Raw genomic sequence first — 222,390 nt, forward strand, 5'->3', positions numbered from 1 at the left:
TGTTGTTGTCATTGATTCTGACGGTCACTCCGCTCGCCGTGCATGCCGCCGCACCGGCCGAGGCCGCGCTGGCCGACCTGCCGAACGTGTCGTTCCCGGCGCCGCATCGGGTCGCATCGGGCAGGTTGCAGGCCGATGACGTGGCCGCCCTGCAGCGAGCCGGCATCAAGCAGGTGATCGACCTCAGCGTGGACAGCGAGACGCCGCGCTTTGACGAGGCCGCCGCCATGCGCGCGGCGGGCATCAACTATCACAACCTGCCGATCCACGGCGCCGCCGACCTGACCCGCAACAACGTGGTGCAGTTCGACCGCCTGCTGCACCAGGCCGGCACGCAGGAAACCCTGGTGCATTGCGCGAGCAGCAACCGGGTCGGCGCGATGATCGCGCTGCGCGCTGCCTTGATCGACGGCAAATCGAGCGAAGCCGCGCTGGCAGAAGGCCGCCGCTGGGGCATGAAGAGCCTGGAGCCGGCCGTGCGCGAACGCCTGCAGGCGTGGTCGGGCAATCCGCAACACGGAAGGCAGGAGCAGAGCCTGCCCGCATCCGGCGGCACAACGCCGTAGGGCGGCACCGCCCGCCGGCTCTTGTCGCAGTGTGAAGGGCGGGCATTGCCCGCACGGCGCCGAGGCGGAATGGGCTACCATGCGCGCCTCCCACGTCCTTGCGCGGCACCGCCCTGGCTCCGATCCCCCCCTCGTCGCCCGTAACCGCACTGCCCTTGCGCGCGGTGTTGCTGATGCTGGCCAGCGCCAGCCTGTTTGCCCTGATGGCGGTGGTGATCCGGCTGGCCTCGGCGCAACTGCACCCGTTCCAGATCACGTTCTTCCGCAGCGCGTTCGGCACGCTGTTCGCGCTGCCGCTGCTGATCGGGCCGGGCTGGTCGCTGCTGCGCACGCCACGCTTCGGCTTCTACGTGATGCGCTGCGTGCTCGGCATGGGCGGCATGCTGGCGGGCTTCTGGGCAATCGTGAACCTGCCGCTGGCCGAGGCGGTGGCGCTGTCGTATTCGTCGCCGCTGTTCGTCACCATCGGCGCAGTGATCTTTCTCGGCGAGGTGGTGCGCCGGCGCCGCTGGACTGCGGTGATCGCCGGCTTCATCGGCGTGCTGGTGATCGTGCGCCCCGGCAGTGCCGCGTTCGCACCGGGCAGCATGGTCGCGCTGCTGGCGGCCGGGCTCACGGGCGCGGTGACGATCAGCATCAAGTCGCTGACCGGCAGCGAGCCGGCCGACCGCATCGTGCTGCTGACCACCTTGCTGTGGGTGCCGCTGTCGCTGCCTGCGGCACTGTCGGTGTGGCAATGGCCGCACGCCGGCATCTGGCCGTGGCTGGTGCTGTCAGGCGCGCTGGGCACCGGCGGCCACTATTGCTGGACGCGCGCGCTGCGCCTGGCCGAGGCGTCGATGCTGGCGCCCTTCAGCTATCTGCAGTTGCTGATCGTGGCGGTGCTGGCGTGGTGGATCTTCGGCGAGGCGGTGGATCACTACACCGCGCTGGGCGCGGCCATCATCATCGGCGCCAGCCTCTACATCGCCCAGCGCGAGCACGCGCTGACGCGACAACAGCGCACAAGCATGCCGCAGGTCCGCGCGGAGCCGCCAATCTAGGCCTCCGCCGACCAGCGCCTCATTCGTCAGGGAGTGCCGGCAAGTCAGGCATGTTGGCCAGTTCGGCCAACATGTCGACCGCGGCCGGGGCGGGTTCGCTCGCCAGCGGCCAGCGGCCGATCACTTCATGGCTGGCCTGGCCGAAGAAGCTGCGGATCAGCACGAACTCCTCCGCGCGCCACCGGATCGGGTTGATCGATTCCTCGATCGCGTCGATCGCCGGCCCGTGCTGCAAGGCCACGTGCGGATGGAAAATGGAGACGCCGTTGACCTGAAGTCCCTGCGCGCGCTGTGCGGCGGCGATTGCCTTGCGCAGCTCCAGCGCCGCCGCGGCGGTGACCGGGTCCGCGCACAGCACGAAGGGAAACTGCCCGCCGGTGGGGATGCAGCGCATGGCGGCGTCCAGCGTGATCGTGAACGCGTTGCCCCGCACCGCGGCGCCCGCGGCCAGCATGGCGCGCTCCGGCGACAGCTGCGGCCGTTCGGGCCGGCCTATCGGGCACAAGGCAAGGTGCAGGTTGTCGACCGACACCGGGACGCCGCTGGCGCGCTGCGAGCGGCGAAAACGCGTGGCCACGTTGGCGATCTCCACGCGCGCGTGGCCGTCGGGGCGCACCGCGAAGAAATAATCGATGCCTGCGGCAAGTTCGGCGGGGGGCGTCGGGGTCAAGCCGGTACCTCCACGACAGTCGCTGTGACGAATGCTGTTCGCAACACCATACTCCGCGCCGCACAAGCCGGGTGTGATCCGCGTCGCCGGCCACGGCGTTCGCCAATGACCGGACCCGCCGCCGCCGGCCATGCTGCCCGGCCCCTGACACCGGCTCAGCGCAGCTGGCTGTCCTTGCTGCCACGGCGGTTGTACAGGCTGGCGGCGCGCTCGCTGTCGCGCTCCTGCTGGCAGGCCACGCACAAGCGCACGCCGGGCACGGCGGCGCGGCGCGCCGCGGGGATCGGCGCTTCGCATTCCTCGCAATGGGTCAGGCCCGGGCCCTTGCGCAATTGCTGGCGCGCCCGCTGTACACCGTCGTTGACGGTAGCGTCGATCTGATCCTGCACGGCGCCGTCGCCGGCCCAGCCGGTTGCCATGGTGCTGCCTCCGCGAAGCAGGGTCGCGGGCAGGCCGCTCAGTGCGCCTTCGCCCGCAAACCCTGGATATATCCAAGCTCAGCCAACGACTTGGGTTCGCCGGGCACGAGTTTCAAGCAACCCTGGTAGGCCCCGGTCGCCTCGTCGAGGCGATGCAGCTCAACCAGCGCGTAGCCCTGGCCGCGCAGGGCCACGCACTTCAAGCGGACGGCATCTTCGGGGGTGGCGCCACTGATCCCCGCATCGCCCTCCGCTTCCTGGTACAGGGCCAGCATCTTCTCCCAGTCACCGCTGCGCTGGTAGGTGAACGCAAGTTCGCTCTTGTACTGGCTGTCCATCGGCGACAACACCAGGGCCTTCTCCAGCTCGGCCCGCGCATCGGCGTAGCGGGCCATTTCGCTGTAGGCGTAGCCGCGCGCCCAGTACGCCTGCGCCCAGGCCGGGCCGATCACCTGCACGGGCACGTCGGCCTTGCCGTTGACCGCCTTGGCGCCCATGCCGGCGTAGGCCAGCGCATCGACCAGGCCGCGGGCGCAGAACACCTTGCCCGGCTTGCCCGCGTACATCGCCTCGTACTTGCTGACGACTTCGGTCAGCGGCCCGTCGATCGCCAGCTGGATCTTGCCCGCCTCGATCATCTTCAACGCGTCGAGCACCTTCTGTTCGTCGGCATCGGCAACCTGCTTGCCCGCCTCGTCGAGCGACAGGGTGATGGTGCTGTCCGGCTTGACCGCGGCGTGCGGCGCGCAGCCGGCCAGCGTGAACGCGGCGAGCAGTGCCGCGCCGGCGAAGAGTCGTTTCATGGCATTCCCCCGAAATGATGCAGGGCGAGGATAGCCGAAGCGGGCCTGCGTCCATTGGCAGCAGGGCCAGACCGTCGGGAAGTGCCAGAATGGGCCATTCACCCACGCCAGGAGAACGCGTCGTGAGCACGCCATCGCCCGCCACTACCGAGCAGCCTGCGCTGCGCAGCGACGAGAGCGTCGCCAAGCAGCTGTTCCTGGGCAACATCCTGGAAGAGAACCTGTTCCCCTACCCGCAGATCCGCGCCCGCGACCGCGAAATGCTGGGCGCGATGACCGACGCGATCGACCAGTTCCTCGCCGACAAGACGGCCGAACTGAAGCAGTACGACCGCGACGCCGAGCAGCCGGCCGAGTTCATCCAGGCGCTGCGCGAGATGGGCCTGTTCGGCCTGATCATCCCGGAGGAATTCGGCGGCATGGAGCTGTCCAACGGCGCCTACGCCCGCGTGCTCGGCCAGACCAGCAGCCACGACAGCTCGGTCTCGCTGACCATCGGCGCGCACAGCTCGATCGGCATGAAGGGCCTGCTCTTGTTCGGCAGCGACGAACAGAAACAGCGCTACCTGCCGAAGCTGGCCACCGGCGAGATGATCGCCGCGTTCTGCCTCACCGAATCCGGCGCGGGTTCCGACGCCGCCTCCATCCGCACCAAGGCCGTGCGCAACGACGACGGCAGCTGGACGCTTTCCGGCGAGAAGATCTGGATCACCAACGGCGGCATCGCCGACTTCTACACCGTGTTCGCGCGCACCGACACGTCCGAGGGCAAGATCACCGCGTTCCTGGTCGAAGCGGCGTGGCCCGGCGTCAGCCACGGCCCGCACGAGGACAAGATGGGCATCCGTGCCTCGTCCACCACCACGGTCGCATTCGCCGACGTGCGGGTGCCGGCGGAAAACGTGCTGGGCCCGGTCGGCAAGGGCTTCAAGGTGGCCATGAGCATCTTGAACAGCGGCCGCACCGGCCTGGGCGGCGGCGCGGTCGGCGGCATGCGCTCGCTGATCCGCCTCGCCAGCGCGCAGGCGAAGGAGCGCAAGCAGTTCGGCCAGCCGATCGCCGAGTTCGGCCTGGTGCGCGAGAAGATCGCGCAGATGAGCGTGGACTGCTTCGCCGCCGAAAGCGCGGTGTGGATGGTGGCGCACCTGATCGACGGCGGCGGCAGCGACTACTCGGTCGAGGCGGCGATGAGCAAGGTGTTCGCCAGCGAGGCGGTGCAGCGCGCCTCCTACGAGGCGCTGCAGATCGCCGCCGGCAACGGCTTCATGCGCGAGTTTCCGTACGAGCAGATCACCCGCGACACGCGCATCCTGTCGATCTTCGAAGGCACCAACGAGATCCTGCGCCTGTACATCGCGCTGTCCGGCCTGAAGGGCGTGGGCGCGGGCCTTTCCGAGCTGAAGGCGGCGGTGGGCGACATCTTCAACGACCCGATCAAGGGCTTCGGCGTGCTCGGCAGCTACACCGGCCGGCGCATGCGCGAGGCCACCGGCTACGGCATCGACCGCATCGCGCACGAACTCTCGCCGCGGCTGCGCAAGGTCGCCGCCACCTACGAGAAATACACGGTGGAGCTGTCCAAATCCTCCGATGCGCTGCTGCGCCGCCATGGCAAGAAGGCGGCCGACATGCAGCACGCGCAGAAGCGCCTGGCCGACATCGCGATTGACCTGTTCGTCGGCCTGTGCGTGCTGTCGCGCGCCGACAGCCTGGCGCAGCAGTCGCATCCGGCCGCCGAGGAAGCCATGAGCATCGCCGAAGTGTTCGCGCGGCAGGCGCGCCGCCGCATGGCGCGCAATGTGCGCGGGCTGGAGCGCAACGAGGACGAGGCGATCGAGCAGCTGGCCGGCGCGGTGCTCGCGCATGACGGCTACCTGTGGGACGTGATCTGAAACCCGACCAAGGAGAACCCGCCATGAGCATCCCCACCGTCCGCGCCAGCACCGGCAGCGCGCCGTACGCGGTCGATTTCACCGACGACCAGGGCAACCGCTGGCACGCCGACGAGCCGCTCGAGGAAGGCGGCGCCAACACCGGCCCGGCGCCGCACCGGCTGCTGCTGTCGGCGCTGGGCGCCTGCACCGCGATCACGCTGCAGATGTACGCGGCGCGCAAAGGCTGGCCGCTGCGCCACGTCGGCGTCGACCTGAAATTCAATCCCGACGGCACGCCGGCCGCGGGCAACGACATCACCCGCGTGATCACGCTTGAAGGCGAGCTGGACGACGAGCAGCGCGAACGCCTGCTGCAGATCGCCAACAAGTGCCCGATCCACAAGGTGCTGACCGGCGAGGTACGCATCGCCTCGCGACTCGGCAATTCCCCTTGACACGTCGATGCCGCGGCTTGGGCCGTGCTTCGACAGGTGGCCGTGTCGGCGTCACGCACGCCGCAAACACGGCCGCCCGGACGGCCGTTCCGGGACAGGCATCGCAGGGCCCACCACGACCTCCCCCGCCACCGTGCATTGACACCGCTGCCGATACGGCGTAGACGGGCTTGGACGTGGCGCTTTCCGGGGAGAGAACGACCATGATCTTCCAGAACGTGATCTGGGCCATCACGCTGACGGGGATGGGGCTGGTGGCACTGGGCTTCGTCTATGCCATCACCCAGGCCGGCAGGCCGGCCGAAGCCGCCGAGGCCGCACGCGTCAACCGACGTTCCATCACCTTGCGCCGCGGACTGTTCCTGGCGCTGCTGCTGCTTGGCATCGGGATCGCCTGGGCCAGCCTGCGGCCCTTTCCCATCCCGCCGCAGCACGCACCACTGCAGGCAACGCAGGTGGTCGACGTGATCGGCCACCAATGGACCTGGGACGTCAGCCAGACGCACTTGAAGGTGGGTGAACCGGTTGAGTTCCGGGTGACCGCCAGCGACGTCAACCACGGCTTCGCGATCTACGCACCTGACGGCCGCATCGTCACCCAGACCCAGGCGATGCCCGGATTCACCAACAAGATCCTCTACACGTTCGACACCCCGGGCACCTACCGGATCATGTGCCTGGAATACTGCGGCGTCGCACACACCGGAATGACGACCGAACTCGAGGTTGCTGCCGCGGGGGACAAGCCATGAGCTCGCTCGAACTTTATCCGCTGGACGAGAGGCTGCCACGCGGCGAACGCGTGATGTTCAACCTCTACATGATCACCGCCCTGCTGCTGTTCGTGCTGATGATGCTGCTCGGCCTGACCATGCGCATGACCCAGGCCGAGTGGACACCGGTCCTGGCCGGCATGTTCTACAAGATCATGACGATGCACGGGGCCGGCATGGTCGGCACCATGAGCCTGGCCAGCACCGCCGTCATGTGGTTCTTCCTGCGCAAATACGTGTCGTTGCACCTGTGGGCGTTCGTGAGCAACTACGTGCTGTTCATGCTGGGCGCGCTGTGCATCATCTGGGCGGTGTTCATCGGCAACTTCGCCAGCGCATGGACCTTCCTCTACCCGCTGCCGGTGCACTCGATGGGCCTGTGGAGCAGCGGCGCAGCCGCCGCCTTCATGATCGGCTACCTGCTGATCGGCGTGGGCATGCTGCTGTTCTACCTTGACGCCGCCGCGGCGATCATTCGCCGCTACGGCAACCTGGGTCGCGGACTGGGCCTGCAATGGCTGTTCGGCGGCACGATCGACCCGACCCATCCCAAGGCCGTCGTGGCCGGCACCATGGTGATCATCGCCAACTCGCTCGGCATCCTGGCCGGCGCGGTGGTGCTGGTGATGTGCCTGATCAACCTCTACGACCCCGAGATCGCGCTCAACGCGCTGGTGGTGAAGAACCTGATCTACTGGTTCGGCCACATGATTATCAACGCCACCATCTACATGGGCGTGATCGCGGTCTACGAACTGCTGCCGCGCTACACCGGCAAACCCTACGGGATCTCGCGGCCGTTCCTGTGGTCGTGGGCGGTGAGCACGGTGTTCGTGATCATCGTGTTCCCGCACCACCTGCTGATGGATTACGCCGAGCCGCGCTGGATGCTGGTGATGGGCCAGATCATTTCCTACGCCGCCGGTTTCCCGGTGTTCCTGGTGACCGCGTACGGCGTGCTGACCAACATCCACCGCTCCGGGCTGCGCTGGAAGATGCCCTCGATGCTGGCCGTGCTGGCGCTGTTCGGCTGGGCCGCGGGCATCGTGCCGGCGATCATCGACGGCACCATCAGCGTCAACCGGGTGATGCACAACACGCAGTGGGTGCCGGGACACTTCCACTTCTACCTGCTGCTGGGCGTGTTGCCGATGATCCTCACCCTGCTCTACCACGTGGTCGGCAGCCGCCGGCGCGCGCCGGTCAACAGCGGCGCGGATCGTACCGGACTGTTCCTGTACGTCGTCGGCGGCATCAGCTTCTGCATGGCGTTCCTGTACGCCGGCCACGTCAGCGTGGCGCGGCGCTTCGCCGTGCACCTGCCGGAATGGGTGCCGACCGACCGCGTCGGCTCGGTCGCGGCGATGGTGTTGATCCTGGGCATGCTGGTGTTCGCGGTGCGCATCATCGTCGGCCTGCTCAAGGCACCGGCCGATGCCGATCCTTCGCACCCTGCTGGCTAGCGGACTGCTGCTCGTGCTCGGTGGCGCCGCGCTGACGGTCGCCACCGACGGCTTCCAGGCGTTCACCAGCGAAACTGCGCGCCGCCTCGCGGTGCGGCGCGACCCGCCGCTGGTACCGGCGGTGCTGCTGGAAACCCAGTCCGGCGCGCGGCTCAACCTGGCCGACCTGCGCGGTCGCTGGGTACTGGTCGACTTCGTCTACACCCGCTGCCAGAGCTGGTGCCTGGCGCTGGGCGGAGAGTTTGCGCAACTGCAGGATCAACTGGCTGCACCGCTGGCCGAAGACAAGCTGGTTCTGCTCAGCATCAGCTTCGATCCGGCGCACGACACCCCTGCGGAACTGTCCGCCTACCAGGAGCGCTTTCGCAGCCGCGGCCACGGCTGGATCGCCGCCCGGCCGATGAGCGATGAAGGCTCGCGCCAGCTGCTGCGCACGTTCGGCGTCACCGTGGTGCCGGACAGGATGGGCGGCTACGTGCACAACGCCGCGATCCACGTAGTCGACCCGCAAGGGCGGCTGGTGCGAATACTCGACACCGGCAACACGCAGACCGTGGCACAAACCGTGCGCGACGACATCGAACGATGATCGCCCACTGGCCACGCCTGGCTCCGAGTACGGCCGCCGTGCTGTTCGCAGCCCTGCTGCTGCCACCGGCACGGGCGTGGCTGGAAGGCCGCATGAGCTTGCAGATGCTGGTGCAGATACCGCTGTTGATCGGCACCGGTTGCCTGCTGGGCGGCGCGTTGCCGCCGCGAATCGCCGCAGGCATCGCGCGCTGGAACCGCCACGGCATCACCAGCCTGGTGCTGGCCACCCTGGCCGGCATGTTCTGGATGCTGCCGCGCTCGCTGGATGCGGCGGTCAGCGAACCATGGATGGCGTTCGCGAAGTTCACCAGCGTGCCCTTGCTGATCGGGCTGCCGCTGGGCCTGGGCTGGCCGCGCATGGGCTTCGTGGTGCGTGGCGTGTTCCTGCTCGAACTGATCGCCACGTTCTTCCGGCTGGGCTGGTTGTACCTGGTTTCGCCGGTGCGCCTGTGCAACAACTACCTGCTCGACGACCAGCAGCGCTCGGGCATGGCCATGCTGGTGATCGGCGGCCTCGTGCTGGCCGGCGTGGCCATCAAGCTGGTGTGGGGGCGTTTCGACCGGCAGTGAGCGGGCACCGCGGCTCCATCAGGCCCGCTGCGGCGCACGCAACCGGCGCAGCGAGTGACGGGTTATCGCGATCTCGCGCCAGTCATCGGCCGGCGCCCCCAGCGCCGCCTCCTGCTGTTTCTCGACCAGCGCGATGCGCAGGCCGCTGCCTTGCAGCGAGCGGGCAAAGCACAGGCCGGCTGATCCGCACGCCATCGACGTCAGCCGCCGCAACCGCCGCAGCAGATCGACGGCAGTTGCACTACCTGTGCCGGCGTCACCGCCCAGCCGAGCTGGCGCAACACTTCGATCAGGTCCGTCGCGGACGCCGCCGCGGACACGCGCATCACCAGGCCGCTCATGTCCAGGTCGACCACGGCGGTCGGGTCGACGTTGAACAAGGCGTCCTGCACCACCACCGGCTCGGGCGACCCGCCGGTCAGCGCAATGTGGAATTCCATGGGATACCTCGCTTCACCGGCATGTGTGCGGTGCTGTCGGGACCGATGCTGGCCCGCACTGCGCGGTGACGCCTTGACTCCAGTCAAGTCCCGTCACGGCGAACGATCCGCGCCACGTCCCGCGCGCGACGCCGGTCTGCAGCAAATTGCCGCAGGCCTCGGCGCGACAGGCTCGGCGGCGACGCGGGAGCTTCGGGTTCGACGCGCCCCATGCCGGGTATCGGTCGCCCGGGATCACGCACAGCGCCTCCCCGAAACCACACCGACGTGGCTGGATAGACAGCATCCATGCCGGGCTGATCAGATCAGGGTTTCCGTACTCGCCGCTTCCCCTTTTGGGGCCTGGCTCCGGATTCCCTGCCCGTTGCCCTCGTCCTCATTGCTTCTTGCGCGAATCCAGCACGCCCTGCAGCAGGCTGTTCAGGGCATCCTGCTTGCCGGATTTGCTCGCCGGCCGGGTCTCGGCTGCCGGGCTGTTGCGGCTGGCGTCACCGCCCAGCAAGCCGGCGACGGCCGAAGGATCGAGCTTGAAGCTGGGCGCGCTCGCGGTGCCGCCGACGTGCACGCCGACGCCATGTTCGGACGCGCTGCCGAGCACGCCGCCGAGCAGGCGCCCGGCCTTCGAATTGCGCAGCAGGCCGGCGGATGCCTGGTCACCGCCGGCCATCGCCTGATCGAGCTTGACCAGCATGTTGAAATCGAGCCGGCCGTCGGCAGCCATGCCGCCCTTGCCGGTGAAGCTGCCCAGCTCGGCGATCTCTGCGCTGGCCGGCTCGGCGTGGATGCCGGAGGGTGCGATCTTAAGCGTCGCGGCGGCGTGCCGGATCACCGTGTCCCGCGGTGCCTTGATGCCCGCCAGCGACAGCACCCCGCCGAGTTTCGAGCCCAGGCTGTAGCCGGCCAGGCGCGAGTCGTCGAGGGTTACCGGGCCGCTGATCACCAGCGCGTCGAGCGGGCCGCGCGCGCGCAGGTCCACGCCCACGCTGCCGCCGCTGAGGCGCGAGTCTTTCGGCAGCACCACGCCGAACACGGGCAGCAGCGGTTGCAGGTCGTCGACCGGCAACGCCTTGCCGCGCAGGTGAAGATCCAGCCCGATCACCTTGCCACGGTTGTCGAAGCTGCCGTCGACGGCGAGCTTCGCGCCGCCGCTGCCCAGCGTGCCTTGTTCGATGCGGCCGGTGCCGTCGAGCAATCGGTAGCTGGCCTGGTAGTCGATGCGCAGCGGCTGCGGCGACGGCGAACCGGACGCCACCAGCTTGAGCCGGCGCGCGTCGATGCCGCCCTTCGACGTCAGTACGCCCTTCGCCGAGCTGATCCGCGAGTCGATATCAAGCACGCCGCCGACGCCGTCGGCGCTGCTCATCAGGCCGGCGCCGACCAGGTCCAGCCCCTGCATCACCAGATGCGCCTCGACCGGCGTCAGCAGTGCGTCCTTCGCGTCCCATGGGCCGAGCGTGCCATCCAGTTTCAGGCTGCCGCCGCCGGCGATGTCGGCGCTCATCGAAAACGGAAACGCCGCACCGAGGCCCACATGGTCGGCGCGCAAATCCACTTTCCGATAGCTGCGCGCATCGCCGGCCGCGCGCTGCAGGTCGATGCGACCATCCGCGATCCGCAACCGGTCGACACTGAACGCGGGCGGTGGAGCGGACGAGGCACTGGCGGCGGGTGTCGTCGCCGTGCCGGCACCGAAATGGGAGAAGTTCCACTGGCCGGCACGATTCTGCAGCAGGCGCACCACCGGCTGGTCCAGCGTCAGCGAGGTGATCTGCACCTGCCTGTGCAGCAGCAACGGCCACAGCTTCACGCCAAGCTGCAACGATTTCGCGCTGACGAACGGCTTGTCGCCGAACGCCGGATCATCGCCGATGCGGATCTCGTCGGCATCCAGCGAGCCGGACCAGATCGAAACGTGCAACTGGCCCAGCGTCACCTCGCGGCCGAGCGCCTGCCCCAGGCTGGCCTGGATCTGCGGACGGAAGTGGTTGGCGTCGACCAGCAGCAAGGCGCCGCCCGCCACGATCAACACCAGCAGCACCAGGCCGAGCAAACCGAGCAGCAGGCGTTTCATGACCGTCACCTCGCGCAATTCCGTCGTGTGCCGATACTAGGAGCGTCGAGCTTCACCTGTCGATTCCGCGCGCCTTCGTTCGTCGCCTTCGCGTACCCTCCCCTATCAGGTGTCCCACGATGACCCTCAAGCTCTACGCCCACCCCTTCTCCTCCTACTGCCAGAAGGTGCTGATCGCGCTGTACGAGAACGACATCGCGTTCGAATGGCGCGTACTCACGCCGGATGACGCGGCCACCGACGCCGAGTTCACCGCGCTGTGGCCGATCCGGCGCATGCCCCTGCTGCGCGACGGCGAACGCACGGTGATCGAATCGAGCATCATCATCGAGTACCTCGACCGGCATTACCCCGGCGCCGCACCGCTGATTCCCTTCGACGTCGACACCGCACTGGAGGCGCGCGCGATGGACCGCTGCTTCGACCTCTACGTGCAAACCCCCGTGCAGAAGATCGTGTTCGACAGCCTGCGCCCCGCCGCCGACCGCGACCCCAGCGGCGTGAACGAGGCACGCGCGAGGCTGGATACCGCCTACGCCTGGCTGGACCGGAAACTCGCCGGCCGCCACTGGGCCACCGGCGGCGATTTCAGCCTCGCCGACTGTTCTGCCGCGCCCGCGCTGTTCTACGCCGACTGGACCCATCCCATTCCGGCGGACTTCGCCAACGTGCTGGCCTATCGGCAACGCCTGCTCGCGCGCCCTTCGTTCGCCCGGGCGGTGGACGAGGCGCGGCCCTACCGCTCGTACTTTCCGCTCGGCGCACCCGACCGCGACTGAGAGCCGCATCCCGCCGGATTGCCCGCAGCGGGACAACAGACATTCGGCTCATGCGCGGCGCGCCCGGCGCCCCTTCCACGCGTAACCGATCCCCAGCAGCACGAACCACACCGGACTCGCAATCAGCGCCTCGCGCGTATCCGGCTGCAGGCTCAGCAGTACCAGCACGAACACGAAGAACGCCAGGCACACCCAGCACATGAACACGCCGCCGGGCATCTTGTAGATCGACGCCTCGTGCAATTGCGGGCGCTTGCGCCGATAGGCCATGTAGGCAAACAGGATCAGCGACCACACGAACATGAACAGCACCGCCGACACCGTGGTGACCAGGGTGAAGGCGGTGACGAGGTCAGGAATCAGGTAGATCAGCGCCGCACCCAGCAGCAGGCAGAAGCAGGAGAACAACAGGCCCAGCGATGGCACCGCAGCGCGCGACAGCCGACCGAACGTCTTCGGCGCATGTTTTTCTTCGGCCAGGCCGTACAGCATGCGGCTGGTGGAGAAGATGCCGCTGTTGGCCGACGAGGTGGCCGAAGTCAGCACCACGAAATTGATCAGGCTGGCCGCGGCCGGGATGCCGGCCAGCACGAACAACTCCACGAACGGGCTCTTGCTCGGCTCCACCAGGCGCCACGGCGTGACCATCATGATCGCGACCAGCGCCAGCACGTAGAAGATGATGATGCGGATCGGGATCGAGTTGATCGCCTTGGGCAGGTTGCGCTGCGGGTTGGCGGTTTCCGCGGCGGTGGTGCCGACCAGCTCGATGCCGACGAAGGCGAACACCGCAATCTGGAAACCGGCGAAGAAACCGCTCATCCCCTTCGGAAAGAAGCCGTCGTCGTTCCACAGGTTGGCCACCGAGGCCTGGTGCCCGGTGGGCGAGGTGAAGCCCCAGGCGACCAGCGCAAAGCCGGTGACGATCAGCGCGCAGATCGCCACGATCTTGATCAGCGCGAACCAGAACTCCATCTCGCCGAACAGTTTCACCGTGACCAGGTTGAGGCTGAGCAGCAGCAGCACGCACAGCACGGCCGGAATCCACGGCGCCAGCCCCGGGAACCAGAACTGCGTGTATGCCGCGATGGCGATGACGTCGGCGATCGCGGTGATGATCCAGCAGAACCAGTAGGTCCAGCCGCAGAAGAAACCGGCCCACGGCCCGAGCAGGTCGGTGGAGAAATCGATGAACGACTTGTACTCGAGGTTCGACAGCAGCAGCTCGCCCATCGCCCGCATCACGAAGAACAGCATCACGCCGATGATCAGGTAGACCAGCAGGATCGACGGCCCGGCCAGGCTGATCGTCTTGCCCGAACCCATGAACAGGCCGGTACCGATCGCGCCGCCGATGGCGATCAGTTGCAGATGTCGGTTGGAAAGGCTGCGGCGCAGATGGTCGGGTTGTCCCGGCAATGCGGTCATGCGTCGAGCCTTTGCAATGAGGAAAGCGACAACATACAGAAAACCGGGCCCCGCGTGCACTCCCGCGCTACGCGCCCGCAGGCGCCGCCCGCGCGCAGTCCAGCGGCCAGCAGCCGAGCCGGATATGCCGCGTCCTGCCCAGCAGGCTGTGCACCAGCACGAATTCGTCGACGCGCCAGCCGATCGGCGCCACCGGCTCGGCGGCCACCTTGCGCGCGTCATATGCCAGGGTGACATGCGGCTCGAAACCGGCCCCGACCGGCACCACGCCCGCCTCGCGCAACAGCGCGGCAAGTTGCGCCTGGAAGGCGCGCAACGGCGCATTGCCGCCATCGGCGCGCAGCACGAACGGCAGCTTGTCGCGCCGGCCGTCGAAACTGGCCACGCGGTCGAACACCACTTCGAAAGGCGCTTCCAGCACCCGCGCTGCCGCCTTCATCGTGGCCTGCGCCACATCCGGTGGCAGCCCGGCCCAGTCGCCCAGATGCAGCAGGGTGATGTGGAAACGCTCCGGCAGCAGCGGCCTGCCGCGCAACCCGTGGCGGGTGCATTGTTCGGCGGCAAGCGCGCTCAACCGCGCCACGGTTGCCTGATCGGGGAACACCGCAAGGAACAGCCGGTCGGTCGCCGCCGCGGGTGCAAAGCCGGGAAATGAAGTCTGTGCCGCCACGCCCGTCACCCTCTGTGGTCATTGCCGGTGCGCGGCACCGGCGAGTTCAGTCCCTGCCCGCGCATCACTGCGGCAACGACGGAATCGCGAGGCTGCGCTCGGGGTCGCCGCTGGCGCCCGTGCGCAGGCCCGGCGGGATGTGCCCGACATCGCCCACCGAGATCACCTTGAACGTGCCGTCGGCCTCCACCCGGATGCGGGTGATGCTGGCATTGCCCACCGACATCTCCAGCCACGCCTGCGGATCGACGCCCATCGCGCGCACCACCATGTTGCGGATCACGTTGCCGTGGCAGACCATCAGGTCGGTCTGCTCATGACCGGATGCGGGCTTGAAATAGCGCGCGAACAGGCGATCGAACTGCGCCTTGCAGGCGGCCAGATCGGCCGGCTTTTCCTTCGCCATGATCGCGGCCCGGCGCGTCGGCGGCGTGCACTCGGCCAGATCGTCGACCACCTCGAAGCGACGCGCCGGGAAGTCCTCGCCGATCAACGCCGCCGTATCGCGCGCCCGCTGCACCGGGCTGACATACATCGCATCGAAACGCGTCGGCAACCCGGCCAGCCGCGCACCCGCCAGATGCGCCTGCGCCACCCCGAGCGGCGCCAGCTGCGGCCCCAGCTTCGGATCGGCTTTCGCATCGGGCAGGTAATAGCCGTGGCGCACCAGCACGATGGTGCGGGCAGCCGGCGCCGCCACATCGGCCGCGTGCAACGGGGCGATCAGCAACACCAGGCACAACCAGGGGAGCAGCCTTTTCATCACGAGCGATCCTGCAGCGGGTGTGGTGTCGAATGGTACCCGCTGCACGTCGTCATTCCCGTGCACCGCCATCCATGGCCATGCATGGGGCCATTCCTTCAACGCAGACCCACCGTGCCCTCGGCAGCCTTGACCAGCTTCGCCGGGTCGTAACCCACGCCATCCTTGAACACGAGGGTGACGTTCTCGATGTCCTTGATGCGCTCCGCCGGGTTGCCCCTGACCAGCACCAGGTCAGCCGCCTTGCCCACGTCGATCGAGCCGATCTCCTTTTCCACGCCCATGAAACGCGCGCCGTTCAAGGTGGCGATCCGGATGGCCTGCACCGGCGTGAGGCCCGCCTCCACCAGCAGCTCCACCTCACGCTGGTCGCCATAGCCCGCGATCACGCCACCGTAGCCGGTGGGATCGAGGCCGGCGAGCAGGGTGCCACCGGCCTCGACGAAGGCGCGTTCGAAAGCCATCTCCAACTTGAACGCCTGCGGCCACGGGGAATCCTTCATCGCCGCGACGCGCTCGCGCGCCTTCAGGTATTCGACGCGGGCCTGCGGCAACATCGCGTCCAGCACCCGCGCACCCTGCGGCGCGCGGCCGGGCACGAAAGTCTCGAACACCGGCAGCGTGGAGGTCACCGCAACGCGCTTCGCCACCAGATGCTTGATCAGCGCCCGGATTTCCGAGCCGTCGACCTTCAGCGTCGCCAGGTGCGCCACCGCGGCCTTGGTGTCCGGACACACATCCGGCTGCTTGCCGGGGCTGAACTCGGTGTCCACAAACAAGCCGTGCTCGAGATCGTCGATGCCGAGATCCGCCGCTTCGGTGAAGCCGATCGAACACAGGTGGCCGGTCACCTTGATGCCGCGCGCATGCGCCGCCGCGATCGCCGCCGACAACTCGGCGCGGGTGATGTGCATGTACGCCTTGAACGACGTCGCACCCTCGTCCATCCAGTAGTTCACCGTATCGCGCGCGTCGGCGGCATCTGCCAGCTCGTGCATCTGCGGCGTGAAGCTGCCCTTGCCTTCCAGATACGGCCCGGTGGTGTGCATCTTCGGCCCCGGAATACGGCCCGCGTCGATCGCCTTCTTCAGCGCCAGGTCGGTGTAGGGCTCGGTGCTGCCGGTGGTGCGGATGGTGGTGACGCCGCCGGCGAGGTACAGCTTGGGAAAACTCGACGCCTGCTCCGGATAGATCGCCTCCTTTGCCGCGGGATTCACCTTGGGCGCGGGATAGAACATGTGGTCGTGCATGCCGACCAGGCCGGGAATCAGCGTCTGCCCGCCGCCGTCGATGACCGTCGCGCCCTCGGGCAAGGTCACGTGGCGCCCGACCGCCGCGATGCGCCCGTCGCGCAGCAACACCGTCTGGTTCTCCCGGGCGGGCGTGCCGTGGCCGTCGATCACCCGCACGTGGATGATCGCCAGCAGTGGCTGGGCGTGCACGACATAAACCTGCGCCGGAGACGACAACACCGGCATGGCGGCCCGGGCCGGCGACGCGGCCCCGAACGCGGCGCAGACCACAACCAGGGCGAACGCCCGCACTGTACTCATGCCACGAAGATTCGACGAACGATGCATGACTGCCCCCGGTTTGCGTGATGCACGGTTCCACTCGACCGCGCCGGGCGGAATGTACGCCCAGCGCCGCCGCCGGGGAATGGCTTGCCGCGACCAATTTGTCATGTATGTTGACTGTCAAGTACACGGACTAATGAGTTGCCATGTCCCGCACACCTCACTGGCACGAGCAAGTCGTGACGCCGGCCCTGCTCCGCCACGCGCGAACCATTTACGGCACGGCCATGCGCCGGGCACTGGGCAACGCCGGCTATCACGATATTCCGAAGAACGGCCTGTACCTGATTGGCGGCATGGCACTCCACGAGCGCGGCGTGCCGCTGGGGGAACTGGTCCGGGAGTTGCGCGTGTCCAAGCAGGCCGCCAGCCAGCTCGTCGACGCACTGGTGGCGGGTGGCTACCTGCAGCGTGCCGCCGACGAAAACGATCGCCGCAAGCTGGTCGTGACCCTGACTCGACGAGGCCGCGCCGCCGCGGAGGTGCAGGCGAAAGCGCGCGAGCAGGTCGACGCCGAACTGCTTGCGCGTGTCGGTGCCCGCGCGGTCGGCACCACCCGCAGGACGCTCGCCGCCCTGATCGACCTCGGCCAGCCCGGCGAAAGTGGCCACCGACACGACTGAGCCGCTTGCTGGAACCTTTGCTCCAGCCCCACCACATGAGCGATGCCATGCACGACTATCTCTTCCTGATGCACCCGCTGCCTCCCGGCTCCGACAGAAACCCCGGCGACTGGGGTTCCTACCTAGCCCGACTTCGTCGCACCGGCCGGTTCGGCGGGGGCAGCTCGGTCGGCGGCGGCGTGTGCGTCTCCCGCTCCGGCGTCGCGCCGATCTCGATGCCACTCGCGGGCTACATCCGGGTCAGCGCGGATTCCATCGAGGATGCCTGTGCCCTGCTCGAGGGAAATCCCGTGATCGAGGCGGGCGGCACCGTCGAGGTGCGCGAGCTCCCGCGCGACTGAGGCGGCTCGGGCGCGGGACAGGTTGACGGAGCGCCTGGCGCAGAGGACAGTGACGGCGCTGGAAAACGACACGCCGGCGCGCGCCCCGGCCATCGCCAGGAGTCGTCCGGGAGGCCATCATGAGCTCCCTTCAGCCCACCTTGTTCGCCGCCATGGTGCTGCTCGCCGCAACCGGTACCGCCACGGTGTCCTCCGTTTCGCTCAACGGATTCACGCCCAAGGTATCAGCAAGGCTGCGCCCCTGCCTCGGTGAGGTTCCCTGCGCGGATCGCCTGGGCTAACCTGGCCCGAGGGGGCGCGGCATGGCGTATTGGTGGGTCAACCACAAACAGACTCGCGACCACGAGGTTCGTGGTGGCTATCTGTGGTCGCCCTATCGAAACGCCAACGGCGCGTACAACCAGACCTACGAGAACATGAAGCTCGTGCGGCCGGGCGATATCGTCTTCTCGTATGCCCACGGTCGCATCGGTTCTGTCGGCCGTGTCACCGTTCCCGCCTCGCCTAGCCCCAAGCCCATCGAGTTCGGCAATGTCGGTGATTACTGGTCCCGCGAAGGCTGGCTTGTCGAGGTCGATTTCAGGGAAGCACACCGCCCACTGCGACCCGCGGAGCATATCCAGGCCATCGCCCCGATGCTTCCACCACGTCATTCGCCATTGCAAAAGAATGGCCACGGCAATCAGGGATGCTATCTGGCTGGAATCTCCGATGCGCTCGGCCACGTGCTGATGGCCTCGCTCGATATGCAACAAGTACGCGATCTGGATCAGGAGGTCCCGTATCTGATCGAGCATGAACCCAACGCCCAGGTGCTCGACGATATCCACCGCATCGAAACAGACGCCTCGGTCCCCGAAACCCAGCGCCGGCAACTGGCCAAAGCCCGGGTCGGCCAAGGTTACTTTCGCAAACAGGTAATCCTGCTGGACGGTGCTTGCCGCGTCACCGGCGTCACCGACACCCGCGTGCTTATCGCAAGCCACATCAAACCCTGGCGCGAAGCCTCCAACGCGGAGCGCCTCAGCGGCTACAACGGACTGCTGCTCTCGCCGCACGTCGACGCCCTGTTCGACGAACAGTTCATCACATTTGAAGACGACGGCCGCATGCACGTCCATCCCTCGCTATCGCGCGACGTGCTCGATCGCTGGTCAATTGATCCGCACAGGCGCGTTGACCCATTCCGGTCAGAGCAAGCTTCGTTCCTCGCACATCACCGAGAGCTCTTCGCGCGCAAGGCGACATCCCTTTGGCTCACCTAAAATTCGCGGTGACGCTCGCACGGAATTTGTTGCCCGCAATTTCAGCGCATGAGCCCGCTCGCGGTGATACTCGGCTGCGTCGAGCCCGTTCGCGTCCTACAAAACAGCCTCCAGCCCCTTGCGATCAATCAGGTTCAGCAGCTTCAGCGAAGGACCGCTGGGCTTCTTCTCGCCAATTTCCCACTTCTGCACGGTGGAAACGCTGGTGTTGAGCACGGCAGCGAAGACGGCCTGGCTGACCTTCGAATTCTCGCGGATCAGCTTGATCTTGCTTGCGTCAATGTCCGGCACGGCGAGATGGCTCAGCGCTTCGTACTCGTGCATGCGGCGCTTGCTGATCACACCAGCCCGATGCAGGCCTGTGGCCGTCTCGTGGACTTCGGCAAGAATGCGGCTCTTGCGGACTTTGTTAGTCATGGTCTACCTCCACAAGTTCGTCGGCTTCCAGCGCGGCGGCAAGAGCTTTGTCGTCCTGACCAAGAAGATCTGACGCCAGCTCCTGCAGCGCGCGAAGCTCATGCTTGTCGATATTGGCTCGTTCGTTCTTGCCGAAACCAAAGATGAAGTACCAGCGGTCGCCTCGATTGGTGGCGACGATGGTTCGTGCGCCTCCGCGCTTTCCACGGCCGGGCAAGGCAATCCGTTTCTTGACCAACTGTCCGCCGAGGTCGGCATCGATCAGTCCTGCCTCCATCTCGATCACCGACTGGAACAGATCAGGACCGGCCAGACCCGTCTTGCCCATCCAACGGCTGAACGTCCGTGTTCTGAAAATCCGTTTCATGGCTACAACCATAGCACTTGGTGATATGGTTTTCATCTGCCCGTGGAGTCCTCGCATCAGTCAAAAAAGAAGCCCGCCATCGGCGGGCTTCTTCAGGCCAACGAGGTATCCCGTGCCCTACCCCAGCAACACCCGGTTCATCCGCTGCACGAATGCGGCGGGGTCCGGCAGCTGTGCACCGGCGGAAATCTCCGCCTGCTCCAGCAGCAGCGTAGCGAGATCGCGCGCCTTGTCCTCATCGGCCTCGTTCTCCACACGCTTGACCAGCGCGTGCGCCGGGTTGATCTCCAGCGTTGGCTTGCTCTCGGGCATGTCCTGCCCGGCTTCGCGCAGCAGACGCGCCAGGTGCGGGGCCATTTCGTAATCGGAGAGCGCCAGGCACGACGGCGAATCGGTCAGGCGGGCGGACACCTTCACCTCGCCCACGCGATCGCCGAGCAGGTCCTTGAGCTTCTTCAGCAGCGGCTCGGCCTCTTTCGTGGCCTCTTCCTGCTTTTTCTTGTCGGCCTCGTCCAGCGGTACCTCGCCCTTGGCCACGCTCTTGAGCTTCTTGCCTTCGTACTCGCTCAGGGAGCCGATCATCCATTCGTCGATGCGGTCGGACATCAGCAGCACCTCGATGTCCTTGGCCTTGAACGCTTCCAGCTGCGGGCTGCCGGCGGCGGCCTTGTAGCTGTCGGCGGTGATGTACCAGATCGCGTCCTGGCCGACGGCCATGCGGCTGATGTAGTCGTCCAGCGAGACGTTCTGTGCGGTGCCCTCGCCCTTGGTCGAGGTGAAGCGCAGCAGCTTGGCGATGCGCTCGCGGTTGTTGGCGTCTTCGCTGATGCCTTCCTTGAGCGTATTGCCGAAGGCCTTGTAGAAGGTCGCGAACTTCTCCGGTTCGTCGCGGGCGAGCTTCTCGATCAGGTCGAGCACGCGCTTGACGCAAGCCGCCTTGATGCGGTCGACCTGACGGTTGTGCTGCAGGATTTCGCGGCTGACGTTGAGCGGCAGGTCGTCGGCATCGACCACGCCGCGCACGAAGCGCAGGTAGTTCGGCAGCAGCTCTTCGGCGGCGTCCATGATGAAGACGCGCTTGATGTAGAGCTTCAGGCCCTTGCGCTCGTCGCGGCCGCCCATCATCAGATCGAACGGCGGCTGCGCGGGAATGTAGAGCAGCGTGGTGAAACTCTGGCTGCCCTCGACGCGGTTGTGCGTCCACGCCAGCGGGTCGTTGAAATCGTGGCCGAGCGACTTGTAGAAGCTCTGGTAGTCCTCGTCGGAAATGTCCGATTTCGGCTTGGTCCACAGCGCGGAGGCCGCGTTGATGCTCTCGAACTCGTCGGTGGGCTTGCCGTCCTTTTCCACCGGCATGCGGATCGGGAACGCCACGTGGTCGGAGTACTTGCGGATCAGCGATTTCAGCTGCCAGCCCTTGAGGAAGTCGTCCTCGTCGGCCTTCAGGTGCAGGATCACCGCGGTGCCGCGTTCGGCCTGCTCGACCGGTTCCAGCGAGTACTCGCCCTTGCCGTCGCTCTCCCACTTCACGCCCTCGGCCGCGGGTGCGTCCGCGCGCCGGGTCACCACGGTGACCTTGTCGGCCACCACGAAGGCGGAATAGAAACCCACGCCGAACTGGCCGATCAGGCGGGCGTCGGCCTTCTGCTCGCCGCTCATCGCCTCCAGGAAACGGCGCGTGCCCGAGCTGGCGATGGTGCCGATGTTGGCCACCACCTCGTCGCGGCTCATGCCGATGCCGTTGTCGCGCACGGTGACGGTACGCGCCTCCGGGTCCCAGTTGATGTCGATGTGCAACTCGCTGTCGCCGGCCAGGAGTCCGGGCTTGGCGATCGACTCGAAGCGCAGCTTGTCGCAGGCGTCGGAGGCGTTGGAGATCAGCTCGCGCAGGAAGATCTCCTTGTGCGAGTACAGCGAGTGGGTGACCAGGCGCAGGACCTGGGCAACTTCGGCTTCGAACTGGCGAGTTTCGGCGACAGGCGCATTCATGGGCGGATTCAACTCCATGGCAAATGAAAATGGTGGGTCGTCGCCTCCTCGGGCATGACCGGCGGACCGACCCCGCACGATCCCCGCACCGGTGGAACCGGTCATGGAAACGCGACAACTGGCCCCGAGATTCGGGCAGCCGGCCGCGGTTTCAAGGCCGGACGGCCGATAAAATGGCCCGATGACGTACCGCGGACGCTTCGCCCCTTCGCCCACCGGGCAACTGCACTTCGGCTCGCTGGTGGCCGCGGTGGGCAGCTGGCTGTGCGCCCGCCACGCCGGCGGCGAATGGCTGGTGCGGATGGAGGATATCGACCCCCCGCGCGAGGTGCCCGGCGCCGCCGCCGACATCCTCGCCGCGCTGCCCGCGTTCGGCCTGGTGGCGGATGCGCCGGTGCTGTTCCAGTCGCAGCGCACCGCCGCCTACGACGAGGCGTTCGCGGCGTTGCGCGCGGCCGACCTGGTATTTCCCTGCACCTGCAGCCGAAGCCAGCTCGCCGCCAGCGGCGGCATCCATCGCGACGGCCACTGCATCGACGGCAGTCACGCCGATCGCGAACCGGCGTGGCGGCTGCGCGTGAGCGATGTGGAGATCGGGTTCGACGACGCCCTGCTGGGGCCGCAACGCGAGCGGTTGCGCGAAACCGTGGGCGATTTCGTGATCCGCCGCGCCGACGGTTTCTATTCCTACCAGTTGGCCTGCGTGGTGGACGACGCCTTCCAGGGCATCACCGAGGTGGTGCGGGGCCAGGACCTGCTCGACTCCACCGCGCGGCAGATCTGGCTGCAGCGCTGCCTGGGCCTGACCACGCCGACGTATCGACACCTGCCCCTGGTGCATGACAAGGCCGGCAACAAGCTGTCGAAATCCTCCCACGCCTGGCCGCTAGACCCCGGCGAGCCCACGCCGGCGCTGCGCCGCGCACTCGCTTTCCTCGGGCAGGCGTTGCCGGACCGGCCGGTGGATGCAGACGCCCTGCTGGCCCACGCGCTGACCAGCTTCGACCCCGCCCGATTGCCGCATTGCAGCGGTAGTTCCCCCGACTGATCGGCTATAACTGGACGGCCGTTCACGCCGTTTTGCACGAGCAGTGCAGGCGCGCGACAACGGCAACATTCGCGTGCTTGACTTGGGCAAACAGGAGATCGACGGCATGACCCAGCGTACGGCTTTGGTTACCGGGGGAACCGGGGGCATCGGCAGCGCCATCGTGCGCCATCTGGCGAAACAGGGTCACAAGGTCGCCACCAATTATCGCGACGAGGCCAAGACCGCCGCCTGGCGCGAAGCGATGGCGCAGGAGGGCATCGAGGTGTGCACGGTGCGCGGCGATGTGTCCGATCCCGAATCCTGCGCGGCGATGGTGCGGGCGATCGAGGAAAAATGCGGTCCGGTGGACATCCTGGTCAACAACGCCGGCATTACCCGCGACACCACCTTCCACAAGATGAACTATCAGCAGTGGACGGACGTGATCAACACCAACCTCAACTCCTGCTTCAACGTCACCCGCGCGGTGATCGAGGGCATGCGCGCGCGCAAGTGGGGCCGCATCGTGCAGATCAGCTCGATCAACGGCCAGAAGGGCCAGTACGGCCAGGCCAACTACGCCGCGGCCAAGGCCGGCATGCACGGTTTCACCATCTCGCTGGCGCAGGAAAACGCCAAGTTCGGCATCACCGTCAACACCGTCTCGCCCGGCTACGTCGCCACCGACATGGTAATGGCCGTGCCGGCGGAAGTGCGCGCCAAGATCGAGGCGCAGATCCCGCTCGGCCGGCTCGGCCGGCCGGAGGAGATCGCCCACGCCGTGGCCTTCCTCACCGGCGAGGAAACCGGCTGGATGACCGGCGCCAACCTGGCGATCAATGGCGGCCAGTACATGGGGTGGTGATGGGGCAGGAGTGAGAGACGAGGAGTGAGAAACGAGGGAGAGCAACAGCCCGGCCGTAGGGCGGGCACGGCCCGCCGTTCTTGATTGCGCGTGCTGTCGAAAAGCACGGCGGGCGGTGCCCGCCCTACGGTTCGCCGAGCAGCTTCTCGATCACCTTGCCCACCGCCGCAAAGGCGAACGCGCCGGTGACGTGGGTGGCCGCGCCCAGGCCGCCGCCGCAGGCGAGGTTCATGGAATCGCCGCCCGGCGGCCGGGTGCCGCAGACAGTGCCGTCGGGTTGCGGGTACTGCACGTTCTGCAGCGAATAGACGGCTGAAACGCCGAAGTAGCGATCGGGGTTGCGCGGGAAATTGAAATCCGCACGGAGCTTCTTGCGGATCAGGCTGAACATTGCGTCGTGCTCCGTGCGCGACAGGTCGCGCACGCGGATCTGGGTGGGGTCGGTGCGGCCACCCGCCGAGCCCACGCTGACGATCGGCAGCTTGCGCCGGCGGCACCAGGCGATCGTTTCCAGCTTCACCCGGAACGCGTCGCAGGCATCGAGCACCACGTCGTAGCCGCGGTCGAGCAGCTCGTCCAGCGTGGCCGGGGTGAGGAAGCGCTCGATCGCCTCCAGCCGGATCGCCGGGTTGATCGCACGCGCGCGCGCCGCCATCACGCCCACTTTCGACTTGCCGTATTCGCCGTCCAGCGCGTGCAGCTGGCGATTGGTGTTGGACACGCAGACCTCGTCGGCGTCGATCAGGGTGAGCCGGCCCACGCCGCTGCGCGCCAGCGCCTCGACCGCCCACGAGCCGACGCCGCCCACGCCGATCACGCAGACATGCTTCTGCGCCAGCGTGCCCACGCTGCCCTGCCCGAACAACCGCTCGACGCCGGCGAAGCGCTCGACCGGCACGGCTACCTCGTTCATGGCATACCCGCGCGAAGCGGCGGCGGCAGGAAAACGGTCACGGCGAGCACCCTGGCGAAAACGGTCATTTTATCGCGCCGGCTTGGCCTCGCGGCAGTCGCGCAGGCTATGCTTGCGCTTATCCCTCGAAATGGAGCGGCTCCATGCGTGTTGCCCTGATGATCCTGCTCGGCCTGGTGATTGGCATCATCGGTACCGTCAACGTGATGAACGTGCTGAGCGAGCGCAATCCGATGCCCGCAGCGGTGATGCATACGCTCGGCTATCACGTGGGCGAATTGAAAGGCGCGATCAAGGCCAACCAGTGCGAGGCGGCGAAGGTCCAGCATCACCTGGCCCGGCTCGAATCCACCGCCAGCGACATCACGCCGGTGTTCGGCATGAACGACAAGGATTTCGCCGACCACGCCAGCCAGTTGCAGGACCGCCTGCACCAGGCCGTGGCAGCGGCGCCGGCGACCTGCACCGCGCTGGCCGCCGTGCTCAAGCCGGTGGGAGAGAGCTGCAAGAGCTGCCACGACAAATATCGCTGATCGCGGGCGCCGCTCAGAAGCGGATCTTGCCGCGCAGCATCTGCGCGTACATCACCCAGTCGCCGGCAAGGCTGTACAGCGGGTGCTTGAACGTGGCCGGGCGATTTTTCTCGAACGCGTAGTGGCCCAGCCAGGCGAAGCCGTAGCCGGCCACCGGCACCAGCCACAGCCAGCGCCACTGGCCGCTCGCCACGGCCAGCACCAGCACCGCGAGCACCAGCGTGCTGCCGATGAAATGCATTCGGCGACAGCTGCGATTGGCGTGCTCGCCGAGATAGAACGGATAGAACTCGGCAAAACTGCGAAAGGTCGACATGCTGCTGCTCCGCGAGCGGGCGCCCTGATTCCGCCCCGCCACATTTACCAGGCGCGTTGATATTGCACCGGTGCGTCGATCGACGCACCCAGCTGCGCTGCCGCGCGGCGGGGAAAATAGGGATCGCGCAGGCTCTCGCGGGCGATCAGCACCACGTCGGCGGCGCCGTTGGCGATGATCTGCGCGGCCTGCTCCGCGCCGGTGATCAGGCCCACCGCACCGGTGGCGATCCCGGCCTCGCGGCGGATTTGCGCCGCGAACGGCACCTGGTAACCCGGCGCCAGCGGAATCTTCACGTGCGGCAGCAAGCCGCCGCTGGAGACGTCGATCAGGTCCACGCCCAGGGGCTTCATCTGGCGCGCCAGTTCCACGCTCTGCCCGATGTCCCAGCCGCCGGCATCCGCCCAGTCGGTAGCCGAGACGCGCAGCCACAACGGCAGTGCGGCCGGCCACACCTCGCGCACGGCGACGACCACCTCGCGCACCAGACGAATGCGATTCTCGAAGCTGCCGCCGTAAGCATCGTCGCGCCGGTTGCTCAGCGGCGACAGGAACTGATGCAGCAGGTAGCCGTGCGCCGCATGCACCTCGATCAACTCGAAACCCGCTGCCAGCGCGCGTTGCGCGGCGGCGCGAAAGTCCGCGATCACCGCCTGGATACCGGCCTCGTCCAGCGCCTGCGGCGCCGGCCAGCCGGCAGCGAACGGCAGCGCCGAGGGCGCCACGGTAAGCCAGTCGCCCTGCCCCGCCGGCACGGGGCCGTGCCCGTCCCACGGCCGCAGCGTGCTGGCCTTGCGCCCGGCGTGAGCCAACTGCATGCCGGCAATCGCGCCCTGCGCCTTGATGAAACGGGTGATCGGCTGCCATGCCTGCAACTGGGCGTCGTTCCACAGGCCGGTGTCCTGCGGCGAGATGCGCCCCTGCGCGGACACCGCCGAAGCCTCGGCGATCACCAGCGCCGCGCCGCCGACCGCGCGGCTGCCCAGGTGCACCATGTGCCAGTCATTGGGCACGCCGTCGGTGGCCGAGTATTCGCACATCGGCGACACCGCGAGGCGGTTGCGCAAGGTCAGGCTGCGTTGGGCAAGCGGATCGAACAGGTTCATGGGAAATCCAGCGTCACGGAACGGTTGAGATGCAGACGGCGACGCCGGGAATCAAGCCGCCGTGTCGTCGCGCGCGACGAAAGTCGCATCCTCCCCGGCCAACCAGCCGGCGATGCGCGCGGCGACCGGCGCCGGCGCCTTCATCCAGCCGAAATGGTCGGCCGGCGTGCCATCCAGGTCGTCGCGCAAGATCGTCTCCACGCGACGCGCGGCTGGACCGAGCTTGCCCAGCAGCCATGCCAGCGAGGCCGGCGGACCGAGCCAGTCCTGCTGCAGTCGCAGCGCCAGCACCGGCAGTTGCAGCGCGGCCAGCAAGCGCTCGAAATCCTGCGTCATGCCGGCCACCGCATAGCGGCCGCTGCGGCCGCTGCGTGCCCAGTCGGCGATCACGCCGCGCGCCTCGTTGCCGCCGAAACCGATCCGCCGCCCGGGCAGATGGCCGACCAGCGCAGCCAGCCAGGGCGCCAGCGCATAAGCGGCACCAATCAGCCAGCCGTGCCGGAACCGCCGCCAGTACGGCGCGCCACTGGCGACCAGCACCATGCCGGCGAAATCGTGCGGATGCAGGCTGGCGTAAAGCAGTCCGAGCTGGCCGCCGAGGCTGTGGCCGCCCAGCCAGCAGCGCGCCTGCGGCCAGCGCTGGCGCACCGCCGCCATGCCGGCGGGCAAGTCGTCCTGCAGCAATTGACGGTAACCCCAGTTGCAATCGCGGCCGGCGCGCCGATCGCTGGAGCCGATGCCGCGCCATTCATGCAACACCACGGCGACGCCGGCCACCGCCAGCGCCTGGGCCAGCGGCAGGTAATGCCGCGCCGGCATGCCCATCGCCGGCATCCAGTACAACAACTGCTGCCAGCGACCGGCCGGAAGCGTGGCCAGCAGCTCGCAGCGCGCGCCGTCTGCGGCGGTGACCGGGATGACCAGCGACTCGGCCGCGACAGGGGCGTTCTGGATGAAATGGTCGGGCATCCCGACAGGCTAGCGAATTGCCCTCGCCACTACAAAAAGAGGCCGGCTTGCGCCGGCCTCCTCAAGCAGACCTCGCCACCGCCATCAGACGGGGGTGACGTCTTCGGCCTGCAGGCCTTTCTGGCCGTCGACCACCTTGAAGGTCACCTTCTGTCCTTCCTGCAGGCTCTTGAATCCCGAACCAGTGATGGCGCGGAAATGCACGAACACGTCGGGGCCGCTTTCACGGCTGATGAAGCCGAAGCCCTTGGCGTCGTTGAACCACTTGACTGTACCCGTTTCACGATCCGACATGACTCACACTCCGATCCAATCCAGACTCTATCGACTAACCGGCCACAGGGGGGCCGACGGTTTACTGAGCATGCCAAGGTCGGGTGCAACGGACGGATTCAGGAAATCCCCAGTGGGCACTCACGCCGCCAAGCAGACGCAGCGATTCAAGCATAACGGATTTTTGGAAGAAAAGTGATTTGTCAAGCGGCTCGTCGTGACAGCCGTCCCGACAGCCGAAATCCGTTGCCGATCCGCGCCCCTGGCGGGCCGGGGCGGGCTCGCCGACAACCGACCCCTGCCGACCCCGGCGCGCGGGTTTCAGGTTTTCTTTACTTCACTTGCGGTTTAGTTGATTCGTTCGACCTTCCGCCAGACCGGGTGCCTGCGGCCTGCCCAATGCACAGGAGAGCATCATGACCACCCCGTTCCGCCTGGCCCTGGCCGCCGCGGTCGCCATCTTGCTTCTCGCCGGCTGCGCCAGCGACACCGAGACCCGCCCGGCGACGGTCACCTCATCCCGCGCCGCCACCACCCGTTCGACCGCTCCGCCGACGCCCGCCCAGCGCCCCAGCCACCACGCCACCGCGCCCAGCGATGCGAGCCTGCCGGAACAGACCGGCATACCCGCCTGCGACGACTACCTGTCCAGCTACCTCGCCTGCCACCGTGCGGCCGGCATCTTCTCGGCCGAACAGCTGCCACTGCGTTACGAGGCGATGCGCACCAACCTGCTGCGCGATTCGCAGAACCCGGATGTCCGTCCGCAACTGGGCGAGCGCTGCAACTCGCTGGCGCGCAGCCTGCGCGAGGCGCTGCATGGCAAGTCCTGCAGCCCCAACCCGGCTCCGGCGGGCAGCACGCCGTAGGCAGGGCGCCTAAGCCAGTCGACGCAGCTCGGTGCGCAGCGACCGGGCGAAGGCGGCCGGTCGCGAGCGGACCACCCGCACCTGCGGCGTGCCATGCCAGCGCGCGGTATCGAGGATGGCTTGTGCCAGTTCCGCCAGCAGGCGCGGCGCGATCGCCACACCGGGTTCGAGTTCGATCGACTTGACCTCGAACAGGCCATCGCCGCGATGCGCCTTGGCGTCGAGCCGCCCGACCAGCCGGCCGCGATGCAGGATCGGCAGCACGAAGTAGCCGTAGCGCCGTCGCGCGGCCGGGACGTAGCACTCCAGGCTGTAGTCGAAATCGAACATCGCGCGCAGCCGCGTGCGGTCCCACACCAGCGGATCGAACGGCGACAGCAGTGCCGTGCGCGTGGCGCGCAGCCGCCCGCCCAGCGCCCGTTCCAGCAGGTCGGCGTGATCGCGATGCACGTAGCCGGGAGTCGCCCAGCCCTGTACCGCCACGGCCAGCAGTTCGCCGCTGGCCAGCAGCGGCGCCAGTTCGGCAGCGCCAACGCGCGGCTTGAGCCGGTGGTAGTCGGCGATCCACGGGGCCGGCGCCACGCCCAGTGCGCGCACGCCGTCGAGGACGAAGCGGCGACGCAGCGCGGCGGCCGGGAGCGTGGCCACCCGCGGATCGGGCGGCGGGTCGAGTTGCGCCAGCACCCGTTCGCTCAAGTCGTACACGCGCTGGAAGCGATCGCGCCGCAGCACCATCAGTTCACCCAGGGCGAACCACGCCTCCAGCCAGCGCTTCTCCGGCTTCCACTCCCACCAGCCCGAGCTGGCCGCACCCTGCTCGCGGGCAAAATCCGCCGCGCGCACCGGGCCCTCGGCGCGAATCCGCTCGAGCAGGCCGTCCATCCCGCTGCGCTGTTCGCGATGCATGCGTGCGGCGTGTCGGTGCGCCCAGTGTCCACCGCGCTGGTCGCTCCACGCACGGTGCCACGGCAGATCGGCGGCGCTGACGAAGCAGGCCTCGTGCGCCCAGGTTTCGGCCAGCTTGCCTTCGGCCAGCGCCTCGTCCAGCCAGGCCATCGGGTAATCACCCAACCGCGCGTGCAGCACCAGGTACGGGCTGCGCGCCACCACGTGGATGGTGTCGATCTGCAACAAGCCCATGCGCTCGATGGCGGCCACCACGTCGGCGCGCCGGGCGCGTCGCCGGCTGGCCTGCAGCAAGCCCTGGGCCGCCAGTTGCAACAGGCGCGCCTGGGCAAGGCTGAGGGTGGGCGAAGCTGAAGCCCGGCTCAATGGCGTGTCGCCGTTGCCCGCATCGGCGGGCGATCTTGAGCGGACATATACACATCCCTTGCTAGGGTCCAGAGGAGTTCGGGTGCGGCGGCATGCGCGACCGGACCCCCGTGTTTTTTCGGACACTCATTCTGGCATGGAGGATTCCATCATGAACTTCAGCACTCCCCTGTACGGCTGCCTGTTGGCCGGCGGGTTGTTGTTCGCCGGCGCGAGCCTGGCGCAGGACACCCCTGCCCCGGCCGCTTCCGCCACCGCCACCGATACCGCCACGTTCAACACGCCGCAGGGTCAGGTCGTGGTCAAAAGCGCACCGGCTCCGGCGCCGACGATCGCCCCGGCGCCCTCGTTCCAGCAGTTGGCGGCGGGCGGCAAGGGCATCACCGAGGAACAGGCCTCGGCCTATCCTCCGTTGGCCAACGACTTCCTCAACGCGGACAGCAACAAGAATGGCAAGGTCAGCGAAGCGGAATACGCACGCTGGGTGAAGCAGCTGCATTGAACACGCGGACGCGATGCCCGTGAATCGTGCATTCACGGGCATCGGATAAACTTGCCGGCCTGAATCGACGGCCGGCATGGCGCTCGCCGCGCATCGGAAAGACATCATGAAACTCCCGCTCGTCGCAGCCTGCGCGGCATGGGCCTGCGTGGCTGCTGCCACGGCGCATGCACAGAATCCCGACCCGATGGACATCCGCGGCTGCACCGCGATCGAGAGCGATGCGCAGCGGCTGGCCTGCTACGACCAGGCCACCGGCCGGGTCAACCTGCCGGTGGCGCAGAAGCGCACGGTGCAGGCCGCCGGCGGCGAAGTGTTCGGCCACGACCATCCCGGGGCACCCGCGGCCGGCCCCGGCAACAGCGAGGTGGCCGTGCCGCTGTCGCTGCTTGACAGCCGCTGGGAGCTGGCGCCGGAAAGCAAACTGGGCACCTTCAACGTACGCGGCTACAAGCCGGTCTACGTGCTGCCCATCTTCGCCAGCAGCAACCAGAACAACCAACCGCACAGCCCCAACCCCGACAACGACGCCACTGGCAGCGAGCGGCTGGACAACATCGAGGCGAAGTTCCAGCTGAGCCTCAAGGCCAAGGTGTGGCAAGGCGTGTTCGGCGACGCCGGCGACCTGTGGGTGGGCTATACCCAGTCGTCGCGGTGGCAGGTCTACAACTCCACCCTGTCGCGCCCGTTTCGCGAGACGGACTACGAGCCCGAGGCGATGCTGATGTTCGACACCAGCTACCACGTGCTTGGCTGGGAGGGACGCCTGCTCGGCATCGGCTTCAACCACCAGTCCAACGGCCGCGGGCTGCCGTTGTCGCGCAGCTGGAACCGGCTGATCGCCAACGTCGGCTTCGAACGCGAAGGCTGGACGGTGATGATCCGCCCGTGGTGGCGCATTCCCGAATCGCGAAGCATCGACGACAACCCCGACATCAGCGATTACGTGGGGCGCGGCGAGGTGGAGATCGTGCACGAGTGGAACGGCCAGGAATTCGGTCTGACCTTGCGCGACTCGTTCCGCGGCGGCAGCCGCCAGCACGGATCGTTGCGCTTCGGCTGGAGCTTTCCGATCGCCGGCAACCTGCGCGGCTACGCCGAACTGTTCAAGGGCTACGGCGAGAGCCTGATCGACTACAACCACAACGCCACCTACCTCGGCGTGGGCGTGTCGTTGCTGGACTGGTATTGAACGCGCTGCCGCAACGCGTCGCCGGGCACGCGTAGGGCGGGCACCGCCCGCCAGCCGTCGACGACAAAGGCGGCCGTGCCCGCCCTGCGCATCATTCACAACCTCTCAGTGGTGATGGCCACCCGCACCGTGCACGTGGCCATGTGCCAGCTCTTCCTCGCTGGCCGCGCGCACGTCGGTCACCTCGATGGCGAAATGCAGGGTCTTGCCCGCCAGCGGATGGTTGCCGTCGATGAAGACCTTGTCGTCCTCGACGCGGGTGACGGTGACGTTGATCTCGCCCTGCGGACCGCGGCCCTGGAACTGCATGCCGGGCTGGATGTCCTCCACGCCCTGGAAGGCCGAGCGCGGCACTTCCTGCATCAGCTCGGGATGGTGCACGCCGTAACCCTCCTCGGGAACCACGTCGGCGGTGAACTTGTCGCCCGCCGAGCGGCCTTCCAGCTGCTTTTCCAGGCCCGGTACGATCTGGCCGCCGCCGTGCAGGTAGGTCAGCGGATCGCGACCGGCGGAGCTGTCGATGACCTGGTTCTGATCGTCGGTGAGGGTGTAGTGGAAGGCGGCAACGGAATCTCGGGCAATCTGCATCATCTGGCCTCGTTCGGGGGTCATGGGGGCCGACCACGGTCGGCAAAGGGACAAAGCCTATCAGACCGCGCGCGCATGGCCTGCGCAGGGGGCGTCCCGAGCGCCGCCGACCAGCTCAATGCAGGCCGTGGCGATCGCCGTGGACCGCGGTGACGGGATGGTTCACCCCTGCAAGCGGGCCCGCGTGTCGCGACCGATCTTCTGCGGCGTGTCGGTGGGCGCGTAGCGCTTGACCACCTGGCCGTCGCCATCGACCAGGAACTTGGTGAAGTTCCACTTGATCGCCTCGCTGCCGAGGATGCCCTTGGCCTGGCTTTTCAGCCATTGGTACAGCGGCGCGGCGTGCTCGCCGTTCACCTCGACCTTGGCGAACATCGGAAAGGTCACGTCGAAGCGGGTGCTGCAGAAATCCTTGATCTCGGCTTCGCTGCCCGGCTCCTGGTGGCCGAACTGGTCGCAGGGAAAGCCCAGCACCACCAGGCCCAGCTCGCGCTGTTCGCGCCACAAGGCTTCCAGGCCCTCGTATTGCGGAGTGAATCCGCACTGCGAGGCGACGTTGACCACCAGCAAGGTCTTGCCGCGCCACTCACCCAGCGATCGCGGCTTGCCGTCGATGTCGGTCACGGTGAAATCGTGGATGCTGGTCATGGCTTGCTCCGGAACTGTGGCGGGTGTCCGGCCAGCGTACGCCATCGAGATGGCTCGGGCATATCCATATGCGGCATGCTCCTTTGGCGCCGGCGGTGCGCGCGGCTACCGTCAAGGCGTTGCCGCCACGCCGGATTCGCCGTGCTCCACCTCGCCCTCGTGCTGCTGTCCCTGTTGCTGCTGGCCGGCGTGTTCAGCCGCGCGCCGGACGATCCGTGATCGGCGCCACTCACCCCTGGGTGGCGGGGATCTCGAACACCTGGCGCAGGTAGGCCACGTAGGCCGGGTCATCGCACATGTTCTTGCCGGGGGAATCGCTGAGCTTGGCCACCGGCTGGCCGTTGCAGCGGATCATCTTGATCACGATGTTGATCGGCGCCGGCCCCACGTCGTTGGTGAGGTTGGTGCCAACGCCGAAGGCGAGCTGGCAGCGGCCGCGGAAATGCGCGTAGAGCTGCATCACGCGCGGGATGTCCAGGCCGTCGCTGAACACCAGCACCTTGTTGCGCGGGTCGACGCGGTTGTCGCGGTAGTGCGCCAGCACCTTCTCGCCCCAGGCGAACGGATCGCCGGAATCGTGGCGGGTGCCGTCGAACAGCTTGCAGAAGTACATGTCGAAATCGCGCAGGAAGGCATCCAGCCCGTACACGTCGGACAGCGCGATGCCCAGATCGCCACGGTATTCGCGCGCCCACGCCTCCAGCGCCGCGACCTGCGAATCGCGCAGCCGCGGCCCCAGCGCCTGGTGTGCCTGCAGATACTCGTGCGCCAGCGTGCCCAGCGGGGTCAGGCCCAGTTCGCGTGCCAGCCACACGTTGCTGGTGCCGGCCAGCTGCGCGCCCAGTTCGTCGCGCAAGGTGGTGACCACCTCGTGCTGCCAGCGCCGCGAATACCGCCGGCGGGTGCCGTAATCGGCGATGCGGCACAGCGTGTAATCCGGCGCATCGCGCAGCATGGCGATCTTGTCGTGCAGGCGCCGGCGCCCTTCGGCCAGATCCAGCCCGGCGCTGGTGCGGCGGAAATATACCTCGTTGACGATCGCCAGCAGCGGCACCTCGAACATGATCGTGTGCAGCCACGGCCCGCGGATGCGGATCTCGATCTCGCCGGGCACGGCGGCCGAGGGCGCGATCTCCACGTACTTCTCGTTGAGCTGGAACAGGCCCAGGAAATCGACGAAATCGCTCTTGATGAAACGCCAGCTGCGCAGGTAATCCAGCTCGTCCGCGCGAAAACGCAGGCGGCACAGCGCGGCCAGTTCGGCGCGGATGTCGTCGACGCACGCGGCCAGGTCAATACCCGGCGTGCGGCACTTGAAGCGGTATTCCACCTCGGCCGCGGGATACTGGTGCAGCACCACCTGCATCATCGAGAACTTGTACAGGTCGGTGTCGAGCAGCGATTCGATGACCATCGGGCGCCCAGGGGAGGAAGAAGCGGCAGCACCGGCCATTATCCATGGTCGGCCATCGGCGCCGGGCAAAATAAAACCCCATCGGCCAGGGGAGGACCGATGGGGCTTGTCAGGCGGCCTCCAGGGGAGGTAAGGCCGGCCCCTCAGCAAGGCGATGGATTGCCCCGCTTCCTGTCGCCGTCACGGCGATACACGGGCTTAGTGTGTGCGCGACGACGTGAGTTCAACGTGCACGCCCGCCGCCGTTCAGCGCCGCGACAGGTGCGCCGGCCCGCCCGGCGCCAAAGCTGGCCCTACACTGGGCCCATTGCACGGAGAATCCCATGCGCGGAACCTCGATCGACGCCCCCCGGATGACGCGGATCACCGCCCTGCTTGCGATCGCGCTGATGCTTCTCGGCAGCAGTCGATTCGTGCGCGCCGCCGAACTCCGCATCGACCTGGGCCATGGTGCCACCCGCTGGAGCACCGCCACCCTGCTGGCGCGCCCGGATGCGCGCACCATCACCGTGCTCGGCGACGTGGCGTTCAAGCGCACCCGACACTACCGCGCCGTGCCGCTGACTGCCCTGCTGCCCGGCATCGTGGCCGGCGATCACCTGCAATTTGTCGCGAAGGACGGCTTTGTCGCCGAAATACCCGCCGCGCTGATCCTGAGCCGGCGCGGCAGCGTCGCCTGGCTGGCGATCGAGGAGCCGGCCCGGCCGTGGCCGGCGTTGCCTGGCGGACACGGCCGCGCCGGCCCGTTCTATGTCGTGTGGACGCAGCCGCGCGCGGCGGGCGTGGGACCGGAGCAATGGCCATATCAACTGGCCACGATCCGCCGCGCCGACAGCATGGCCGCGCGTTTTCCGGCCATGCTGCCGGACCCGCGAACGCCGGCGGACAGTGCCGTGCGGCGAGGGCTGGCGGTGTTCCAGCGCACCTGCTTCGCCTGCCATACACTCAACGGCGCCGGCGATGCCCGACTCGGGCCGGACCTCAACATTCCGCACAACCCCACCGAGTACCTGCGCGCCGACCTGCTGCGCGGGTACATCCGCGATCCGCAATCGCTGCGCCGCTGGCCGCAGGCGAAGATGCCGGGCTTCGACACGCGGGCGCTTTCCGACGCCGACCTCGATGATCTGCTGAGCTACCTGCGCCACATGGCGGGGAGAAAAACATTGCCGGGCGGCGGGCACTGAGTTTTCAGCGCGGCGCGGCCTGAGCCTCCGCACCGTGTGGCGGCGTCATCAGCGCTTCCAGCGCGCGATCGCGGCGCGGCTTCGGGTCGCGAGCCAAAGCGCGGACGTCGGCGTAGAACGCCGTCCAGTCCTGCCCCGAGCGCTGGAACAGCACGTCGAACGCCGGCACCCAGTGGTCGTACAAGCCGAACGGCAGCAGCCGGGCGTTGTTGATCGGCTGCGCCACCCACGCGTCGTAGCGATGGTCGCCGGGCCATCGGCGTTCGCGCCACTGCGCGTAGCGTTCGCGGAACGCGGCGATCGCGGCCTGCTTGCCGGCTTCCATTGCCTCGGCATCGACGCCGCTGGCGTACAACAGCTTCAGGCGCTCGCGCAGATCCAGCACGAGCCGGGTGAAGCCGTCGGCGATCGCGTCATCGTGGCCTTGCGCCGGCGGCAGGCCGCGCGAGGCGCGCCATTCGCGCAGGCCCTGGCGCTGCACGAAGCTGGCGAAGGATTCGTTGAACGCGCTGTCGCTTTTCACGTAGATCAGCTGGTGCGCCAACTCGTGGAAGATCGTGCCGGCCAGCTCGTCGTCGTCCCAGCGCAGCATGCTGGACAGCACCGGATCGGCAAACCAGCCCAGCGTCGAATACGCCGGCACGCCACCGATCCACACATCGTCGCCGCGGGCCTTCCAGCGCGCCGCATCTGCCTGCGCCGCCTGTTCGCTGAACCAGCCCCGGTAAGCCACGCAACCGGCGATCGGAAAGCACTGCGGCACCGCCTGCACCGAATGGCGCGGCGCAGCGAACACGTTCCACACCACGTAGTCGCGATCCAGCGGCACGTAGCCGGTGTAGCTGCGATTGTCAGGCAGGCCCAGCTCGCGCGAGGCGAACCGGCGCGCCTGCAGCGCCAGGCGCAGGCGCGCGGCCAGCTGCGGGTCGGTGTGCGGGTCGGCGAGCACGCGCTCGATCGGGCGTCGATGCACGATGAGTTCGGCTTGCCCGTGGGCGGCCTGCGCGTAGTAGCGCACGCTGGTGCAGGCGGACAGGGCAAGTCCCGCCACCATCAGGAGGGCAAACCGGAATATCGCGGCGGATACGCTTGACGGTCGCGAAGGCATCCGCCGATTGTGCCTGAACGCCCGGCGCTACCGGGCGCGGCGGGGGTCAATGGCGACGGTCGTCGCGGTCGCGCGAATGGCGTCCGCCGCGCTGCGAGTCACGATGTCCCGAGCGGCCATCGTCGCGGTAATGGCCGCGGTCGTTGTCGCGATGGCGGTAGTCGCGTCCGTAGTCGCGCCCGTGATAGCGTGGATAGCGCGAACCGCCGTACCAGTGCGAGCTGATGCCGACGGTCACCCCGGGTGCGTAGCAGCAACCGTAGTAGCCGCCGTAATAGGCCGGCCCGTAGTAGCTGTCGTAAGGCGAGGCGTAGTACGTCGTGCCGCTGCCGTAATACGCGTCGCCGGACGACCCGCCGCCACGCACGTAGGTATAGCCGGGGTCGTAATAGCAACCGGACAGCGCCGCCGCTGCCACCATCAATCCAACGCAAGCGAGCAGTCGTTTCATGGTTCACCTCCGCGGTGCTTGTCAAGCTCCACGCTGGACCATGCCGCTTGAACTCTGCCTGAGCGGACCCGGCGCCTGGCACCGGCCCGCCCGCGGAGATTCAACCCTTGCGCTTGCCCAGGTCGTCGCGCGGCGATGCCGTCACGGATGCATCGCCCGTGCCGGTCACCGGCGCGTGCATCTCCGTCACGTTGGGGGTCGGATGCGACGGGTTGGCGCCAGGCCACGACGGCTCGCGCTGGTCCCGCTCATGCTTGGCGTCAAGCAAGGCCTGGATATGCGCCACGGCCTCTTCCGGGCTGATGTGCGCCACCGGCCGGTCGGCCGGACGAGGGCGCGCGGGCGACGACTTGGGCGCAGGCCGGGTTGCGACCCGAGGTGCGGCTGGCCGCGTGGCCAACGGCTTCTTGGCCGCTGCCTTCCTCGCGGCAGGCTTCTTCGCGGACGCGGCCTTGCGTACGGCCGGCTTGCGCGATGCCGCGCTGGCGCTGGCGCGCGATTTCTTTGCTGCCGGCTTCGGCGCGGCCTTGCGGCCAGCGACCTTCTTTGTCTCTGGCCGCCGGGGCGTCGCCTTCTTCGCGCTGCGCGGGCCGGTCGTGCGCTTGGCGACGGCCTTCTTCGCGGCGGTTTTCTTCGCCGGGGACTTCCTGGCGGCTGCCTTCTTCACGGCGACCTTTTTCGCCGGAGCTTTCTTCGCAACTGATTTCTTCGCAACTGATTTCTTCGCAACTGATTTCTTCGCGACGGACTTCTTCGCGGCGGCTTTCTTCGCGACTGGCTTTTTCGCTGCGGACTTTTTCGCCGATGCTTTCCCTGCCGCGGACGTCTTCGCTGCCGACTTGCGGGTCATTGCCATGCGTTCGTTCTCCTGCGGTGAGCGGTGAGCAACGCGGCCAGTATGCGCGTATCGGCGCGCGACGGCATTACGCAGCGCAAGAAGCGTTCATCTGCGGGCCGACCGAACGCGCGCTCAGCCCGGGTGCATCAGCGCGTCGAGAAAGTGCGGCAGCACGCGATGATTGATCGCGATGGTGAACAGCACGCCATAGGCTGCGCCCCACAGGTGCGCGCTGTGGTTGACGTTGCCCTGCCCGCGCCGGTCCATGTAGATCGAATAGGCGGTGTACAGCACCGCGTAGACGATTGCCGGCATCGGGATCACCAGCACGATGATCTGCTGCCAGGGCGCGATCAGGATGTAGGCGAACAGCACCGCCGACACGGCGCCCGACGCACCCAGGCTGCGATAGTCCGGGTTGTTCCGGTTCTTCAGCCAGGTCGGCAGGATCGAGACCACCAGCCCGCCGATGTAGAACAGCGCGAACCCCAGCGTGCCGAGCACGCCGGTGTAGAACGGCTCCATCGCACGCCCGAAGAAGAACAGCGTGAACATGTTGAACAGCAGGTGGCCGAAATCCGCGTGCACCACGCCGTAGGTCACCAGCCGGTGGTACTCGCGCTGGCGGGTGATCGCCGGCGGCCACAGGATCAGGTCGTTCATCAGCCGCGCGTTCTTGAACGCCATGAACGAGACGATGCAGGTGATGGCAATGATGGCCAAGGTGATCGGCATGGACGGTTCCGCGACGCAAAAGTCGGCATCTTGGCGCCTTGCCCCGGGCTTGTCGACTCGCCCGGCGCCCCGGCGCACTTATGCCCGGCGCGGCGCGGCTTATGCGAAAGCGGCAGTGTCGCCGCCGTGGCTGCCCCTCTATCATCTGCCGTTTTGCACCGCGCCCCGCGGTCGGACGAAACACATGAGCCCGCTCCGTTACCTGCATCTGGACGTCTTTGCGGCCACCCTCGGCGGTGGCAACCACCTGGGCGTGGTGATCGGCGCGGACGGCTGGGACAGCGCGGCGATGCAGCGTTTCGCGCGCTGGACGGCGCTGGTGGAAACCACCTTCCTGCTACCGCCGACCGACCCCCGGGCGAGCTATCGGGTGCGCATCTTCACGCCGCACGAGGAGATCCCGTTTGCCGGCCACCCCAGCATCGGCAGCGCCCATGCGGCGCTGGAAGCAGGTCTGGCCACGCCGCGCGACGGACTGCTGTGGCAGGAGTGCGGCGCTGGCGTGTTGCCGATCCGGGTCGAAGGCAGCGGCGCCATGCGCGAACTGCTGCTGCGCTCGCCGGGCGAACGCGTGCTGGCGACCGGCCGCGACGCAAACCCGCTGCTGGCCGCAGCGCTGCACGGCGTGACCGATGGCGCGCTGCCGCCGGCGCTGGTCGACGGCGGCCGACGCTGGTGGCTGGCCGAGGTCGCCGACGAGGCCAGCCTGCGCGCATGGCAACCCGACCACGTGGCCATTCTTGCGCTGGCCCGCGCCAGCAGCAGCATGGGGCTGTGCGCCTTCGCACGCGTGGCATCGGATCAGCCGCGACTGGTGGTGCGCGCATTCCCCGCCGGCGTGGGCATCGTCGAAGACCCCGCCTCCGGCGCCGCCAACGGGTTGATCGCCGCCTGGATCGCACACGCCGAACCGCATGGCCCGCTGGCCCGCGGCTACCAGGTCAGCCAGGGCCGCGAGATCGGCCACGACGCGCAGCTGATGGTGCACATCGACAACGACGCGATCTGGGTCGGCGGGCGCAGCCACACCATCGTCGACGGCAGCCTGGCCTGGTCGGCGTGAGCTTCCAGTCTCTCGGTGCCGGTGAAAGCGGCTTTCTGCTCGGGCGCTGACACGCACGCGCCCACGGCTTAAGCTCGTCGCACCTGCGACCGCCGGGAGCGCACGATCGTGTTCCATCCCTTGCACAGGCTGGGCCGTGCCCTGGCCCGTTACCTCTCGAAGCCGCGCGTCGGCGGCATGCATTTCGGCACCTCGCGCCACGACATGCTGGAGGCATCGCTGCGGCCGGCCGACGTGCTGCTGGTCGACGGCAACAGCCGCATCGGCACCGCGATCAAGTACGTCACCCAGTCGAGCTGGTCGCACGCGGCGTTGTACGTGGGCGACACCCTGCGCGACCGCTACCCCGCGCTCGGTGCGCACGTGCTGATCGAAGCCGACGTGGTGGAAGGCGTGCGTGCGCTGCCGCTGCAGGCGTATCGCGGGGCGCACACGCGCATCTGCCGCCCGGTCGGGTTGCACGCCGGCGAGATCGAGCAGGTGATCGAACACGCCGCGCGTCGCCTCGGCCAGCGCTACGACATGCGCAACGTGATCGACCTGATGCGCTACCTGCTGCCGACGCCGCCGGTGCCCGGACGCTGGCGCCGGCGCCTGCTGGCGCTGGGCAGCGGCGAGCCGACCCGGGCGATCTGCTCGTCGCTGATCGCGGCGGCCTTCCACAGCGTGCGTTATCCGATCCTGCCGATGCTGGACCGCGACTACCGCCAGTTGCGCGGCACCCAGCGCGCGCGCCAGGAGATCCTGCACATCCGCAGCTCCAGCCTGTTCACGCCGCGCGACTTCGACATCTCGCCCTACTTCCGCATCATCAAGCCGATGATCGAGAGCGGTTTCGATCCGCACCACCTCCACTGGGCGACCCTGGCGCCCGGCGACCTGCAACCGTCGGCGGGATCGCTGCAGGCCCCGCGATGAATCGGCGCGCCGCTCAGCGCAGGTTCGGCAGCGCCGCGAGGCACGACTCGCGGCAAAGGTAGCGCTGGTTGGTTTCCCCGCCGTCGTACAGATAGGCTGCCCCGCCGGCGAAAATCTCCCAGTGGTAGAGCTGGCCCGCACGGCGCAGGGTGCCGCGGTAGCTGCACGGCATGATGATCGCCTCGGCGTCGAACGTGGCCGGGTCGACCACCTCGGCCAGCGTGAAATACCGCGCCACGTCCGCGCGACTGAGCGTCAACGCGCTGCAGATGTCGGCGTCGGCGCGCGTGGCATCGACCTGCCGCTGCAACGAAACAACCTCGATGCCGCCATTGCCGCGCACCGGCACACACGCAGCCAGCGCTGCGCTCAGCAGCACCAGGCCCAACGCCTTCACGGCTTGCCCCCAGCGGTCAGCGCCTGCAGCAACTGGGCGCCCTCGGTGACCTCCTTGCGGGCGATCGCGCCGTGCGCGTAGACGTCGCCCAACAGGTTCAGGCCGAACAGGCCGACCAGAATATCCACCAGGTACTTGAGCGACTTCAGTTGTTCCGGCGTCGGCGCCTCGAACGCCTTCTGCGCGGGCTGGAACGTGCCCACCACCTCGATCCCCAGCGAGTCCTGGTTGGAGGGATAGCGCGAGGGATACGGCTTGCCCAGTTCATGTCGCGAAAGGTTCTTCGCGCGGGTACCGAAGCCCACGCCTTTCGCGTGCATGAGCGAGGCAATCGTCTTCAGTTCCTGCGGATCGCAGCCGTGTTCGACCTGGCAGCGCGCCTGCAGCACACCGACGTGCCAGCACACCTGATCGACGCGTGCGGTCTGGCAGATCTTGCCGGCCTTGTCGATCAAGAAGTGCGCGCCGGTCTGCTTGCCGCCCGCGTACGCTTCGAGCGTGCTGGTGGCGGTGGAGGAATCGGTACGATGCAGCACGATCGCGTGGACGGCATCCAGGCTGCCATGCTCGATCGACGCATACAGCTTGACCTCGATCGCCGGGTCGACCAGCTTGCCCTTGTCCAGCGTTGCCATCGGCCGCCCTCCCCTGGAGATGCGCCGCCGCCCGATGGCGGGCGCGGCGCGTTGGAAATTCCGTCGCACGATGCTGCAGCCCCCGGCCGGAGGCGTCAAGCAACCGGCATCAGGCCGCCGCGCCCGCCGCCTGCCCCGACGCCCACGCCCACTGGAAGTTGTAGCCGCCGAGCCAGCCGGTGACGTCGACCACCTCGCCGATGAAGTAGAGGCCGGGCACGAGTTTCGATTGCATCGTGCTGGAGGAGAGGCCATCGGTGTCGACGCCGCCGAGAGTGACTTCGGCGGTGCGGTAGCCTTCCGTGCCGCTGGCGGTGATCGGCCACGCGGCGAGCTGCACGCCGATCTGCGTCAGTTCGGTCTCGCGGTACTGGCGCATCGGGCGGTTGCCGAGCCATTGCTCGCACAACCGCTGCGCGAGGCGCTTCGGCAACACCTCGCCGAGCACGGTCTTCAGTTCGGCCAGCGGCCGCGCCGTGCGTTGGTCGACCAGCCAGGCGCCGACGTCGAGGTCCGGCAGCAAGTCGAGGCGCAAGTCGTCGCCGGGCTGCCAGTACGAGGAGATCTGCAGGATCGCCGGGCCGCTGATGCCGCGATGGGTGAACAGCAATCCGGCGCGAAAACCCTGCCTGCCCACGCGGGCCTCCACCCTCGGCAACGCCACACCGGCCAGATCCGCGTAATGCTCCTGGTGCTTGCCGCTCAGCGTCAGCGGCACCAGGCCGGCGCGCGTGGGCAGCACGGCGTGGCCGAACTGGCGCGCCAGTTCGTAACCGAAACCGCTGGCGCCCATGCTGGGAATCGACAGGCCGCCCGAGGCGACCACCAGCGACTCGGCATGCACCTCGCCGCGCGCGGTGTGCACGCTGAAGCCCTCCGGCGTCCTGCGCACGCGTTGCACGGCGCAGTTCGCCTCCACCGTGACGCCGGCCGCGGCGCACTCGTCCAGCAGCATGCGCACAATCTGCTTCGAGGAGTCGTCGCAGAACAACTGGCCCAGCTCCTTCTCGTGCCAGGCAATGCGATGCTTCTCGACCAGCGCGATGAAGTCCCTCGGCGTGTAGCGCGCCAGCGCGGACTTGGCGAAATGCGGGTTGGCCGAGAGGTAATTCGCCGGCGTCGTGCCCAGGTTGGTGAAGTTGCAGCGGCCGCCGCCGGACATCAGGATTTTCTTGCCGACCTTGTTGGCGTGATCGACCACCAGCACGCGCCGGCCGCGCTGGCCGGCGGTGATCGCGCACATCAGGCCGGCGGCGCCGGCGCCGATGATCAACACGTCGGTTTTCAAGAACTCACCATGGTCACGCCATCAAGCTCGTTGTTCGTCATCCCGGCGCGGCGCCTTTCAACGACCGAAGGGTCGGTCAAGCCGGGACCCGGTGACTGTGTCCGTTGAAAGGCGCCGGATTCCGGCTTGCGCCGGAATGACGGAAGTGAGGGTTGCGCCATTATCGCCCAGCGCCATCGCTTACACTTTGCCTCCTGTTCCCAGCGAGCCGCCGCCATGCCTTCCTTCGACGTGATCTCCGAAGTCGACAAGCACGAACTGACCAATGCCGTCGACCAGGCCAACCGCGAACTCGGCACGCGCTTCGACTTCAAGGGCGTGGACGCGAAGTACGTGCTGGACGATGGCGTGATCGCCCAGAGCGCCCCCAGCGAATTCCAGCTGCAGCAGATGCTGGACATCCTGCGCGCCCGCCTGATCGCGCGGAAGATCGACGTGCGCGCGCTGGACGTCGGCGACCCGGAAACCAACCTGGGCGGCTCGCGCCAGAAGATCACCGTCAAGCAGGGCATCGAGCAGCCGGTGGCGAAGAAACTGGTGGCCGAGCTGAAGGCGGCCAAGCTCAAGGTCGAGGCGCAGATCAACGGCGACAAGCTGCGCGTCAGCGGCAAGAAGCGCGACGACCTGCAGGCGGCGATGGCGGTGTTGCGCAAGTCCGAGGTCGAGCTGCCGCTGCAGTTCGACAACTTCCGCGACTGAGTTCAGGCCCGCGACAGCAGCCGCCCGCCCATCGCCGCATTGACGGCCACCACCACGGCCACCGCCAGCGCATGCGTCAACAGAGCGTAGGGCGGGCAATGCCCGCCGCTCTTGTCGCGATGTCGCAAGGCCAAAAGCCGGCGGACGGTGCCCGCCCTACGCGGCGCGTGCGACGCTTCTGCCGAATCCCTACGCTTTCGACAACAACCGCCCGCCCATGGCGGCGTTGACGGCCACCACCGCGGCGACGGCCAGCGCGTGCGTCAGCAGGTCGGTGGCAGCGGAGTCGAACGCATGGCAGATCTCCAGCAGGCTGGCCGAGGCGGCGGCGCTGGCCAGGCCGATCAGCACCGCGGTGAGCACCGGCCGCAGCGGGCAGGCGCGGCGCAACAGCACGATCAGCAGCGCGGACAGCGGGATCGAGAAGGCGATGATGAAGACCAGGCAATCGGCGGACTGATGTACCCCGGCCACTTCCGTGCCCGGCGCGACCCAGTTGCGCAGGCAGCCGAGACCACTGGCGCCAATCCACAGCAGAGCCCCGGGCACCGGCAACCAGGCCCAGGCGCCATGCCGCCCCGGCACGCCCAGCGCGAACGCCGCCCAGGCCGCGCCCACCGCCGTAAGCACCGCGCCGATGCCGGCCCAGGCCAGGTCCGGCGTGGCGGCCCATCGCCGCAGCATCGGGCTGGCGCCGTAATGCAGCAGCAGCCCGACCGCCAGCGCCGCCACCAGCGACAGCCAGCCGGCGGTGCGCAGCCATGGCGGCAGCAGTCGCCGCACTGGCACCAGCTCGGTACCCAGGCGGTCGATCAGCGCCTCATGGACTCGCGGGTCGGACATCACGTCAGGGTTCTCCATGGAAACGCCCGCGCAGCGCCTTCAGCGCGCGATGCAGGTTCACTTTCAGTGCGCCGGTGTTGCGCCCGGTCAGCTCGGCCGCCTCGCTGAGGGAGCGCTCGTGCAGGCCGAGTTGTTCCACGGCCTCGCGCTGGCCCGGCGGCAGCCCGGCGATCGCCTCGCGCAGGCGCTGCGCGCGCTGCTCGCTCTCGGTAGCGGCGCTGGCGTCGTCGCGGTCCGGGTGATTGTCCAGCGCAAATTCATCGTGCAGTTCGCGGCTGTCGCGGCGGCCGCGGCTGCGCAGGGAGTCGATCGCGCGGCGGCCGGCGATCGCACCGAGCCAGGCGTCGTAGGAGCGGGCAGGATCGTAGGTGTGGCGCACTCGATGCACGGTGAGCAGGGTTTCCTGCACCACGTCGTCGAGCTGGTCCTGCGCCACGCCCTGGCGTCGCGCGACGGCGCGGATCAGGGCCACCGAATCGGCCAGCAGCTTTTCGTAGGCGCGCCGGTCGCCGGCCTGCGCAGCGGCCATCCACGCCGATCGGCGCTGGTCGGGCGATTCGCTGGCGGCGGCGGATTCGGCTGGCACGGTCCGGACGAGACTCATCCCGCGGAGAAGTCCACTATCTAGACCCATGAAGGCGGTGGCGGTCAAGGCTTGCACCATGTTCGCTCCACGACGGAACGCTCCACCGAAGTCTTCGCTGCATCTGGCGCCGACGTTACCTCGTATCCGCATGTAACCCCGGCGGAGGCGGCGGCGAATCATCAGGCAACCACCCACGGATGAAAACTCCATGCTCGTGTTGATCCTCGCCTACCTCGGCGGCGTCCTGACCATCCTCAGCCCGTGCATCCTGCCGGTGCTGCCGTTCGTGTTCGCCCGCTCCGACCGGCCGTTCATGCGCAACGGTTTCCCGATGTTGCTTGGCATGGCGATCACCTTCGCCGTCGTCGCCACGTTGGCGGCCCTCGGCGGCGGCTGGGCGGTGCACGCGAACCAGTACGGCCGCTGGGTGGCGATGGCGGTGCTGGCCTTGCTCGGCCTGACCCTGCTGTCGACCCACCTGGCCGAATGGATCACCCGCCCGTTCGTGGCGCTGGGCAACCGGCTGTCGCAGCGCTCGGCCGGCGATGGCGACTCGGTCTGGGGCGCGGCCGGTCTCGGCGTCGCCACCGGCCTGCTGTGGGCGCCGTGCGCGGGGCCGATCCTCGGCCTGCTGCTGACCGGCGCGGCGCTGAACGGCGCCAGCGTGCAGACCACCCTGCTGCTGCTCACCTATGCCGCCGGTGCGGCCACCTCGCTTGGCCTGGCGCTGCTGATCGGCGGCAAGGTGTTCGCACTGATGAAGCGCTCGCTGGGCGTCGGCGAGTGGGTACGTCGGGCGCTCGGCGTGCTGGTGCTGTGCGGCGTGGCCGCGATCGCGCTGGGCCTGGACACCGGCCTGCTCACCCGCGTCTCGCTGGCCAGCACCAGCGGCATCGAACAGAAGCTGATCGACGCCGTGCGCCCGGCACCGGCGCCGCAACCACAGCTCAAGGCCGGCGACCCGCTGCCGGTGGAAGGCACGTTCCCGTCGCTGGCCGGCGCCACACAGTGGCTCAACAGCCCGCCGCTGACCACCGCATCGCTGCGCGGCAAGGTGGTGCTGGTCGATTTCTGGACCTACTCCTGCATCAACTGCATCCGCTCGCTGCCGTACGTGCGCGGCTGGGCCGACAAGTACAAGGATCACGGCCTGGTGGTGATCGGCGTCCACGCACCGGAGTTCGCCTTCGAAAAGAACCCGGCCAACGTGGCCAAGGCGGTGAAGGATCTCGGCGTCGACTACCCGGTGGCGTTGGACAACGATTACGCGATTTGGCAAGGCTTCAACAACCAATACTGGCCGGCGCACTACTTCATCGACGCGCGGGGACAGATCCGCCACCACCACTTCGGCGAAGGCGAATATCGGCAAAGCGAGGACGTGATCCGCCAGCTGCTGGCCGAGGCCGGCCAGAAGAACCTGCCCGGCGGCTACGTGCGCGACGACCATCGCGGCGTCGAAGCCGCCGCGTCGAACGATCCCACCCGTTCGCCCGAGACCTACGTCGGCTACGCCCGCGCCAGGAATTTCGTCGGCGGCCGCGTGGCCCGCGACGAGGCGCACGATTACCGCGCGCCGGCGGCGCTGGCCGCCAACCAGTGGTCGCTGGACGGGCGCTGGACAGTGCACGACGAGGACGCGCAGCTGGAACAGGCCGGTGGCGCCATCATGTATCGCTTCCGCGGGCGCGACCTGCACCTGGTGCTCGGCCCGGCGGCCGATGGCAAGCCGATCCGCTTCCGCGTCACCATCGACGGCAAACCGCCCGGCGCCGACCACGGCATGGATACCGACGCCGACGGCAACGGCACCGTCACCGGCCAGCGCCTGTACCAGCTCGTACGCCAGGCCAACGGCAGCGGCGAGCGGCTGTTCGAGATCACCTTCCTCGACCCCGGCGTGCGGGCGTACGCCTTCACTTTCGGCTGAGCAGGATCGCGAATGCCTTTGCCTCTGCAAATCCCGAATCCCCAATCCCGACGGAGGAAGCCATGTCACGTCTCGATGAAACCCTCGCGATGGATCGCCGCCGCTTCCTGCGCGCCGCGCTCGGCGGCGGTGCGTTGCTGGCCGTGGGCGGCGGCTGGCTGGTACCGCGCCTGCACGCGGCGGCGAACACGCCGGTGGGCCAGCCCGGCAACGTGCTGCTGGAAATCTTTGACGATACCGGCCGCGATCTCGGCGCGCACGAGGTACCAAAGCTGGTGCTGAGCGACGCGCAGTGGCGGCAGAGGCTGTCGCCGGCGTCGTACGAAATCATGCGTCACGCAGGTACCGAGCGTGCATTCAGCGGCGAGCATGAACGCCCCGCCGTGCCCGGTCTGTTCCGCTGCCTCGCCTGCGGCACGGCGCTGTACGACGCAGCCACCGAGTTCGACTCCGGCACCGGCTGGCCCAGCTTCTGGCAGCCGATCGCGCGGCGCAATCTGGTCGAGTCGACCGACCACCTGTTCGGCATGACCCGCACGGCGATCAGCTGCAAGGGCTGCGACAGCCACCTCGGCCACGTCTTCAATGACGGCCCGCGCCCGACCGGCCTGCGCTATTGCATGAACTCGGTGGCGTTGCGCTTCGTGCCGCGCCGGATGGCCTGAACCGCCGGCCGCACCCGGCTTGGATTCCGCCGCGGCTGCCGCCATCTGCAGTGCAGGGTATCGCCTGCCCGTCGCCGGAGTCTGCCGTGAGTACCGCACTGACCATCCCCTGCCCGCATTGCAGCGCACTCAACCGCGTGCCCGCCGAGCGTGTCGCCGAACACCCGAACTGCGGCCGCTGCAAGCAGGGCTTGTTCGAAGGGCATCCGGCGGAACTCACGACCGTGAACTTCGACGCGATCGCCGGACGCGGCGACTTGCCGGTGCTGGTGGATTTCTGGGCGCCGTGGTGCGGGCCCTGCGTCGGTTTCGCGCCGGTGTTCGTGCAGGCTGCCAGCAAGCTCGAGCCGCGACTGCGGCTGGCCAAGCTGGACACCGAGGCGCAGCCGCAGATCGCCACGCGCTTCAACATCCGCAGCATCCCCACCCTGATCATGTTCAGGCAGGGCCGCGAGATCGCGCGGCAGTCCGGCGCGCTGAACGCGGCGCAGTTGCAGCAGTTCGTCGAAGGCGCGCTGGCGCGCGGCTGATCAGCGCGCGGCCGTACCTGCCGCCTGCCAGCGCAGCCAGTCGATCACCGCCGCCACAGCCGCGCGGGGCTTCGCCGGCGGGCGCACGATCCAGTACGAGGTGCCCAACGGCACGTCGAGTCGGCCGAACGGGCGCACCAGGCTGCCGTTCGCCACGTCGTCCGCCGCCAGCCGATGGCGCGCCAAGGCCACACCCTGCCCCTGCATCGCCGCCCGCAGCACCAGGTCCGACGAGGTGTAGCGCGCGCCGCGCTGCAACGCGAGCTTTGCCGGTCCGTGTGCACCGCGCCACGCTTCCCATGACGCCTGCGGATCGCGGTCGTGCAGCAAGCGCAGGCCGGCCAGATGCGCCGGCTCCGAGGGACGTCCGGACGCCTGCCACAGTGCCGGGCTCATCACCGGATACAGCGCATCGTCCAGCAACGCCTCGGCATGCAGTTCCGGCCAGGGCCCCGTGCCCATGCGGATGGCCAGATCGATGCGGCCGTCGTCCAGCGCATCGAGGCGTTGCTCCACCTGCACCGACAGCTCGATCTTCGGATGCGCCTTTTCCAGCGCGGGCAGGCGTGGCAGCAGCCAGCGGATCGCGAACGAGGGCGAGGTGGACAGCGTCACCGCGTGCGCCGGCCGGGTCTCGCGCAAGGCCGCGACCGCCTGCTCGATCGCGCGCAGGCCGGCCAGCGTGGCACGCCCCAGCGCCTCGCCCTGCGGGGTGAACACCAGCGCACCGCGCCCGGCCGACGCGCGCAGCAGCGGCACGCCGAGCCAGTGATCCAGCTCGGCGAGGTGCCGGCTCACCGAGGAGTGCGCCATGCCAAGTTCCCGCGCAGCGGCACGCACGCCGCCATGAGCATGGACCATGGCGAAGGCGCGCAGGGCATTCAGCGGCAAGTCTTCCATGGTCGCAATTCTAGACCATTGAAGTCACCGCACCGACCAGCAAAGCGGACCAGCCTGTACTGCATTCGACCATTGCCTGGATGGAAGCATGAACGTGGATGCATGGCTTGCCGCCGCCGCGCTGCTCGGCGTGGCGGCAATCAGCCCCGGCCCGAACAATCTCGTGGTGCTGCAGGCCGCGGGGCAGGCGGGCCTGCGCGGCGCGCTGCCGGCGATCGCCGGCATCGTGACCGGTGGGCTGTTGCTGCTGGCGCTCATGGCGCTGGGCGCGGGCGCGGCATTCGCCACCTGGCCGCCGCTGCGCCACGGTGCCGTCGTGGTCGGCGCGCTGTACCTGGCATGGCTCGGCCTGTCGCTGTGCTTCGCCGGCGTGGCGTCCGCGCCGCCCACGGGGTCGGCGCGCCTGCCGACGGGAACGCTGGGCCTGGTCGGCTTTCAGTTCCTCAACCCGAAAAGCTGGGTGCTCGTGCTGACCGTGCTGGCGGCGCTCCCCGCCGCCGGCCTGCGCGACTACCTGACGCTGGCCGGCCTGTTCGTGCTGATTCCCGCCACGTGCCTGCTGCTGTGGGCGCTGCTCGGCGCCTGGCTGGCCTGCTGGCTGGCGCATCCGGCGGTGCGCCGCGGCGTCGACATCGCGATGGGTGCGCTGCTGATGGCCTGCGCCGTGCTGCTCCTGATCGAGCCCTGACTTCTCTCCCTGCCCGAGGTTTCGCCATGACCGTTTTCCATACCGTCCCCATCCGCCGCGTGCTTGCCCTGGCCGGCAGCCTGCGCCGCGCCTCCTGGAACCGCAGCCTGCTCCACGCCGCAGCGCTCCAGGCGCCGGCCGGCATGCAGTTGGACGTCTACGACGACCTGGCCACCGTGCCGCTGTTCGACGAAGACCTCGAGCAGCGCGAACCCGCAGGGCCGGCCGGCGTGAAGGCGCTGCGCGCCGCCATCGCCGCCGCGGACGGCGTGGTCATTGCCACGCCCGAGTACAACCAGGCACTGCCGGGCGTGTTGAAGAACGCGCTGGACTGGCTCTCGCGCGAAAGCCCCGCCGGCGACGTGCTCGCCGGCAAGCCCGTGGCCGTGCTCGGCGCCAGTTCCGGTCCGTGGGGTACCCGGCTGGCGCAGGCTTCGCTGCGTCAGGTGCTGCACACCTGCGGTGCACTGGTGATGCCGGGCCCCAGCCTGTTCGTGGCCCGCGCCGCCGATCGCTTCGACGCCCGGGGTTGGCTGACCGACCCGTCTACGCTGCAGTCGCTGCGGTCCCTCCTGCTCGGCTTCGAAGGGTGGATGGAGCGCCTGGCGCTGCCGGCCATGCAGGATGCGCCGCTGGCCGTGCCGGGCTGAGCTGGCACGGGCCACCCATGCCTTTCAGCACACTCGGCACGTGCGCCACGCGTTTAGGCTTCGGTCTTTACGCCCAAGGAGACACCTGTGCGCAAGTCCCTGCCGTTTGCCCTGATGGCCGCCCTGCTGTTGACGGGGTTCACCACTGCCGCCGTGGCGGCCGATACCCCCAAGCCGGCAGCGAGCACCGAGGCAACCGGCAAGGACGGCTTCCAGTTGCCGCCGTTTCCCGCCGATGCGCACGTGACGCAGACCACCACGGTCGATGGCAAGACGCTCAAGTACACCGTGACCGTGGGTTCGCTGCCGGTGCGCGATGAGAAGGGCAACAAGACCGCCGAAGTGGTGTTCACCGCCTACACCATCCCCGGCAAGGACCGGCCGGTGACCTTCGCGCTCAACGGCGGCCCGGGCGCCTCGTCGGTCTACCTCAACCTGGGCGCGATCGGCCCGAAGAAAGTGAGCTTCGGCGATGCCGGCGACTCGCCCTCCGACCCGCCGGTGCTGAACGACAATCCCGGGACCTGGCTGGGCTTCACCGACCTGGTCTTCATCGACCCGGTGGGCACCGGCTACAGCCGCGCACTGGTCGACGACAAGCAGGCAACCAAGGATTTCTACAGCACCGACGTCGACATCAAGTACCTCTCGCGCATCATGTACGACTGGCTGGTGAAGAACGGCCGCATGGATTCGCGCAAGTACTACGTGGGCGAAAGCTACGGCGGCTTCCGCGGCCCGCGCATCACCGAGTACATGCAGACCCAGCTGGGCGTGGCGATGAGCGGCGTGACGCTGATCTCGCCGTACCTCGACCCGTCGGCGTGGAGCGACGACACCGTCTCGCCGCTGCCGTGGATGACCACCCTGCCCTCGATCGCCGCCGCCCACCTGGAGCGCGAGGGCAAGCTCAGTGCCGAGGCGATGGCGCCGATCATCGCCTACACCCGCGGCGAATACGCGACCACGCTGATGAAGGGTCGCTCCGACCCGGCCGCCACCGAGGCGATGATCCGGAAAGTGACCGAGCTGACCGGGCTGGACCCGGTGTTCGTCAAGCGTTCTGGCGGCCGCATCGAGACCCAGGCCTACCTGCGCGAGGTGTATCGCGCCGAGGGCAAGCTGGGCAGCCGCTACGATTCCAACGTCACCGCCTGGGACCCGTTCCCGCATGCGCCGTCCCAGCGCACCGGCGACCCGCTGCTCAACAGCATCATCGCGCCGACCACCAGCGCGATGGTCAACTTCGTCACCCAGACCGTGGGCTGGAAAGTCGCCGGCCGCTACAACGCGCTGAGCTACGAGGTGAACCGCCTGTGGCACGAGGACGACGATGCCCGCGAAGGCTCGGTCAGCCAGCTGCGCGAGGCGGTGGCCAACGACCCCAAGCTGCGCGTGCTGATCGCGCACGGCTGGGATGACCTGTCGTGCCCGTTCATGGTCTCGGTGCTGGCGGTCGACCAGATGCCGGCGATGGGCGACCCGACCCGCGTGCAGGTGAAGGAATATCCCGGCGGCCACATGTTCTATTCGCGCGCGGACAGCCAGGCCGCGCTGACCCGCGACGTGAAGGCGTTGTACGGCGCCAGGTAACGCCACCCACCAACCGCGGGCCGGGCTGGGCCGCCATGAACCAGCGCACGCTGTTCCACGTCGACGCCTTCACCACCACGCGCTTCCGGGGCAACCCGGCGGGCGTGGTGCTCGGCGCCGACGGCATGTCCGATGCCGAGATGCAGGACCTCGCGCGGGAACTGAAGCACTCCGAGACGGCCTTCGTGCTGGCGCCGGACGGCGCCGACCACGACGTGCGGCTGCGCTACTTTTCCCCGACCACCGAAGTGCCGTTATGCGGCCACGCCACGATCGCCACCCATTACGTGCGGGCGGGCTTGCCCGGCTTCGGCGACAGCGAGTTCCGGCAGAAGACCGCCGCCGGCATCCAGCGCATCCGCATCGGCCGCAACGAGGCCGGTGGCCGGCGCGTCTTCATGCAGCAGGAACGCCCGCGCATCGACCCGCCGCTGGATGCATCCGTCCGCCACCGCATCGCCGCCGCGCTGGGCGTGACCGACGACCAGCTGACCGCGGCGCTGCCGCTGCAGGTGGTATCCACGGGCCATGGCAAGGTCATGGTGCCACTGGAGCCGACGGTCGATCTCGATGCGCTGGCACCACGAATGTCCGCGCTGGCGGCACTGAGCGCGGAGATCGGCTGCAACGGCTATTTCGTGTTCCAGTTGCGCAAGGGCCAGGCCGCCACCGACGGGCGCATGTTCGCCCCCGCGATCGGCATCGACGAAGACCCCGTCACCGGCAACGCCAACGGCCCGTTGGGTGCCTACCTGGTCAACCATCGACTGATGCCGCACGACGGAGCGACGCTGCGCTTCGCCGGCCACCAGGGCCGCGCGCTGCGCCGCGACGGGGTCGTCCACGTCGAGGTGCGCATCGTGGACGACGCGCCGGTCGAGGTGACCATTGCCGGCGATGCCTGCATCCTGTTTGCCGCGTCGCTGGACGGCTGACGCCGGCGCCCGGCCGGCTGTTCAGCGCGCCAGCAGGCCGGCGCGCACCAGATATTGCACGCTGAACATCCGTTGCGGGTCGGTCCATGATCGTTGCACCGCCAGCCCGGCCTTGTCCGCCAGTGCCGCGAAATCTTCCAGCGAATACTTGCAGCTGTATTCGACCTGGATCGCCTCGTCCACGCCGAAGCGTACCTTGCCGCGCCCGATCGCCACGTGCTGCTCGCGCCGGCTGACCAGCTGTGTCTCGATACGCCCGGCCATCGGGTTGTAGCGCGCGCGATGGGCGAATGCCGCCAGGTCGAAGTCGCTGCCGATTTCGCGGTTGAGCCGCGCCAGCATGTTCAGGGTGAACTCGGCGGTGACGCCGGCGGCGTCGTTGTAGGCGGCCTCGATCAGCGCCGGGTCCTTTTTCAGGTCCACCCCGATCAGAATGCCGCCGGCGTCGCCCATCTCGTTGCGCATCTTGCGCAGCAGGGCCACCGCGTCGTGCGCCTCGAAATTGCCGATGGTGGAACCCGGGAAATACAGCACCGTGCGTCGCGGCGCCCGCGGCGGAATCGGCAGGCGCAGCGGCTTGCTGAAATCGGCGCACAGCGGCTGCAGCGGCAGTTGCGGAAACTCCTGCGCCAGGCACTGCACGCTCTGTTGCAACGGCTCGGGCGAGATTTCCACCGGCACGTAACTCACCGGCTCGCGCAGGTGGCGCAGCAGCATGCGCGTCTTGCGTCCGCTGCCGCTGCCGTACTCGACCAGCCGCACGTCGCTGCCGAGGGTGTCGCCGATGTCGGCGGCGTGCTCGTCCATCAACGCGATCTCGCAGCGGGTGAGGTAGTACTCCGGCTGCTCGCAGATCTGCTCGAACAAGGCCGAGCCGCGCTCGTCGTAGAACAGCCACGATGGCAACCGTTTGGGCTTCAGCGCCAGCCCGTGCCGGACGACTTCGAGCAATTCGCCGGCGGGCGGGCGGCGTTCGTCGTCGCGAAGGCCGCAGGCTTGCACACTGTTCATCGATCCTGTCCCAGTCGCAGCCCGGCAAACTGCCAGCGGGCGTGGGGTGGAAAAAAGTTGCGGTAGCTGGCGCGCAAATGATCGCGCGGGGTGACACAGGAGCCGCCGCGCAACACCCATTGCCCGCACATGAACTTGCCGTTGTATTCGCCCAGCGAACCGGCCAGCGGTCGATAACCGGGGTAACCGACGTACGGCGAAGCCGTCCATTCCCATGCGTCGCCGTACAACTGCAGCATCCCGGTCCCGGCCTGCGCCGGCAGCGGATGGAACCGTTCGCCTTGCTGCAGGTTGCCCTCGATCGGCACGCCTTGCGCGGCCGACTCCCATTCCGCCTCGGTGGGCAGGCGGGCGCCGGCCCAACGCGCAAACGCATCGGCCTCGTAGTAACTCAAATGGCAAACGGGCTCGGCGGGATCGAGCGCACGCACGCCGGACAGGGTGAACTCGCTGGCCAGGTCGTCCTGCCAGTAGAGCGGGTGTCGCCAGTTTTCGCGCTGCACGGTGGCCCAGCCATCGGACAGCCACAGGCCGGGCTCGCGATACCCGCCCTCGCGCACGAACGCCAGGTATTCGGCATTGGTCACCGGCCGGTTGGCCAGCGCGTGCGGTTGCAGCAGCGCGCGGTGGCGCGGGGTTTCGTTGTCGAAGGCGAAGCCTTCGCCCCGATGGCCGATCTCGACGATGCCCTCGCGGCCGGCGATGAACCTCAGCGGCACCGGCGGCGCGTGCGCGGACGCCGCAATCGCCGGGCGCAGCGCCGGCTGCAAGGGATTGCACCAGAATGCATGCTTGATGTCGGTCAGCAACAACTCCTGGTGCTGCTGCTCGTGCTGCAGGCCGAGTTCGACCAGGCTCGCCAGTTCCGGATCGTCATGGCGCTCCAGCAAGGCCAGCACCGCCTCGTCCACGCGCCGGCGGTAATCGCGCACCTCGTCGAGCGAGGGGCGCGACAGCAGGCCGCGCTGCGCGCGCACGTGCATCGGGCCGACCGACTGGTAGTAGGAATTGAACAGGTAATGCCAGGCCGGGTCGCGCGGCTTCCAGGCCGGGTCGTGCGCGAGCACGAAGGTCTCGAAGAACCAGGTGGTATGTGCCAGGTGCCATTTGGCCGGGCTGGCGTCGGGCATGGACTGCAGTTGCATGTCCTCGGCCGTCAGGTTCGTGCACAGCGCCTGCGTCTGCTGGCGCACCTGGGCGAAGCGCGCTGCGATACCGGCCCGAAGCAACGGTGAATCGGCACTCATGCGCGATACCGCAATCGCGACGGCCTGCCAAAACGGTGGTGGGTCAGCGGCATGGTGGTACGGCAAGGCATACCCGCAAGGATGCCGCGAAACTTGTTCAGAAGTTGTGATCCAGGCACACCTGAAGGCGAAGCGCAAAAAAGCGCGAGCCCGACCGAAGCCGGGCTCGCGCGGGTGCCGCCATGCGGCGTGGATCAGTTGCCGGCGTAACCGTCGTCGCGGTCGTAGCCGTCATCGCGGATGTAACGCGTCTGGTAAGGGTCGTCGTAAACCACCGTGCGGGTTTCCACCACGCGGCGGGTCACCACCGGCGCGCCGTACTCGTACACCACCGTGCGCGGCGCGCGATAGACGACCGGCGGATCGTAATAAACCGGAGCCGGCCGCATGGCGTCGGCGACCAGACCGACCACGGCGCCAGTGACAATGGCACCGGCGATCCAGCGACCGCCGCTCCAGTGACCGCCATGACCGTAGTAGCCGCCGTGATAACCGCCATGGTAGCCGCCGCGATGGCCATGCCCGCCCCAGCCGTGCGCGGACGCGCCCAGGGGCATCGCCAACGCGGCGACCAGCGCCAGACCGATCGCGGCATTCTTGCCGGAAGCACGCAAACCCGCTGTATTCATGATCGCTCTCCGTTGTACGCGCGGATAGTCGAGCGCGCGGGCTTAATGCGCACTGAAAGGCTCACTGCTTGATGCGCGCCGTGTCCCACGGGTTGATCCCCGTCGCAGCCCGGCGCCGGCGCAGCAGCCAGCAACCATGAATGTCGGCGCGGCGGGCGAAGTCGAACGGGATGCTCGCTGCGCTCCAGTCCTCGATCTCGAAGTGCGCTTCCAGCGCCTCGCGATCGAGCCTGAAGCGGCGAAAGTTGTTGGAGAACACGATCACGCCGTCGCGGGTCAGTCGCTCGTTGCAGGCTTCGAGCAGCTTCACGTGGTCGCGCTGCACGTCGAAATCCTCGGCGCGCTTGGAGTTGGAGAATGTCGGCGGGTCGACGAAGATCAGGCCGTAACGGCCGCGATCGCGCTGCAGGAATTCCAGCGCGTCGAACTGCATCAGCCGATGGTCGGCACCGATGAAACCGTTCAGCGCGAGGTTGCGCGATGCCCACTCCAGATAGGTGGCGGACAGATCCACGCTGGTGGTTTCCAGCGCGCCGCCGGCTGCCGCGTGCACGCTGGCGGTGGCGGTGTAGGCGAACAGGTTGAGGAAGCACTTGCCTTCGGCCAGCTCGCGGACCTTCGCGCGCACCAGCCGGTGATCGAGGAACAGGCCGGTGTCCAGGTAGTCGGTGAGGTTGACCAGGAACTTCAGGCCGTCTTCCTCCACCTCGATGAACTCGCCGCGCTGGTCGAACTGGCCGTACTTGGAGCCGCCCTTGCCGCGTTCGCGGGTCTTGATCGCGATGCGCTCGCGCGGCACGCCGAGCACTTCGCCGGCGACGCGGGCAATCTCGCGCAGGCGCTGGCGCGCCACGTCGCCGGGAATGTCGGCCGGCGCGCGGTACTCCTGGATGTGCAGGTGATCGTCGCCGCCGGTGTCGCCGTAAACGTCGATCGCCGCGGCATACTCGGGCAGGTCCTGGTCGTAGGCGCGCCAGCAGCGGATGCCTTCGCGCGCCAGCCGCTTGCGCAGGTGCCGGACGTTCTTCTCCAGCCGGTTCTTCAGCATCTGCGCGCCGGGGGAGAGCGGCTTCGGCTCGCGTGGCTTCTCCTCCCGCGGCTTCAGGTCGAAGGTCAGCAGCACGGTTTCCAGCGCGCCGTTGTACAGCGCGTAGCGCTTGTCCGCGTGCAGCTGCATCGCGCGGCCTAGCTCCACGTCGCCGGCCAGCACCGCGGCACGCCAGCCGGTGAAGCGCTCACGCAGGGTGTCGCCCAGCGCACGGTACAGACGCGGCATCTCGGCGCGGTCGCCCAGGCGTTCGCCGTATGGCGGGTTGGTGATGACCAGGCCGTGGTCGACGCCCGGCGGCGGCGCGACACGCGTCACGTCCTGCTTGTCCAGCGTGAAGAAGCCGGCCACGCCCGCGGCTTGCGCGTTGCGTTTGGCCGTCTGCACCATGTGCGGGTCGGCGTCGGCGCCGAAGAAGCACGGGCGCAGCGCGCGCAGGCCGGCCTCGGCGCGCTGCTTCGCCTCGTCCAGCAGGCCGCGCCACAGCGCGATGTCGTGCTGCTGCCAGCCGAGGAAGCCGAAGTATTCGCGGCGCAGACCGGGCGCCACGTCGGCGGCCATCAGCGCGCCTTCGATCAGCAAGGTGCCGGAACCGCACATCGGATCGAGCAGCGCGCCGCCGGCCGCGTAGACCTCGGGCCAGCGCGCGCGCAGCAGCATGGCGGCGGCGAGGTTTTCCTTCAGCGGCGCCTCGCCTTGTTCCTCGCGCCAGCCGCGCCGATGCAGCGGCGAGCCGGCCAGGTCCAGCGACACGGTGGCGCGGTCGCGGCGCAGGCGCAGGTTGATGCGGATGTCAGGCTCGTCGGTGTCGATGTCCGGACGCGAACCATCGCGCTGGCGGAACTGGTCGACCACCGCGTCCTTGGTGCGCAGGCCGATGAACTGGCTGTGGTTGAGCTTGCTCAGCGCAGTGCCCGCGTCCACCGCGAAGGTCGCGTGTGCGGCCAGATGCCGGCTCCAGTCGATGTCCTGCACGCCGCGGTACAGCGCCTCGTCGTCGGGCGCATCGAACTCGGCCAGCGGCAGCAGGATGCGGCTGGCCAGGCGCGACCACAGGCAGGCGCGATAGGCGGTCTCCAGCGTGCCGGAGAAGTGTGCGCCGGCCAGCGCCTCGCGCACGTCGAGCGCGCCGAGCGCGACCAGCTCGTCGCGCAGCAGGTACTCCATGCCTTTCGGGCAGGTGGCGAAGTAGTGATTCATGCGGCGACGGCCAGTTGGTCGAGCATGCTGCGGAATTGCGTCGCGATCATGTCCATGCTGGAACCCAGCCGGTGGTCGTCGTCCAGCACCAGCAGCGGCAGGCGGCGCTTCGCGGCGAACGCCTGCACGCCGGCCAGCGGGCACACCTCGTCGCGCCAGCCATGGATCAGCATCGCGGGGACGCCGGTACGCAGGTCGAACGCCCGCGCGTACCCCGGGATTTCGCTGGGCGTGGCTAGCAGCAGCAGACCGGCCACCGGCACGTCCAGCGAAACCAGCCCGGAGACGAAGGCGCCCATGCTGGAGCCGACCAGCAACGGCGGCGCCTCCAGCGATTCGATGGTGGCGCGCAGACGCGCGATCCGCGGTGCCACCGAACCGGCATGGCCGCGCGCGTCGTCGCTGCGGTAGTCCGGCCGCTGCGTGCGCCAGCCCAGCGACTCGGCCAGCGCGGCCAGCGCGCTGACCTTGGTCGCCTCCGGCGCCGAATCCGAGCCGTGCGAAAGAATGATCTGGCCGCGCATGGCGGTCTCCGGAAAAGGCCGAAGGCAAGACGCGCATGGTAGCAGGCGGCGTTTCCGCCTCCGGCCGCGCCATGCGAGACTTGGCCGATGCCCCTGACCCTCCACGACCAGCCGCTGCCCTACGTCGACCGGCTGCCCGAGCGCCCGGCCGAGACGGTCGAGCTGGTGGTGATCCACTGCACCGAACTGCCCGACCTGGCCATGGCGCGCGAGTACGGCGAACGCGTGCTGCACGCCAGCGGCACCGGCAACAGCGGCCACTACTACGTCGACCGCGACGGCGCGGTGCTCCGTTACGTGCCCGGCACCCGCATCGCCCATCACGTGCGCGGGCACAACGCGAATTCGATCGGCATCGAACTCGTGAACGCGGGCCGCTACCCCGACTGGTTCGATTCGCGCCGCCAGACCATGACCGAGCCCTACCCCGCCGCGCAGATCGACGCCCTGCTCGCCCTGCTGGCGCGGTTGCGCGACGAGTTTCCCAGGCTGCGCCTGATCGCCGGCCACGAAGACCTGGATACCGACCTGATGCCGGCCAGCGACGATCCCGCGCGGCAGATCCGTCGCAAGCTCGACCCCGGCGTGTGCTTCCCGTGGGATGCCGTCGTGCCCGCCTGTGGCCTGCAACGGCTGCGCTAGACTGCGGCTCCGCCACCCCGGTCCGCCCCATGTCGGAGTTCACCGTCCAGCCGCTGCTGCGAACGCCGCTCGTCGCGGCGCACGACGTGCACTGCCGCGGCGAGTGCCGCCACCGCAGCGCGGAGGAATGCGCGGCTGCGACGCACCTGGTGTTTCCGTATCGCGGCCTGTTCCTGCGCCACGTCGGCAGCGCGCAGTCGGTGGCCGACGCGAACCACGTGTTGCTGTTCAACGCGGGCCAGGGCTACCAGGTCAGCCATCCGGCGAGCGGCGGCGACGCCTGCCTGTCGCTCTCGATCGCGCAGCCGCTGCTGCGCGAGCTGGCGCCGGCTGCGCTGCTGCAGCGTCGCGACGAACCGGTGTTCCACGGCCAGTCGCTGCGCATCGACGAGCGCGCCCAGGTACTGGTGGCGCTGCTGCGCCACAGCCTGCGCCACGGCAGCATCGAGCCGCTGGAAGCGGAGAGCCTGGCGCTGACCCTGCTCTGCCGGAGCCTCGGCCCGCGCACCACCCACGTGCCCGGTGCCACGCGGGCACGCCAACGCCTCGTGGACCGTGCCAAGCTGCTGCTCGCCAGCGACCTCACCCGCCGCTGGACGCTGGCGGAGATCGCGGCGGAGATCGGCGGCTCGCCGGTCTATCTCACCCAGGCTTTCCAGCAGGTCGAGGGCATGCCGCTGTACCGCTATCACCTGCGCCTGCGGCTGGCGCATGCGCTGGACCGGATCGCCGATTGCGAGGACGTCGCCGCCCTTGCGCTGGACCTCGGCTTCTCCAGCCACAGCCACTTCAGCGCCGCGTTCCGCCAGGCTTACGGCCGCACGCCCAGCGCGTTCCGCCAGGCCGCGCAGGCGCGAACCTCGTGAGTCGCTAAAGATCCTGACAGCCGCCCGAGCCGCGGCGTGGTCTCCTGCGTCTGCCCGCTCCCGGGCAACCCACGGAGAAACCCCATGAACGAGAAAACCTGCGCCGCCTGCGACTACCCGCTCGACGACAACGCCATCGAAGTCACCATCGGCGGCCGCACTGTCGAAGTCTGCTGCGAGGAATGCGCGCAGAAGCTGCGCGAGGCGGCAGCGCAAGCGTGAGTGGCGAAGTCCCCCCGCCACAGGATCGGCGCCCCTCGGGGCGCCGATCCGCCGCGACGCGTCCGGGCTGCAACAACTGGCTGCGCCATCGCCAGCGGCTTTCGACGCCCGCGACTTCCTGGCCGCGCTCGATCCCCGGCAGATCACCGTCACCTTCGACCGCTGAACGGGGATCGCGGGGCGCCGCCGCTATACTGGCGCCCCCCGGCAAGGATCCCCCATGAGCGAAGACCACGTCGCCGAACTCGTCGAACTGCTGCAGCTCGAACGGCTGGAAGACAACCTGTTCCGCGGCCAGAGCCGCGACATCGGCACGCGTTTCGTGTTCGGCGGCCAGGTGCTGGGGCAGGCCTTGTCGGCGGCGCAGCAGACAGTGGACCCGGCGCGCGAGGCGCACTCGCTGCACGCCTATTTCCTGCGCGCCGGCGACATCCGCGCACCGATCGTCTACAACGTGGAACGCACCCGCGACGGCGGTTCGTTTTCCTCGCGGCGGGTGGTGGCGATCCAGCACGGCCAGCCGATCCTCAACGGCTCGATCTCGTTCCAGCTCGCCGAGCACGGCGTGGAGCACCAGACCTCGATGCCCGAAGTGCCCGCGCCGGAAGACATCGAGCCGATGCATCCGCTGCCGGCCGACGAACTGGCGCGGCTGCCGGTGAAACTGCAGCGCTGGCTCGGCATCGACGGCCCGTTCGAGTTCCGCCAGGTGTGGCCGCGCGACGAGATGCACCCGGTCAAGCGCCCGCCGATCCAGCACATCTGGTTCCGGCTCACCGCGACGATCGACGATTCGCCGATCCTGCACCGCGCGCTGCTGGCGTACGCGTCGGATTTCCACCTGATCGGCACCGCCACCTTGCCGCACGGCATCTCGTACATGACCCAGAACGTGCAGATGGCCAGCCTCGATCATGCGCTGTGGTTCCATCGCCCGTTCCGCGTCGACGAATGGCTGCTGTACTCGTTCGACAGCCCCACCGCGCAGGGTGGGCGCGGCCTGGCACGCGGCCAGATCTTCAGCCGCGACGGCGCCCTGGTCGCCTCCAGCGCGCAGGAAGGGCTGATCCGCGTGCGCAACGGCGTGGCCGGGGACGACTGAACGCCCGGTTCAAGGCTGTTCGCGTAAACTTCCCGCATGCGCCAGATCTATACCTCCCCCCGCCCGGAAAACATCGATTCGGTGGTCGCCCTGATGGCCGAGCACGGCATCCAGGCGACGGTGTCCAATCGCTCCAACTACCATCGGCGCGGCTGGCAGCGGCACAGCTATTCGCCGCGCCGGCAGGATCGCAGCCAGTGGCCGCAGGTGTGGATCACCCACGCCGACGACTACAGCCAGGCGCGCAAGCTGCTGATGGGCCTCGGCATCGAGCCGGTGATCCGCCACGGCGAGGAACTGGCTGCCACGCGCAACGCCTCGCCGCTGGAGCGCCGCGCCCGCATCGCCACCCGCGTGCGCCGCGTGCTGCTGCTGGCCGTGCTGGCGGTGTTCGCGGTGCAGATGCTGCGCTACCTGCGCGTGTTCTGAACCGGGCCGCGCCGGCATAGAATCGGGCCATGCGCCGCTCCGATCCCGTCCGCCTTTTCCAGACCCTGCCGCATGCCTGCGGCTACTACGCCGAGCGCACGGCGCAGAACCTGGTGCTGGACCCGGCCGCGCCGCAACTGGATCAACTTTACGGGCCGGCGCTGGAACGCGGCTTCCGCCGCGCCGGCGGCCACCTCTACTACCCGCATTGCCCGCAGTGCCACGCCTGCACGCCCTGCCGCATCGACGTGGAAAACTTCCGGCCGGATCGCGCGCAGAAGCGCTGCCTGAAGCGCAACGCGGATCTCACGGTGGTCGAATGCATGCCCGGCTACAACCGCGAGCGCCACGCGCTGTACGAGCACTACCTGCGCACGCGTCATCCCGGCGGCGGCATGGATGATGCCGACGCCAGCGATTTCCGCCGCTTTCTCACCGCGCCGTGGAGCCCCACGCTGTTCCTCGAACTGCGCCTGGGCACGCGCCTGCTGGCGCTGGCGGTGACCGACGTGTGCCCGAACGGGATCTCCGCCGTCTACACCTTCTACGACCCCGCCGAAACCGCGCGCAGCCTGGGCACCTGCGCGATCCTGCAACAGATCGAACTGGCCCGCCGCCGAGGCATGCCCTGGCTGTACCTGGGTTTCTGGATCGACGGCCACCCGAAGATGGATTACAAGCGCCGCTTCAAGCCGCTGCAGGTTCGCGGCACGGATGGCTGGCGCGAACTGGCGTAGGGCGGGCACTGCCCGCCGCTTCGCTGGCGGCAGAGGAGTGAGTGAAGAGGAGCGAGAAGTGAGAGAAAGCGGGATGACGCAGACTGGATGCTTTCTCTCACTCCTCACTTCCAACCTCTCACTTCTCGCTCCATCGGATACGGGTAGAGCTTTTCCAGCGGCATGGAGATGCCGTCGTCGCCGACCACGCGGCAATGGCTGCGGTCGAGCTGGCGCGGGTCCTCGACGCCGCAGCTGTGCGCGATGATGCCCACCTCGTGCATCACGTTGCGGGCGTAGTTCGCCACCTTCTCGCACTTGTCGGTGACCACCAGGCCGCGCTGCAGCTTCGGGTTCTGCGTGGTGATGCCGGTGGGACAGGTATTGCGGTTGCATTGCAGCGACTGGATGCAGCCCAGCGCCAGCATGAAGCCGCGCGCCGAGTTGACAAAATCCGCGCCGGTAGACATCGCCCGCGCCACGTCGTAGGCGGTGATGCACTTGCCCGAGCAGATCACCTTGATGCGCTGGCGCAGGCCGCGCCGGATCAGCACGTTCACCAGTTCCGGCAACGCCTCGTGCAATGGCAGGCCGACGCCTTCCATCAGCGTCTGCGGCGCCGCGCCGGTGCCGCCCTCGGAGCCGTCGACGATGATGAAGTCCGGTGCGCTCTCGATGCCGCGCAGCTCGACCTCGTCGCACAGTTGCTCGATCCAGTCCATGCCGCCGAACACCGCCTTGAAGCCGGTCGGCTTGCCGGTGAGCTCGCGGATGTGCGCGATCGCATCCATCAGCTGCGCCACGTTGGCGATGTCCAGGTGGCGGTTCGGGCTCTGCGAATCCTCGCCGACCGGGATGCCGCGGATCGCCGCGATCTCCTCGGTCACCTTGGCGCCCGGCAGCAGGCCGCCCATGCCCGGCTTGGCGCCCTGGCCGAGCTTGATGCTGACCATCTTCACCTGCCTGTGCGCGCAGATCGCGAGCAGCTTGTCGTCGTCGAGCTTGCCGTCGCTGGTACGCACGCCGTACTTGGCGGTGCCGATCTCGAACACGAGGTCGCAGCCGCCCTCCAGGTGGTACGGCGCCAGACCGCCTTCGCCGGTGTCCATCCAGATGCCGGCCTTGGCCGCGCCGATCGACAGCGCACGCACCGCCGGCGCCGACAGCGCCCCGAAACTCATCGCCGAGATGTTGAAGAACGCGGCGTGATCGTACGGCTCGCGCGCGTACGGGCCGATGCGCACCGGCTTGGCATCCACGTGGTGATCGCCCAGCGCCGGGAACGGTGCGTTGACGAAGAACGGCACGCCTTCGGCGCGCAGGTCGCGGGTGGAGCCGAACGCGTTGGTGTTCTCGGCGTTTTTCGCGGCGCGATAGACCCACACGCGCTGCGCGCGGTTGAACGGCAGCTCCTCGCGATCGCTCGAATACAGGTACTGGCGAAAGAACTCGCCCAGGTGCAGGAACCAGTAGCGGAAGTGGCCGATCACCGGGAAGTTGCGCAATACCGCGTTGGCGGTCTGGTTGCGGTCGATCACCCATGTGGCCATCAGCACCAGCACCGCAACCGCCAGCAGCATCAGCGCCAGCAGCGCGAAGGTCTCCACCAGTACCACCAGCCAATGCGAAAAACCCGTCGATTGCATGCCGCCTCTCCCCCGTCGTCATCCGGTGCGATGCCGCAAGCGTAACCCAACGGCGCGCACCGCCTGGCTCACAGCTCGATGCGCAACGCCTCTTTCGCGCGCACCGCCTTGGCCACTGCCGCCTCCAGCGTGCCGGCGCGCGCCAGCGTCACCGCCATGCGCCGGCGGCCCTTCACCTCCGGCTTGCCGAAGATGCGCAACTGCGTGTCCGGCTCGGCCAGCGCCGCGGCCACGCCGTGGTAACGCGGCCCCGTGCCATCGCCTTCGACCAGCACTGCGCACGAGGCCGACGGTCCGTATTGGTGGATCACCGGGATCGGCAGGCCGAGGATCGCGCGCGCGTGCAGCGCGAACTCGGAAAGCTCCTGCGAGATCAGCGTGACCAGGCCGGTGTCGTGCGGCCGCGGGCTGACCTCGGAGAAGATCACCCGATCGCCCTTGACGAAGAACTCCACGCCGAACACGCCCCAGCCGCCCAGCGCGGCGGTCACCGCCGCAGCCTGCCGCTGCGCCTCGGCCAACGCGGCCTCGCTCATCGGCTGCGGCTGCCAGGATTCGCGATAGTCGCCGTCCTCCTGGCGATGGCCGATCGGTGCGCAGAAACTCACCCCATCGGCGTGGCGCACGGTGAGCATGGTGATCTCGTAATCGAAATCGACGAAGCCCTCGACGATCACCCGGCCCTTGCCGGCGCGCCCGCCGGACTGCGCGTACTCCCACGCGTGCTGCAGCTCGTCGGCACCGCGCACCACGCTCTGGCCCTTGCCGGACGAACTCATCACCGGCTTGATCACGAACGGGTAGCCGATCGCGGCCGCCGCCTCGCGGTACTGTGCCTCGTCGTCGCAAAAACGATACGGCGAAGTCGGCAACTGCAGTTCCTCGGCGGCCAGTTTGCGGATGCCTTCGCGATCCATCGTCAGCCACGCCGCGCGGGCGGTCGGAATCACCCGCTGCCCTTCCTTCTCCAGCGCGATCAGGGTCGGCGTGTGGATCGCCTCGATCTCCGGCACCACCAGGTCGGGCCGCTCGGCCTCGATCACCGCACGCAGCGCGGCGCCGTCGAGCATGTCGATCACGTGGCTGCGATGGGCGACCTGCATCGCCGGCGCGTCGGCGTAGCGATCCACCGCGATCACCTCCACCGCGTAGCGCTGCAGCTCGATCGCCACCTCCTTGCCCAGCTCGCCGGCGCCCAGCAGCAGCACGCGCAGTGCGTGGTCGGTATGGGGCGTGCCGAATGGCTTCATCGGGTTCTCCGGTGCGGGCAAACCGGCATTGTATGCGGCCACGCGGGGCGTCCGGCGGCGGCGTTCACGGCATGCCGGAAGTTCGCTTGCATAAGATATCATTTTGATATCTAATTTTCCCACCTCAGGGAGACTGCTCATGAACGAACATCAAGGTTTTTCGGTCGCCGGCATTCCTTTCGTCGGCTTTTGCCTGGTGCTGGCCGGCATCGGCGTGTGGCTGGTGCTCGGCGCCATCCACGGCCAGCCGGACGCGCCGCCGCTGGCGCGGTTGCTGGGCGGCGCGCTGCTGCTGGCGATCGACGGCTTTCTGCTCAAGGGCTTCTTCCAGGTCGCGCCGAACGAGGGCCAGGTGCTGCAGCTGTTCGGCAAGTACGCCGGCACCGTGCGGGTCGAGGGCCTGCGCTGGACCAACCCGTTCTACTCGCGCCAGCGCATCTCGCTGCGCGTGCGCAACTTCGAGAGCGGCAAGCTCAAGGTCAACGACAACGACGGCAATCCGATCGAGATCGGCGCGGTGGTGGTGTGGCAGGTGCTGGATACCGCCGAGGCGGTGTTCTGCGTCGACGATTACGAGGACTTCGTGCACATCCAGAGCGAATCCGCGCTGCGGCAGATGGCGCAGAGCTACCCCTACGACGCCCACGACGACGGCAAGCCCTCGCTGCGCAGCCACGGCGAGGTGATCAACAACCACCTGCGCGACGAGATCCAGGCGCGGCTGGAGAAGGCCGGCGTGCAGGTGATCGAGTCGCGCATCAGCCACCTCGCCTACGCCCAGGAAATCGCCCAGGCGATGCTGCAGCGCCAGCAGGCCGGCGCGATCATCGCTGCGCGCACCCGCATCGTGGAAGGCGCGGTCAGCATGGTCGGCATGGCGCTGGAGCAATTGCGTGCGCAGGGCGTCGTGGAACTCGACGAGGAGCGCAAGGCGACCATGGTCAGCAACCTGCTGGTGGTGCTGTGCGGCGAACGCGGCACCCAGCCGGTGCTGAACACCGGCACCTTGTACTGACCCGTGGCCGGCGAAAAAAAAGCCTACCCGCTGCGCATCAGCGCAGCCGTACTCGACGCCATGCAGCGCTGGTCGGACGACGAACTGCGCAGCGTCAACGCCCAGATCGAGTACGTGCTGCGCGAGGCATTGCGCAAGGTCGGCCGGCTCAAGGCCGGCCCGATCCGGCCGACGCCGGACGACGATACGGACTGAAGCGACGTGGCCACGTCGCCGATCGGCGCCCGACCATCAACGCGTTCTGGCGCTCACCGCCTGCAATTGCGGCAGCTTCAGCAGGCGCACCTTCGGATGTTGCCCACCCGTCACGAACAGCCACGGCCCCTGCAGCACGATCGATTGCACGGGCGGCACGCCGTCTTCGGCGCCGAGGCGTTGCAGCGGCCGGCCGTCGCGGGCGTCATAGACGACCAGCTCGCGCGTCTGCGGATCGACCACCAGCAGCCAGTCGTGTCCGGCACCCTGCCAGTGCACCAGCTGGTTTGCCGCGGGAAGTTCCGTCGTTTCATCGGACGCCGGCAGCCACGACCACAGCAGGATCGCCGACAGCACGACGAGCAGCACGATGCCGGGCCGGCGCAGACGCTGCAGCAAGCGCCCGGGCCACGCGGCCGTGTCGGATGAATGCCGAAGGGCGATGCGCATGTCCATGCCGCCACCATCGCCGTCGACGATGACCGCCGCATGACACTTGCCGAAACTATTCGTGACGCGGGCGCAGCGCCCAACCCAGCGCCAGCCAGCCGATCACGAAGGCCAGCCCGCCGAACGGCGTGATGATTCCCGTCCAGCGCGGCGCACCGAGCGCCAGCGCGTACAGGCTGCCGCTGAACAGCACGATGCCGGCGGCAAACGCCACCGTCGCCACGCGCGCGCCGCGGCCGTGACCGAGCGCCACGGCGAGCGCCAGGGCCAGCGCGTGCCAGGCGTGATATTCCACCGCGGTATGCCACAGCTCGACGGCACGGGCGTCCAGCATGCCGCGCAAGGCATGTGCGCCGAACGCGCCGAGCAGCACCGCGCTGGCACCGGCGAGACCGACCAGCAAGGCAGTGGCGAGGTGGGCAGGTTGTCGCATGGGCGGTGAATCTCCCGCACCGTCGGCGCCGCGGCGCGGCCGGTGTCGTATGCTTGAACGGATGAAGCTGCAGGATTCTCGCATGAAGTCACTTCGCACCCGCCTTGCCGCCCTGCTTGCGCTGCTGGTTGCCGGCACGCTGCTCGCCGGTTGCCACGGCGCGACGCCGCTGCCGTTCCGCCTGACCGACCTCACCGGCCACATGCCGCAGCTCGAGTTCAACCTGACCAGTGACGAGAACAAGCCGGTGTCCGCCACCGACTATCGCGGCAAGGTGGTGCTGCTGTTCTTCGGCTACACGCATTGCCCGGACGTCTGCCCGCTGACCATGGCCCAACTGCACGTGGTGATGAAGAAGCTCGGCGCGCAGGCCGACGGCGCACGCATCCTGTTCGTCAGTGTCGACCCGACGCGGGACACGCCGGCCGTGCTGCACGGCTACGTCAACGCGTTCGACAAACATGCGATCGGGCTCACCGGCGCACCGCGTGCGGTCGAGGCGCTGGTCAAGCGCTACCGCTCCGCGTTCACCCGCGAGCCGTCCGGCAAGGACGGCAACTACGAAGTGAGCCACAGCTCGGCGATCTACGTGTTCGACCGCGACGGCAACCCGCGCGTGCTGTACACCCCGGCCGACAAGCAGGACGACCTGGTACACGACCTGCAACTGCTGCTCGACCAGGGAGAACCGACATGAAGCACGCCCGCCTGTTTGCCCTGCTCGCCGGACTGTCGCTCGCTGCCGGCGTGCATGCCGCGGCCGCCGACCAGGTGCACGCCAGCCACGCCTGGATTCGCGTGTTGCCCGGCACGTTGCCGGCCGGGGGTTACGTCACGCTGGAAAACCGCGGCGACCAGCCGGTTGCGTTGACCGGCGCGCGCAGCACGGCATACGCGGAAGTGATGCTGCACCACAGCTCGACCCAGGGCGGCATGAGCCGCATGGCCATGGTCGAATCGTTGGCGATCCCCGCGCACGGCAGCGTCGTGCTGGGGCCCGGCGGCTATCACCTGATGCTGATGAAACCGGCCGCGGCGGTGTTACCCGGCAATCGGGTGCAAATGCAACTGCAATTCGACGACGGCAGCAGCCTGCCGGTCGACTTCGTCGCCCGCCCCGCCAATGCGCTGGGCGACGAGGCCCCCGCGTCTGCCCATTCCGGGCACTGATTCAACCCGCTCAGTCGTGCGCGCTGCCGGCGATCACCGCCGGCGGCAGCGGCTTGCGCGGCAGGCGCCCGTTGCGTGACAACCGCATCCAGTGGCGCAGCGCGATCAGGCCGCCGACCGACTCGATCAGCGCCGCCGGCACCCAGGTGATCAGCCCGCCGACCATCTGCCCGGTCAGCACGTTGAAGGTAAACGCGCGGCCGCAGATCTCGAAGATCGGATAGAGGTCGGTGCGCGAGAACGTGATGATCGCGCCAGCCAGGATCTGCGGCGTCATGGTGATCGCCGGCGACAGCACGCGCATGCCTGCCACCATGCGACCCGGCGGATGCGGGCGGTGATCGAGCACCAGTGCCCAATAGGCAAAGCCGCTGAGCAGCATCGTCCAGTTCATGAAGCGGTACACGCGCCAGTCCAGCATCGCCAGCGTCTGCAGGCCCGGGATCAGCCAGATCAGCACGAACACCACGAACAGCACGGTGACGATCGTGGGATTCATCAGCACGCCCATCACCGACCGCCACGGCCACGACCGCTGCAACGGCCGCAGCCACCGCGCCCGCCACGCCAGCGGCAGGCCGGCGCGCAGCGCACTGGCCGGATAGGCGATGACGATCAGCAGCGGCGCCAGGTGGTGCAACAGCAACTGCTGCAGGCGATGCATGAAGAACTCATGCTCGGCGTAGTAATCGAGATAGGTGTGCAGCGACAGGTAGATGATCGCCATGCCGACCCAGAACGCCAGCCGGCGGCTGGGCGGCACCTGCAGGCGGCGGCTGCCACGCCAGTACAGCACGCAGGCCAGCACGAACGTGGCCAGGAACAGCCACGAGAACTCCCACGGCACCACCCATTTCAACAGCGTTGCAATCACGATCGGCTTGCTTCCACGTCCGTCAGCACCGGCACGACCGGCGACCACCGCCCAGCATAGTGCGCCGCGCCGGCCCCGTCTGCCCTGCCGCGGACGGTCGCTTGCGGCAGATTGCCGCCATCAGCGTCGACGCCGGCCGTGGCGGGTGCGACGCCAGCCGTACAGCAGGCCGATCAGCACCACCAGCGCCGGCACCAGCACGATGTTGATCACCTTCACGCGCAGGCCCAGCGCGTCGATCTCGGCATTGAGCTGGTGCTGCACGTCGCGCAGCTCCTTGTTGATGGCGAGCTGGCGCTGGCGGAACTGCTCGATCTCGCGGCGCTGCTCGGGGGTGACCGTGCTCGACCGCGCACCCTTGGCCGGCTGCAGCTCGTCCAGCCGGCGGCGGGTGTCGGCCAGCTCCTTCTCCAGCTCCTGCTCCTTCTGCAGGAACTTCTGGTCGGCCACGTTGCGCAGCGCCTGCACCCGGGTGAACGGCCGCTGCGAGGTGGAGCGCGCGCGGATCGACAGCAGCGCCGACGAGCCGCTGAGGTTGTCGACCAGGTTGGTGACGAAATCACCGTTGTTGGCGAAGATGCGCACCATGGTCTGGCCCAGCACGGTCTGCGGCTCCACCCACAGACGATCGCTGAGCACGTCGGTGTCGGCCACCAGCACCACCTGTGCGTTGGCCGCCGAATGCGCACGGTGGCCCGGCTTGCCGGCGTCCTCGGGAAACGCGCTGACGAAGGTGCCGCGCAACCGCGCCGCCAGCACGTAGTGCGCGTTGTCCGCCTTGTAGTCTTCGAGCAGGCTGGTCGGGTCGCTGCTGGCATCCATCACCCGCTGGGTCGGCGCCAGCTCGGCGTCGGCACTGCTCTGCAGCAGCGGGACCAGCCGCGCGGTCGCGGTCCGGGTGAGGTCGAAATGGCCGATGCTGGAGACGTTGATGCGCTGCAGGCTGGCGGTCACCGGATCATTGCGGTTGAGCTCCTGGTCGCCCAGCCCGAGCATTGCCGGATGGTTGAGGCTGCTGCCGGCCAGCTCGATCTGCAGGCCGCGGCTGCGGTCCAGCACCACCTCGCGCGGCTGGTATTCCACGCCCCACGCGGCGAACAGGCGCGGCAGGTCCGAGGCGTGCGCAGGCAAGCCGCTGATGTCGGGCGTGAACGGTGCGGCGTCGAGCTCGGCATCGGGATCGACGAACACCACCAGGTGGCCGCCGCCCATCACGTACTGGTCGATCGCGTACTGCGCGGCCGGCGGCAGCTGCTTGGGGTGGATCAGCAGCAGCACCTTCAGGCGATCATCCACGTGCTGCAGGGTGGCGGCGTCGAGGGTCTTCAGCTCGAACAACTGGCCCAGCTGCTGCATCACCGCCCAGGGCTGCTCGCCCAGCGCCAGGTCTCCCTGCACCGGCAGCGAGCTGAGCACGCCGATCTCCGGCTTGCGCACCTGGTTCAGCTCGTACAGCAGCTTGGCGATGTCGTATTCGAGGAAGGCCTCGCGCGAGGGATCGAAGAACGCGATCGAGAGCGATTTTTCCGGCGTGCCGGCGTCCTCCGCACCACGCGCCTCGCCCGGCGCCATGGCGCTGCCGGCCAGTCCGAAGAACACCCGCTCGCCGTTGCTGCCGCCATTGGCGGCAATCAGCCCGCTGCCCTCGGCGCCCGCCTCGTCGTCCGAATACGGCACCGGGTCGATCACGCGCAGGCGGATGCGCCCGTGCGAGCGCGCCACCATCTCCTGCAACATCTCGTTGACGCGCCGCTCGTAGCTGCGCAGCTTGGGCAGGTCGCGGGTGGCGTGCTCGGAGAAGTACAGGGTCAGCTGCAGTGGCCGTTGCAGGCTGTCCACGATGTGCCGCGTGCCGGGCGTCAGCGTGTAGAGCTGGTCAGCGGTCAGGTCGATCCGCGTGGCATGCAGCCAGCGGCTGCTGGCCACCACCAGCGGCACCAGCACCAGCACCAGCGCCACCAGGCCGGCGTACAGCCAGCTGCTGCGGGTCAGGCGCAGCGGCGTGGTGAGCAGGCGGGGCAGGCGCAGGCGCGGCATCGTTCAGCGCGTCCGCTTGAGGTCGAGCAGCAACACGCCGGCGACCAGCCAGCCCAGCGTGCTGAGCACGAAGTACAGCAGGTCGCGCAGGTCGAGCACACCGCGCGAGATCGCCTCGAAATGACGCAGCATCGAAAGGTGCGCCACGGCGTTGATGAGGCGCCGCGGCAGCGCGCCCTGGAAGAAATCCAGCACCTGCGGCTGCCCGGCCAGGATCAGCAGCACGCAGACCAGCGCGGTGAGGATGAAGGCCACCACCTGGCTGCGCGTCAGCGCTGACAGGCAGGCGCCGATGGCGATGAAGTTGCCGGCCATCAGCCAGCTGCCCAGGTAGCCGGCCAGGATCACGCCGTTGTCCGGCGCGCCCAGGTAGTTGACGGTGATCCAGATCGGAAAGGTCAGTGCCAGCGCCAGCCCGATGAACAGCCATGCGGCGAGGAACTTGCCGAGCATCGCCTGCCACAGCGTCAGCGGCAGGGTCAGCAGCAGTTCCAGCGTGCCGCCCTTGGTCTCCTCGGCCCACATGCGCATGGTGATCGCCGGCACCAGGATCAGGTACAACCACGGGTGCATCACGAAGAACGGCTGCAGGTCGGCCTGTCCGCGCTCGTAGAAATCGCCGACGTAGAAGGTCAGGATGCCGGCGAGCACCAGGAAGATCACCAGGAAAACATAGGCCACCGGCGTCGCGAAGTAGCTGCCCAGCTCGCGCCGCACCACCGCGTTGACCGGACTCATGCCGCCACCCCGCGGCCGACTTCCTCACCGCTGGTGATCTGGCGGAACACCTCGTCGAGGCGGCCGCGTTCGAGCTGGATCTCGGAGACTTCAAGCCCCTGCTCTTGCAACAGCCGCTCGACCGGTTCCAGGATGCGCTCGCCCGGCTTGGGGAACACCGTGACGCGACCGTCCAGCGGATCGATCTCCACCCCGGCCACCTGCGGCAGCCGGCCCAGCATTTCCTGCGACATGCCGCTGCCCGGCGCACTGAACGATACCGCGCCGTGATAACGCGAGCGCGCCTCCAGCTCGGCGGGCGTGGCATCCGCCAGCAGCTTGCCGCGGGCGATGATCACCACCCGGTTGCACAGCGCGTGCACTTCTTCCAGCAGGTGGGTGGAGATCAGGATCGTGCGGTCGCGCGCCATCATGTCGATCAGCTGGCGCACCGCGTGCTTCTGGTTCGGGTCGAGGCCGTCGGTGGGTTCGTCCAGCATCAGCACCGGCGGGTCGTGCAGGATCGCCTGGGCCAGGCCCACGCGTCGGCGCAAACCCTTGGACAGCGTGTCGATGCCCAAGCCGAGCACCTCGTCCAGCTGCAGTTGCTGCACCACCGCATCCATGCGCCGATAGCCCGCCTCGCCGCGCAGCCCGCGGATGCGCACGATGAATTGCAGGAACTCGCGCACGGTCATCTCGCCGTAGCTGGGTGCGCCCTCGGGCAGATAGCCCAGCGCGCGCTTGGCCTTCAGCGGTTCGCGCATCGCGTCGTAACCGCACACCCGCGCGCTGCCGGAGGTCGGCACCAGGAAGCCGGCGATCATGCGCATGGCCGTGGACTTGCCCGCGCCATTGGGTCCGAGCAGCCCCAGCACCTGGCCCGGCTCGACGCGGATGCTCAATGCATCCACCGCCGTGAGGTTGCCGTAGCATCGGGTGAGTTTGTCGGTTTCGATCATGTCCGCGAGCGGGCTGTGGCCGGGCTGGCGACGCGCTGGCCGCCGGCCAGTCGGGGCGCCGGAGTGTCCCGGCAATGTACCGCAAGAGCGCCGCGACCGCGCGCACGGCCGGCGTGCAGTCGCAGGGGCGCCCAAGAAAAAGGCCCTTTCGTCACGAAAGGGCCTTCATCGAACAGCTGCCGTGCGCCAGGTTTATTCGGCGGCAGTGGCAGCCGCAGCCGGTGCGCTGGAGGCGGCCGGTGCGGGCGCCGAACCTGCGGCCGCCGGTGCACCGTTCTGCTCGGGCGGAAGCAGGCCTGCTTCCTGCTCCGGCGTCTGCGCCGGCGCGTCGAGCAGCGGCAGCGACACCTGGTGGCGTGCGTAGCTGGTGATCGCACCGGTGGAATCCCTCACCTCTGCCGCGACCACGATGTCGTAGGGCGGGTTCACGGTGCTGTCGAACTTGTAACCGTGGGTCTGCGCGTAGGCGGTGAGCATCTTCACGGTCTGCGGCACGCCGTTGAAGGTGCCTTCCCAGATGCCCTGCAGCGTGGAACCGCCGAAGGCCATCATGCCGCGCACATCGCCTTCCACCACCAGGTTGCCGAAGCGGTCGCGGGTGCCGGCCGTGGCGGCGGCCGCGGCGGCGGCTGCGGCGGAAGCGGACGGCGCCGGCTCGGCGGCGGCGGTCGCGTCCAGCGTGGGCGCGACGGGAGCGGTCAGCTGCTCGCTCTGGCCGTTGATGGTCAGCGTGCTGGAGTCGATCGGCAGGGCCACGTCGAAATCGAAATCCGGATCGCCGTAGTTCGTGATGAACAGGATCGCCGGGCCGGTCACGTTCACGCCCAGCTTCTTGGCCTGCGCCTTCAGCTCGGTCTGCGACTGCGCCAGGATGTCGTCGAGCACTTCGGAGCCGCCCTTGCTGCGGTCGATGTGACGCGTGACGAACAGCACCGGGGTCGGCTGCGACTGCGCGATCTTCGGCATCAGGCCGCTGTAGTCGACGTTGGCCACGCCGGCCAGCACGTTCTGCAGGTTGTTCAGGCTGAACTGGATGAACGAGTCCGGATCGCCGTGGATGTACAGGTTCGCGAAGCGGTTGATCAGGTTCCAGCCGTACTGCACGTCGTACGACCAGGTGATCTGGGTCAGGCGGCCGTGACCCTGGCGCTCGAGATCCAGCGTGAAATGCTTGTCCAGACCGCGCCAGTTGTTGTCCAGGTTCCAGACGATGGTCGCATCCTGGGTGTTGTTGTCGATCTGGTCGAACTGCGGCGTGGCGCTGGCGATGGTCAGACCGCCGTCACCCAGCTTGGGGTCGGTGCTGGTCCAGCTGATCTCGGAACCCGGGCCATACGCCTTGCCGGAGAACTTGAACTGCACGCCGCTGTCCTGTGAACGGAGCACGGAGTAATCCGGGAAGCGCCGGAAATTGTTCAGCAGGTCGTACACCTGGCGCATGTCCTTGCCGACAACCTGTGAGCGTTCGACGTGCCCGCTGGAGGGCATGACCACCGCCGCCACCACGCCAATCACCGCGACGATGACCAGGGCAACCAGAAATTCAAAGACACGCATCATTCCAGAGTTCTCCGAAGCGTCTTTACGCCATACCTTGAGTGTGCCCCAACAGCTGCGCGGGCCCAGGGGGCAGCAGCGGGGGTCGGCAAACGCCGAAGCCGCCGATGTTACTTGCTCGCGGGCTTGAACGCCATCCGCCCGCAGAGGCTCCCGCCGCGGCCGCGAAGGCAGCTCCACCCAAGGCGCGCAACCCCGTCGGAGCTCATACGATGCCCAGTTCCAGCGCCTTCAGCACGGCCCGGGTGCGATCGCGCACGCCGAGCTTGGAAAGGATGTTGGAGACGTGGTTCTTGACCGTGCCCTCGGCCACCTTCAGCGAGTTGGCGATCTCCTTGTTGCTGTAGCCGCCGGAGAGCAGGCGCAGGATCTCCGTCTCGCGCTCGGTCAGCGGGTCGGGCTGTTCGAGGCTGGTGAACTGGTTCTGCATCCGCGCCACGCCGGCCATCAGGCGCTGGGTGACCATCGGCGCCACCAGCGAGCCGCCGGCGGCGACGGTGCGCACGGCCTCGACCAGCTGCTCCAGCGAGACGTCCTTCAGCAGGTAGCCGCGCGCGCCGGCCTTGAGGCCCTGCAGCACCAGCTGGTCGTCGTCGAAGGTGGTCAGGATGATGGTCGGCGGCAATTCGTTGCGCGCCGACAGCGCCTGCAGGACTTCCAGCCCGCTCATGTTCGGCATGCGCAGGTCCAGCAGCATCACGTCGGGCTTGATCCGCGGCACCTCCAGCACGGCCTGCGCGCCGTCGGCGCACTCGGCCACCACGCGGATGTCCTCGGCCAGGTCCAGCAGCGAACGGACGCCCTGCCGCACCAGGTTCTGATCGTCGACGAGACAGACGGAAATCATCGGGGATCCTCGGTCATGGGTGACTGGCGGCTGGCTGGGTGGTGCCCCTAGGTAAGCGCCGTATTGTTGCACGGCTTCCGCCGCGGGCGACCGCGCCTGCACAAGGGCTGCCGCCGAACCGCTTACGAAACATCCAGCGCCGGCGGCTCGAACCGCGAGGGCGTGTGCGCCAGCGCCGCCTGCTCGCCCAGTGGCAGCCGCACGGTCAGCGCAAAGCCTCGGCTCAGGCCGGCATCCAGCGACACGCTGCCGCCGAACTCGGCCAGGCGCTCGCGCATGCCGGACAGGCCGTTGCCTTCGGCCACCTGGTCGGCGCCGCGACCGTCGTCGCGCGCGTGCAGCCCCAGCTGGCCGGCCTCGGCGTAGGCAAAATTGAGCCACAGGTTGCGCGCGCCCGCGTGTCGCGCGGTATTGGTGACGATTTCCTGCGCGCAGCGCAGCAGCACCTGGGCGCGCTGCGGGTCCTCCACGCTGAAGCGCGGCGGCATCGCCACGTGCACGTTCAGGCCGGGCACGCCCTCGGTGAGGCCGCGCAGCGCCTGGGTCAGGTCGATCGAGTCGTCCTGGCGCAACTCGCTGACCACCTCGCGCACGTCGGCCAGCAGCAGCTTGGCCGTGCTCTGCGCCTTGCGCACGTGCGCCGCGGCCGCCTCGTTGGTGAGGTGGCAGGCCACTTCCAGGTTCAGGCTGAGCGCGGTGAGATGGTGGCCGATCAGGTCGTGCAGGTCGCGTGCGATGCGCATGCGCTCGGCGATCCGGCTCGATTCGGCCAGCAACGCCCGCGTGGTGCGCAGCTCGGAGTTCAGGCGGCGCTGCACGTCGCTCTGCTCGGCCTGCTGGCTGGTCGCCAGCGAGGCGATGTAGGTCAGCGCCGAGATGCCCAGGTAGATGCTGGTCTGCAGGAAGGCCAGTCCGACGCTGTGGTCGTACTCGGGGAAGTTGACGAACACCGCGACCAGGCTGAGGTTCTGCAGCACGATGCACAGCACGCCCAGCCACACCGGCAGCAGCCACGGCAACGCCACCGCGCTGATCGCCATCAGCATCGCCGACAGGCCGCTGTGGCTGTACCAGCCCACCGCCATCGCGAAGAAGCTCATCGCCACCAGCCCGATCAGGCGCAGCCCCTGGTAACGGCGCTGGCCGAGGTTGCTGGTGACCACCCAGTACAGGAGGCCGAACAGCAGGTAGCACAGCGTCCACATCAGCAACGCGAGGTTGGGCCGATGCAGCAGGCTCACCCGTTCGGCCGCCCAGCTGGTGATCAGCGGGGTACCCACGCACAGGTAGGTGAACAGGCCGGCGTAGCGCAGCAGCCGCACGTGGTTGAAGTTGGACAATTGCATGCCCGGCATCATAGGGGAGCGCGCCACGCGCGCAATGCGCGGGAAGTCACGCCCGGCCAGGCCTTGCCGGCACCGCTTTACGCCGGTTTTACATGTTCCCGGCTTGATGCCAGCGCGACAGCCGCATGGCATAATGCGCCGTCCGGGAGCCGCACCGTCGACTCCTGTCCCGATTCCACCATTGCGGAGCAACGAATGGCCCTTGCCATCCGCGACGTGCGCGAGCACGACCTGGATGCCGTGCTGGCGCTCAACAACGCCGCCGGTCGCTCCATCCTCACCCTCGATGCCGGCCAGTTGCGCTACTTCTTCGAGCACGCGAACTACTTCCGTGTCGCCGAGATCGACGGCCACATGGCCGGTTTCCTGATCGCCCTGCGCGAAGGGCTCGACTACGACAGCCCGAACTACCGCTGGTTCGCGGCGCATTACCCGCAGTTCGTCTACATCGACCGCATCGTGATCGCCAACGCCTACCGGCGCCACGGGCTGGGCCGCATTTTCTACAGCGATGTGCACAGCTACGCCGAAGTGCGCGTGCCGCTGCTGACCTGCGAGGTGTTCCTGGAGCCGCGCGACGACGTGGTGGTGCTGTTCCACGGCACCTACGGCTTCCAGGAGGTCGACCAGCAAAAAATGGGGCCCGACGGCCCGCAGGTCAGCCTGCTGGCGAAGGACCTGCCCAGCTACGCGTACGTCCGCGACACCTGGCTGGAGCACGGCGGGCTGCCCGACACGGCGTGGCTGGCCGAGCGCGAGCTGCCGCACGACGACAGCGGCCAGCGGCGTATCGCCCGCGAGCGGCACGCATGAACGCCCGCGCCGAAACCAACGACGCCTGCGACCTGCGCTTCGGCCAGGTCGGCATCGCCTGCGTGCGCGTGCGCCGGGTCGACGCCGCCGCGCTGTGCGACGAACTCGAACGCCGCGTGCGCGCCGCGCCGCAGATGTTCGCCCGCGCCGCGGTAGTGCTGGACCTGAGCCACCTGTCGAGCCTGCCCGACGACGGCGCGGTCGACGCCCTGCTGGAGGCCGTGCGCAGCGCCGGCATGCTGCCGGTGGGCCTGGCCTACGGCACCAGCGAGACCGAGGCGCTGGCCAAGCGCATGGGCCTGCCGCTGATCGCCAAGTTCCGCGCGGCGTACGAACCGGCCGCGGCCGCGCCGGCGGCAGCCCAGCCGGCGCGCACCGAACCCGCGCCGCCGCCCGAACCGATCCTGTCCACCCCCGCCGCCGGCAACCGGCAAAGCACCGAGCACCACATCGGCACGGTGCGCTCCGGCCAGCAGGTCTACGCGCGTGACTGCGACCTGATCGTCACCGGCACCGTCGCCAACGGCGCGGAGGTGATCGCCGACGGCAACATCCACATTTACGGTGGCCTGCGCGGGCGTGCCATGGCCGGCGCGCAAGGCGACGAGAAGGCGCGCATCTTCGTCTCCGGCTTCCGCGCCGAGCTGGTCGCGATCGCCGGGCAGTACCGCGTGTTCGAGCAGATTCCGGCCGAACTCGAAGGTCAATCCGTGCAATGCTGGCTGGAAGGCGAAAAGCTGCTGATCGCCAGGCTGTGATCGTTCACCACGCATCCTGTACAACAAGAACAACCACGCGGAGATGGGCCCTTGACTGCTGAGATTATCGTTGTCACCTCCGGCAAAGGCGGCGTCGGCAAGACGACGACCAGCGCCTCGCTCGCCACCGGCCTGGCCATGGCCGGCAAGAAAACCGCGGTGATCGACTTCGACGTCGGCCTGCGCAACCTCGACCTGATCATGGGCTGCGAACGCCGCGTGGTGTACGACTTCGTCAACGTCGTGCACGGCGAGGCCACGCTCAAGCAGTCGCTGATCAAGGACAAGCGCTACGACAACCTGTACGTGCTGGCCGCCAGCCAGACCCGCGACAAGGACGCGCTGACCATGGAAGGCGTCGAGAAGGTGCTCGACGGCCTGTCCGCGGAGGGTTTCGAGTACGTGGTGTGCGACTCCCCCGCCGGCATCGAGAAGGGCGCCCACCTGGCGATGTACTTCGCCGACCACGCCGTGGTGGTGGTCAACCCGGAAGTGTCCTCGGTGCGCGATTCGGACCGCATCCTCGGCCTGCTCGCCAGCAAGACCCGGCGCGCCGAGAAGGGCGAGACCCCGGTCACCCAGCACCTGCTGCTGACCCGCTACAACCCGGCGCGCGTGGCGATCGGCGAGATGCTCAGCGTGAAGGACGTGGAGGAAATCCTCGGCATCGAGGTGGTCGGCGTGATCCCCGAATCGGAGAACGTGCTGACCGCCTCCAACAACGGCATCCCGGTAATCGTCGACGCCAACTCGCAGGCCGGCCAGGCCTACGGCGACACGGTGGCCCGCATTCTCGGCGAAGAGCGCCCGTTGCGCTTCATCGACGTGCCCAGGAAGGGCTTTCTCCAGCGCGTGTTCGGAGGTTGATCACGATGGGTATTCTCGATTTCCTGAAGCGCAAGCCCGAAGCCACCGCCACGGTGGCGCGCGAACGCCTGCGCATCATCGTGGCGCAGGAGCGCTCCACCCGCGGCGCACCGGACTACCTGCCGATGATGCGCAACGAACTGCTCGAAGTGATCAAGAAATACGTCCACGTCGACCTCGATGCGATCAACATCAACTTCGAGCGCGACAGCGGCCACGAGATCCTCGAACTCTCGGTCACCCTGCCGGAAGGCAAGCAGGCGGCCAAGGGCGAGAACAAGGACGAAGCCAGGACCGGCTGAGCCGCGGCCAGCCGGTTTTCATCATTCGACAGCCCGCCGGCACCCTGTCCGGCTCCACTCCGCCGCCACCGCACGCGCCCGGCGCACGACCATGCATCCCGACATCACGCGACCTTCCGGCGATCCGGCCCGCACCGTGCTGCGCATGGCCGACATCGGATTCGACGCGCCCGCGGCGCTGCTCGGCCGCTTCGGCCTGCACCTGCAGCGGGTGGCGGCGGGTGAACCGATTCCCGGCAGCTTCTGGGGCGAGGAGGAGGCCGGCATCATCGGCACCACCGTCTACGCCCGCGACGACACGCCGGCACACTCGCTGCTGCACGAGGCCGGCCACCTGATCGTGCTGCCGGCGGACAGACGTCCGGACGTCCATACCGACGCCACCGATTCGATCGAGGAAGAAGACGCCACCTGCTACCTGCAGATCGTGCTGGCCGACGAGCTGCCCGGCGTGGGCCGCGAACGCCTGATGCGCGACATGGACGCCTGGGGCTATTCGTTCCGTCTCGGCTCGACCCGCGCGTGGTTCGAACACGACGCCGAAAATGCCCGCGAATTTCTCAAGGCGCGCGGCCTGCCGCACGCCTGACGCAGGTCCCCGGCTCCGAACCCCGAATCCCGGCTACCTGGCGTGCCAGTTGCCGTCGCGGCCCTTCTCGTACTTCTGCTTGACCGCCGACCAGGCGACCTTGTGCGCCGCTTCCTCGCGTGACTCGTCGCCGCGCCGCTCGTCCTTGTCGGCGTATTCGTCCCAGGCGCTGTTGAATGCTTCCTTGTAGATCTCCTGCGCGTGCCTGGGCAGGTGGTCGCGTACGGAATCGGGCAGGTTGCTGATGGAGGAATAAGGCATGGCCGCAGGCTCCGCAATGGGTGGTGAGGCTGGGTACCGTGTACCGCGCGCGATCAACCTGCCGTCAATTCCATGTGGTCTGCGCGGCAAGCACCTCCGCTCAGCGACGCGAGACGTGCGGGTCGTTCGGCACGTACCAGCGCCACGGCTCGTCGACCGCGCGGGTGATGCCGACGCGCGGCGTGATCACCGGCGCGGCCGGCGGCGGCACGCCATCGTCGACGATGCTGAAGCCGCCGGCGCCGTCGACCAGGTCGATGCCGTCCTGCGCGCGGTCGATGCCCATCGCCTGGCACAGCCGCGCCGGTCCGCGGCACAGGTCGCGATCGCTGCGGCAGGCGGGGCGTGCGGCGCGCATCGCAGCCAGCCCGTCCAGCGGCGCCAGCGCGCGCAACAACACCGCCACGCCCTCGCCCTCCTCGCCGCAGACCGGGTTGCAGCACCAATGCATGCCGTAGGTGAAGTACACATAGAGCAGCCCCGGCATACCGAACATCGTCGCATTGCGCGCCGTGCGGCCGCGCCAGGAGTGCGCGGCCGGATCGGTCGGCCCGCAGTAGGCTTCGGTTTCCACGATGCGGCCGCTGCGGCCGTCGGCGTGCCGCAGCACCTTGTTCAGCAGTTCCGGCGCCACCGTGCGCGGGTCGCGCCGGTAGAATGCGCGCTCCAGCACCATGGCGCGATCAACCCGCCGGCTGCGGCTGGTAGTTGCCGACATCCGCGCGGAATCCGATGGCCAGCCGGTTCCAGCCGTTGATCGCGATGATCGCCAGGGTGAGATCGACCATGGCCTTGTCGTCGAACTGGGCGCGTACCTCGTCATACAGGGCGTCAGGCAGGTCGTTCGTCGATACCAAGGTGACCGCCTCGGCCCAGGCCAGCGCGGCACGCTCGCGCGCCGAGTAGAACGGCGCCTCGCGCCACGCCGCCAGCACGTGCAGCCGCTGCTCGGTTTCGCCGGCGGCGCGCGCGTCCTTGCTGTGCATGTCCAGGCAGTACGCGCAGCCGTTGATCTGCGACACGCGCATCTTCACCAGCTCGATCAGCGAATGCTCCAGGCCGCTGCCGCGAACCTGGGCTTCCATCGCCAGCATGGCCTTGAAGGCGGCCGGCGAGGCGGTCCTGTAGTCGATGCGTCCACTCATTCCTGTCACCTCTCGTCAGTTCGAACCGGTTCGAACAGTTGCTGCGCGTCGGCGTAGCCGAAGTCGGCAACCAGTCCCTCGAAATTTCCGCTCTCGCGCATGCGCGCCAGCGCGTGATCGACGGCCGCCAGCGCCAGCGTGGTCAGCCGCGTGGCGGTGCTGACCCGGGCCACGCCGAGCCGGAAAAGCTCGGCCAGGCCGGGCATGCCGGCGCCTGCCGCGACGTTGACCGGCGCGTCGAGCGCGCGCACCAGCGCGGCCAGCGTGGCCGGATCGGCCAGTCCGATCGGATAGATGCAGTCGGCGCCCGCGGCGAGATAGGCGCGGCCACGCTCGATGGCGTCGGCCAGGCGTGCGGCCGGCTCGGCGCCGTCATGCTGCATCCAGTGATCGACCCGTGCATTGATCACGATCGGCACCCCGGCCGCGTCGGCGGCCGTTCGTGCCGCGCGCACCCGCGCCGCCGCCGCGGACGCCTCGCGCAGCGGGCCGTGGCCCGGCATGCCGTCCTCGATGTTGATGCCGACAGCGCCCGCGGCAATCACCGACTGCACCGTCGCGGCCACCTCCGCCGGCGTCTCGCCGTAGCCGGTCTCGATGTCCACCGTCACCGGCACCTCCGCCGCGCGCACGATGCGGGCGACCGCCGCCAGCACCTCGTCCAGCGGCGCCTGCTCGCCATCGGCGTAGCCCAGCGACCACGCCACGCCGGCGCTGGTGGTGGCCACCGCGGCGAAGCCCCGCCGCGCGAACAGCCGCGCGCTGAGCGCATCCCAGGCGTTGGGCAGCAGCAGTACGCGGCTGCGGTCGTGCAGGCGCCGGAACGCCTGCGCCATGTCTGTCCGGGCCCGTGACTGCATCGTCGCGCGTCGCCTCGTCTGGCGGAGTTGACCTTGCAGCATACGCCGCCGGCCACACTGGCGCATGGCGCCTGCTACAGTCGGCGCCGATCGACCCGAAGCTGTCGCGGGCTGCGCCCGTCGCGACGGAGGAATCCATGACCACGCGCCGACTGGTGCTGTTGTTCGATGGCACCTGGAACAAGCCGGAATCGAATACCAACGTGGAGCGCCTGCGTCGGCTGATCGCGCCGCGCGACGCACTGGGCAACGTGCAACAGGTCAACTACATCCCCGGCGTGGGGGTGAAGCGCGGGATCACCCACCTGCTCGGCGGCGCGTTCGGCTATGGCCTCTCGGGCAACGTGCTGGATGGCTACCGCTGGCTGTGCGACACGTGGCAGGCGGGCGACGAGATCTACCTGTTCGGTTTCAGCCGCGGCGCCTATACCGCGCGCAGCCTGGGCGGCCTGATCCGAAAATGCGGCCTGCTCAAGCGCGACGGCCGCGGCAAGCTGTCCCGCGCCGACGCAAGTCACGCCTACGATTTCTACCGCGACGTGGAGACCAGGCCCGACGACCCGGCCGCGCGGGCATTTCGCCAGCAGCACTCGATCGAGGTGGACATCCATTTCATCGGCGTGTGGGACACGGTCGGTTCGCTCGGCATCCCCGACACTGCCTCGTGGTTTCCGTTTGCGCGCTCGCGCTACCGCTTCCACGACACCGAGCTGAGCAAGATCGTCAAGCACGCCTACCAGGCGCTGGCGCTGGACGAACATCGCGGCGATTTCCAGCCCGCGGTGTGGACGCGCAATCCGTACACCGTCAAGCCCGGCGAATCGCTGACCTCCAAGAAGCGCGAACAGGTCGACGTCGAGCAACGCTGGTTCATCGGCTCGCACTCCGACGTGGGCGGCGGCAATCGCCGCGACGGCGCCGGCCGCAAGCCCGACCCGCTGCCCGACCTGGCCCTGGCCTGGCTGCAGACCCGCGCGATCAAGGCAGGCCTCACCTGCAGCGAACTGCTGGTGCCGCCGCCTGATGCATGCACGGGCGTGCCGCGCGACTCCTACAAGGAGTTCATGGACGGCCTCTACAAGGAGTTCAAGCCGCCGTTCGACCGCACCGTGGGCAGCGGCGTCAACGAGAAGGTGGACGAATCGGTGTGGCGTCGCTGGCTGGCCGACCCGGGCTACCGTTCGCCCAGCCTGGTTCGCGCCCTGGCCACCGCGACCGTGTTGATGTCGGTGGAAAGCGTGACCGACCCGGTCGCGCCGGTCGGCAGGCGCGGCGGTTGATCCACGCTTGACGGGCGGCCGGCGGTTTCCACTACGATGGCCCGATGGGAGATGGCATGCCTCCCGTTGCGGGCGCGCGACGCGTCCGCAACCAACCACCCCGGGTGCTTCCGCCACGAGGTTGATGATGCCTGCAACGCCGGTTCCCGGCGGCGCAGGCCTGCCTGTCGCTGCGGTCGCCGGAACCTTTCCTGCAACGGAGTAGCGCACGTGGGTCTGACTGGATTTGTCGCGATCGGGCTGGGCGGTGCCCTCGGTTGCTGGTGCCGCTGGGGCCTGGGCCTGCTGTTCAACCCGCTGTTCCCCACCCTGCCGCTGGGCACGCTGGCCGCCAACCTCACCGGCGGCCTGCTGATGGGCGTGGCAATCGGCCTGTTCCGCCATTTCCAGGCCGCGTCTCCGGAGCTGCAATTGTTCGTGATGACCGGCTTCCTCGGCGGCCTGACCACGTTCTCCACCTTCTCCGGCGAAGCGGTCACCCTGCTGCTGCGCCAGCAGTACCTGTGGTTCGGCGGCCACGTGCTCAGCCACCTGGCCGGCTCGCTGGGCATGACCGTGCTCGGCCTCGCCCTGACCCGCAACCTGCTGCGCCACTGAACGGGAGACCCCATGAATCACCAAGCCCTGCAACACGGCGCGCACCTCACCTTCTATTGCCATGCGCGTGCACGTCACGAAGGCATCCTGCTTTCCGAGTGGCTGCTGGCGCAGGCCAAGGCGCTGCATATCGGCGGCGGCTCGGTGTTCCGCGCGATCGCCGGCTACGGCCGCCACGGCGTGCTGCACGAGGAGCAGTTCTTCGAACTGGCCGACGACCTGCCGGTCAAGATCGAGTTCGTGCTGCTCGACGAGCAGGCCGAGGCGCTGCTGCAACGGCTGCGTGAGGCCCGCGTCGACGCCACGTATGCACGCTGGCCGGCAAGCTTCGCGGTACTCGGCGATTCGCCGCAGCCGCATGGGCATCATCAAGGCACGAGGTAGCGCATGAGCCAGGACGACCTCAAGAACCGCGCCGGGGAACTGCTGGCGCAAGCCGGCATCCACATCAACGGCCACGACGCGACCGACCTGCAGGTACACGACGAACGCCTCTACGCCCGCGTGTTTGCCCACGGTTCGCTGGGCCTGGGCGAGGCCTACATGGACGGCTGGTGGGACGCCGCCGACCTGCCCGGCCTGTGCACCCGCCTGCTCAGTGCGGGCATCGACCAGGGCCTGAAGACCCTCGACACCGTGCTCGCCCACCTCAAGGCGCGCTTCATCAACCTGCAGCGCGGCGAGCGCGCGTTCGAGATCGGCAAGGCCCACTACGACCTCGGCAACGACCTGTTCCAGGCCATGCTTGGCAAGCGCCTGGTGTACTCGTGCGGCTACTGGGCCAAGGCCGACAACCTCGACGACGCGCAGGAGGCCAAGCTCGACCTGGTCTGCCGCAAGCTGCAGTTGAAGACCGGCCAGCGCGTACTCGACATCGGCTGCGGCTGGGGCGAGGCGTTGAAGTATGCCGCCGAGCACTACGGCGTCGAAGGCGTCGGCATCACCGTCTCGCAACAGCAGGCCGACTACGCGCGGGAACTCTGCGCCGGCCTGCCGATCGAGATCCGCCTGCAGGATTACCGCGAGGTCGACGAGCCGTTCGACGCGGTGTATTCGATCGGCATGTTCGAGCACGTCGGCGGCAAGAACTACCGCAGCTATTTCGAAACCGTGCGCCGCTGCCTGAAGGAGGGTGGCCTGTCGCTGCTCCACTGCATCGGCAGCAACGGCGCGCCGGCGCAGACCGATCCGTGGATCGAGAAATACATCTTCCCCAACTCGATGATCCCCGCCGCCAGCCAGGTCGCGGCCGCGCTGGAAGACCTGTTCGTGGTCGAGGACTGGCACAACTTCGGCGCCGACTACGACCGCACCCTCACCGCCTGGCGCGCCAACGTCGAATCCGCCTGGCCCACCCTGCCGGAAACCTACGACGAACGCTTCCGGCGCATGTGGCGCTACTACCTCGCCGTCTCCGCCGCGGTCTTCCGCAGCCGCCGCGACCAGCTGTGGCAGATCACCCTGAGCCCGCACGGCGTGCCCGGCGGCTACCGCGTGCCGCGCTGACGCGCGCGCGGGCTCAAGTCATTGCCGCCGCGCCGTGCCGAATATCCAGGGGATGCCTGAGGGCTTTCATGTGCACCAGGGAACGGATGGAAGGGTCATGCGGAAAACCGGGGGCACCCGTCTCCAGGCCGGCATGCTGTCGCTTCTGGGGCTTGTGTTCGCGCTCCTGCTGCTACTCGATGTCGCCTATTTCATCCATGGGTCGCTGGAGCTGTTCCCCACGCAGGAACAGCAGGGGAAGATCAAGGGCATCGCGGCGCTGGCAGGGTTCGGTTTCGCGCTCGTCGAACTGGTGATCCTGGCCCTGCTCAGGCGGCTTTGCGCGCGCACCCATCGAACCCGAAACTCCGTGAAAGCATCCACGCCCGACGGCATGACGGGATTGAAGACAGCTTCGCTCCGTCCGGATTCGTTGCCACCTCCAGCGCGGGGCCCCACTGAATCGCATTGACGGCCCACGCAATGGCGGCTGCCAAAACAAGAGCATATTAGGGACGCGAACAAGGGGCGGAAGAAATGAATTGGCTGTAATCCAAACGAGCCCCGACCTAGCCGGCGGCTACCACCCATCCCACCCACTCCACGCAAATCGCAGGCGGCACCATGACCACCTCAGCTCTGGTACTCACGCTGTTCCTCGCCTGGACATTACTGCTGCTGGTAGTGATGGAGGTGCTGCGCAGCTACCTCGTCGTCACCGGCCGCGTCCGCTCGAACGGGTTCGCGCCCGACAACGCGGGCCTTTCGCCGTTCATGCAGCGGCTCGCCCGGGCACACGCGAACTGCATCGAAAGCCTGCCCGTCTTCGGCGGGCTGTTGCTGGTCGCGCTGGTCACGGATCGGACCGAGGTCACGGATGCGCTGGCCCCCTGGCTGCTGGGCGCGAGGGTCATCCAATCCGGCATCCACCTGGCTTCGACCAGCGTCATCGCCGTCAACGCCCGCTTCACCGCCTTTGCCGTGCAAATGGGCATTGGTGTTTACTGGACCTGGGGGCTGCTCGGCCTGTAGGTCAAACGAGGTCGGCGTCATTCAAGTTCAAACGCCACAAACTCTCCCAGGGAGCCGAAATGGATAGCCAGAACAAGTATTGGTTTCCCGCCAAACGCTACGGCTGGGGCTGGGGCCTGCCGACTCGATGGGAGGGTTGGGTTTGCCTTGCCGTCTATGCGGGGTGTGTTGCGCTGATCTTTCATTTCCTGCGACCAGCGGCCGACCCCGTCATGTTCGCGCTCAGCCTGGCATTGCTTACCCTCGGCCTGATCGCCGTGTGCTGGCTGAAGGGCGAACCGCCGCGCTGGCGTTCGGGCGACTGATCGGCATGGACGATCGCAGACAATCCGGGGTACCGGATTGAACCGCCACGCGCTTGCCGCAACACTCGCAGGCATGAAGCACCTGCTCGCCCACATCTCCCTCTGCCTGCTCCTGTTGCTGCCCGCGGCAGTCATCGCCCACCCCGCGCTGTGGGTAGTGAAGGATGCCGATACCACGATCTACCTGTTCGGCACGGTGCACCTGATGCCGAGCGACGCCAGTTGGCACGACCCGACGCTGGACCGGGCGCTGGCAGACAGCCGGACGTTGTACATCGAACTGACCGACGACGACCCGGCGAACATGACGGCGCTGGTGCTGCGCTACGGGATGGATGCGACGCACCCGTTGTCCAGCCAGCTCAGCCAGTCGGAGGCGCATCGGCTGGACCTGCTGGCGAACAAGCTCGGCGTGCCCGGCGGCATGCAGACGCTGAACGTGATGCGCCCGTGGCTGGCCGCGCTGACGCTGGCGGTGACGCCGCTGCTGAAGGCCGGGCTCGACCCGGAGCATGGCGTGGACAAGCAGCTGAAGGCGCAGATGAGCGCCGCCGGCAAGCCGGTGCTGGGCCTGGAAACCGCCGAACAGCAGATCCGCTTTCTCGCCGACATGCCGCGCGCGATCGAGCTGGCCCTGCTGCGCTCGACCATGCGCGACGCGAACAAGGGCACGTTCCGGCTCACCGAACTGATCGACGCCTGGAAGGCCGGCGACGTGGACGCCATCGCGCGCATCGGCAACGACGACATGCGCCTGCACGAGCCGAAGCTCTACCAACGGCTGCTGGTGCAGCGCAACCAAGTGTGGGCGACCAAGATCGCCGCCATGCTGCAGCAGCCCGGTACAGTCTTCATCGCCGTCGGCGCGGCACACTTGGCCGGGCCGGACAGCGTGCAGGTGCAGTTGCGAAAGCTCGGCATCTCCGCTCAACGAAATTGAGGCCATCGCCGTGATGAAGTCCGCAGGGATCGTTGCATTCGCACTGGTGTGTCCGCTTGCCTTGTGGGCACAAACGCCGGTGCAGCCATCGCACGGCCGAAATTTCAGCCACCTGCAGGTCATCGACATCGCCAACGGACCCAACGCGATCGACATCGATGGCGATGGCCGGAAAGATCTGGTCTTCAATGCCCACCGAAGCAACTTCAACGCACATGATTTCGAGCACATCACGTTCTACATGCAAGATCATGTTGAGGCCGGCGAAACGGATGGGACGGTGCAGAGGAAGCCGATGTGGAATGTCGTGCCGTTCTTCAACGAGAAGATTCCCGAATACGTGGCCTTCGACACCATCGAGGGGGCGGATTGCTGGCTGCGCGACATGGTCTTGCTACGCAACCCGGAGGGTTCCGTCACCGTTATCACGGCTGATCGCACCCTGGGGACGTCCTATGCCGACAAAGCGCGCATGACATTCTCGATCTATCGTGTTGCGCACAATGCGGATGGTGCACCAGGATCACCGCCTGTTTATTTCCAGCGTATCGACCAGTTCCAAAGCAGGAACCTCTATTGCGATGCGAATTACGCCATCGCCGCAGAGCTCGGCGTGAAGTTCAGGCACCCGCTCGAAGACAACGGCATCGATCACTGAAAGGTACCCGCAGGCACCGGCTTTCTGGCACCATCGTCCGGCTATCCGCGCAGCCTGCGCGCTACCTGATTGATCCAACTCCATGAACCTGCAAGCCAATTACGAACAGATCCCGCTGAAGGAATACGCCGAGCGGGCCTATCTCGACTACTCGATGTACGTGGTGCTGGACCGCGCGCTGCCGTTCGTCGGCGACGGCCTGAAGCCGGTGCAGCGGCGCATCATCTACGCGATGAGCGAGCTGGGCCTGGCCGCCACCGCGAAGCCGAAGAAGTCCGCGCGCACCATCGGCGACGTGATCGGCAAGTTCCATCCGCACGGCGATTCGTCGTGCTACGAGGCGATGGTGCTGATGGCGCAGCCGTTCTCGTACCGCTACCCGCTGGTCGACGGCCAGGGCAACTTCGGCTCGCCGGACGACCCGAAAAGTTTTGCCGCAATGCGCTACACCGAATCCAAGCTCAGCCCGATCGCCGAAGCGCTGCTCGGCGAGCTGGCCCAGGGCACGGTGGACTGGGTGCCGAACTTCGACGGCACCATGGACGAGCCGAGCTGGCTGCCGGCGCGCGTGCCGCACGTGCTGCTGAACGGCTCGATGGGCATCGCGGTCGGCATGGCCACCGACATCCCGCCGCACAACCTGCGCGAGCTGGCCACCGCGTGCATCCGCCTGCTGGACGATCCGGACGCCAGCGTCGCCGACCTGTGCGAGCACGTGCGCGGGCCGGACTACCCGACCGAGGCGGAGATCATCACCCCGCGCGCCGACCTGCTGGCGATGTACCAGACCGGCGGCGGTTCGGTGCGCGCCCGCGCGGTGTACCAGCGCGAAGAGGGCAACATCGTGATCACCGCGCTGCCGCACCAGGTCAGCCCGTCGAAGATCCTCGAGCAGATCGCCGCGCAGATGCGCGCGAAGAAGCTGCCGATGATCGAGGACCTGCGCGACGAGTCCGATCACGAGAATCCGATCCGGCTGGTGATCGTGCCGCGCTCGAACCGCGTCGACGCGGACGAGACCATGCAGCACCTGTTCGCCACGACGGACATGGAGAAGAGCTTCCGCGTCAACCTCAACATGATCGGCCTGGACGGCCGGCCGCAGGTGAAGGACCTCAAGCGCATCCTCACCGAGTGGCTGAGCTTCCGCACCAGCACCGTCACCCGGCGCCTGGAACATCGCCTGGCCAAGGTCGACCGTCGCCTGCACCTGCTCGAAGGCCTGCACACCGCCTACCTCAACCTCGACGAAGTCATCCGCATCGTGCGCAGCGAGGACGAGCCCAAGCCGGTGCTGATGGCACGCTTCCGGCTCAGCGAGGAGCAGACCGACTACATCCTCGAAACCCGGCTGCGCCAGCTGGCACGGCTGGAGGAGATGAAGATCAATGCCGAGCGCGACCAGCTCGAGGAGGAGCGCGCGCGCATCAACGTGCTGCTGAAATCGCCGGCCAAGCTGAAGGGACTGATCAAGGACGAACTGCGCGCCGATGCCGAGAAGTTCGGCGACGCACGCCGCTCGCCGCTGGTCGAGCGCGAGGTGGCGCATGCGCTGGACGAGAGCGCGCTGGTGGCCAGCGAACCGGTCACCGTGGTGCTCTCGCAGAAGGGCTGGGCGCGCGCCGCCAAGGGCCACGACATCGACGCCGAGGCACTGAACTACCGCGAGGGAGACGGCCTGCTCGCCGCGGTGAAGGCGCGCACCACGCAGCAGGTCGCGTTCATCGACTCCACCGGCCGCGCCTACTCCACGCCCGCGCACACCCTGCCCTCGGCGCGCGGCAATGGCGAGCCGCTGACCGGCCGCTTCAGCCCGGCGGCGGGCGCCAGCTTCGACGCGGTGGTCGCCGGCGACAACGATACGCGGCTGATCCTCGCCACCGACTTCGGCTACGGCTTCGTCAACCGTTTTGAATCGCTCACCGGCCGCAACAAGGCCGGCAAGCAGATCATCTCGCTCAGCGACGGCGCGAAAGTGCTGGCGCCGCAGGTCAGCGCCGATCCGGCCCGCGACCGCATCGTGGTGGTCACCAGCGAAGGGCATCTCTTGATGTTCTCGGTGGCCGAACTGCCGGAACTGGACAAGGGCAAGGGCAACAAGCTGATCGAGATTCCCAAGAAGCAGCTGGCCGAGGGCGAGCGCGTGGCCGGCGTGGCGGTCGTCGCCGAAGGCAAGGGCGAGGTCACCCTGTACGCCGGCGCGCGCAAGCTCACCCTGAAGTGGGCCGACCTGGTCGAGTACGGCGGCAACCGCGCCACCCGCGGCAACCTGCTGCCGCGCGGCCTGCGCCGCGTCGAACGCATCGAGACCACCGGCTGAACCGAACACCCGTAGGAGCCCGCTCGCGGGCGATGCTCTTGGGCGACTTCGTCAGAAGCATCGCCCGCAAGCGGGCTCCTACGACAGACAGGTCGTGACGCCTCCCGGAACTTGTCGGCGCGCCGCCTTTCCAACAGGGATGTACACGCCGACGCGGCCTCGCGCGTTGGATACGTGATCACCCCGGAGTCCGCATGAACGTCCCCCGCCTTCTCCCCGCCCTGCTGGCCACCTTGCTGGCCGCGCCGGCATGGGCGCAGAGCACAACCCAGCCGCTGAATCTCAAACTCCCGACCGGCGAACTGCCAGCCGCCAGCAGCACCACGGTCACACCTGCGAACGACGCCACGACACCCGCTCCCGCCACCACGCCCCGCACGCGCACCGCAGACAGCGTCGCCGCCACGCCACCGCGCGACCCGCCAGGCGTCTACTACGGCGACACCAGCGGACGCCTGGGCAACACCGAAGTCGCCCGCGACGCGCGGGCGGACTGCGACGACTCCACCTACAACCAGCCACAAGTCCACGGCAGCGTCGGCATGGGCGTGGCCGGCGGCAGCCGCTTCAGCGGCAACTACCAGACCGGCACGGTCAACGTCACCAAGGCCTTCGGCAGCTGCGACGAGCCGAGCGGCGGCATCAGCATCTCCGTCGGCGCCGGCACCAGCCACTTCCACGGTCGCGGTCATTGATGCGGCAGGGGTACTCGCGCCCAAAGGGGTCAGGTTCATTTCCTACGCCAGATTGAGCCGTATGGAAGTGCGCCACGCGCGCGCTCCCGGCAGCACTCGTTTCAACAGCCATGCAACCTGATCCGCTCCAACGCAGGAAGCACGGCATGGCGCGCTAGCCCCGTATCGATCTTCCCGGCATCCCGCAACACGTGGTTCAACGAGGCAATGACCGCCAAGCCTGCTTCGCGGGAGAAGCCGACTACTTGCGCTATCTGCAGGAGTTGCGTGGAGCATCATCCAGACACGACTGTGCGATCCACGCCTACGTGTTGATGACAAACCACGTCCACCTGCTGGTGACACCGGCCACCACCGGAGCCATCTCCCGCATGATGCAAGCGGTAGGCCGCCGCTACGTCGGCAGTTTCAATGCACGCTACCGGCGCACGGCACCTTGTGGGAAAGACGCTTCAAGGCAGCACTGGTCGATACCGACCGGTACCTGCTCACCTGCTATCGCTACATCGAGCTCAATCCCGTCAGGGCCCACATGACCGACGATCCCGCGGACTACCCTTCGAGCCACCACCACAACGCGATGGGACAACCAGCGCCGCTCATCACGCCGCACCAACAATACATGCTGCTGGCCACCACACTTGCCACACGACAAGCCGCCTACCGCGCGCTGGTCGATGAACTCGTGGAAGAAAAGCATCTCGACGACCTTCGCCAACACACTCAGCAGCAGCGCGCCTGGGGCAGCGAACGCTCTCGACAGCAAATCGAAGCACTGACCCAATGCTCAGTCAGCGTCAGGCCTCGCGGCAGACCCCCCAAGCCGCGAAAAATCGGGACTAAATGAACCTGACCCCTTTTTTCGAGAAAGCTCCGCCGAGCTTGCTTCAATAGCCTCAAGCGAACAAGAGGCAGCGGTCGTCCCACGACGATTCAAACGATTGTAAGTGAACCCCTTTTTGAACCACCTTCTTCCCCCGCACCAACCTCCCCTCATCCTGCAGCCGCCGATACAACGATCCCGCACTGAAATCCGACCCGTTCGGCCAAGCCAGTGCACCAAGCTCGATGAAGTGGCGTGCAAAGAACGCCGGATCACGCAGCGGCGCCGTCATCTCCGTGTCCGCCTCAACGAACCTGGAAAAGTCAAACACGCCCGAGGCACCGTCGGAGAAACGTAGCAACAGCTGATACCGCTCTTTTGGTTCGACTGCGATCAGCTTGATCATCGTCGGCTCCCGGAATCCGACTGGGGAAGCAAAGGGTCAGGCCTGGCATCATTGCATTCGGACATCTAGACGGCCCCGCGGACGATGCGGCCGACCGTGGTGAAATGCACGTTGAAATAGGCGGCAATCTGCGTATAGCTGTATTCACCGGTGGCCCACGCCGCCCGCATGGCGGCATCACGATCCAGGTGGGCTTTCGCAATCGCCTTTAGCGGCGGTGCCGGTGGCCGACGCTGAGCACGCGGAATGTTGATGTCGTCCGGCCGCTGCCCGGCTCGTTGGTGTGAAGCAGCGACAAAAGTATCGTCACCGAGGAATACTTGGCGGTTCAGATGTTTCCAGATCGACTCGCCTTCCATCCCCTCGTGCACGAACTTCTCGTACGCTGCCACGGCCCGGGCACGGCGTGTTCCAAACTGCGCAAGAAGCCCATCCGTCTCCAGCCAAGCTGGCGCGCCCACCTCACCCGTAATGGCTTGATAGCTGCTCCACGGCCACTTTGCGGGCGAGTCCACCATGTGCGCACGCACCGGATTCAACACCACGTAACGGGTCAACTCCAGTAGATAGCTGTCGGCATCGACCAGGATCGCCTTGTAGCGCCCTTGGAACAGGTGGCCCGTGCGGTGGTGACGGCGATTGCTCCATTGCGTGAACACGCCATTGAGTTGGCGCATCCCTTTTGACAAATTGCCATCCGGCGTCGCGATCACCAGATGGTAGTGATTGCTCATCAGGCAGTACGCATGGCAACACCAATTGAACTGCCCGACCACCTGGCCGAGCACCTCAAGAAACTGCGCACGATCCACGTCATCCTCATAGATCGCCTCCCGGCGATCACCACGTGCCGTCACGTGATAGAGCGCACCACCAAATTCAAGGCGAACGGGTCGAGCCATGCCGCGGAGCCTACTCCAGCGAATGCTACGATGCTAGACCTGACCCCATGCTTTGTGCTTTGTGCTTTGCATGCTTTGCATGCTTTGTGCAGCGAATGCTACGATGCTAGACCTGACCCCATGCTTTGTGCAAGCGCATCGAAGTGTTGTTGCTGCTCCACACGATGGCAGCCTTCGCCAGTTGGCTGGTGGGCATGGCCTGCGAAACCGCAGGTATCGATCAGTGGCTGACACCTTGTCGAGCCAAACGACGGCTGTACTCGATCATGCGACTCGGTCGTGAGGCGCTGGTGCGACGATGGTCAAACGCCAGGCTCGTCGAACTCATGAATCAGATACGAAAGCCAAGTCCGGCGCTACTCGATCAGATGGGTGTGCCGGCATGAAAACGTGGGGAAACCTCAGCCTCCGTCCCCTTATTCCGGAGGGACGAGATTTAATTAGCCACGTCCCCTTTATTCTGCACCCAGCAACAACGTGCCTAGGGCAGCGACCGTTTCCGCCAACAGATCGAAGCACTAACCCAGCGAGCCGTCAGCGTCCGACCGCGCGGCCGGCCACCGAAGCCACCCGAAACATTGGAAAAATGAACCTGACCCCTTTTTTGGCCCCGAAGCCACCCGAAACATTGGAAAAATGAACCTGACCCCCTTTTTAGACCCCTTTTTTAGCTCGACCCCTTTTTTAGCTCGCAACAACGTGCCTGGGGCAGCGACCGTTTCCGCCAACAGATCGAAGCACTAACCCAGCGGGCCGTCAGCGTCCGACCGCGCGGCCGGCCACCGAAGCCACCCGAAACATTGGAAAAATGAACCTGACCCTTTTTTTGTCGACACCTTTTTTCATGAAGCCGGCGTCCGCGCACGATCTGCAGCACTAATTTCCCGCTGCATATGCGTCCTGAGTTCATCGCGAAACTGCCTAAGCCTGATTAGCTCGCCCTTTCTAACAATATTGTTCGAGGTGAAACCTGTGCGGGCATGCTCGAAGGTTTCTATCGCCGCCGCAAACAGCCGCACGCAAAACTCTTCGTCCGAGAGTCTGGCAACCATTTGCTCACATCGCTCGTCGGTCTTCCCGGAGTTCATCGGGCCAACATCGACTCGCATGTCCATAGTCATCCGCGCCAGCCAGCAAAGCCAATATCGCGCGTAGTTGAAGCGCCCGTCTATTCTGCCTCGCGATTGCAGGACGTGGTACTTAAACAACAGCAGCGCGGACAAGTAGTAGGGCGTAAACTTATGATCCTCCACGAAGAGCCTAGTTCGATGCTCCCGAAGAATAGTGCTTGGGTTATTACTCATCACGAGTTGCGGTTCGCCCATCATCACCGATGCGAAAGACCTGATTTGCGAGTGAAGATTCACGATTCGAGGGCGCTCGATAGCGGCGTCACTGACCGATGAATACTCCTTCGAACGGCGCTCGTAGAAAAGTCTGTCTTGCGGATCAGACGGAAATATTCTGTAGAATTCTTGTAGTCGCTTATGGAATTTGTCGAGCGAAACGAATGCCTCATCAGGAACCGGGGTTTGTCGGTTTGTGGAACGGATGATCTTCGCAATTAGGTCATTGCTATTTGTGTGAATGATCTTGACAGGAATCTTAAGCGCACCATTTTCTCGTACGGCATCTCGATGGCGATAGACCATGTGACTGGTCTGACACCCGTTCACAACGAAATAGTCGCCAATCTCGTACTCGGTGGCACGTATGTTTGAAAACTCGCGCGCAACAACAGTGACACCATTATTCAGCAATACGAACTTATCGAGCATCACTGGATCGGCGAGCGTGTGTGCTATCTCATTGTTAACAGTGTTATCGTCTCCTTGAAAGTCTCTGACGTTCTCGTAGAACACGTGTTTTCTCAGTGAACCATCCGAGCTTTCAATTAACTTTAAGAACTGTTGTGCCGGCAAAAAACCAATAAACGCCTGAACCACATCCTCAATGTTGTCGCAAGGAACACTCTTCTCTAGTGTTATACTCACGCGAAAGCGATTCTCGATTTCACTGTAGGCATCAATAATGTAATCAGCGTCGACTAGCTTAATTGTGGCGGCACCGACTTCCTGGACAGCATCCGTAAGCGCTTCCTCCTGAGCCTTGAGAAGCCCTGGCAATAGCTCATCCGTCGGTTTACCTCCACCCGTCGCGTAGTAAAGCTCGCAACGCGGCCGCTTGGAGCCGAACAGGCGCGCGTTCTCGACCCGGAAGACCTCAGAGATCAACCGCCGGGCTTCTATCAACTCATCCGTCAATGGGATGGACGGATTCTCAGCGAAAAGGTTGCGGACAGCGGCAACAAACTTCAGCAGATCACCGGAATCAACGGAAGAGGAACGCTTCGTTTGTATGAATACAAAACGTACATCCATCCGGCGAGCTTTTCGATGTATTTCAATGTCATCCTCGTTAGCAACGAGGGCATCGTTTATAAATAGCGCGAAGGCATCCAGACCAAAGGTACTGCCGCCGTCTACGTCGACCTGCTCGAACACATTCGGATCAGAGAATGCATCCGGATCGATCTTAGAAAGAAGAGCGTAATTGACAAGGCGTTCGAACTGCTTTGCCTCATCCAATTTCTTGATTCCAAAGGAATCTGTGAACTCGTCGAGAATCCCCTTCAGGATTCGATTTCCTATGCTCATCGCTCCCCCGAATTTTCTGCGCCAAGCATATACACCTGCCTGGCATCGAACCTGTTACCCCTAATGCACCAACGGCGTGTCCTACATATTCCGCCGATACTCCCCCCCCACCTCATACAACGCATGGCTGATCTGCCCCAACGAGTTGTACTTCACCGCCTCGATCAACTGCTCGAACACATTCCGCCGCTCCCGCGCCGTCGTTTGTAGCACCTTGAGACTGTCGGAGGCCAGCGCATTCCGCGCCTCCCCATAACTCCGCACATTGGCAATCTGCGCCCCCTTCTCCTCCTCCGTCGAGCGAATCAACTCAATCTCGGTGGCAATCTCCCCGCCATGATCCTTCGGCAGGAACGTATTCACGCCGATCAACGGCAACAACCCATCATGCTTCTTGTGCTCGTAATACATCGACTCTTCCTGGATCTTCCCGCGCTGGTACATGGTGTCCATCGCCCCAAGCACCCCGCCCCGCTCGCTGATCGCCTCGAACTCCTTGTACACCGCTTCCTCGACCAGGTCAGTCAGCGTGTCGACCACGTAACTCCCCTGCCACGGGTTCTCGTTGAAATTCAGCCCGAGCTCCTTGTTGATGATCATCTGGATCGCCACCGCCCGCCGCACGCTTTCTTCGGTGGGCGTGGTGATCGCTTCGTCATAGGCGTTGGTATGGAGTGAGTTGCAGTTGTCGAACAGCGCGTACATCGCCTGCAACGTGGTGCGGATGTCGTTGAACTGGATTTCCTGCGCGTGCAGGGATCGGCCTGAGGTCTGGATGTGGTACTTCATCATCTGGCTGCGCGGAGAAGCGCCGTAGCGCTCGCGCATGGCGCGGGCCCAGATGCGGCGGGCGACGCGGCCGATGACGGTGTATTCCGGGTCCATGCCGTTGGAGAAGAAAAAGCTGAGGTTGGGCGCAAAGTCGTCCACCTTCATGCCGCGGGCGAGGTAGTACTCGACGATGGTGAAGCCGTTGCTCAGCGTGAAGGCGAGCTGGCTGATCGGGTTCGCGCCGGCTTCGGCGATGTGGTAACCGCTGATCGACACCGAGTAGAAGTTGCGCACCTTGTGGTCGACGAAGTACTGCTGGATGTCGCCCATCATGCGCAGCGCGAATTCGGTGGAGAAGATGCAGGTGTTCTGCGCCTGGTCTTCCTTCAGGATGTCGGCCTGCACGGTGCCACGCACCTTGGTCAGCGTGTCGGCTTTGATGCGCGCGTAGGTTTCCGCGTCGACCAGCTCGTCGCCGCAGACGCCGAGCAGGCCAAGGCCGAGGCCGTCGTTACCCTTGGGCAGCTCGCCGTGGTACTGCGGGCGCGGGGTGTTGGCGTACAGCTTGTCGATGTATTGCTGCGCGGCGGCCCAACGCTTGTCGTCTTCCTTGAGGTACTTCTCGACGTTCTGGTCGATGGCGGTGTTCATGAACATCGCCAGGATCATCGGCGCGGGGCCGTTGATGGTCATGGATACGGACGTGCTGGGCGCGCTGAGGTCGAAGCCGGAGTAGAGCTTCTTCATGTCGTCCAGGGTGGCGATGTTGACGCCGGAGTTGCCGATCTTGCCGTAGATGTCCGGGCGCGGCGCCGGGTCCTCGCCGTACAGGGTGACCGAGTCGAACGCGGTGGACAGGCGCGTGGCGGCGCCGCCCTGGCTCAGGTAATGGAAGCGGCGGTTGGTGCGCTCGGGCGTGCCTTCGCCGGCGAACATGCGGGTGGGGTCTTCGCCGCTGCGGCGGTACGGGTAGACGCCGCCGGTGTACGGGTAGTGGCCGGGCAGGTTTTCCTTGCCGAGGAAGGTGAGGAGTTCGCCCCAGTCCTTCGACTTGGGCGGGGCGACTTTGGGGATCTTCTGGTGGCTCAGGGATTCGCGGTAGTTGTCGACCTTGATGACCTTGTCGCGGACCTTGTATTCGTTGACGTCGGCGGTGACCGAGGCGTAGAGCGCGGGCCATTCGCGGAGCTGGTGGATGGCTTCGTGGGTGAGTTCCTTGAGGGCGGCGTTGTAGCGTTGGCGGAGGAGCAGGATTGAGCGGTCGACGGCGCTTTCTCCCCTCTCCCCTTGGAAGAGGGGTTGGGGGTGAGGGTGCGGGACCGGGGTGGAGTCTCGCGCTCCGGCCGTACCCTCACCCTCGATCCCTCTCCCGGAGGGAGAGGGATGCAAATCGGCGTTGCGATACAACTCCAGCGGGCGCGGCAGCTTGTCGTCGCCCAGTTCCTTCAACGCCTCGTAGTAGTGCTGCGCCTTGCTGGCGTATTCGGCCTGGGTCTCGATGCTCTTGTTGATGGCGCGGCCCTGCTCGGCGATTTCGGCGAGGTAGCGCACGCGGGGGCCGGGGATCAGCACGGTGGCGCGGGGTTCTTTCAGGGTGGTGTCGAGGTTGGGGGTCCACTTGTCGGCGGGCAGCGACAGCTTTTCGCGCATGAGCCGGCACAGGTTGGCGAACATCCAGGTGATGCCGGGATCGTTGAACTGGCTGGCGATGGTGGGGTACGCGGGCACGTCCTCGTCTTTCACGTTGAACGCGGTGCGGTTGCGCTTCCACTGCTTGCGCACGTCGCGCAGGGCGTCCTCGGCGCCGCGCTTGTCGAACTTGTTGAGCACGATGAGCTCGGCGAAGTCGATCATGTCGATCTTCTCCAGCTGGCTGGCGGCGCCGTAGTCGCTGGTCATCACGTAGGCGGGGAAATCGACCAGGTCGACGATCTCCGAATCGCTCTGGCCGATGCCGGCGGTCTCGACGATGACCAGGTCGTAGGGCTGGCTCTTGAGGAAGTCGATGCAGTCGTGCAGCACGGTGTTGGTGGCCGCGTGCTGGCGGCGGGTGGCCATCGAGCGCATGTAGACGCGATGGCTGCGCAGCGAGTTCATGCGGATGCGGTCGCCCAGCAGGGCACCGCCGGAGCGCCGGCGGGTGGGATCGACGGCCAGCACCGCGATGCGCATGTCGGGGAAGGCGTGCAGGAAGCGCAGCAGCAGTTCGTCGACCACGCTGGATTTGCCGGCGCCGCCGGTACCGGTGAGGCCGAGCACGGGCGTGTGCTTGCCGGCCAGCTTCCACTGCTTGCGCAGGCGGTCGAGTTCGGCGTCGGTGTAGCTGCCGCCTTCCAGGCTGGTCAGCACGTGGCCGATGCTGATCTCGTCGTCGACGTCGGGCGTGGCGTGGCTGGCCGCCTCGCGCTGGGTGAGGCGCGACTCGCGGCCCTGCTGCGCGCGGCGGATCACGTCCTCGATCATCTCCACCAGGCCCAGCTTCATGCCGTCGTTGGGGTGGTAGATGCGCTCCACGCCGTAGGCTTCCAGCTCCCTGATCTCTTCCGGGGTGATGGTGCCGCCGCCACCGCCGAACACGCGGATATGGCTGGCGCCCTTCTCCTTGAGCATGTCGACCATGTACTTGAAGTACTCGACGTGGCCGCCCTGGTAGGACGACATGGCGATCGCGTCGGCATCCTCCTGCAATGCCGCGCGCACCACGTCCTCGACCGAGCGGTTGTGGCCGAGGTGGATCACCTCCGCGCCCTGGCTCTGGATGATCCGCCGCATGATGTTGATCGCCGCGTCATGGCCATCGAACAGGCTGGCCGCGGTGACGAACCGCAGTGGGGTGGTTTCCGTCTGCGGGACGCTGGCGGGGACGTGCTTGGCGGGGGAACTCATGGCAACTCCGGACATCGTGTGCTTGAACCGTTCGATTCTAGTGGGAATCGGCATCAAGGGCTTGGACGGGGTCAGCCTGATGCGAGGCGCGCCGGGGTGTTCCTCCGGCATCCGGCGGCGCCCCACGTGGTGGCTGCCACCACGTTTTGCCGACATACTCGGCTCAGACAGGTGACGCCATCGGCGCGCCGACCAAGGCGAACGGGTAACGGACCGCGGCAGGGAGCGGCGCCAGGCAACTTAAACGCACTGGAGGAATGCACGCATGAAGAAGGTGATATTCGCGGCCATCTTTGCCTTGGTCGCGGTGGTCGCGCAGGCCAGCTCGGTCAAGGATCTCGAATCCTCCGCCGTCATCGACGGCAGCATCGTGGTGACCACGGATGGCTCGGTGCGGACCACGCAGATCGATGAGCCCGAGAAGTACGGTCCCATCGCCGAGATGGTGCGCAAGGCCGCGTTGAAGTGGCGCTTTCAGCCCGTGCTGCGCCATGGCGAACCGGTGGTGGCGAAGGCCAGCATGCATGTCCGCGTCGTGGTCAAGAAATTGTCCGAGGGCCGCTATGCGGCTCGCATCACGGGCGCGACGTTCGGCGATGACGACCCCGTGCCCACCAACGAGCTGCGATATGCGGACAGCCAGCGGGTCATGCCGATCTACCCCGCCGCCCCGGCCAAGGCCCGCGTGGACGCCACCGTGTACGTGGTGCTGCGCGTGGACCGCAGCGGCCGCGTCGCCGATGCCGTGGCCGAACAGGTGAACCTTGGCAGCCCCGGGGCCGAAGTTCTGGCGCGCAGATACCGCCGTGCCTTCGCCGAGGCGGCGCTGGAGGCGGCGCGCAAGTGGACTTTCAAGGTCCCCACCACCGGCGAGCTGGCCGCCAGATCGGACTGGACGGCTCGCGTCCCGATAGATTTCCACGTCGAGTCATCGCGCCACGCCGATACCGTGCCGGTCTGGCAGACCTACGTTCCCGGGCCGTACACGCCCGCCCCATGGGTTCACCGCCCGGGGCAAGACGCCGGCGATGCCATTGCCGAGGGTGCGCTGCAGACCGATGGCACCGGCCCGGTACTGCTCAGCAAACCGGACCAGGGCTGACAAGCGGCGAATAGCGCGCCGTCCGGTGGCGCGGAAGCGGCGCTTGCCCAAGGACACGCCATGGTAGCGATCACGCCGCCGCAGGCGTGGCTCAGGCCTGGTCGCAGAAGAGGTTCGGCGAACCCACCACGCGCGCGCCCACCGTTTCCCCGCGCAGGAAAGCAAACGCCGCGTTGATCACCTCGGGCGCATCGAGCACGCGGCGGTGACCGAGGCCCTGCGTCGTGTACAGCCGCGCGCCGGAGCAGTACTGGGCGTAGCGCTCGCCCTCGCCCCACGGCACCTCGGTGTCATCGAGGTCGTGCACGATCAGCACGGGCTGGCCCAGCGCGGGCAGGTGGCGATGCACCTGCAGTTGTTCGACGCTGACGCCGGTGCGGCGCAGCAGCCAGTCGAAGAATGGTTGTTGCAAGTGTTCGCCCAGGCGCACGAAGCGGAAAAAACGGCTGGCCGCGGCCTTCATGTCTGCCGCCGGCGCCACCAGGATCAGCCGCCGCGCATGCCAACTCTCGTCCTGCGCGAAGACGACAGCGGCGCCACCCAGCGAGTGGCCGACCGCCAGCGCGGCGTTGCCGTAATGTTCGCCGATCGCGTGGATGGTCGCGGTGAACTCCGGCAGCGTGCACAGCGTGCCGCTGCTGTGGCCGTGGCCGGGCTGGTCGAACGTGACCACGGCGAATCCCAGCGCGCGCAAGCGCGCCACCCACGGCAGGAAGCGCAGGCCGAAGCTGGACCAGCCGTGCGCCAGCAGCGCATACGGCTGGGTCGAGGGATCGCCCCAGACATAGGTGGCGATGGTTTCGCCGTTGACGTGCAACTCGCCGCGGCGCATGTCCGCGTCGCCTTGCACGGCTTCGGCGCGGCTGCGGCTGCTGGCGAACGGGGTGGCAAACAGGCGCGCGGCGCGGTTCACGGTGCGCCCGGGCGCGATCCGCCCGCCCAGCACGAAGCCGGTGCGCACGGTGCCGAGCCTGATTTTTTCGATGACGGTGGACATGGGTCTCGCCTCAGGTTTGCCAGCTGCGCCACAGGCGCTCGAAGGCCGCGCGGGTGCGCTGGCCGGCTTCGTCGAATCCGAACAGCCCGGCGTCGTGGTGCAGGCCGAGCATCAGGGCGTAGATCTCGAAGGCGAGCTGGGCGACGTCGGTGTCGCTGCGCAGGTGGCCCAGTTCCACCGCCTGCGCGATCGCCTTCTGCAGTTCGTCGCGCCAGCCGGCCTGCTGCCGCACCACGCCGTCGTGCAGCGCGCCGTCGCGGCCGTCGTACTCGCTCACGGCCGACAGCAGCACGCAGCCGCTCTGGTGCTCGCGGCTCCACTCGAACCAGTGCGCCACGATCGCGCGCAGCCGCGGCAGGCCGCGCGGCTGCTTCAGCGCGGGCAGCAGCACCCGGGTCACGAAGCGCTGGCGGCCGGTGTCGAGCACGGCCAGTTGCAGGTCTTCGCGCGAGCCGAAGTGGGCGAACACGCCGCTCTTGGACATGCCCACGTCGCTGGCCAGGCCGCCGATCGACAGGCCTTCCAGCCCGTCGCGGCGGGCCAGCGCATAGGCATGATCGAGGATGGTGTCGCGGGTGGCCGTGCGCTTGCCGGGGCGGGTTGCGAGTGTCATGGCGGAAAAATAGCACGACCGTTCGTTCTATATCAAATGGTACTCACACAGTCTCGGCGGACCTTGCGGCTATGCTTCACCACTGCACGCCATGGAGGATTCCGCATGAAAATCCGCAATCTGGGCATTCCGCTCGCCACTGCCCTGCTGGCCGCCTGTGTCACCTCGCCCACCGGCCGCTCGCAGCTGATGGTGGTGTCGGACAGCCAGATGAGCCAGATGGGGCTGGCCGCTTTCAACGACATGCGCAAGCAGGGCAAGTTCGTCGACGCGCCGCGCGAGCGCGCGTATGCCACCTGCGTGTCCCGCGCGCTGGTCGCGGTGCTGCCGCCGCCGTGGAATACCCAGCAGTGGGAAGTGCAGATCGTTGGTGACGACACCGCCAACGCGTTCGCCCTGCCCGGTGGCCGGATCGGCGTGAACAAGGGCATGTTCAAGCTCGCCGACAACCAGGACCAGCTGGCCGTGGTGCTCGGCCACGAGCTGTCGCACGTGGTGGCACGCCACGGCGCGGAGCGCGTGTCCGACAACATGGCGGCGCAGGCGGCGGTGGCCGCCGGCACGGTGTACGCGGGCAGTCGCGGCGGCGACGCCAACACCGCGGCGGCGCTGCTCGGCGCCGGGGCGGAACTGAGCATCCTGCTGCCGTTCTCGCGCACGCAGGAAAGCGAGGCCGATACCTTGGGCCAGCGCTACATGGCGCAGGCCGGTTTCGATCCGCGCGCGGCGGTGGTGCTGTGGCAGAAAATGGGCGCGCAGGGCGGCAGCAAGCCGCCGGCATTTCTTTCCACGCATCCCGCGCCGGGCAACCGCGCCGAGGCGCTGGGTCGGCAGGCGCAGCAGTTGCTGCCGGTCTATCAACACGCACGCGCCAGCGGCCACGCACCGGACTGCCACTTGTGAACGGCGCTTGATCGCCGCCTGAACGAGCCACGCGCGGCCGGTCAACTGCCCGCCGCGCATCCCGTTTTCCATCCTGCCTGCCGCCTGACGCGGCGCCGACGGAGAACGCGATGTTGCGCAGCCCCCTCAAGTTTGCCCTGCTGGCCGGTTTCGGCCTGAGCCTTGCCGGCGCGCTGTATGCGCCGCCCGCCACCGCGCAAGCGCGGGTCGCGGTGGGCGTGAGCATCGGCGTGGCGCCGCCGCCGGCCCGCTTCGAACGCGTCCCGCCGCCACGCCGCGGCTACGTCTGGGCGCCCGGCTACTGGCGCTGGAACGCGCCCGCGCATCGTCATGTCTGGGTCGGCGGCTACTGGGTGCGGATGCGTCCGGGCTACCACTACCGACCGGCGCATTGGGTCCGTCACGGCCACGATTGGCGCTTCCGGCGCGGCTACTGGGGCCGCTGAGGGCGGCGGCCCGCGGCGCTCCATCCGCAGCCGGCTTGACGCGCCGCACCATCGCCGCCGGGGACGACGTACTAAACTTGGCGTTTTGACTGATCGCCCCGGCCCTGGTCGGGGCGATCGATTTCGTCCCTTACCACCATCGAGCGGGCCGCGTGCCCGCACCTTAGTCGGCGAGGCCTGCGGGCAACGTCAATCCATGGAGTCACCGTCGCAATGATTTTTGAAACCATCGCCAAGACCGGCCACGAAGAAGTCGTGTTCTGCCACAACGCCGACGCCGGCCTGAAGGCCATCGTCGCGATCCACAACACGGTGCTGGGCCCCGCGCTCGGCGGCCTGCGCATGTGGCCGTACAAGTCCGAGGCCGAAGCGGTGAACGACGTGCTGCGCCTGTCGCGCGGCATGACCTACAAGAACGCCGTGGCCGGCCTGAACCTGGGCGGCGGCAAGGCGGTGATCATCGGCGACCCGAGCAAGGACAAGTCCGAGGCGCTGTTCCGCTCGTTCGGCCGCTTCATCAACTCGTTGAACGGCCGCTACATCACCGCCGAGGACGTCGGCATCGACGTCAACGACATGGAATACGTGTTCCGCGAAACCGAGTACGTCACCGGCGTGCACCAGGTGCACGGCGGCTCGGGCGATCCCTCGCCGTTCACCGCCTACGGCACGCTGCAGGGCCTGATGGCCACGCTGCAGTTCAAGCACGGCAACGAGGACGTGGGCAAGTACAGCTTCGCGGTGCAGGGCTGCGGCCACGTCGGCGGCGAGTACATCAAGCTGCTGCGCGAACAGGGCGCCAAGGTGTTCGTCACCGACATCAACAAGGAAGCGGTGCAGCGCTGCGTCGACGAACTCGGTTGCGAGGCGGTGGGCCTGGACGAAATCTACGACGTGGACGCGGACGTCTATTCGCCGTGCGCGCTGGGCGGCACGCTGAACGAGCAGACCATCAACCGCATCAAGGCGAAGATCATCTGCGGCCCGGCCAACAACCAGCTGGCCACCGACGAGATCGGCGACGAGCTGAACCGCCGCGGCGTGCTGTATGCGCCGGACTACGCGGTCAACGCAGGCGGCGTGATGAACGTGTCGCTGGAGATCGACGGCTATAACCGCGAGCGCGCGATGCGCATGATGCGCACGATCTACTACAACCTGGGCCGCATCTTCGAGATCAGCAAATCGCAGGGCGTGCCGACCTACCTGGCCGCCGACCGCATGGCCGAAGAGCGCATCGCCGCGATCGGCAAGATCAAGCTGCCGCACATGGGCAACGGCGGCACCCGCTTCCAGGGCCGCATGCGCGGTCAGTGATCCCGACGGTTGCGCAAGACAAGGGCCGCGTCGCGAGGCGCGGCCTTTTTCATGGCAATCACGCCAGGCAGACGCCGTTGCGGCCGGCGTGCTTGGCCGCGTACATCTGCTGGTCGGCGCGGGCGACGGCTTCCATGAAACCCTCGCCGCGGCGATATTGGGTCACGCCGGCGGAAAAGCTGAAGGGCTGGCCCTCCGCTGCCCGCAATCCGCGCACGCCCTGGAGCAGACGATCGACCGTGGCGAGCGCGTCGACCCCGGCGCTGTCCGGCATCAGCACGAGAAACTCCTCGCCGCCCCAGCGGGCCACCATGTCCGAGCCGCGCAGCAGGTCGCGCACCGTATCCGCGAATGCGCGCAGAACGCGGTCGCCGCCGGCGTGGCCGAGCGTGTCGTTGATTTCCTTGAAGTGATCCAGATCGATCAGCGCCACCGAAAAGATCGTGCCGCTGCGCTCGGCGCGTGCCTGCTCCTGGGCCAGGCGATCCTGCGCGTGGCGGCGGTTGGCGAGTCCTGTGAGTTCGTCGTAGGCGGCGAGCCGCTGCACTTGCTCCAGTGCGCTGGCCAGCGCCACGCGCTGTTCGCGCAGGTTGGAGCGCAGGCGCGAGAGCCGCGACGCCACGTACGAAATCACCGGCAGCACGATCAGCAGCATGCCAAGGGCGGAAATGTCGTCGAGCATTTCCGGCGAGTCCAGCGACCACCCGATGGCGGGGGCGCGCTGCCACTCCATCACCGCGATGCTGACCAGAAAGCTTGCCAGCGCGAAGATGGTGAGCCGGGCGATGCGCTGCCACGGCAGCGAGAACGCGCCGAAGGTGAATACCAGCAGCAGCGGGCACAATGCCAGGTGGCGCGCGCTGCCGGCGGACATGTAGGCGTAATCCACGGCCACGATCGCCAGCACGGTCTGCCATTCGGTGAGCGCCGGATCGGCAAAGCGCAAGCTGAAGCCGCTGCGCAACGCGGCGTAGATGAGCCCCTGCCCGATCGCCTCGATCACGCCCAGGATCAGCAGGTTTTCCCAGCTCATCCAGCCCAGGAAAACGCCGCCTGCAAAGAACAGCGCGCAGCCCGCGGTGGCCACGCAGGCGATCAGCCACTGGCGCAGCCGGATGCGCTGGTGTCGCTCCGACCCCAGGATGATCTTGTCCAACCGCTGCATCAACGTTGTCACGTGGGCCTTGCCACCTCTTGTCGCCGGGGCAGACATGGGGTGCACCATGGGCAACTGTGCCCATGGACAACCTGCAAGGCGGCCCGAACTCTGACGGTTGCCCGCCGTCGTCTTGCGACACGGCAACGGCCGGGGCAGCGAAAACTTTAGCCGGTCCCCGCGCAGCACTCGGTGAAGGCCGCCTGGCGGCGCTCCCGCGGCCGTTGCGTGCCACGCCAGACTGTCCATTCCCCTTCCGGCTTTGCGTATGCGCGGCGGTCAACGAATAATCGGGTACGGGAGGTGCCACGGATGCGCAGGATGATGATCTGGCTGGGTTGCGGCATGTTCGCGCTGGTGCTGCTGATGGTCAGCGGGCTGTTGCTCGCCGATCGGCTGACCCCGCGCGCCACCGGTGCCCCGAGCAGCGCGTTGCCGATGCAGCCGGCGCAGACCCCGATCGATCGCGAACTGGCCCCGTACCTGGCCGCGCACCCCGGCGAGACCGCGGCGACCCTGCTGCCCGACGGCCTGGACGCGTTCGCCGCGCGCGCCGCCTCCGCGCGCCTGGCCGGGCGCAGCCTGGACCTGCAGTACTACATGTGGCACGACGACCTGGTCGGCCACCTGCTGGCGCGCGAGGTGTACGCCGCGGCCGAGCGCGGCGTGCGCGTGCGCCTGCTGCTCGACGACATCAACACCAAGGGGCTCGACCCGGCGCTGCTGGCGCTGGACGCGCATCCGAACATCGAGGTGCGCCTGTACAACCCGTTCCGCAACCGCAGCGGCGTGTGGCGCCTGCTGGAGATGGTGCAGCGTTTCTTCAGCGTCAACCACCGCATGCACAACAAGGCGTGGATCGCCGACGGCCGCGTCGCGCTGGTCGGGGGGCGCAACATCGGCGACGAGTACTTCGACGCCAACCGCAGCGTGAATTTCCGCGACCTCGACATGCTCCTGCTCGGTCCGGCCGTGGCCGACGCCAGCGCGATCTTCGACGACTTCTGGAACTCCAGCGCCGCGGTGCCGATCGAGGCGCTGAACCCGCAGACACCGGAAAACCTGCACAGGCTGGTGGCCGCGCTCGCCCACGAGTCCGCCGACGCGGCCGCGCAGGTCTACCTTGGCCGCGTCGCCGCCTCGCCTTCGGCGCAGCGCCTGACCAACCACGAGCTGGTGCCGCACTGGAGCGCGAACATCACCGTGGCATCCGATCCGCCGCAGAAGACGAAAGGCGCCGACCGCCGCGGCTGGCTGCAGCCGCGGCTGGCCGCGCATCTCGACGGCATGCATCGCGAGGTACTGCTGATCTCGCCCTACTTCGTCCCCGGCAAGCAAGGCACGGCGACCCTGCTCGGGCTGGCACGCGGCGGCACCCGCGTCGGCGTGGTCACCAACTCGCTGGCCGCCAACGACGTGCCGGCCGTACACAGCGGCTACGAGCGCTATCGCGATCGGTTGCTGGATGGCGGCGTGAGCCTGTTCGAGATCCGTCGCCACGGCCCGGTCGCCACCCACGGCCTGTTCGGCAGCAGCGGCGCCAGCCTGCACACCAAGGCATTCGTGATCGACGGCGCGCGCGGCTTCGTCGGATCGTTCAACCTCGACCCGCGCTCGGCCAACCTCAACACCGAGATGGGCGTGCTGTTCGACGACCCCGGCCTGGCCCGCGACCTGCGCCAGGAATACCTGCGGCTGGCCGCGCCGGTGCTCAGCTACGCGGTGCGCCGCGGCGCGGATGGCTCGACACAGTGGCTGGACCGCAGCACGCAGCCGCCGCAGGTGCTGGAGCACGAGCCCGACACCAGCTGGTGGCTGCGCACGACCACCCGCGCGATCAGCTGGCTGCCGATCGAATCGCAGCTGTAGGGACGCACGGGCCAGGCGGTGCCGCGTGCGCTAAAATCAGCAGCTCGCACCCAAGGAACCACCATGCGCCCGTTCCCGCTCGGAGAAGACATCGACCTGTTGCGCGAATCCGTGCATGCGTTCGCGGAGAAGGAGATCGCCCCGCGCGCCGACCGCATCGACCGCGACAACCTGTTCCCCGCCGACCTGTGGAAGAAGTTCGGCGAGATGGGGCTGCTCGGCGTGACCATTCCCGCCGAATACGGCGGCAGCGGCATGGGGTTCCTCGCGCACATGGTGGCGATGGAGGAGATCTCGCGCGCTTCCGGTTCGGTGGGCCTGTCCTACGGCGCGCACTCCAATCTCGCCGTGCAGAACATCTTCCACAACGGCAACGAGGCGCAGCGGCGCAAGTACATCCCGAAGCTGTGTTCGGGCGAGTACGTCGGCGCGCTGGCGATGAGCGAGCCGGGCGCCGGCTCGGACGTGGTCGGTTCGATGAGCTGCAAGGCCGAGAAGAAGGGCGACGCCTGGGTCGCCAACGGCAACAAGATGTGGATCACCAACGGCCCGGACGCCGACGTGCTGCTGGTCTACATGCGCACCGCGCCGCGCGTCGCCGGCAGCCGCTGCATGACCGCCTTCATCGTCGAGAAAGGCATGAAGGGCTTCCACACCGCGCAGAAGCTGGACAAGCTGGGCATGCGCGGCTCCAACACCTGCGAGCTGGTGTTCGAGGATTGCGCGATCCCCGAGGAGAACATCGTCGGCGAGGTCAACGAGGGTGTACGTGTGCTGATGAGCGGCCTGGACACCGAGCGGCTGGTGCTCTCCGGCGGCCCGATCGGATTGATGCAGGCATCGCTGGACCTTGCCCTGCCCTACGTGCGCGAGCGCAAGCAGTTCAACGCGCCGATCGGCACGTTCGGCGTGATGCAGGCGAAGATCGCCGACATGTACACGCGGCTGCAGTCCTCGCGCGGCTTTGCCTACATGGTCGCGCAGCAGTTCGACAACGGCGTCAAGTCGCGCATCGACCCGGCCGCGTGCCTGCTCAACGCCTCGGTCAACGCGGTGCAGGTGGCGCTGGAGGCCATCCAGACCCTCGGCGGCAACGGCTACATCAACGAGTTCCCCGCCGGGCGCCTGCTGCGCGACGCCAAGCTGTACGAGATCGGCGCCGGCACCAACGAGATCCGCCGCATGCTGATCGGCCGCGAACTCTTCCACGGCAAGGCATGAACCATATGCGCCGACAAAGGCATCGGCGCCGGCACATCGAACCGAATCCCGCCGCATGCTGATCGGCCGCGAACTCTTCCACGGCAAGGCATGAACCACATGCGCCGACAAAGGCATCGGCGCCGGCACATCGAACCGAATCCCGCCGCATGCTGATCGGCCGCGAACTGTTCCACGGCAAGGCATGAACCATATGCGCCGACAAAGGCATCGGCGCCGGCACATCGAACCGAATTCCGCCGCATGCTGATCGGCCGCGAGCTGTTCCACGGCAAGGCATGAACCACATGCGCCGACAAAGGCATCGGCGCCGGCACATCGAACCGAATCCCGCCGCATGCTGATCGGCCGCGAACTCTTCCACGGCAAGGCATGAAGCAAGGCGCCGAGGGAAGGCGCCAGACATGAAAAGGCCCGCGCGACGCGGGCCTTTTCATCACGCATGACTCGCGCGTTTCAGAACGTCCAGTTGAAGCTGATGGTGCCGGTCTGGCCCTGCTGGTGCTGGCCGGCGTAGCGGTCGTAACCCAACTGCAGGCTGGCCGCCGGGCTCATTTGCCAGTCCAGCGTGGTGCCAAGCACGCTGCCGTAGCGCGCCAGCCCGATGCCGCCGACCGGGGCAAACTGGTTGACGCCGCTGAAGCTGGCGTCGACCCACTCGCCACGCAGGCCGAAACTCTGCTGCCACAGCAGGCGCGTGCGCAGGCTGAGGCTGCCGCCATGCGCCAGCGCCCACGTGCGCGTGGCGCGCACGCCCAGGCCGGCCTGCCACAGGGCGGTGGTCTGCGCTCCCGACTTCAGTCCGAAGCCATAGGCGCCGACCTCATTGAAGCCATCGCGTTGCAGCTGGGCGTACTGCATGTCGACGTACGGCGTCAGCTCGGTGCGACCCAGCGCAAGGCGGTAACCGCTCTCGCCATAAGCCACGCCGTAGCGGCCATTGACGTTGCTGGCCACGCCGGTGACCTGGTTGCCCAGTTGCACCTGGCGACGCATCATCTCGCGATAGCTGCCAAGCCCGAAGCGGCCCATGGTGTACCACGAGCCGTGGATGATGCCGCCGTACAGCATGCCTTCCAGCGCGTGGCTGCGGCCCTGGTCGGCACTGCCGGCCAGCCGGCCCAGCCCCTCGCTCTGGCTGATCGCGTAACCAGCCACCGCATTGCCGCCGCCGAACCGGTAATCCTGGCCGACCAGCCAGCCACTGAGATCGACGCCGACGTTGCTGTAGCCGCTGCGCGACAGGTCGCCGTGATAGCCGAGGTTCTGCGTCCAGCCACCGGGCTGAGGGTTGTCGACCAGCGTATCGAAACGATCCGACAACGCGCGCGTGCCGGCGTTGATCGCCTCCAGCGTCATCGCGGCACTGGCCGCGTGCAGTTGGCCGGACAGGCTCTCCAGCGAATTCTGCAGCGCCGGGATGCCCTGCGTGTGCTGCAGGTTGCCGGCGCCCTCGATGAAGCCCAGCGATGCCGGCGCGATCCCCGACGGCGCCGCCGGACCCAGTTGGGTGTTGATCTGGTCGAATGCCGTCTGCACGCGCTGGGCCGCACCGTAGGACGCGGCGGTATAGCCCATCCCCTGCACGGCCGTGGCTTGCACCTGGGTCACGTTGAGCCAGGCGTTGTTGCCGTCGTAATTGAGCGTGGCGGTGAGCAAGGTGACGTTGGATGCCTTGTTCAGCGCACTGAACGTCCCGGTGAGGCCGCCGGTCGCGGTGAGCACGTCGGTGTGCGTGTTGACCGTGTAGCCGGAGTCGTAGCCGGTGACGTACAGGTCGCCGCCGTTGAGCGTGGCGGTGCCGGTCACGCGCAATGCCGAACCCAGCGAAAGCGCCAGTCGCCCGCTGCTCTGCTGGGTGTAGTTCCCAGCCACGTTGACGTCGCCGCCGGCCACGGCCAGCACGCCGGCATTGCCCACGTTGCCGCCGATATCGTGGGTCTGGCTCAGCGTGCCGGCGGTGCCGATGTTGACGCTGCCGCCCAGCGACTTCGCCGTGAGCGTGCCGCCCAGCACCTGGGTCATGCCGGTGTAGCTGGCCGCCTGGGTCAGGTTGAGCGTGCCGGTGCCTTGCTTGATCAGGCCGCCCGCGCCGGAGATCGGGTTGTTCCAGTTGGAGCTGCCGGTAAAGCTGACGGTGACGTCGCCCCAGTTGAACTTCGCCGGGCCGTCGACCGCCCGCCCGACGTTCAACGCGCCGTAGCCGAAGACCGGGTCCGGGCCGGCGGCGCCGAGATCGTCGGCGGTGCCGAGCAGGGTCTGCCGCACCAGATCATTGGTGAAGTACGGGAACGCCTGCCACACCACGGCTGCGGCGCCGGAGATTTCCGGTGCAGCGAACGAGGTGCCCTTGACGATCCAGTAATCCGGGCTCGTCGTGCTGGCCGTTGCATCCTTGTCCAGCACGATCACGTCGCCCGGCGCGGCCAGGCAGTAGTCCATCGCCTTGCCGCAGGCGTTGGAATAACTGGCCAGCTGAGTCGGGTGCAGGCTGTCCAGCGCCACCGCGACCAGCCAGCCCTGCTCCAGATCGGGCGACAGCGTGGGCAAGGCGGCGATGTCGCTGGGATCGGCCCTGGATTCGTTGCCCGCGGCGAACACCACCAGGCCGCCGTGCTGCACCACGAAGGGTCGATAGGCGGCAGCGAAAGCCTGGTTGATCGAGGCGTCGGTGGTATCCCAGTAGATGCCGCCCCATGAATTGTTCATCACCTGCACGCCGGCATTGATCAGCGCCGGGTTCAGGGTCTGCGCGAAAAAGTCCGCGTCGGCGGCGGTGACCTTGTTGCCCTGGCCCGAACCGTCGTCGGTCGGCTCGGTGTCGCTGATGATGCGCGCCGATACCAGTTTGGCCCCGGGGGCGATGCCGCCCGGGAACTTGTCGAAAGCCGCGCCGGCGGCAATCTCCGATACCCAGGTGCCGTGCCCGACCACGTCGTCGATGGAGGTGTTGTTGAGCGTCGGGTCGACGTAGATCAGCTCCTGCGTGACCCGACCGGCCACGGTCGGATTGCTGCGCATGATGCCGCTGTCGACGATGCCCAAGGTGATGCCGGCGCCGGTGAAGCCCTTGCTGTGTGCGGCGTAGGTGTTGGTGAGACCTAGCTGGGCGTCGATCGGCGGCTGATCGGCCGGCGGCGGTGCCGGTGGTGGTGCCGGCGGCGGAGCGGGTGGCGGCCCGGATGGAGTGACCGGCGGCGCCTTGACCATGCCGCCGCCACCGCCGCAAGCACCCAGTGCAAACGCCAAGGCCGTCACCAAGGCGACGTTGCGTCGACGCATTCCCGCCACAGTCCTGCTCATGTCCCTTCTCCCGTCTCGTTCAGCACGCCGACCGCCAACGCTCGATCGCGGCAGTAGTATCCCCCCGGATCGGCGTATCTTCGCACAACAAATGTCATGAAAAACGCGCCGATATGTGCGCTTCGTCTACTGCCGGGGCCATTTGCCGTCGCCGGGAGCGCACTGCGATAATCCAGAGGTTCATTCCGGGCATTTGCCCGTCGATTGCCACCTTTCAGTACCCCAGCGGAGTGTCATCATGTCGGACGTAAGCATCGTCATCACCGGTTCCAGGCGCACCGCCATCGGCTCCTTCCTCGGCCAGTTCACCGGCGTGCCCACCCCGAAGCTCGGCGCCACCGCGATCCGCGCGGCGCTGAAGCAGTCCGGCGTGGCTCCGGCCGAGGTCAGCGAGGTGATCATGGGCTGCGTGCTGCCGGCCAACCTGGGCCAGGCCCCCGCGCGCCAGGCGGCGCTGGCCGCCGATCTGCCGGCCGGCACCGGCTGCACCACGATCAACAAGGTGTGCGGCTCGGGCATGAAGGCGATCATGCTCGGCCACGACCTGATCAAGGCCGGCTCGGCCAGCGTGGTGGTGGCCGGCGGCATGGAGTCGATGACCAATGCACCGCACATGGTGCAGGCGCGTACCGGCATCCGCTACGGCGATGGCCAACTGGTCGACCACATGGCCTGGGACGGCCTGACCAACCCCTACGACGGCAAGTCGATGGGGGTGTTCGCCGAATCCTGCGCCGACAAGTACCACTTCACCCGCGAGGAACAGGACGCCTACGCGATCGAATCGGTCAATCGCGCCAAGGCAGCCCAGGCGAGCGGTGCGTTCGCCGACGAAATCGTCCCGGTCACGGTCAGCGGTCGCAAGGGTGACGTGCTGGTCGACACCGACGAGCAGCCCGGCCGCTCCGACATCGCCAAGGTGCCCACGCTCAAGCCCGCGTTCCGCAAGGAGAACGGCACCGTCACCGCCGCCAGCTCGTCCAGCATCTCCGACGGCGCTGCCGCGGTGGTGCTGATGTCCGCCGACGACGCGGCCAGCCGCGGGTTGAAACCGCTGGCCCGCATCGTGGCCCATGCCACCCATTCGCAGGAGCCGGAATGGTTCACCACCGCGCCGGTCGGTGCGATCCGCAAGGTGCTTGAAAAAGCCGGCTGGAAGGTCGAGGACGTCGACCTGTGGGAGATCAACGAGGCATTCGCGGTAGTGGCGATGACGCCGATGAAGGAGCTGGGCATTGCGCACGACAAGCTCAACGTCAACGGCGGCGCCTGCGCGCTCGGCCACCCGATCGGCGCCAGCGGTGCGCGACTGGTGGTGACGTTGATCAACGCCTTGAAAACGCGGGGATTGCGTCGCGGTGTCGCCTCGCTGTGCATCGGCGGCGGCGAGGCGACGGCGATTGCGGTGGAGTGCACCGACTGACACGACAAGGCGCCGTCCATCCCGCCGCCTTCACCTGACGCTTGCGTAAATCGTTTTGCCGGCAAGGCCCGCAGCACCATGAAAGATGTGGCGCAATGCCGGCGAAAGCGCTATTAATACACGGCCAAACGGCATTCCACGGCAAAGGAGATCACCCATGAAGTTTACGCGTACCCTACTCGCCGCCGCGCTCGTCGCGCTGTTGGCGGCATGCAGCAACGGCGCGCAGGATTCCGCGCAGGACGCCCAGAAGTCGGCGGACACGGCGCAGCAGGCGGCAGACCAGGCGCAGCAGGCTGCTTCGGAGGCCCCGAACACGGCCACCGAACAGGCTGCCGGCCAGGCCGCCACCGCCGCTTCCGCTGCGGGCGAGGCGGCCACCCAGGCTGCCGGCGCCGCCAGCGCCGCTTCCGCGATGGCTCCGGCCGCTGCCGGCACCTCGCATGACGCGATGTCGATGGCGAAGGATGCCGCCAGCAACGCGGCCGACGCGGCCAGCAACGCTGCCGACGCCGCCAAGAGCGCTGCCAGCAACGCGAAGGACGCCGCCGAGAAAGCCAAGGACGCCGCGAAGGGTCACTGATCCCCAGCTGGCTCTCGGCAACAGAAAAAACGGTCGCCTCGTGCGGCCGTTTTTTTTGCCCTTGATAACCAAGCCGCCTTGCCCTGCGCCGGCCACCTTCCGTTTTGGGGGGCACGCCGCCGCCGGTTATGATCCAGAGTTTGGCAACCCGCCGTTTCCCGCTTCCCGTGAATCCCTCCATGAATGTTTTCGCGACCCAGATCGACCCCCGCTCACCCGAGTTCCAGGGCAGCACGACCCAGTTGCGCGCCATGGTCGACGACCTGCACCGCGAACTGGCGCGCAACGCCGAGGGCGGCGGCGCGAAGGCACGCGAGAGGCACGTCGCCCGCGGCAAGCTGCTGCCACGCGAGCGCATCCGCGCCCTGCTTGATCCCGGTTCGCCCTTCCTCGAACTGTCGCCGCTGGCCGCACACGGCATGTACGACGACGCCGCGCCCGGCGCAGGCATCGTCACCGGCATCGGCCGCGTGCACGGCGCCGAGGTGGTGGTGGTCGCCAATGACGCCACCGTCAAGGGCGGCACCTATTTCCCGATGACGGTGAAGAAGCACCTGCGCGCGCAGGAAGTGGCTCTGGAAAACCGCCTGCCCTGCATCTACCTGGTCGACTCCGGCGGTGCGTTCCTGCTGCTGCAGGACGAGGTGTTCCCGGACAAGGAGCACTTCGGGCGGATCTTCTACAACCAGGCGCGGATGTCCTCGCTCAACATCCCGCAGATCGCGGTGGTGATGGGCTCATGCACCGCCGGCGGCGCCTACGTGCCGGCAATGAGCGACGAGACGATCATCGTGCGCGAGCAGGGCACCATCTTCCTCGGCGGCCCGCCGCTGGTGAAGGCGGCCACCGGCGAGGTGGTGGACGCCGAGACGCTGGGTGGCGCGGACGTCCATACGTCCATTTCCGGCGTGGCCGACCACTTTGCCGAGAACGACGCGCACGCGCTGTCGATCGCACGCGACATCGTGGCCCACCTCAACCGGAAGAAGGACATGCCGCTGGCGCTGCGCGCGCCGGTCGAGCCGAAATACCCGGCCGAGGAACTGTACGGCGTGATCCCGCAGGACACCCGCCGCCCGTTCGACATCCGCGAAGTGATCGCGCGCATCGTCGACGGCTCGGAGTTCCACGAGTTCAAGGCGCGCTACGGCAAGACCCTGGTGTGCGGCTTCGCGCACATCCACGGCTACCCGGTGGGCATCGTCGCCAACAACGGCATCCTGTTCGCCGAAAGCGCGCTCAAGGGCGCGCACTTCATCGAGCTGTGCAACCAGCGCAACGTGCCGCTGGTGTTTTTGCAGAACATCACCGGCTTCATGGTCGGCAAGAAATACGAGCAGGCCGGCATCGCCAAGGACGGCGCCAAGATGGTCACCGCGGTCGCCTGCTCGCACGTGCCGAAATTCACCGTGGTGATCGGCGGCAGCTTCGGCGCCGGCAACTATGCGATGTGCGGTCGGGCCTATGGCGCCCGCTTCCTGTGGATGTGGCCGAACGCGCGGATCAGCGTGATGGGCGGCGAGCAGGCCGCGAGCGTGCTGGCCACGGTCAAGCGCGACGGCATCGAGGCCAAGGGCGGCGAGTGGTCGGCCGAGGAGGAGGAAGCGTTCAAGGCACCGTTGCGCGAGCAGTACGAACGCCAAGGCCACCCGTATTACGCCAGCGCGCGGCTGTGGGACGACGGCATCATCGACCCGGCCGATACCCGGCGGGTGCTGGGACTGGCGATCTCCGCCTCGATGAATGCCCCGATCGAGCCGCAGCGCTATGGCGTGTTCCGCATGTAGCCAGGTGGACCGCCCTCAATCGCCGGCTTTTTCGCCGCGCAGGCGCACGTCGTCGGCAAGCATCTCGGTGCGTTCGGCTTCGGCTTCGCGTTGCGACTCGAAGAAGCGCTGCACCTGCTGGCACACTGCCATGGTGTTTTCACGCGCGATCGCCGAGACCAGGAACCACGGTTGGGTCCAGCCCAGTTTGTCGACGATGCCTTGCGCCACGGCTTGGCGTTCGCCCTCCGGCAGCACGTCGGCCTTGTTGAGCACCAGCCAGCGCGGGCGCTCGAGCAACTCCGGATTGAACTTCTGCAACTCCTGCTCGATCGCGCGGACCTGATCGGCCACGTCGGTGCCGTCGATCGGCGCGATGTCGACGATGTGCAGCAGCAGGCTGGTGCGCGCCACGTGGCGCAGGAACTGGATGCCCAGCCCCGCCCCCTCGGAAGCGCCCTCGATCAGGCCGGGGATGTCGGCGATCACGAAACTCTGGTCGGTACCCAGGCTGACCACGCCAAGATTCGGGTGCAAGGTGGTGAACGGATAGTCTGCCACCCGCGGGGTCGCCGCCGACACCGCGCGGATGAAGGTGGATTTGCCCGCATTGGGGAACCCCAGCAGGCCCACGTCGGCCAGCAGGCGCAGTTCGAGTTTCAGCTCGCGCACCTCGCCCGGCGTCCCTGGCGTGGCCTTGCGCGGGGCGCGGTTCACCGAACTCTTGAAATGGATGTTGCCCAGCCCGCCCTTGCCGCCTTGCGCCACCAGCATGCGCTGGCCGTGGGCGGTCAGGTCGCCGATCACCTCGTCGGTGTCGACGTTGGTGACCATGGTGCCTACCGGCACGCGGATCGTGGTGTCCTCGCCGCCCTTGCCGTACATCTGGCTGCCCATGCCGTTCTCGCCGCGCTGCGCCTTGAAGCTGCGCTGGTGGCGAAAGTCGATCAGGGTGTTCAGGCCCTCGTCGGCCACCAGCCACACCGACCCGCCCGAGCCGCCGTCGCCGCCGTCGGGGCCGCCGAACGGAATGAACTTCTCCCGCCGGAAACTGATGCAGCCATTGCCACCGTCACCGGCCAGGACCTTGATTTGCGCTTCGTCGACGAATTTCATTGTTGAGGGCCGGGAATAGGGAATGGGGAATCGGGAATCGGGAATAGGAAAAGCTGGCGCTCTGGGTAGGGTACGGGAGTTGCAGAAACCTCGCTCTTGCCATTCCCTATTCCCTATTCCCTGCTCCAAAAACAAAAACCCCGCCGAAGCGGGGCCTTCGTTGCCGCGTCGCGAAGAGCTTACGCCTGCACGACGTCGACGAAACGGCGGTTCTTGTCGCCGCGGACAGCGAACTGGACCTTGCCGTCGACCAGCGCGAACAGCGTATGGTCGCGACCCAGGCCGACGCCATTGCCCGGATGGAACTGGGTGCCGCGCTGGCGCACGATGATGTTGCCGGCTTCGATGGCCTGGCCACCGTAGACCTTGACGCCGAGGTATTTCGGGTTCGAATCGCGACCGTTGCGGCTGGAACCTACGCCTTTTTTATGTGCCATGACTCAATGCTCCAGGTGCTCAGGCGTTGATGCCCGTGATCTCGATTTCGGTGAAATGCTGCCGATGGCCCTGCTGACGCTTGTAGTGCTTGCGGCGGCGGAACTTGATGATGCGGATCTTGTCGGCACGGCCGTGCTTGCGCACGGTGGCGCTGACGGTGGCGCCCTCGACGACCGGCGCACCGATGGTGACCGACTCGCCGGTGCCGACCAGCAACACCTGGTCGAAGCTCACGCTGGCGCCTTCATCGGCAGTCAACAGCTCCACGCGCAGCACGTCACCCTGCTGCACACGGTACTGCTTGCCACCGGTCTTGATGACTGCATAACTCATGGGAATGCCCTTCTGTCGTTATTCTCTTGGGTATCGCCAGGGCCCTGCGGGTCTGGCGAACCGCGGATTATAGCGATGGCAACACGGCCTGGTCAAATAGTGAGCAGACCCTCGAAACGCCCGCCCGGCGCTCAGTGGGCCACGGCCGGCGACGGCGCGGTGCCGCTGGCGGCGGGGCTGGCCGGGCAGCGGCCGGTGGCGTCCAGCGTACCCTTCTGCTGCAACTCCCGGATCATCTGTTCGCCGCGCTCGTGCCCCCATTGCTGGCCGACCTTCATGCCCTCGGCCATCGTCTGCGGCATCTGGGTGATCACCTTCTGGCCCAGCGCGGACTTGTAGAACTTCAGCAGGCCGGCCACATCGGCGGCGGTGAAGTGCTGCTGGTAGACCGGAACCATCCTGTCCAGCAGCTGCTCGGTGCCGGCCGCGTCGATGAAGCCCTGCCAGTAGGACGCCGGCACGCAGGGCACGGCCTGGCCCATCACGCCGGCCATCTGCGTGTTCATCTGGCTGAACATCTGGCTCAGGTGCATCACCTCGAACAGCTGGCGTACCTGCCTGGCGCTGGGTTGCGCCGCCATCGCCGCGCCGCTCGCGCCCCATGCCAACACGGCCGCAGCCGCCATTCCTGCCCATCGGTGCATGCCGGTTCCCGGTCGAGTGGAACCGCCATTTAGCCACAGCCGCCGCGTCGGGGGAAAGCACGGCGCGGCTCCTGTCGAGTGAACTATCCAAACTACTTGGTATAGTAATGAGTCCCCCCCATATACGGCGTCCATGGACACCATTCGCATCCGCGGCGCACGCACGCACAACCTCAAGAACATCGACCTCGACCTGCCGCGCGACCAGTTGATCGTGATTACCGGCCTGTCCGGCTCGGGCAAATCCTCGCTGGCGTTCGACACCATCTATGCCGAAGGCCAGCGCCGCTACGTGGAGTCGCTCTCCGCGTACGCACGACAGTTCCTGTCGATGATGGAAAAGCCCGACGTCGACCACATCGAAGGCCTGTCGCCGGCGATCTCGATCGAGCAGAAATCCACCTCGCACAACCCGCGCTCCACCGTGGGCACGATCACCGAGGTGTACGACTACCTGCGCCTGCTGTACGCCCGCGTGGGCACGCCGCGCTGCCCCGACCACGGCATCCCGCTGGAGGCGCAGACGGTAAGCCAGATGGTCGACGCCACGCTCGCGCTCGACCCCGGGCAGCGCTACATGCTGCTGGCGCCGGTGGTGCGCGAGCGCAAGGGCGAGCATGTGCAGGTGTTCGAGCAGCTGCGCGCACAGGGTTTCGTGCGCGCCCGCGTCGACGGCGCGGTGTACGACCTCGATGCGGTACCGCCGCTGGGGCTGCGCATCAAGCACACCATCGAGGTGGTGGTGGATCGCTTCCGCCCGCGCGAGGACATCAAGCAGCGCCTGGCCGAATCGTTCGAGACCGCGCTGCGGCTCGGCGACGGGCTGGTAATCCTGGCCAACATGGATGCAACCGACGCCCCCGAGCAGCTGCTGTCCTCGCGCTATTCCTGCCCGGTCTGCGACTACTCGCTGCCGGAACTGGAGCCGCGGCTGTTCTCGTTCAACTCGCCGATCGGCGCCTGCCCGGCCTGCGACGGCCTGGGCGTGACCCAGGTGTTCGACGCCGCGCGCGTGGTCGGCCACCCGGAGCTGTCGCTGGCCAACGGCGCGGTGCGCGGCTGGGACCGGCGCAACGCACACTATTTCCAGCTGCTCATGTCGCTGGCCGCGCACTACGGCTTCGACGTCGACGCGCCGTGGCAGAAGCTTCCCGCGGACGTCCAGAAGGCCATTCTCTACGGCAGCGGCAAGGAACAGATTGCCTTCCGCTACATCACCGAGCGCGGCGGCAAGGTCACCCGCGAGCACGCGTTCGAGGGCATCGTGCCGAACCTGGAACGACGCTACAAGGAAACCGAATCCGCCGCCGTGCGCGAGGAGCTGGCCAAGTACATCAGCGACCAGCCCTGCCCCGAGTGCGCCGGCCAGCGGCTGAACCGCTCGGCGCGCAACGTGTTCGTCGCCGACCACGCGCTGCCCTCGCTCACCGCGCGCTCGATCGATGATGCGCTGGCGTTCTTCCAGGAGTTGAAGCTCAGCGGCTGGCGCGGCGAGATCGCGGTGAAGATCGTCAAGGAGATCCGCGAGCGGCTGACCTTCCTCAACGACGTGGGCCTGAACTACCTCACGCTCGATCGCCAGGCCGATTCGCTCTCCGGCGGCGAGGCGCAACGCATCCGCCTCGCCTCGCAGATCGGCGCCGGCCTGGTCGGCGTGATGTACGTGCTGGACGAACCGTCGATCGGCCTGCACCAGCGCGACAACGAGCGCCTGCTCGGCACGCTCACGCGCCTGCGCGACCTCGGCAACACGGTGATCGTGGTCGAGCACGACGAGGACGCGATCCGCATGGCCGACCACGTGCTCGACATCGGCCCCGGCGCCGGCGTGCACGGCGGCGAGATCGTGGCGCAGGGCACGGTGCAGGACATGCTCGACTCGCCGCGCTCGGTGACCGGCCAGTTCCTCTCCGGCGTGCGCGCGATCGAGGTGCCGAAGGAACGCCGCCGGCCTGTCGACGACGCGTGGCTGCACCTGAACGGCGCCAGCGGCAACAACCTCAAGCAGGTCGACCTGGCGATCCCGGCCGGCCTGTTCACCTGCATCACCGGCGTGTCGGGTTCGGGCAAGTCGACCCTGGTCAACGACACCCTGTTCCGCCTCGCCGCGATCGAGCTCAACGGCGCCAGCGCGCAGCCGGCGCCGTTCAAGTCGGTGACCGGACTGGAACTGTTCGACAAGGTGGTCGACATCGACCAGTCGCCGATCGGCCGCACGCCACGTTCCAACCCCGCCACCTACACCGGCTTGTTCACCCCGCTGCGCGACATGTTTTCGCAGGTACCGGAGGCGCGCTCGCGCGGCTACACGCCAGGCCGCTTCAGCTTCAACGTGCGCGGCGGCCGCTGCGAGGCGTGCGAAGGCGACGGCATGATCAAGGTGGAGATGCACTTCCTGCCCGACGTCTACGTGCCCTGCGACGTCTGCCACGGCAAGCGCTACAACCGCGAGACGCTGGAGATCCTGTACAAGGGCCACACCATCGCCGACGTGCTCGACATGACGGTGGAAGACGCGCTGAAGCTGTTCGAGAACGTGCCGACCATCGCGCGCAAGCTCGACACCCTGCGTGCGGTCGGCCTCGACTACATCAAGCTCGGCCAGAGCGCGACCACGCTGTCCGGCGGCGAGGCGCAGCGTGTGAAGCTGTCCAAGGAGTTGAGCAAGCGCGACACCGGCAACACCCTGTACATCCTCGACGAGCCCACCACCGGATTGCACTTCCACGACATCGAGCAGCTGCTCGACGTGCTGCACCAGCTGGTCGACCAGGGCAACACCGTGGTGGTGATCGAGCACAACCTGGATGTGATCAAGACCGCCGACTGGGTGGTCGACCTCGGCCCCGAAGGCGGCGCCGGCGGCGGTCGCATCCTGGTCGCCGGCACGCCGGAGACCGTGGCGGCCACAACCGGGTCGCACACCGGCCACTTCCTCGCACCGCACCTGAAACCGGTCAAGCCGAAAAAGCCGGGTACCACCACGCGGGTCAAGGCCGCCACCAAACACATTGCCTCGGCCGACAAGTACAAGCCGATGCGCGGACGAAAGAAAAAGCCCACATGAGTACTCGCACCCCCAACCCGTCGCCAGCCGACACGGACACCGGCGCGGGCAAGCCGCTGTTCGTCGCCGCCATCGGCGTGCGCTGGCGCGATCTCGACGCGTTCAATCACGTCAACAATTCCAACTACCTCACCTACCTGGAAGAGGCGCGTCTGCAATGGCTCAGCCATGTGCCGGGCCCGTGGTTCGACGAGCACGCCATGCCGGTGATGGCCGCCAGCCAGGTCAACTACCGCCGCCCGATCGCGTGGCCCGCGCAGTTGCAGGTGCAGCTGTTCTGCGAGCGCATGGGCAACAGCTCGATGACGATCGCGCACCGGGTGATCGACGCCGAACGGGCCGACACCCTTTACTGCGACGGCAACGTGGTGATGGTCTGGATGGACCCGGCCACCGGCAAGCCGGTGCCGCTGCCAGAGGCGATCCGCCGCGCGGTGGAGTAAACGGTCCGTGCATGCCGCCGCCCGCACCTTCTTCACGGTCAGCGCAACCGGCGCCCATCGGATCGAAACGATCGCCGGCGCGCGCCATGCCTGGCGCTTCCGGCTGCATTTTCATGCCGGCGACGAAGTCGTGCGGATGTTGGCGGGACGGGCACGACTGCGCTTCCCCGATACCTGCAGAGACGTGGTCGCCGGCGATACCGTCGTGGTGCCGGCGGGTGTGATCCACCGCTTCGAACCGGTGGATGGCGGTGGCTGGTCCTTTGTCTCGCGCTTCGAGCAGCCCGCCGCGAACAGCGACGAGGGCCGCGAAGCGCTCGTCGCGCGGGTCGCGGCCTTGCTGGCCGAACGACCTTCGCTGCACACCGACGTGGAGATGATCGCGCGCACGTGCGCGATTTCCGCCGGCCACCTGTCGCGCACGTTCCGCCGCCAGGCCGGCACCAGCCTGCACAACTTCCACGTCCTGCTGGCCTTGCACAAGGCCAAGGCCCTCTTGCGGAACCAGGTGCCGATCATCGACGCGGCGCTCGACGCAGGCTTCTGCGACCAGGCTCATCTCAACCGCGAATTCGCGCGGACATTCGGCATGACTCCCGCCGCATTCCGAGCGGCCTGGGCCACTTGCGGATCGATGTCCAGGGCCATGTACAAGGTTCCGGGCAGCGGGTTGTCGTAATACGGCGCCACCGGATGAAAACCCAGCGCGACATAAAGCTGCCGCGCCGCCGCCATCGACGCCAGCGTATCCAGCAGCATGCACGCATAGCCGGCTCGCGCGGCCCACGCGATCGCCGCTTCGGCCAGTTGCCGCCCCAGCGCCTGCCCGCGCGCCGCCGGGCGCACGTAGAGGCGCTTGATCTCGCACACGCCAGGCTGCGGCCATGGGCGCAAGGCCACGCAACCCGGCGTGGCTCCCGCACTGTCGCGCGCGAGCAGGATCACGCCGCCTGGTGGCGCGTACTTGCCGGGCAGTTGCGCCAGTTCCGTGGCCACATTCTGAAAGGAAAGATCGACGCCGAGGCTGTCGACATATTCCGTGAACAGTTGGCGCACGCTCCCGATGTCCTCCGGCAGGCGGGCGGGCGCGATGGTGACGGTCGGGGAGGCGGGCATGCTCGGTCACTCGCGGGAAAGCTCCCGACACGATAGGGAATCCGGACCGCCGGTTCTTGAACGGTTCTGATCGCACGCGCACCCCGCCGACGCGCGCTGCACGCGTGATCGTTATGATGGCCGTTCGGTCCCCACCATGGAATGCACCATGACGACAGCCCGCCACCTCCTCGCCTTCGCCTGTTTCACCGCCCTGGCCGGCACTGCCAACGCGCAGACGGCCGACAGCACGGCACTGAGCTTGTACCGCAGCGACAACCCCTCCCTGTATGCCAGCCAGGGCGGCGACGTCGACGCGGGCTACGCGGTAGTGCGCGAACAGCGCGCGCTGACCCTGGCCGCGGGCACCCACGACGTGACCATCGGCAACTTGCCGAATGCGCTGGACGCCGAGGCGATGGCGCTGGCCTTTCCCGACAACGATGCCACGGTGATCTCGCAGCGGCTGTTGCTGGCGCAAGGCAACGACGGCGCGTTGTCCGGTCTGGTCGGACAGGAGGTCAACGTGCTGGGCAGCAACGGCGAATCGCTGGCCAACGGCACGTTGCTGCGTGCCGGCAACGGCCTGCTGGTCCGCGGCGTCAGCGGCGTCAGCGGCACCACGCTGGTGCGCGATTACGCGGCGGTGCGCAGCAACGGCGGCAGCTTCCCGCTTGGCTCCAGCCTCAGCCTGCGCGTGGACGTCGCGCGCGCCGGCCGGGCGCGCGCCGTGCTCAGCTATCCCACCGCCGGCCTGGGTTGGCGCGCTGCGTATGTGGCGACGCTGCAGCCGGGCAATGCCTGTCGCATGCAGTTCGAATCGCGCGCCAGCATCGCCAACCGCAGCGGGCGCGACTGGCAAGACGCCCAGCTCACCCTGATCGCCGGCGAGCCGAACATGGCCAGGGATTCCGGCCCGCGCCCGATGATGGCGATGGCGCGCGGCTACAGCGCCAAGGCCGAGGCGATGCCGCAGCAGGACAGCCTGGGCGATTACCGCAGCTTCACCCTGCCCGACAAGGTGAGCCTGCCCGACGGCAGCGTCAGCCAGGTGCCGCTGTATGCCACGCGCACGATGGATTGCGAGCGCACCACCTTGCTGGAGAACGGCAATGCCTTCGAGCCGCAGCAGCCTGTCATCCAGCGCGACTTCCAGCAAGGCGTCGGCGCCATCGTCAGCACGCTGCAACTGAAGGCCTTCGACAGCCTGCCCGCCGGTTACCTGCGCGTGCTCCAACACGACCGCCACGGCGTGCCGCAGTTCATCGGTGAAGGCCGCATCAACGACACGCCCAAGGGCAGCGACGCCACGATCACCCTGGGCACGCCGTTCGACCTGCGTGCCGAACGCACGCGCACCAGCTTCCACGTCGACAAGGACGGCCGCACCCTCGACGAGGCCTTCCGCATCGAGCTCAGCAATGCCGGCGACAGCGCGCGTACCGTGACGGTACGCGAGCATCCCTCGCGCTGGCGCGAGTGGAAGCTGGTCTCCTCCAGCAGCAAGCCCGCGCAGCAGGACGCCGACACGCTCGAGTTCCGGGTAGAAGTGCCCGCCAACGGCAAGGCCACGCTGAGCTATGCCGTGCGCTACAGCTGGACCGCCGACCAACAGCCGCAGTAACCGAACGGAGTCGATCATGCTCAACCTCATCACGCACGACCATGCCATCCGTGAAATCCAGCTCGCCCGCCCGCCGGTCAACGCGCTGAACCTGGAACTGCTGCAGGCGCTGCGCAAGGCGATCGACGACAGCGTGCGCGACGACGTGCCCGGCATCGTGCTGTCCGGCGCGCCCGGCCTGTTCTCCGCCGGCGTCGACGTGCCCGCCCTGCTGCAGCGCGACCGCGCCGGGGTTCGCGAATACTGGCGGGAATTTTTCGCCCTGTGCGGCGCGCTGGCGCGCGCACCGATCCCGCTGGTCGCGGCGATCACCGGTCACAGTCCGGCCGGCGGCGCGGTGCTGGCGCTGTTCTGCGACTACCGGGTGATGGCCGACGGCCCGTACCGGATCGGCCTCAACGAGGTGCAGGTCGGCCTGATCGTGCCCGAGGCGATCCAGCTGGCGCTGCGTCGCGTGGTCGGCACCTACCGCGCCGAGCGCCTGCTGGTGGCCGGCGCCATGATCGAATCGGCCGACGCGCTGGCTTGCGGCTTCGTCGACGAAACCACCGCCGTCGAACAGGTCACCACCCGCGCGCTGCGCTGGCTGGACGAACTGCTGGCGCTGCCGAAGCACGCCATGCTCACCACCCGCCGCCTGGCCCGCGCCGATCTCGCCAACGCCTACGCCGACCTGGACGCGTTGCCGCTGGACGACTTCGTCGAAGCGTTCTTCCACCCGGAGACGCAGGCCACCTTGCAGGCGCTGGTGGCGCGGCTGAAGAGCAAGAGCGAGAAGTGAGTAAAGAGGAGTGAGGAGTGAGGTCGAGCATCCGCTTCCACTCTCTTTGCTCACTCCTCTCCGCTCACGCCTCGCCTGTTGCCACTGGTCGCGACGGGTCGCTGACCCAGCCGCTCCACGATGGCGCGTACAGCCGCGAGCCGTGCAGGCCGGCGTGTTCCATCGCCAGCAGGTTGTGGCAGGCGGTGACCCCGGAGCCGCACATGTGCACCACCTGCGAGGGTTCGGTGGCACCGAGCACGGCGGTGAACTCGGCACGCAACTGCACCGCCGGCTTGAAGTGGCCATTGGCATCGAGGTTGTCGGCGAACGGGCGGTTCAGCGCGCCGGGAACGTGGCCGGCGGCGCGGTCCAGCGGCTCGGTATCCCCGCGGTAGCGCGGCGCGCCGCGCGCGTCCAGCAGTTGGCCCGAGGCGCCATCGGCGACGGCCCGGTGATCGAGCAGCAGCTGGCTGGCGTCGTAGCGCAGCGAAACATCGCTGGACGGTCGCGGCGCGGGCTCGCCGCGTTCGACGGGCTTCCCCGCCGCCGTCCAGGCGGCCCAGCCGCCATCCAGCACCGCGGCGGGAATGCCCGTCAGGCGCAGCAGCCACCAAAGCCGCGCGGCCGCCAGCGCGCCGCCGGCGGCGTCATAGGCCACCACCTGCATGCCGTCGCGCCAGCCCCAGCGCGACAGCAATGCGCTGAACGCCGCCTCCAGCGGCAGCGGGTGGCGGCCCAGACCTTCGGCCTGGCGCGACAGGTCGGACAGGTCGCGATCGAGACTGGCGTAGATTGCGCCGGGCACATGGCCCTGCGCGTAATCACGCGCGCCGCCAGCGGGGTTGGAAAGCTCGAAGCGGCAATCCACGATCAGTACGTCGCGTGGCGTCAGCGCGGCCAACGCGTCGACGTCGATCAGGGTAGTTTTCAGGCTCATGTGCGGTCCATCCTCTCCAGCAGGTTGCAAAGCATCGCGGCGGTGGCGCCCCAGATGCGGTGTCCGGCGTGGACGAATTCCACCATCGGCCGCTGCTGCCCACGGAACTCCATCGTGTAGCGACGCAGGTTGGCCGGGTCGAACAGGAACGTCAGCGGCACCTCGAACACCTCGGCCACTTCATCGGGCGACGGATACAGGCGGGCCTCGGCCGCGATGCTCGCCACCACCGGCGTGACGCTGTAGCCGCTGATCGTCTCGAAGCGATCGAGGAAACCCAGCGGCTTCACCAGCGCGCGACTCAGGCCGATCTCCTCCTCGCTCTCGCGCAGCGCGGTATCCACGGCATCGGCATCCCGCGGCTCGCTGCGCCCGCCCGGAAACGCCACCTGGCCGGCATGTGCCGGCAGGCGCGCGTCGCGCACGGTAAACACCAGCCGCGGCTGCACGCCTTCGCGGATGCCGAGCAGCACGGCGGCCGGCAGGCGCGCCTGGTCGCCGAGCCATTCGTTCACCTCGGCGTGGTTCCAGGCCGGACCTTCGGGCGGCGCGGACAAGGGCCGCAGCGCCTGCACCAGGGTATCCATCATGGCCGGCGACCGGGCAGCAGCACGTCCATCACGTGGCGGCGTTCGGGATCGCTCATCGCGCGCCAGCGGCCGATTTCCTCGCCGCTGCGGCGGCAGCCGATGCAGTAGCCGTGGCTGTCCAGTCGGCACACGCCGGTACAGGGAGTCAGGGGCGGAACTGGCTGCGGCGCGGGATCGTTCGGCATGTCGGCGCATGTTAGCACCGGCCGGATTCAGCCCCTCAGCCCCGCGGCGGCTTGATCTCGATCAGTTCGATCACGAACTGCAGCGCCTCGTTGGGCCCGATGCGCGGCAGCGCGCCCTCCTCGCCGTATGCGAGCCGCGAGGGGATCACCACCTTCCAGCGATCGCCCACGCGCATGCGCGGGAGCACGTCGCGCCAACCGGGAATGACCTGGTCGACCGCGATCGTCGCTGGCGCGCCATGCGCCCAGGTGCTGTCGAACTCGGTACCGTCCACCAGCATGCCGCGGTAGTTCACCACCACCGTGCTGGTCAGGCTCGGGTGCACCGTGCCGCTACCCTGGTGCACCACCGCGTACTGGATGCCGGAAGGCAGCTGCACCACGCCCGGCTTCTTGCGGTTTTCCGCCATGAACGCCGCGCTCTTGCTCGCGTTCGCCGCAGCGATGCGCTTGAACTCGGCCAGGGCGTCGCTGTGCATCTGTTGCTGCAGGCGTTGCAATTGCGCCTGCATCTCGCCAATCGGCACGCGCGGCTGGTGACGCGCGTAGGCGTCCGCGATCGCGCGCTGCAGGGTGGACAGATCCACCTCGGGCGAGCCGCCGGCGAAGCGGCTGCCGATCTGGTAGCCGATCGCATAGGACAACTTGACCTTGTCGGGTTTCGCCGTGCTGGCGGCTTGCGCGGGCGCGCCAGCCTGTGCCGCATGCGCCGGCAGCATGCCACCCGGCAACACGCCGATCAGCAGCCACGCCGCCAGATGTGTCACGCCTTTCGCCATCGAATCCATGCCCGCCATGGTGAGGTATCGCGGCCCCGCACGCGTGCCGCTGATGCATACGCGAGTTGAGAACCCCGCCATCGGCAAAGGTTCCCGCTGCTACCATCGGCGGCCTGCACTCACAGGAACCGGCCATGGCCTATCGCAATCTGGAACTCGACAACCGCGGTGCGGTGCGCACGATCGTAGTGAACCGCCCCGACAAGCTCAATGCGCTGGATCGGCAGACGCTCAACGAGCTGACGCTGGCCTTTGCCCAGGCCGCGCAGGACGACGCCGTGCGCGTGGTGGTGCTCGCCGGCGCCGGCGAAAAGGCGTTCGTGGCCGGCGCCGACATCAGCGAGATGAGCGGCTGCAGCAGCGTGCAGGCGCAGGCGTTCTCGCGCGCCGGGCAGCGCCTGATGAGCAGCATCGAACGGCTGGGCAAACCGGTGATCGCGCGCGTGCAGGGTTTCGCGCTGGGCGGCGGCATGGAGCTGGCGATGGCCTGTCACCTGCGCGTGGCCAGCGAAAAGGCGAAGTTCGGCCAGCCGGAAATCAACCTCGGCCTGATCCCCGGCTTCGGCGGCACCCAGCGCCTGCTGCGCCTGGCCGGGCGCAGCGCCGCGCTGGAACTGTGCCTCACCGGCACCCCGGTCAACGCGCAACGCGCGTACGAACTGGGCATCATCAACCGCGTGGTGGCACCCGAGGCGCTGGACGAAACCGTGGAAGCGCTGGTCGACCAGCTCGCCGCCGCCGCGCCGCTGGCCGCCGCCGGCATCCTCGATGCCGTGCTGCAAGGTGGCGAGACGTCGCTCGACCAGGGGCTGGAATTCGAGACGCAGGGTTTCGCGCTGATGTTCTCCACCGAGGACATGCGCGAGGGGACGCGCGCGTTCCTGGAGAAGCGCAAGGCCGCGTTCAAGGGGCAATGAGCCCCCCGACAAAGTTACGGGTCAGTGCCCGCCGCGGTATTTCTTTTCGCCGGCGGTGATGGCGACGTCCAGCCGGTTCTCCGGTGGCGCCAGCGGACAAGTCGCGAACGAGGTGAACGCGCAGGGCGGGTTGTAGGCCTTGTTGAAATCCAGCACCACCTTGCCCGGATGGTCGAGACCGCCGGCAGGCAGCGCGGCGTAGAGGAAACGCGCGGCGCCGTAGGTTTCCTTGCCGGAGGTGCGATCGGCCAGCACGAAGAACAGCTCGCCGCCCGGTTCCTCCTGGTACGGCAACAGCTCGAAGGTGTGGCCGTCGCGCTGGAACACCGCCTTGCCGGGCACCTTGACCGTGTCGATGGTGCCGATCACCGAGCCCATCGCCAGGTCGTGCGGTGGCGTGAACGGGACCCAGTCGGCCTCGATGCGCCAGGCGTCGTCGATCGGGAAATAGTCGATGCCGAGAAAATGCCGGCGCGACTCGGCGTCCTCGTCCTTCACCCGCAATGCCTTGCGGCCATCGCGCTCGATCACGTAGAAGCTGGCCTTGCCGAAACGCACGGTGGTGGGATCGGCATCGGCGGCGGCGTGCATGTCGTCGACCAGCGCGGCTTCGGTCACGGCCTTGCCGTCGACGGTGGCGCCGCTGGCCGGGTCGAGCGCCAGGTGCAAGCCGCCATCCGGCGCCAGCGTCACCGTACCCAGGTGCGCGGGACCGGCCTTCAGCACGATGTCGTTGTCGGCGGCGCAGCCCACGCGGTTGGCGCCCTCGTTCAACCATTCCAGCCCGATCAGGCTGAGCCATCCCGTCGGCGCGGTGAGCCGCGCCACGCGGGCGGCGCGCCATTGCTCGATCTGCTGCGTGTAGGTGGCGCTGGGTGACGGGACATCGGCGGCAGACACGGTGGCAACTCCGGAAAGCATGGCAAGGACGAAGGCGGCGGTACGCAACATGGGGACGATCCCGCATCGGTGAAAGCATCGAGTATGCGCAGCAGCGCGCGCCGTCGGCAAGCCGCCGTCCGAAACGGCCCCGAGCCCCGGCGTGACGCGCAGCGCCCTTGCTCCCGCGAATCCCCAACCCCGGCTCTCACCGCCCCCGCATGAACAACTTGTCCAACTCGCCCAAAGACAACTGCGCCCACGTTGGCCGCCCGTGATTGCACTGGCCGGAGCGCTCGGTCTCTTCCATCTCGCGCAGCAGCGCGTTCATTTCCGGCAGGGTCAGGCGGCGCCCCGCGCGCACCGAGCCGTGGCAGGCCATGGTGGAAAGCAGTTCGTTCTCCAGCTCCTGCAGGCGGCGCGAGCTGCCGTGCTGGGCCAGTTCGGCCAGCACGTCGCGGGCCAGTTGCGCCACGTCGGCCCCGTCGAGCAGCGCGGGGATGCGCCGCACCACGACGCCCGACGGGCCGCTGCGCGAAAGCTCCAGGCCCCACTCGGCCAGCGCGTCGGCATGTTCCTCGGCGGCGGCGGCCTCCCTTGCGCTCACCGCGATGCCGAGCGGCACCAGCAGCAACTGCGAACGCAGGTTGCTGCACACGCGACCGGCCTTGAGCTTCTCGTAAGTGATCCGCTCGTGCGCCGCATGCATGTCCACCAGCACCAGCCCGGCAGCGTTCTCGGCGAGGATGTAGATGTTCTTCAGCTGGGCAATCGCGAAACCCAGCGGCGGCGCCTCGCCGGGTTCGGGCTCGGGCATCGGCACCGCGTTGGCGGCGGTGCCAAGCAGCGCGGCGTAATCGGCCAGCGGCTCGTCGCGCACGCCCAGCGACAGCCGGCTCTGGCTCGCGCTGGCCGGCCATGCCGCCGGCATCGGCATCGGTGCGGCTGCGGCCATGCGCAGGCCGCCCTCGGCCTCGTGCGCGGGCGACGCCACCTGCCCCGCGCGCGTCTGCGCCAGTGCCTCGTGCAGGGTGCGGAACAGGAAATCGTGCACCAGCCGCTGCTCGCGGAAACGCACCTCGTGCTTGGCCGGGTGCACGTTCACGTCGACCCCGGCCGGGTCGAGTTCGAGGTACAGCACGAAGGCGGCGTGGCGACCGTGGAACAGCACGTCGGCATACGCCTGGCGCACGGCGTGGGCGACGATGCGATCACGCACCAGGCGCCCGTTGACGTAGAAATACTGCGCATCGGCCTGCGCCCGCGACGCGGTCGGCAAGCCGACCCAGCCGGACAACTGCAAGCCGGCGGCGGCGTGCTCGACGCGCAGGCTGCGTTGCGGGAATTCCGCGCCGAGCACTTCGGCCACGCGCTGCAGCGCGGCCTGTTCGTCGCGCGCCGCCTTCCACACGCGCACCGGCTTGCCGTTGTGGCTGAGTCGAAACTCCACCGAACTGCGCGCCAGCGACAGCGACTTCAGCAGATCGTCGATGTGCGCGAATTCGGTGCGCTCGGCGCGCATGAATTTCTTGCGCGCCGGCACGTTGTAGAACAGGTCGCGCACCTCCACGCTGGTGCCCGGTGGGTGCTGCGCCGGGCGTGCGGCCTGCAACCGGCCGCCATCGACCTCGATACGGAAGGCGGCCTCCTGGCCGGCGGTGCGCGAGACCAGCGCGAAGCGCGACACCGACGACACCGAGGCCAGCGCCTCGCCGCGAAAACCCATGCTGGCGACGTGTTCGAGATCGTCGAAGCTGCCGATCTTGCTGGTGGCATGCGAGGCCACCGCCAGCGGCAGGTCGTCCAGCGCGATGCCGCCGCCGTCGTCGCGAACGCGGATCAACCGCGCACCGCCAGCCTCGATGTCCACCTCGATGCGCGTGGCGCCGGCGTCGAGGCTGTTCTCGACCAGTTCCTTGACCACCGAGGACGGCCGCTCGATGACCTCGCCGGCGGCGATCTGATTGATGAGTTCGGGAGGAAGCGCACGGATGTTGGCCATCCGCGGACTTTAGCAGCCTGCCGTCGGAAGACGGATCAGCCGGACGGGATCGTCAGCACCGCGCCGGCCTGCACGATGTTGCTGCGGATCTGGTTGGCGGTCTTGAGCGCGCCCACGCTGATTCCGTATTGCTGCGCGATGCCGCTGAGGCTTTCGCCGCGTGCGACCTTGTGCGTATCCGCGGCGCCACCCGTCGCCTTGACGGCGCTGCCGGCGGACGTGTCGACGGTTGCCACGCGCACACCGCGGCGCCTGGCCGCCTGCGCGGCGAACCAGGTGCCCGGCGGCGGCGTCGATTCGAAATAGTTCCTGACGCCGGACATCACCGCGTTGGCCAGCAGCTTCTGGTGCGACGGGTCGCGCAGCTTGCGCTCTTCGGCCGGGTTGCTGATGAAGGCCGTCTCCACCAGGATCGAAGGCACGTCGGGCGAACGCAGCACCACGAAGTTGGCGCGCTCGACATGGCCACGATGGGTCGGGCCGAGCTTGGCCAGCGCGCGCAACACATTGCCGGCCACCTCGTCGCTGGCCTGGATCGCCCAGCCCTGCTGCAGGTCCAGCAACACCTTGGCGAGGCCGTCGTCCTTGTCGTCCAGGCTGATGCCGCCGATCAGGTCGGCGCGGTTCTGCCCGTCGGCGAGCCAGCGCGCAGCCATGCTGGTCTTGCCGCGCGGCGACAGCACCCACACCGACGAGCCGCGGGCGTCGTCGCTGGTGAAGGAGTCGGCATGGATCGACACGAACAGGTCGGCGTTGTGCTCGCGGGCGATTTCGTAGCGGCGCTTGAGCGGGATGAAGGTATCACCATCGCGAGTCAGCACCGCCTTCATGCCGGGCTGCCGGTTGATCTCGGCAGCGAGGTCGCGCGCCACCGCCAGGGTGACGTTCTTCTCCAGCGTGCCGGCCGGACCGTGGGCGCCCTGGTCCTTGCCGCCATGGCCGGCGTCGATCGCCACCACCACGGCGCGCTGTCCGTTGAGCATCGCCGCAGCCTGCTCGGCGGCGACCCGGCGGCTGCGCGTGGGGTTGCTGTAGTTGACGGTCGGGACCGGCGCGCTGGCAGCGGGCGCCTCGGCGACCGGCGGCTTGGCGCTCGGCGCGCTGCCCGGGTACAGATCCAGCACCAGCCGGTAATTTTCGCCGGCGGTGGGCTTGAGCACGAAACTCTTGAGCGTGCTGGCGGGATCGACCGTGGCGATCAGTTGCAGGTCGTCGCCGCGACGCGCATGGCTGATGCCACGAAACAAGCCTTGTGCCGCCGGCGCGGAGAAGCCGCCCGCAGCCTGACTGTCGCGCAGGTCCACCACGATCCGGCCGTCCTTCTGCGCGATCGTGTAGTGCAGCGGACCGTCCGCATCGAGCACCACGCGGGTGTACTGCGGACCTGCCCAGACGCGGGCGTCCTTGACCTGGGCGGCTTGCGCCGCGCACGGCAAAAACGCCGCCAGCATCACCGCGACGCCCCAACCGGCCAGCTTGTTCAGATAACCCCGCATGGGCCGCATTGAAACGCAGTCGCCATCTGAATGCAAGCGGGTTTTCCTTTTAATATCCGCCACCTGCAGTGCATTCATCAGGGGATATCAAGTTATCGGCCGCAAGTGCCACATTTCGAACAGCTCCCTGCCCGATTCGGCGACCGGAGAAAACCCAAGCAGAAATAGTCACTTGGAGTGTCAGGACAGGCGCGAGAGCAACTCGTCGCCACGCACGGTATCGGCACGCAGGACGGCCTGGCGACCGGTCCCGGCGTAATCGAGATGAACGTGGAGATCCGCCGCCGGCAAGGCGCCGGCACCGCGTTCGGGCCACTCCACCAGCACCAGCGCAGCCGGGTCGGCCAGCGTGTCCAGGCCCAGCCACTCCAGCTCGGCGGGGTCGGCAATGCGGTACAGGTCGAGATGCCAGGCCGGTCGCTGCGCGGTCGCATAGCCCTCGACCAGGCTGTAGGTCGGGCTCTTGACCCGCTCGCCCACGCCCAGCGCCAGCAGCAGGGCCCGGGCGAAACTGGTCTTGCCGGCGCCGAGCGGGCCATGCAGGTAGACCACCAGGCCGTGATCCAGCAGGCCGACCACGCGTTGCGCCAGTGCGGCGGTCGCGGCCTCGTCCGGCAAGCTGCGGGAAAGCTCGTTGGACATGGTCCCGTTCATTCGTCGGTTTCACAGGGAACGGCATTGCCGAGCCGCCGCAGCGGCAGCAGCAGGTCACTGGCCAGCAAGCCGCGCTCGCCCTCGCATGCGGCGAGGTCGCCGGCCCGCGCATGCAGGCCGACGCCGAGGCGTGCCGCCTGCCAGGCGTCGCAGCCTTGCGCGAGCATCGCCGCGACGATGCCGGTGAGCAGGTCGCCCATGCCGCCGGATGCCATGCCGGGGTTGCCCCACGGACAGACGTCCAGACGTCCATTCGGATCGGCCACCAGGCTGCCGGCGCCCTTCAGCACCACGACGGCATCGAAGCGCGCGGCCAGCTCGCGCGCGGCCGCGAAACGGTCACGCTCGACCGCCTCCACGGAACGGCCGAGCAATCGCGCCGCCTCGCCCGGATGCGGTGTCAGCACGGTCGGCGCGGTGAATCGCCGAGGCTCCTTCGCCAGCAGGTTGAGGCCGTCGGCGTCGAGCACCAGCGGCTTGCGGGCATCCAGCGCGGTCAGCCACAGCGCATGCGACCACGCGGACTGGCCGAGCCCCGGGCCGAGCGCCAGCGTGTCGGCACGCTCCAGCAGCGGCCGCAGCGCCTGCGGGCCGTCCACGCCGTGGGCCATCAATTCCGGTCGCGCGGCGTTGAGCGCGCCCACGTGTTCGGCATGCGTGGCGACGCTGACCAGGCCGGCACCGGCGCGCAGTGCCGCCGCGCCGGCCAGGTGCACGGCGCCGGCCATGCCCTGCCCGCCACCGATCACCAGCACATGGCCATAATTGCCCTTGTTGGCATAGCGACGGCGCGGCGGCAGGCTCGCGGCAACAAGCAGATGCGCGTCCGGCGCCACCTGCGCAAACGCACTGGCCGGCACGCCCAGCGTCGCCAGCTCCAGCACGCCCGTGCAGTCGGCCGCGCGACCGGTGTGCAGGCCGCGCTTGTCGGCGATGAAAGTGACCGTGAGATCCGCGCGGATCGCGGCACCGGGGCACTGCCCGCTGTCGGCGTCCAGCCCGGACGGCACGTCGAGCGCCAGGACGGGGATGCCGCTGCCGTTGATGCGTTCGATCAGCGCCGCGGCAGCCGGCTCGGGCGCGCGGTTCAAGCCGATGCCGTACAGCGCATCCACCTGCACGTCGGGCTCCGGCAATTCGTGCAGTGCGTCGACGGCATGCACTGCACCGCCGGCGTCCACCCACGCGGCACGCGCCGATGCGGCATCGCCGCGCGACGTGTCGGCCAGCGCCACCATGTCGACCTGCAGGCCCGCTTCGCGCGCCAGCACGCCAAGCAGGAAGCCATCGCCGCCGTTGTTGCCCGGGCCGCAATGCACGCGAAGCCTGCGCGCCTGCGGCCAGCGCCGGTGCAGGCTGCGCAGGGCGTCGCTGGCGGCACGGCGCATCAACTCGCTGCCGGAGATGCCCAGTGCATCCAGCGCGGCGCGATCGATCCGCCGCATGTCGTCGACGGTGTACAGGTCGCGGGGCGAAGGTTCGGACATGCGGCGAATTATAGGGGTGCGACTAGACTATGCGGATGTCCGTGTCGTCCGCTTCCGCCTCACCCGATTACGCCGCGCTCGCCCGCGACATCAAGCGCTGGGCGCGCGAACTGGGGTTTGCCGAGACCGGCATCAGCGGTGTCGACCTCGCCGAGGATGAGCGGCATCTGCAGCACTGGCTCGATGCCGGCCGGCACGGCGAGATGGAGTACATGGCCAGACACGGCAGCAAGCGCACCCGCCCGGCTGAACTGGAACCGGGCACGCAACGCGTCATCTCGGTGCGCATGGATTACGCCCCACCCGGCACCGCCAACGCCTGGGACGTGCTCGGCGACGGCGAAGCCGGCTACGTCTCGCGTTACGCGCTGGGCCGCGACTATCACAAGCTGATGCGCAACCGCCTGCAGAAATTGGCCGAGCGCATCCGCGCCGCGGTGGGCGAGTTCGGCCATCGCGCCTATGTCGATTCCGCGCCGGTGATGGAAAAAGCGCTGGCGCGCAACTCGGGGCTGGGCTGGATCGGCAAGCACACCGTGCTGATCAACCGTCATGCCGGCTCGTACTTCTTCCTCGGCGAGCTGTACACCGACCTGCCGCTACCGGTGGATGAACCGGCCAGCGCGCACTGCGGCACCTGCACGCGCTGCATCGAGGTGTGCCCGACCCAGGCAATCACCGGGCCGTACCAGCTCGACGCCAAACGCTGCATTTCGTATCTCACGATCGAGCTCAAGGGCAGCATTCCCGAAGAGCTGCGCGCGCCGATGGGCAACCGCATCTTCGGTTGCGACGACTGCCAGCTGGTATGCCCCTGGAACAAGTTCGCGCAGGTCGCCACCGAGGCGGATTTCGCGCCGCGGCACAGCCTGGACGGCGCGAAGCTGGTCGAGCTGTTCGGCTGGAGCGAGGAGGAGTTTCTCAAACGTACCGAAGGCATGGCGATCCGCCGCACCGGCTACGAAGGCTGGCTGCGCAATATCGCCGTGGCGCTGGGCAACGCGCCTCCCGGCGACTCGGTCGACGCCGCCCTCGCCAGCCGCGCCGACGATGCCTCGCCGCTGGTGCGCGAACACGTCGCCTGGGCGCTGGCGCAGCAAGCGGCCAAACGGCGCGCCGGCTGAATCCCGCGGTCAAGCCGGCGACGGCGCCGCCGGCAAGCCCGGGCCCGACCGTCAGGCAGCGGCCATCTGCTTGGGGATCGAGCGGTTGGTGTGGCTGATGTGGTTCCCTTCACCGGCGGCGATGTACACGCAGGTGGGCTGGAATTTCTCCAGCTCCGCCTCGTTCAGCTGGGCGAAGGCGGCAATGATGACGATGTCGCCGGGCTTGGCCCGATGCGCGGCACTGCCGTTCACCGAGATGATCCCCGAGCCTTCCTCGGCGCGCAGCGCGTAGGTGACGAAGCGCTTGCCGTTGTTGACGTTCCACGCGTGGATCTGCTCGTACTCGCGGATGCCCGACGCATCCAGCAGCAAGCCGTCGATCGCGATCGAGCCTTCGTAGTGCAGCTCGGCGTGCGTCACCGTGGCGCGGTGGATCTTGGCCTTGAGCATGTTCAGGTGCATGACGTTGTTCCCGCGGTGCTCCGCAAAGTCGGCGATTATCGAACCGATGGCGCTGCGCTGCAACATCAACGGCCCGCCCACGATATGTGCGGGCGGCTCAGTCCAACAGCAAGTTGTCGATCAGCCGGGTGCCGCCCAGCCGCGCGGCGATCAGCGCCACCAGCCCGTCACGCTGGCCATCGTCCGGCTCGGCGAGATCCCCGGCCCGGCGGATCGCCGCGTAGTCGGGCACGAAGCCGGCGCGGGTCAGCTGGGCTTCGGCCACCTGCTCCACGGCGCGCCAGGCGTGGCCCTGGCCCAGCAATTCGCGCATTTTCAGCAAGGTGTCGTGTATCAGCGGCGCCCGCGCACGCTCCTGCGCCGAAAGGTACTGGTTGCGCGAACTCAGCGCCAACCCGTCGTCGTCGCGCACGATGGGCGCGGCGATCACCTTCACTGGCAGCGACAGGTCGCGCACCATGCGCTCGATCACCTTGAGCTGCTGGAAATCCTTCTGCCCGAACACGGCCAGGTCCGGATTGACCAGGTTGAACAGCTTGCACACCACGGTGGCCACACCGTCGAAGTGGCCGGGCCGGTGTGCCCCTTCCAGCACGGCGGTGACCTGCGGCACGCGCAGGTTCACGCTGAGCGCGGCGCCGTAGGGATAGATCGTGGCGACCTCGGGTGCAAACAGCAGGTCGCAACCTTCATCGGCCAGCGCCGCCTGGTCGTGCACCAGGGTGCGCGGGTAGCGCTCGAAATCCTCGCCGGGGCCGAACTGGGTCGGATTGACGAACACGCTCGCCACCACCCGATCGGCACGCGCCCGCGCCAGCCGCACCAGCGACTGGTGGCCGGCGTGCAGATTGCCCATGGTCGGCACGAAGCCGACCGTCTGGCCCTTGCTGCGCCAGCCGCGAACCGCGGCGCGCAACGCCGGCGCATCCTGAACCGTTTGCATGGTGGAAACTCGTCAGCTCAGTTGAAACAATGTTCCGGCGCCGGAAAGGCACCGCTGCGCACGTCGTCCGCATAGGCGCGGATCGCCGCTGCCACAGAATCGCGGCCGGCGAGAAAATCCTTGCTGAACTTGGGGCGCTTGCCGGGCGTGACGCCGAGCATGTCGTGGATCACCAGCACCTGGCCATCGCAATGCGGGCCGGCGCCGATGCCGATCACCGGGATCTCCACCGCCGCGGTCACGCGCCGGCCCAGTTCGACCGGCACGCCCTCCATCACCAGCAATTGCGCGCCCGCCGCCTGCACCGCCAACGCGTCGGCCACCAGTTGATCCGCCGCGGCCTGTTCCCGGCCCTGGACGCGGAAACCGCCGAAGCGGTGCACGGATTGCGGGGTCAGTCCCAGATGCGCGCATACCGGCATGGCCCGCGCGGTCAGCGCGGCGATGCCCTCCAGCACGTGCGCGGCGGCGCCTTCGAGCTTCACCATCGCCGCACCCGCTTCACCGACCAGCCGCGCACCGGCCGCGAGCACGTGGGCGACGTCGCGATCGGCCATGAACGGCAGGTCGGCCACCAGCAAGGTGGCGGACAATCCGCGCGCCACGGCTGCGGTGTGGTAGACCATCTGGTCGAGTGTCACCGGCAAGGTGCTGGCGTGTCCTTGCACCACCATGCCGAGCGAATCGCCGACCAGCGCCACGTCGATGCCCGCCGCTTCCAGTTGCCAGGCGAAGCTGGCGTCGTAGGCCGTCAGCATGGTGATGCGCTGGCCTTGCGCCTTCATCGCGCGCAGGCCCGGCACGGTCACCGGCTTGCGGTCGGGGAGATTGGCGTTCTGCACGTACACGGGGGTTTCCTGGTCGGCGAGGGTGACTGCCGATTATGGCGCAAGCAGCCGCTCGCAACCGGCCGGGTCGACCCGCGCCAGCAGCTCGGCCACGCGCCCCTGGCCGGGCAGGTGCAGATCCGGTACGACATCGTTCAGCGGCAACAGCACGAAGGCACGCTCGGCCAACCGCGGGTGTGGCAGGGTCAATGCCGGATCGTCGCGACGCACGCCCTCGACATGCAGCAGATCCAGGTCGAGCGTGCGTGGCCCGTTGCGTTCGGCGCGGACGCGGCCGGCGCGCTGCTCGATCGCCAGCAGGTGCTGCAGCAGCGCTTCGGGCGACAGCGTCGTTTCCAGCTCGGCCACGGCATTGATGAAGGATGGTTGGTCGAGCACGCCCCAGGGCGGCGTGCGGTAAAGCGGCGAACGCTGCAGCAAGCAGGTGCCGGGCAGCTCGGCGAGCGCGTTGAACGCGTCGAGTACCTGCTGGCGCGGTTCACCGAGGTTGCTGCCCAGCGCCACGTAGGCCAGGGTCATTCGGAGGCCGGGTTGTCGCTGCGTTTGCGCCGGCGCCGGCGCGGGCGCGGCGGCTTGCGCACCGCCGGTGCGGGAGCAGCCTCTGCCGCAGCCGCGCCGCTGAGCACCGGCAAGGCCGCGGCCAGCACGTCCTGCGGCAGGCGCTGGGCGTGCGCCCACCACTGCCCCAGCTCACGCATCGCCGGCGATTCGTCGGCGCGCAACAACAGGAAATCGAACGCCGCGCGGAACCGCGGATGTGCCATCAGGCGGAACACCCGCTTGCGTTGCACCTGCTCGAAACGCGGCTGCAGCGACCAGATCTCTTCCATGGTGAAGGTGAAGCGCCGCGGGATCGCCACCCGCTGGCACTGTTCGCCAACCACCTTGGCAGCCGCGCGCGACCACGCCTCGGCGCTGTCCAGGCCGCGCTCGATGCCGAGTTGGGCCTCGTCGCGCACCTCGCCCCACAGCAGCACCGCGAACAGGAACGCGGGGGTGACCGACTTGCCTTCGCCGATGCGCGCATCGGTGTTGGCCAGGCCCTGCTCCACCAGCGAGCGCAACGCCGCATCGCCACGCTTGAGCGCGCGCGCGGTGGCCGGGAACAGGAACTTCAGCAGGCCGCACTGCTCCAGCATGCGGAAACTCTTCAGGCCGTTGCCGGACAGGAACATCTTCAGCGATTCGTCGAACAGCCGCGCCGGCGCGGCATCGGCAAGCAGCGGTCCCAGCGATTCGAAAGGGGCCGCCGCGGCGGCGTCGATGTGCATGCCGAGCTTGGCCGCCAGCCGCGCGGCGCGCAGCATGCGCACCGGATCTTCGTGGTAGCGCACCTCGGGGTCGCCGATCAGGCGCAGCACGCGATCGTGCAGGTCCTGCATGCCGCCGACGTAGTCGCGCACGGAGAAATCGCCGATGTCGTAATACAGGGCATTGACGCGGAAATCGCGGCGCAGCGCGTCCTCCTCGATGGTGCCCCAGATGTTGTCGCGCACGATGCGGCCGTCAACGATGTGGCGGTCGCCCTCGCCTTCCTCGCCGGTGCCGCGGAAGGTGGCCACCTCGATGATCTCCGGGCCGAACACCACGTGCGCCAGGCGGAACCGCCGCCCGATCAGGCGGCAGTTGCGGAACAGCTTCTTGACCTCCTCCGGCGTGGCGTCGGTGGCGACGTCGAAATCCTTCGGACGAAACCCCAGCAACAGGTCGCGCACCGCGCCACCGACGAGGTAGGCGGCATAACCGGCGTCGTGCAGCCGGTACAGCACGCGCAGCGCGGCCTTGCTGATGTTCGCCCGCGAAATGATGTGCTGGTCGCGCGGGATGATCCGCAGCGCGGGGGTGGGATCGGTGCCTGGTGTGGGGTTCAAGCGGTTGGAATCCTTGCGGGACGCAGGCGCCCCGTGCTTGCCATGTTCACGATGCCGAGCATCAACAAATAGCCGCGGCAGGACGACGATCTGCGCGCCTGCGCGGCAGGCTTCGACGCGCGTCGACCGGGCGTTGCCGCGCGAAGCAATTCCGCTATACTAGCGCGCTTCGCCGCACAACGCTCCCTTCGTCTAGTGGCCCAGGACACCGCCCTCTCAAGGCGGGAACACGAGTTCGAGTCTCGTAGGGAGCGCCATTTGGTTGTGCAATCTTCCATGATTGCCATGGTCTGGAAGGAGTGCGGTAGCCCAAGGTTACCGGCTATCGGCGGGATCAAAAGCAGCCATCCATGGCCGCACTGTCTGTCACCTGTGCGATCATCCCCGATCGCGGTTGTCCGGGAACATCCGGACAGCAGGGAGTTCCGGGCCTTCGGCCGGATCAGAAGCGGCCATCCATGGCCGCACTTTTCAAAAGAGCCCTCTGCCGAACCCCGCGAGAGCCCTTCGGTGTACTTTGCCGTGGATCTGCGTCGTTTTTCAGAAGAGCGTTCCATCTGCCCCTTCCTACAGCCGAGTTGACTTCATGACTTTCGTCGTCATCGACAACTGCATCAAGTGCAAGTACACCGATTGCGTCGAGGTGTGCCCGGTGGATGCCTTTCACGAAGGCCCGAACTTCCTGGTGATCGACCCGGACGAGTGCATCGACTGCACCCTGTGCGAGCCGGAGTGCCCGATCAACGCGATCTACCCGGAGGACGACGTGCCGGTGGGGCAGGAGCCGCTGGTGGCGCTCAACGCCGAGCTGGCCAAGAGCTGGCCGGTGATCACCGAGCGCAAGGACGCTCCCGCCGACGCCGGCGACTGGGAAGGCAAGCCGGACAAGCTGGCGCTTCTCGAGCGCTGAACCGGCCTCCCGTCACGATGTCGAAACGAAAACGCCGCCCCTCCGGGCGGCGTTTTCGCATGCGTGGCGCGCTTGCGATCAATCCAGCTTCGACTTCAGCCGATCGATCACCTTGGCCACCGCGCCCAGCGAATCGCTCTGCGCGCGGATCTCGCTGCCGGCGTCGCCGCGGCTCTCCACGTTGATCTGTACCTGGTGCATGCCGCCACCGGCGGTGCTGGCAGAATCATCCCGGTGTCGGCCGAACAGTCGCGAGAAGAAACCGCGCTTCTTGCCGGTGGCGGCCGCCGCCACGCTGACCACGTAGGAGTGCGTGGCGTCGTCGTGGCTGACCAGTTGGCCCGCCTTGCCGTCGGCCAGCACCTTGCCCACCTGCTGGTACACGCTGTCGACCGTGCCCTCGTGCACGAAGCCGTCGGAGATCTGCCCTGCCTGGCCCGGCACGCCCGCCACGGAGGCAGTCGCGCCGTCCGCCGTCGGCTGGTTCGCGCCCGGCGGCGGAATCACCAGGGCGTCGCTGGTGGAGGGACGATCCATGCTGGGCGGAATCTCCAGCGGCGCCTCCTGCCGGGCCTTCTGCCAGGCGCTGTGCGAACGGAACATGCCGCAACCGGAGAGCAGCAGGCCGGCGAGCGCGACGGCCGGCAAGGCCACGAGGAGCGAGGTTTTCTTCATCGAATCGGATTCCGTGAGTGAGCCAGGCCCGGATCAGCGGGCACAGGTGTCTAGGATGACAGACTGGACAGCGCCTGGTGCAAGCGGGCGCGATCCGGGCCGTCGGGCAGTTCCACCAGCGGCAACCGCGGCCGGGCCGAGCCCAGCCCCAGCGGCGGCAGTCCGGCCTTGACCGCGATCGGATTGGGCGCGCAGTCCAGCGCGTGCAGCAAGGGTTCCAGTGCATCCCGGCACCGTGCCGTGGCCGCCTCGTCGCCCGCCGTGGCGGCGTCGCACAGGGCGCGGAACGGCCGCGGCACCAGGTTGGCCACCACCGAGACGGTGCCGGCCGCACCGGCAAGCATCGCCACACCGGCGCTGGCGTCGTCACCGGACAGATAGACGAAATCCGCGCGCGCAAGTTCCGCCAGCGCGGCGATCCGCGGCGCATCGCCCCGCGCTTCCTTGATGCCGATGATCGCCGGATGCTCGCTCAGGCGCGCCACCGTCTCCGGCAGCAGGTCGCAACCGGTGCGACCGGGCACGTTGTAGAGCAGCACCGGCAAGCCGCCAGCATCGGCGACCGCGGTGAAGTGTCGCCACAAGCCCTCCTGCGTGGGACGCACGTAGTACGGCACCACCACCAGTGCCGCATCCGCGCCCAGCTCCTGCGCACGACGCGTGGCAGCGATGGTCTTCGCGGTACCGGCCTCGCCGGTGCCGGCAATCACCGGCACGCGACCTGCCACGCGCTCGATCGCGAACGTCAGCAGGCGGTCGAACTCGCCCGCCTCCAGCATGTGCGCCTCGCCGGTCGAGCCGGCCACCACCAGCGCCTGGGTGCCGCCGGCGATCTGCTGTTCGATCAGGCGGCCGAACGCCGCCAGGTCGAGGCTGTCGTCGGCCGCGAACGGCGTGACCAGCGCACAGATGCTTCCACGAATGTCCACGTGCTCGATTCCGCTGCAACGGCAAGCCCTGCATGTTACTTGCCGCTTCGCAAGACGGGCAAGTAAGCTCGATGGGAGTAACCTGATGCTTCCGCATCGGGCGGAATGCTGCCCACAGGTGGACCTCCTTGAAATCTCCCTCCACTGCCTCGCACGCGGCCGGACGCACGACTGGCGACAGCCAGTTGCTGATCCAGGCGCTCACTCCGGCCGACAAGTCGCCGCTGCTGGCGCTGGCCCGCCGCATTGCCGACGCCGGCTGCAACCTTTCCGAATCGCGCGTCTCCACCATCGGCACCGAGGTCTCGCTGATGCTGCTCGCCAGCGGCGCCTGGGATGCGCTGGCCAAGCTGGAAACCGCACTGACCAAGCTGGCCCGCGACGAAAGCCTGCGCCTGGTGCACTACCGCACCGGCCAGCGCGGCAACAGCGCGCAGCTGCCTTATCTGGTGGAAGTGGTGGCCGCCGATCGCCCCGGCATCGTCGCCCGCATCGTGGAGTTCTTCGCCCAGCACGAAATCAGCGTGGAGCAGTTGAACTCTACCCGCTATCGCGCCATGCAGACCGGCGCGGAGATGTTCCAGGCCCAGTTCACCATCGGCATCCCGGCGGACATCCACATCGCCGCCTTGCGCGACGATTTCCTGGAACTGTGCGACGGCATGAACCTCGACGCGATCATGGACCCGGTGAAGTTCTGAAGTGTTGCCGTCCGCCGAGCATCGCGCGAACGCCTTGCCCTGACAAGACCTGTCATCCGCCACCCCGGGCGCGCTAGTCTGTGGCCGTGGCCCTGCCGGAGGACGTCAGCATTGCAGAACCGCGAGTCGATTCACGCCAGCCGGCCCCGGCTTGCCCGGTCGCCTCGCCGCCGCACTGTCGTCATCCGCGCCACGTCTCCCTTCCATCCCACCGCAAGCACGGCCGCGCAGGCCGCGCAGGATGCCCCATGCCCGCCATCGGCAAGAAACTTCCCGCACTGAAAGGCACCACCGGCGACGGCACCGAGCTGAAGCTTTCCGACTACCGCGGCCAATGGCTGGTCGTGTACTTCTATCCGAAGGATTCGACCCCCGGCTGCACCAACGAGGCCAGGGACTTCCGCGACTTGCACTCGAAGTTCCGCCAACGTCACGCGCAGGTCATCGGCGTGTCACGCGACTCACCGAAATCACACGCCAACTTTGCCGCGAAGCAGGAGCTGCCGTTCCCGCTGATATCCGACGCCGACGAAACCTGGTGCCAGGCCTTCGACGTGATCCACGAGAAGGTGCTCTACGGCAAGCGCCACCTCGGCATCGTGCGCAGCACCTTCCTGATCGACCCCGACGGCAAGCTCGCCGCCGAATGGCGCGGGGTGAAAGTCCCCGGCCACGCGCAGGCCGTGCTTGACGCGATCCCCGCCGCCTGAGTCATTCGCCCTGATGAGTTGTCGCCATCCGCTTTGCCCACCCACCAGCGAGGACACTTCCGCATGACCGGAAGCAAGCGCATCTACGCTCTCGACACCAACGTCCTGCTGCATGACCCGACCTCGCTGTTCCGCTTCGAGGAACACGACGTCTTCATCCCCATGACCGTCCTGGAGGAGCTGGACGAGAAGAAGAAAGGTGCTTCGGAAGTCTCGCGCAACGGCCGCCAGGTCAGTCGCTTCCTCAACGAACTGATCGAGGCCGGCAAGCAGCACGACCTGGCGGAAGGGCTGGAACTGGCCAATCCGCAAGGCGTCAAGCTCAAGCGCGGCGGCTCGGCCGGTCGGCTCTATTTCCAGCATCGCATCAGCAGCAACGGCCACACCAAGGCCGACAACCAGATCCTCGCCGCGGTGATCGAGCTGCGCGACCAGAATCAGGATCGCGACGTGATCCTGGTCACCAAGGACATCAACCTGCGCATCAAGGCCGGCATCAACGGCCTGGTTGCGGAGGATTACGAGAACGACCGCGCGCTCGACGATTTCTCCCTGCTCTACACCGGCTCGACCGAACTGCCGGCGAACTTCTGGGAGCTGCACCCGGAAGTGCACTCGTGGACCGATCACGGCCGCACCTATTACCAGCTCGATCGCCGCGAGGACGAGGCGTGGCATCCCAACGAGTGCCTCTACCTGCCCGGCGAGAACGAGATCGAACTGCGCGTGCAGAAACTGGACGACGAGCACGCGACGCTCATGCTTCTGGACGACCACTCGCACGCCAACCATCACGTCTGGGGCATCGGTGCGCGCAACCGCGAGCAGAACTTCGCGCTCAACGCGCTGATGGACCCGGAGATCGACTTCGTCACCCTGCTCGGCAACGCCGGCACCGGCAAGACCCTGCTGGCGCTGGCCGCCGGCCTGGCCCAGGTGATGGACCAGCAGCGCTACCGCGAGATCATCATGACCCGCGCCACTGTTTCCGTCGGCGAGGACATCGGCTTCCTGCCCGGCACCGAGGAAGAAAAGATGACGCCGTGGATGGGCGCGCTCACCGACAACCTCGAAGTGCTCGCCAACCCCGAGGACGGCGGCAGCTGGGGCCGCCAGGCCACCAACGACCTGCTTGCCTCGCGCATCAAGATCCGCTCGCTCAACTTCATGCGTGGGCGCACCTTCCTGTCACGCTACCTGATCATCGACGAGGCCCAGAACCTCACCCCGAAGCAGATGAAGACCCTGATCACCCGCGCAGGCCCCGGCACCAAGATCGTCTGCCTCGGCAACGTCGAACAGATCGATACTCCCTACCTCACCGAAACCACCTCCGGGCTTACCTATGCGGTGGATCGCTTCAAGAGCTGGGAGCATTCGGCGCACATCACGTTGCGGCGGGGAGAGAGGTCGCGGTTGGCGGACTTTGCGGCGGAGATGATGTAGGAGCTGGCTTTCGGTTTTCGGCGTTCGGAAGCCCGGTAGCGGAATACCTGCCAGGCAACACCACTCCTGCCATCATGGTGAACACCCGATGCGCTGCGCGCGGTTGACCAGCCGCGACGCGGAACGCAGGTTGGACTTGCCGGTGTCCAACGATCCATTGCCGGCACGTCCATGGGAAATCGTGCCAAACAGTTGGGGGGCAAGCCTTGAACGCGGTGACCCGTCGAGGCTGGCCAACCTGGCTGCGGAAACGGCGCACGCGCGAATCCGCATCCGGTGGCTGAAGAACGTGATCGCACGTGGTACCGGCCCCGTCAAGTAGAATGTGTTGCCGTTGCCAAAGCCAAGACCGAGTTTTCGCCTCTCACGACCAAGCAAGGACCGCCATGTCAACCGCACTTTTGATGCAACTGTTCCAGATCATGCTGGTTCTCGGCCTGGGCACGGCGTTGGCGGTTTCCGCCATACGGTTGATGTGGATTGCCGGCAGTTTCCTCAAGCGCAAATCGCGCCTGTTGCCGTAAAGACAAGTCGCACGAAATGGCGTCCGGCCGGGCCGCCGTCAACTGATGTTGCCATCGGTCGAGTAGAATCACGACATTGCTGGCTCCGTGGTTCCTCTGCCCATGTTCGTGACGCCGCGCCTCATCCTGTTGCTCTTGTTCGCCTTCTTCGCACTGTGCGTGCTGCTGGTGCATTTGCGCGGGCGGGTGCGGTTGCGTTTCGACCGCCAGCTGGTGGATCACTCGGCAGTGTTCGCGCCGTACAACCTGCTGATGTACGCGTTCTCGGCGGTGCCGGCCAAGCCGATACTCGACCGCCGCGGATTTCCCGAGCTGGATTTGCTGCAGGCAAACTGGGAGACGATCCGGGCCGAGGCGCTGCACCTGACGGACCGGGGACACATTCGCGGCACCACGAAGAACGACGACGCCAGTTTCAACAGCTTCATCAAGCAGGGCTGGAAGCGCTTCTACCTCAAGTGGTACGGCGAGCCGCTGGCGTCGGCGCAGGCGTTGTGTCCGAAGACGGTGGAACTGCTCAATGCGATCCCCGGAATCAAGGCGGCGATGTTCGCCACGCTGGCACCCAACAGCAAGCTCAACCCCCATCGCGATCCGTTCGCCGGTTCGCTGCGCTATCACTTGGGCCTGATCACGCCGAACTCGCGCGACTGCCGCATCTTCGTCGATGGCGAAGAGCATGCCTGGGGCGACGGCAAGGACGTGGTGTTCGACGAGACCTTCGTGCACTGGGTGGAGAACAAGACCGACCAGACCCGGGTGATCCTGTTCGCCGATGTGGAGCGCCCGCTGCGCACGCGCTGGATGAGTGCGATCAACCATCGCGTGGGCGCGTTCATGGGCAAGATCACCGCTTCGCCCAACAGCGACACCGGTACCGAGAAGACCGGCTTCGTCAACCGCCTGTACGCGTGGAGCCAGCGCAAGGGCGCCATGCATCAATGGAAGGCGGCGTTCAAGCGGCGTCACAAGAAGCTGTACAAGGCCGGAAAATACGTCGGCATCCTTGTGCTGTTGTGGCTGATTTTCCTGGCTCCCTGGCCATTGCTCCGCTAGCGGTCACGTTTCGCTCCGTCCATGCGTCCTGGCAGCATCCTTTCCCCGGAGTGCCTCATGGATTCGCAAACCGCCCTGTTCCAGCAACACCGCCAGCGCCTGTTCGGCCTGGCCTACCGCATGCTCGGCACGCCCGCCGACGCCGAGGACGTGCTGCACGATGCCTGGCTGCGCTGGCACGCACAGAATGTCGCCGCGCTGGACGACCCGGAAGCCTGGCTGGTCACCGTGACCACGCGCATCGCGCTGGATCGCCTGCGCCGGGCCAAGACCGAACGCGCGCACTACTCCGGCCCCTGGCTGCCGGAGCCGCTGACGGTGGATACCGACCAGCCCGAGGCGCAACTGGAACGCGCCGAGAGCCTCACCCTCACCTTTCTGCTGTTGCTGGAGCGGCTGAGCCCCGAGGAGCGCGCCGCCTTCCTGCTGCGCGAAGTATTCGACTACAGCCACGCCGAAACGGCCTCGATGCTGGAAATCAGCGAAGACGCCTGCCGCCAGCGCGTGCACCGGGCGAAGCAGCGGCTGCGCGAGGATCGACCGCGCCAGACGATGCCGAACGCCGACATCCAGCGGCGCCTGCTCGAACGCTTCATGCAGGCGCTGCAGCAGCCGGACATGCCCACGTTGCGTGCCTTGTTTGCCGAAGACGCCATGAGCGTATCCGACGGCGGCGGCCTGGCGCGGGCCACCCTGCACCCGCTGCACGGCGCCGAGCGGCTGGCCCGGCTGTACATGCAGATCGCGCTGCAGCAGCAGCGCCATGGTGGCGTGCGCCACGAAATCCGTCAGCTCAACGGTACGCCGGCCCTGTTCGGCTGGCAGGGCGACACGCTGGTCTCGGCCAGTTGGATCGACGACGACGGCGAACGCATCACCGCCGTGCATGCCCTGCGCCACCCCGGCAAGCTTGCCCGGCTGGCGGCGGTCACGAAATCGACGGCGCCCACGTCCTTGCACTGAACGGCCGGTCCCGGCCGCACACCGCAAGGAGAACCCCATGCCTCGTTTCAACATCAACAAGCGCCTCGACGCCGTGAAGCCCCTGTTCGCCCTGGGCGAATACATCAAGAACTCCGGCATCGAACAAAGTCTGATCGAACTGGTACAGATGCGCGTTTCCCAACTCAACGGTTGCGCCTACTGCCTGGACATGCACAGCAAGGATGCCCGCGCCGGCGGCGAGACCGAGCAGCGCCTGTACGTGCTGCAGGCCTGGCGCGAGGCGCCGTTCTACAGCCCGCGCGAGCGTGCCGCGCTGGCCTGGTGCGAGGCGGTGACCCGGCTCGACCCGGTGCACGGCGTGCCGGACGAGGTCTACGAACAAGCCCGCACCGAATTCAGCGAAGAACAGCTGATCGACCTCAACATGGCAGTGATCGCGATCAACAGCTGGAACCGCATCGCCATTCCCTCTCGCGCGGAACCCGGTCACTACCGGGCGGCGCAACACTGAACCGGCGGCGCCTCGCGCAAACCGTGCACGGCAAGCCTGCCTCGCGATGCGCGCCAACGGCGTATCCCGTCAACGGCATGACACCGGCTGGGGCACGACCATCCCGCGCCGATCCAACGAAAAGGCCGCGGCATGCCGCGGCCTTCATTGCGCCCAGCGGCGTCCCGGATCAGGCCGCGAGGCGCTTCACGATGGCGTCGGCGAAGCTGCCGGTGCTGCCCTTGCCGCCGATGTCCGGCGTCACGCTGTCGCGATCGTTCGTCATGGTGTCGCGGATCGCGGCGCGCAGCTTGTCGCCCTTGGCCACCATGTCCAGGTGGTCGAGCATGTCGGCGGCGGCCAGCAGCAGCGCGCACGGGTTGGCGATGCCCTTGCCCGCGATGTCCGGCGCCGAGCCGTGCACGGCCTCGAAGATCGCCGCGTGCTCGCCGATGTTGTCGCCCGGCGCCAGGCCCAGGCCGCCGACCAGGCCGGCGCACAGGTCCGACAGGATGTCGCCGAACAGGTTGGTGGTGACGATCACGTCGAACTGGTACGGGTTCATCACCAGCTGCATGCAGGTGTTGTCCACGATCATCTCGTTGAACTCGATCTGCGGGTATTCCTTGGCAATCTCGCGCGCCACATTGAGGAACAACCCCGAGCTGGTCTTCAGGATGTTCGCCTTGTGCACCGCGGTGACCTTCTTGCGGCCCTTCTTCACCGCCAGCTCGAAGGCGTAGCGCACGATCCGGCTGCTGCCCTTGCGCGTGTTGCGCGCCACCGACTCGGCGATCTCGCCGTCGGCGGACAGGGTTTGCCCCTCGGAGCGGTAGGCGCCCTCGGTGTTCTCGCGCACGGTGATGATGTCGATGTTCTCGTAGCGCGACTTGGTACCGGGGAAGCTCACCGCCGGGCGCACGTTCGCGTACAGGTCGAAGTGGCGGCGCAGGGTCACGTTGACCGAGGTAAAGCCGCCGCCGATCGGCGTGGTCAGCGGGCCCTTCAGCGCGACCTTGTGCTCGGCGATCTTGTCCAGCGTGGCCTTGGGCAGCAGGTCGCCGTGCTTCTCCAGCGCGACCATGCCGGCGTCGACGAAGTCGTATTTCAGGCCGCAGTCCAGCGCGTCGAGCACGCGCAGCGTGGCGGTCATGATCTCCGGGCCGATGCCGTCGCCCGGGATCACGGCGATGGTGTTGTTCATGGGGGGACTCCTTGGGGGCTGATCGCATGCACGGCGCGCAAGGCGCGCGTCAAGACCGCCCATTATCGCTCATGAGCCCCAACGCCGGACACCCGTCCGCCGCGCAAGTCGTTGCAAATCCTCGCATGGAGCGTTGCGGAAAGCCGCATGCCCGCGGGCGTCTCAAGCGTGGTCGGCGCACTCCGGCGCACCGGACTCGCCGTTCTCCAGCTGGTCCAGGAAATCCACCGCGCGGCGCAGATGCGGGATCACGATCGAGCCGCCCACCACCAGGCCCACGCTGAACACCTCGAAGAACTCGTCGCGCTGCACGCCGGCTTCCTTGCACTGGGCCACGTGGTAGCTGATGCAGTCGTCGCAGCGCAGCACCATCGAGGCGACCAGGCCCAGCATCTCCTTGGTCTTCACGTCCAGCGCGCCGGCCTTGTAGGTCTGCGTGTCCAGCGCGAAGAAGCGCCGCACGACCTGGTTGTCCTCGGCCAGGATGCGCTCGTTCATGCGTTGGCGGAACGCGGTGAATTCGGCCAGCTTGTCGCTCATGCGCCCGCCTCCAGCAATTGCGCCAGTTTGCCGCTGCGGTCGGCCGCCGCCAGGTCGTCGAAGCCACCGACGTGGTGATCGTTGATGAAGATCTGCGGCACGGTGCGCGCGCCACCGCTGCGCGTCAGCATCGCCTCGCGCTGGGACGGGTCGGTGTCCACGCGCACCTCGGTCCACTCCAGCCCACGGGCCTTGAGCAGGTTCTTGGCGGCCACGCAGTAAGGACACACCGCGGTGGAATAGACCTCGATCTTCGACATCACGACAACTCCGCAAAACGGGGGAACGGCCTGTAAATGGGGGCGTCCGGGACAACAGGCAAGGTGGGAACCGACGCCACCCGGGGCGGTCACAATGCTATTGTCGCTTACCCATGGCCATGACACCACGACGACCTGCCCGGCGTGTTCTGACTGCGCTGCTCTGCGCCGGCCTGACCTGCATGGCCAGCGCGCAGGACGACGTGCGCCTGCCCGACCTTGGCAGCTCGGCCGACGCGCTGATCTCGCCGCAGGAGGCGCGTGATTACGGCGCCTCCATGCTGCGCCAGATGCGCGCGCTGGACATGGTGGTCGACGACCCGCTGCTGGACGACTACGTCAACGATCTCGGCCATCGCCTGGCATCCAACTCCGACAAGCCCAAGGACCACTTCGCCTTCTTCATCGTGAAGGACCCGGAGATCAACGCCTTCGCCGCGCCGGGCGGCTACATCGCGGTCAACTCCGGGCTGTTCGTCATCACCCGCGACGAGAGCGAACTGGCCGGCGTGATCGCGCACGAGATCGGCCACATCACCCAGAACCACCTGCAGCGGGCATTCGAGGCCTCGCGCAAGGATGCACCGCTGATGGCGCTGGTGCTGCTGGGTGCGGTACTGGCCGGCGCCGGCAGCCACAGCGGCGACGCGCCGATGGCGGTGCTCGCCGGCGGCCAGGGCCTGATCGCGCAGCGTTCGATCAACTTCACCCGCAAGGACGAGATCGAGGCCGACCGCGTCGGCATCCAGACCCTCGCCAAGGCCGGTTTCGACCCGGAAGCGATGGCGGCCTTTTTCCAGCGCATGCAGGACGTGCTCAGCACCGGCGCCGGTGGCGACGACGTGCCCGTCCTGCTGCAGACCCACCCGGTGACCAGCATGCGCATCAGCGACGCCAAGGCGCGTGCCGGCGCACTGGTGGCGGCGCAGAAGCTGCGGCCCTCGGGCACCGTCATGGACGTGCAGCAGTGGCAGCAGCACACCGCGCCGATCGCCTTCGTCAAGGACCCGACCTCGCTGCTGGACACGCCCAGGCCCGGCCCGCTCGACACCTACCAGCTGATGCGCGAACGCGTGCGCGTGCTGGCCGGCGACGCCACCCGCGAAGCGACGTACTACGGCTCCAACCTGCAGGACCGGCCTGCGTTCGACACCCCGGCCAACCATTACGGCTACGCGCTGGCACTTACCCGCAGCGGCCGCGGCGCACAAGCGGTGGCGCAGTTGCAGCCGTTGCTGCGCGACGCGCCGGACAACCTGATCCTCAAGCTCGCGCTGGCCGATGCCAGGTTGCAAGCCGGCCAGCGTGCCGCGGCGCTCGCCATCTACCAGGACCTCAACGAACAATCGCCGCGCAACCGCGCGGTGGCGCTGGCCTACGCCAAGGCGCTCACCGCCGGCGGCGACAAGGCGCAGGCCGGCCTCGCCGCCAGCTTGCTGCGCCCCCTGCTGGACGACGCCAGCGAACCGGAGATCTACAGCGCCTACGCCCGCGCCAGCGACGCAGCCGGCGACAACGTGCGTGCCGGCGAGGCGTTCGCCGATGCCAGCTATTACTCCGGCCGCCCGTTCGACGCGATGGAACAACTGCAGCGTCTGCTCAAGCGCAACGACCTGGATTACTACGCCCGCGCACGCATCCAGGGCCGCATCACCGAACTGACGCCGCTGCTGCTGGAGCTGCGCAAGCGCCGGATCGAGACCAAGGACAACCCGGACAGCCAGCAGCACGCACAACCGTTCGGCCCGTGCATCGAGTCCGCCTGCCGCGGCAGCGCGCCAGTCTCCGCCTGGCGGCAGGATTGATCCGCCGCTGAAGGTCCTTTGCGCGCCGGCGCATCATGCATCGTCCACCGCCATGGGCCAGAATGGGCCATGTCCAGACCTTCCGCCCGCGTACCCGCCATCGACCTTGCCGCCCCGCAGCTGTACTTCAGCCGCGAGCTGGCCGCCCTGGAGTTCAACTTCCGCGTGCTGGCGATGGCCCGCGATGCCAGCGTGCCCCTGCTCGAACGCGTGCGCTACATGAGCATCGTGGCGAACAACCTCGACGAGTTCTTCGAGGTGCGCGTGGCCATGCTCAAGCATCATCACGCCTACGGCTCGGCCGCGCCGGGCCCGGATGGCGTCCCCTCCGGCGAATTGCTGGCGCGCATCCGCGGCCGGGTGCTGGACCTGGTGGCCGAGGTCTACGCCGCGTGGCGGGAACAGATCCGCCCGCAGCTGGAGCAGGAACACATCCATATCCTCACCCGCAAGCAGTGGACGCCGCGCCAGCGACGCTGGCTGCAGGGCTATTTCGAGCACGAGGTGCTGCCGGTGCTGTCGCCGCTGGGGCTGGACCCGGCGCATCCGTTCCCGCGCATCCTCAACAAGACGCTGAACATCGCGGTCGTGCTGAAGGGCCGCGACGCCTTCGGCCATGAAGGCCATCTGGCCCTGGTGCGCGCACCGCGGTCGCTGCCGCGGATCATCCGCGTGCCCGCCGAGGTCAGCGGCCGTGGCCATCACTTCGTGTTCCTGGCGGAGTTGCTGCAGGCTTTCGTCGACCTGATGTTCCCCGGCCTCAAGGTGCTCGGCTCGTACCAGTTCCGCGTCACCCGCAACAGCGAGCTGATCGTCGAGGAGGCGGAGGTCGAGAACCTCGCGCTCGCCCTCAGCGAGGAGTTGCTCGGCCGCGGCTACGCGCGCCCGGTGCGGCTGGAGATCGCCGAGGATTGCCCGCAGGCGATCACCGCGCTTCTTGTGGAGAAATTCCAGCTCGGCGAGGCCGACGTCTACCGCTGCGACGGCCCGGTCAACATCATCCGCGCCGGCCTGATCTACGACTGGCTGGACCGTGCGGAGCTGAAGTTTCCGCGCTTCACCCCGCAGTTGCCGCCGTCGCTGGACAGCAGCCTGAACAAATTCGAGGTGATCGCCAAGGGCGACGTGCTGCTGCACCATCCCTACCAGAGCTTCGCCGCGGTGATCGACCTGCTGCGCCAGGCCGCCGCCGACCCGCAGGTGCTGGCGATCAAGCAGACCCTGTACCGCGCCGGCGAGGACACCCCGCTGGTCGACCTGCTGGTGGAGGCCGCGCGCCACGGCAAGGACGTCACCGTGGTGATCGAACTGCGGGCGCGCTTCGACGAGGAGGCCAATATCCGCCTGGCCACGCGGCTGCAGGAGGCCGGCGTGCAGGTGGTGTACGGCGTGGTGGGTTACAAGACCCACGCCAAGATGATGCTGATCGTTCGCCGCGAGGGCGACACCTTGCGCCGCTACGCGCACCTGTCCACCGGCAACTACCACCAGGCCAACAGCCGCGTGTACACCGACATCGGCCTGATGACCGCCAACCCCGAAATCGGCGAGGACTTGCACAAGGTGTTCCAGCAGCTGTCCGGACTGGGCCCGGTGATCGAGCTGAAGCGCCTGCTGCATTCGCCGTTCACGCTATATCGCGGCGTGCTGGCCCGGATCGAGCGCGAGACCGAACACGCCCGCGCGGGGCGACCGGCGCGCATCGTGGCCAAGCTCAATGCGCTCAACGAGGCGAAGGTGATCACCGCGCTGTACACCGCCTCGCAGGCCGGCGTGGAGATCGACCTGATCGTGCGCGGCGCCTGCACCTTGCGGCCCGGCCTGCCCGGCGTCTCCGAGCGCATCCGGGTGCGCTCGATCGTCGGGCGTTTCCTCGAACACAGCCGGGTGTACTGGTTCGCCAACGATGGCGAGGCGGAAATCTACTGCGCCAGCGCCGACTGGATGGAGCGCAACCTGATGCGGCGGATCGAGATCGCCTTCCCCATCCTCGATCCGCAGCTGGCCGCGCGTGTCTACGACGAGACGCTGGCCAACGGCCTGGCCGACAACACCCAGGCGTGGCTGCTCGACAGCGACGGCCGCTACACCCGCGCCGAGCCCGGCGACAACCCGCCGTACAGCGCGCAGCAGACGCTGCTGGAACGACTGTGCCCGTGAGCCGCCTGCAATGCGCGCACGCGTGCGAGAATCCGCACTTCGCGATTGCCGGAGCGCCGGATTGAGCGCAGTCGAACAAACGCCGATCCGCGATGGCGAACTGATGGCCGCCATCGACATGGGCTCGAACAGCTTCCACATGGTGGTGGCGCGCATGGAGCATGGCGAACCGCGGGTGATCGACCGCCTGCGCGACACCGTGCGCATGGCCGCCGGCCTGCGCGCCGACGGCAGCCTGGATGCCGAGCGGCGCGCGCGCGCACTGGCCTGCCTGGCCCGCTTCGGCCAGCGCATCGCCGGCTTGCCCACCGCGCGCGTGCGCGCCGTGGCGACCAATACCGTGCGCCAGCTCGCCTCGCCGCAAACCTTTCTGACCGCGGCGGAAGCCGCGCTGGGCCACCCGATCGAGGTGGTCTCCGGCCGCGAGGAGGGCCGCCTGATCTTCCTCGGCGCCGCGCACGACCTGCCCGCCTCGCGCGAACCGCGGCTGGTCATCGACGTCGGCGGCGGCAGCACCGAATTCATCATCGGCCGCGGCCTCGCGCCGTTGCACACCGAGAGCGTGCAGGCCGGCTGCATCGCCTCGACCCTGCGTTTCTTCCCCGGCGGCAAGATCACCCGCGCGCGCTGGCAGCGCGGCCTGAGCGAGATCGGCGTGCTGCTGCAGCAGTTCGCGGAGGACTATCGCGAATCGGGCTGGCAGGATGCGTTCGGCTCGTCCGGCACCACCAAGTCGATCGGCGCGGTGGCACTGGCCATGGAGCTTTCCGACGACGGCATCACGCCCGCGGCGCTGGCCGCCCTGCGCGATGCGCTGATCGAGCAGGGCCAGGTCGGCACGCTCAAGCTGCCGGGCCTGGTTCCCGAACGCACGCCGGTGTTCGCCGGCGGCGTGATGATCATGGAAGCGGCCTTCACCGCGCTGGGCATCGAGCGGCTGCGCGTGTGCGAAAGCTCGATGCGCGAAGGACTGCTGTGGGACCTGCTCGGCCGCGCCGGCGGCAGCGACCCGCGCACCGCCAGCATCGACGCGCTGGCGACCCGCTACGGCGTCGACCGCGCGCAGGCGCGGCGAGTGGAAGCGACGGCACTGATGCTGTTCGACCAGGTCGCGCGCAACTGGAAGCTCGACGCCGATGCGCGTGAGTGGCTGTCCTGGGCCGCGCGGGTGCACGAGATCGGCCTGGCCATCGCGCACAGCCAACATCATCGCCACGGCGCCTACATCCTGCGTCATGCCGACCTGGCTGGCTTCTCGCGGCAGGAGCAGGAATTGCTGGCCGCGGTGATCGAACTGCACCGGCGCAAGCCGGACAAGTCCATCATCGCCAGCCTGCCGCTGCGTTATCGCGCGCTGGCGAAGCACATCACCGCGCTGTTGCGTCTGGCCGTGCTGTTCCGCCGCGCCCGCCGCGCCGAGTCGCTGCCGCAGATGCAACTGGCAGCCAGCGCCCGCTCGCTGCGCCTGAAACTCCCGCCGGGATGGGGCGAGCAGCACCCGCTCACCGAAGCCGACCTGCAACAGGAAAAGGCGCCGATGACCGAACTTGGGGTGAAACTGGATCTCGCGAACAAGTGATCCGCCTTTTTCGCGGCATGCCGATGCCATGCCGCGTATCATGGACGCCCGCCTCGTGAATGCCGGTCCGGATCGCTCGCTGCCATGCTCAAATCCCTGCTGATCGCCCTGCTCCTGCTCGTTCCGTTCGGCGCCGCCGCGCAGGCGGGCAAACCTGCACCGGCCACATCGAGCGCCGCGCCCGTCGCCGCACCGCCGCACGTGCTGCTGCATACATCGCAGGGCGATCTCACGCTGGAGCTGTATCCGGACAAGGCGCCCAAGAGCGTGGCCAACTTCCTGCAGTATGTGCGCGACGGCTTCTACGACGGCACCCTGCTGCACCGGGTCATCCCCGGCTATCTGGTGCAGGGCGGCCTCTACACCCGCGACCTGCAGCCCAAGCGCACGCGCCCGGCCATCGCCAGCGAGGCGGACAACGGGTTGTCGAACCTGCGCGGCACGATCGCCGTCGCCCGCGGCGCCGATCCCAATTCCGGCACCGCGCAGTTCTTCTTCAACCTGGTCGACAACCGCCGGCTGGATTTCGTCGGCAACCAGAGCGGCCTCACCTGGGGCTTCGCGGTGTTCGGCAAGGTGACCAAGGGCATGGACGTGCTGGACAAGATCGCCGCCCTGCCCACCCGCCCGCTGGGCCCGTTCGCCGGCGACGTACCCGAGCCACTGGTGGTGATCGAGAAGGCCAGCGTGATCGGCGAAGAGGTTCAGGCGCCGGCGAGCAGCGCCAAGGCGCCGGCCAGGGCAGCATCTGTCACCAAGCCGACCAGCAAGCCGGCGGCGAAGCAGTCCGGCGGGAACTGATCGGCATGGCCACGTTGTTCATCGCCGACCTGCACCTCGATCCCGCACGCCCGCAAATCACCCGCCTGTTCGAGAATTACCTCGCCAGCGACGAAGTGCGAAGCGCCGACACGCTGTACATCCTCGGCGACCTGGTGGAAGCCTGGATCGGCGACGACGATGATGCCGAGTTGCCGCAGCGCATCGCCGAGGCCATCCGCGCCGTGCACGATGCCGGTGTGCCGGTGCATTTCATGGTCGGCAACCGCGACTTCCTGCTCGGCGAAACATTCGCCACCCGCGCCGGCATGACCCTGCTCGACGACGGCACCGTGCGCGACATCCAGGGCCGGCCCACCTTGCTGATGCACGGCGACACGCTGTGCACCGATGACCTCGCCTACCAGGCCGTGCGCAAGCAGGTTCGCACGCCCGAATGGCAGGCGCAGATCCTGGCGATGCCGCTGGAGGCGCGCCGCGCGTTTGCCGCCAAGGCCCGCGCCGACAGCAAGGCACACACCGGCAGCACCATGGAAAGCATCATGGACGTCAACGCCGAGGCGGTCGCCGCGGCACTGCGCGGAGCGGGCGTGACGCGGTTGATCCACGGACACACGCATCGGCCAGCCATCCATCGTCTCGAACTGGACGGAAAGCCGGCCGAGCGGATCGTGCTGGGGGACTGGTACGAACAGGGGTCGGTGCTGGTGGTGGACGGCGAGCGCGTGGAGCTGCGTGGATTGGCGACGAGGTGAGGCCCCACGGGCCAGAAACTCGACATCAAGGATTGATTCCCCGAACCGTTCGGGCTGAGCGTAGCGCTGGAGGCGCGCAGTCGAAGCCTCGGCGCGACCTGCCAAGCAAGAGCTCGCTTCGATGGAATGCGTCGCGGCGTAGAGGACGCGGAGATTGTGAATCCCATCCACGGGATTCACCCCTTCACGCTGCGCGCTACGGGGCCAGCCTTCGGCTGTCCAAATTCGTTCCAGACGAATTTGTCGCTCGCGGAGGCAGGATGCCGGAGCGACAGCGGCAAAGCCGCTGGCCCGAAGGGTGAGGCGCAGGATGCGCCGAGTCACCGGAGAGTTCGTCCACTGCCTCTCTCCGCCAGATACGCAAAACGCCCGCCTCGACGGAGCACGTGGTTACTTGGTCGTGCACCAGGGATTGTTCGGCCCATCCATGGGCCTCACCCCTTCGCGCTGCGCGCTACGGGGCCAGCCTGCGGCTGTCCAATTTTGTTCCAGACGAATTTGTCGCTCGCGGAGGCAGGATGCCGGAGCGAACAGCGGCAAAGCCGTTGGCCCGAAGGGTGAGGCGCAGGATGCGCCGAGTCACCGGATGGTCCGTCCACCACCTCTCTCCGCCAGATACGCAAAACGCCCCGTTCGGGGCGCTTTGCGTATCTGGCGGAGAGAGAGACCGCCTTCAACAGAAACAACGAATGCCAATAGTTCCCAAGGAAGACTAGCAAAAGTGGCTATCTAAAGCCATTTTCTCGATCAACTTGGCCAACAAACTGCAATGAAGGTCAACCACGTCCAAGCTCCAATGGCATACTGGCTGGCATACCACGATGCAGCTTGGAACCTCCAACGATGGCACTCCTTACCGACGCCAAGGCACGAAGTATCAAACCCGGAAGCCCACCGCTTGCACACGGCGGAGTCACTGGGTTGGCGCTGCATCCCTCCCCCAGCCACAAGGGCCAAGGCAAGTGGGTACTCCGCTATGTCAGTCCCGTTACCCAGAAGCGTCGCAATGCCGGGCTAGGTTGTTACCCCGAGGTCGGCATTGCCGACGCGGCTCAACTCGCGCGCAGCATGCGTGAACAGCTTGCGCATGGACAAGACCCGCTGGAACTCAAGGCCAACGAAGAAGCCAAGCCGCGCCTGCCTTCGCTCAGCGAAGCCGCCAAGACCCTACACGGTGAGCTCACCCCTGGCTGGAAGAACGCCAAGCACGTCCAGCAGTGGATCAACACGCTGACTGAGTATGCCTTCCCCTTGATCGGCTCGATGCCGCTGGATCAGATCCAGCCGCGCCACATTGCCGACGTACTGCGCCCTATCTGGCTGGAGAAAGCGGAGACCGCAGGGCGAGTCAAGCAACGGCTGCACGCGGTTATGGCGTGGGGGTGGGCACATGGCTTCTGCCAGTCGAATCCGGTCGACGTGGTGAATCACCTCTTGCCACTCCAACCAGGCAAAACCGTCCGCACACAGCACCAGCCTGCGATGCCTTGGGCGTTGATGCCCGCGTTCGTGATCGACCACCTGCCGCCAAGCGTTGAAGTCACGCGTCAGCTCTTAGGGTTTGTGATCCTGACGGCAGCCCGTTCGGGCGAGGTACGCCACATGACGTGGGATGAGGTGGACTTGAAGAACAAGCTCTGGACGGTGCCTGCGGAGCGAATGAAGGCCAAGCTAAGCCACCGCGTGCCGCTTTCTAATCAGGCCATAGCACTCCTCAAGCACCAACAGGGGCTGCACCACACGTTTGTGTTCCCGTCTGTACGCAAAGGCGTCCCGTTGTCGGACATGGTTCTGACGGCCTTTCTGCGTCGCGTGAAGGCCGTTAGCGACGTACCGGGGCGTGTGGCTACCGCCCACGGCTTCCGATCCAGCTTTCGCGACTGGTGCAGCGAGAAGGGGTATGCGCGCGACTTGGCGGAAAGGGCATTGGCCCACACCGTGCAGAACAAGGTGGAGGCTGCCTATCACCGGACGGATCTGCTGGAGCAGCGCCGGCCGCTCATGCAAGCATGGGCTGATTTCGTAATGCCTAATGGGAAGTTACGTGCGCATGACTGAGATAAATGCGAGACGGTTGTCGAAGCTGGTGCCGCTGTTAGACGAAGTATCCCCTGCCGAGATGCGCAGCACCTTGCCCGCGTTGGTGCACGATGGCGAGGTTGAACTCTACGTCCGTGTACCCGCTGGCAAGGCGGTGTACATGGATGGCATCCAATTGCTGCCGACAACGTTTAGTGATGCCGCTAACTCCTTGAGCCGCCCCCTGTCGCCCTACGACCGTAGCCAGATGCGGAACGCTAGGAAATCCGGCATCCCAGCTATCCAAGCTCCGATGATAGTTCCAGGTGCGATCTATCTAGGAATGGCGCCAAAGGACGCCCGCTTGCTGCTAGAGATGGAGCGGAGGGATGTCTGTTGGTTTCCTTGCGCCGTCCTGTTTTCGCAGGACTCAGGGACAGATTCGAAGCATCTCACACGAGTGATTCCATGGCAGTCGCTATGTTGCCTTCGGCCCGATGATGGGCAGCCAAAGCGGGGGCCATGGATAGGTCCTGACCCCGGGCACGCGCTAGCCATCGAGCTGCGTGACGTCCTCGTTGAACAGAATGCCTTGGACATCGTGTTGCGGACGAAGGAAGACCCACTGGGGCTAAGGGAGACCTCGCCTGGCGTTTACGTCCTGTGCCGCGCCGCTGCGCATTTCAATGATCCGGAAAAAGGCGTACAAGCACGGCAGCCTGCAGTCGAAGAATGGGCAAGGAACGAAGCTAGCGCGTGCGGCGTTGATGACTGGTTGTTTACAAAGGGGGTACTGAAGCAGGTCAGGAAACTCATCAACACGAAGCACAACGAGCGTCAGGGCATGAAGTCTCCCACTGAGTTCGATCTCAGCGTATTGAATGACGACGAAGCTCGCGCTTTCGGCCAGCTTCACTGGGCGAGCAAACGATTGATGTTGGTTGTCCACGCAGCACGATGCTGGCAACAGCTTATCTGCGGTCAGGAGAGACCCTGGGAGGCCGTTAGTCCAGACGACCAGATGCGGATGACCCGCAACTTAGGTAAAAGGCTAGACGACTGGGGGTTTACCGGTGATGGCGAACGCGATGCGGTCTTGTCGGTAGCGATCTACCCGATCGACATTCGCGACATACGCCTCAAGCAGAGGGCGAAGCAAAAGGCGATGCAGAAAACACGCTCTTGAGCACCGAAAGGTCATTCTCGGCCTTTCGCGGCGCACCCGGCTTCGGGCTGTCGCTGGACTCAACGATGATGCCACGTCGGAGGTTACGTGAGCGTCCGGTTTCCAGGGCGCAGTCCTCCTTCGTCATATAAGCCAGCGCGATCAGGAGGCCGGTCAGCATGGCTCGATCACTGATACGCACCACGCCGAGTGCGTTGTGTTCGTATTTCTTGCGCAGTACCCAGCAGTTGAAGAACGTACCCTTCCCATCACTGAAGCGGCCCGCCCAGGCTTCGCCAAGCTGCTGGCTGTAAACGTGGCCTTCCTGGTGTTTGTGGCCGTCGAGAAAAACCATGAGATGGAAATGGATGCCACGACGGAAACCGCCTTCGCGCTTCACGATCCACCCCTTGACGTCAGGTTCAATGAGGCGATTCTCCCGTAAGGCACGCAGGTACTGGCTGACGCACCATTCTGCGCGATCTGACTCTGACCAAGCGTGACTATCAGGATGGATGTAAAGGTCAATCCTGAGTACCAGGAGCTTTGAGTACTTCTCGAACAGGCTGCCAGCATAAGCCCAGCAGGATTTCAAATTCTTACGCTCGCTCCTCTCGTGATTGAGAACCACCGTCCTGAACCGTCTGGAATTGCAGACGCGTTTTACAAATCCGGCTGCCCGGTCAAACGCATTCCGAATCGTCGGCTCGTTGACGTTGGCCCATTCCTCGGGATAGAAGTCGCTCAGCCTCTCGGCAATCTGCATGCAGGCACGGATCATCACCGTGATGTGGGGGTTGGGGATGGCGTGAATGACCGTGTAGGGCTCACCTTCAGCCAGCCCGGCCATCGTTCCATCTGCTTTACGGAAGGAGTGACCCTTCATATGGAAGCCCTGTTCGGCACGCTCCACCAATGGCAATGCGTTTGCGCACAGTAAGCGCACGTCATTTCCCAGGGCTGTCAGTTTATGCGCCATACCGCGCACGGATTTGAAAGGTGCGACCATAGCACCGCTACCGGTAGCCAATCGTTTAGCCGTCCTTTCAAAAGTTCTAAGATACATTTGCCAATCGTAGTCTTCCGTGATAACAGCTTTCCCATCTGCCGTGTGCCACATGCCTTTGGCGATATGCGCGTGCTGCCTCTCTCCTTCTTTGATGGCTCGCTCAATATGCTCGTCAGTAACTTCGTTATAGTTCATGATGTTTTTCTCTATGTGTTTGTTTATGTGCTTATTGACCTTATTTAAGGTGCAGTCACTGGTGGAATGTAGACAGACGACCCACAGCTGCCTCCATCACAAATCAATGGACTTGCTTGATGGAGCTATTGCCTGATACTAGTAACGGTGATACAAAGCCATTAGATATAGTTCCTGAATTCGCAATACGTTAATTTGCCCCAAGGCTAGTTATTCGACATGGACTTCCTCCGGATAGACGAGAGATTCGGTTCCGAGAGCTTCTTGCTGACTTGGTGCGACATTTCATGGGCGGGGCGCGAATCAACCCACCCAAGGATGTCGGCACGCCGCCAGCCGATCGCGGATCGCACTCCAGCTCCATTTCCGAGACGGATAGGCTTGGGGAACTCCGGGTCGAACCACTGCCCCTCGGAGTCCAAGAGATTCCGAATGGTGGACGGACTCAAGCCGATCTGGGCAGCGACTTCGTCGATGCGCAGCACCAGCCTTGGTTGTACATTCCACTTCTTGAGCGAATCGCCAATCGCTTCTCGGACGGCCTGGGCAATGACTCCCGACAGTACCTGCGGGGAACAGGGATCTCTTGCATCGTACATATTGCGGCTCTGCGGTGGTGATGCTGGAATACTGGAGCCGAGCTTGTGGTTTGGCGATGTACGAAATCCGCACTTCCATGGGGAGCCAAAGTCCGACGACCCGCTAGGCCGCACCACGACTAGCTTTCCACGACTGGAGAAGTGCGGAAGCCCTCCGCACCCTCGCCCCCCTTACCCCCTCCGTCGAGTTAGTTCTAAGCCGTCGAGTTAGTTTTCCGACCTTCGAAAGGCGTTAACCAAGCAAAAAAGGCGCTGCTAGCCTGAGTAGTGACGACTCACGCTGAGCGCGTCCGAGGGCATGTGGCCGGCTTACCGGTTCTTCCGCCCGATGCGATTGTCGGGGATGCGCTGCTGTGCAGCGACGGCAGCGCCAAAAAAAGGCGTGACGCCCGAAGAGCGTCACGCCTTTTTGATGAATAACGACCTACACCGACGTTACATGCAATTGTACCTTGGCACCGTCACCCACTTAAAATTCAATTCCCCGCACTCATCCAGATCATCTGCGATACGGACCAAGACGTCCCCATCTCTCACCTCGGGGGCCAAACTCGGGATGTGTACTCCTGCACATATTCAACAGCCCCGATACGGACCTCGCCCGCATCGCTGTAAAAAAGGCTCGCGAACTCTTCGATCAACTCCCCCTTGGCTGCAAAGATCATCTCCTCCCGAGAGGCAAAAAACGAATCGGTTCCGCCCCTCACCAACTCCTGGTATTCCCAATTCTGGTCACTCAAGTCACGCAGCATCATAGGCACCCTCGCTAACGGCGCGCACGATGAATCGTGCGCACGAAAATGTTAAACAAGATGGATTGCCTCAATCTGCTTGCGCTGCAAGGTGCAGCGTGCTCGGTCCGACGTTCCGGCTCTGTCTTCAGAGTTTGGGGCGATGGCAGCCTACACCAAACTGCGAAAATGGCAACCCCCTATAGGCCAGCCAGGAAGTTACCATGATCTGCTGGGGACGCAGTAGCAGTTGACGTTTTTTCAAGCTGGAGCGCCGCCGCCTGTGCAGTCGTGTGCCTCGCTCGTCGGTTCCGCCAGACACTCTGGGTCGGCTTCCGCCTGACACCTAGTCGGTTTGGGCCAGACTCGCTCGGCAGACAGAGTTTGCCGGGGCTAATGCGCTATGTGAATCGGGGAATGGACTGGAGGCGTGTAGGCGACAACCCACTGTTCAGCTTCGATGGATTGCCGGCTGCATACGAGGCCGGAGCAAGGCTGGCCTCTCTTTTTCGGCCGCTCTTAGGCACAGGCGATGGCGTCCCCCCTGGGCGAGGTGGGTTTCCATGTGCCGGACCCGATGGCTTGCCGGTCTTTCTGGAGCGTGTACGCGGATCATCCCACTCGCATCGCCCCGTGGATGGCGGGCGATTGGGGCGGCAACTGCATGTGTCTGCGCAACAGATCTGGCAGGAAGGTAATAACTGGGCTTGGGCACTATGCTTAGATCCGTCAGATCAAGCAGGCCCCGACATGTGCTATTCGGCGCAAATTTTGGCGGACTTCAGGAAATACGAGCGCTTCGGCGGAAAACTCGCTCTTAAGGAATTCACCAAGCTCGCGGGCTGGACCAAGAAGAAGGGCAGCTGGGTCAAGGTTGTCCCGAAGGCGTTGCGACGCGCGATGACCGATGCCACCAGTGGCGTGCTGGACATTGGCACGGTCGAATTGGCTCGCGATGCAGAATCTGAAGCAATCGCCTTGATCGCGTCTGAGATCGGCGTCCAGGAAGCGCGCCTCGTCGAGGCGAGCGCCAAGCTCGCGTCAGGTAAGCCGACCAAAAAGGCCGAGAACGACCTCCGCGTTGCGACCAACAAGCTTGAGGCAGGAAGGAAAAAGCTGGAAGATTTGGCGTTACCTGCGCCGGCCGATGGCATCGACAGAATCTGGCCTGGCCACTTCGCTCCGGTAATGATCCGTGATCCTCAAACGGGCGAGCGTATGGTCGTTCCGATGCGCTACCGCTGTCGCCTGCCGGGCTGGACAGAAACCGATGAGATCGAGAAGCCAGGCACGTACAACGCGCGGCGTGACAAGCTTTCGACCGTGTGGCGCAAGGTGTTCGGCTACAACCACGGCATCATGATCGTGGATCGCTTCTACGAAAGCGTGTATCTGCACAATCTGCAGCAGCGTGCTCTAATTCCAGGTGAGCGCGAGCAAAGCGTGGAGATTCTGTTCAAGCCTTCGACTGGTGAATACCTGTTCGTTGCCTGTCTCTGGACCTATGTCGAGGCAGTCGGCGACGATCCCGGGTTCTACACGTTCGCCGCGATCACCGATGACCCGCCTCTTGAAGTGGTTGCGGCTGGCCACGACCGGTGTCCCGTTCCCATTCAGGGAGACGACATCGACGCATGGCTCGACCCAAGCATGAACGACTACGCGAGCATGTATGCGATCCTCGATCGACGTGTGCGGCCGTATTACGAACATCTGCTAGTGCAGCAGAAGTAGTTGTAATTCTTCCGTAGCTCTCGCTCTGCGCCCGGGTCAGTCGGAACGCGTCCGTAACGCCGCTGGCATTCCGCTGACATGGCGCGATCCGAACCTGTAGCGGCTAGGCGCTTCGGCGCGCATTTTCCCCATCTTTCGCGACAACGCATAGAGCCTGGCTGTGAAGCCAGGCTCTATGCGTTTGTGCCCATCACAAGGAGCCACCTATGAAAGTTGTTCGATCCACGGCCTACACCCGCTATAAGCTCGACAGCGAAACAACAGAGCAGGACGTGCTTGCCGCGGCCGAAGGCATCCTCGGGGAAAGGCTCAAACGTCAGGGCAGCATCGACAGCCCGACCGATGCCAACGACTTCCTGCGCATGCGCCTGGGTGCCCTGTCGCATGAAGAGTTCCACGTTCTCTGGCTGGACAATCGGCATCGCATCATCGACTGCCAGAAACTCTTCAGCGGTACCGTCGACGGCGCCAGCATCTATCCCCGTGAGGTTGTACGGGCGGCGCTGAGCGTCAATGCCTGCGCAGCCATTCTGGCGCACAACCACCCCCAACGGAATCGCCGAACCGAGTGCCGCCGACCGGACTATCGCCAACGAGCTTCGTGACGCTTTGCGATTGATCGGGGTGCGGATTCTGGACCACATCGTCGTGGGTGACGAGTGCGTCAGCATGGCTGTCCGGGGACTGATGTGATGCAGGCGCTCACTGCCGCCCTGCCCTCAATCTGCGAACACGGATGGCTCGCGTATCAGTGACTTCGATTCAACGAGATCTCAGATCCATATTACCCCCGTGAAGTCCATGGTCTTTGGCTTCGCGTCTGGACGCTCCGTATCGCAGCGTTCGCAAAGGATACCCGACGACATGAGCGGCAAACTCGACACGGTCTACTGCATCCTGGTCGTTGCTACGGCAGTTCTGGTGGGCATCGTCAAATGCACCCACTGCGGTGGCTTCAAAGCCCCCTGATCCGATCCAACACACGCGCAGCGCACAAGGCCCGGCATGTCCGGGCCTTGTGCGTTTATGCCGCCAACTTACGAGGAAACGACAATGCATCTGGTTGAAACGATGGCCTACGCCGGCGAGAAGCCGTGGCACGGTCTTGGCAACAGATTGGCCCCGCAGCAATCCATCGACACGTGGAAGCAGCAGGCGGGCATGGACTGGCAGATCGAAGCGTCCGAAGTCCGCTACATCTCCGGCAACAACCACATGGGCGTGATCAACGCCTTCCCGGAGCAGAAGGTGCTGTACCGTTCGGACACCAAGGCGCCGCTGGCCGTGGTCTCCAAGCGCTTTCACGTGGTGCAGCCCGGCGAGATTCTGGAGTTCTATCGCGACCTGACCGCCTGTAATGGCTTTGAACTGGAGACGGCCGGCGTCTTGCGTGAAGGTCGCAAGTTCTGGGCGCTGGCAAAGACCGGCCAGAGCACCACGCTCAAGGGCCGTGACCGCGTCGACGGCTATCTGCTGCTGGCCACTGCCTGCGACGGGACGCTGGCGACCACGGCACAGTTCACGTCGGTGCGTGTGGTCTGCAACAACACCTTGTCGATTGCGCTGGGGAACGCCAACGGTGCCATCAAGGTACCGCATCGTAGCCAGTTCGATCCCGATGCGGTGAAGCGCCAGCTGGGCATCACCGTGTCGTCGTGGGATGGCTTCGTCGCCCGCATGAAGGCGCTGGTGGAGCGGCCGGTCGACCCCGATACGGTCGAAGGGCTGTTGCGTCGGGTACTCACCTACGCCGCGCCGGACGGCAAGGCCGTGGTGGTCAACGAGCAGGCGCTTGCCACCGTCCGTTCGTTGTACGAAGGCGGCGGTCGCGGTGCGTTGATGGCGTCCAGCCGGGGCACGGCGTGGGGTGTGGTCAACAGCGTGACCGAGTTCGTCGATCACCACCGCCGGGCGCGTAGTGACGATCACCGCCGCGATGCGGCGTGGTTCGGTCAAGGGGCGCAGATCAAGCAGCGTGCCTGGGACGAAGCGCTGAAGTTGCTGGCCTGACGGAGATCGACGATGGGACTGGATATGTACCTGGAAGCCAAGCGGTACGTTGCCCCCTGCGATCCGCGAACGGAACCGATGCGCCGCGCCATTGGTGCGGCCATCGGCTATATGCCGCCAAAGGAGAAGCCGGGCCAGGATGCCTCCCTGCTGGAAGTCAGCGGGGTGACGGTGCGGGTGGGCTACTGGCGCAAGTTCGATGCCTTGCACCGGTGGTTTGTGAGCAACGTGCAGGAGGGCGTCGACGACTGTCGACCGGCGTTCGTTTCGGTAGACACCTTGATCGAGCTGGAAGAGCAGCTCGAACGGGCAAGCGACGACTCGGCCAGCGTCAGCGGGCGTTTCACCGCTGACGCTAATGAAACGCTGGATGGCGGCGAAGTCGATTACACGTTGAAAGTCCTGCATCACGCCAAGCAATTGCAAGAGCAAGGCTGGGACATCTACTACAGCGCCAGTTGGTAGCGACACCTTGAGAACCAACCACCCACCACCCGACTGATGCCCATGCGTCGGTCGGGCTTTTTTATGCCCGGAGGAAACCGATGAGCAAGCAAAACGCGGCCGTGAGGCTGGTTGATACCAAGAAACTGCCCTATGGGCAGTGGCTGGATGTGCGCAGGAACGGCATCGGCAGCTCGGATGCCGCCGCCGCGGTAGGGCTGTGTCCGTACAAAAGTCAGCTCGAACTGTGGATGGAAAAAACCGGCCGCACGCCGCCGGACGAAGTACGGCCCGGTCAGGACGATCCGCGTTACTGGGGCACCCTGCTGGAACCGATGGTGGCGACCGCCTACCAGGAGCGCACCGGTCACAAGGTGCGCAAGCTCAATGCCGTGCTCCAGCATCCAACGTTCCCCTTCATGCTGGCGAACATCGACCGCGAAATCGTCGGCGTGCCCGGCGTGCAAGTGCTGGAGTGCAAGACCGCCGGCGAGTTCGGCGCACGGCTGTGGAAGGACGGCGTTCCCGAGTACGTCCAGTTGCAGGTACAGCACCAGCTGGCCGTGACCGGCAAAGCCGCTGCCGACGTGGCTGTGCTGCTGTGCGGCCAGCAACTGGAAATCCACCGCATCGAACGGGACGACGAAGTGATCGCCCGTCTGGTCGTGCTGGAAACCCGGTTCTGGGACTACGTGGAGAAGGACATCGAGCCGCCGGCCGATGGCAGTGAATCGGCGGCCAAGGCCCTGCGGAAACTGTATCGAGGCAACGACACCAGCCTGGACTTCTCCGGCGATGAAGACCTCGGCCGTGCCTTCGATGCACTGACAACGCTCAAGGGTGAGCTGGAAGCGATGGAGCATGAAGCCGAATCGTTCAAGCAGATGATCCAGCAAGCGATGGGCGATGCCAGTAAGGCGGTCTTCGCTCATGGCGAGGTGACATTCAAACGGGCCAAGGACAGCACCACGCTGGATACGAAGCGGCTGATGGCCGAGTGCCCGGATGTTGTCGCCATGTACTCGGCGACTCGCCCTGGCTCTCGTCGGTTTGTGTTGTCGCGGTCTCCCAACAACTGACAGAGGACAACGACATGTTGAAAGGTTTGGCTATTACCCCGCCCGTGATCGGGCGGATTTCCATTGGCCGGGTGGTGGAGCGCAACGGCAAGCGCCTGCCGGAGAAGGACGACCAGTTCACCCTGACCAGCCAGGTGCAGGGGCGCGACGGCTGGTTGTTGCATCCACTGGACGAGAAATTGCGCAAGGAAGCCGAGGGTCAGAAGTTGCGCGCAATCCCGGTGCGGCTACTGTTCAACGACCCGGGCCTCAACCTGCGGGCGGACTATTCCCTGTTTGACCGCACCACGGGCCGACCGGTCTGCGTGGGCAACGGCGAGACCTGCCGGCGCACGGGCAAGGAAGGTGTAGCTACGATGCCCTGCCCGGGGCCGGATGCCTGCGCGTTCTCGCAAGGGGCATGCAAGGCCTACGCACGGCTGAACGTGGTCGTGGGTGATGACGATGCGCTGGGTAGCTTCGTGCTGCGCACCACGTCCTTCAACACCATCCGCACGCTGGCGGCACGGCTGGAGTATTTCAGCGCCGTGTCCGGCAGATTGCTGGCCTGCCTGCCACTGGAACTGAAGCTGCGTGGCAAATCAACCACGATGAGCTATGGGACGCCGATCTACTACGTCGATCTGGTGGTGCGCTCTGGGCTCACGTTGGAGCAAGCCATCGCACAGGCGCGGGAGCTGGACGAACAGCGGCGGGCCTGCGGCTTCGACCAGGGTGCGCTGGACGAGTCCGCACGCAGGGGCTTCGCCAACGGTGCGTTTGAGGAACTGGAAGAAGACGTGCCGGCAGTGGTGGAGGAGTTCTACCCCGAAGGCGAGAGCGCGGCTGCGGATCACGGTAGTGGCGCCTCGAATGGTGCCAGCACCTTGCGCGGCAAGCTCGAAGCGCGCGTGGCAACGGCGAGCTCGCACTGAGCGAAAAGGAGGTGATGGTGATGTTTGGTTTCGTCGGCGGCTTGGTCGTGTATGGCTTTGCGCTGTATGGCCTCGCGAAGTATTTGCTGGGCAGCAAAGAAGATGACGACCAGTGATGGTGGGTAGTCGGGCGAGGGGCAGGGGCGTAGGCTCCTGCCCCTCGCGGGCTGGCGACTTCTTTTTTTGTCGGTGCGGCTCCACTGCAACCCTCCAACCATCGTCGGCGGATTCAACTTCGAAGTGCAGCACCCTAACCGATGAAGTGGCGCAGGTGCGGTAGCCTGCGCAACTTCACCGCCAAGCGGAGTTGCCCAAATCGACATATCTCCTACCTTGGATGGATCAGTGTGCTGACGCCAAGCACCGCTATGCGGGCAACGTCTTGCAGTCGAGCTGGCCGCGCAAGCCAATGAGCTCGGGCCATCCACTTCGCCCATCATCCTAGGTCGTGTGTGCGGCACGGCCATATAAAGTCGTAGGTCAGCGCTTGGGGATGTTGGCAGTGGCCTTGCAGCCTTCCTGGAAGCGTGAGCAACCGTAGAACGGGCCATTCCTGCCGTTTTTTTCCTGGATCACGCCCTTCCCGCATACGGGGCAGGTTTGCCCGGCGACCACCGGCACCGTAATCCGCTGTGAGCATCGCACGATGGCCGGATCGGTCAGCTTGCACGTCTGGTCGCAGGCCGGAAAGCGCGAACAACCCAGAAACGTGTCATCGCCACGCGGCACCATGACGCCACCGCAGTCAGGTCGGGCGCACGGCTCTACCCCCTCTCCGCCCAAAGGTTCGATTACAAGGTGGTTGCGCTTGACCAGTTCTACCAAGAACTGGGATGGCTGGGCCAGCGTTGTGTAGAAGCGCACCTGTTTGCTGGCCCGGGTCATGGCCACGTAGAACAGGCGGCGCTCTTCGGCGAACGGGTAAGGGTCAGGCGCGGGCATGGCCAACTGGAGCGCGGGGTCGTCCTGGATCTGGCTGGGGAAGCCATGAGTGCCTTGGAGAACATTGAGGACGAAGACGTACTCGGCCTCCAACCCCTTGGAGCCGTGCGCGGTCCTGAAGTCGATCTTCAATCGGTCGCCGAACCGCTGCTGCCACTGCGCCAACGAGTCCGGGATGTCGCGCCGATAGCGGCCCAGTAACAGGATGGTGATGTGGGCCCCCTTGGCCGGCTTGAGCTTGCCTGCCACAGCGTAGCAATGCATGTCGGCCAGTTGCTGTTCGATGTAGCCGGGGATCATCTCGTCCTCGACAAACCCGTAGGCCAGCATGGGCGTTTTAGTCAGCGGATTGGTCGTTTTGACTGTTTTCTTGATCTGGGCGGGGTTGACCTGAATGAATTGGCTGGACACGTCGCACAGGTGCTGCGGGCATCGGAACGTCGTGTTGAGCGTCAGACGCGTGGCGAAGTCGAAGGTCTTCTCGAACTCCGTCATGACGGAGATATCGGAGCCGGCAAACCGATTGATGCCTTGCCAATCGTCGCCGACCACACACAGGTGGGTGGGCACGCCTGGGTTGCCGGCCAAGGCCTTCAATAGCCGGATGCGGGCGCGGGAACTGTCCTGGAACTCGTCGGCCAAGATGAGAATGTACGGGCTTTTGTAAGCCCCAGACTCCACATGCGCAGCCGCCTGTATCAGCATGTCCTCGAAGTCGATGAACTGGCCCTCCCGCAAGCGACGTTCCCATTCACTCGCGATGCGCTCGTAGAGGGAAAGGTACATGCGCAAGCGTGCGCCGTAGCCGTCCTTGGACTGCTCCTTCAAGGCCGCCTGCAGTTGGACGTGGGTCAGGCCGTTGTTCTTGACGTGCTGTTGGAACACCCGGAACGACCTAGCCAGGTCCTTCTCGTCGACAGGGGGCAACCCGACGTTTTTTCGCGTGGGATCGAATACCGGCTGGACGCCGCGAGCGATCAACGCCTGTTCCAGAGCGGGGATGGCCTGCCCGGTCAGCAGCCCGTGCGATGTGGTCTCGACCAGCGCGGTGCCCTTGTCCACGTGGAGTTGGCGTTTCCACTCCACGCCTTCGAGGTAGTCCTTGAACTCCTTGGGTGCCTCGCCCTTTTCGTTGAGCGCGAAGTGTTCGTGGTAGAGGTTGGCGTCGGGGTAGTAGAAGTCGGGGAAGTATTGGCGATACTGGCTGTCGGCCGTGTCGTGTTCATAGGCCCGCTCGTAGTCGTACCTGATACCGTTGTAGAACAACCAATTTGCGATGATTCGCTCTTCCTTACTCTTGACGATTTCGCCGTGGGCGGTGAGGAACCCTCTCCGGCCGTCGGCATAGGCGTCGGGCTCTTGCCGATGGCCCCACTTGCCGACATCGCGTGCATAGATCGTGCGGAACTGATCCCAGTCGCGCTTGAATGCCGCATCCTGGCCCGCCAAGGTCTTGATGATGTCGGACACTTCGCGGATATCGGCGCCGGGGTTGTCAGGGCTCACCCAGGGCGCAAGCGACGGCCTCTTGCCGGTGGCCTTGCCGATGACATTGATGCCGAAGGCGTGGAACGTGTTGGAGCGCACCTTGTCCACGTGGGGCACGCCACGCAGTCGCTCGGCGATACGCTGCCCTACTTCTTCGGCAGTGGCTGTATTAAACGCCAGCAACAGGATCTGTTCCGGCGTGGCCAATTTTTCGTGGAGGGCGTAGCCGGTCTTGGCCACCATGGTGGAGGTTTTACCCGAGCCGGCGGCGGCCACGACCATGACGCTGTCGTCCATGCAGATGCAAGCATGAATTTGTTCGTCGGTCAGCGGGTTCTTCTCCACTGTGTTGAAGAAATCCCTGCGCACCACTTTCTGGCGTGCCAGGTGGCTCGCATTCGCCTTATCGAACCGGAGCCGCAAGGTCTCTTCGGGCGATGGCTCACCGACCGCCTGCCTCCAGGTCTTGCGAGGGTGCTTGGGCGCGGGGTGCTTGGCCAGGAACCGGGAGACAGTTCCCTTGGAAATCCATCGACCACTGCCCATTATGACCGACAGATGCGCATCCCACTGCTCGAACGCGTCTTGAAACCTGTCGTCTTCCCGCTTCTGGTTAGCCCGTCGTTCGGCTTCCAAGGCGGGATCGACCTTCGGCTTGGCGCGACGGGGGTTTATGTTGCCAAAGATCGTCCCGATGAGCCAGAGAAGCCCAATGACTATCAGAAACTCCATCTATTTCCCTGCCCCTAGCCGCGATTCCAGTCTCTTTGGGATCATCTTGCCACGGGAACACAGGGGAGGGGCTGGCATCGCCTTCCTTGGTCCGGACTGCCACCCTGGGGAACTTCAGCAAATCGACGATGAATACGATCGGGATGATCCAGCGGAAGTGGCTGGGGAGACTGGTCATCGACGTTGGCAGGACATTCATCGCATCCCTCGCCGGTCACAAGCCCCCGGTGTGGTTGGTGGGTCAGTGAAGATGAGCTTGATGCGCCGTGCCTGGCGAAGCGCCCAGTTCGTCGGTTCCACCAAGACTATGTTCCGTGTCGGCTTGCGCCTGACAGGCAGTCGGATCGGTCCAGACTCACCGGGCACCACCAAGATGCCACCAAAAATAGGCGTGGGGCCATCGGCGGAAGGAGCTGCGGCGTGTAGGCGTTGTCCGCGCCAGCTCGCAGGCCACCTCACCGTCTTGAAGGGCTGATCTCTATGGGCGCCACTGCAGCCCTCACCACGACATTCGATCTGTCAATGAGGGTACGTGTTCGACGAGAGTCGTGCTGACTCGAAGATATTCGCTGCCCCACCACTTGCGAGCTCCACACCGTTACAGTAGAACTCGGCATTATGGGCGTCGACAGCGTACCTTCCTATCCCCGGTGCCAATGTGACCTGAGACAACTACCTCATCGCCATTACTGAAGGTAGGCTCATCTCATGGACACCCCAGCATCAATGATTTCCCCCTCGTCTTCCACGGCGGCAGTATCCTCGACCACGGTGCATGCCTCGACCGAAGTGCCGGAGGCGACACGCCGGCGGTTCACGCTCGGCTATAAGCGCAAGATCGTCACCTTGGCCGCAGGACTGCCCGACGGTGAGCTCGGCGCTATGCTGCATCGTGAAGGGCTGTACTCCTCGCACCTGACCCATTGGCATCGCCAGGTTGCAGCGCTGGACGCGCAGACGGCGGAGCCCAAGCGCGGACGCAAACCCGATCCCGCGCGCCCGGAGAAGCTTCGGATCAACCAGCTCGAACGCGACCTGGCGCGTGCGCAAAAGCGGCTGGCGCAAGCCGAAGCGATCATCGACGCCAAAAAAAACTCTGTGCGTTGCTGGGCCTGCCGAGCGGCGAGGAGCAGCCATGAGTGCGCTGCCGGCGTTATCGGCCTTGGTTGGCGTTGTGCGGGCGTGTACCAGCTTGGGCCTGTCACGGGCGACGCTACACCGACAGCGCAGGCCCAAGGTGCGGACGGCGGTCACCCGCACGCCACCGCTGAAGCTCGATGCCGCCGAGCAGGCGGCTGTGCTCGGCGAACTGATGAGCCCGCGCTTTGTCGACCGCGCACCCCAACAGATCTACGCCGTCTTGCTCGATGAGGGGCGTTACCTGTGTTCGGTGCGCACCATGTACCGCTTGCTGGCCGCGCAGAAGGCGGTGCGTGAGCGGCGCGAGCAACGTGTGCATCCGGTGTACGCCCGTCCCGAGCTGCTGGCCGAGGCGCAGAACCAGTTGTGGTCGTGGACATCACCAAACTCAAGACGACGGTGAAATGGACGTATGTCTATCTCTACGTCGTGCTCGATGTGTACAGCCGCTACGTCGTCGGCTGGCTGCTGAGTACGCGTGAGTCCGCCGCGCTGGCGCGCGAACTGGTGGAGCAGACGGCGTTGCGCGAGGCGGTCCCCAAGGACCAACTCACGCTGCATGCTGATCGCGGTGCGCCGATGCGCTCCAAGACGCTGGCCGGGCTGCTCGTCGATCTGGGCATCGAGGCCAGCTTTTCCCGACCCCAGCAAAGCAACGACAACCCTTACAGCGAGAGCCTGTTCAAGACCACCAAATATGCCCCCTTCTGTCCGTTCTTAGTCGAAATCTCTGCTTCCGACCAGCATGCGAATTACATTTTCAGCGAAGCGATCGGACTCAGCGTCTGGGTCAACCACCGCCAGATCGTATCGAATGGAAAAGAACTTCTTGCCTGATGCGGTTTCACCAACATACCTAGACGTATCCTCTTCTACTGCGGGACAGACGAAACCGCCGACGCTTACCCCCATGGCATCCATGAAAGAAAGTACCTCATAGCGGTCCTGTTCCTTGGGGGAAGGTTTGTATTTAACGTCCAACAATGCAACCACCGAACCGTCTCGCCAGATAATGATGTCCGGGTGGACAGAGTACTGCCCTGCGTCTGTAAAAAGTGGTCTTGGGGTTCGGTTGCCATCTTGGACCTCATAACCTAGTGGCCGAAGCCGGTCCGCTAACTCTCTCCGGAGAAACGCCTCGAACACGGCTGACACATCGACTATCAAGGAATCCAGTCGAACAAAACCGTCAAATGCAATATCGGGCAGTGAGTTTTGAAGAATAAGTAGCGATGCCCAAAGGGGGTCGCGATAATGTGGCAACCGAGGTGATAACGCACGGATGCGCTGGGAAAGCCGAGTGACCAAATCACTCTGCATCCCATCCCAAACCGCGACAGGCCAGAGGTCGTGAAGAATAGCCTTTGCTTCCGCGATTATGGGGTTCCGGCGATCATTTCGCTGAAACCAATCTGTCGTCTGCGTAAGTGCGCTTTTTAGAGCGATGTTCTCGATGATCGACGGTGAAAGTATGCTTAGATCGAATTCGTGCCGATACCGGACTCCTTTCGATGCGTGGCGTCGGATTGTGTCCGACGCCAATAGCCTGCCGCGCCAAGGCGACGGATTTAGCGGCCGAATATACTCCTTCATGAAACCGCGTTTGGCTATGAGCTTCGCGCCATCAACCAGTGATCGGCCGAAGACCCTTTCGACGTTAGCGACCGTGGTGAATCTCGGCAAATACCCACGTGAAAAACTAGAGATCGCGGTCGGGATAACCCCGGATCTCACAAGCATATAAGACAGGTTTGAAATTGTCGCTCTTGGCTTGACGCGAACGGAAAGATCAGCGGTGAGAGGAATAGTTCCAACGTATTTCGTCGTACGAAGCGTAATCTGTCCGCCCTTCAATGTTGCGGATAGATAGCCCCTTGTCGTTATGCGCTCGTCGAGTCGCAACTCTCCGTCCTTAAGGAGTGCACTGACACGGATCGAAAGGTCTCCGAACTCTTCGCACTCAATTATCTCAAGCATCGTCGGCTGCACCTTCGATTCGCCGGATCAGGGCACCGAAGCTTGCGGCCAAATTGTCAATTGCACCGTCGTTGAGCTCAATAGCCTGCCCGGCAGTCGGCTTCATTCTGTATCGCCACACCAGCTTCAAGTGCTCAAGGTTCTTCACGTCGGCAAAGAACGAATGCCCGATGCCGAAGGGCACCATGCGCTGTACAGTCTCAAACCACTGACCAATTTCCGTGATTTGGGCGGGAGTAAAACCAGCCGAGCTCTCTAAAAGCTCCTCAGCAACCTCGCGCGAAGGCGCAACTTCGATGTGGTCGAAACGACGCACGAACGCGGCATCGACTTGCGTAACGCTTCGATCGTATGGATTCATCGTCCCCAAGAAAATGAGATTGTCGGGGACCGAACTAAGTCTGCCGGAAAAAGGTAGCGTAAACTGTTCGCCCCGATATGTCCTCTCAATGTAAGTTAGGAGTTCGCCGAATACGCGCGCTGGATCTCCGCGGTTTATTTCGTCAACGATGATAACCGCTAAACCATTATTTGCTTTAAGCTCCTCCGCGCGTTTACAGGCGAGCAGGAAAGTCTTGTCAACGATCTGAAAGCCAGACGTCGACGACTGATCTGGCCGATAACCCTCTACAAAGTCTTCGTAGCCGTAGGACGGATGAAACTGAACCTTAAAAATATCAGTGTCAACATTCTGAACCAAGTGTTTAGCAACGCGCTTTGCGTAGTAGGACTTTCCGGTGCCAGGAACCCCGGTAAAAATAATGCCAGATGTACCTAGCGAAAGGAGCTGTTGAACCTGCACCAAAATCGGATCATCTAGGTGCATCGCTGCAGGCGATGGTGTCGCGGCCGGAATAGACGACGCTGACGTTACATCATCGACAAGAGCTGATTTGATTGCCGCCTCGTAGTCCTGCGGGTGCTGCGCATCTTCAAAGAGCTTAGACTGCTCTTCGGGATGAAAGACGAAGAGGCTCTCGAAATCGACGTCCCGCATGGGGAAGGTCTCTCGAAAGCGCTGCTCAAGAGCTCTCGCGTCATCGGTATCGTCGAAATTGTCGTCCCGGAACATCAGGACCGCGAGATCCAAGACAGGAGCCCGGTGAATCTCTTGGCCCTTGCTTAGAACCTTCTCGCGGAAGATGGCTGCAAAATTCTCGGAGAGCATCCAACTCTCCCCATCTGGCGAGTCAACTCGTTGCGCCGCCCCCCACTTACCCGCAAACGTATTCTTGCGGATGGTCGCGGAATTACTGTGGGGGAAACCCGCCTCTGCTCGACGCAATGTCACCGGGTTGAAATATGGCTTCGCCTCGTTGCCATCGTTCAAACGAAAATACTTATCCCAGAACTCAAACTCATGCGGCGTTTCGTTCATAAGCACCGCCTGACCCGGTGCAACACCAGCGCCTCTCTGGATGAGAGCCAGCATCGGAAACAGATGAGTTGCTCCCTGGGACTTGGCAACGTTCCGCCAATCCCCGATGTTGTTCAACGCAAGTGCAACACGATCAGCCCGAATTTTCTTCGACATCAGGCTACACGCCTAGCATTAGCAGACTCGAACTCCATAAGCGACTTCAAAATCTCATCCCCAATCGCACGCGCTAGGAGCGGCGGAACCGCATTTCCGATCTGTCGTGGAAAGCTTGCCCCCATGAACTGATAACGATCGGGGAAGCTCATGAAGCGCGCTGCCTCGCGATGGGAGATCGCCCGGTCCTCGAATGGGTGAAGAAATGGACCAGACGCGACATTTCTATAGTTGCAGGTAATGGTGTAAGCCGGTCTGGCTGGATCCAAGCGAAAGTACAGGGTGGTGCAATCCTTGCGCAGCGCGCCGGTGGAGATCGTCCGCATCTTCTTGAAGCGTTCTGGCAGCACTTTGACAGGGGCTGAACGAAGGCCGTGGCCCTGAGATATATGCCTTGCCAACGCCTGTGCCTGCTTCGATAACGGACGCCCCACGTGAGTCGTGATTTTCTTCGGAGCACCTGTCCGGCAGTAAGCCTGATACGGATTTTTCGGACGACAGACGTACGCACGAGCTTGATTCTCGTAATCATTGCCTATTAACGGCAAATCGCCAATTGCTTCGTCAACTGTCACATAGGGTTTCAAGCCTAATTTGGAATCCGAATGGGTGGGTTTAGGGAAGGAAAGACGAAGGTGGTCGAACCGTGTTCCGATGAACAGGATTCGGCGCCGCATTTGTGGAACTCCATAGTCGGCTGCAAGAACCTGGCTGAAGTCGGTGCGGTAGCCGATTTCCGCGAATGCGCCTTCGATTTGACGCCTGAACTCACCCTTCCCATAAGTGAGCATACCCTTGACATTCTCCATCAAGAACATCTTTGGCCGGACTTCGTCAACTAGTCGAACGAAGTGCTTAAAGAGAAAGTTTCTGGGATCGTCTTGCAGCCGCTTTCCGTGCGTACTGAAGCCTTGGCAACTAGGACCGCCTGCCAAGAGGTCTATGTCCGAAGTTCCCGCAAGGGCGATGAGCTGCTCACCCGTGACATACTCTACGTTCCCTTCAATCACAGGAACGCCAGGATGGTTGTAGCGGTAGGTCGCCGCCGCGTGCCTGTCGAAGTCCACTCCCACCACAGGCCGAAATCCTGCCTGACGTAAGCCTTCACTGAGACCGCCAGCGCCGCAAAAAAGGTCGATAACGACGGGGCCTGAGCCGCTTAGCATGATTACTCCATATTTGTTAGTGGTCGAACACACGCTACCCCATGATGCACTGGGTAAATATTCGCACAATGGGCCGCCGGAAACAATGAACCGCGCCGGCTCTTCCGCGTGAACTGACCCTTGGGGTTCGTTTCTAGCCCAAGTGCAATGCCACCTTCAGTAGCGTGCGCACGACATAGCCCAACACGAGTGCCTGTCGGCAAATACGAAAGCAGGAAGCATCCAGGACGACCCCGTTCTTTGCGTGCGTGATTGCATTGTCCGGATCCGGGTCTCACGCAACGCGACTGACAAGCGTCATGTTCGGCCCGCTGTTCTTTTGTGAGTCGAGACCCGTAGTTACCGCGTGACAATTCAGTTCCGCCTCTGGCGGGTAGACTGTAAGTCGTACAACTAAAAAGGTGCGCACCGCTTGGTGCGCACCTCTTCGTTTATAGCTGTATCCAGTGTAGACAGCTCAACCAAGCCCAACACGTCAGAACCAGAAACAACAACGGCTGGCATACCCAATGGCATACCAGCCGTCTTGTCTTGCGCGCAAGTTGCTTTAAATCAACAGCTTACGTTACTTCATTGGCGGAGAGAGAGGGATTCGAACCCTCGATCAGGCTTTTGACCCGATACTCCCTTAGCAGGGGAGCCCCTTCGGCCACTCGGGCATCTCTCCGGGGTTTTGCCGCATGACTGCGGAGCCGGCAAGGATACTGATCGGCGCGGCCCAGGTAAAGTCTTGAAACGGTGGTCAGTGGTCGCCGCTGTCGTCCGGAGCGCTGCCGGCGTCGTGTTCACCGCGGATTCGCTGGTAGATTTCCTCGCGATGGACGGCCACGGTTTTCGGCGCGTTGATGCCGATGCGTACCTGATTGCCTTTCACGCCAAGAACGGTGACGGTCACCTCGTCGCCGATCATCAGGGTCTCACCGACCCGGCGGGTCAGAATCAACATGATTGCTACTCCATAAAATGCTGCTGGTCACAGGCTTGCGGATTGACCCTGCCTCACCCCTGAGCGTGAGTCCATCCGCGGCTCGACGTTTTTGATCCGTCGAAGGCCCTACCGCCTTCCCGGCTCACAGCCAAAACACTCCTTAAGCGTCCTGACTGGCGGCTTTGCGCCTTTTGGCGAAAAACCGACCTCCGCGGATACTAACTGAGCACGATTCCCCGGTGCAATCGGCGCTGCAGCAGTCGTTAAGCCGAATCAACGCGAGGAAACCCAGTCGGCAAGACCCGCCAGGATCGCCGGCAAGTCGGCGCTGTCGGAACCGCCGCCCTGGGCCATGTCGGGTCGACCGCCGCCCTTGCCACCGATCTTCGCCGCGACATGGGCGACCACGTCACCGGCCTTGATCCGGCCCAGCGCCTTGCCGTGTACACCGGCGATCAGCGCGACCTTGCCGTCGGCAGCCCCGGCCAGCAGCACCACGCAATCGCCGAGCTGCTGCTTGAGCTGGTCGACGCTGTCGCGCAGCGACTTTGCGTCGAACCCTTCCAGGCGCGCAGCGACCACCTTGATGCCGTCGACGTCTGCAGCCGAGGCAGTCAGGTCGGCAGTGGCGGAACCGGCGGCCTTGCTGCGCAGCGAATCCAGTTCGCGCTCGAGTTTCTTCTGGCGATCGAACAACTGGCGCAGTTTTTCCACGGCGTCGTCGCCGCTGCTGGAGAGCAGACGGGAGAGATCGGCGAGGCGGCGCTCCTCCTCGGCGACATGCGCGAGCGCACCGTCGCCGGTGACCGCCTCGATGCGACGCACGCCGGAGGCGACGCCGGATTCGCCGACGATCTTGAACAGGCCGATGTCGCCGGTGCGGTTGACGTGCGTGCCGCCGCAGAGTTCGGTGGAAAAGTCGCCCATCTTCAGCACGCGCACTTCATCGCCGTACTTTTCGCCGAAGAGTGCCATGGCACCAGTGGCGATCGCCTCGTCGTAACCCATGCGGTGCACCTCGGCGGCCGCGTTGCGGCGCACCTCGGCGTTGACCATCGACTCGACGCGAGCCAATTCCCCATGGCTTACTGGCTTGGGGTGCGAGAAATCGAAACGCAGGCGCTCCGGCGCCACCAGCGAGCCCTTCTGGGTGACGTGGGTGCCGAGCACCTCGCGCAGCGCCGCATGCAGCAGATGCGTGGCCGAGTGGTTGAGCACGATCGCCTGGCGGCGCGCGGGATCCACCTGGGCGTCGAGCAGGTCGCCGCTGCGCAGCGGTTGCGTGCCGTGCCAGTGGCCGGCGTGGCCGAAGAACACGCCGCCCATCTTCAAGGTGTCGTCGACCGCGAAACGGCCGGACGTGCCGAACAACGTGCCGGTGTCGCCGACCTGGCCGCCGGATTCGGCGTAGAACGGCGTGCGATCCAGTATCAGCAATCCTTCCTCGCCCTCGCCCAACCGGTCGACATGGCGACCGCCGCGCACGATGCCAAGCACCTTGCCGCCGCGGTCTTCCAAGGCCTCGTAGCCGAGGAACACGGTAGGCGGCAGTTGGCTGGCCAGCTCGGCCGGCATCTGTCCCCTCGCCTCGAACTTGCCGGCGGCGCGGGCGCGTTCGCGCTGCTCGTTCATGGCCTGCTCGAAGCCGGCCATGTCGACGTCGAGGCCGCGCTCGCGTGCGATGTCGGCGGTGAGGTCGACCGGGAAACCGTACGTGTCGTAGAGGCGGAACGCCTCGGCGCCCGGGATGGTCTTGCCGGACTTCGCCGCGGCCTCGTCGAACAGCCGCATGCCGTGTTCCAGCGTTTCGCCGAAACGCTGCTCCTCGGTGCGCAACGCATCCTCGACGATGGCCTGCTTCTCTTTCAGCTCCGGATAGGCCTCGCCCATCTCCTCCACCAGCGGCGCCACCATCTTCCAGAAGAAGTCGCCGCGCACGCCGAGCATCCAGCCGTGCCGCAGCGCGCGGCGGATGATCCGGCGCAGCACGTAGCCGCGCCCCTCGTTGGAGGGCAGCACGCCGTCGACGATCAGGAAGGAACAGGCGCGGATGTGGTCGGCAATCACGCGCAGCGACTTGTTGGCCAAGTCGGGCGTGCCGGTGAGTTCGCCGGCGACGCGGATCAGGTGCGCGAACAGGTCGATCTCGTAATTGGAATGCACGTGCTGCAGGATCGCGGCAAGCCGCTCCAGGCCCATGCCGGTATCCACGCACGGCGCCGGCAGCGGGCTCAGCGTACCGTCGGGGGCGCGGTCGAACTGCATGAACACCAGGTTCCAGATTTCGATGTAGCGGTCGCCGTCCTCATCCGGCGAACCGGGCGGACCACCGGCGATGTGCGCGCCGTGGTCGTAGAAGATCTCGGTGCACGGGCCGCACGGGCCGGTGTCGGCCATCTGCCAGAAATTGTCGGAGGCAAACGGCGCGCCCTTGTTGTCACCGATGCGGATGATGCGCTCGACCGGCACGCCGATCTCGTCGCGCCAGATCGCGAAAGCCTCGTCGTCGGTGTGGTAGACGGTGACGGTGAGCCGCTCCGGCGGCAGCTTGAACACCTGGGTCAGCAGCTCCCACGCCCAGCCGATCGCCTCATGCTTGAAGTAGTCGCCGAACGACCAGTTGCCGAGCATCTCGAAGAACGTGTGGTGGCGCGCGGTGTAGCCGACCTGGTCCAGATCGTTGTGCTTGCCGCCGGCGCGCAGGCAGCGCTGCACGTCGGCCGCACGCACGTAGCCGGGTTTCTCGCTGCCGAGGAACACATTCTTGAACTGCACCATGCCGGAGTTGGTGAACATCAAGGTCGGGTCGCTGGCCGGCACCAGTGAACTGGACGGCACGATGGCGTGGCCCCGGGCGCGGAAGAAGTCGAGGAAGGCGGAACGGATTTCGGAGGTTTTCATGCGGATCGCGGTGGCTGGCGGCAGGGGGTCACACCGGCTTGGCGCCAATCGCTCCGCCACCGCCGGGTGGCGATGGATGTCAGGGAAGATCGTCGGCGTCGTCCACTTCGGCGTGGGTAACACGTCGTACTGTGGCGGCGGCAAAGCCGCGGCGCAAGAGGAACTGTGCCCGGCGGGCGCGTTCGGCGGGGTCATTCGTGCCCGCGCCACCGTAGCGCCGGCGCAGTTGGGCGGCGGCCGAGGCGTCCCAGTCGACCTCCGCCGCGTCCAGCAACTCGCGGATGCGAGCGTCGGCCAGGCCGTGGCTTTTCAGCTCCTGGCGCAGGCGCATGGGTCCGTAGCCCTGGGCAATCCGGCTGCGCAGCAGCACTTCGGCGAAGCGGTCGTCGTCCTGGTAGTGCTGCTCGCCCAAACGATCCAGCGCCGCAGCGGTTTCCTCGCTCTCGTAGCCGCCCTGGCGCAGCTTGGTCTTCAGTTCCTTGCGCGAATGCTCGCGGCGGGCGAGCAAGCCCAGCGCCTTCTCGTAGGCGCTGCGTTGGGGTTTGGTCGGGTTGCCCGCGCCAGGACGCTTGTTCATGTCATGGCCATGCAACCGCATACCGGGTACGGGCAAATTCCCCCCGCCGTTCTGCCTGGGCGTGGCGTGGCGAAGTCGAAGGGCGACCCTTCGACTCCGATCCTGCGGATCCACGCCCGGGCGGACCGGCCGGGAAGACATGCATCGTCGCGCCGAGATACGGCACCTGGCCAAAACGCGCATGGCCCGGGCGAGCCGGGCCATGCGCATGCAACGGAACGTCAACCATCACGGCTCACGCTTCCTCGAGCGCCTCTTCGGGACCGGCCGCGGCTGCCTTGCCCACCGGCACCAACAGGCGTTCGCGCAGCTGCTTGTCGATCTCGTTGGCGATCGCCGGATTGTCGCGCAGGAACTGGCGCACGTTCTCCTTGCCCTGGCCGATGCGGTCGCCGTTGTAGCTGTACCAGGCGCCGGACTTGTCGATCAGGTTCTGCGCCACGCCCAGCTCGATGATCTCGCCTTCGCGCGAGGTGCCCTCGCCGTACAGGATTTCGAATTCGCACTGGCGGAACGGCGGCGCCACCTTGTTCTTGACCACCTTGACGCGGGTTTCCGAGCCGATGATCTCGTCGCCCTTCTTCACCGCGCCGATGCGGCGGATGTCCAGGCGCACCGAGGCGTAGAACTTCAGCGCGTTGCCGCCGGTGGTGGTCTCGGGGCTGCCGAACATCACGCCGATCTTCATGCGGATCTGGTTGATGAAGATCACCAGGCAGCCGGACTTCTTGATGTTGGCGGTGAGCTTGCGCAGCGCCTGGCTCATCAGGCGCGCGTGCAGGCCGACGTGGGAGTCGCCCATTTCGCCCTCGATTTCCGCCTTCGGGGTGAGCGCGGCGACCGAGTCGACCACCACCATGTCCACCGCGCCCGAGCGCACCAGCATGTCGGCGATTTCCAGCGCCTGCTCGCCGGTGTCGGGCTGCGACACAAGCAGGTCGTCGACCTTGACGCCGAGCTTTTCCGCGTAGGTCGGATCGAGCGCGTGCTCGGCATCGATGAACGCGGCAGTGCCGCCGGCGCGCTGGCAGCTGGCGATGGCCTGCAGGGTCATGGTGGTCTTGCCGGAGGACTCCGGGCCGTAGATCTCGACCACGCGGCCGCGCGGCAGGCCGCCGACGCCCAACGCGATGTCCAGGCCCAGCGAACCGGTGGAAACCGTCTCGATCGCCTCGTTGACGCGGTCACCCATCCGCATCACGGCACCCTTGCCGAACTGCTTCTCGATCTGGCCGAGGGCGGAGGTGAGCGCCTTGCGCTTGTTGTCATCCATCGTTGGTATTCCGGTTGGGCGGTGAGTGGGAGGCATGATGCCCGGATCGAATCTCACGGGTTGCGATCATGCGGGCTCGGCCGCGCGCGGCAACGGGCCATGATCGGAACGTGCAGTATCCCACACTCGTCAAGCCGGTCCGGCAGCGCGCGGCGCCTCATTCCGTCAGGGTTTTCCGCAAGCCTTCGAGCGCCGCCGCCACGGTTTGCCGGCGCACGGCCTCGCGATCGCCGGAAAAATGGAACATCCGCGCATGGGCGTAACCGCCGCGGCGTTTCCAGCCGATCCAGACCGTACCGACGGGTTTGCCCGGCATGCCGCCGGTCGGACCGGCGATGCCGGTCACCGCTACCGCCACGCCGGCACCGAAGCGCGCCAGCGCGCCGGCCACCATCTCCAGCACGGTCTCTTCGCTGACCGCGCCGGCATGCTCCAGCGTGCGCGGGTTGACCCCGAGCAGGGCCTCCTTGGCCTCGTAGCTGTAGGTGACCACGCCGGCGTCGAACCAGGCCGAACTGCCCGGCAGGTCGGTCAGCGTCTTGGCGATCCAGCCGCCGCTGCAGGATTCGGCCGTGACCAGCATCAAGCGGCAGCGCTGCACTTCCACGGCCACCTCACCGGCCAGCGCCAGCAGTTCGGCATCGGTGGGAACGGACGGCATATCCATACGGGGCTCCGGGGATGGGGCGTGGTCGTCGCCACGCGCGAACGGCACCGTTCTACCCGTTCCGCGCGACCACGCCAAGACGGCGAGTCGGACGTCGGCGCAAGCCATTCAGCGTGTCGAGGAGTCCACCGACTCGGGCCGCGACCGGGACGGCGGCTTTCCGGCATCCCGGGGGCGGACTGCCGGAATCTCGCCGCCCGCGTCGGCGCCGTGTCGGCCAAGCAGGGTTTCCATCTGCAGTTGCAGGTTTTTCAGCGCCACCGTGTGACGGTGAAGCGCGGCCATGATGGCCCACAGCAGCACGCCGTTGACAATGAGCAGGATGCCAAGACTGGTGAGGGTCATCGGTATGGTTCCCGGTTGCAGCAATCGCGGACGCGTGGCGTCGCTTGTGGACATGGAATGGTCGCTCACCCGTCCGGTGGCGCGACGGATGGCCGGCTCGGCAGAGCCTGCAGGGGATTCAAGCACATTCCAGGCCATGACCACCGTGCGCGCGTGCACGTCTCCCCTGATGACGGTCACCCTGCCGGTTGCGCAAGCGCACCGCGCCGCGAAATCCGACGCGCGCAGCGGGTCATCTGCGCGCAGCCGATACCCCGCGCGGGGATCAGGCGAGCCGTCAGTCGACGGCGGCGGCGTGCGCCATGCGGTCGGGCTGCAGCAGTTCGCGGTATACCGCCAGCGTGCGTTCGATGACGAGGCGTTCGTCGAAATTCGCCAGTACCTTGGCCCGCGCGGCGGCGCCCAGGCGGGCGGCCAGTTCGGGCGCATCGACCAGGCGGGCGATGGCGCGCGCCAACGCGGCGGCGTCATGCGGCGGAATCAGCAGGCCATCGACCTCGTTCGTCACTACCTCGCGACAGCCCGGCATGTCGGTGGTGATCAACGGTCGCGCGCAGGCGGCGGCCTCGATCAGCGATTTCGGCAGGCCTTCGCGGTAGTATGTGGGCAGCGCCACGATGTCCACCGAACGGAACAGCTCGCTGGTGTCGTCCACGTGCCCCAGCCACTCGATCACGCCTTCCTCCACCCACTGTTGCAGCGTGGCTTCCGGCACCGCCGCCGGATTGCCCCGATCGGGCATGCCGGCGAGCAGGAAGCGGATGCGGCGGCCGGCCCCGCGCAGCAGGCGCGCCGCCTCGACGTATTCGGCCACCCCCTTGTCCCACAGCAGTCGCGCGGCCAGCAAAACGCACGGTTGCGGCCTGCGCGGACCGTCTGCGTTCGCGCGCGGACTGAACCGCGTGCAGTCCACACCCGAGCCCGGGATCAGGTCGATGCGATCGGCACCGATCAGGCCGGATTGCCGAAACATCATCTCGTCGTCCGGATTCTGCAGGATCAGCCGCGTGCGCCGCCCGCGCATGGCCAGACGCAGCGCCGCGCGCACCATCGGCCGCAGGCAGCGCGCCTTGCGGTCGTTGCTGGCGAACACGTAGCCCAGCCCGGCCACCGCATTCACCCGCGCCGGCACGCCGGCGAGCTGCGCGGCAAGCGAGCCGTACACCGCGCACTTGATCGTGAAGCCATGCATCAGCGCCGGGCGCTCGCGCCGGAACAGCCGCACCAGGCTCGCCAGCAGTTGCAGTTCGCGGGCGGGATTCAGGCTGCGCCGATCCATCCCTGCCAGCGGCTGCCAGCGCAGGCCAAGGCCGCGCAGCCGCTCGCCGTACGCGCCGGACGGCGACACCAGCAGCACCTCGTAGCCGCTGGACTGCGCGGCCAGCGCCAGTGAGCGGCGGAAGTTGTAGAGGTACCAGTCGGTGTTGGCGAAAAAGACGATCTTCACGGTGGGTATCGAGCCTCCTCAGTGTGCCTGCCTTTGCGCCTGCGGGTCGGCAGCGCTCGCCGTGCAGGACGCGCGCATCGCATGGATGGCGGCGGTGTACTGCGGAAAGTCGGCGGTGACCGGCGCGCCGCCATAGGGGCCGTCGGCCTGCCACGCGCTGCCGTAGCCGTAGATCCACACGTAGTCTTCCGCCGCGCTGTAGGCGGACCGCAGGTGCTCGGCGAATGCCTGCGGCGTATCGCGGGCGGACTTGTCGGTGTAGGAATGCCCCAGCGGCCACAGTCCGGGAGCCACGCTGAGGCCGCTGCGACTGGCCTGTTCGGTGCCCATGAAGACGTCGTAGTTGCGCTGCGTCTGGCGTACCGGCGTGGCCATGTCCGAGCCGTCGTAGGTGACTTCGGTCGCAATCACCACATGCGCCCAGTTCGCCGACAGCAACCCGTGCAGGAACGGGATGGCCAGCGCATAGCCGCCATGCCAGAAATGACGCGAGGGGCCCGGATCGGTGCCGAACTTCGAGACCAGTTCGTCGAGCGGCGTGCGCGGATAGTTCTGGTGAAGCGCGTCCTTGATGACGACCAGGGTCATCTGCGGATAGGCCGCCCGCATGGCCTCGGCGATCGCGCTTGCCTCGGCCTGCACGGTGGCGGACAGCTCGCCGCTGTCGACCCAGGTCGGCTCGTACGGCTCCAGGTCGATCGCGATGCCCTTGAGCCCTGCATGCCGCGCCAGCGCCGCGGCGTGCGAGAAGTTCCGCACCACCTGTTTCAACCCATCCGGGTCGTGCCAGTCGATCGGCTTGTACAGCGCCACCTTGATGAAGTTGTCGGTCACGCCGTGGCGGGCATAGACGGACTGGAACAGGCCCAGTTGCCGCCACAACTTGCTGTCCGTGCGGGTGCCGACATCGTCCTGCCAGGAGGCCATGACGCGGTTGGCGAAGAATCCCTGCACGCCGACCGTGTCGCCCCAATAGGCAGCCTGCCCGTCGGTCGCCTGGGTGTGGAAATTGGTGCCGTCGAACATCAGCAGTTTCGGGCAGCCTGCGCTGACGGGCCTGGCTGCGAACAGCAGCAGCGCGACCGCGCCGAGCAACGCCCGCGTTGCGCGCGGCGACGCATGCACCGCCCTCATGGCGCGGAACCCGCTGCGTCGGCTGCGCCGAACACGCCGGCCCGGTCGCGCCGGGAGCGCAACAGGAACACCATCTCCTGCGACAAGGCGGGCGCGATCCATATTTGCCGGAGCACCTCGAAATCCGCTGACAGCTCGGCATGCGCCTGCCCGACGCTGCAGAAGCACAGCGGGTCCCGCCCGCCGCCGAACACCGCCGCGCGCAGCTCACGCCGTTTCTTGTGGAAACCGGTTTCGATCCCGTACGAGACGATGGTGCAAGGCGCGATCCGGGCGAACTCGCGCAGCATCCGCCGGCGCAGACCCGAAGGCACGCGGTGCATCAGCCGCAGGCACACCACCACGTCGAACGACCCTTCGCGGAAACGCGCCAGGTCGGTCGCGTCCTCCACCTGGAAGCGCACGTCGGTGCAGCCGGCGCGGGCGTATTCGGCCTCGGCCAGTTTCAGCATGCTGGCGGAGATGTCCGAGGCCACCACGCGGGTGCCCCGCGCGGCGAAGATGCCGGCGAGCTTGCCGGTGCCGGCCGGAAGGTCCAGCGCGGTGCGGTGCGGCACCTGGTCGAGCAGGGTTTCGATGGCGCGCCGCTCGCGTCGCGCGACCAGCCGCGAGGGAAGATTGCGCCATCCCTTCGGCGACATGAACATCTGGTGGTAACGCCGCGCCGTATCGTCGTTCTGATAGAAGCCGCGGGTATCGCGCTCATAGTCAAAATTCATGGTTTGCGGCCCAGTGGTTGAGTTGCATGAAATAGCCGGCCAGATACGGTCGGCCAATGACCCGCCTGGCGCCCGCCATGTTGCGCAGCGCCTTCTGTGCAAAATGTCGACGCATGGCGATCGTCTCGCGCAGGAAATAAGTGAGCAGGGTGCCGTCGAGCAGGAAGCCGGCGGCATCCTCGTAGGCGGCGAGCAGGTCCTCCACGTCGAACCCCTGCCACAGCGTGACGCCGCCGCCCTGACCCCAGTTGATCATCAGCAGGGAGATCACGAACCGCGCCACGTCGTCCTCCGGCATGCCGAGGTAGACGTGCTGCGGGTCGAAGAACAACCAGTCCTCGCGCTCCTCGTCGTAGCGGAAATTGCGCACTTCGAAACCGCCGATGAAGAGCGTGCGCTCGCGTTCGCCGATGCGCCGTGCGACCTCCGCGTCGGGCACCAGGTAGCCGTCGTGCAGGTAGTCCTTGGCCGGGTAGCCGGCCGGATTCGAGCGCGCGCGATGCAATTGCGCCAGCACCACCATCGCCTTGCGCAAGGCTTGCGCTCGATGCCGCGGGCCGAAGGCACCGTGCTTTTGCTGCAGCATCGGGCGCAGGTCCGGCCCGGAGAGTCGCGGATAGACCACGCATGCATGGTCGAGCCGCAACGGCGTGCAGACGTGTTCGCTCAGCTCGCGCAGCAGCAGCGCATCGGCGTACTCGCGGCCGGCCTTTTCCATGCACGTCGGGTCCAGCCAGTCGCGCAGCGGGTCGTCGCTGCGGCGGAATATCTTGTAGAAGCGGTCCGCCGACGAGGCCACCCAGGATTCCTTGCGTGGCGTGAAGGCAAGCTCGGCGAGCCACCCCGCGGAGCCGGTCGGCGGCACCCGTTCGCACGCTGCGTTCTGTCCGTTCATGTCGTCAGCTCGCCATGCCACGTCAAAAGCCCGCCGGCGCGTGCGAGCCGCACGCGTTCGCGACCGCATCGCGCGGGTGCGCGTCCGGCTGCCGGGTTTCCCGCAGCCAGGCCTGGAACATAAGCACGTCCCACAGCCGGCCGCCCTCGTGCACCCGCCCCGCCAGGTGGTCGACGAACATCGCGCGCACGTATTCGGGTTCGAAGTAACCCTCCTCGCGCAACCGTGCCGGTTCCAGCAGCGCTTCGGCCCACTCGCGCAGCGGCCCGCGCAGCCACTCGCCCATCGGCACGCCGAAGCCCTTCTTGGGGCGGTCAATCAGCGCGCGCGGCACGTGCCGGTACAGCACCTGGCGCAACAGCCACTTGCCCTCGCCGCCGCGCACTTTCTGCCGCATCGGCACGCGCCAGGCGAACTCGGCCACGCGGTGATCCAGCAGCGGCACGCGCGCCTCCAGGCTCACCGCCATGCTGGCGCGATCGACCTTGGTCAGCACGTCGCCCGGCAGGTAGCTGACCAGGTCGCTGTACATCATCCGCTCGAACACCTCCCGCACCTGCGGCCCCAGCTCGGGGTGGCTCAGCCCGGTCGGCGGCTCCTCGCCGTGCAGCACCACGCGGGCGGGATCGCGCAAATGCGACATCAGCAGGCGATAGCGCTGCTCCTGTGGCCCGGCGTCGAGCATGCTGGCGAGCACGCCGATCTTGGAGCGCGGCCGCTTCAGGCGGATGCGTGCCGGTACGCAGCGATTGGCGCCGGCGAGCAGCGACTCGTAGAAACCGGCGCGATGCGACAGCGAGCGCGCGAGCCGCCGCTGCAACCCCGCCGGTATCCAGTCCAGGCCGCGCTCGATCGCGCGCGCCTTGAAATAGCGCTCGTAACCGCCGAACAACTCATCGCCGCCGTCACCGGAGAGACTCACCGTCACCTGGCGCCGGGCCAGCCGCGACAGCAGGTAGGTCGGTATCTGCGAGGAATCGGAGAACGGCTCGTCGAACATCGACGGCAACTTCGGCACCACGTCCAGCGCGTCGCGCGCGGTCACGTACAACTCGTGGTGCTCGGTGCCAAGGTGTTCGGCCACGGCGCGGGCGTAACCCGCTTCGTCGTAGCCCTTCTCGTGGAAGCCGATGGAGAAGGTCTGCACCGGCCGCATCGACTGCGCCTGCATCAGCGCCACCACCAGCGAGGAATCCACGCCGCCGGAGAGGAACGCGCCCAGCGGCACGTCGGCCTCCATGCGCAGGCCGACCGCGTCGAGCAGGAGTTTCTCCAGCTCGTCGGTGGCCGCGGCGTCGGACAGGTGCAGGCGATCGGCCACGCCGGCCTGCGCGACCTCGCGGGCCGACCAGTAGACTTGCGCCCGCGTGGCGAGCGTCGACGCGTCGACGCGCGAGGCGGCCATCCCCTGGTCCACGCTCAGCCAGGTGCCCGGCAGCAGCTTGCGGATGCCCCGGTAGATGGCGTGCGGTGCGCCGATGTAGTTGTGCCGCAGCAGCAGGCACAGCGCGTCGCGGTCGACCGGGTTGGCGAACCGCGGGCAGCGCCGCAGCGCCTTCAGCTCGGAGCCGAACACGAACAGCGAACCCACCCAGCCGTAATAGAGCGGCTTGATGCCGAGCCGGTCGCGCACCAGGGCGAGCGTGCGCTCGCGGCGATCCCACAACGCGAAAGCGAACATGCCCACGAAGCGCCTGACTGCCGCTTCCAGCCCCCATTGCTCGATCGCCGCCAGCATCACCTCCGTGTCCGAGCGCCCGCGGAACGTCGCGCCGAGCGGCGTCAGCTCGCGGCGCAGGCGGTGATGGTTGTAGACCTCGCCGTTGAACACGATCACGTAGCGTCCACTGGCCGAAGTCATCGGCTGGTGGCCACCCGGTGTCGGGTCGATCACCGAAAGACGCCGATGGCCGAGCGCCACGCCTGCCGCGGCATCCTGGAAATGGCCGTCGTCGTCCGGGCCGCGATGGCTCAGCGCGTCGGTCATGCGCCGCACGATGGCGCCGCCGTCTTCGGCGGTGAAGGCGTGGGAGGCATCCCAGAAGCCGGCTATTCCGCACATGCTTGTCGCTCCTGCACGATGGACGAATACAGATCGGCGTAACGCCGCGTGCGCAGCCTGGCCGTGTAGTTGTCGACGATGCGCTGGCGCGCGCGCAGACCCAGTTGGTGCCGCTCGCGCGGCGGCAGCGCGGCCAGGCTGGCCCAGCCGGCGCAGAGCGCGGCGGAATCGCGCGCCGGCACCACCACACCGGTGTCGGCCACGATCAGCGGCACATCGCCCACGTCGGTGGCCACGCACGGCACGCCGCAGGCCATCGCCTCGGCCACCGCATTGGGGAAGGCCTCGCCGCGCGAGGCCAGGGTGGCGATGTCGAACGCCGCGTTGATCGCCGGGATGTCCTGGCGCCGGCCGAGCAGGCGCACATGGGTGCGCAATTGCAAGGCGTCGACCTGGCTGGCGAGTTCCGCATTCGCGGCGGTCGCGCCGTCGCCGACCAGCACGAACACGCTGTCGGGATGGCTTTCCCGGAACAGCTTCGCTGCGTGCAGGAAGTTGCCGTGATCCTTGGTCGGATGCACGCGCGCCACCATGCCGATCACCAGGCCATCGCCCGGCACCGCCAGCTCCTCGCGGATGCGCGCGCGCGCCGCCGGGTCCGGCACCAGCACGCCGGTGTCGTAACCGTTGGGAATCACCACCGTGCGCAAGCGGCTGAAGCCGTAGTCCTCGTGCTGCGAGGCGCTGAGCTGGGAGGCATACAGCACGCAGCTGGGCCGCGTCGAGAACACCGCGTTGAGGCGGATCACCACGCGCGTCAGCGGCTTGTCGGTGGCCAGGTCGGTCAGTGAATGGTGCACGCTCCACAGGTGCGGCACGGACTGCCCCCACAGCGCCAGCGAGGTGAGCAGGTGCGCGTGGTACATCCAGGCATGGACCAGGTCGGCCGACTCGTGCGCCAGCAATCGCCGCAGCCGCATCACGTCGCCGGGGCCGGCGCGGCCGGGCCGGATGCCCATGTGGTGCACCCGGGCAGATTCGGCCAGGCGCGCGCTCAGCGTCCCCTCGCCGCCCAGCACCACCACCGCATGCCGGTACGCCGGGGCGGGCAATGATTCGAGCAGGCGACACAGCGCGATCTCGGCGCCGCCGGCGTTCAACCCGGTGATGACGTGGCAGATCTTCACGCCGGCACCCCCACGCGGGGCGACGCCAACCACCGCGCCACCGCGAGCTCGCGTTTCTCCAGCGCCTGCCGCGCAAGCATGAAGCTGATGACGAGGATGATCGTCGGGCTTTCCAGCAGGTTGTGCGAGAAGAAGCTGGCGATCACCAGTTGCAACACCAGCACGCGCTGCAGCCCCGACGTGGCCCGCCACAACACGACCAGCAAGGCCAGGTAGAAAGCCAGCCCGAACACGCCGCCCTCGACCAGGAAACGCAGGTACATGTCGTGCGGCCCGACCGGGAACGCCCACTCGTAGACATAGCCGCTGCCATGCCCGAACAGCGGGCTTTGCGCCGCCTCGTGCAGCGAGAACCAGACCAGGTCCATGCGGGTGGCAGCCGAATCGCCCGACAGCGAGGAGCCGCCCACGCCCATGCGCGCCAGCGTGTTCGGATCGAGATAGCGGGCGAACGACGTGCCGGCCAGCAGTTCGCCCAGCTCGCCGCTGAACAGGGACAGCAGGATGCCGATGCCGGCCAGCGTGGACAGCGTCATCACGGCGAGCTTCCACTTTGCGCCGTGCGTGCGATCGTGCCGGCCCAGCCAGATCAGCGCCACGCCCCACATGATCCACGCCGACCGCGAGAACGTGACCAGCACGCCGACGCCGCACACCAGCACGAAAAGCCAGCGCAAGCGCGCCGGCACGCTGTCCATGCCGCACAACATCACCAGCGCGAGCGCATAGCCGGCCACGTTGGGGTTGATGTACAGCCCGGCCGCGCGCCCGGGCACGTTGGAGAACCGCGGATGGATGAAATCGAGCAGGTTCATGCCGGCGGCGAACAGGGCCAGCAGCAGGAACATCCCGCCCAGCATGTGCAACCGCCGTGGATGCACCATCAGCGTGGCGAATGCCATGCCGATCGCCACCATCTCGATCAGCGTGATCAGCGCCTGCAACGCCGTGTGGCTCTGCGAGGACTGCAGGAAGATCAGCACGCCATACACGATGTAGAGCAGCAGCCAGATGACGAAGCGACGCGTGCCGCCGTCGCGCAGGATGGCCAGCGACTGCGCCGCCGCGCCCTGGGCCACCGCATAGAAGGCGGCAAAGCCGATCACCGCCACGTAGGAATAGAGCGGCTTGAGGCCGCGCGTGGTGAACAGGAAATCGCTGGCGTCGCTGCCGAACCACAACACGAAGGCCGCCAACAGGAGGTCCACCGGCGTGCGCGGCAGGAAGCGGGCGTTCATGACGTCGCCCCGCCCAGCGTGCAGTGGCGACGATGCACCTCTTCCAGCACGCGCTCCGAATGGCCGACCAGCCGCGCAGTGCTGAACTGGTCGACGACGCGCGCGCGCGCAGCGTGCGCCGCCGCGAACGGATCGCGCGCCATCCGCTCGCGCATCCGCGCGATGCCGTCGCGCAGCGCCACCGGGTCGCCGGCCGGCACGACGATGCCGGTGTCCCCCACCAGATCTGCCGAATCGCCGACGTCGGTGACCACGCACGGCCGTCCGCACGCCATCGCCTCGGCGACCACGTTCGGAAAGCCTTCGCCGCGCGAGGAGGACGCCAGGATGTCGATCGCGCTGTAGGCCGCGGCCATGTCCTCGCACGGGCCGGCCCAGACCAGGCGCTCGGCCAGCCCCAGCTCGCGCGCCTGCGCCTGCAGCTGCTCGGCGTAACCCGCATCGCCGCCGCCGACACAGACGAAACGCCAGCGCGCATCGTGCGCCAGCCCCGCGATCGCCTGCAGGAAGGTCGGGTGGTCCTTCATCGGATCGAGCCGCCCGACCAGCCCCACCAGCAGCGCAGTGTCGGGCACCTCCCACGCGCGCCGCATCCGCGCGCGCGAGGCCGCGTCGAAGCGGAAGTGTCCGGTGTCGATGCCGTTGGCGATCACCACCAGCCGGTCGGCGGGATAACCCTGCGCGCCATGCAGCGTGGAGCCGGCGCGGGAGTTGAAGATGATCCGGTCCGCGCGGCGCGCCATGCGGCAACTCAGCGCAAAGGTGGCGCGCGACATCCAGTCGTAGCGCTGCCGGTCGATGAATGAGGAGCGCACGCCCCAGACCACGCGCGAACCCGGGCTGGCCAGCGGCGCGAACAGCGACAGCAGATTGCCGACGGTGAGGTAGCCGTGCACGATGTCCGGCCGGTACCCGCGCAAGGCGCGCGCCAGGCGCCACAGGAAACCGGCCACGTCCCAGCGCCCGCGCTTGTGCAGGTCGATGATCGGCACGCCGCCGCGCTCCAGCTCGTGCTGGAACGGGCCGCCGGCGTAGAAGCAGGCCACCGCCACCTCCCAGCCGTCGCGGCGCAGGCCGATCGCCAGCGTCGCCAGCTGCCGCTCGGCGCCGCCACGGCCGAGCGAACGGATCAGGAACAGCACGCGCGGCTTGCGCGCGTCGTCCGCGCCGTTCGACGGCACATTCGCGCGCACGCGCACCGCGCACTGCGCCGCCACGCGCGTCACCAGCGACTGCCAGCGGGCGAACACCGAGGCCAGCGAATGGGTGTGGCGCACCTCGATGGCGCGTGCGCCAAGGCGCCGCCGCAGCGCCTCGTCGTGCATCAGCGTGCCGAGCGCGGCGGCCAGCGCGGGCGCATCGGCCACCGGCACCAGCCAGCCGTTGCTGCCGTGCTCGATGATCTCGCGCGGACCGGTCTCGCAATCGGTGCTGACGCAGGCCAGGCCCAGCGACATCGCCTCCAGCAGCACATTGGGCATGCCCTCGAAGCGCGAGGAGAGCACGAAGATGTCGGCCTCGCGCATCGCGCCGGCGAGGTCGTCGTCGAACCCGGCCAGCTCCACGCTGGCGCCGAGGCCGAGCCGGTCGATCTGTTCGTTCAGCGCCGCACGCATCGAGCCTTCGCCGGTGATGCGCAGGCGCCAGTGCGGGTGCGTCGCGGCGAGCGTGGCCCAGGCGCCGATCAGGATGTCGAAACCCTTCTGCGCCTCCAGCCGGCCGGATGCCAGCACGATGCGCCCTGGCCCGCGCGGGGTCCGACGCACGCCCGCCAGCGGCAGCTCGCGTACCGGGTTGGGGATCACCTCGACCGGACGTTGCAGGCGCGCCTCCAGGTCGTCGGCGCCGCGACGCGTCTGCGCCACCACGGCGGCGGCGCGACGGCAGAGCACGCGGTACAGGAGCCGCCAGGGCGCCCGCGGCGGATGCGCCGCGACGAACACCCGCTCCGAAACGATCACCGGCACGCGCCAGCCGGTGACGGCAAGCACCACCATCAGGTTGGTGGTAGTGGTGAAGCTGACGATGACATCGGGCCGCGCCGCGCGCAGCGCATGGCGCAGCGCGCGCAGCCGCAGCACATTGCTGCGCAGCGCCACCAACGCATGCGGCGAGGGCGCCGCCACGTCCAGCCCCACCCGCTGCACCGCCGCGTGCAGCGGGTACTTGTCGCCATGGCTGCGCGCCAGCGTGATCAGGGTCACGGCCGCGCCGTCGGCTACCCACGCATTGGCCAGCGTGGCCATCACGCGCTCGGCGCCGCCGCCGCCCATCGTCGGAATGACCAGCGCCACCCTCATCGCGGCACCCCCTTTGCCGGTACGCCGAAGATCGACGGATCGATGCCCAGTCGCGCGCGCACCGCGCGCCACGCCAGGGCGCGCCAGACCAGCAGCGACGCCACCGCGCCGATGGCCGCGCCGGTCGCGCCGAGGCTGGGCACCAGCAGCCATGCCACCGCCGCATTGGCGGCCACGCCCACCAGCACCAGCATCGAGGCCCGCCGCTGGAACCTGGTCATCGACAACATGAAGCCGACCTCACCCAGCGACGTGGTGGCGCAGTAGCCGCACAGCAGGATCAGCAACGGCACATAGGCCGCGTCGAAGCCCGGGCCGAACAGCCCCAGCAACCAGTGCCCGGCGACGCCGAAGCCCAGGCTCACGGCGAGTGCGCCGGCGAAGGAGAAACGCGCGGCGCGGGTGGCCACCAGCTGCAGGCCGCCCATGTCGTGCGCGTCGTAGCGCTCGGCGATCATCGGCGCGAGCACCACGTTGGCCGCGCTCTGGGCGAACAGCGCAAAGCCGGCCATGCGCACCGCGGCGTAATACGGGCCGACGTCGCCAGGACCCATCAGCGCGCCCAGGATGAGCACGTCCAGACGGCTGCCGGAAACCACGATGATCGACAGCATCGACATCTGCGAGCCGACGACCAGCCAGCGGCGGATCTCGTACGCGGGCGCCGCCGCCCTGCCCTGCTCGGGCCAGCTGCGCTGCAGGTGCCGCGCCGAGCCGGCCAGCGCCAGCGCCGCGGCTGCCAGCGACGCCGCCGCCGCCCACGGCGCGTCGATCTCGCGCACGCTCAACACCAGCACGCCCAGCAACACGATCAGCAGCAGCGGACGCCCCAGCGTCTGGTACAGCCCGCTGACCACCGGTCGCTTGAACGCCCGGTGCAACGCCCCGCTCTGCTGCAGCTGGGTCAACACCGGCAGCATCGCGAAGCCGATGTAGAAGGTGTGCCGCCAGCTCGCACTCTGATTCGCGCCGAGCACGTGCACCACCACGCAGCCGCCCAGCGCGATGCAGCAGCTGGTGGCCAGCACGATCATGCCCACGCCCCGCCGCAGGCCGTGCACCTTGCCCCACGCGCCCTCGCGGATATAGGACGGCAGCAACCGGATCATGCTGATGTCCTGGCCAGCCTGCGCGATCACCGCCAGCACGCTGACCCAGCTGAACATCAGCGCGTAAACGCCGAACTCGTGCCGCCCGATGACCCGCGCCATCACCAGGTTGGCCAGAAAGCTCAGCCCGGTGCCGCCGACGGTGACGAGGAACGCACCCGAGGCGCCGCGCTTGAGCAGCTGCAAGCTGGACGCGTGCAGTGCCGGCAGCGAGCTGATCGTGCGGGCGGCGGCGGTGTCATTCATGGCTTCCACCGAGGCATCCCTGGACGCGCTCACGAGGCGGACGCCCGCGCCAACAGCGCATCGAGCGTGCGCGCGGCCTCGTCGGCGCCGTACCAGTCCAACCCGGTATCCGCCTGCGACGGCTGCCGCTCCAGGCTGCGCAGCGCGTGCACGCAGTGGAAGGCGATCAGGCGTCGATTGGCTTCGTTGCGCGAGCGTCCCAGCTCGCCCATCAACCGTTGTTCGAGTCCCTGCGCCCGCGCGGCCGGCGCATCGCCGCCCAGCCGCGCCACCGCGTCGAGCAGGCAGATCAGGTCGTGGTCGGCCGGATACGCGGCGCCGGCGTATTCCCAGTCGAAGACGCACAGGCGGCTGTCCTGCCGGAAGCAGTTGACCGGCGTGAAGTCGCCATGGGCCAGGCCGCGGGATGCGATCAGCGACGGCTCCGCCGCCAGCACCGCCATCGCGCGATCCAGGCGTTGTCGCCACGGCGGCGCCAGAGCGTCACCGAGTTGCGCAAGGCGTGCGCCCCATTCGTCCAGCAGCGAGGCTCCGCTGCGAGCCCATGACGACGCCGTGCGCGCAGCGAGTTCCTGCAGGAAATCCAGGTGCAAGGCGTCGAGGTCGGTCAGGCAGCGGGCGGCAGGCGTCCGCACCGCATCGGTGGCGAGGATCGCGGTGCCGCCGCGCACTTCACTGCGCAACACGCAGGGCAGCCACGCCGAGCGCAGGTCCATCGCCGCAAGCAGGCGCAACACCTGCGCTTCGCGCTGCAGCAGCACCTGCACCGCCGGCACGAGCGACACCTTCGCGTAGGCGCGAATGTGGCCGGCGTCGTCCATCAGCTGCACGCTCAGCTTGCGATGCGGGCCGGGCGTGCCGGTCAGGAAGGCGCCGTGGCGGGCACCGGCATCCGCCATGCGCGCCAGGTCGCCCACCCCGGAAACATGCACCTTGTGCGGCAACAGCGGCCCCAGTCCCAGCCACGCGCCGACGCTGGCCACGCCCTTGACCGCGCGCGGCACCCACCGCACCGGCTGCACCAGGGCCAGCGCACCGGTGCTGACCGCACGCGGACGCAGCGGCAGCAGGAAGAAGCGCGAACCGGTGCGGCCGGACAACACGCCGTACGGCGCGGAGCCGGCATGCGGCTGCGTGCGCACGCGCAGGCCGACCGCCTCCATCTCCCGCACCGCCGCGCGGAAAGACGTATCCGCGCCGAAACCCGGCCGACGGCGCGAGCCGGACCCGTCGCGGTTCGACGGCCGCGGCACCGGCTCAGCCAAGTCGCTGATCTCGGCGCGGATCATTGGGCAAAGCCGTATCCGAGGAACCCGTAGGTGGAAAAGCCGTTGCTTCGCTTCTCCATGCCGTTGAACACCACGCCCTTGATCGTCACGCCAGCCTGGCGGAAGCGCTGTATGGCCAGCTCGACCTCGCGCGACTGGTTGAGCCCGTAGCGCACCACCAGCAGGCTGGTGCCCACGTGATGGCCGATGATGGCCGCGTCGGTCACCGCCAGGATCGGCGGGCTGTCGATCACCACCAGGTCATAGGCCGGCGAAAGCCGCCGCAGCAGCGCGCCGAAGTACGGCTGCATCAGCAGCTCCGACGGATTGGACGGCTTGCTGCCGCGCGGGATGAAATCCAGCTCGCCGCCCAGGCCGGTGATCGGGCGGATGGCTTCAGCCACCTCCAGCTCGCCGGCCAGCAGCTCGGACAGGCCGCCGTCCGCGCGCACGCCGAGCACCTGGTGCAGGTCGCCATCGCGCATGTTGGCGTCGATCAGCAACACGCGCAGGCCCGCCTGCGCATTGACCGCCGCGAGGTTGGACGAGACGAAGGTCTTGCCTGCCTGCGAGCTGGAGCCGCAGACCATCAAGCGGTTGTCGCTGGCGCCGAGCTGGGTGAAGCGCATGCTGGTGCGCAGGCTGCGCATGGCCTCGGACGCCACGTCGTCGGGGGCCGCCAGCGCCAGCAGCGCGGAGCGCCCCTTGCCGAGCAGGCGCCGACGATGCTGCGACAGCTCGATCTGCTGCTCGCTCAACGGAATCGCGGAATACACCTCCACGCCGAGCTGTTCGATCTCGGCGGGGTCTTCCAGGCCGCGCCGGAACATCTGCTGCAGGAAGATGTACGCCACCGCCAGGAACCCGCCGAGAAAGGCGCAGCCCATCAGGGTGAGCAGCTTGCGCGGCTTGGCCGGGTGGGTGATGTCGACCGAAGGCGCATCCACCACGCGCGCGGTGCCCACCGTGCCCGCCTGCGCAAGTTCGAGTTGCTGCGCCTCGTTGAGCAGCCCGGTATAGGTGTTGTTGAGCACTTGCACGTCGCCGGTCAGGCGCAGCAGTTGGCGCTGCGTGTCGGGGAACGTGGTCATCCGCTTGTCGATCGCGGCGCGCTGCGCCTGCAGCTGCCCGATCTGCTGCATGATCGCCTTGTAGGCCGGATGCTGCGGCGTGTACAGGCGCTGCACCTCCGCCTTCTGGATGTTGAGCTGGTCGATGTTGTTGTTGATCGTGGCCATCTCGCTCAGCAGTGTCTGCGTCTGCATCGGCACATCCACCGAATGGGCCTTGAGCTGGAACGCGGCCAGCGCGGCCTGGGCGTCGGCCAGCTTCTTCTTGACGTCGGGCAGTTGCTGCTGCACGAACTTCAGGCTGCTGGATGCCTGGGCCGAATTGCGCCCCACGTTCTGCGCGAGGAACGCGCTGACCACGTGCTCGAGCACCTTGACCGCCTGGTGCGGATCGGCGCTGTCATAGGCCAGCGAGATGATGTTGGAGCCCTGCACCGGCTGGCTGGTCGAGATCGCCTGCTGGATGCCGGCAATCGTTGTCACCTCGTCGTTGCGCACCACGTGGAAGCGCATGCCGGGGTTGGCGCGCATGCTCTTGACCAGCATGGTCACGCCCGACCCGCTCGACACGCGTCCGACATGGCCCTGCAGCAACTGCATCCCCGGCGAGAACGGCACGTCGCTGTCCTCGGTGAGCACATAGCTGCCGTCCGGGCCGGCGGTCAGCGTCATGTCCTCCCCCAGCAACCGGTCGGGCACGTTCAGCTGCGGCATGTCCAGGTGCGCGCCGCCCCATCCGTACCCGTTCAGCCCGAACCAGGGCGCGTTGACCTCGTTGCCCGAGGTCAGGTCGTGCAACCGGGCGACCAGACCGCCGATCACCGGCACGCGATAGGGACTGGTGTCGATATAGAGATGCAGGTTGCGCACCGCCTCGCCGACCACCGATTGCGCGGTGAGGATCGCCTTGGCGTCCGCCGCCGCGGGGCTCGACGGGCTGCTTTGCTGCGTGCCCAGGTTCAATCCGGGCAAGCTCGGCGCCTGCTCCACCTGCACCATCGCCTTGGCCTCGTACTGCGGCGTCGCCACCAGCAGGTAGGCGAGCCCGATCGCCAGGGCGCCCAGGGTCGCCTTGATGATGAGCCATTTGTGGTCCAGCAAGGTGCCCACCAGGGCACGGGGATCGATCTCGTCGTCGGGCTGGATCTGGATCGCGGGACCACTGATGGCTTTCACGGGACTCTCTCCGGAACGAAGCTGGACACGCGGACGCCACGGCGGACGGCCATGCCCGGGAACCGGCATTCGCGGGCATCGGCGACGCGATTACCCGGGCGCATCCACAGTGGACCTTGAAAATGTGAATGTTCCATATGAAACCATTATCTGCTCATGCATTTCATGCCGAAGACATTCCGGTTTGAAACGGATATTCACGTCATTCATGAATCAGCCAAGTTGGCGCATCGATCACCCACCATCGAAACAAAATGCGACGCGCCATCGCGCCGAATATCCGCCGCACCCACCGGAGTTTTGCCGCCTCCATCCTTCGCTGCCGCACGAGGCCTCGATGCGATCGGATTCAGGCCATGGATACCGGCTTTCGCCGCGGCCGCAGCGCAATTTCTTGCGGCACGCCGCCTCGCGAGGGCCGGCGTGAACGGTAGAGCCACATGACGCAATGCGCCGTTGTCGAAGGAAGCATTTGCGCGCGGCGCGCCGGAATTGTCAACCCGGACATCGGCACTGAAACGTGAAATGCCGATGAAATGGTTCACTGCCGGGACATGTGAATGAACATCCAATAAATCCATGCACTGGACAAATCATCCGCGGCGCGGATTATTGGGCCGGCTCGATATTGCATCAATGCCATTATCCGATCCGAATGACAGGAGCAATCCGACATGAACCGAGGTGCGCTTGCTGCAGTTCCGACGATGCCCCGCCGCGAGGTCCGCAACGACATCCGCCCGCAGGGCAAGCGCGGCAGGGCGCGCGCCGCGGCGTCGATGCGCAGCGTGGCCGGCATGCTGCTGGTGGCATCGCTCGCCGGCTGCGTCTGGGCGCCGGGGCAGTCGATGTCGAAGAGCTCGCTCGGCGGCGAAAACAGCTACGTGGCGCTGGTGCCGATCACGCCGAGCCTGGTCCAGACGCAGCAGCAGAACGCGGCGGCCGACACGACCTCGGCGCTGCCGCCGGCGCTGCTGGACTATCGCCCGGAAGGCTACCGGATCGGCCCCGGCGACACCCTGCACATCACCGTGTGGGACCACCCGGAGCTGACCTCGCCCGCCGGCCAACAGCAGGAAACCGCCGCCAACGAGCGGCTGGTGCGGCCCGACGGCACCTTGTATTTCCCCTACGCCGGCGTGGTGAAAGTGGCCGGCATGACCATCGAGCAGGCGCGCCAGGCGATCACCTCGGGGCTGTCGCACTTCATCCGGGCGCCGCTGGTGGACGTGAGCGTCGCCGGCTACGGCAGCCAGCGCGTGGTGCTGGAAGGCGCCTTCGTCAAGGCCGGCGCGCAGCCGGTGACCACGGTGCCGCTGACGCTGGGCGAGGCGATCGGCGTGGCGGGCGGCGTGGACAGCAAGAATGCCGACCTCTCCAACGTGGTGCTGACGCGCGGAGACGAGTCTTACCACCTCGACCTGAGCCCGTCGCACGACGGCAAGGCGCTGGCCCGCAAGATCTACCTGCGCCCGGGCGACCGCGTGTTCGTGCCGTTCAACTTCGACCAGGAGGTCTACGTGATGGGCGAAGTGCTGCGCCCGCAGGCGCTGCGCTTCAACACCTCGAACCTCACCCTGACCCAGGCGCTGGGACAGGCCGGCGGCCTCAACGAGACCACCTCCAGAGGCATGGTCTACGTGGTGCGCGGCGCGCTGCACAAGGAGGACCCCAACCAGCGGCCGACCGTGTACGAGCTGGATGCGAAATCGCCTGCCGCGTTCGCGCTGGCCGACAGTTTCAAGGTGCAACCGGGCGACGTGGTGTTCGCCAGCGCGGCCGGCATCACTCGCTGGAATCGCTTCACCAGCCAGTTGTTGCCGCTCACCAGCGCGCTGAGCGCCACCGCGTCCAGCCAGTACTACCTCAACAACAGCAAATGACCGGGCTGGGCGGCGAAGGGTCGCGGAGTCGACCCTTCGCCGATGCGGCATGCCCCTCCACCGAGCCGTTCGTGTGGCATCTCGAACAGGCCGAGCAGCGTCACCGAACGATGCAGCGACCCGGGCTTGCGAAAGCATCGAGGCTGCCGGCGACGCGAAGAACAAGCAGGATTGCCATGACCTTCGACCCGCGGATACTCGAAAGCTGCGCGATCGCCACCGGCGTGTCGGCTGTCTCGCTGATGGCACTGCTGCCGCTCGGTCGCCGCCTGGGCCTGGTCGATTACCCGGACCAGGGTCGCAAGCGGCACGCCTTCGACACGCCGCTGGTCGGCGGCCTGGCCATCGCCATCGGCATGCTGGCCGGGTGGTGGCACGCGGATGTATTCACCCCGTTCGAGGACGCCGTGATCTGGACCACGCTGATGCTGGTGGTGGTCGGCGTGGCCGACGACCTGCTCGACCTGCGCGTGTGGGTGCGCGTGGTCACCGAGCTGGCCGCCATCGCCATCGTGGTCATCAGCTCGGGCGTCTACATCCGTTCGCTGGGCATGGTGCATGGCCACGAGCTCACGCTCGGCTGGCTGGGGATACCGTTCACCGTGGTCGCGGTGATCGGCCTGCTGAATGCGTTCAACCTCATCGACGGCATCGACGGATTGGCCGGCTGCCTGGCCCTGGTCGCCGCCGGTGGCATCGAGCTGCTCGGCCGCCACACCGGATCGAACCTGCAGTTCGCCGCGGTGGCGGTGATCGCTGCCGCACTGGTGCCGTATCTGGCGGCCAACCTGGGTCTGTTCGGACGCGTCGGCAAGGTGTTCCTGGGCGATGCCGGCAGCGTCATGCTGGGCTACCTGCTGGCCTGGTCGCTGATCGGCATGAGTCAGGGCCAGTCGCGGCAGCTCTCGCCCGGGCTGGTGCTGTGGTGCGTGGCGCTACCCGTGTTCGACACTTTGACCGTGATGTTCCGCCGCCTGCACCGGGGCGAGTCCCCGTTCACCGCCGATCGCGGCCACATCCATCACCTGCTGATGGATGCAGGCCTGAAGCCACGCGACACGCTGATCTGCCTGGTGGCGTTCGCCGCGATCATGCCGGTGCTGGGCCACGTCATCCACCAGCTTGCCGGCGCGCTGGCCAACGCGGTGGCCTTCGTCGTGCTGCTGGCCATGTATGCGCTGTTCACCGCTTGCCTGGGGCGGCGGCGGGAGATGGAACAGCCATCGCCGCGGATGGCCTCGCGCGTGCTCGCCGGCCCGGGCATGCCCGCGCGGCCTCCTTCGCGCATGCGCCAGCGCAGCGGTGAGGGCGCGCAACACGACGCACCGCCGCGCGTCCAGCGCAGCACCAACCTGCCGACCTGAATCTCGCCGCCCGCACCGGCGTGTTCACCGGCAGTCGCAGCGCGGGATCACGCACGCCGTTACCATGGGCACGAACTCCGTGCCAGACTCGCGCCCCGGAATCCGGCCGCGGGCATGTCGCCGGCCGGGCGCCTGCTCCCCTTCCAGATCCGATTGCATGAGTCACGACGACCACGCCAAGCACACCCCGTTCATGCGCCAGTACCTCGCCGCCAAGGCCGAGCACCCGGACGTGCTGCTGTTCTTCCGCATGGGCGATTTCTACGAGCTGTTCTACGACGATGCGCGCAAGGCGGCGCGGCTGCTCGACATCACGCTGACCCAGCGCGGGCAATCGGCCGGTGCGCCGATCCCGATGGCCGGCGTGCCATACCACGCGGCGGAGAACTACCTGGCGCGGCTGGTGCGCCTGGGCGAGTCGGTGGCGATCTGCGAGCAGATGGGTGACCCGGCACTGGCCAAGGGCATCGTCGAGCGCAAGGTGGTGCGCGTGGTCACCCCCGGCACGGTGACCGATGCCGCGCTGCTGGAGGAACGCCGCGACAACCTGCTGCTGGCGATCGCCGCCGGCGCGCGCGGCGATTACGGGCTGGCCTGGGTCGATCTTTCCAGCGGCCGTTTCCTGCTCAGCGAAGTGCCCAGCGCCGAGGCGCTGGCCGCCGAGCTGGCACGGTTGCAGCCGGCCGAGACCCTGGTCGGCGAAGACGTGGCCTGGCCGAAGCTGGTCAGCGCCCTGCCCGGCCTGCGCAAGCGTCCGCCGTGGCATTTCGACAGCGACGCGGCGCAGCGCGAACTGAACCGTTTCTTCGGCACCCACGACCTCGGCGGTTTCGGCGTGGACAAGCTGCCGCTGGCCGTGGCCGCCGCCGGTTGTTTGCTCGGCTACCTCGAGGAAACCCAGAAGAGCGCGCTGCCGCACCTCACCGGCATGGCCGTGGAAAGTGCCAGCGAGACGATCGCGCTGGACGCGGCCACGCGGCGCAACCTGGAGCTGGACACCCACCCGAGCGGGCGCACCGAACACACCTTGCTCGGCGTGCTCGACGAAACCGTGACGCCGATGGGCGCGCGAGCGCTGCGCCGCTGGCTGAACCGCCCGCTGCGCTCGCACGACGTGCTGCGCCGGCGCCATCAGGCGATCGGCATGCTGATCGACAGCCGCCGCGGCGCACCCCTGCGCGAGCAGTTGCGCGGCATCGGCGATCTCGAACGCATCCTCGCCCGCGTGGCGCTGCGCTCGGCGCGCCCGCGCGATCTTTCGACCCTGCGCGACGGCTTGCTGGCTGCACCGGAGTTGCAGCAGCGCATCGACGGCCTGGACAGCCCGCTGCTGCATGCCCTGGTCGAACGCATCGGCGACCACGCGGACACCGCCACCCTGCTCGCCCACGCCATCGTCGAGCAACCGCCGGTACTGCAGCGCGACGGCGGCGTAGTGGCCGACGGCTACGACGCGGAACTCGACGAACTGCGCCGCCTGTCCACCCATGCCGACCAGTACCTGGTCGAGCTGGAGGAACGCGAGAAAGCGGCCAGCGGCATCAATACGCTCAAGGTCGGCTACAACCGCGTGCACGGCTACTACATCGAGATCAGCCGCGCGCAGTCGGACAAGGCGCCTACGCATTACACGCGCCGGCAGACCACCAAGAACGCCGAGCGCTACATCACCGAGGAACTGAAGGCGTTCGAGGACAAGGTGCTGTCGGCGAAGGAACGCTCGCTGATGCGCGAGCGCGCGCTGTACGAGGCGCTGCTCGACACGCTCACCGAGAAACTCGAACCGCTGAAAATCGCCGCCGCCGCGATGGCCGAACTGGACGTGCTGGCCACCCTGGCCGAGCGCGCCGAAGCGCTCGACTGGAGCGCCCCGCAGCTCACCGACGAACCGGGCATCGCGATCGAGCGCGGCCGCCACCCGGTGGTCGAGAAAGTCCGCGACGAGCCGTTCGAGCCGAACGACCTCAGGCTCGACGACACCCGCCGCATGCTGGTGATCACCGGCCCGAACATGGGCGGCAAGTCCACCTACATGCGCCAGAACGCGCTGATCGTGCTGCTTGCGCACATCGGCAGCTACGTGCCGGCGGCCAGCGCGGTGATCGGCCCGATCGACCGCATCTTCACCCGCATCGGCGCCGGCGACGATCTTTCGCGTGGCCAGTCCACCTTCATGGTGGAGATGAGCGAGACGGCGAACATCCTGCACAACGCCACTGCCGACAGCCTCGTGCTGATGGACGAGGTCGGCCGCGGCACCAGCACCTACGACGGTCTGGCGCTGGCCCGCGCCGCCGCCGTGCACTTGGCGCGGCACTGCCGCGCGTACACCTTGTTCGCCACGCATTATTTCGAGCTGACCGAACTGGCCGGCGAGTTCCCGGCGATCGCCAACGTGCACCTGGATGCGGTCGAGCTGCACGACCAGAAGCGCGGCGAGCAGCTGGTGTTCATGCACGCGGTGAAGGACGGCCCGGCCAACCGCAGCTTCGGTCTCCAGGTGGCCGCGCTGGCCGGCCTGCCGAAATCGGTGATCGCCGATGCGAAGCGCACGCTGGCCGAACTCGAACGCGGCATGCACCGGCACGCCAGCGCAGCGCCCTCCGCTGAAGTTTCGCCGCAACTGGGATTGTTTGCGCCGGCGCAACCCTCGGCCGCCCAGCGCGAGCTGGAACGCATCGATCCGGATACGCTGACGCCGCGCGAGGCGCTGGAAGCCCTGTACCGGCTGAAATCGCTGGACTGAGCCGGCGCGCTGTCAAGCCACGCGATGCAGCGGCAGCGGCGCCTCGGTCGTTCCCGGCGTCCCGGCATCGGGCATGGCGATGTCGGGAATGCCGTCCAGCGCCTCCGCCGACAAGGCAGACAGCAGCGTGTTCTCCGCCACCGAGGTATCGCGGGCGGGCAACCGCCCGGCGGCCACCAGGCTGCCGATGCGCTCGTACACGTCGTCGCGGTCGAACGGCTTTTTCATGAAGTCGTCCGCACCGTAACGCTGCAGGTAGAACTGCTCGGTGGCCTGCTGGTTGCCGCTGATCATGATGATCGGGATGTCGCGCGTGGCCGGATCGTGGCGCAGCGCGCGCAGCACGCTGAAACCGTTCATGCCGGGCATCACCACGTCGAGGAAGATCAGCGCCGGCAACTCGCTGCGCGCCAGCTCGATCGCCGCCGCGCCGTCGGCCGCCTTCAACGGGTGGTAGCCATCCTGGCTGAGCATCTTGCCGAGCACGGCGCAGATCGTGGGCGAATCGTCCACTACCAGCATGCGCGCGCCCTGCGTGGTCTGCACGTGTTGCGGCTCGACCGCATGCCCGCCCAGCAGGCGCTTGATGAAGCCGATGCCACTGATGCGTGCCAGTCCGTCCATGCCTTCTCCCCGGGTCGTGAGTGGTGCGCGCGGGGCGCACTCGTGGATACGTCGCGCATGCTCGCGCAGAGCGACGCAGCAATGTGCGACGCAGTACTCAGCCTGAACTTGTCAGCGCAAGTCCTTGATCTTTCGCAATTGCCGACGGGCTTGCTTGTCGGGTCGATGCGCTGGATGATCCAGCGCCGCGCCACTCAGGCGACGCTGTTCGCGCAATGCCTCGGCCGCCTCGCGACTGGCCTCGGTTTCCCGATACAGCAACTGCGCCTCGCTGGCCGGCCCGCGCCGCGATGCCAGCGCGAGCACGTCCAGCTCCAGGCGCTCGTGCCCGCGGCTGACCTGCAGCCGATCACCGACGTGCACGGCCCGGGAAGGTTTGCAGCGCGCGCCACCGAGTTCCACCCGTCCCGCCTCGATGGCCGTGCGGGCCAGGCCGCGGGTCTTGAAGAAGCGTGCCGCCCACAGCCAGATGTCGAGACGCAGCTCGCCGCGTTCCTCGGGCATGCCGCTCAGTTCGTTTCGCCCGGAGGCGGCACCAGATCCTGCGGATCGGGCATGGCGATGTCCGGAATGGCCGCCTGCTCGTCGGCGCTGAGCACCGGCTCGGCCGCCGCCACCGGCACGCTGGTGCGCGGTCGCACCACCAGGCGGCCGGACTGGGTCAGGTGCTGCAGGCGCGCAAACACCTCGCCGCGGCCGAACGGCTTTTTCATGAAGTCGTCGGCGCCGAATCGCTGCACGTAGAACTGCTCGGTGGCCTGCAGGTTGCCGCTGATCATCACGATCGGGATGTCGTGGGTGAGCGCTTCGCGGCGCAACGCGCGCAGCACGGCGAAGCCGTTCATGCCGGGCATCACGATGTCCAGGAAAATCAGGTCGGGCAATTCGTTGCGGGCCAGCTCGAGCGCGCTCTCGCCGTCGGCCGCCTTGAACACCACGTGGCCGTCCTGGGTGAGCATCTTGCCCAGCACCGCGCGAATGGTCGGCGAGTCGTCGACCACCAGGATGTGCGCTTCCTTGGGCACGCCACTGCGCGGCACCGCACGACGCTCGCCGTGTTCGTTGCCGAAAATCCGCCGTATCAGCTCAAAGCCGGACATGACGCGAGCCCCTTCCCCCGGGAAATCCCCGCCCAGTCTCGACGCAGCGCGGCCGCGACGCAAGCGTCCGCACCGCGTCGCTCACCACGCCGCGCCGACCATCAGATAGTTGGCCAGCGGGACGGTCAGCAGCGACAGCACGATGCCCGCGCCCAGCACGGTGTTGGCCAACGCCGGGTCGAGCTCGTACTCGTCGGCCAGGATCGCCGCCGACACCATCGGCGCCATCGCCGCCTGCAGCACGCCCACCGTGAGCACCAGGCCCTCCACGCCCGCCGCCGTGCCCATCAGCCAGCACAGCAGCGGCGCCAGCAGCAGCTTCCAGCCCAACCCCCAGGCGGCCGCGCCGAGCTGACGCTGGCCGGGATGGAACTTGAACTGCAAACCGACCGAGAACAGCGCCAGCGGCGTCAGCGTGGCCCCGATCGGCGCGAACACCCCGTCGAGCCACTCCGGCCAGCCACCGAGGCGGCCCACCGCTATGCCCAGCAACAAGGCCAGGAACGGCGGAAACGAAAACACGCGGCGCAGCATCGGGCGCAGCTGCGGCGTGCGTCCGGAATAAAGCGACGCCACCACGATGCCCGCCGACGCCAGCACCGGAAACGCGCCCAGCTGATCGGCGACCACGGCCAGCGCCAGGCCGGCCTTGCCGTGCAGCGCCTGCACCATCGGATAACCCATGTAGGCGGTGTTGCCCAGCCCGCACACCAGGATCAGCGAACCGGTGCGCTGCCGCGACCAGCCCAGCCGCGGGCCGAGCAGGCCGAACAGCAACCAGGCGCCGCCGAAGGTGAGCCACATCGCGGCCACCACGAACCACAGGTCGGGGTTGAACTTCAGCTTCGGGATCAGCTCCAGCACCAGCGCCGCCAGCGCCACGTTCAGCACCCACCAGTTGATGCCTTGCACGATGCCCGCCGGCGGCCGCGCGAAACGCGCCACCACGACGCCGAGCAGCAGGCAGACGAACAGCAGCAGCAAGGCACTCATGGGATGCGCACGGACCCGGGCAAAGAGCGTCATTAGACGCGAAAAACACCGTCGGCCGAAAGGCGCAGCGGCTGGGCGATAATCGTGCCGATGCCAAAGCCGACCGCCCCTGCAGACCCCGATCACCTCGTGCACGGCCTGGCCGGCGACGATATCGCTCCCGACTGGCCGGCTCTCGTCGCGCCGGAACTGCAGGTGCTGCTGAGCCGCTTTCCGCAAACCGGCGCCTTGCGGCGAGTCGTCTGGCACAGTCCGCGCCCGCTCTCGGCGGCCTGTCTGGTCGACACCGAAGCCGGCACGCTGTTCGTCAAGCGCCATCATCATCGGGTGCGCTCGGCCGCCACGCTGACGGAGGAACACCGCTACATCGCGCACCTGCGCCGGCACGGACTGCCGCTGGCCGACGTGTTGCGCGACGCCGACGGCGACACCGCCATCGCCATCGGCGACTGGGTCTACGAAGTGCATCGGCGCGCCGCGGGCATCGACCTGTACCGCGAGCTGGTCTCGTGGCAGCCATTGCCGAACCCGTTCCACGCGCACCGCGCCGGCCGCATGCTGGCGCGGCTGCACGACGCCGGCGCCGACTACGCGGCGCCCCAGCGCAGCACCCACATTCTGGTGGCACGCAGCGAGCTGATCGCCGCTGCCGATCCGGTGGCGGCACTGGAATCGCAGTTGCCGCAGCGACCCGGCCTCGCCGTTTACTTGCGCGGCCGGCCCTGGCAGCGCGAGTTCGCCGACCTGCTCGCGCCATGGCACGCGCGCCTGCAGCCAGCGCTGGCCCGGCAACCACGGCTGTGGACGCACGGCGACTGGCACGTCTCCAACCTCTGCTGGAGCGGCAGCGGCGACGACGCCGACATCACCGCCGTGCTCGATTTCGGCCTGGCCGCGGCGAACTGCGCGCTGTTCGACCTCGCCACCGCGATCGAGCGCAATGCGGTCGCATGGCTGGCGCTGGATACCGGTGCGGCGGCGATCCATCCGTCCATCGCCCGCGCGCTGATCGAGGGTTATCGGGAAATCCGCCCACTCGCCCGCGACGACCTGCAACTGCTGGCCGACCTGCTGCCGCTGGTGCACGTGGATTTCGCCCTGTCCGAAGTGGAGTACTTCCACGCCATCACGCATGCGCCCGCGCACGCCGACATCGCCTGGGACACCTTCCTGCGCGGGCACGCGGCATGGTTCCGCACATCCGCCGGGCAGGCCCTGTTACAAACCATCCGCACCCTCGCCACCGGCGCGTAGGGCGGGCACGGCCCGCCGCTCTTGCTCCTCGATTCACGGTGGCACGACACGAAAAGCCGGCGGGCCGTGCCCGCCCTACGCGCCGGTGGCGTTGCGGCACGCCAGGGCGATTCGGCAGGCCGCGCCCATTCGTGTTTCAATACGCATTCTTGAAGCGGGGGTGCCCGGCAAAACGCCGGGCTGAGAGAGTCCCTTGGAACCTGATCCGGTCAATACCGGCGTAGGGAGCTTGCAGAGTCGGATCGTTCTCGCGAACGTACCGGTTCGCCGTCGCTTCGTCCGCTACCCGAAGACGACGACGATGACCCGCACTCCCCTCGCCCTGGCCCTGCTTGCCGCCCTTGCCGCCAACGGCGCGGCCGCCACCGGCAGCGCCACCCCGCAACCCGATACCCCGCAGGCCGTCGATCTGGCCACCGTGCACGTGCGCGGACAGGCGCCGGAGCACCCGCGCGACAGCGACCTCGACAGCTACGGCCGCGCCACGCTGCACGACACGCCGGCGTCGATCACCGTGGTGGCGCGCCAGCAGCTGGACGACCGGCAGATCCGCACGCTCAGCGAACTGGCCCGCGAGGATGCCGCGCTGGGCGACAACTACGCGCCGGTCGGCTACTACCAGGACATCGCGATCCGCGGCTACGTGCTGGACCCCGCTACCGGCTTTCGCAGCAACGGCCTGACCATCGCCGGCGAGCAGAAGGTGCCGCTGGAAGACGTGCAGCAGGTGCAGATCCTGAAAGGCCTGGCGGGCCTGGAAGCCGGCGTGATGGAGCCCGGCGGCGTGGTCAATTACGTCAGCAAGCGGCCGGCCGACGTGCGCAGCGTCACCCTGGGCACCGATTCGCACGGCTCGCGCCACGTCGCAGTCGACGTCGGCGGCTGGCTCACGCCGCAGTTCGGCGTGCGCGTCAACGCGGCCCACGAGGACATCCATTCGTATGTGCACCACGCCAACGGCCGACGCAGCATGCTGGCGCTGGCGGCGGACTGGAAGATCAGCGAGCGCACCACGCTGGAGCTGGACGGCAACTACCAGACCAGCGGCCAGCGTTCGGTGTCGGGCTACCAGTTGCTCGGCGGCACGACGCTGCCGGCGCACCCGGACGCCACGCGCATGCTGGGCTATCAGCCGTGGCAGCAGCCGGTGGGTATCCGGTCGTCCAACAGCAGCGTGCGCATCGAGCACGCCTTCAGCGACGACTGGCACCTGCGCGTCGCCGGCGGCCACAGCCGCAGCGTGATCGACGACAACGTGGCGTTCGCCTACGGCTGCTTCTACGCCAGCGAATGCGCCGACGGCAGCGTGCCCGGCTGGTTCTTCGCGCCGAACGGCGACTACGACATCTACGATTTCCGCAGCCCCGACGACACCCGCATCAGCGACGAGGCCCGCGCCGTGCTCGAAGGCCGTTTCGCCACCGGCGCGCTCAGCCACGAACTGAGCCTGGGCGCCGGCGCGTTCCGTCGCACCATCGATCGCCGCGCCTACGTCTACGACTACGTCGGCACCGGCAACATCGACCAGGCCGACCCACCCATCTTCGCGCCCTCGCCGAACCAGCCCGGCCCTTCGGTGCGCCGGCTCACCAGTTGGCAGCATTCGCTGTTCGCGCTGGATCGCATGCACCTGGGCGAGCGCTGGCAGCTGATCGCCGGCGCCCGACTGGCACGCCTGCACGAGCGCAGCTACGACGACAGCGGTGCGCCCGAGCGCACCACCCGCTTGCGCAAGGCGTTGCCGCAGGCCGCCGTGTTGTGGCAGCCGAACGCACCGACCACCGTATACCTGAGCTACAGCGAAGGCCTGTCGCTGGGCATCGAGGCGCCGTACTGGACCAGCAACGGCGGCAGCACGCTGGGGCCGCGGCTGTCGCGCCAGCTCGAAGCCGGCGTCAAGCTGCAGGCCACCGATGCGCTGGCGCTGAGCGGCGCGCTCTACCGCATCCACCAGCCCTTCCAGTTCGCCCGGCCGGACGGCACGCCCGAGGGATTCACCTTCGTGCAGCAAGGCAATGAAGTGCATACGGGTGTCGAGCTGGGCGCGAACGGCCGGCTCGGCGACAACCTGCGCGTGATCGCCAGCGCCAGCGTCATCCAGGCCCGCGCCGAAGGCAGCGGCACGCCCGCGTACGAGGGCCACCAGTTGACCAACGTGCCGCGCCTGCGTACCGCCGTATTCCTCGACTACCGCCTGCCGTCCGCGCCGGCGCTGAGTCTGCTCGGCGGCTGGCGCCACGCATCGGCCAACGTCGCCACGCCCGATGGCGCCGTGCGCGTACCGTCGTACGACGTGTTCGACGCCGGCCTGCGCTACACCACGCCGTGGCGCGGCCACGCGCTGACCTGGCGGTTGTCGGTGGACAACGTGTTCAACCACTTCTACTGGCGCGACACCGGTTCGGCCGGCGGCGATCGCTACCTGTTCCCGGGTGCGCCGCGGCTGGCGCGGCTCTCCGTCAGCTACGACTTCCAGTGATCTGGATCGAACTCGCCGGCGCGCTGATCAGCGCCTGGGCCGTCTGGCTCACCGCCAGGCGGCGGCCCTGGTGCTGGCCGGTCGGGTTGGTGTCGGTGCTGGTCTACGGCTGGATCTTCATCGACGCCAGGCTGTATTCCGACGCCCTGCTGCAGCTCGCCTTCGCCGGCCTGATCGTCTACGGCTGGCGACGCTGGCTGCAGAACCTGGACGACGACGGTCGCGTCCAGCTCGCCCCGCTGCCGCTGATGCAGGCGATCGTCCACCTGACCATCGGTACCGTCGCGGCATTGCTGCTCGGCTATTCGATGCATCGGTGGACCGATGCCGCGCTGCCCTGGCTAGATGCGGCACTCACCGCCTTCAGCCTGGTCGCGCAGTGGTGGCAGGGCCGCCGCCACATCGCGGCGTGGTGGCTGTGGATTGCGGTGGACGTGATCTATGTCGGCGAATACATCTACAAGCACCTGCTGATCACCTCGGTGCTCTACGCCGGCTTCGTGGTGCTGGCGGCGATCGGCTTGCGCGCGTGGCGGCAAGCCGGGCGCGCCGCTGCGGCGGCTTGATTTCACGGCACACGGTGCCCGTCGGGGCACAATGGGCGATTCCGCAACCAGGACGAAACAGCATGCCCGACCTGTCCCGTTTTCCGATCACCGCGCGCTGGCCCGCGCGGCACCCCGAACGCATCCAGCTGTATTCGCTCAACACGCCCAACGGCGTGAAAGCGTCGATCATGCTGGAGGAAACCGGGTTGCCGTACGAGCCGCACCTGGTCGACATCACCAACGACGAAAGCCACACGCCGGAGTTCCTGTCGATCAACCCCAACGGCAAGATTCCCGCGATCATCGACCCCGACGGCCCCGGCGGCGAGCCGCTGGCGCTGTTCGAATCCGGCGCCATCCTGCTGTACCTGGCCGACAAGACCGGCAGCTTCATTCCCGCCGAACCCGCGCGGCGCTGGGAGTGCATCCAGTGGGTGTTCTTCCAGATGGCGTCGATCGGCCCGATGTTCGGCCAGCTCGGTTACTTCAACAAGTTCGCCGGCAGGGAGATCGCCGACAAGCGCCCGCGCGAGCGCTACGCCAACGAATCGAAACGACTGCTCGCCGTACTCGAGGCTCGCCTCGCGGGCCGCGACTGGATCATGGGCGACGACTACGGCATCGCCGACATCGCCACGCTGGGCTGGGTGAACAACCTGATCACCTTCTACGAGGCGCGCGAGCTGGTCGACTACGACCGCCTCGTGCACGTGCCCGCCTGGCTGGAGCGCGGCATGGCGCGGCCGGCGGTGGCGCGCGGCCTGCAGATCCCGCGGCGCGGCTGAACCGGGCGCCTGCGGGCTGGACGAAGGTACGCGCCGGGGGCAAGCTTCCAGTCACGCGGCATCCAGTCGCGCTGCCGCAAAGTGGCCATCACCATGAACGACTCGATCGCCTCATCGTTGCTGCCCGGCCTGGCGCTGGCCTTGTGGTTGCTGGCCCCGGCGGCCGGCGCCCAGAACATCTACAAGTGCCCGCAGGCCGGCGGCGGCGTAGCCTATACCGATCACCCCTGTGCCGACGGCAAGGGCCAGCTGCTGCACCAGGCCGACGACAGCGAGGTGATCGACCGCTACCTGCGCCTGGGCCAGCACGACCTCGCCAGGCAGTACGCCCACGCGCGCCATCTCGACGCGTTGTACGAGGAGCGCGTGGCCGCCTATCGGCAGGCGCAGGAGGACGCCGAACAACGCCGCTACGACGAGGCGCTCGCCGCGCAGCAGCGCGAGGATGCCGCGCGCCGGCAGGCGCAGCTCGACCAGGAGGCCGAGCGCAACCAGTTGCAGGTCGAGAACGACACCCTGCGCCAGCAGAACGACCAGTATCGCGAGGCGTTGTCCCAGCCGGTGGACGACTACGCGCCGCTCTACTGGGGGGCGCCGGCGCCGCCGTATCGACACCGCCCGCACGACCACGACGGCGATCACGGCCATCGCTGGACGCCGCCCCCACCGCCGACCTACCAGCCGTGCACGCAACTCGCCGGCGGCCGGGTGCAGTGCTGAGGCCGCATCCGGACCGCCGTCGCCGCTGAGGCGCGCAGGCGCCCGATTCAGCGCGCCGCTTGCGGTATGTCGGCACCCTGGCGGCGAACCCCCGGATCATCCAGATGCTCGGCCTTCCACACCATCGCGCGATGGATGCGCTGCCAGCCACTGGGATGGTCGAAGAACAGGAACTCCTCGACCGGACCGGGATGCATCTTGCGGTACTCGGACAACTGCACCGCGACATGCGCAAAACCATCCGGCTGGCGTGCCGCGTTCAGGCCGAACGCGTCGGCCTCGGCCTCCATGCTGCGGGTGATGGTGTTGTTCACCGGCGTCATGAAGAACATGAAGATCGCGAACAGCGCCGCGATCAGCGGCAAACCCGCCACGTCGCCCACGTCGCGCAACTGCCAGCGTTCGCCCCAGCGCTGCTGCGCCCAGCCGAAGCCCCAGCGCACGAAGGCGAAGCCGATCACGATGATGACGCCGAAGAACACGATGCCCTTGTAGATGTGGTTGAGCACGTAGTGGCCCATCTCGTGCCCGAGCACGGCCTTGATCTCTTCCGGCGAGCTGCGCTTGAGCAGGTTGTCGTTGAGGCTGATGCGGGTGGTGCCGAACATGCCGCTGACGTTGGCGCTGATGCGCTTGCTCTGCCGCGAGGCGTCGAACCAGTACACGTCCGAGGCGGGGATGCCGTTGGCGCGCGCCATCGACAGGACCTGCTCCTTCAGCGGGCTCTCCGGCAGCGACTGGTAGGTATTGAACAGCGGCGAGATGTAGACCGGCGCGATGGTGGCCATGAACATCACGAACACGATGGCCACCCCCGCGCCCCACAACCACCAGGTGCGCGTGGCGCGCCGGATCACCGCATAGATCAGCACCAGCGCCAGCGTGCCGAAGATCAGCCCCACCGCCAGCCCCTTGGCTTGCTCGCCCAGCCAGCCGCCGAGGCCCAGATTCGACAAGCCGTACTGGTGCTCGCGGAAATAACCTTCGTACAGCGCCCACGGCAGGGTCAGCACGGTCGTCAGCACGATGTATTGGATCGCGTAGATCGCCGTCTGCAGCCAGCGCCAGCGGGTGAGTCGCTCGGCGAGGTTGCGCATGCGCGCCGAGAGCCGCGTGCCGAGCAGCAGCCACGCCACGCCCAGGGCCACCAGCAGATCCCAGCCGGTCAGCCAGTAACCGCCCTCGAAGTAGGCATCGGAATTGGCTCGCTGTGCCGGCGTCAGCTCGGCCATGTAGGCCTGGGTGGCAGCATCGGCGTCGAACGCCGCCGCCGCGGATACCGCCGGCGCCGGAGCCGCTGCGGTGGACGAAGGTATTGCTTGCGCGTGGATCGCGCCGACGACAAACCATGCAAGCAGCAGCACGCCGATCAGCTTCTTCATGACTCCCCCATCCCCATGTGGAGCCAGCACGCTAACCCAATCGCCGGAAGCCCGCCACCACGCCCGTCGCCGCGCCGGTCGCCTACAATGCGGGACACGACCCGCCGGATCGATCCATGCCCCCGCTCCGCCTCAAACGCTATCTGCTGACCGGCCTGCTGACCTTCATCCCGTTGTGGGTGACCTGGCTGGTATTCAATTTCGTGCTGGGCGTGCTGGCCGGGATCGGCGCGCCGATGGTCGAGGCCCTGCTCGGCACGCTGGCGCTGGTGGCACCGCGTGCCGCCGAGTCGCTGAAGATGGAATGGCTCACCTACATCGCCGCCCTGCTGATCACGCTGGGCTCGCTGTACCTGCTCGGCTTCGTGGCAAACCGGGTGATCGGCCAGCGCTTCCTCAATGCCTTCGACAACCTGCTCGCGCGCATCCCGCTGGTGCAGACCATCTACGGCGGCACCAAGAAGCTGATGGCGGTACTGCAGAACAAGCCCAGCGGCATGCAGCGCGTGGTGCTGGTGGACTTTCCGCGGCGCGGCATGAAGGTGGTGGGCTTCGTGACCCGGGTGATGATCGAGGAAGGCAGTGGCCGGGAGATCGCCGCGGTGTACATCCCGACCACGCCCAACCCCACCGGCGGCTATCTGGAACTGGTGCCGGTGGACGAGCTCGTCCCCACCGACTGGACCATGGACCAGGCCATGGCCTTCATCATTTCCGGCGGCGCGGTGGCGCCGGACAGCCTGCCGGCCGCGCCGGTCCGGCACGCCCTCAGCCCCTCACCCCCTGACCTTTGACACTGTCTGGCCCCTGTCGATTGGCCTAGCGTGAACGGCTGCGTCCGCGCGCCCGGGGAGCCTTTTGCGCGCGGCCATGTCCGCAACCTCAAACCGTCCAGATCCACCCATCGAGGGATATCCATGACCAAGCAGTACCTGAAGCCCCTGGCCCTTGCGGTCAGCCTGGCCCTGACCGTGAGCGCCTGCGGCAAGCAGGATGCCACCCCGGCCGATGCACCGGCGCCGACCGCCAGCACCGCACCGGCCGCCGCCGGCAGCACCGCGGCCGTCGACAGCAAGAGCATCTTCGACGTCAGCGAGCTGGGTGCGCCGGCCGAGGCGTGCACGGACTTCGACCAGTTCGTCAATGCCAAGTGGGTCGCCGCCAACCCGATCCCGAACGACCGCCCCCGCTGGGGCGCGTTCGACAAGCTGGCCGAGGACAGCCTCAACACCCAGCACACGATCGTCGAGAACGCCGCCAAGGGCGCCGACCAGGCTGCCGCCGGCTCGATCGAGCAGAAGATCGGCAACCTGTACAAGTCGGGCATGGACGAGGCCGCCATCGACAAGGCCGGCTTCGACCCGATCAAGCCCAAGCTGGCCGAGATCGATCAGCTGAAGAACGGCAACGACGTGGCCGCCTTCCTCGACAAGAGCTTCGCCCAGGGCGACATGCTGGTGTTCCAGTTCGGCGCCGGCGCCGACTTCAAGCACGCCGAAACGCAGATCGGCTACACCTTCCAGGATGGCCTGGGCCTGCCCACCAAGGACTACTACACCGACCCGAAGCATGCCGACCTGCGCAAGGCCTACCTCGACTACATCGCCAAGACGCTGGAGCTGACCGGCGTGTCCGCCGCCGACGCCAAGAAGCAGGCCGATGAAGTGATGGCGTTCGAGACCAGCCTGGCCGCCGCCTCGCTGGCGCCGGTCGAACTGCGCACCCCGGAAAACCAGTACCACTTCGTGAGCGTGGCCGAAGCGGACAAGATCACCCCGCACTTCAGCTGGGAGAACTTCTTCAAGGCCCAGGGCGTGACCATCGACAAGGGCTTCTCGCTGTCGCAGCCGAAGTTCTTCGCCGAGTTCGACAAGCTGCTGGCCAGCGCGCCGGCCAGCCAGTGGCAGGCGTACCTGCGCTTCCACACCATCGACGGCGCCGCCGATGCGCTGAGCAAGCCGTTCCGCGACAACCGCTTCGCCTTCTACGGCAAGACCCTCTCCGGCCAGCCGGAGCAGAAGCCGCGCTGGAAGCAGGTGCTGAATGCGGTCAACGGCTCGATGGGCATGGCGCTGGGCGAGCTGTACGTCAAGCAGGAGTTCACCCCCGAGGCCAAGCAGCGCGCCGAGGAACTGGTCACCAACATCCGCAACGCGCTGAAGGCGCGCATCCAGAACCTCGACTGGATGAGCGACGAAACCAAGGCCAAGGCGATCGCCAAGTGGGACACCTTCCTGCCCAAGATCGGCTACCCGGACAAGTTCCGCAGCTGGGACGGCCTGACCATCGTGCCGGACAACTACTACGCCAACCTCGAAGCAGCGTCGAAGTTCAACTACGACTACGACATCGCCAAGATCGGCAAGCCGACCGACCGCAAGGAATGGGGCATGACCCCGCAGACGGTCAACGCGTACTACAACCCCACCGACAACACGATCAACTTCCCGGCCGCGATCCTGCAGCCGCCGTTCTTCGATGCCAAGGCCGACGACGCGATCAATTACGGCGGCATCGGCGCGGTGATCGGTCACGAAGCCAGCCACGGCTTCGACGACGAAGGCAGCCAGTTCGACGGCGCCGGCAACAACGTGAACTGGTGGAGCAAGGCCGACCGCGCCAAGTTCGACGCCCGCACGGCCAAGCTGGTGCAGCAGTTCAACGACTACACGCCGATCAAGGACAAACCCGACGCGCACGTCAACGGCAAGCTGACCCTGGGCGAGAACATCGCCGACCTGGGCGGCCTCAACGTCGCCTACGACGCCTTGCAGGTGGCGCTGAAGCAGCACCCGGCCGAAGCCACACAGAAGATCGACGGCTACACCCAGGACCAGCGCTTCTTCCTCAACTGGGCGCGCGTGTGGCGCGGCAACATCCGCGAGCAGCAGGCGCTGCTGCGGCTGAACACCGACCCGCACGCCCCGGCCCCGCTGCGCGCGATCGGTGCGCCGTCCAACATGCCGGCGTTCGCGGCGGCGTTCCAGTGCAAGCCGGGCGACGCGATGGTGCGTCCGGCCGACAAGCAGGTGAAGATCTGGTAACCGCGCTCGTCGCAGCCGTTTGAGAACCGGGGCCCCGCATGCGAATGCGGGGCCCTTTTGCATGCCGGCCCCTGACCTTTGACACTGTTTGACCCATGACGTTTGGCCTAGCGTGAATCGGCATGGCCACGGCCTTGCCGGCCGTCGAACACCGGCCATCCGGACACCCACGCAACGCCTGCGGGCGAACCATCCATGGAGGCAATCCGCATGACCAAGACCCTTCTGAAACCGCTCGCGCTCGCCGTCAGCGCCGCGCTGGCGCTCACCGCGTGCGGCAAGCAGGAACCTGCCAGCACGCCGGCGACTCCGGCCGACGCGGCCAGCGCGGCCCCCGCATCCAGCAGCGCCGCCACGGCGGCAGCACCCAGCGTGTTCGACATCAGCGAGCTGGGCCAGGCCGCCGAGGCGTGCGCCGACTTCAACCAGTTCGTCAACGCCAAGTGGATCGCCGCCAACCCGATTCCGGCCGACCAGACCGTGTGGGGCTCGTTCAACCTGCTGCGCGAGAAGAGCCTGTCCGACCAGCACGCGCTGGTCGACGCGGCCGACAAGAACGCCGACAGCGCCACGCCCGGTTCGATCGAGCAGAAGATCGGCTGGCTGTACCGCTCCAGCATGAACATGGACGCGCGCAACAAGGCCGGCTTCGAGCCGCTCAAGCCCTACCTGGCGAAGATCGACGCGC

At 67.1% G+C, this 222,390-nt stretch carries 222 protein-coding genes, 2 tRNA genes, 2 pseudogenes and 1 riboswitch (1 of these 227 only partly in view); of the genes and pseudogenes, 110 read left to right on the top strand and 116 right to left on the bottom strand.

The window, feature by feature from the left end; all coding sequences use genetic code 11:
* The first annotated feature begins 5 nt into the window (after positions 1–5).
* Both ACVCL9_RS07430 and ACVCL9_RS07435 read left to right on the top strand, forming a co-directional pair.
* A complete protein-coding gene (locus tag ACVCL9_RS07430; RefSeq protein WP_447098581.1) occupies positions 6–566 on the top strand; it encodes a hypothetical protein in 561 nt (186 codons plus the stop codon).
* Positions 567–721: 155 nt separating this feature from the next.
* Positions 722–1,609, top strand: a complete 888-nt coding sequence (locus tag ACVCL9_RS07435) for a DMT family transporter (RefSeq protein ID WP_447098580.1) — start codon at positions 722–724, stop codon at positions 1,607–1,609.
* Between the two features lie 19 nt (positions 1,610–1,628).
* Here the strand turns inward: ACVCL9_RS07435 and ACVCL9_RS07440 are convergent, their stop codons facing one another.
* From ACVCL9_RS07440 to ACVCL9_RS07450, 3 genes are all read right to left on the bottom strand, one after another.
* The gene (locus ACVCL9_RS07440; RefSeq protein ID WP_447098579.1) at positions 1,629–2,279 is read right to left on the bottom strand and encodes a 2'-5' RNA ligase family protein; all 651 of its coding nucleotides are present in this window, start codon (positions 2,277–2,279) and stop codon (positions 1,629–1,631) included.
* Positions 2,280–2,434: 155 nt separating this feature from the next.
* Complete coding sequence (locus ACVCL9_RS07445) at positions 2,435–2,698, bottom strand: DksA/TraR family C4-type zinc finger protein (RefSeq protein ID WP_395119303.1); 264 nt, start codon at positions 2,696–2,698, stop codon at positions 2,435–2,437.
* A 38-nt stretch (positions 2,699–2,736) separates the two neighbouring features.
* The gene (locus ACVCL9_RS07450) at positions 2,737–3,501 is read right to left on the bottom strand and encodes a tetratricopeptide repeat protein (protein ID WP_447098578.1); all 765 of its coding nucleotides are present in this window, start codon (positions 3,499–3,501) and stop codon (positions 2,737–2,739) included.
* A gap of 122 nt (positions 3,502–3,623) precedes the next feature.
* Here ACVCL9_RS07450 and ACVCL9_RS07455 point away from each other — a divergent pair, with 122 nt between their 5' ends.
* The 6 genes from ACVCL9_RS07455 (at position 3,624) to ACVCL9_RS07480 (ending at position 9,227) form a co-directional block, all read left to right on the top strand.
* Positions 3,624–5,393: an acyl-CoA dehydrogenase family protein gene (locus ACVCL9_RS07455; protein WP_447098577.1), complete on the top strand. Its 1,770-nt coding sequence runs from the start codon at positions 3,624–3,626 to the stop codon at positions 5,391–5,393.
* Between the two features lie 23 nt (positions 5,394–5,416).
* A complete protein-coding gene (locus tag ACVCL9_RS07460; RefSeq protein ID WP_447098576.1) occupies positions 5,417–5,830 on the top strand; it encodes an OsmC family protein in 414 nt (137 codons plus the stop codon).
* 203 nt (positions 5,831–6,033) lie between these two features.
* Positions 6,034–6,582, top strand: coding sequence for a cytochrome oxidase (locus tag ACVCL9_RS07465; protein ID WP_395119311.1), 549 nt, complete (start codon positions 6,034–6,036; stop codon positions 6,580–6,582).
* Positions 6,579–8,066 (top strand): cbb3-type cytochrome c oxidase subunit I, encoded by a 1,488-nt coding sequence (locus ACVCL9_RS07470; RefSeq protein ID WP_395119313.1) that lies wholly within the window; start codon positions 6,579–6,581, stop codon positions 8,064–8,066. Before ACVCL9_RS07465 ends, ACVCL9_RS07470 begins: the two co-directional genes overlap by 4 nt.
* Positions 8,038–8,655, top strand: a complete 618-nt coding sequence (locus tag ACVCL9_RS07475) for an SCO family protein (protein WP_447098575.1) — start codon at positions 8,038–8,040, stop codon at positions 8,653–8,655. Before ACVCL9_RS07470 ends, ACVCL9_RS07475 begins: the two co-directional genes overlap by 29 nt.
* A 38-nt stretch (positions 8,656–8,693) precedes the next feature.
* Positions 8,694–9,227: a hypothetical protein gene (locus ACVCL9_RS07480; RefSeq protein WP_447098574.1), complete on the top strand. Its 534-nt coding sequence runs from the start codon at positions 8,694–8,696 to the stop codon at positions 9,225–9,227.
* 18 nt (positions 9,228–9,245) lie between these two features.
* Here ACVCL9_RS07480 and ACVCL9_RS07485 read toward each other — a convergent pair whose 3' ends face one another.
* From ACVCL9_RS07485 to ACVCL9_RS07495, 3 genes are all read right to left on the bottom strand, one after another.
* Entirely contained in the window at positions 9,246–9,422 is a 177-nt protein-coding gene (locus tag ACVCL9_RS07485; protein WP_395119319.1) for a hypothetical protein, read from the bottom strand.
* A 5-nt stretch (positions 9,423–9,427) separates the two neighbouring features.
* A complete protein-coding gene (locus tag ACVCL9_RS07490; RefSeq protein ID WP_395119321.1) occupies positions 9,428–9,667 on the bottom strand; it encodes a hypothetical protein in 240 nt (79 codons plus the stop codon).
* Between the two features lie 376 nt (positions 9,668–10,043).
* The gene (locus ACVCL9_RS07495; RefSeq protein ID WP_447098573.1) at positions 10,044–11,747 is read right to left on the bottom strand and encodes an AsmA family protein; all 1,704 of its coding nucleotides are present in this window, start codon (positions 11,745–11,747) and stop codon (positions 10,044–10,046) included.
* Positions 11,748–11,857: 110 nt separating this feature from the next.
* On the opposite strand from ACVCL9_RS07495, the gene ACVCL9_RS07500 reads away from it, so the two are divergent.
* Positions 11,858–12,517, top strand: a complete 660-nt coding sequence (locus ACVCL9_RS07500) for a glutathione S-transferase family protein (protein ID WP_447098572.1) — start codon at positions 11,858–11,860, stop codon at positions 12,515–12,517.
* A 48-nt stretch (positions 12,518–12,565) separates the two neighbouring features.
* Here ACVCL9_RS07500 and cycA read toward each other — a convergent pair whose 3' ends face one another.
* The 4 genes from cycA to ACVCL9_RS07520 form a co-directional block, all read right to left on the bottom strand.
* A complete protein-coding gene (gene cycA, locus ACVCL9_RS07505; RefSeq protein ID WP_447098571.1) occupies positions 12,566–13,945 on the bottom strand; it encodes a D-serine/D-alanine/glycine transporter in 1,380 nt (459 codons plus the stop codon).
* 67 nt (positions 13,946–14,012) lie between these two features.
* Positions 14,013–14,615, bottom strand: coding sequence for a 2'-5' RNA ligase family protein (locus ACVCL9_RS07510; protein ID WP_447098570.1), 603 nt, complete (start codon positions 14,613–14,615; stop codon positions 14,013–14,015).
* Positions 14,616–14,679: 64 nt separating this feature from the next.
* Positions 14,680–15,378 carry a histidine phosphatase family protein gene (locus ACVCL9_RS07515; protein ID WP_447098569.1) on the bottom strand — a complete coding sequence of 233 codons (699 nt, stop codon included), beginning with the start codon at positions 15,376–15,378 and terminating at the stop codon, positions 14,680–14,682.
* 98 nt (positions 15,379–15,476) lie between these two features.
* A complete protein-coding gene (locus ACVCL9_RS07520) occupies positions 15,477–16,931 on the bottom strand; it encodes an amidohydrolase family protein (protein ID WP_447098568.1) in 1,455 nt (484 codons plus the stop codon).
* 170 nt (positions 16,932–17,101) lie between these two features.
* On the opposite strand from ACVCL9_RS07520, the gene ACVCL9_RS07525 reads away from it, so the two are divergent.
* The 4 genes from ACVCL9_RS07525 to ACVCL9_RS07540 all read left to right on the top strand — a co-directional run bounded on the left by ACVCL9_RS07525 (position 17,102) and on the right by ACVCL9_RS07540 (position 19,184).
* Positions 17,102–17,578 carry a MarR family winged helix-turn-helix transcriptional regulator gene (locus tag ACVCL9_RS07525; RefSeq protein WP_447098567.1) on the top strand — a complete coding sequence of 159 codons (477 nt, stop codon included), beginning with the start codon at positions 17,102–17,104 and terminating at the stop codon, positions 17,576–17,578.
* A 47-nt stretch (positions 17,579–17,625) separates the two neighbouring features.
* Positions 17,626–17,919, top strand: a complete 294-nt coding sequence (locus ACVCL9_RS07530) for a hypothetical protein (RefSeq protein WP_447098566.1) — start codon at positions 17,626–17,628, stop codon at positions 17,917–17,919.
* Between the two features lie 119 nt (positions 17,920–18,038).
* The gene (locus ACVCL9_RS07535; protein WP_447098565.1) at positions 18,039–18,200 is read left to right on the top strand and encodes a hypothetical protein; all 162 of its coding nucleotides are present in this window, start codon (positions 18,039–18,041) and stop codon (positions 18,198–18,200) included.
* 21 nt (positions 18,201–18,221) lie between these two features.
* Entirely contained in the window at positions 18,222–19,184 is a 963-nt protein-coding gene (locus tag ACVCL9_RS07540; protein ID WP_447098564.1) for an HNH endonuclease, read from the top strand.
* A gap of 96 nt (positions 19,185–19,280) precedes the next feature.
* On the opposite strand, the gene ACVCL9_RS07545 is transcribed toward ACVCL9_RS07540, so the two are convergent.
* From ACVCL9_RS07545 to htpG, 3 genes are all read right to left on the bottom strand, one after another.
* Positions 19,281–19,601 carry a helix-turn-helix domain-containing protein gene (locus tag ACVCL9_RS07545; protein ID WP_447098563.1) on the bottom strand — a complete coding sequence of 107 codons (321 nt, stop codon included), beginning with the start codon at positions 19,599–19,601 and terminating at the stop codon, positions 19,281–19,283.
* On the bottom strand, positions 19,594–19,968 hold the full coding sequence (locus tag ACVCL9_RS07550; protein ID WP_447098562.1) for a type II toxin-antitoxin system RelE/ParE family toxin: 375 nt from the start codon (positions 19,966–19,968) through the stop codon (positions 19,594–19,596). The genes ACVCL9_RS07545 and ACVCL9_RS07550 overlap by 8 nt, the downstream gene beginning before the upstream one ends.
* 117 nt (positions 19,969–20,085) lie before the next feature.
* Positions 20,086–21,957, bottom strand: coding sequence for a molecular chaperone HtpG (gene htpG, locus ACVCL9_RS07555; RefSeq protein WP_447098561.1), 1,872 nt, complete (start codon positions 21,955–21,957; stop codon positions 20,086–20,088).
* 181 nt (positions 21,958–22,138) lie between these two features.
* Here htpG and gluQRS point away from each other — a divergent pair, with 181 nt between their 5' ends.
* Both gluQRS and phbB read left to right on the top strand, forming a co-directional pair.
* Positions 22,139–23,005 (top strand): tRNA glutamyl-Q(34) synthetase GluQRS, encoded by an 867-nt coding sequence (gene gluQRS / locus ACVCL9_RS07560; protein ID WP_447098560.1) that lies wholly within the window; start codon positions 22,139–22,141, stop codon positions 23,003–23,005.
* Between the two features lie 106 nt (positions 23,006–23,111).
* A complete protein-coding gene (gene phbB, locus ACVCL9_RS07565; RefSeq protein WP_395119344.1) occupies positions 23,112–23,852 on the top strand; it encodes a beta-ketoacyl-ACP reductase in 741 nt (246 codons plus the stop codon).
* Between the two features lie 124 nt (positions 23,853–23,976).
* Here phbB and ACVCL9_RS07570 read toward each other — a convergent pair whose 3' ends face one another.
* Positions 23,977–24,765 carry a tRNA threonylcarbamoyladenosine dehydratase gene (locus ACVCL9_RS07570; RefSeq protein WP_447098559.1) on the bottom strand — a complete coding sequence of 263 codons (789 nt, stop codon included), beginning with the start codon at positions 24,763–24,765 and terminating at the stop codon, positions 23,977–23,979.
* A gap of 143 nt (positions 24,766–24,908) precedes the next feature.
* On the opposite strand from ACVCL9_RS07570, the gene ACVCL9_RS07575 reads away from it, so the two are divergent.
* Entirely contained in the window at positions 24,909–25,298 is a 390-nt protein-coding gene (locus ACVCL9_RS07575) for a cytochrome c (RefSeq protein ID WP_395119348.1), read from the top strand.
* Positions 25,299–25,311: 13 nt separating this feature from the next.
* Here the strand turns inward: ACVCL9_RS07575 and ACVCL9_RS07580 are convergent, their stop codons facing one another.
* The 4 genes from ACVCL9_RS07580 to ACVCL9_RS07595 form a co-directional block, all read right to left on the bottom strand.
* Positions 25,312–25,614, bottom strand: coding sequence for a DUF962 domain-containing protein (locus ACVCL9_RS07580; protein ID WP_395119350.1), 303 nt, complete (start codon positions 25,612–25,614; stop codon positions 25,312–25,314).
* 44 nt (positions 25,615–25,658) lie between these two features.
* Positions 25,659–26,720, bottom strand: a complete 1,062-nt coding sequence (locus ACVCL9_RS07585) for an NADH:flavin oxidoreductase/NADH oxidase (RefSeq protein ID WP_447098558.1) — start codon at positions 26,718–26,720, stop codon at positions 25,659–25,661.
* 51 nt (positions 26,721–26,771) lie between these two features.
* Positions 26,772–27,689: an alpha/beta hydrolase family protein gene (locus tag ACVCL9_RS07590; RefSeq protein WP_447098557.1), complete on the bottom strand. Its 918-nt coding sequence runs from the start codon at positions 27,687–27,689 to the stop codon at positions 26,772–26,774.
* 84 nt (positions 27,690–27,773) lie between these two features.
* Positions 27,774–27,983: a cold-shock protein gene (locus ACVCL9_RS07595; RefSeq protein WP_395119356.1), complete on the bottom strand. Its 210-nt coding sequence runs from the start codon at positions 27,981–27,983 to the stop codon at positions 27,774–27,776.
* A 395-nt stretch (positions 27,984–28,378) separates the two neighbouring features.
* On the opposite strand from ACVCL9_RS07595, the gene ACVCL9_RS07600 reads away from it, so the two are divergent.
* Entirely contained in the window at positions 28,379–28,831 is a 453-nt protein-coding gene (locus ACVCL9_RS07600) for a hypothetical protein (protein ID WP_447098556.1), read from the top strand.
* A gap of 9 nt (positions 28,832–28,840) precedes the next feature.
* On the opposite strand, the gene ACVCL9_RS07605 is transcribed toward ACVCL9_RS07600, so the two are convergent.
* Positions 28,841–30,103 (bottom strand): winged helix-turn-helix domain-containing protein, encoded by a 1,263-nt coding sequence (locus tag ACVCL9_RS07605; protein ID WP_447098555.1) that lies wholly within the window; start codon positions 30,101–30,103, stop codon positions 28,841–28,843.
* Positions 30,104–30,254: 151 nt separating this feature from the next.
* On the opposite strand from ACVCL9_RS07605, the gene ACVCL9_RS07610 reads away from it, so the two are divergent.
* On the top strand, positions 30,255–30,605 hold the full coding sequence (locus ACVCL9_RS07610; RefSeq protein WP_447098554.1) for a hypothetical protein: 351 nt from the start codon (positions 30,255–30,257) through the stop codon (positions 30,603–30,605).
* A 106-nt stretch (positions 30,606–30,711) separates the two neighbouring features.
* The gene (locus ACVCL9_RS07615) at positions 30,712–31,797 is read left to right on the top strand and encodes a phospholipase A (protein WP_447098553.1); all 1,086 of its coding nucleotides are present in this window, start codon (positions 30,712–30,714) and stop codon (positions 31,795–31,797) included.
* A 105-nt stretch (positions 31,798–31,902) separates the two neighbouring features.
* On the opposite strand, the gene ACVCL9_RS07620 is transcribed toward ACVCL9_RS07615, so the two are convergent.
* The 3 genes from ACVCL9_RS07620 to pncB form a co-directional block, all read right to left on the bottom strand.
* Positions 31,903–32,385: an FKBP-type peptidyl-prolyl cis-trans isomerase gene (locus ACVCL9_RS07620; protein ID WP_395121410.1), complete on the bottom strand. Its 483-nt coding sequence runs from the start codon at positions 32,383–32,385 to the stop codon at positions 31,903–31,905.
* Between the two features lie 162 nt (positions 32,386–32,547).
* Positions 32,548–33,033 (bottom strand): glutathione peroxidase, encoded by a 486-nt coding sequence (locus tag ACVCL9_RS07625; RefSeq protein ID WP_447098552.1) that lies wholly within the window; start codon positions 33,031–33,033, stop codon positions 32,548–32,550.
* Between the two features lie 229 nt (positions 33,034–33,262).
* A complete protein-coding gene (gene pncB, locus ACVCL9_RS07630; RefSeq protein ID WP_447098551.1) occupies positions 33,263–34,447 on the bottom strand; it encodes a nicotinate phosphoribosyltransferase in 1,185 nt (394 codons plus the stop codon).
* Positions 34,448–34,770: 323 nt separating this feature from the next.
* Between pncB and ACVCL9_RS07635 the strand changes: the two genes are divergently transcribed.
* Positions 34,771–35,634, top strand: a complete 864-nt coding sequence (locus tag ACVCL9_RS07635) for a c-type cytochrome (RefSeq protein WP_447098550.1) — start codon at positions 34,771–34,773, stop codon at positions 35,632–35,634.
* Positions 35,635–35,638: 4 nt separating this feature from the next.
* Here the strand turns inward: ACVCL9_RS07635 and ACVCL9_RS07640 are convergent, their stop codons facing one another.
* The 5 genes and pseudogenes from ACVCL9_RS07640 to ACVCL9_RS07660 form a co-directional block, all read right to left on the bottom strand.
* A complete protein-coding gene (locus ACVCL9_RS07640) occupies positions 35,639–36,688 on the bottom strand; it encodes an aminopeptidase (protein ID WP_447098549.1) in 1,050 nt (349 codons plus the stop codon).
* A 100-nt stretch (positions 36,689–36,788) separates the two neighbouring features.
* Positions 36,789–37,193 carry a hypothetical protein gene (locus tag ACVCL9_RS07645; protein ID WP_447098548.1) on the bottom strand — a complete coding sequence of 135 codons (405 nt, stop codon included), beginning with the start codon at positions 37,191–37,193 and terminating at the stop codon, positions 36,789–36,791.
* Positions 37,194–37,293: 100 nt separating this feature from the next.
* Positions 37,294–37,506 (bottom strand): hypothetical protein, encoded by a 213-nt coding sequence (locus ACVCL9_RS07650; RefSeq protein ID WP_395119376.1) that lies wholly within the window; start codon positions 37,504–37,506, stop codon positions 37,294–37,296.
* 339 nt (positions 37,507–37,845) lie between these two features.
* Positions 37,846–38,049 (bottom strand): annotated as a pseudogene (locus ACVCL9_RS07655) (hypothetical protein); the annotation flags it as partial.
* Between the two features lie 114 nt (positions 38,050–38,163).
* The gene (locus tag ACVCL9_RS07660; protein ID WP_447098547.1) at positions 38,164–38,766 is read right to left on the bottom strand and encodes a rhomboid family intramembrane serine protease; all 603 of its coding nucleotides are present in this window, start codon (positions 38,764–38,766) and stop codon (positions 38,164–38,166) included.
* A 184-nt stretch (positions 38,767–38,950) separates the two neighbouring features.
* On the opposite strand from ACVCL9_RS07660, the gene ACVCL9_RS07665 reads away from it, so the two are divergent.
* Both ACVCL9_RS07665 and ACVCL9_RS07670 read left to right on the top strand, forming a co-directional pair.
* Positions 38,951–39,829, top strand: a complete 879-nt coding sequence (locus ACVCL9_RS07665) for a PhzF family phenazine biosynthesis protein (protein WP_447098546.1) — start codon at positions 38,951–38,953, stop codon at positions 39,827–39,829.
* 108 nt (positions 39,830–39,937) lie between these two features.
* Positions 39,938–40,747 carry a YiiX/YebB-like N1pC/P60 family cysteine hydrolase gene (locus ACVCL9_RS07670; RefSeq protein ID WP_447098545.1) on the top strand — a complete coding sequence of 270 codons (810 nt, stop codon included), beginning with the start codon at positions 39,938–39,940 and terminating at the stop codon, positions 40,745–40,747.
* A 13-nt stretch (positions 40,748–40,760) separates the two neighbouring features.
* Here the strand turns inward: ACVCL9_RS07670 and ACVCL9_RS07675 are convergent, their stop codons facing one another.
* From ACVCL9_RS07675 to ACVCL9_RS07685, 3 genes are all read right to left on the bottom strand, one after another.
* A complete protein-coding gene (locus tag ACVCL9_RS07675) occupies positions 40,761–41,144 on the bottom strand; it encodes a hypothetical protein (RefSeq protein ID WP_447098544.1) in 384 nt (127 codons plus the stop codon).
* Positions 41,141–41,779 (bottom strand): peptidoglycan recognition protein family protein, encoded by a 639-nt coding sequence (locus tag ACVCL9_RS07680; protein WP_447098543.1) that lies wholly within the window; start codon positions 41,777–41,779, stop codon positions 41,141–41,143. Before ACVCL9_RS07680 ends, ACVCL9_RS07675 begins: the two co-directional genes overlap by 4 nt.
* A 109-nt stretch (positions 41,780–41,888) precedes the next feature.
* Positions 41,889–43,067, bottom strand: a complete 1,179-nt coding sequence (locus ACVCL9_RS07685; protein ID WP_447098542.1) for an NAD(P)/FAD-dependent oxidoreductase — start codon at positions 43,065–43,067, stop codon at positions 41,889–41,891.
* Between the two features lie 216 nt (positions 43,068–43,283).
* Between ACVCL9_RS07685 and ACVCL9_RS07690 the strand changes: the two genes are divergently transcribed.
* A complete protein-coding gene (locus tag ACVCL9_RS07690; protein WP_447098541.1) occupies positions 43,284–43,766 on the top strand; it encodes a YajQ family cyclic di-GMP-binding protein in 483 nt (160 codons plus the stop codon).
* Positions 43,767–43,768: 2 nt separating this feature from the next.
* Here ACVCL9_RS07690 and ACVCL9_RS07695 read toward each other — a convergent pair whose 3' ends face one another.
* The 3 genes from ACVCL9_RS07695 to ACVCL9_RS07705 all read right to left on the bottom strand — a co-directional run bounded on the left by ACVCL9_RS07695 (position 43,769) and on the right by ACVCL9_RS07705 (position 45,213).
* Positions 43,769–43,894 carry a hypothetical protein gene (locus ACVCL9_RS07695; RefSeq protein ID WP_447098540.1) on the bottom strand — a complete coding sequence of 42 codons (126 nt, stop codon included), beginning with the start codon at positions 43,892–43,894 and terminating at the stop codon, positions 43,769–43,771.
* Between the two features lie 61 nt (positions 43,895–43,955).
* Positions 43,956–44,609 carry an NrsF family protein gene (locus ACVCL9_RS07700; RefSeq protein WP_447099443.1) on the bottom strand — a complete coding sequence of 218 codons (654 nt, stop codon included), beginning with the start codon at positions 44,607–44,609 and terminating at the stop codon, positions 43,956–43,958.
* Positions 44,610–44,613: 4 nt separating this feature from the next.
* Entirely contained in the window at positions 44,614–45,213 is a 600-nt protein-coding gene (locus ACVCL9_RS07705) for a sigma-70 family RNA polymerase sigma factor (protein WP_447098539.1), read from the bottom strand.
* Positions 45,214–45,403: 190 nt separating this feature from the next.
* Between ACVCL9_RS07705 and ACVCL9_RS07710 the strand changes: the two genes are divergently transcribed.
* The 3 genes from ACVCL9_RS07710 (at position 45,404) to trxC (ending at position 48,320) form a co-directional block, all read left to right on the top strand.
* The gene (locus ACVCL9_RS07710) at positions 45,404–47,125 is read left to right on the top strand and encodes a cytochrome c biogenesis protein DipZ (RefSeq protein WP_447098538.1); all 1,722 of its coding nucleotides are present in this window, start codon (positions 45,404–45,406) and stop codon (positions 47,123–47,125) included.
* A 62-nt stretch (positions 47,126–47,187) separates the two neighbouring features.
* Positions 47,188–47,790 carry a peptide-methionine (R)-S-oxide reductase MsrB gene (msrB, locus tag ACVCL9_RS07715; protein WP_447098537.1) on the top strand — a complete coding sequence of 201 codons (603 nt, stop codon included), beginning with the start codon at positions 47,188–47,190 and terminating at the stop codon, positions 47,788–47,790.
* An 86-nt stretch (positions 47,791–47,876) separates the two neighbouring features.
* The gene (gene trxC / locus ACVCL9_RS07720) at positions 47,877–48,320 is read left to right on the top strand and encodes a thioredoxin TrxC (protein ID WP_447098536.1); all 444 of its coding nucleotides are present in this window, start codon (positions 47,877–47,879) and stop codon (positions 48,318–48,320) included.
* Here trxC and ACVCL9_RS07725 read toward each other — a convergent pair whose 3' ends face one another.
* Positions 48,321–49,220 (bottom strand): LysR substrate-binding domain-containing protein, encoded by a 900-nt coding sequence (locus tag ACVCL9_RS07725; RefSeq protein WP_447098535.1) that lies wholly within the window; start codon positions 49,218–49,220, stop codon positions 48,321–48,323.
* Positions 49,221–49,308: 88 nt separating this feature from the next.
* Between ACVCL9_RS07725 and ACVCL9_RS07730 the strand changes: the two genes are divergently transcribed.
* The 4 genes from ACVCL9_RS07730 to ACVCL9_RS07745 all read left to right on the top strand — a co-directional run bounded on the left by ACVCL9_RS07730 (position 49,309) and on the right by ACVCL9_RS07745 (position 53,086).
* Entirely contained in the window at positions 49,309–49,908 is a 600-nt protein-coding gene (locus ACVCL9_RS07730; protein WP_447098534.1) for a LysE family translocator, read from the top strand.
* Positions 49,909–49,934: 26 nt separating this feature from the next.
* The gene (locus tag ACVCL9_RS07735) at positions 49,935–50,558 is read left to right on the top strand and encodes an NADPH-dependent FMN reductase (RefSeq protein WP_447098533.1); all 624 of its coding nucleotides are present in this window, start codon (positions 49,935–49,937) and stop codon (positions 50,556–50,558) included.
* 87 nt (positions 50,559–50,645) lie between these two features.
* Positions 50,646–52,151, top strand: coding sequence for a S10 family peptidase (locus ACVCL9_RS07740; protein WP_447098532.1), 1,506 nt, complete (start codon positions 50,646–50,648; stop codon positions 52,149–52,151).
* 35 nt (positions 52,152–52,186) lie between these two features.
* The gene (locus ACVCL9_RS07745; RefSeq protein ID WP_447098531.1) at positions 52,187–53,086 is read left to right on the top strand and encodes a PhzF family isomerase; all 900 of its coding nucleotides are present in this window, start codon (positions 52,187–52,189) and stop codon (positions 53,084–53,086) included.
* A gap of 21 nt (positions 53,087–53,107) precedes the next feature.
* Here the strand turns inward: ACVCL9_RS07745 and egtD are convergent, their stop codons facing one another.
* From egtD to ACVCL9_RS07770, 5 genes are all read right to left on the bottom strand, one after another.
* Positions 53,108–54,097 carry an L-histidine N(alpha)-methyltransferase gene (egtD, locus tag ACVCL9_RS07750; protein ID WP_447098530.1) on the bottom strand — a complete coding sequence of 330 codons (990 nt, stop codon included), beginning with the start codon at positions 54,095–54,097 and terminating at the stop codon, positions 53,108–53,110.
* Complete coding sequence (egtB, locus tag ACVCL9_RS07755) at positions 54,094–55,344, bottom strand: ergothioneine biosynthesis protein EgtB (RefSeq protein ID WP_447098529.1); 1,251 nt, start codon at positions 55,342–55,344, stop codon at positions 54,094–54,096. Before egtB ends, egtD begins: the two co-directional genes overlap by 4 nt.
* A 194-nt stretch (positions 55,345–55,538) precedes the next feature.
* Positions 55,539–55,973: a hypothetical protein gene (locus ACVCL9_RS07760; RefSeq protein ID WP_447098528.1), complete on the bottom strand. Its 435-nt coding sequence runs from the start codon at positions 55,971–55,973 to the stop codon at positions 55,539–55,541.
* Between the two features lie 61 nt (positions 55,974–56,034).
* Positions 56,035–58,221, bottom strand: coding sequence for a bifunctional 23S rRNA (guanine(2069)-N(7))-methyltransferase RlmK/23S rRNA (guanine(2445)-N(2))-methyltransferase RlmL (gene rlmKL, locus ACVCL9_RS07765; RefSeq protein ID WP_447098527.1), 2,187 nt, complete (start codon positions 58,219–58,221; stop codon positions 56,035–56,037).
* Entirely contained in the window at positions 58,218–58,745 is a 528-nt protein-coding gene (locus ACVCL9_RS07770) for an alpha/beta hydrolase (protein ID WP_447098526.1), read from the bottom strand. Before ACVCL9_RS07770 ends, rlmKL begins: the two co-directional genes overlap by 4 nt.
* 87 nt (positions 58,746–58,832) lie before the next feature.
* Here ACVCL9_RS07770 and ACVCL9_RS07775 point away from each other — a divergent pair, with 87 nt between their 5' ends.
* The 6 genes from ACVCL9_RS07775 (at position 58,833) to ACVCL9_RS07800 (ending at position 62,743) form a co-directional block, all read left to right on the top strand.
* The gene (locus tag ACVCL9_RS07775; RefSeq protein ID WP_447098525.1) at positions 58,833–59,387 is read left to right on the top strand and encodes an N-acetylmuramoyl-L-alanine amidase; all 555 of its coding nucleotides are present in this window, start codon (positions 58,833–58,835) and stop codon (positions 59,385–59,387) included.
* Positions 59,388–59,416: 29 nt separating this feature from the next.
* Positions 59,417–60,253 (top strand): helix-turn-helix transcriptional regulator, encoded by an 837-nt coding sequence (locus ACVCL9_RS07780; protein ID WP_447098524.1) that lies wholly within the window; start codon positions 59,417–59,419, stop codon positions 60,251–60,253.
* A gap of 84 nt (positions 60,254–60,337) precedes the next feature.
* Positions 60,338–60,475, top strand: coding sequence for a hypothetical protein (locus ACVCL9_RS07785; protein WP_447098523.1), 138 nt, complete (start codon positions 60,338–60,340; stop codon positions 60,473–60,475).
* A gap of 220 nt (positions 60,476–60,695) precedes the next feature.
* The gene (locus tag ACVCL9_RS07790) at positions 60,696–61,577 is read left to right on the top strand and encodes an acyl-CoA thioesterase (protein WP_447098522.1); all 882 of its coding nucleotides are present in this window, start codon (positions 60,696–60,698) and stop codon (positions 61,575–61,577) included.
* Between the two features lie 36 nt (positions 61,578–61,613).
* Positions 61,614–62,006, top strand: a complete 393-nt coding sequence (locus ACVCL9_RS07795; RefSeq protein ID WP_395119432.1) for a hypothetical protein — start codon at positions 61,614–61,616, stop codon at positions 62,004–62,006.
* Positions 62,007–62,035: 29 nt separating this feature from the next.
* Positions 62,036–62,743, top strand: a complete 708-nt coding sequence (locus ACVCL9_RS07800; RefSeq protein ID WP_447098521.1) for an arginyltransferase — start codon at positions 62,036–62,038, stop codon at positions 62,741–62,743.
* A gap of 104 nt (positions 62,744–62,847) precedes the next feature.
* On the opposite strand, the gene ACVCL9_RS07805 is transcribed toward ACVCL9_RS07800, so the two are convergent.
* Together ACVCL9_RS07805 and purT are read right to left on the bottom strand one after the other, a co-directional pair.
* Complete coding sequence (locus tag ACVCL9_RS07805) at positions 62,848–64,368, bottom strand: FMN-binding glutamate synthase family protein (RefSeq protein ID WP_395119436.1); 1,521 nt, start codon at positions 64,366–64,368, stop codon at positions 62,848–62,850.
* Between the two features lie 68 nt (positions 64,369–64,436).
* A complete protein-coding gene (purT, locus tag ACVCL9_RS07810) occupies positions 64,437–65,618 on the bottom strand; it encodes a formate-dependent phosphoribosylglycinamide formyltransferase (protein ID WP_447099442.1) in 1,182 nt (393 codons plus the stop codon).
* A gap of 139 nt (positions 65,619–65,757) precedes the next feature.
* On the opposite strand from purT, the gene ACVCL9_RS07815 reads away from it, so the two are divergent.
* Positions 65,758–66,633 (top strand): SPFH domain-containing protein, encoded by an 876-nt coding sequence (locus ACVCL9_RS07815; RefSeq protein WP_395119438.1) that lies wholly within the window; start codon positions 65,758–65,760, stop codon positions 66,631–66,633.
* Between the two features lie 3 nt (positions 66,634–66,636).
* Positions 66,637–66,828, top strand: a complete 192-nt coding sequence (locus ACVCL9_RS07820) for an Arc family DNA binding domain-containing protein (protein ID WP_447098520.1) — start codon at positions 66,637–66,639, stop codon at positions 66,826–66,828.
* Between the two features lie 36 nt (positions 66,829–66,864).
* On the opposite strand, the gene ACVCL9_RS07825 is transcribed toward ACVCL9_RS07820, so the two are convergent.
* A complete protein-coding gene (locus ACVCL9_RS07825; protein ID WP_447098519.1) occupies positions 66,865–67,284 on the bottom strand; it encodes a hypothetical protein in 420 nt (139 codons plus the stop codon).
* Between the two features lie 49 nt (positions 67,285–67,333).
* A complete protein-coding gene (locus tag ACVCL9_RS07830) occupies positions 67,334–67,711 on the bottom strand; it encodes a DUF423 domain-containing protein (protein WP_447098518.1) in 378 nt (125 codons plus the stop codon).
* Between the two features lie 82 nt (positions 67,712–67,793).
* Here ACVCL9_RS07830 and ACVCL9_RS07835 point away from each other — a divergent pair, with 82 nt between their 5' ends.
* On the top strand, positions 67,794–68,408 hold the full coding sequence (locus tag ACVCL9_RS07835; protein ID WP_395119449.1) for an SCO family protein: 615 nt from the start codon (positions 67,794–67,796) through the stop codon (positions 68,406–68,408).
* Positions 68,405–68,881: a copper chaperone PCu(A)C gene (locus ACVCL9_RS07840; protein WP_447098517.1), complete on the top strand. Its 477-nt coding sequence runs from the start codon at positions 68,405–68,407 to the stop codon at positions 68,879–68,881. Before ACVCL9_RS07835 ends, ACVCL9_RS07840 begins: the two co-directional genes overlap by 4 nt.
* A gap of 10 nt (positions 68,882–68,891) precedes the next feature.
* On the opposite strand, the gene ACVCL9_RS07845 is transcribed toward ACVCL9_RS07840, so the two are convergent.
* The 7 genes from ACVCL9_RS07845 to ACVCL9_RS07875 all read right to left on the bottom strand — a co-directional run bounded on the left by ACVCL9_RS07845 (position 68,892) and on the right by ACVCL9_RS07875 (position 77,221).
* The gene (locus tag ACVCL9_RS07845) at positions 68,892–69,755 is read right to left on the bottom strand and encodes a cytochrome c oxidase assembly protein (RefSeq protein WP_447098516.1); all 864 of its coding nucleotides are present in this window, start codon (positions 69,753–69,755) and stop codon (positions 68,892–68,894) included.
* A 120-nt stretch (positions 69,756–69,875) separates the two neighbouring features.
* A complete protein-coding gene (locus ACVCL9_RS07850; protein ID WP_447098515.1) occupies positions 69,876–71,792 on the bottom strand; it encodes a GldG family protein in 1,917 nt (638 codons plus the stop codon).
* Positions 71,793–71,795: 3 nt separating this feature from the next.
* Positions 71,796–72,530 (bottom strand): ABC transporter permease subunit, encoded by a 735-nt coding sequence (locus tag ACVCL9_RS07855; protein ID WP_395119457.1) that lies wholly within the window; start codon positions 72,528–72,530, stop codon positions 71,796–71,798.
* Complete coding sequence (locus ACVCL9_RS07860) at positions 72,527–73,471, bottom strand: ABC transporter ATP-binding protein (protein WP_395119459.1); 945 nt, start codon at positions 73,469–73,471, stop codon at positions 72,527–72,529. Before ACVCL9_RS07860 ends, ACVCL9_RS07855 begins: the two co-directional genes overlap by 4 nt.
* A 192-nt stretch (positions 73,472–73,663) precedes the next feature.
* Positions 73,664–75,031, bottom strand: coding sequence for a polyketide cyclase (locus tag ACVCL9_RS07865; protein ID WP_395119461.1), 1,368 nt, complete (start codon positions 75,029–75,031; stop codon positions 73,664–73,666).
* A 202-nt stretch (positions 75,032–75,233) separates the two neighbouring features.
* Positions 75,234–75,875, bottom strand: coding sequence for a response regulator (locus ACVCL9_RS07870; RefSeq protein WP_395119463.1), 642 nt, complete (start codon positions 75,873–75,875; stop codon positions 75,234–75,236).
* Positions 75,876–75,997: 122 nt separating this feature from the next.
* The gene (locus tag ACVCL9_RS07875; RefSeq protein ID WP_395119465.1) at positions 75,998–77,221 is read right to left on the bottom strand and encodes a sensor histidine kinase; all 1,224 of its coding nucleotides are present in this window, start codon (positions 77,219–77,221) and stop codon (positions 75,998–76,000) included.
* 195 nt (positions 77,222–77,416) lie between these two features.
* Here ACVCL9_RS07875 and ACVCL9_RS07880 point away from each other — a divergent pair, with 195 nt between their 5' ends.
* The 5 genes from ACVCL9_RS07880 to ACVCL9_RS07900 all read left to right on the top strand — a co-directional run bounded on the left by ACVCL9_RS07880 (position 77,417) and on the right by ACVCL9_RS07900 (position 80,550).
* Positions 77,417–78,034: a GNAT family N-acetyltransferase gene (locus ACVCL9_RS07880; protein ID WP_395119467.1), complete on the top strand. Its 618-nt coding sequence runs from the start codon at positions 77,417–77,419 to the stop codon at positions 78,032–78,034.
* Positions 78,031–78,792: a septum site-determining protein MinC gene (gene minC / locus ACVCL9_RS07885; RefSeq protein WP_395119469.1), complete on the top strand. Its 762-nt coding sequence runs from the start codon at positions 78,031–78,033 to the stop codon at positions 78,790–78,792. Before ACVCL9_RS07880 ends, minC begins: the two co-directional genes overlap by 4 nt.
* A gap of 51 nt (positions 78,793–78,843) precedes the next feature.
* Positions 78,844–79,659 carry a septum site-determining protein MinD gene (gene minD / locus ACVCL9_RS07890; RefSeq protein ID WP_395119471.1) on the top strand — a complete coding sequence of 272 codons (816 nt, stop codon included), beginning with the start codon at positions 78,844–78,846 and terminating at the stop codon, positions 79,657–79,659.
* Positions 79,660–79,664: 5 nt separating this feature from the next.
* A complete protein-coding gene (minE, locus tag ACVCL9_RS07895) occupies positions 79,665–79,961 on the top strand; it encodes a cell division topological specificity factor MinE (RefSeq protein ID WP_395119473.1) in 297 nt (98 codons plus the stop codon).
* A gap of 91 nt (positions 79,962–80,052) precedes the next feature.
* Positions 80,053–80,550: a hypothetical protein gene (locus ACVCL9_RS07900; protein WP_395119475.1), complete on the top strand. Its 498-nt coding sequence runs from the start codon at positions 80,053–80,055 to the stop codon at positions 80,548–80,550.
* A gap of 33 nt (positions 80,551–80,583) precedes the next feature.
* On the opposite strand, the gene chaB is transcribed toward ACVCL9_RS07900, so the two are convergent.
* The 4 genes from chaB to ACVCL9_RS07920 form a co-directional block, all read right to left on the bottom strand.
* The gene (gene chaB, locus ACVCL9_RS07905; protein ID WP_447098514.1) at positions 80,584–80,811 is read right to left on the bottom strand and encodes a putative cation transport regulator ChaB; all 228 of its coding nucleotides are present in this window, start codon (positions 80,809–80,811) and stop codon (positions 80,584–80,586) included.
* Positions 80,812–80,911: 100 nt separating this feature from the next.
* On the bottom strand, positions 80,912–81,487 hold the full coding sequence (locus tag ACVCL9_RS07910) for a DNA-3-methyladenine glycosylase (RefSeq protein WP_447099441.1): 576 nt from the start codon (positions 81,485–81,487) through the stop codon (positions 80,912–80,914).
* A gap of 7 nt (positions 81,488–81,494) precedes the next feature.
* Positions 81,495–81,956: a carboxymuconolactone decarboxylase family protein gene (locus ACVCL9_RS07915; RefSeq protein ID WP_447098513.1), complete on the bottom strand. Its 462-nt coding sequence runs from the start codon at positions 81,954–81,956 to the stop codon at positions 81,495–81,497.
* A 5-nt stretch (positions 81,957–81,961) separates the two neighbouring features.
* Positions 81,962–82,792 carry an isocitrate lyase/PEP mutase family protein gene (locus ACVCL9_RS07920; RefSeq protein WP_395119481.1) on the bottom strand — a complete coding sequence of 277 codons (831 nt, stop codon included), beginning with the start codon at positions 82,790–82,792 and terminating at the stop codon, positions 81,962–81,964.
* A 161-nt stretch (positions 82,793–82,953) separates the two neighbouring features.
* On the opposite strand from ACVCL9_RS07920, the gene ACVCL9_RS07925 reads away from it, so the two are divergent.
* The 13 genes from ACVCL9_RS07925 (at position 82,954) to ACVCL9_RS07985 (ending at position 92,975) form a co-directional block, all read left to right on the top strand.
* A complete protein-coding gene (locus ACVCL9_RS07925; RefSeq protein ID WP_447098512.1) occupies positions 82,954–84,096 on the top strand; it encodes a DUF2235 domain-containing protein in 1,143 nt (380 codons plus the stop codon).
* 210 nt (positions 84,097–84,306) lie between these two features.
* Positions 84,307–84,693 (top strand): fluoride efflux transporter CrcB, encoded by a 387-nt coding sequence (crcB, locus tag ACVCL9_RS07930; RefSeq protein WP_395119485.1) that lies wholly within the window; start codon positions 84,307–84,309, stop codon positions 84,691–84,693.
* Positions 84,694–84,705: 12 nt separating this feature from the next.
* Positions 84,706–85,077 carry a DUF190 domain-containing protein gene (locus ACVCL9_RS07935; protein ID WP_447098511.1) on the top strand — a complete coding sequence of 124 codons (372 nt, stop codon included), beginning with the start codon at positions 84,706–84,708 and terminating at the stop codon, positions 85,075–85,077.
* A gap of 3 nt (positions 85,078–85,080) precedes the next feature.
* Positions 85,081–86,199 carry a cyclopropane fatty acyl phospholipid synthase gene (gene cfa, locus ACVCL9_RS07940; protein ID WP_447098510.1) on the top strand — a complete coding sequence of 373 codons (1,119 nt, stop codon included), beginning with the start codon at positions 85,081–85,083 and terminating at the stop codon, positions 86,197–86,199.
* 133 nt (positions 86,200–86,332) lie between these two features.
* Positions 86,333–86,650, top strand: a complete 318-nt coding sequence (locus ACVCL9_RS07945) for a hypothetical protein (RefSeq protein ID WP_447098509.1) — start codon at positions 86,333–86,335, stop codon at positions 86,648–86,650.
* Positions 86,651–86,802: 152 nt separating this feature from the next.
* A complete protein-coding gene (locus ACVCL9_RS07950) occupies positions 86,803–87,210 on the top strand; it encodes an MAPEG family protein (RefSeq protein ID WP_447098508.1) in 408 nt (135 codons plus the stop codon).
* A 59-nt stretch (positions 87,211–87,269) separates the two neighbouring features.
* Complete coding sequence (locus ACVCL9_RS07955) at positions 87,270–87,515, top strand: hypothetical protein (protein WP_447098507.1); 246 nt, start codon at positions 87,270–87,272, stop codon at positions 87,513–87,515.
* A 73-nt stretch (positions 87,516–87,588) separates the two neighbouring features.
* On the top strand, positions 87,589–88,455 hold the full coding sequence (locus tag ACVCL9_RS07960) for a TraB/GumN family protein (protein ID WP_447098506.1): 867 nt from the start codon (positions 87,589–87,591) through the stop codon (positions 88,453–88,455).
* 13 nt (positions 88,456–88,468) lie between these two features.
* On the top strand, positions 88,469–89,113 hold the full coding sequence (locus ACVCL9_RS07965) for a carbapenem self-resistance protein CarG family protein (RefSeq protein ID WP_447099440.1): 645 nt from the start codon (positions 88,469–88,471) through the stop codon (positions 89,111–89,113).
* A gap of 82 nt (positions 89,114–89,195) precedes the next feature.
* Positions 89,196–91,433: a DNA topoisomerase IV subunit A gene (gene parC / locus ACVCL9_RS07970; protein ID WP_447098505.1), complete on the top strand. Its 2,238-nt coding sequence runs from the start codon at positions 89,196–89,198 to the stop codon at positions 91,431–91,433.
* Between the two features lie 194 nt (positions 91,434–91,627).
* Complete coding sequence (locus ACVCL9_RS07975) at positions 91,628–92,128, top strand: hypothetical protein (protein ID WP_447098504.1); 501 nt, start codon at positions 91,628–91,630, stop codon at positions 92,126–92,128.
* 191 nt (positions 92,129–92,319) lie between these two features.
* Complete coding sequence (locus ACVCL9_RS07980) at positions 92,320–92,664, top strand: transposase (protein ID WP_447098503.1); 345 nt, start codon at positions 92,320–92,322, stop codon at positions 92,662–92,664.
* On the top strand, positions 92,565–92,975 hold the full coding sequence (locus ACVCL9_RS07985) for a transposase (RefSeq protein WP_447099534.1): 411 nt from the start codon (positions 92,565–92,567) through the stop codon (positions 92,973–92,975). The genes ACVCL9_RS07980 and ACVCL9_RS07985 overlap by 100 nt, the downstream gene beginning before the upstream one ends.
* Before the next feature lie 49 nt (positions 92,976–93,024).
* On the opposite strand, the gene ACVCL9_RS07990 is transcribed toward ACVCL9_RS07985, so the two are convergent.
* From ACVCL9_RS07990 to ACVCL9_RS08005, 4 genes are all read right to left on the bottom strand, one after another.
* Positions 93,025–93,357, bottom strand: a complete 333-nt coding sequence (locus tag ACVCL9_RS07990) for a DUF2442 domain-containing protein (protein WP_447098502.1) — start codon at positions 93,355–93,357, stop codon at positions 93,025–93,027.
* Between the two features lie 65 nt (positions 93,358–93,422).
* Positions 93,423–94,259, bottom strand: coding sequence for a transposase (locus ACVCL9_RS07995; RefSeq protein WP_447098501.1), 837 nt, complete (start codon positions 94,257–94,259; stop codon positions 93,423–93,425).
* Between the two features lie 842 nt (positions 94,260–95,101).
* Positions 95,102–96,916 carry an AIPR family protein gene (locus tag ACVCL9_RS08000; RefSeq protein ID WP_447098500.1) on the bottom strand — a complete coding sequence of 605 codons (1,815 nt, stop codon included), beginning with the start codon at positions 96,914–96,916 and terminating at the stop codon, positions 95,102–95,104.
* 81 nt (positions 96,917–96,997) lie between these two features.
* A complete protein-coding gene (locus ACVCL9_RS08005; protein ID WP_447098499.1) occupies positions 96,998–100,573 on the bottom strand; it encodes a methylmalonyl-CoA mutase family protein in 3,576 nt (1,191 codons plus the stop codon).
* Positions 100,574–100,838: 265 nt separating this feature from the next.
* On the opposite strand from ACVCL9_RS08005, the gene ACVCL9_RS08010 reads away from it, so the two are divergent.
* Positions 100,839–101,675, top strand: coding sequence for an energy transducer TonB (locus ACVCL9_RS08010; RefSeq protein ID WP_447098498.1), 837 nt, complete (start codon positions 100,839–100,841; stop codon positions 101,673–101,675).
* Positions 101,676–101,766: 91 nt separating this feature from the next.
* On the opposite strand, the gene ACVCL9_RS08015 is transcribed toward ACVCL9_RS08010, so the two are convergent.
* Both ACVCL9_RS08015 and ACVCL9_RS08020 read right to left on the bottom strand, forming a co-directional pair.
* Positions 101,767–102,672, bottom strand: coding sequence for an alpha/beta hydrolase (locus ACVCL9_RS08015; protein WP_447098497.1), 906 nt, complete (start codon positions 102,670–102,672; stop codon positions 101,767–101,769).
* 10 nt (positions 102,673–102,682) lie between these two features.
* Positions 102,683–103,285 (bottom strand): TetR/AcrR family transcriptional regulator, encoded by a 603-nt coding sequence (locus tag ACVCL9_RS08020; RefSeq protein ID WP_447098496.1) that lies wholly within the window; start codon positions 103,283–103,285, stop codon positions 102,683–102,685.
* Between the two features lie 105 nt (positions 103,286–103,390).
* Here ACVCL9_RS08020 and ACVCL9_RS08025 point away from each other — a divergent pair, with 105 nt between their 5' ends.
* The 3 genes from ACVCL9_RS08025 to ACVCL9_RS08035 all read left to right on the top strand — a co-directional run bounded on the left by ACVCL9_RS08025 (position 103,391) and on the right by ACVCL9_RS08035 (position 105,951).
* Positions 103,391–104,188 (top strand): M48 family metalloprotease, encoded by a 798-nt coding sequence (locus ACVCL9_RS08025; protein ID WP_447098495.1) that lies wholly within the window; start codon positions 103,391–103,393, stop codon positions 104,186–104,188.
* Positions 104,189–104,298: 110 nt separating this feature from the next.
* Positions 104,299–104,634: a YXWGXW repeat-containing protein gene (locus ACVCL9_RS08030; RefSeq protein WP_447098494.1), complete on the top strand. Its 336-nt coding sequence runs from the start codon at positions 104,299–104,301 to the stop codon at positions 104,632–104,634.
* 213 nt (positions 104,635–104,847) lie between these two features.
* Positions 104,848–105,951, top strand: a complete 1,104-nt coding sequence (locus tag ACVCL9_RS08035) for a Glu/Leu/Phe/Val dehydrogenase dimerization domain-containing protein (RefSeq protein ID WP_395119529.1) — start codon at positions 104,848–104,850, stop codon at positions 105,949–105,951.
* Between the two features lie 58 nt (positions 105,952–106,009).
* Here the strand turns inward: ACVCL9_RS08035 and ACVCL9_RS08040 are convergent, their stop codons facing one another.
* Positions 106,010–107,128 carry a diguanylate cyclase domain-containing protein gene (locus ACVCL9_RS08040; protein WP_447098493.1) on the bottom strand — a complete coding sequence of 373 codons (1,119 nt, stop codon included), beginning with the start codon at positions 107,126–107,128 and terminating at the stop codon, positions 106,010–106,012.
* A 300-nt stretch (positions 107,129–107,428) separates the two neighbouring features.
* On the opposite strand from ACVCL9_RS08040, the gene ACVCL9_RS08045 reads away from it, so the two are divergent.
* Both ACVCL9_RS08045 and ACVCL9_RS08050 read left to right on the top strand, forming a co-directional pair.
* Entirely contained in the window at positions 107,429–108,976 is a 1,548-nt protein-coding gene (locus ACVCL9_RS08045; RefSeq protein ID WP_447098492.1) for a phospholipase D family protein, read from the top strand.
* Positions 108,977–109,039: 63 nt separating this feature from the next.
* Positions 109,040–110,197 carry an isovaleryl-CoA dehydrogenase gene (locus ACVCL9_RS08050; RefSeq protein ID WP_395119532.1) on the top strand — a complete coding sequence of 386 codons (1,158 nt, stop codon included), beginning with the start codon at positions 109,040–109,042 and terminating at the stop codon, positions 110,195–110,197.
* Positions 110,198–110,653: 456 nt separating this feature from the next.
* Here ACVCL9_RS08050 and ACVCL9_RS08055 read toward each other — a convergent pair whose 3' ends face one another.
* Positions 110,654–113,500 (bottom strand): S8 family serine peptidase, encoded by a 2,847-nt coding sequence (locus ACVCL9_RS08055; RefSeq protein WP_447098491.1) that lies wholly within the window; start codon positions 113,498–113,500, stop codon positions 110,654–110,656.
* A gap of 238 nt (positions 113,501–113,738) precedes the next feature.
* On the opposite strand from ACVCL9_RS08055, the gene ACVCL9_RS08060 reads away from it, so the two are divergent.
* The 3 genes from ACVCL9_RS08060 (at position 113,739) to ACVCL9_RS08070 (ending at position 117,293) form a co-directional block, all read left to right on the top strand.
* On the top strand, positions 113,739–114,923 hold the full coding sequence (locus ACVCL9_RS08060) for a thiolase family protein (RefSeq protein WP_395119534.1): 1,185 nt from the start codon (positions 113,739–113,741) through the stop codon (positions 114,921–114,923).
* A 157-nt stretch (positions 114,924–115,080) separates the two neighbouring features.
* The gene (locus ACVCL9_RS08065; protein ID WP_395119535.1) at positions 115,081–115,506 is read left to right on the top strand and encodes a hypothetical protein; all 426 of its coding nucleotides are present in this window, start codon (positions 115,081–115,083) and stop codon (positions 115,504–115,506) included.
* A gap of 179 nt (positions 115,507–115,685) precedes the next feature.
* Positions 115,686–117,293: a carboxyl transferase domain-containing protein gene (locus tag ACVCL9_RS08070; protein WP_447098490.1), complete on the top strand. Its 1,608-nt coding sequence runs from the start codon at positions 115,686–115,688 to the stop codon at positions 117,291–117,293.
* 15 nt (positions 117,294–117,308) lie between these two features.
* Here ACVCL9_RS08070 and cgtA read toward each other — a convergent pair whose 3' ends face one another.
* From cgtA to ACVCL9_RS08090, 4 genes are all read right to left on the bottom strand, one after another.
* On the bottom strand, positions 117,309–118,388 hold the full coding sequence (gene cgtA, locus ACVCL9_RS08075; protein ID WP_447098489.1) for an Obg family GTPase CgtA: 1,080 nt from the start codon (positions 118,386–118,388) through the stop codon (positions 117,309–117,311).
* A 179-nt stretch (positions 118,389–118,567) separates the two neighbouring features.
* Positions 118,568–118,825: a 50S ribosomal protein L27 gene (gene rpmA / locus ACVCL9_RS08080; protein WP_395119538.1), complete on the bottom strand. Its 258-nt coding sequence runs from the start codon at positions 118,823–118,825 to the stop codon at positions 118,568–118,570.
* A 19-nt stretch (positions 118,826–118,844) separates the two neighbouring features.
* Complete coding sequence (gene rplU, locus ACVCL9_RS08085; RefSeq protein WP_395119539.1) at positions 118,845–119,159, bottom strand: 50S ribosomal protein L21; 315 nt, start codon at positions 119,157–119,159, stop codon at positions 118,845–118,847.
* Between the two features lie 131 nt (positions 119,160–119,290).
* Positions 119,291–119,785, bottom strand: a complete 495-nt coding sequence (locus tag ACVCL9_RS08090; RefSeq protein WP_447098488.1) for a DUF2059 domain-containing protein — start codon at positions 119,783–119,785, stop codon at positions 119,291–119,293.
* A 151-nt stretch (positions 119,786–119,936) separates the two neighbouring features.
* On the opposite strand from ACVCL9_RS08090, the gene uvrA reads away from it, so the two are divergent.
* The 3 genes and pseudogenes from uvrA to ACVCL9_RS08105 form a co-directional block, all read left to right on the top strand.
* Positions 119,937–122,870: an excinuclease ABC subunit UvrA gene (uvrA, locus tag ACVCL9_RS08095; RefSeq protein ID WP_447098487.1), complete on the top strand. Its 2,934-nt coding sequence runs from the start codon at positions 119,937–119,939 to the stop codon at positions 122,868–122,870.
* A complete protein-coding gene (locus ACVCL9_RS08100) occupies positions 122,867–123,313 on the top strand; it encodes an acyl-CoA thioesterase (RefSeq protein ID WP_447098486.1) in 447 nt (148 codons plus the stop codon). The genes uvrA and ACVCL9_RS08100 overlap by 4 nt, the downstream gene beginning before the upstream one ends.
* 7 nt (positions 123,314–123,320) lie before the next feature.
* Positions 123,321–123,878 (top strand): annotated as a pseudogene (locus ACVCL9_RS08105) (helix-turn-helix domain-containing protein); the annotation flags it as partial.
* On the opposite strand, the gene ACVCL9_RS08110 reads toward ACVCL9_RS08105, so the two are convergent.
* Entirely contained in the window at positions 123,869–124,429 is a 561-nt protein-coding gene (locus tag ACVCL9_RS08110; RefSeq protein WP_395119543.1) for a GNAT family N-acetyltransferase, read from the bottom strand. The pseudogene ACVCL9_RS08105 and the gene ACVCL9_RS08110 overlap by 10 nt on opposite strands.
* 148 nt (positions 124,430–124,577) lie before the next feature.
* Here ACVCL9_RS08110 and ACVCL9_RS08115 point away from each other — a divergent pair, with 148 nt between their 5' ends.
* Both ACVCL9_RS08115 and ACVCL9_RS08120 read left to right on the top strand, forming a co-directional pair.
* Positions 124,578–126,032, top strand: a complete 1,455-nt coding sequence (locus ACVCL9_RS08115) for a DUF4139 domain-containing protein (protein ID WP_447098485.1) — start codon at positions 124,578–124,580, stop codon at positions 126,030–126,032.
* Positions 126,033–126,048: 16 nt separating this feature from the next.
* A complete protein-coding gene (locus ACVCL9_RS08120; protein ID WP_447098484.1) occupies positions 126,049–126,813 on the top strand; it encodes an enoyl-CoA hydratase/isomerase family protein in 765 nt (254 codons plus the stop codon).
* Between the two features lie 64 nt (positions 126,814–126,877).
* On the opposite strand, the gene ACVCL9_RS08125 is transcribed toward ACVCL9_RS08120, so the two are convergent.
* Genes ACVCL9_RS08125 through ACVCL9_RS08140 form a run of 4 tightly spaced genes read right to left on the bottom strand, consistent with a single transcriptional unit; the run spans position 126,878 to position 129,304 of the window.
* Positions 126,878–127,732 (bottom strand): sulfurtransferase, encoded by an 855-nt coding sequence (locus ACVCL9_RS08125; RefSeq protein WP_447098483.1) that lies wholly within the window; start codon positions 127,730–127,732, stop codon positions 126,878–126,880.
* On the bottom strand, positions 127,729–128,322 hold the full coding sequence (locus ACVCL9_RS08130) for an NUDIX hydrolase (protein WP_395119547.1): 594 nt from the start codon (positions 128,320–128,322) through the stop codon (positions 127,729–127,731). The genes ACVCL9_RS08125 and ACVCL9_RS08130 overlap by 4 nt, the downstream gene beginning before the upstream one ends.
* Positions 128,319–128,507, bottom strand: coding sequence for a DUF1289 domain-containing protein (locus ACVCL9_RS08135; RefSeq protein ID WP_395119548.1), 189 nt, complete (start codon positions 128,505–128,507; stop codon positions 128,319–128,321). The genes ACVCL9_RS08130 and ACVCL9_RS08135 overlap by 4 nt, the downstream gene beginning before the upstream one ends.
* A gap of 35 nt (positions 128,508–128,542) precedes the next feature.
* Positions 128,543–129,304 carry an FKBP-type peptidyl-prolyl cis-trans isomerase gene (locus ACVCL9_RS08140; RefSeq protein ID WP_447098482.1) on the bottom strand — a complete coding sequence of 254 codons (762 nt, stop codon included), beginning with the start codon at positions 129,302–129,304 and terminating at the stop codon, positions 128,543–128,545.
* Between the two features lie 116 nt (positions 129,305–129,420).
* On the opposite strand from ACVCL9_RS08140, the gene ACVCL9_RS08145 reads away from it, so the two are divergent.
* Complete coding sequence (locus ACVCL9_RS08145) at positions 129,421–130,203, top strand: enoyl-CoA hydratase/isomerase family protein (protein WP_447098481.1); 783 nt, start codon at positions 129,421–129,423, stop codon at positions 130,201–130,203.
* A 21-nt stretch (positions 130,204–130,224) separates the two neighbouring features.
* On the opposite strand, the gene ACVCL9_RS08150 is transcribed toward ACVCL9_RS08145, so the two are convergent.
* The 5 genes from ACVCL9_RS08150 to ACVCL9_RS08170 form a co-directional block, all read right to left on the bottom strand.
* Positions 130,225–131,154 (bottom strand): DUF1684 domain-containing protein, encoded by a 930-nt coding sequence (locus ACVCL9_RS08150; protein WP_447098480.1) that lies wholly within the window; start codon positions 131,152–131,154, stop codon positions 130,225–130,227.
* A 136-nt stretch (positions 131,155–131,290) separates the two neighbouring features.
* The gene (gene mutL, locus ACVCL9_RS08155; protein ID WP_447098479.1) at positions 131,291–133,084 is read right to left on the bottom strand and encodes a DNA mismatch repair endonuclease MutL; all 1,794 of its coding nucleotides are present in this window, start codon (positions 133,082–133,084) and stop codon (positions 131,291–131,293) included.
* Between the two features lie 35 nt (positions 133,085–133,119).
* Positions 133,120–134,580: an N-acetylmuramoyl-L-alanine amidase gene (locus ACVCL9_RS08160; protein ID WP_447098478.1), complete on the bottom strand. Its 1,461-nt coding sequence runs from the start codon at positions 134,578–134,580 to the stop codon at positions 133,120–133,122.
* Positions 134,581–134,760: 180 nt separating this feature from the next.
* Positions 134,761–135,222 (bottom strand): tRNA (adenosine(37)-N6)-threonylcarbamoyltransferase complex ATPase subunit type 1 TsaE, encoded by a 462-nt coding sequence (gene tsaE, locus ACVCL9_RS08165; RefSeq protein ID WP_447098477.1) that lies wholly within the window; start codon positions 135,220–135,222, stop codon positions 134,761–134,763.
* Between the two features lie 8 nt (positions 135,223–135,230).
* On the bottom strand, positions 135,231–136,721 hold the full coding sequence (locus ACVCL9_RS08170; RefSeq protein ID WP_447098476.1) for an NAD(P)H-hydrate dehydratase: 1,491 nt from the start codon (positions 136,719–136,721) through the stop codon (positions 135,231–135,233).
* 41 nt (positions 136,722–136,762) lie between these two features.
* Between ACVCL9_RS08170 and queG the strand changes: the two genes are divergently transcribed.
* On the top strand, positions 136,763–137,845 hold the full coding sequence (gene queG, locus ACVCL9_RS08175; RefSeq protein WP_447098475.1) for a tRNA epoxyqueuosine(34) reductase QueG: 1,083 nt from the start codon (positions 136,763–136,765) through the stop codon (positions 137,843–137,845).
* Between the two features lie 51 nt (positions 137,846–137,896).
* Here the strand turns inward: queG and panD are convergent, their stop codons facing one another.
* The 5 genes from panD to pcnB all read right to left on the bottom strand — a co-directional run bounded on the left by panD (position 137,897) and on the right by pcnB (position 141,951).
* Positions 137,897–138,289 carry an aspartate 1-decarboxylase gene (gene panD, locus ACVCL9_RS08180; RefSeq protein ID WP_136258177.1) on the bottom strand — a complete coding sequence of 131 codons (393 nt, stop codon included), beginning with the start codon at positions 138,287–138,289 and terminating at the stop codon, positions 137,897–137,899.
* 97 nt (positions 138,290–138,386) lie between these two features.
* Positions 138,387–139,232, bottom strand: coding sequence for a pantoate--beta-alanine ligase (gene panC, locus ACVCL9_RS08185; protein WP_447098474.1), 846 nt, complete (start codon positions 139,230–139,232; stop codon positions 138,387–138,389).
* A gap of 17 nt (positions 139,233–139,249) precedes the next feature.
* Positions 139,250–140,080 (bottom strand): 3-methyl-2-oxobutanoate hydroxymethyltransferase, encoded by an 831-nt coding sequence (panB, locus tag ACVCL9_RS08190; RefSeq protein WP_395119557.1) that lies wholly within the window; start codon positions 140,078–140,080, stop codon positions 139,250–139,252.
* Between the two features lie 33 nt (positions 140,081–140,113).
* Complete coding sequence (gene folK / locus ACVCL9_RS08195; RefSeq protein WP_395119558.1) at positions 140,114–140,599, bottom strand: 2-amino-4-hydroxy-6-hydroxymethyldihydropteridine diphosphokinase; 486 nt, start codon at positions 140,597–140,599, stop codon at positions 140,114–140,116.
* On the bottom strand, positions 140,596–141,951 hold the full coding sequence (gene pcnB / locus ACVCL9_RS08200; RefSeq protein WP_447098473.1) for a polynucleotide adenylyltransferase PcnB: 1,356 nt from the start codon (positions 141,949–141,951) through the stop codon (positions 140,596–140,598). The genes folK and pcnB overlap by 4 nt, the downstream gene beginning before the upstream one ends.
* A gap of 181 nt (positions 141,952–142,132) precedes the next feature.
* Here pcnB and ACVCL9_RS08205 point away from each other — a divergent pair.
* Both ACVCL9_RS08205 and fdxA read left to right on the top strand, forming a co-directional pair.
* Positions 142,133–142,208: transfer RNA gene (locus tag ACVCL9_RS08205), tRNA-Glu, on the top strand.
* Positions 142,209–142,537: 329 nt separating this feature from the next.
* Positions 142,538–142,861 (top strand): ferredoxin FdxA, encoded by a 324-nt coding sequence (fdxA, locus tag ACVCL9_RS08210; protein WP_395119560.1) that lies wholly within the window; start codon positions 142,538–142,540, stop codon positions 142,859–142,861.
* A 78-nt stretch (positions 142,862–142,939) separates the two neighbouring features.
* On the opposite strand, the gene ACVCL9_RS08215 is transcribed toward fdxA, so the two are convergent.
* Complete coding sequence (locus ACVCL9_RS08215; RefSeq protein WP_447098472.1) at positions 142,940–143,536, bottom strand: hypothetical protein; 597 nt, start codon at positions 143,534–143,536, stop codon at positions 142,940–142,942.
* A 50-nt stretch (positions 143,537–143,586) separates the two neighbouring features.
* Positions 143,587–144,465: a 4-hydroxy-tetrahydrodipicolinate synthase gene (dapA, locus tag ACVCL9_RS08220; protein ID WP_447098471.1), complete on the bottom strand. Its 879-nt coding sequence runs from the start codon at positions 144,463–144,465 to the stop codon at positions 143,587–143,589.
* Positions 144,466–144,650: 185 nt separating this feature from the next.
* Between dapA and ACVCL9_RS08225 the strand changes: the two genes are divergently transcribed.
* The 7 genes from ACVCL9_RS08225 to ACVCL9_RS08255 all read left to right on the top strand — a co-directional run bounded on the left by ACVCL9_RS08225 (position 144,651) and on the right by ACVCL9_RS08255 (position 150,358).
* Positions 144,651–145,166 carry a glycine cleavage system protein R gene (locus ACVCL9_RS08225; protein ID WP_136258190.1) on the top strand — a complete coding sequence of 172 codons (516 nt, stop codon included), beginning with the start codon at positions 144,651–144,653 and terminating at the stop codon, positions 145,164–145,166.
* 248 nt (positions 145,167–145,414) lie between these two features.
* The gene (locus ACVCL9_RS08230) at positions 145,415–145,876 is read left to right on the top strand and encodes a peroxiredoxin (RefSeq protein ID WP_447098470.1); all 462 of its coding nucleotides are present in this window, start codon (positions 145,415–145,417) and stop codon (positions 145,874–145,876) included.
* A gap of 63 nt (positions 145,877–145,939) precedes the next feature.
* Positions 145,940–147,322, top strand: a complete 1,383-nt coding sequence (locus tag ACVCL9_RS08235) for a PhoH family protein (RefSeq protein ID WP_395119564.1) — start codon at positions 145,940–145,942, stop codon at positions 147,320–147,322.
* A gap of 386 nt (positions 147,323–147,708) precedes the next feature.
* Positions 147,709–147,846: a hypothetical protein gene (locus tag ACVCL9_RS08240; RefSeq protein WP_395119565.1), complete on the top strand. Its 138-nt coding sequence runs from the start codon at positions 147,709–147,711 to the stop codon at positions 147,844–147,846.
* A gap of 102 nt (positions 147,847–147,948) precedes the next feature.
* Complete coding sequence (locus ACVCL9_RS08245; RefSeq protein WP_447098469.1) at positions 147,949–148,902, top strand: aspartyl/asparaginyl beta-hydroxylase domain-containing protein; 954 nt, start codon at positions 147,949–147,951, stop codon at positions 148,900–148,902.
* A gap of 57 nt (positions 148,903–148,959) precedes the next feature.
* Complete coding sequence (sigJ, locus tag ACVCL9_RS08250) at positions 148,960–149,865, top strand: RNA polymerase sigma factor SigJ (RefSeq protein ID WP_447098468.1); 906 nt, start codon at positions 148,960–148,962, stop codon at positions 149,863–149,865.
* A gap of 37 nt (positions 149,866–149,902) precedes the next feature.
* On the top strand, positions 149,903–150,358 hold the full coding sequence (locus ACVCL9_RS08255; RefSeq protein WP_447098467.1) for a carboxymuconolactone decarboxylase family protein: 456 nt from the start codon (positions 149,903–149,905) through the stop codon (positions 150,356–150,358).
* 169 nt (positions 150,359–150,527) lie between these two features.
* Here the strand turns inward: ACVCL9_RS08255 and ACVCL9_RS08260 are convergent, their stop codons facing one another.
* The 3 genes from ACVCL9_RS08260 to grxC all read right to left on the bottom strand — a co-directional run bounded on the left by ACVCL9_RS08260 (position 150,528) and on the right by grxC (position 152,341).
* Positions 150,528–151,541 (bottom strand): isocitrate dehydrogenase, encoded by a 1,014-nt coding sequence (locus ACVCL9_RS08260; protein ID WP_447098466.1) that lies wholly within the window; start codon positions 151,539–151,541, stop codon positions 150,528–150,530.
* A gap of 162 nt (positions 151,542–151,703) precedes the next feature.
* The gene (locus ACVCL9_RS08265; protein ID WP_395119570.1) at positions 151,704–152,081 is read right to left on the bottom strand and encodes a carboxymuconolactone decarboxylase family protein; all 378 of its coding nucleotides are present in this window, start codon (positions 152,079–152,081) and stop codon (positions 151,704–151,706) included.
* Positions 152,078–152,341: a glutaredoxin 3 gene (gene grxC / locus ACVCL9_RS08270; protein ID WP_395119571.1), complete on the bottom strand. Its 264-nt coding sequence runs from the start codon at positions 152,339–152,341 to the stop codon at positions 152,078–152,080. The genes ACVCL9_RS08265 and grxC overlap by 4 nt, the downstream gene beginning before the upstream one ends.
* A gap of 113 nt (positions 152,342–152,454) precedes the next feature.
* On the opposite strand from grxC, the gene ACVCL9_RS08275 reads away from it, so the two are divergent.
* From ACVCL9_RS08275 to ACVCL9_RS08305, 7 genes are all read left to right on the top strand, one after another.
* Positions 152,455–154,146 (top strand): M48 family metalloprotease, encoded by a 1,692-nt coding sequence (locus ACVCL9_RS08275; protein WP_447098465.1) that lies wholly within the window; start codon positions 152,455–152,457, stop codon positions 154,144–154,146.
* A 69-nt stretch (positions 154,147–154,215) separates the two neighbouring features.
* Complete coding sequence (gene ppk1 / locus ACVCL9_RS08280; protein WP_447098464.1) at positions 154,216–156,306, top strand: polyphosphate kinase 1; 2,091 nt, start codon at positions 154,216–154,218, stop codon at positions 156,304–156,306.
* A gap of 61 nt (positions 156,307–156,367) precedes the next feature.
* Entirely contained in the window at positions 156,368–157,885 is a 1,518-nt protein-coding gene (locus ACVCL9_RS08285; RefSeq protein ID WP_447098463.1) for a Ppx/GppA phosphatase family protein, read from the top strand.
* A gap of 84 nt (positions 157,886–157,969) precedes the next feature.
* Positions 157,970–158,686: a peptidylprolyl isomerase gene (locus ACVCL9_RS08290; RefSeq protein WP_395119575.1), complete on the top strand. Its 717-nt coding sequence runs from the start codon at positions 157,970–157,972 to the stop codon at positions 158,684–158,686.
* Positions 158,687–158,691: 5 nt separating this feature from the next.
* A complete protein-coding gene (locus ACVCL9_RS08295; protein ID WP_447098462.1) occupies positions 158,692–159,420 on the top strand; it encodes a UDP-2,3-diacylglucosamine diphosphatase in 729 nt (242 codons plus the stop codon).
* An 843-nt stretch (positions 159,421–160,263) separates the two neighbouring features.
* Entirely contained in the window at positions 160,264–161,478 is a 1,215-nt protein-coding gene (locus tag ACVCL9_RS08300; protein ID WP_447098461.1) for a tyrosine-type recombinase/integrase, read from the top strand.
* Positions 161,471–162,625 carry a hypothetical protein gene (locus tag ACVCL9_RS08305; RefSeq protein ID WP_447098460.1) on the top strand — a complete coding sequence of 385 codons (1,155 nt, stop codon included), beginning with the start codon at positions 161,471–161,473 and terminating at the stop codon, positions 162,623–162,625. Before ACVCL9_RS08300 ends, ACVCL9_RS08305 begins: the two co-directional genes overlap by 8 nt.
* On the opposite strand, the gene ACVCL9_RS08310 is transcribed toward ACVCL9_RS08305, so the two are convergent.
* A complete protein-coding gene (locus ACVCL9_RS08310) occupies positions 162,579–163,808 on the bottom strand; it encodes a hypothetical protein (RefSeq protein ID WP_447098459.1) in 1,230 nt (409 codons plus the stop codon). The genes ACVCL9_RS08305 and ACVCL9_RS08310 overlap by 47 nt on opposite strands.
* A gap of 206 nt (positions 163,809–164,014) precedes the next feature.
* On the bottom strand, positions 164,015–164,407 hold the full coding sequence (locus ACVCL9_RS08315; protein WP_447098458.1) for a helix-turn-helix transcriptional regulator: 393 nt from the start codon (positions 164,405–164,407) through the stop codon (positions 164,015–164,017).
* Positions 164,408–165,888: 1,481 nt separating this feature from the next.
* Between ACVCL9_RS08315 and ACVCL9_RS08320 the strand changes: the two genes are divergently transcribed.
* The 7 genes from ACVCL9_RS08320 to ACVCL9_RS08350 all read left to right on the top strand — a co-directional run bounded on the left by ACVCL9_RS08320 (position 165,889) and on the right by ACVCL9_RS08350 (position 171,319).
* Entirely contained in the window at positions 165,889–166,872 is a 984-nt protein-coding gene (locus tag ACVCL9_RS08320; RefSeq protein WP_447098457.1) for an SOS response-associated peptidase family protein, read from the top strand.
* Positions 166,873–167,078: 206 nt separating this feature from the next.
* Entirely contained in the window at positions 167,079–167,477 is a 399-nt protein-coding gene (locus tag ACVCL9_RS08325) for a JAB domain-containing protein (protein ID WP_447098456.1), read from the top strand.
* Entirely contained in the window at positions 167,458–167,565 is a 108-nt protein-coding gene (locus ACVCL9_RS08330) for a JAB domain-containing protein (protein WP_447099604.1), read from the top strand. Before ACVCL9_RS08325 ends, ACVCL9_RS08330 begins: the two co-directional genes overlap by 20 nt.
* A gap of 360 nt (positions 167,566–167,925) precedes the next feature.
* On the top strand, positions 167,926–168,882 hold the full coding sequence (locus tag ACVCL9_RS08335) for a DUF932 domain-containing protein (protein ID WP_447098455.1): 957 nt from the start codon (positions 167,926–167,928) through the stop codon (positions 168,880–168,882).
* A gap of 12 nt (positions 168,883–168,894) precedes the next feature.
* Positions 168,895–169,347, top strand: coding sequence for a hypothetical protein (locus tag ACVCL9_RS08340; RefSeq protein WP_447098454.1), 453 nt, complete (start codon positions 168,895–168,897; stop codon positions 169,345–169,347).
* Between the two features lie 80 nt (positions 169,348–169,427).
* Positions 169,428–170,405 carry a YqaJ viral recombinase family nuclease gene (locus tag ACVCL9_RS08345; protein ID WP_447098453.1) on the top strand — a complete coding sequence of 326 codons (978 nt, stop codon included), beginning with the start codon at positions 169,428–169,430 and terminating at the stop codon, positions 170,403–170,405.
* 14 nt (positions 170,406–170,419) lie between these two features.
* Positions 170,420–171,319, top strand: a complete 900-nt coding sequence (locus tag ACVCL9_RS08350) for a recombination directionality factor (RefSeq protein ID WP_447098452.1) — start codon at positions 170,420–170,422, stop codon at positions 171,317–171,319.
* A 480-nt stretch (positions 171,320–171,799) separates the two neighbouring features.
* On the opposite strand, the gene ACVCL9_RS08355 is transcribed toward ACVCL9_RS08350, so the two are convergent.
* Positions 171,800–174,481 (bottom strand): UvrD-helicase domain-containing protein, encoded by a 2,682-nt coding sequence (locus ACVCL9_RS08355; protein WP_447098451.1) that lies wholly within the window; start codon positions 174,479–174,481, stop codon positions 171,800–171,802.
* A gap of 1,135 nt (positions 174,482–175,616) precedes the next feature.
* On the opposite strand from ACVCL9_RS08355, the gene ACVCL9_RS08360 reads away from it, so the two are divergent.
* Positions 175,617–176,024 carry a hypothetical protein gene (locus ACVCL9_RS08360; protein WP_447098450.1) on the top strand — a complete coding sequence of 136 codons (408 nt, stop codon included), beginning with the start codon at positions 175,617–175,619 and terminating at the stop codon, positions 176,022–176,024.
* Positions 175,994–176,458: a transposase gene (locus ACVCL9_RS08365; RefSeq protein WP_447098449.1), complete on the top strand. Its 465-nt coding sequence runs from the start codon at positions 175,994–175,996 to the stop codon at positions 176,456–176,458. Before ACVCL9_RS08360 ends, ACVCL9_RS08365 begins: the two co-directional genes overlap by 31 nt.
* On the opposite strand, the gene ACVCL9_RS08370 is transcribed toward ACVCL9_RS08365, so the two are convergent.
* The 22 genes from ACVCL9_RS08370 to ACVCL9_RS08475 all read right to left on the bottom strand — a co-directional run bounded on the left by ACVCL9_RS08370 (position 176,339) and on the right by ACVCL9_RS08475 (position 203,361).
* Entirely contained in the window at positions 176,339–177,598 is a 1,260-nt protein-coding gene (locus tag ACVCL9_RS08370; protein ID WP_447098448.1) for a 5-methylcytosine restriction system specificity protein McrC, read from the bottom strand. The two genes, ACVCL9_RS08365 and ACVCL9_RS08370, sit on opposite strands and share 120 nt — an antisense overlap.
* Positions 177,591–179,132, bottom strand: a complete 1,542-nt coding sequence (locus tag ACVCL9_RS08375; protein ID WP_447098447.1) for an McrB family protein — start codon at positions 179,130–179,132, stop codon at positions 177,591–177,593. The genes ACVCL9_RS08370 and ACVCL9_RS08375 overlap by 8 nt, the downstream gene beginning before the upstream one ends.
* Positions 179,132–180,298, bottom strand: a complete 1,167-nt coding sequence (locus ACVCL9_RS08380) for a DNA cytosine methyltransferase (protein ID WP_447098446.1) — start codon at positions 180,296–180,298, stop codon at positions 179,132–179,134. Before ACVCL9_RS08380 ends, ACVCL9_RS08375 begins: the two co-directional genes overlap by 1 nt.
* A 574-nt stretch (positions 180,299–180,872) precedes the next feature.
* Positions 180,873–180,965 (bottom strand) — tRNA-Ser (locus ACVCL9_RS08385).
* Positions 180,966–181,040: 75 nt separating this feature from the next.
* Positions 181,041–181,244 carry a carbon storage regulator CsrA gene (csrA, locus tag ACVCL9_RS08390; RefSeq protein WP_395119577.1) on the bottom strand — a complete coding sequence of 68 codons (204 nt, stop codon included), beginning with the start codon at positions 181,242–181,244 and terminating at the stop codon, positions 181,041–181,043.
* Positions 181,245–181,499: 255 nt separating this feature from the next.
* Positions 181,500–184,127: an alanine--tRNA ligase gene (gene alaS / locus ACVCL9_RS08395; protein ID WP_447098445.1), complete on the bottom strand. Its 2,628-nt coding sequence runs from the start codon at positions 184,125–184,127 to the stop codon at positions 181,500–181,502.
* A 79-nt stretch (positions 184,128–184,206) separates the two neighbouring features.
* Positions 184,207–184,704, bottom strand: a complete 498-nt coding sequence (locus ACVCL9_RS08400; RefSeq protein ID WP_447098444.1) for a regulatory protein RecX — start codon at positions 184,702–184,704, stop codon at positions 184,207–184,209.
* A gap of 235 nt (positions 184,705–184,939) precedes the next feature.
* The gene (recA, locus tag ACVCL9_RS08405; RefSeq protein WP_395119580.1) at positions 184,940–185,977 is read right to left on the bottom strand and encodes a recombinase RecA; all 1,038 of its coding nucleotides are present in this window, start codon (positions 185,975–185,977) and stop codon (positions 184,940–184,942) included.
* Between the two features lie 157 nt (positions 185,978–186,134).
* Positions 186,135–186,644: a CinA family protein gene (locus ACVCL9_RS08410; protein ID WP_395119581.1), complete on the bottom strand. Its 510-nt coding sequence runs from the start codon at positions 186,642–186,644 to the stop codon at positions 186,135–186,137.
* 108 nt (positions 186,645–186,752) lie between these two features.
* The gene (locus ACVCL9_RS08415) at positions 186,753–186,989 is read right to left on the bottom strand and encodes a hypothetical protein (RefSeq protein WP_395119582.1); all 237 of its coding nucleotides are present in this window, start codon (positions 186,987–186,989) and stop codon (positions 186,753–186,755) included.
* Between the two features lie 277 nt (positions 186,990–187,266).
* The gene (locus ACVCL9_RS08420) at positions 187,267–188,436 is read right to left on the bottom strand and encodes a glycosyltransferase family 4 protein (protein ID WP_447098443.1); all 1,170 of its coding nucleotides are present in this window, start codon (positions 188,434–188,436) and stop codon (positions 187,267–187,269) included.
* Positions 188,437–188,454: 18 nt separating this feature from the next.
* Positions 188,455–189,570 (bottom strand): hypothetical protein, encoded by a 1,116-nt coding sequence (locus ACVCL9_RS08425; RefSeq protein WP_447098442.1) that lies wholly within the window; start codon positions 189,568–189,570, stop codon positions 188,455–188,457.
* Complete coding sequence (locus ACVCL9_RS08430) at positions 189,567–190,346, bottom strand: class I SAM-dependent methyltransferase (protein ID WP_447098441.1); 780 nt, start codon at positions 190,344–190,346, stop codon at positions 189,567–189,569. The genes ACVCL9_RS08425 and ACVCL9_RS08430 overlap by 4 nt, the downstream gene beginning before the upstream one ends.
* Positions 190,279–191,184, bottom strand: coding sequence for a hypothetical protein (locus tag ACVCL9_RS08435; protein ID WP_447098440.1), 906 nt, complete (start codon positions 191,182–191,184; stop codon positions 190,279–190,281). Before ACVCL9_RS08435 ends, ACVCL9_RS08430 begins: the two co-directional genes overlap by 68 nt.
* Positions 191,185–191,206: 22 nt before the next feature.
* Positions 191,207–193,246 (bottom strand): asparagine synthase (glutamine-hydrolyzing), encoded by a 2,040-nt coding sequence (gene asnB / locus ACVCL9_RS08440; protein ID WP_447098439.1) that lies wholly within the window; start codon positions 193,244–193,246, stop codon positions 191,207–191,209.
* Positions 193,234–194,373, bottom strand: coding sequence for a glycosyltransferase family 4 protein (locus ACVCL9_RS08445; protein WP_447098438.1), 1,140 nt, complete (start codon positions 194,371–194,373; stop codon positions 193,234–193,236). Before ACVCL9_RS08445 ends, asnB begins: the two co-directional genes overlap by 13 nt.
* Positions 194,370–195,611 (bottom strand): O-antigen ligase family protein, encoded by a 1,242-nt coding sequence (locus ACVCL9_RS08450; RefSeq protein ID WP_447098437.1) that lies wholly within the window; start codon positions 195,609–195,611, stop codon positions 194,370–194,372. Before ACVCL9_RS08450 ends, ACVCL9_RS08445 begins: the two co-directional genes overlap by 4 nt.
* Positions 195,608–197,911: a glycosyltransferase gene (locus ACVCL9_RS08455; protein ID WP_447098436.1), complete on the bottom strand. Its 2,304-nt coding sequence runs from the start codon at positions 197,909–197,911 to the stop codon at positions 195,608–195,610. The genes ACVCL9_RS08450 and ACVCL9_RS08455 overlap by 4 nt, the downstream gene beginning before the upstream one ends.
* Positions 197,908–199,266 (bottom strand): lipopolysaccharide biosynthesis protein, encoded by a 1,359-nt coding sequence (locus ACVCL9_RS08460; RefSeq protein WP_447098435.1) that lies wholly within the window; start codon positions 199,264–199,266, stop codon positions 197,908–197,910. Before ACVCL9_RS08460 ends, ACVCL9_RS08455 begins: the two co-directional genes overlap by 4 nt.
* 29 nt (positions 199,267–199,295) lie before the next feature.
* Entirely contained in the window at positions 199,296–200,555 is a 1,260-nt protein-coding gene (locus ACVCL9_RS08465) for a phosphotransferase family protein (protein WP_447098434.1), read from the bottom strand.
* The gene (locus ACVCL9_RS08470; RefSeq protein ID WP_447098433.1) at positions 200,552–202,780 is read right to left on the bottom strand and encodes a polysaccharide biosynthesis tyrosine autokinase; all 2,229 of its coding nucleotides are present in this window, start codon (positions 202,778–202,780) and stop codon (positions 200,552–200,554) included. The genes ACVCL9_RS08465 and ACVCL9_RS08470 overlap by 4 nt, the downstream gene beginning before the upstream one ends.
* 206 nt (positions 202,781–202,986) lie before the next feature.
* A complete protein-coding gene (locus ACVCL9_RS08475) occupies positions 202,987–203,361 on the bottom strand; it encodes a hypothetical protein (RefSeq protein WP_447098432.1) in 375 nt (124 codons plus the stop codon).
* 126 nt (positions 203,362–203,487) lie between these two features.
* Between ACVCL9_RS08475 and ACVCL9_RS08480 the strand changes: the two genes are divergently transcribed.
* The 3 genes from ACVCL9_RS08480 to mutS all read left to right on the top strand — a co-directional run bounded on the left by ACVCL9_RS08480 (position 203,488) and on the right by mutS (position 208,773).
* Positions 203,488–204,663: a polysaccharide biosynthesis/export family protein gene (locus ACVCL9_RS08480; RefSeq protein WP_447098431.1), complete on the top strand. Its 1,176-nt coding sequence runs from the start codon at positions 203,488–203,490 to the stop codon at positions 204,661–204,663.
* A 176-nt stretch (positions 204,664–204,839) separates the two neighbouring features.
* On the top strand, positions 204,840–206,027 hold the full coding sequence (locus ACVCL9_RS08485) for an MraY family glycosyltransferase (protein WP_447098430.1): 1,188 nt from the start codon (positions 204,840–204,842) through the stop codon (positions 206,025–206,027).
* Between the two features lie 157 nt (positions 206,028–206,184).
* Positions 206,185–208,773 (top strand): DNA mismatch repair protein MutS, encoded by a 2,589-nt coding sequence (gene mutS / locus ACVCL9_RS08490; protein ID WP_447098429.1) that lies wholly within the window; start codon positions 206,185–206,187, stop codon positions 208,771–208,773.
* 12 nt (positions 208,774–208,785) lie between these two features.
* On the opposite strand, the gene ACVCL9_RS08495 is transcribed toward mutS, so the two are convergent.
* The 4 genes from ACVCL9_RS08495 to ACVCL9_RS08510 form a co-directional block, all read right to left on the bottom strand.
* Positions 208,786–209,397: a response regulator gene (locus ACVCL9_RS08495; RefSeq protein WP_395119598.1), complete on the bottom strand. Its 612-nt coding sequence runs from the start codon at positions 209,395–209,397 to the stop codon at positions 208,786–208,788.
* Positions 209,398–209,508: 111 nt separating this feature from the next.
* Entirely contained in the window at positions 209,509–209,901 is a 393-nt protein-coding gene (locus tag ACVCL9_RS08500; RefSeq protein WP_447098428.1) for an RNA-binding S4 domain-containing protein, read from the bottom strand.
* Between the two features lie 5 nt (positions 209,902–209,906).
* Positions 209,907–210,497, bottom strand: a complete 591-nt coding sequence (locus ACVCL9_RS08505; protein ID WP_447098427.1) for a response regulator — start codon at positions 210,495–210,497, stop codon at positions 209,907–209,909.
* An 81-nt stretch (positions 210,498–210,578) separates the two neighbouring features.
* Positions 210,579–211,490 carry an AEC family transporter gene (locus ACVCL9_RS08510; RefSeq protein WP_447098426.1) on the bottom strand — a complete coding sequence of 304 codons (912 nt, stop codon included), beginning with the start codon at positions 211,488–211,490 and terminating at the stop codon, positions 210,579–210,581.
* Positions 211,491–211,580: 90 nt separating this feature from the next.
* Here ACVCL9_RS08510 and ACVCL9_RS08515 point away from each other — a divergent pair, with 90 nt between their 5' ends.
* The 5 genes from ACVCL9_RS08515 to ACVCL9_RS08535 all read left to right on the top strand — a co-directional run bounded on the left by ACVCL9_RS08515 (position 211,581) and on the right by ACVCL9_RS08535 (position 217,276).
* Positions 211,581–212,744: a phosphotransferase enzyme family protein gene (locus ACVCL9_RS08515; RefSeq protein ID WP_447098425.1), complete on the top strand. Its 1,164-nt coding sequence runs from the start codon at positions 211,581–211,583 to the stop codon at positions 212,742–212,744.
* Positions 212,745–212,890: 146 nt separating this feature from the next.
* Positions 212,891–212,988, top strand: a riboswitch (TPP riboswitch).
* Between the two features lie 57 nt (positions 212,989–213,045).
* Positions 213,046–215,223, top strand: a complete 2,178-nt coding sequence (locus ACVCL9_RS08520) for a TonB-dependent siderophore receptor (RefSeq protein WP_447098424.1) — start codon at positions 213,046–213,048, stop codon at positions 215,221–215,223.
* Positions 215,220–215,789 (top strand): nicotinamide riboside transporter PnuC, encoded by a 570-nt coding sequence (gene pnuC / locus ACVCL9_RS08525; RefSeq protein WP_395119604.1) that lies wholly within the window; start codon positions 215,220–215,222, stop codon positions 215,787–215,789. The genes ACVCL9_RS08520 and pnuC overlap by 4 nt, the downstream gene beginning before the upstream one ends.
* Positions 215,790–215,851: 62 nt before the next feature.
* Entirely contained in the window at positions 215,852–216,556 is a 705-nt protein-coding gene (locus ACVCL9_RS08530; RefSeq protein ID WP_395119605.1) for a glutathione S-transferase N-terminal domain-containing protein, read from the top strand.
* Between the two features lie 93 nt (positions 216,557–216,649).
* Positions 216,650–217,276, top strand: coding sequence for a DUF4124 domain-containing protein (locus ACVCL9_RS08535; RefSeq protein WP_447098423.1), 627 nt, complete (start codon positions 216,650–216,652; stop codon positions 217,274–217,276).
* Between the two features lie 47 nt (positions 217,277–217,323).
* On the opposite strand, the gene ACVCL9_RS08540 is transcribed toward ACVCL9_RS08535, so the two are convergent.
* Positions 217,324–218,658 (bottom strand): M48 family metallopeptidase, encoded by a 1,335-nt coding sequence (locus ACVCL9_RS08540; protein WP_447098422.1) that lies wholly within the window; start codon positions 218,656–218,658, stop codon positions 217,324–217,326.
* A 116-nt stretch (positions 218,659–218,774) separates the two neighbouring features.
* Here ACVCL9_RS08540 and ACVCL9_RS08545 point away from each other — a divergent pair, with 116 nt between their 5' ends.
* From ACVCL9_RS08545 to ACVCL9_RS08555, 3 genes are all read left to right on the top strand, one after another.
* Entirely contained in the window at positions 218,775–219,452 is a 678-nt protein-coding gene (locus ACVCL9_RS08545; protein WP_395119608.1) for a DUF502 domain-containing protein, read from the top strand.
* Between the two features lie 123 nt (positions 219,453–219,575).
* The gene (locus ACVCL9_RS08550) at positions 219,576–221,702 is read left to right on the top strand and encodes a M13 family metallopeptidase (protein WP_447098421.1); all 2,127 of its coding nucleotides are present in this window, start codon (positions 219,576–219,578) and stop codon (positions 221,700–221,702) included.
* A 210-nt stretch (positions 221,703–221,912) separates the two neighbouring features.
* On the top strand, positions 221,913–222,390 hold the 5' end (the start) of the coding sequence (locus ACVCL9_RS08555; RefSeq protein ID WP_447098420.1) for a M13 family metallopeptidase. The gene runs 1,649 nt beyond the window's last position; the window shows 478 of its 2,127 coding nt (coding positions 1–478); its start codon is at positions 221,913–221,915; the stop codon falls past the right edge of the window.

The sequence above is a fragment of the Rhodanobacter sp. UC4438_H5 genome, from assembly GCF_052978405.1.

What these genes read in the sequence shown, in the direction of transcription:
- ACVCL9_RS07445 (WP_395119303.1), bottom strand. Translation starts at nt 2,698, where the DNA reads ATGGCAACCGGCTGGGCCGGCGACGGCGCCGTGCAGGATCAGATCGAC.
- ACVCL9_RS07450 (WP_447098578.1), bottom strand. Translation starts at nt 3,501, where the DNA reads ATGAAACGACTCTTCGCCGGCGCGGCACTGCTCGCCGCGTTCACGCTG.
- ACVCL9_RS07460 (WP_447098576.1), top strand. Translation starts at nt 5,417, where the DNA reads ATGAGCATCCCCACCGTCCGCGCCAGCACCGGCAGCGCGCCGTACGCG.
- ACVCL9_RS07465 (WP_395119311.1), top strand. Translation starts at nt 6,034, where the DNA reads ATGATCTTCCAGAACGTGATCTGGGCCATCACGCTGACGGGGATGGGG.
- ACVCL9_RS07470 (WP_395119313.1), top strand. Translation starts at nt 6,579, where the DNA reads ATGAGCTCGCTCGAACTTTATCCGCTGGACGAGAGGCTGCCACGCGGC.
- ACVCL9_RS07475 (WP_447098575.1), top strand. Translation starts at nt 8,038, where the DNA reads ATGCCGATCCTTCGCACCCTGCTGGCTAGCGGACTGCTGCTCGTGCTC.
- ACVCL9_RS07485 (WP_395119319.1), bottom strand. Translation starts at nt 9,422, where the DNA reads ATGGCGTGCGGATCAGCCGGCCTGTGCTTTGCCCGCTCGCTGCAAGGC.
- ACVCL9_RS07490 (WP_395119321.1), bottom strand. Translation starts at nt 9,667, where the DNA reads ATGGAATTCCACATTGCGCTGACCGGCGGGTCGCCCGAGCCGGTGGTG.
- ACVCL9_RS07500 (WP_447098572.1), top strand. Translation starts at nt 11,858, where the DNA reads ATGACCCTCAAGCTCTACGCCCACCCCTTCTCCTCCTACTGCCAGAAG.
- cycA (WP_447098571.1), bottom strand. Translation starts at nt 13,945, where the DNA reads ATGACCGCATTGCCGGGACAACCCGACCATCTGCGCCGCAGCCTTTCC.
- ACVCL9_RS07515 (WP_447098569.1), bottom strand. Translation starts at nt 15,378, where the DNA reads ATGAAAAGGCTGCTCCCCTGGTTGTGCCTGGTGTTGCTGATCGCCCCG.
- ACVCL9_RS07520 (WP_447098568.1), bottom strand. Translation starts at nt 16,931, where the DNA reads ATGAGTACAGTGCGGGCGTTCGCCCTGGTTGTGGTCTGCGCCGCGTTC.
- ACVCL9_RS07525 (WP_447098567.1), top strand. Translation starts at nt 17,102, where the DNA reads ATGTCCCGCACACCTCACTGGCACGAGCAAGTCGTGACGCCGGCCCTG.
- ACVCL9_RS07530 (WP_447098566.1), top strand. Translation starts at nt 17,626, where the DNA reads ATGCACGACTATCTCTTCCTGATGCACCCGCTGCCTCCCGGCTCCGAC.
- ACVCL9_RS07535 (WP_447098565.1), top strand. Translation starts at nt 18,039, where the DNA reads ATGAGCTCCCTTCAGCCCACCTTGTTCGCCGCCATGGTGCTGCTCGCC.
- ACVCL9_RS07540 (WP_447098564.1), top strand. Translation starts at nt 18,222, where the DNA reads ATGGCGTATTGGTGGGTCAACCACAAACAGACTCGCGACCACGAGGTT.
- ACVCL9_RS07545 (WP_447098563.1), bottom strand. Translation starts at nt 19,601, where the DNA reads ATGACTAACAAAGTCCGCAAGAGCCGCATTCTTGCCGAAGTCCACGAG.
- ACVCL9_RS07550 (WP_447098562.1), bottom strand. Translation starts at nt 19,968, where the DNA reads ATGAAACGGATTTTCAGAACACGGACGTTCAGCCGTTGGATGGGCAAG.
- htpG (WP_447098561.1), bottom strand. Translation starts at nt 21,957, where the DNA reads ATGAATGCGCCTGTCGCCGAAACTCGCCAGTTCGAAGCCGAAGTTGCC.
- gluQRS (WP_447098560.1), top strand. Translation starts at nt 22,139, where the DNA reads ATGACGTACCGCGGACGCTTCGCCCCTTCGCCCACCGGGCAACTGCAC.
- phbB (WP_395119344.1), top strand. Translation starts at nt 23,112, where the DNA reads ATGACCCAGCGTACGGCTTTGGTTACCGGGGGAACCGGGGGCATCGGC.
- ACVCL9_RS07570 (WP_447098559.1), bottom strand. Translation starts at nt 24,765, where the DNA reads ATGAACGAGGTAGCCGTGCCGGTCGAGCGCTTCGCCGGCGTCGAGCGG.
- ACVCL9_RS07575 (WP_395119348.1), top strand. Translation starts at nt 24,909, where the DNA reads ATGCGTGTTGCCCTGATGATCCTGCTCGGCCTGGTGATTGGCATCATC.
- ACVCL9_RS07580 (WP_395119350.1), bottom strand. Translation starts at nt 25,614, where the DNA reads ATGTCGACCTTTCGCAGTTTTGCCGAGTTCTATCCGTTCTATCTCGGC.
- ACVCL9_RS07585 (WP_447098558.1), bottom strand. Translation starts at nt 26,720, where the DNA reads ATGAACCTGTTCGATCCGCTTGCCCAACGCAGCCTGACCTTGCGCAAC.
- ACVCL9_RS07590 (WP_447098557.1), bottom strand. Translation starts at nt 27,689, where the DNA reads ATGCCCGACCATTTCATCCAGAACGCCCCTGTCGCGGCCGAGTCGCTG.
- ACVCL9_RS07595 (WP_395119356.1), bottom strand. Translation starts at nt 27,983, where the DNA reads ATGTCGGATCGTGAAACGGGTACAGTCAAGTGGTTCAACGACGCCAAG.
- ACVCL9_RS07600 (WP_447098556.1), top strand. Translation starts at nt 28,379, where the DNA reads ATGACCACCCCGTTCCGCCTGGCCCTGGCCGCCGCGGTCGCCATCTTG.
- ACVCL9_RS07610 (WP_447098554.1), top strand. Translation starts at nt 30,255, where the DNA reads ATGAACTTCAGCACTCCCCTGTACGGCTGCCTGTTGGCCGGCGGGTTG.
- ACVCL9_RS07615 (WP_447098553.1), top strand. Translation starts at nt 30,712, where the DNA reads ATGAAACTCCCGCTCGTCGCAGCCTGCGCGGCATGGGCCTGCGTGGCT.
- ACVCL9_RS07620 (WP_395121410.1), bottom strand. Translation starts at nt 32,385, where the DNA reads ATGCAGATTGCCCGAGATTCCGTTGCCGCCTTCCACTACACCCTCACC.
- ACVCL9_RS07625 (WP_447098552.1), bottom strand. Translation starts at nt 33,033, where the DNA reads ATGACCAGCATCCACGATTTCACCGTGACCGACATCGACGGCAAGCCG.
- pncB (WP_447098551.1), bottom strand. Translation starts at nt 34,447, where the DNA reads ATGGTCATCGAATCGCTGCTCGACACCGACCTGTACAAGTTCTCGATG.
- ACVCL9_RS07635 (WP_447098550.1), top strand. Translation starts at nt 34,771, where the DNA reads ATGCGCGGAACCTCGATCGACGCCCCCCGGATGACGCGGATCACCGCC.
- ACVCL9_RS07640 (WP_447098549.1), bottom strand. Translation starts at nt 36,688, where the DNA reads ATGGTGGCGGGACTTGCCCTGTCCGCCTGCACCAGCGTGCGCTACTAC.
- ACVCL9_RS07645 (WP_447098548.1), bottom strand. Translation starts at nt 37,193, where the DNA reads ATGAAACGACTGCTCGCTTGCGTTGGATTGATGGTGGCAGCGGCGGCG.
- ACVCL9_RS07660 (WP_447098547.1), bottom strand. Translation starts at nt 38,766, where the DNA reads ATGCCGATCACCTTGGCCATCATTGCCATCACCTGCATCGTCTCGTTC.
- ACVCL9_RS07665 (WP_447098546.1), top strand. Translation starts at nt 38,951, where the DNA reads ATGAGCCCGCTCCGTTACCTGCATCTGGACGTCTTTGCGGCCACCCTC.
- ACVCL9_RS07680 (WP_447098543.1), bottom strand. Translation starts at nt 41,779, where the DNA reads ATGGCAACGCTGGACAAGGGCAAGCTGGTCGACCCGGCGATCGAGGTC.
- ACVCL9_RS07690 (WP_447098541.1), top strand. Translation starts at nt 43,284, where the DNA reads ATGCCTTCCTTCGACGTGATCTCCGAAGTCGACAAGCACGAACTGACC.
- ACVCL9_RS07700 (WP_447099443.1), bottom strand. Translation starts at nt 44,609, where the DNA reads ATGTCCGACCCGCGAGTCCATGAGGCGCTGATCGACCGCCTGGGTACC.
- ACVCL9_RS07705 (WP_447098539.1), bottom strand. Translation starts at nt 45,213, where the DNA reads ATGAGTCTCGTCCGGACCGTGCCAGCCGAATCCGCCGCCGCCAGCGAA.
- ACVCL9_RS07710 (WP_447098538.1), top strand. Translation starts at nt 45,404, where the DNA reads ATGCTCGTGTTGATCCTCGCCTACCTCGGCGGCGTCCTGACCATCCTC.
- msrB (WP_447098537.1), top strand. Translation starts at nt 47,188, where the DNA reads ATGTCACGTCTCGATGAAACCCTCGCGATGGATCGCCGCCGCTTCCTG.
- ACVCL9_RS07725 (WP_447098535.1), bottom strand. Translation starts at nt 49,220, where the DNA reads ATGGAAGACTTGCCGCTGAATGCCCTGCGCGCCTTCGCCATGGTCCAT.
- ACVCL9_RS07730 (WP_447098534.1), top strand. Translation starts at nt 49,309, where the DNA reads ATGAACGTGGATGCATGGCTTGCCGCCGCCGCGCTGCTCGGCGTGGCG.
- ACVCL9_RS07735 (WP_447098533.1), top strand. Translation starts at nt 49,935, where the DNA reads ATGACCGTTTTCCATACCGTCCCCATCCGCCGCGTGCTTGCCCTGGCC.
- ACVCL9_RS07745 (WP_447098531.1), top strand. Translation starts at nt 52,187, where the DNA reads ATGAACCAGCGCACGCTGTTCCACGTCGACGCCTTCACCACCACGCGC.
- egtD (WP_447098530.1), bottom strand. Translation starts at nt 54,097, where the DNA reads ATGAACAGTGTGCAAGCCTGCGGCCTTCGCGACGACGAACGCCGCCCG.
- egtB (WP_447098529.1), bottom strand. Translation starts at nt 55,344, where the DNA reads ATGAGTGCCGATTCACCGTTGCTTCGGGCCGGTATCGCAGCGCGCTTC.
- ACVCL9_RS07760 (WP_447098528.1), bottom strand. Translation starts at nt 55,973, where the DNA reads ATGAATACAGCGGGTTTGCGTGCTTCCGGCAAGAATGCCGCGATCGGT.
- rlmKL (WP_447098527.1), bottom strand. Translation starts at nt 58,221, where the DNA reads ATGAATCACTACTTCGCCACCTGCCCGAAAGGCATGGAGTACCTGCTG.
- ACVCL9_RS07770 (WP_447098526.1), bottom strand. Translation starts at nt 58,745, where the DNA reads ATGCGCGGCCAGATCATTCTTTCGCACGGCTCGGATTCGGCGCCGGAG.
- ACVCL9_RS07775 (WP_447098525.1), top strand. Translation starts at nt 58,833, where the DNA reads ATGCCCCTGACCCTCCACGACCAGCCGCTGCCCTACGTCGACCGGCTG.
- ACVCL9_RS07780 (WP_447098524.1), top strand. Translation starts at nt 59,417, where the DNA reads ATGTCGGAGTTCACCGTCCAGCCGCTGCTGCGAACGCCGCTCGTCGCG.
- ACVCL9_RS07785 (WP_447098523.1), top strand. Translation starts at nt 60,338, where the DNA reads ATGAACGAGAAAACCTGCGCCGCCTGCGACTACCCGCTCGACGACAAC.
- ACVCL9_RS07790 (WP_447098522.1), top strand. Translation starts at nt 60,696, where the DNA reads ATGAGCGAAGACCACGTCGCCGAACTCGTCGAACTGCTGCAGCTCGAA.
- ACVCL9_RS07795 (WP_395119432.1), top strand. Translation starts at nt 61,614, where the DNA reads ATGCGCCAGATCTATACCTCCCCCCGCCCGGAAAACATCGATTCGGTG.
- ACVCL9_RS07800 (WP_447098521.1), top strand. Translation starts at nt 62,036, where the DNA reads ATGCGCCGCTCCGATCCCGTCCGCCTTTTCCAGACCCTGCCGCATGCC.
- ACVCL9_RS07805 (WP_395119436.1), bottom strand. Translation starts at nt 64,368, where the DNA reads ATGCAATCGACGGGTTTTTCGCATTGGCTGGTGGTACTGGTGGAGACC.
- purT (WP_447099442.1), bottom strand. Translation starts at nt 65,618, where the DNA reads ATGAAGCCATTCGGCACGCCCCATACCGACCACGCACTGCGCGTGCTG.
- ACVCL9_RS07815 (WP_395119438.1), top strand. Translation starts at nt 65,758, where the DNA reads ATGAACGAACATCAAGGTTTTTCGGTCGCCGGCATTCCTTTCGTCGGC.
- ACVCL9_RS07825 (WP_447098519.1), bottom strand. Translation starts at nt 67,284, where the DNA reads ATGGACATGCGCATCGCCCTTCGGCATTCATCCGACACGGCCGCGTGG.
- ACVCL9_RS07830 (WP_447098518.1), bottom strand. Translation starts at nt 67,711, where the DNA reads ATGCGACAACCTGCCCACCTCGCCACTGCCTTGCTGGTCGGTCTCGCC.
- ACVCL9_RS07835 (WP_395119449.1), top strand. Translation starts at nt 67,794, where the DNA reads ATGAAGTCACTTCGCACCCGCCTTGCCGCCCTGCTTGCGCTGCTGGTT.
- ACVCL9_RS07840 (WP_447098517.1), top strand. Translation starts at nt 68,405, where the DNA reads ATGAAGCACGCCCGCCTGTTTGCCCTGCTCGCCGGACTGTCGCTCGCT.
- ACVCL9_RS07850 (WP_447098515.1), bottom strand. Translation starts at nt 71,792, where the DNA reads ATGCCGCGCCTGCGCCTGCCCCGCCTGCTCACCACGCCGCTGCGCCTG.
- ACVCL9_RS07855 (WP_395119457.1), bottom strand. Translation starts at nt 72,530, where the DNA reads ATGAGTCCGGTCAACGCGGTGGTGCGGCGCGAGCTGGGCAGCTACTTC.
- ACVCL9_RS07860 (WP_395119459.1), bottom strand. Translation starts at nt 73,471, where the DNA reads ATGATCGAAACCGACAAACTCACCCGATGCTACGGCAACCTCACGGCG.
- ACVCL9_RS07865 (WP_395119461.1), bottom strand. Translation starts at nt 75,031, where the DNA reads ATGATGCGTGTCTTTGAATTTCTGGTTGCCCTGGTCATCGTCGCGGTG.
- ACVCL9_RS07870 (WP_395119463.1), bottom strand. Translation starts at nt 75,875, where the DNA reads ATGATTTCCGTCTGTCTCGTCGACGATCAGAACCTGGTGCGGCAGGGC.
- ACVCL9_RS07875 (WP_395119465.1), bottom strand. Translation starts at nt 77,221, where the DNA reads ATGCAATTGTCCAACTTCAACCACGTGCGGCTGCTGCGCTACGCCGGC.
- ACVCL9_RS07880 (WP_395119467.1), top strand. Translation starts at nt 77,417, where the DNA reads ATGGCCCTTGCCATCCGCGACGTGCGCGAGCACGACCTGGATGCCGTG.
- minC (WP_395119469.1), top strand. Translation starts at nt 78,031, where the DNA reads ATGAACGCCCGCGCCGAAACCAACGACGCCTGCGACCTGCGCTTCGGC.
- minE (WP_395119473.1), top strand. Translation starts at nt 79,665, where the DNA reads ATGGGTATTCTCGATTTCCTGAAGCGCAAGCCCGAAGCCACCGCCACG.
- ACVCL9_RS07900 (WP_395119475.1), top strand. Translation starts at nt 80,053, where the DNA reads ATGCATCCCGACATCACGCGACCTTCCGGCGATCCGGCCCGCACCGTG.
- chaB (WP_447098514.1), bottom strand. Translation starts at nt 80,811, where the DNA reads ATGCCTTATTCCTCCATCAGCAACCTGCCCGATTCCGTACGCGACCAC.
- ACVCL9_RS07910 (WP_447099441.1), bottom strand. Translation starts at nt 81,487, where the DNA reads ATGGTGCTGGAGCGCGCATTCTACCGGCGCGACCCGCGCACGGTGGCG.
- ACVCL9_RS07915 (WP_447098513.1), bottom strand. Translation starts at nt 81,956, where the DNA reads ATGAGTGGACGCATCGACTACAGGACCGCCTCGCCGGCCGCCTTCAAG.
- ACVCL9_RS07920 (WP_395119481.1), bottom strand. Translation starts at nt 82,792, where the DNA reads ATGGCGCAGGCGTTCCGGCGCCTGCACGACCGCAGCCGCGTACTGCTG.
- ACVCL9_RS07925 (WP_447098512.1), top strand. Translation starts at nt 82,954, where the DNA reads ATGACCACGCGCCGACTGGTGCTGTTGTTCGATGGCACCTGGAACAAG.
- ACVCL9_RS07935 (WP_447098511.1), top strand. Translation starts at nt 84,706, where the DNA reads ATGAATCACCAAGCCCTGCAACACGGCGCGCACCTCACCTTCTATTGC.
- cfa (WP_447098510.1), top strand. Translation starts at nt 85,081, where the DNA reads ATGAGCCAGGACGACCTCAAGAACCGCGCCGGGGAACTGCTGGCGCAA.
- ACVCL9_RS07945 (WP_447098509.1), top strand. Translation starts at nt 86,333, where the DNA reads ATGCTGTCGCTTCTGGGGCTTGTGTTCGCGCTCCTGCTGCTACTCGAT.
- ACVCL9_RS07950 (WP_447098508.1), top strand. Translation starts at nt 86,803, where the DNA reads ATGACCACCTCAGCTCTGGTACTCACGCTGTTCCTCGCCTGGACATTA.
- ACVCL9_RS07955 (WP_447098507.1), top strand. Translation starts at nt 87,270, where the DNA reads ATGGATAGCCAGAACAAGTATTGGTTTCCCGCCAAACGCTACGGCTGG.
- ACVCL9_RS07960 (WP_447098506.1), top strand. Translation starts at nt 87,589, where the DNA reads ATGAAGCACCTGCTCGCCCACATCTCCCTCTGCCTGCTCCTGTTGCTG.
- ACVCL9_RS07965 (WP_447099440.1), top strand. Translation starts at nt 88,469, where the DNA reads ATGAAGTCCGCAGGGATCGTTGCATTCGCACTGGTGTGTCCGCTTGCC.
- parC (WP_447098505.1), top strand. Translation starts at nt 89,196, where the DNA reads ATGAACCTGCAAGCCAATTACGAACAGATCCCGCTGAAGGAATACGCC.
- ACVCL9_RS07975 (WP_447098504.1), top strand. Translation starts at nt 91,628, where the DNA reads ATGAACGTCCCCCGCCTTCTCCCCGCCCTGCTGGCCACCTTGCTGGCC.
- ACVCL9_RS07990 (WP_447098502.1), bottom strand. Translation starts at nt 93,357, where the DNA reads ATGATCAAGCTGATCGCAGTCGAACCAAAAGAGCGGTATCAGCTGTTG.
- ACVCL9_RS07995 (WP_447098501.1), bottom strand. Translation starts at nt 94,259, where the DNA reads ATGGCTCGACCCGTTCGCCTTGAATTTGGTGGTGCGCTCTATCACGTG.
- ACVCL9_RS08000 (WP_447098500.1), bottom strand. Translation starts at nt 96,916, where the DNA reads ATGAGCATAGGAAATCGAATCCTGAAGGGGATTCTCGACGAGTTCACA.
- ACVCL9_RS08005 (WP_447098499.1), bottom strand. Translation starts at nt 100,573, where the DNA reads ATGAGTTCCCCCGCCAAGCACGTCCCCGCCAGCGTCCCGCAGACGGAA.
- ACVCL9_RS08010 (WP_447098498.1), top strand. Translation starts at nt 100,839, where the DNA reads ATGAAGAAGGTGATATTCGCGGCCATCTTTGCCTTGGTCGCGGTGGTC.
- ACVCL9_RS08015 (WP_447098497.1), bottom strand. Translation starts at nt 102,672, where the DNA reads ATGTCCACCGTCATCGAAAAAATCAGGCTCGGCACCGTGCGCACCGGC.
- ACVCL9_RS08020 (WP_447098496.1), bottom strand. Translation starts at nt 103,285, where the DNA reads ATGACACTCGCAACCCGCCCCGGCAAGCGCACGGCCACCCGCGACACC.
- ACVCL9_RS08025 (WP_447098495.1), top strand. Translation starts at nt 103,391, where the DNA reads ATGAAAATCCGCAATCTGGGCATTCCGCTCGCCACTGCCCTGCTGGCC.
- ACVCL9_RS08030 (WP_447098494.1), top strand. Translation starts at nt 104,299, where the DNA reads ATGTTGCGCAGCCCCCTCAAGTTTGCCCTGCTGGCCGGTTTCGGCCTG.
- ACVCL9_RS08035 (WP_395119529.1), top strand. Translation starts at nt 104,848, where the DNA reads ATGATTTTTGAAACCATCGCCAAGACCGGCCACGAAGAAGTCGTGTTC.
- ACVCL9_RS08045 (WP_447098492.1), top strand. Translation starts at nt 107,429, where the DNA reads ATGATGATCTGGCTGGGTTGCGGCATGTTCGCGCTGGTGCTGCTGATG.
- ACVCL9_RS08050 (WP_395119532.1), top strand. Translation starts at nt 109,040, where the DNA reads ATGCGCCCGTTCCCGCTCGGAGAAGACATCGACCTGTTGCGCGAATCC.
- ACVCL9_RS08055 (WP_447098491.1), bottom strand. Translation starts at nt 113,500, where the DNA reads ATGAGCAGGACTGTGGCGGGAATGCGTCGACGCAACGTCGCCTTGGTG.
- ACVCL9_RS08060 (WP_395119534.1), top strand. Translation starts at nt 113,739, where the DNA reads ATGTCGGACGTAAGCATCGTCATCACCGGTTCCAGGCGCACCGCCATC.
- ACVCL9_RS08065 (WP_395119535.1), top strand. Translation starts at nt 115,081, where the DNA reads ATGAAGTTTACGCGTACCCTACTCGCCGCCGCGCTCGTCGCGCTGTTG.
- ACVCL9_RS08070 (WP_447098490.1), top strand. Translation starts at nt 115,686, where the DNA reads ATGAATGTTTTCGCGACCCAGATCGACCCCCGCTCACCCGAGTTCCAG.
- cgtA (WP_447098489.1), bottom strand. Translation starts at nt 118,388, where the DNA reads ATGAAATTCGTCGACGAAGCGCAAATCAAGGTCCTGGCCGGTGACGGT.
- rpmA (WP_395119538.1), bottom strand. Translation starts at nt 118,825, where the DNA reads ATGGCACATAAAAAAGGCGTAGGTTCCAGCCGCAACGGTCGCGATTCG.
- rplU (WP_395119539.1), bottom strand. Translation starts at nt 119,159, where the DNA reads ATGAGTTATGCAGTCATCAAGACCGGTGGCAAGCAGTACCGTGTGCAG.
- ACVCL9_RS08090 (WP_447098488.1), bottom strand. Translation starts at nt 119,785, where the DNA reads ATGGCGGCTGCGGCCGTGTTGGCATGGGGCGCGAGCGGCGCGGCGATG.
- uvrA (WP_447098487.1), top strand. Translation starts at nt 119,937, where the DNA reads ATGGACACCATTCGCATCCGCGGCGCACGCACGCACAACCTCAAGAAC.
- ACVCL9_RS08100 (WP_447098486.1), top strand. Translation starts at nt 122,867, where the DNA reads ATGAGTACTCGCACCCCCAACCCGTCGCCAGCCGACACGGACACCGGC.
- ACVCL9_RS08110 (WP_395119543.1), bottom strand. Translation starts at nt 124,429, where the DNA reads ATGCCCGCCTCCCCGACCGTCACCATCGCGCCCGCCCGCCTGCCGGAG.
- ACVCL9_RS08115 (WP_447098485.1), top strand. Translation starts at nt 124,578, where the DNA reads ATGACGACAGCCCGCCACCTCCTCGCCTTCGCCTGTTTCACCGCCCTG.
- ACVCL9_RS08120 (WP_447098484.1), top strand. Translation starts at nt 126,049, where the DNA reads ATGCTCAACCTCATCACGCACGACCATGCCATCCGTGAAATCCAGCTC.
- ACVCL9_RS08125 (WP_447098483.1), bottom strand. Translation starts at nt 127,732, where the DNA reads ATGAGCCTGAAAACTACCCTGATCGACGTCGACGCGTTGGCCGCGCTG.
- ACVCL9_RS08130 (WP_395119547.1), bottom strand. Translation starts at nt 128,322, where the DNA reads ATGATGGATACCCTGGTGCAGGCGCTGCGGCCCTTGTCCGCGCCGCCC.
- ACVCL9_RS08135 (WP_395119548.1), bottom strand. Translation starts at nt 128,507, where the DNA reads ATGCCGAACGATCCCGCGCCGCAGCCAGTTCCGCCCCTGACTCCCTGT.
- ACVCL9_RS08140 (WP_447098482.1), bottom strand. Translation starts at nt 129,304, where the DNA reads ATGGCGGGCATGGATTCGATGGCGAAAGGCGTGACACATCTGGCGGCG.
- ACVCL9_RS08145 (WP_447098481.1), top strand. Translation starts at nt 129,421, where the DNA reads ATGGCCTATCGCAATCTGGAACTCGACAACCGCGGTGCGGTGCGCACG.
- ACVCL9_RS08150 (WP_447098480.1), bottom strand. Translation starts at nt 131,154, where the DNA reads ATGTTGCGTACCGCCGCCTTCGTCCTTGCCATGCTTTCCGGAGTTGCC.
- mutL (WP_447098479.1), bottom strand. Translation starts at nt 133,084, where the DNA reads ATGGCCAACATCCGTGCGCTTCCTCCCGAACTCATCAATCAGATCGCC.
- ACVCL9_RS08160 (WP_447098478.1), bottom strand. Translation starts at nt 134,580, where the DNA reads ATGCGGGGTTATCTGAACAAGCTGGCCGGTTGGGGCGTCGCGGTGATG.
- tsaE (WP_447098477.1), bottom strand. Translation starts at nt 135,222, where the DNA reads ATGTCCAACGAGCTTTCCCGCAGCTTGCCGGACGAGGCCGCGACCGCC.
- ACVCL9_RS08170 (WP_447098476.1), bottom strand. Translation starts at nt 136,721, where the DNA reads ATGTCCGAACCTTCGCCCCGCGACCTGTACACCGTCGACGACATGCGG.
- panD (WP_136258177.1), bottom strand. Translation starts at nt 138,289, where the DNA reads ATGCACCTGAACATGCTCAAGGCCAAGATCCACCGCGCCACGGTGACG.
- panC (WP_447098474.1), bottom strand. Translation starts at nt 139,232, where the DNA reads ATGCAAACGGTTCAGGATGCGCCGGCGTTGCGCGCCGCGGTTCGCGGC.
- folK (WP_395119558.1), bottom strand. Translation starts at nt 140,599, where the DNA reads ATGACCCTGGCCTACGTGGCGCTGGGCAGCAACCTCGGTGAACCGCGC.
- fdxA (WP_395119560.1), top strand. Translation starts at nt 142,538, where the DNA reads ATGACTTTCGTCGTCATCGACAACTGCATCAAGTGCAAGTACACCGAT.
- ACVCL9_RS08215 (WP_447098472.1), bottom strand. Translation starts at nt 143,536, where the DNA reads ATGAAGAAAACCTCGCTCCTCGTGGCCTTGCCGGCCGTCGCGCTCGCC.
- ACVCL9_RS08230 (WP_447098470.1), top strand. Translation starts at nt 145,415, where the DNA reads ATGCCCGCCATCGGCAAGAAACTTCCCGCACTGAAAGGCACCACCGGC.
- ACVCL9_RS08235 (WP_395119564.1), top strand. Translation starts at nt 145,940, where the DNA reads ATGACCGGAAGCAAGCGCATCTACGCTCTCGACACCAACGTCCTGCTG.
- ACVCL9_RS08240 (WP_395119565.1), top strand. Translation starts at nt 147,709, where the DNA reads ATGTCAACCGCACTTTTGATGCAACTGTTCCAGATCATGCTGGTTCTC.
- ACVCL9_RS08245 (WP_447098469.1), top strand. Translation starts at nt 147,949, where the DNA reads ATGTTCGTGACGCCGCGCCTCATCCTGTTGCTCTTGTTCGCCTTCTTC.
- sigJ (WP_447098468.1), top strand. Translation starts at nt 148,960, where the DNA reads ATGGATTCGCAAACCGCCCTGTTCCAGCAACACCGCCAGCGCCTGTTC.
- ACVCL9_RS08255 (WP_447098467.1), top strand. Translation starts at nt 149,903, where the DNA reads ATGCCTCGTTTCAACATCAACAAGCGCCTCGACGCCGTGAAGCCCCTG.
- ACVCL9_RS08260 (WP_447098466.1), bottom strand. Translation starts at nt 151,541, where the DNA reads ATGAACAACACCATCGCCGTGATCCCGGGCGACGGCATCGGCCCGGAG.
- ACVCL9_RS08265 (WP_395119570.1), bottom strand. Translation starts at nt 152,081, where the DNA reads ATGAGCGACAAGCTGGCCGAATTCACCGCGTTCCGCCAACGCATGAAC.
- grxC (WP_395119571.1), bottom strand. Translation starts at nt 152,341, where the DNA reads ATGTCGAAGATCGAGGTCTATTCCACCGCGGTGTGTCCTTACTGCGTG.
- ACVCL9_RS08275 (WP_447098465.1), top strand. Translation starts at nt 152,455, where the DNA reads ATGGCCATGACACCACGACGACCTGCCCGGCGTGTTCTGACTGCGCTG.
- ppk1 (WP_447098464.1), top strand. Translation starts at nt 154,216, where the DNA reads ATGTCCAGACCTTCCGCCCGCGTACCCGCCATCGACCTTGCCGCCCCG.
- ACVCL9_RS08290 (WP_395119575.1), top strand. Translation starts at nt 157,970, where the DNA reads ATGCTCAAATCCCTGCTGATCGCCCTGCTCCTGCTCGTTCCGTTCGGC.
- ACVCL9_RS08295 (WP_447098462.1), top strand. Translation starts at nt 158,692, where the DNA reads ATGGCCACGTTGTTCATCGCCGACCTGCACCTCGATCCCGCACGCCCG.
- ACVCL9_RS08300 (WP_447098461.1), top strand. Translation starts at nt 160,264, where the DNA reads ATGGCACTCCTTACCGACGCCAAGGCACGAAGTATCAAACCCGGAAGC.
- ACVCL9_RS08305 (WP_447098460.1), top strand. Translation starts at nt 161,471, where the DNA reads ATGACTGAGATAAATGCGAGACGGTTGTCGAAGCTGGTGCCGCTGTTA.
- ACVCL9_RS08310 (WP_447098459.1), bottom strand. Translation starts at nt 163,808, where the DNA reads ATGAACTATAACGAAGTTACTGACGAGCATATTGAGCGAGCCATCAAA.
- ACVCL9_RS08315 (WP_447098458.1), bottom strand. Translation starts at nt 164,407, where the DNA reads ATGTACGATGCAAGAGATCCCTGTTCCCCGCAGGTACTGTCGGGAGTC.
- ACVCL9_RS08320 (WP_447098457.1), top strand. Translation starts at nt 165,889, where the DNA reads ATGTGCTATTCGGCGCAAATTTTGGCGGACTTCAGGAAATACGAGCGC.
- ACVCL9_RS08325 (WP_447098456.1), top strand. Translation starts at nt 167,079, where the DNA reads ATGAAAGTTGTTCGATCCACGGCCTACACCCGCTATAAGCTCGACAGC.
- ACVCL9_RS08335 (WP_447098455.1), top strand. Translation starts at nt 167,926, where the DNA reads ATGCATCTGGTTGAAACGATGGCCTACGCCGGCGAGAAGCCGTGGCAC.
- ACVCL9_RS08340 (WP_447098454.1), top strand. Translation starts at nt 168,895, where the DNA reads ATGGGACTGGATATGTACCTGGAAGCCAAGCGGTACGTTGCCCCCTGC.
- ACVCL9_RS08345 (WP_447098453.1), top strand. Translation starts at nt 169,428, where the DNA reads ATGAGCAAGCAAAACGCGGCCGTGAGGCTGGTTGATACCAAGAAACTG.
- ACVCL9_RS08350 (WP_447098452.1), top strand. Translation starts at nt 170,420, where the DNA reads ATGTTGAAAGGTTTGGCTATTACCCCGCCCGTGATCGGGCGGATTTCC.
- ACVCL9_RS08355 (WP_447098451.1), bottom strand. Translation starts at nt 174,481, where the DNA reads ATGGAGTTTCTGATAGTCATTGGGCTTCTCTGGCTCATCGGGACGATC.
- ACVCL9_RS08360 (WP_447098450.1), top strand. Translation starts at nt 175,617, where the DNA reads ATGAGTGCGCTGCCGGCGTTATCGGCCTTGGTTGGCGTTGTGCGGGCG.
- ACVCL9_RS08370 (WP_447098448.1), bottom strand. Translation starts at nt 177,598, where the DNA reads ATGCTTGAGATAATTGAGTGCGAAGAGTTCGGAGACCTTTCGATCCGT.
- ACVCL9_RS08375 (WP_447098447.1), bottom strand. Translation starts at nt 179,132, where the DNA reads ATGTCGAAGAAAATTCGGGCTGATCGTGTTGCACTTGCGTTGAACAAC.
- ACVCL9_RS08380 (WP_447098446.1), bottom strand. Translation starts at nt 180,298, where the DNA reads ATGCTAAGCGGCTCAGGCCCCGTCGTTATCGACCTTTTTTGCGGCGCT.
- csrA (WP_395119577.1), bottom strand. Translation starts at nt 181,244, where the DNA reads ATGTTGATTCTGACCCGCCGGGTCGGTGAGACCCTGATGATCGGCGAC.
- alaS (WP_447098445.1), bottom strand. Translation starts at nt 184,127, where the DNA reads ATGAAAACCTCCGAAATCCGTTCCGCCTTCCTCGACTTCTTCCGCGCC.
- ACVCL9_RS08400 (WP_447098444.1), bottom strand. Translation starts at nt 184,704, where the DNA reads ATGAACAAGCGTCCTGGCGCGGGCAACCCGACCAAACCCCAACGCAGC.
- recA (WP_395119580.1), bottom strand. Translation starts at nt 185,977, where the DNA reads ATGGATGACAACAAGCGCAAGGCGCTCACCTCCGCCCTCGGCCAGATC.
- ACVCL9_RS08410 (WP_395119581.1), bottom strand. Translation starts at nt 186,644, where the DNA reads ATGGATATGCCGTCCGTTCCCACCGATGCCGAACTGCTGGCGCTGGCC.
- ACVCL9_RS08415 (WP_395119582.1), bottom strand. Translation starts at nt 186,989, where the DNA reads ATGACCCTCACCAGTCTTGGCATCCTGCTCATTGTCAACGGCGTGCTG.
- ACVCL9_RS08425 (WP_447098442.1), bottom strand. Translation starts at nt 189,570, where the DNA reads ATGAGGGCGGTGCATGCGTCGCCGCGCGCAACGCGGGCGTTGCTCGGC.
- ACVCL9_RS08435 (WP_447098440.1), bottom strand. Translation starts at nt 191,184, where the DNA reads ATGAACGGACAGAACGCAGCGTGCGAACGGGTGCCGCCGACCGGCTCC.
- asnB (WP_447098439.1), bottom strand. Translation starts at nt 193,246, where the DNA reads ATGTGCGGAATAGCCGGCTTCTGGGATGCCTCCCACGCCTTCACCGCC.
- ACVCL9_RS08450 (WP_447098437.1), bottom strand. Translation starts at nt 195,611, where the DNA reads ATGAACGCCCGCTTCCTGCCGCGCACGCCGGTGGACCTCCTGTTGGCG.
- ACVCL9_RS08455 (WP_447098436.1), bottom strand. Translation starts at nt 197,911, where the DNA reads ATGAGGGTGGCGCTGGTCATTCCGACGATGGGCGGCGGCGGCGCCGAG.
- ACVCL9_RS08460 (WP_447098435.1), bottom strand. Translation starts at nt 199,266, where the DNA reads ATGAATGACACCGCCGCCGCCCGCACGATCAGCTCGCTGCCGGCACTG.
- ACVCL9_RS08465 (WP_447098434.1), bottom strand. Translation starts at nt 200,555, where the DNA reads ATGATCCGCGCCGAGATCAGCGACTTGGCTGAGCCGGTGCCGCGGCCG.
- ACVCL9_RS08475 (WP_447098432.1), bottom strand. Translation starts at nt 203,361, where the DNA reads ATGGATTTATTGGATGTTCATTCACATGTCCCGGCAGTGAACCATTTC.
- ACVCL9_RS08480 (WP_447098431.1), top strand. Translation starts at nt 203,488, where the DNA reads ATGCCCCGCCGCGAGGTCCGCAACGACATCCGCCCGCAGGGCAAGCGC.
- ACVCL9_RS08485 (WP_447098430.1), top strand. Translation starts at nt 204,840, where the DNA reads ATGACCTTCGACCCGCGGATACTCGAAAGCTGCGCGATCGCCACCGGC.
- mutS (WP_447098429.1), top strand. Translation starts at nt 206,185, where the DNA reads ATGAGTCACGACGACCACGCCAAGCACACCCCGTTCATGCGCCAGTAC.
- ACVCL9_RS08495 (WP_395119598.1), bottom strand. Translation starts at nt 209,397, where the DNA reads ATGGACGGACTGGCACGCATCAGTGGCATCGGCTTCATCAAGCGCCTG.
- ACVCL9_RS08500 (WP_447098428.1), bottom strand. Translation starts at nt 209,901, where the DNA reads ATGCCCGAGGAACGCGGCGAGCTGCGTCTCGACATCTGGCTGTGGGCG.
- ACVCL9_RS08505 (WP_447098427.1), bottom strand. Translation starts at nt 210,497, where the DNA reads ATGTCCGGCTTTGAGCTGATACGGCGGATTTTCGGCAACGAACACGGC.
- ACVCL9_RS08510 (WP_447098426.1), bottom strand. Translation starts at nt 211,490, where the DNA reads ATGAGTGCCTTGCTGCTGCTGTTCGTCTGCCTGCTGCTCGGCGTCGTG.
- ACVCL9_RS08515 (WP_447098425.1), top strand. Translation starts at nt 211,581, where the DNA reads ATGCCAAAGCCGACCGCCCCTGCAGACCCCGATCACCTCGTGCACGGC.
- ACVCL9_RS08520 (WP_447098424.1), top strand. Translation starts at nt 213,046, where the DNA reads ATGACCCGCACTCCCCTCGCCCTGGCCCTGCTTGCCGCCCTTGCCGCC.
- ACVCL9_RS08530 (WP_395119605.1), top strand. Translation starts at nt 215,852, where the DNA reads ATGCCCGACCTGTCCCGTTTTCCGATCACCGCGCGCTGGCCCGCGCGG.
- ACVCL9_RS08535 (WP_447098423.1), top strand. Translation starts at nt 216,650, where the DNA reads ATGAACGACTCGATCGCCTCATCGTTGCTGCCCGGCCTGGCGCTGGCC.
- ACVCL9_RS08540 (WP_447098422.1), bottom strand. Translation starts at nt 218,658, where the DNA reads ATGAAGAAGCTGATCGGCGTGCTGCTGCTTGCATGGTTTGTCGTCGGC.
- ACVCL9_RS08545 (WP_395119608.1), top strand. Translation starts at nt 218,775, where the DNA reads ATGCCCCCGCTCCGCCTCAAACGCTATCTGCTGACCGGCCTGCTGACC.
- ACVCL9_RS08550 (WP_447098421.1), top strand. Translation starts at nt 219,576, where the DNA reads ATGACCAAGCAGTACCTGAAGCCCCTGGCCCTTGCGGTCAGCCTGGCC.